We start from the raw sequence: 202,598 nt of genomic DNA on the forward strand, positions 1-202,598 counted from the left end.
ACGGATCGAGTCACCGGCGTCGACCGCACAGCGGTACTCCATGCCGGTGCCGACGAGCGGAGCCTCCGCCTTGATGAGCGGAACGGCCTGGCGCATCATGTTCGCGCCCATGAGGGCACGGTTGGCGTCGTCGTGCTCCAGGAAGGGGATCATCGCGGTCGCGACGGACACCATCTGGCGCGGGGAGACGTCCATGTAGTCGACGTCGCCGCCGGCGATGTAGTCGATCTCGCCGCCACGACGGCGGACGAGGACGCGGTTCTCGGTGAAGCGCATGTCCTCGGACAGGGCCGCGTTGGCCTGCGCGATGACGAAGCGGTCTTCCTCGTCGGCCGTCAGGTAGTCGACCTCGTCGGTGACGACACCGTCGATGACCTTGCGGTACGGGGTCTCGACGAAACCGAACGCGTTGACGCGGCCGTAGGACGCGAGCGAGCCGATCAGACCGATGTTCGGGCCTTCGGGGGTCTCGATCGGGCACATGCGGCCGTAGTGCGACGGGTGGACGTCACGGACCTCGAAGCCGGCCCGCTCACGGGACAGACCGCCGGGGCCCAGCGCCGACAGGCGGCGCTTGTGGGTCAGGCCCGAGAGCGGGTTGTTCTGGTCCATGAACTGCGACAGCTGGCTGGTGCCGAAGAACTCCTTGATGGAGGCGACGACCGGCCGGATGTTGATCAGGGTCTGCGGCGTGATCGCCTCGACGTCCTGGGTGGTCATGCGCTCGCGCACGACGCGCTCCATACGAGCCAGACCCGTGCGGACCTGGTTCTGGATGAGCTCGCCGACGTTGCGCAGACGACGGTTGCCGAAGTGGTCGATGTCGTCGGTCTCGACCACGATCGAACGGCCGGACTCACCGATCGTCTCGGTCTCGCCGGCGTGCAGCTTGACCAGGTACTTGATCGTGGCGATGACGTCGTCGGTGGTGAGCACACCGGCGTCGAGCGGCTCGTCGGCGCCGAGCTTCTTGTTCACCTTGTAGCGGCCGACCTTGGCGAGGTCGTAGCGCTTGGGGTTGAAGTAGAGGTTCTCGAGCAGCGTCTGAGCGGCCTCACGGGTCGGCGGCTCGCCCGGGCGCAGCTTGCGGTAGATGTCGAGCAGCGCGTCGTCCTGACCCTGGGTGTGGTCCTTCTCCAGGGTGGCGCGCATGGACTCGTACTCGCCGAACTCCTCGAGGATCTGCTCGGTGGTCCAGCCGAGAGCCTTCAGGAGGACGGTGACGGACTGCTTGCGCTTGCGGTCGATGCGGACACCGACCATGTCGCGCTTGTCGATCTCCATCTCCAGCCAGGCACCCCGGGACGGGATGATCTTGGCGGAGAAGATGTCCTTGTCGGACGTCTTGTCGATGGAGGAGTCGAAGTAGACACCGGGGGAACGGACAAGCTGCGACACGACGACACGCTCGGTGCCGTTGATGACGAAGGTGCCCTTGTTGGTCATGAGCGGGAAGTCGCCCATGAAGACCGTCTGAGACTTGATCTCTCCGGTCTCGTTGTTCGTGAACTCGGCAGTGACGAACAGCGGAGCCGCGTACGTGAAGTCGCGCTCCTTGCACTCGTCGACAGAGTTCTTCGCCGGCTCGAAACGGTGGTCGCGGAAGGTCAGCGACATCGACCCGGAGAAGTCCTCGATCGGCGAGATCTCCTCGAAGATCTCTTCCAGACCGGACTTGGTGGGGACGTCCTGTCCACTCTCAAGCGCCGACTCGACGCGAGACTTCCAGGCGGCATTGCCGAGCAGCCAGTCAAAGCTCTCGGTCTGCAGCGCCAGGAGGTTCGGAACCTCGAGGGGCTCCTTGATCTTTGCAAAGGAGATGCGCAGCGGGGCGGTGCTGGCACCGTTGTTCGTATTGGTCGAGGCGTTGCGCGAGGCGGCCAAGAGGGGGTCCTTCCGAGGGCTCGGACTCACTACGCGCGTACCGGTCCCAGCAGACACAGAAGACAGGCCCCCCGATTCCGGCCCAAAAGGCCAGATCAGGGCAGATCAATCAAGTGTGCTCAAGCGTGGGCATGTCCCTGGCGACGGGCAGGGAACAGCTAACAGGCAGCGCAAAGGGTCAGTGTAGCCACTCGGCTCACTGATGTCCAGACCAGGTTTCCGGAAACCGGCAACAGGCCTTCCCCATGTCGTTCAAACTGCGTCCAACGCTGTGGCGTTCGTACACAGAGCGCGTATCAGTACTGCCCTCTTCGTAGTCGATCCATGCCTCGGATTTCGGATCGAGGCGGTCGACCTCTCGACGGGTCTGAGAATGCTGCGCCGCGTCCCGTTCGTCAAGGCCCCCTGCTCCGAGCGGATCATCTTCGGACCCTGCGTCGGGGCAACGATGATCACCCTACTCCCCAACGAGACCAGGGCAAGTCAGGCACTGCGGGTACGCCAAAGGGCGACCACCCTTACGGGTGATCGCCCTTGGATGAGGCCTCAGGAGGGCCTCAGAGGTGTTACTTGACCTCGACGGCCGCACCGGCGCCCTTGAGGGCCTCGGCGGCCTTCTCGGCGGCGTCCTTGGCGACCTTCTCGAGGACCGGCTTCGGGGCGCCGTCCACGAGGTCCTTGGCCTCCTTCAGACCCAGGGAGGTCAGCTCGCGCACGACCTTGATGACCTGGATCTTCTTGTCGCCGGCACCGGTGAGGATGACGTCGAACTCGTCCTTCTCCTCCTCGGCCTCGACAACGGCACCCGGGCCGGCCGGGCCGGCAACGGCGACGGCCGCGGCGGCGGTGACGTCGAACTTCTCCTCGAAGGCCTTCACGAACTCGGAGAGCTCGATGAGGGTCATCTCCTCGAACTGGGCGAGGAGGTCGTCCTGAGAGAGCTTCGCCATGATGGGCGATCCTTCCACTAATTCGGCAGGTGCCGATGTGTCTATAGAGGCGGGCGTAACGGCCCGCTACGACCCGCGCACTAGGCGGCGCGGATCACTGCGCGAGCCGAATTACTCGGCACCGCCCTGCTCGGCGAGCTTGACGCGAAGCGCTTCCGCGGTGCGGACGAACTTCGACGGCAGCGCCTGGAAGAGCGAGGCAGCCTGGGACTGCTTGCCCTTGAACGCGCCGGCCAGCTTGCTGAGCAGAACCTCGCGGGACTCGAGGTCCGCAAGCTTCTTGATGTCATCGGCGGAGAGCGCCTTACCATCAAGGACACCCGCCTTGATGATCAGGTTGGGGTTGTCCTTGGCGAAGTCACGCAGGCTCTTCGCCGACTCCACCGGGTCACCGGTGATGAAGGCGACCGCGGTCGGACCAGCGAAGTGCTCGTCCAGCGCGGTGATCCCGGCCTGGTTGGCCGCAATCTTGGTCAGCGTGTTCTTCACCACGGCGTACTGGGCGTTCTCACCAAGGGAGCGACGCAGCGTCTTGAGCTGCGCGACGGTGAGACCCCGGTACTCGGTCAGCACGGCGGCGTTCGAGCTCTGGAACGCGTCCTTGAGCTCGGCTACCGATGCAGCCTTGTTGGGCGTCGGCATGGTGCGTTCGCCTCCTTCCGGGTGATGAGGACCGCTCAGAAGGGGCTGAAAGACGAAACGCCCCGGCGCAGGCGCCAGGGCGTGGCTCAACCGGAACGAATTCCGGGAACCTTCCACAGTCACCTGCGCGGGTCGTCCGCATCCAGCGGATCCTTCGGCCACCGAACCCTTGCGGGCACGGCAACGACCAGCGGTCTTTGGCTTCCGGGGAAGACTACGTGAAGGGTTCCGGTCGAGGCAAATCGGTCAGCCGGCCGGTCAGCGGCGCAGGCCGGGCAGCCCCGCGTCCCGCAGCGTCTTGTCGGCCTCTTCCAGGCTCTTGTCGGCCTCTGCCAAGTCCTTGTCGACCTGTTCGAGGTCGGCGTCGACGCCCTTCATCACGGCGTCGAAGGTGACGACCTGGTCGGCCGGCGGCGGCTGGACGGCGGCGGGCTTGCCGAAGTCGGAAAACTTCGCCGTGGTCTTCGTCGTGCCCTTGCCGTCCGTGCTGGAGCTGTCGACGCGGACCGGGTAGCCGTCCTTGCCGATCCACAGGTCCACCTCGAAGGCGGTGATGTGCTTCACGGACTCGCGGAGGTACTGGCGGTTCTTCTCCTCCATCACCTTGGTGGACTCGTCCGCCTTGACCAGGTCCGCGTTGGTGAAGCTGCCCTTGTAGTGCTGGGCGTCGATGCCGTCGGTCGTCCCGGCCCCGACGTGCGTGAGCTTGTCCTGGCCGAGCAGCATGGCGAGGTACTCGGCCGGGTCCTCGTTCAGCCGGACCCCCGGCTTGCCGTCCTTGGACAGGTCCATCTGCATCCAGGTCTTGCCCTTGAGGGGCTTGTCCAGCTGGGTGTAGACGGTGTCGCCCATCATGATCGAGCGGGTGTCGGGCTTGCCGCCGCCGTCCTTCAGGACCACGTCGTGGCTGGAGGGGTACCAGCCCTTCGTGCCGGACTGGCCGCTGGTCTTGCCGTCGGTCCCGACGGTGGACAGCTCCGCCTTGGCGAACTTGGCGGCCACCGTCTTCAGGTAGGACGCCTTCACCGCCTCCCGGGGGTCGTGCGCCTTGGCGTCCGCCCCCTCGCCCCCCTCTGCCCCGCCGCCGCAGGCGGTGAGACCGCCCACGAGAAGCGCGGTGCCGGCGATCGCCGCTGCGGCCCGGGTCCGGACAGCCTTGTTCATCTGGTTCTCCCCCACTGCGTTCATCTACGTTCTGACCTGCGTGTCGCCGATGGGCGCGGAATCGGTCAGGCTCCCGCGCCGGGCCGGCCGCCCAGCTCCTTGAGCATGCCGAAGAGGTCGAAGGTCTCGCTCGCCGGCGGTGCCTGGACGGTGGCCGCGGACCCGTAGTCCGAGTAGGAGGCGTCCACGTTCACGGCTCCCTGCGGCATCCCCATGACGACCTTCATGCGGACCGGGTAGCCGTCCTTGTTCACCCAGACGTCCATGTCGTAGCCAGCGGGGCTGCCCGGCTGCGCGGACGCCGCGGGGGCGGCCGCCTTGCCGGCGTCCTCCTTCTTGCCGCTCTCGCACGCCGTGGCGCCGCCCGCGAGCAGGACGGCCGCCAGCGCGGCGCCGAGGGCCTTCTTCCGGTACGTCTTCGTCTGGTTCGACACTGAGGTCCCCCACCCCTTGCTTGATCGGTTCTGCAGGTTGAGCCTACGGTCCCCCCTCGCCGCGGCGCGCGCCGATATGGCCGCGGCCGGGGGATGTGTGGCCTTTGACACGGCAACGGGCCCCCCGCCACCCGTGAAGGGGGCGAGAGGCCCGTAGAGCCGCTCGGTGAGCCGTCAGGCTCGGCCAAGTCAGACGGCAGCCGGGTCTTCCTCGACGAGGAGGTTCCGGGTGCGGTTCGGGTCCAGCTGGATGCCGGGGCCCATGGTGGTGCTGAGGGCGGCCTTCTTCAGGTAGCGGCCCTTGGCGGCGGACGGCTTCAGACGAAGGATCTCGTCCAGGGCCGCGCCGTAGTTCTCGACGAGCTGCTCGTCGGAGAAGGAAACCTTGCCGATGATGAAGTGCAGGTTCGAGTGCTTGTCGACGCGGAACTCGATCTTGCCACCCTTGATCTCGGTGACAGCCTTCGCGACGTCCATCGTGACGGTGCCGGTCTTCGGGTTCGGCATGAGGCCACGGGGACCGAGCACGCGGCCGAGGCGGCCGACCTTGCCCATGAGGTCCGGGGTGGCGACAACGGCGTCGAACTCGTTCAGGCGGTTGCCCTTGGCGATCTCGTTGATCAGCTCGTCGTCGCCGACGATGTCGGCGCCGGCGGCTTCCGCGGCCGCAGCACGGTCACCGGTCGCGAAGACCAGGACCCGGGCGGTCTTGCCGGTGCCGTGCGGGAGGTTCACGGTGCCGCGGACCATCTGGTCGGCCTTACGCGGGTCGACACCCAGGCGGAAGGCGATCTCGACGGTGCTGTCGAACTTGGTGGAGGAGGTCTCCTTGGCGATACGGACGGCCTCGAGCGGGGCGTAGAGCTTCTCCCGGTCGATCTTGGCGTCCGCAGCGCGGAGGGTCTTGCTGCGCTTCACTTCTGCTCCTGTGTTGTGGCTTCAGGCATGGAGTCGTGGTGCGGACCAGCGCTTGGTCCTACCACTGGTGGTGAGAGGGGTGGCTGGATCAGCCTTCGACGGTGACGCCCATCGAACGCGCGGTGCCGGCGATGATCTTGACGGCCGCGTCGATGTCGTTGGCGTTCAGGTCGGGCATCTTCAGCTCGGCGATCTCCTTGACCTGGGCGGCCGTGAGCTTGGCGACCTTGGTCTTGTGGGGCTCGCCGGAGCCCTTCTCGATGCCCGCGTGCTTCAGGATGAGGCGCGCCGCCGGCGGAGTCTTGGTGATGAAGGTGAAGGTGCGGTCCTCGTAGACCGTGATCTCCACCGGCACGACCATGCCACGCTGCGACTCGGTCGCGGCGTTGTAGGCCTTGCAGAACTCCATGATGTTGACGCCGTGCTGACCGAGCGCGGGGCCGACCGGCGGAGCCGGGTTGGCCGCACCGGCCTTGATCTGGAGCTTGATAAGCCCCGTGACCTTCTTCTTCTTGGGAGGCATTGCTCTCTCCGGGTCCTAGTGAGAGTTTTCAGCCGCCGATCCGGTCATCCGGATGGAGGCATACCGCACCACGATAACGGGTATCAGTGCGGGGCTAAAAACCGAGCAGGTCAGACCACCCTTGGGGGGTGGTCTGACCTGTCCGGAAGCTGGGGCTCAGAAGCCGTGACGCACGCGGAGTGGATCAGTTCTTCTGGATCTGGTCGAAGCTGAGCTCGACCGGGGTCTCGCGACCGAAGATCTCGACGAGGCCCTTGACCTTCTTCGAGTCGGGGTTGATCTCGTTGATGGTCGCCTGCAGCGTGGCGAACGGGCCGTCGGTGACGGTGACCGAGTCGCCGACCTCAAAGTCCAGGACCTCGATCGTGCGCTTGACGGCGGGCGCGGGCAGGCCGGCCTCTTCCGCGGCGGCCTTGGCCGCCTTCTCCTGCGCCTCCGGGGCGAGCATCTTGACGATCTCGTCCAGGGTCAGCGGGTACGGGTCGTACGCGTTGCCCACGAAGCCGGTGACGCCGGGGGTGTTGCGGACGACGCCCCAGGACTCGTTCGTCAGATCCATGCGGACGAGAACGTAGCCGGGCAGCTTGTTCTGCCGGACGTTCTTGCGCTCGCCGTTCTTGATCTGGACGATCTCTTCCTCGGGCACCTCGGCCTGGTAGATGAACTCCTCGACGTTCAGCGAGACGGCGCGCTGCTCCAGGTTGGCCTTCACGCGCTTCTCGTAGCCGGCGTAGGTGTGGATCACGTACCACTCGCCGGGGAGGAGGCGCAGCTCCTCGCGCAGGGCCTGGACCGGGTCGACCGGCTCGGCGGGCTCGGCCTCTTCGGCCTCCTCCGCGATCTCGGCGTCGTCGGCGGCCTCTTCGAGCTCGGTGTCGGCCTCGACCTCGTCCGCCTCGTCGTCGGAGACGTGCAGCGCGGCCTCCTCGGCCGGCTCACCCGCCTCGACGTCGGCGAGCTCGGCCTCGTCGGGGTCCACAGCGTCTGCCGCCTCGACGATGTCGAGCTCGTCCTCGACGGACTCGACGGAGTCGTGGCTCGCGTTCAGGTTCGGGTCAGACACGGTGGCTGCTTCTTCCTGGAAAAAAGGTGGTGGAACATGCGAAAAGGGGCGGCACCCATCAAGGCGCCGCCCTCCGCGGGGATCAGCCGAAGACGAACTTGATGGCTTCCTGGAACCCATAGTCAATCACGGTCACCAGACCGATCATGATGACCACGAAGACAATCACCACGGTGGTGTACGTCGTGAGCTGGTTGCGAGTGGGCCAGACAACCTTGCGGAGTTCCGCGACGATCTGGCGGTAGAAAAGCGCGAGACGGCCCAGAGGACCCTTCTTGCCGCGCTTGCCGCCCTTGCGGGCCTTCTTCTCGCGCGTCTCGTCCTCGGCGTCAGGCATGTCGATGGAGCCCAGGGCGTCCGTCACGTCTCTCACCTGAATCCGGGTCGTGGCCGTACCGCGCCCGGTTGCGCCGCACGGCGTTGCATCTAAGTACGTACCTGCGCACACACATCCGAGAAGGAGTGTGGAGCAGGGCCGGAGGGACTCGAACCCCCAACCGCTGGTTTTGGAGACCAGTGCTCTACCAATTGAGCTACGACCCTTTGCGTCCCCCAACCTACCGCATCCGGGCGAGTGCACGGAGTGCTCACGCTTTGCAGCGGCTGGCGAGGTCCAACGACAGGTGAGTGTACGTGAACTGGACCGTGACGTCGAACAGCACCCGACCTGACGTGCTCCAGTCCGTTGACTGAAACGGTGTGCGGCGCCTCTTCGCGGTCTGGGACGATTGCCCGTATGACCTCTGCAACGCCTTCCTCCGAGCGCCGGGTGTCCGCCCGTATCGGCGCCATTTCCGAGTCCGCCACCCTCGCCGTGGACGCCAAGGCCAAGGCCCTCAAGGCCGCCGGACGCCCGGTGATCGGCTTCGGCGCGGGCGAGCCCGACTTCCCGACCCCGGACTACATCGTCGAGGCCGCGGTCGAGGCCTGCCGCAACCCCAAGTACCACCGCTACACGCCGGCCGGCGGTCTGCCGGAGCTGAAGGCCGCCATCGCCGCCAAGACGCTGCGCGACTCCGGCTACGAGGTCGAGGCGTCGCAGGTCCTCGTGACCAACGGCGGCAAGCAGGCGATCTACGAGGCCTTCGCGGCCATCCTCGACCCGGGTGACGAGGTCATCGTCCCGGCTCCGTACTGGACCACCTACCCGGAGTCGATCCGTCTCGCCGGCGGTGTCCCGGTCGATGTCGTCGCCGACGAGACCACCGGCTACCGGGTCTCCGTGGAGCAGCTGGAGGCCGCGCGCACCGAGCGCACGAAGGTCGTCCTGTTCGTCTCCCCGTCCAACCCGACCGGTTCGGTCTACAGCGAGGCCGACGCGAAGGCGATCGGCGAGTGGGCAGCCGAGCACGGCCTGTGGGTGCTGACGGACGAGATCTACGAGCACCTGGTCTACGGCGACGCGAAGTTCACCTCGCTGCCGGTCCTGGTGCCGGCCCTGCGCGACAAGTGCATCATCGTCAACGGCGTCGCCAAGACCTACGCGATGACCGGCTGGCGCGTGGGCTGGGTCATCGCCCCGCAGGACGTCGTCAAGGCGGCGACGAACCTGCAGTCGCACGCCACCTCCAACGTCTCCAACGTGGCCCAGGTCGCCGCGCTGGCCGCCGTCTCGGGCAACCTGGACGCGGTCGCCGAGATGCGCAAGGCCTTCGACCGCCGCCGCCAGACGATGGTCAGGATGCTGAACGAGATCGACGGCGTCTTCTGCCCGACCCCGGAGGGCGCGTTCTACGCGTACCCGTCGGTCAAGGAGCTCCTCGGCAAGGAGATCCGCGGCAAGCGCCCGCAGACCTCCGTCGAGCTGGCCGCCCTGATCCTGGACGAGGCCGAGGTCGCGGTCGTCCCGGGCGAGGCCTTCGGCACCCCGGGCTACCTGCGCCTGTCGTACGCCCTGGGCGACGAGGACCTGGTCGAGGGCGTGTCCCGCGTCCAGAAGCTCCTGGCCGAGGCCAAGGCCTGACGCGGCCCGCGGCATGACCTGGGCGGCGGCACCCCCGAGGGTGCCGCCGCCCAGGCGTTTGCGGCCCCGCCGGGCCCCATCCGCCCTCGCCGGTGTTCGAGGCGCGGGGGCTCGGGGGCAGCTCCCCCGCAGCGGCGCCGCGCCCGCTCACGCGTTCGCGCAAGCCCCCGATCGGTAAAACCCCCTCCCGCCGAGCGCAGCGGTACGGCAGGATCACCGGATGGAGCACGCACGCGATCTCACGCTTCTGCCGAAGGCCCACCTCCACCTGCACTTCACCGGGTCGATGCGACCATCGACCCTCCTGGAACTCGCCGACAAGTACGGCGTGCGGCTCCCCGACGCACTGACCGCCGGGGAACCGCCCAAGCTGCGCGCCACCGATGAGCGCGGCTGGTTCCGCTTCCAGCGGCTCTACGACGCCGCCCGCTCCTGTCTGCGCGAGCCGGAGGACATCCAGCGCCTGGTCCGCGAGGCCGCGGAGGAGGACGTCCGGGACGGCAGCGGCTGGCTGGAGATCCAGGTGGATCCCACCTCCTACGCCCCGCTGCTCGGCGGGATGATCCCGGCCGTCGAGATCATCCTCGACGCCGTCGACGCCGCCTCCCGCGAGACCGGCCTCGGCATGCGGGTCCTGATCGCCGCCAACCGCATGAAGCACCCCCTCGACGCGCGCACCCTGGCCCGCCTCGCCGTGCGCTACGCCGACCGCGGCGTCGTCGGTTTCGGCCTTTCCAACGACGAGCGCCGCGGCATGGCCCGCGATTTCGACCGGGCCTTCGCGATCGCCCGCGACGGCGGCCTGCTGGCGGCCCCGCACGGGGGCGAGCTGGCCGGCCCCTCCTCGGTCCGCGACTGCCTCGACGACCTGCACGCCGCCCGCGTCGGGCACGGCGTACGGGCCGCGGAGGACCCCCGGCTGCTGAAGCGGCTCGCTGACCGGCAGATCACCTGCGAGGTCTGCCCCGCGTCGAACGTCGCCCTGGGCGTGTACGAGCGCCCCGAGGACGTCCCGCTGCGCAGGCTGTTCGAGGCCGGGGTGCCGATGGCGCTGGGCGCGGACGACCCGCTGCTGTTCGGGTCCCGGCTGGCGGCGCAGTACGAGATCGCCCGCCGCCACCACGGCTTCACGGACGCGGAGCTCGCCGAGCTGGCCCGCCAGTCGGTCCGCGGCAGCGCCGCGCCGGACGAAGTGCAGGCCAAGCTGCTGGCCGGGATCGACCACTGGCTCACCGGGTGAGCCGCAGGTCCCCTTCGTAGCAGTCGGCGCGGACGCGGCGGCCGTCCGGGAAGCCGATCTCCAGGTGGGTGCGGCCCTGTTCGGGCAGCGCGAACTCGGCGACCGAGGAAACGGTCTCGCCCAAGTGCCGCAGGAAGGGGTGGTCGCCGAGGTCCTCGCCGACCTCGATGCGGCCCCACTCCCCCATGTCGTACGGCGCGTGGGGCGGGGCGGACTCGACGATGAGGCACTGGTCGGACCCGGTGGTGATACGGATGGAGTCACCGACGCTGTCGATCAGCCAGACGTCGAGGGGGGACTCGGAGCGTTCGCCGTCACTGACGTGCCAGGACGCGACGACCCTGCTGAGCGTGCGACCCACGAGCCGAGTGGGGTCCGTACCGGCCCCGTGACGGGGACAGAGCATGGGCGGCCGGGGCTCCTCAGATGCTGACGCCGACCGTCACCGGCTCGTTGACGAGGGTGACGCCGAAGGCCGCGTGGACGCCCGCGACGACCTCGCGGGCCAGGGTGAGGAGGTCCTCCGTGGTGGCCTCGCCGCGGTTGGTGAGGGCGAGGGTGTGCTTGGTGGAGATGCGCGCGGGCCCGGTGCCGTAGCCCTTGGTGAAGCCGGCCTTGTCGATGAGCCAGGCCGCGCTGGTCTTCGTACGGCCCTCGCCGGCCGGGTAGGCGGGCGGGGCGGTGTCGGGGCCGAAGCGGTCCTGGACGCGGGCGAGGAAGGCGGCGTAGGCCTCGTCGGTCAGGATCGGGTTGTGGAAGAAGGAGCCGGCCGACCAGGTGTCGTGGTCGGCGGGGTCGAGGACCATGCCCTTGCCGGCGCGCAGCCGCAGGACGGTCTCGCGGACGGTGGCGGCGGGGACCCGGTCGCCGGCCCCGACGCCGAGCGCGCGGGCGGTCTCGGGGTACTTGATCGGCGCCGAGAGCCCGCCTGCGTCCTCCAGGGCGAAGCGCACGCGCAGGACGACGTAGCGGTCGGGCTGGTCCTTGAAGGTGCTGTTGCGGTACCGGAAGGCGCACTCGGCGGCGGTCAGCGTAACCGTTTCGCCGGTGGTGCGGTCGTAGGCGACGACCTCGGTGATGGTGTCGCAGACCTCCTGGCCGTACGCCCCGACGTTCTGGATCGGGGTGGCACCGGCCGAACCGGGGATGCCGGCGAGGCATTCGATGCCGGCGAGGCCGGCATCGACGGTGCGGGCGACGGCGTCGCTCCAGTTCTCGCCGGCGGCGAGTTCCAGGGCGGTGCCGTCGAGGGTGAAGCCGGTGGTCGCGATGCGCAGGGCGGTTCCGTCGAAGCCCTGGTCGCCGATGACCAGGTTGCTGCCGCCGCCGATGATCAGGAGCGGGGTGCCGCTCCGGTCCGCGGCGCGCACGGTGGCGACGACCTCGGCGTCGGTGGTCGCGGTGACCAGGCGGGCGGCGGGACCACCGAGACGGAAGGTGGTCAGCGGGGCGAGGGGGGCTTCGTGGAGTTCCTGCACGTGGACAAGAGTACGGTCCGTGCCCCTCGCATCCCTGCGGGGCCACGGACCGTCCTCGTTCGTCCCCGTTCCGGCCGGGTCAGCGGTTCGCCTCCTGCTCGGCGAGGCGGCGCTCGGCCTCGGCCCAGGTGAGCGGCAGCTCGGCGGCCGGAACGGTCCAGTAGGTGAAGGCGGATTCCTTCATGTACGCGCTGGCGGCGCGGGCGCTGGTGCGGTGGGGCTCGCTGCGGGCGAAGCGGTAGAGGGCGTCGCGGTCCTCCCATGCGGAGAGGGTGAGGAAGGTGCGGCGAAGGACGCGGGCCCGGAGGGCGACGCCGTGGGCGCCGGGGGCCTTGCGCATCTGGCGGATGATGCCGGGCGCCTTGAGGAAGAACCTGACGGCGCCGGTGAGGGTGGCGGTCTCGAAGCGGGAAGCCATGACGTAGACCTCTGCGCCGGGGTCGGCCGGGGTGGGCGTGGACCAGGGGATGTCGGGCATGACGTGCTCTCCTTGCGCTCCTGGGTGCGGGTCCGGTCGGTCGTACGGGGGTCGGTACGGGTGGGTAGTACGGGCGGATACGGGTCGGTACGGGGCTGCGCCCGGGGCCGGGTCGGCGGGTGGCGGGCTCAGCCGGCGGCGGGAACCTTCTCCGGTGCGGTGGCGGTCCGGCCCGCGGGGACCTGGGCGGTCTTGGACCTGCGGGGCACGAGGAGGGCCAGCCCGGCGGCGAGCGCGACCGCTCCGGCGCCGATCCACAGGGCGGGAACGGTGCCGTCGGTGAAGGCCTGCGGGGACTCGTACCCGCCCTGGGCTGAGAAGACGGAGGCCAGGACGGCGACACCGAGGGCTCCGCCGAGCTCGCGCAGGGCGTTGTTCGCGCCGGAGGCCTTGCCCTGGTCGGCGGGGCGCACGGTGGACATCAGGACGTTGGCCGCCGGGGCGAAGTAGAGGGCCATGCCGATCCCGCTGAGGATCAGCGGCGGCAGCTGCGCGGCGTACGAGACGTCCGTGCTGAGGATCGCGGCGAACCAGCCGAGGCCGAGTGCCTGGAACGCCAGCCCGGCGGCGACCACGGGGCGGCCGCCGATGCGGTCGGAGAGTATCCCGGCCAGCGGGGCCACGATCATCGGCATGCCGGTCCAGGGGAGCATCCGCAGGCCGGCTTCGGTGGGCGAGTAGCCGGCGACGCCCTGGAGGAACTGGCTGAGCAGGAAGATCGAGCCGAACATGCCGAGGAACATCAGCAGGCCGGCCAGGTTGATCCCCAGGAAGCCGCGGTCCCGGAAGAGCCGCATGGGGAGCATCGGGTTCGCGTGGGTGGAGCCGTGGAGGACGAATCCCGCGACGAGGGCGGAGCCGAGGGTCAGGCCGGTGAGGACGGGCGCGCTGGTCCAGCCCTCGGAGTTGGCGTTGACCAGGGCGTAGACGATGCCGAAGAGGCCGCCGCTGATGAGCAGGGTGCCGGGGACGTCGAGGCGGGCGCCCGGGGCGGTGGACTCGGCGAGGCGCAGGCGGGCGAGCGGAATCAGGGCCAGTCCTGTCGGCACGTTGAGCCAGAAGATCCACTGCCAGGAGATGTGCTCGGTGAGGCTGCCGCCGATGAGGGGGCCGCTGGCGACGGCGAGGCCGGTGACGGCGCCGTAGATGCCGAGGGCCATGCCGCGCCGGGCCGCCGGGACGGCGGCGGTGAGGAGGGTCAGGGTGAGCGGCATCATGACGGCGGCTCCCACGCCCTGCACGGCACGGGCGGCGATGAGCGCGTCGATCCCGGGCGAGAGGGCGGCCGCGGCGGAGGCGCCGGTGAAGACGGCGAGGCCGGCGATGAACAGCCGGCGGCGGCCGAAGCGGTCGCCGAGGGCCGCGCCGAACATGAGGAGGACGGCGAAGGTGAGCGTGTAGGCGTTCACCGTCCATTCCAGGTCCTCCAGCCCGCCGCCGAGGTCCGCGCGGATGGCGGGGAGCGCGGTGGTCACGACGAGGTTGTCGAGTGCGGCCATGAAGCTGGCGACGCCGGTGAGGACGAGGGCCCACACGGCGGGCCCTCGGAGCTTGGTGCCGGAGTCCTGGGTGTGCATGATTCCCCCTGCGAGTTGTTAGTTATTGCTGACTAACTTTCCTGGCCATGGGAAGGCGCCCGGGCGAGCCCTGGCGTTCACCTCTCCAGGCGGCCGGTGATGCGGGCCGACGGGTAGAACCCTTCCCAGACCCGGTGGTCGAACGGGAAGCCCATGGCGGCCAAGACGTTGATCAGCATCCCGTAGGCCATGAAGGTCGTGGTCTCGTTCGGGTCCGCCCCCAGCGGCAGGTGGGCGGTGTCCCACAGTTCCATCCAGCCGGCCCTGACGACCTCGCCGAACTCGTGGTCGCCGGCCGCCTCGGCCGCGGCCACGGCGACGTACATCTGGAGCTGCATCTGGAGCTTGTCGGGGTCCTCGGTGATCAACCGGGTGTACGCGTTGGCGATGGCGTGCTGGGCCTCCTCGCCGTGCAGTCCTTCGACGGCGGAGGCGAAGAGCTCCCGGGTCTCCTTCAGGCAGCGCTCGGACGCGGCCAGGAAGATGGCCTGCTTGTTGGGGAAGAGCCGGAAGAGGTACGGCTGGGAGACACCCACCCGCTTGGCGATCGCCTCGGTGGAGGTCCCGTGGTATCCGCCCCGGGCGAACTCGTGCACCGCCGCACGAATGACGCTCTCGCGTCGCTCTTCTGCGCTCATCCTTGCCATACGGCGAAGTTAGTACTCAATCACTAACTTCGTCAAGGGCCGTCGTGGCGCTCTGCGAAGCAGCGGCCGGGGCATGGCCGAGCCGAGGGGGCGCGCCGCCGGGCCGGAAGGCCGGCGGCCGGGCCGGAAGGCCGGGCCGGAAGGCCGGGCCGGAAGGCCGGGCCGGAAGGCCGGGCCGGAAGGCCGGGCCGGAAGGCCGGGCCGGAAGGCCGGCGGCCGGGCCGGGTGCCGAGGGGGCGGGCACACCGCACCCTCGCACGCCCGGGCCCGCACTCGTTCAGGCCCTGACGTTCAGGCCTTCACACTCCTCAGGCGAGCGCGACCACCGCGCGGGACATGCCGAGGACCTTCTGGCCCGCGCTCATGGCGGTCAGGTCGACCCGCACCCGGTTGTCGTCCAGCTTCGCCGCGACCTTGGCGGTGACCTCGATCAGGCCGCCCTGGTCGTCGTTCGGGACCACGACGGGCTTAGTGAAGCGCACGCCGTACTCGACCACCGCGCCCGGGTCGCCCACCCAGTCGGTGACCACGCGGATCGCCTCGGCCATGGTGAACATGCCGTGGGCGATGACGTCCGGCAGCCCGACCTCCTTGGCGAACTTCTCGTTCCAGTGGATCGGGTTGAAGTCGCCCGAGGCGCCGGCGTACTGGACGAGCGAGGCGCGGGTCACGGGGAAGGACGCCGCGGGCAGCTCGGTGCCGACCTCGACGTCGGAGTACTTGATCTGCGCTGCCATGTCAGGCCTCCTCGGGGGCGCGGGAGACGAGCTTCGTCCACGCCGTCACCACGTGCTCGCCGGTCTCGTCGTGGACCTCGCCGCGGACATCGATGATGTCGTTGCCCGCGAGCGACTTCACGGCCTCGATGGTGGAGGTCACCGACAGACGGTCACCGGCACGCACCGGGCGGGAGTACGCGAACTTCTGGTCGCCGTGGACGACGCGGCTGTAGTCCAGGCCCAGCTGCGGGTCCTGGACGACATCGCCGGCCGCCTTGAATGTGATGGCGAACACGAAAGTCGGCGGAGCGATCACATCCGAGTGGCCGTAGGCCTTCGCCGCTTCGGGGTCGGTGTAGACGGGATTGGCGTCACCCACAGCGACCGCGAATTCGCGGATCTTCTCCCGGCCGACCTCGTACGGATCGGTGGGCGGGTAGCTCCGCCCCACGAAGGACTGGTCGAGAGCCATGACTCACTACCTCCTGTTGAAGGGACACGAAACACACAGGGACAAAGACTGGAGAGATCGGGTGTGAAAACGACACGAGGCCGCCCCCAATGAAGGGGACGACCTCATGACGGTGCCTGTTATTCGAGACTTCGCTGGGGTCAGCGGGTCTCGCGGTGCGCGGTGTGCGAGTTGCAGCGCGGGCAGTGCTTCTTCATCTCCATGCGGTCCGGGTTGTTACGCCGGTTCTTCTTGGTGATGTAGTTCCGCTCCTTGCACTCCACGCAGGCCAGCGTGATCTTCGGGCGGACGTCGGTGGCAGCCACGTGAGTGCTCCTTGACGGACTATGGGACGGATGAACGCATAAAAGAGTAGCCGATCGGGAGACCGACCCCGCAATCGGCTACTGTGGGTAGCGGCGACCGGACTTGAACCGGTGACACAGCGATTATGAGCCGCTTGCTCTACCGACTGAGCTACGCCGCTTTGATGTGATCAGCTCCCCACCCGAGGGTGGGGAACCTCTCTCACCAGAGCCCCAATGCGGAATCGAACCGCAGACCTTCTCCTTACCATGGAGACGCTCTACCGACTGAGCTATTGGGGCGAGCGATGAAGACATTACACGGTTGCCCGCCGATCGCCCAAATCCTTTGCGGGAGCAGGGCTCCGAGGGGGTTCGGAAGCCCTTCTCGATCAACCCGCAGGCCACTGGGACCCCACTTCTCCCGAAGTTTGTGTGCGAGCTCACACATCGCGCGCGCTCCCCGGGGACCGCGGGGGCGGCACGGACGACGCGGACGGCGGGGACGGCGGGGACGGCGGCGGGCAGTACGGGGGCGCACGCGCGGGCGCGGCCGCCGGGCACCACACCGGTACGACTATTGCCCTCTTCCGTGAAGCGGAGTGCACCGCGCCCTAGGCTCTGACCACGCTGCGTGATCTTGGGCCACGGGCCGCGGGCCGCGGCCACGGCCCCAGGAACCGCCCGAGCCACCGCAGGAGCGCGATGTCCGACAGCCAGCCGCAGCAGCCGTCCCCGTCCCGCCGCAGCGGCAGCGCGGCCGCCGCCGAGGCCACCACCCTGCTCCTCGCCGGGGCCCGCCTCACGGACGGCCGTACCGTCGACGTCCGCCTCGGCGGCGGCCGGATCCAGGCCGTCGGAACCACGGGCAGCCTCTCCTCCTCCGTGCTGTCCCGGGTCGACCTCAGCGGCTACCTGCTGCTTCCCGCCCCCGCCGAGCCCCACGCCCACGGGGACACCGCGCTGACCGCCGACGGCGACGGGCCCGTCTCGTACGCGCCCGACGAGGTGCAGCGCCGGGCCACCGAAGCGGCACTGCTCCAGCTCGGGCACGGCGCGACCGCCATGCGCTCCCACGTGCGCATCGGCGACATGTACGGTCTCGGCCCCATGGAGGCCGTGCTCCAGGCCCGGCGTTCCCTGCGCGGGCTCACGGACCTGACCGCGGTGGCCGTCCCCCGGCTGCTGACCGGGGTGGCCGGGGCGGAGGGACTCGCCATGCTGCGGGACGCGGTGAAGATGGGCGCCTCGGTGATCGGCGGCTGCCCGGACCTGGATCCGGACCCGACGGGCTTCCTCGAAGCCGTCCTGGAGCTCGCCGACGAGCACGGATGCCCCGTGGACCTGCACACGGACGGTGACGACCCGGCCCGCCTGGCCCGGCTCGCGGCGATGGCGGGCGGTCTGCGGCCCGGGGTGACCATCGGCCCCTGCGGGGGCCTGTCCCGGCTCCCGCTGGACGCGGCCGCCCGCGCCGCCGACCAGCTGGCCGCGGCCGGCGTAAGGGTGACCTGCCTGCCCCAGGGCGACTGCGCGGCCCTGGAACGCCGCGGCCTGCGCGCCGCCCCCGTACGGCTGCTGCGGGGCGCCGGCGTACGGGTCGCGGCGGGCAGCGGGGCGCTTCGGGACGCCGGGAACCCGGTCGGCCGGGGCGACCCGCTGGAGGCCGCGTACCTGCTGGCCTCCCAGGGCGGCCTGCGCCCCGGCGAGGCCTACGACTGCGTCAGCGCCTGCGCCCGCGAGGCCATGGGCCTGCCGGAGGTGCGCGTGGAGGCCGGCTTCCCCGCGGAGCTGCTCGCCGTGCGCGGGGACAGGATCGCGGGCGTGCTGTCCCTCGCGTACAGCCGGATCGTGGTCCACCGCGGGCGGGTGGTGGCCCGTACGAGCGCCGTACGGGAGTACTGCGACTCCGCCGTCGCGGTGGCCCTGGACCTGCCCCGGCAGGGCCGTACGGAGTCCGGCCCCTAGTGGGTGCCTTGCCGACGGACCGGGCGTGATCGGCGCGACACCCCCCGGGGGGTGTCTTCCCAGGGCGGGGGCGCCCGGCTCGTCGTACCGTCGGGGCATGCGCATCGTCATCGCGGGTGGACACGGTCGGATCGCGCTGCGGCTGGAGCGCCTGCTCGCCGCGCGCGGGTACGAGGTCGCGGGCATCATCCGCGATCCGGAGCAGGGCGACGACCTCAGGGAGGCGGGCGCCGAACCGGTGCTCTGCGATCTGGAGTCGGCCACGGTGGAGCATGTGGCGGGGATCCTGCAGGGTGCGGACGTGGCGGTGTTCGCGGCGGGCGCCGGCCCCGGCAGCGGTGCCGCACGCAAGGACACGGTGGACCGGGGCGCGGCGGTGCTGTTCGCCGACGCGGCCGAACGGGCCCGGGTGCGCCGCTTCCTGATGGTCTCTTCGATGGGCGCCGACGCCCATCACGAGGGCGACGAGGTGTTCGACGTCTATCTGCGGGCGAAGGGTGAGGCCGACGACCACGTCCGGACCCGGCTGGGCCTGGAGTGGACGGTCCTGCGCCCGGGCTCGCTGCTCGACGACGCAGGCAAGGGGCAGGTCCGCCTGGAGGTGCGCACGGGTCGGGGGGCCGTCCCGCGCGACGACGTGGCGGCGGTGCTGGCCGAGCTGGTGGAGACACCCGCGACGGCGGGCCTGACCCTGGAGCTGATCTCCGGCTCGACCCCGGTCGAGGTGGCCGTGAAGGACGTGGCGGGCAACTGACGGCCCGGCGGGCAGGCCGGCTCCGGGCCGGCCTCCCCGCCGACGGCTCAGAACTGCGCTTCCACCTTGTCGTCGGAGCGTCCGACCGAGTCCTGCTGGTAGCGGCTCTCGTACGCGTCGCGGATGCGTTCGATGCGCCCGCTGCGGTCGTCGGCGTCCTTCTCCGGGTACAGCAGGACCACTTCGTAGGACGTCTCGCGGACGATCTTGCCGTTCTCGCCGCGCCACTGGCCGTACCCGTCGTGGAGGGTCAGCCCCTCGGGGAAGGCGGGGGTGATCTCCTGGTCCAGGAACCGCATGAACTCCCGCTCGACGACCGGCCCCCCGCCGTCGGTCCGTTCGGTGCCGAAGTACAGCCGGGTCTCCCGGTAGGGCTCGCCCACGTCCGTATGCAGGGCGGCTCCCATCAGAGCCGGAATCCCCGCGCCGAGCAGGGCGATGAGTACCCCGCCGCCGACCTTCCCCCGCGTGTCAGATGTCCATTTCACCCCCGGAGAACGACCGCGGGCCCCCGACGATGCGCCGACGGTGGGGCCGGCGCCGGCTCCCCTGCGGCAAAAGCATCCCCTTCAGCCACCTCACTGCGGCACAATCTCGGCACGGAGCAAGCGAGTTGTCCGTACAGCGGGCAGCTGGCCGTACCAGCCGAACGGGGGCGCATGTTGATCAACTCGTCCCGGCGATCGTCGGTGGCTTCGCCGGCCACGTGATCGCCGAACGCATCAGCCGCGTGAAGTCGATCTCCACCAACACGCTCTTCCAGCAGCGGAAGCTGACGCAACGCCTCCGGCCACCGGGCCTGATCGACAACCTGAGCTCCTACTTCCACGGCTCGTACGCGCGACAGGACTTCGTGGACGGGTGGGTCCGGGTAGCACACCGTAACGACCCGACCACCCCCACGGCCCTTCGCGGCCCGACGGGCCGTCCGGGGCGACCCCGCAGCAGTGACTGGCGGAGGACCCGCGGAGTCCGCGGCGTGGGGCGAGCCCGCACGCCGCTCCGGCCCGCATAAACGAAATGACCCTTGATCACGTTTCCGCAGATCAAGGGCCATCTCTATCGCGTGGCGGCGCCAGGATTCGAACCTGGGTAGGCTAAGCCGACGGATTTACAGTCCGCTCCCATTGGCCACTCGGGCACACCGCCATGGGATGTCGCCTTCGAGGCCGCGTGTCCGCGGTTCTCCCTGGCAACGACGTAAACGATACCTGATGACCGGGGGTGCTTCGCCACCGGATTGATCAGCGCCGTGGGTGCGTGCGGTGGCTAGGCTTTGCCGAGCGGTCCGGGGATGTCCGGCCGCGCCCTCCGGGGTGATCGCAATCGACTTCAAGGAGCCACAGCACATGGCCGACTCCAGTTTCGACATCGTCTCGAAGGTCGAGCGGCAGGAGGTCGACAACGCCCTCAACCAGGCCGCCAAGGAGCTCTCGCAGCGCTACGACTTCAAGGGCACCGGCGCCACCATCGCCTGGTCCGGCGAGAAGATCCTGATGGAGGCGAACTCCGAGGAGCGCGTCAAGGCCGTCCTCGACGTCTTCGAGACCAAGCTGGTCAAGCGCGGGATCTCGCTCAAGGCGCTGGACGCCGGTGAGCCGCAGCTGTCCGGCAAGGAGTACAAGATCTTCGCCACGATCGAGGAGGGCATCTCCCAGGAGAACGCCAAGAAGGTCGCGAAGATCATCCGGGACGAGGGTCCGAAGGGCGTCAAGGCCCAGGTCCAGGGCGACGAGCTGCGCGTCAGCTCCAAGAGCCGCGACGACCTCCAGGCCGTCCAGGCCCTCCTCAAGGGCAAGGACCTGGAGTTCGCGATCCAGTTCGTGAACTACCGCTGACCCGGGTCCTCGACCTGCCACCACGCCGGCCCGGCGGTCTTCACCGACCGCCGGGCCGCGGTGGTTGCGGGGTGCGTAGGGCGTGTGTGCCGGGCGTGTGCGGCGCACGCGCTGGCGCGGGCCCCCATGGGCACTTGGGCGGCGGGGAGTGCGCCCAGCACGGTGGTGTCATCACATCACCGCGTGGCAGGGGGTTCTCGCATGCCTGGGGCCGGCACGTTTCGCGCGGACTTCGGGGCGTCCGTCGTCGTCGCACTGGTCGCCGTCCCCCTGTGCGTGGGGGTGGCGGTCGCCTCCGGGGTCCCCGCCGAGCTGGGGATCGTCACCGGCGTGGTCGGGGGGCTGGTCACCGGCTGGTTCCGCGGGAGCTCCCTCCAGGTGAGCGGGCCCGCTGCCGGGCTCACCGTGCTCGTCTACGAGGCAGTGCAGGCGTACGGCGCGGCCGCCCTCGGGGTGCTGGTGCTGGCCGCCGGGGCGGTGCAGGTGGGCATGGGGGTGCTGCGGCTCGGGCGGTGGTTCCGGGCGATCTCCGTGGCCGTCGTGCACGGCATGCTGGCCGGCATCGGGCTCGTGCTGATCTCCGGGCAGCTGTACGCCCTGGGCGACGCGGAGGCCCCCGGGCAGACCCTGGCGAAGCTGGGCGGGGTGCACGGGCTGGCGGCGCGGGCCGACTGGGCCGCGGTGCTGCTCGGGGCCGGGACCATCGCCGTCATCGTCGCGTGGCGGCGGGCGCCCGCCCGTCTGCGGCTGCTGCCCGGCGCGCTGGTCGCGGTGGCCGCCGCCACCACCACGGCCGCCCTGCTGCGGCTGCCCGTCGAGAAGGTGCGGGTGACGGGGGCCCTGGATGCCGTGTCCCCGCCCGGCTGGGCCGAGTTCGAGGTGCTGGCCTCCCTCGGCGCGGTCGGGACGGTGATCGCGCTGGCGCTGATCGCCTCCGCCGAGACCCTCTTCAGCGCCGCCGCCGTGGACCGGATGCACGACGGACCCCGCACGGAGTACGACCGGGAACTGATCGCCCAGGGCGTGGGCAACAGTGTCTGCGGGCTGCTCGGGGCACTGCCGATGACCGCCGTGATCGTCCGCAGCGCCGCCAACGTGGAGGCCGGCGCCCGCACCCGGGCGGCCCGCGTGATGCACGGCGGCTGGCTGCTGCTCTTCGCCGTGGCCCTCCCCCAGGTGTTGGAGAGCGTGCCGCTCGCCGCTCTGGCCGGGGTGCTCCTGTACGCGGGATGGAAGCTGCTGCCGGTCAGGGCGGTGGCCGCACTGTGGCGCACGCACCGGGGCGAGGCGGTGGTGCTGGTCACAACGGCCTGCGCGATCGTCGTCACCAACCTCTTCGAGGGGGTGCTGGTCGGGCTGGGGCTCGCCATCGCCAAGGCGGCCTGGGAGACCTCCCACGTGCACGTCGAGGAGGTGTGGGAGGACGGGGAGCTGTGCGTGCGGGTCATGGGGAACGCCAGCTTCCTGCGGCTGCCGAAGCTGCTCGACGCACTGGACGCGCTGCCGCACGGGCAGCCGGTCCGGCTCGACCTGAGCGGCCTGCGCCACCTCGACCACGCCTGCCTGACCGCCCTGGAAGGGTGGGAGCGCACCCGAGCGCCCCTTCCCGGCCGGGAAGGCGTCATCTAGCCCCGTTACCCTCCGCTGGTGACGGATGAGTTGAAGCGCACCCTGGGGGTAGCCGACGCGGTCGTCGTCGGGCTCGGCGCGATGGTGGGCGCCGGGGTGTTCGCGGCCTTCGCCCCGGCCGCGGGGGCGGCGGGAGGGGCGCTCCTCGCCGCTCTGGCGGTGGCGGCCCTCGTGGCCTACTGCAACGCGCACTCCTCGGCGCGGCTGGCCGCCCGGTATCCGGCCTCCGGGGGCACGTACGTGTACGGGCGGGAGCGGCTCGGCCCCTTCTGGGGCTATCTGGCCGGCTGGGGGTTCGTGATCGGCAAGACCGCGTCCTGCGCGGCGATGGCACTGACGGTGGGTGCCTACGTGTGGCCCGGGCGGGAGCACGCCGTGGCCGTGGCGGCGGTGGTGGCGGTCACGGCCGCGAGCTACGGCGGTGTCCAGAAGTCCGCCCGGATCGCCCGGCTGATCGTGGCGGCGGTCCTGGCGGTGCTGGCCGGGGCGGTCGTGGTGTGCCTGTCCTCGGGTGCGGCGGCACTGGAGCGGCTGGGCGGCCCGGACTGGACCCCCTTCGGGCTGCTGCAGGGCGCTGGCCTGCTGTTCTTCGCCTTCGCGGGCTATGCCCGGATCACCACCCTGGGTGAGGAGGTGCGGGACCCGGAACGGACCGTCCCGCGGGCGGTGCCGATCGCGCTGGGGATCGCCCTGCTGGTGTACGCGGCGGTAGGGGTGGCGCTGCTGTCGGTGCTCGGCGTCGAGGGACTGGCGGGGTCGTCGGCGCCGCTGGCGGACGCGGTCCGGGCGGCGGGCGGGCCGGAACTGGCGCCGGTGGTCCGGGTGGGCGCGGCCCTGGCCGCGCTGGGTTCCCTGCTGGCCCTCGTTCTCGGGGTGTCGCGGACCGTACTGGCGATGGCCCGGGACGGCCATCTCCCGCGCGCGCTGGCCGCCGTACATCCCCGGCACAGGGTGCCGCACCATGCCGAGCTCGCGGTGGGGGCGGTCGTGGCGGTGCTCGCGGCCACGGCCGATCTGCGGGGCGCGATCGGTTTCTCCTCCTTCGGCGTGCTCGCCTACTACGCGATCGCGAACGCCTCCGCGTGGACTCTCGATTCAGGTGTCAAGGGGCGGGCCGTGGCGGCGGTCGGGCTGTCCGGCTGTGTGGTGCTGGCGTGTGCGCTGCCCCTCGCGTCGGTGGTCGCGGGGGCTGCCGTACTGGCTCTGGGCGCGTTGGCGTACCAGGTGCGCGGCCGGCTCAGATCCGGGATCTGAACTCCGCCCAGGGAACCGGTTCCAGGTCGTGGTCCTCCCCCAGTGCGGACTCCTCGCAGAACCACGCCGTGCCGTCGAGCCAGCCGCGCAGCCAGCCCGCCAGGCTCGGGGCGTCGACGGACCAGGCCAGGTCGGGCTCCCCGGGATTCGGGTCGAACAGCAGGACCTGGGCCGTTGCGGATCTGCAGTCGACGCAGGCGTACACGGCGCAGCCGAGGTCGGCGACGGGCAGGACCCCCTCGGGCCACCGCCAGCCGGAGGCGCGTTGCGCCTCGTAGGCGGCGAGTGCCTGACGCAGTGGCAGCAGCCCGTGCTCCGGGCCGAATCCGCCGTCCGCGACGCGGGTGTAGAGCCGGGCGAGCAGGGGCGGCAGGGCGAAGCCGAGTATGCCCTGGGCGCGGGTGATCTCCCCTGCGCCCAGGGGCGCCGGCAGGGGCTCTGCATGCTCTTCGCGCCCGTGCGCGGCGTTGCGCGCACGGGCTGCGACTTGCTCCAGCAACTGCTCGGTCTCGTTCATGCGTTCATGGTGACGCACCCCACCGACAGCCGCCCCGGCCTGTGGACAACTCCTGACCGGGCCGCGTCAGACGTGTCTCACCGCGCGGCGAACGGGGCGTCCGTGGGGACGATTTCGCGGCCCAGCGGGAGCAGGGAGAGCGGGACCATCTTGAAGTTGGCGATGCCGAAGGGGATGCCGATGATCGTGACGCAGAGCGCGATGCCGGTGACGATGTGGCCCAGGGCGAGCCACCAGCCGGCGAGGACGAGCCAGAGCACGTTGCCGACGCAGGATCCGGCGCCGGCGTCGTGGCGCTCGACCGTGGTGTAGCCGAACGGCCAGAGGGCGTAGACGGCGATGCGGAAGGCGGCGATGCCGAACGGGATGCCGATGATGGTGATGCAGAGGAGCACACCCGCGAGCACGTATCCCAGGAACAGCCAGATGCCGCTGAGGATGAGCCAGATGACGTTCAGGATTGTCTTCATCGGCGTCGGCCTGCCATCTGTTCGAGCCGGGCGATCCGCTCGGCCATAGGGGGGTGGGTCGAGAACATCTTGGTCAATCCCTGACCGGGGCGGAAGGGGTTGGCGATCATCATATGACTCGCCGTCTCCAGCCGTGGTTCGGGCGGCAGCGGGAGCTGCTTGGTCCCCGCGTCGAGTTTGCGCAGGGCACTGGCGAGGGCCAGCGGGTCCCCGGTGAGCTGGGCGCCGGAGGCGTCGGCCTCGTACTCGCGCGAGCGGCTGACGGCCAGCTGGATCACGGACGCGGCCAGCGGGCCCAGGATCATGATCAGCAGCATGCCGAGCAGACCGGGGCCCTCGTCGTCGTTCGACCTGCCGACGGGGATGAGCCAGGCGAAGTTCACCAGGAACATGATCACCGAGGCGAGTGCTCCGGCCACCGACGAGATGAGGATGTCGCGGTTGTAGACGTGGCTGAGCTCGTGGCCGATGACCCCGCGCAGCTCGCGCTCGTCGAGGATGCGCAGGATGCCCTCGGTGCAGCAGACCGCGGCGTTGCGCGGGTTGCGGCCGGTGGCGAAGGCGTTCGGGGCCTCGGTGGGCGATATGTACAGGCGTGGCATGGGCTGGCGCGCGGACGTGGAGAGCTCGCGCACCATGCGGTAGAGCTGAGGTGCCTCGAATTCGCTGACGGGACGGGCGCGCATCGCGCGCAGAGCGAGTTTGTCGCTGTTCCAGTAGGCGTAGGCGTTCGTCCCGAGTGCGACGACGACGGCGACGATCAGGCCGGTCCGGCCGAAGAAGCTGCCGATGAGGATGATGAGTGCGGACAGCCCGCCGAGGAGTACGGCGGTCTTGAGCCCGTTGTGCCGGCGGTGCACGGTACGCCCTCCAAGTGGTTCGGCAGGGGAGCCCGTCATGGATTTGAGGGTCTACGGTCCAGTGGACCCTCCCTTCCTGGTCAACGCGAGGTGAGGGCGTCTGGTTCCCAGGGCGTGCCGGGACGGGGGCCCGCCGCCGCCCCCTCGGCGGGGGCGGCGGGGCCGCCGTGCGCGTTGCTCCGTACGGGCTGACCGGCCCGGTACGGGCTACTGCGTGAAGAGGCTCCCCGACGCGACGCGCAGGACGAGCTGCGGGGCACCCGAGAGGACGACAGCGGTGATCGCGGTCGCGACGATGGCCGCCGCGACCGGCCAGGGGGCCTTCGTACGGACCGGCGCGCCCTCCGCGGCCGACGCGCCCTCGGGCGCCCGGAAGAGCAGCGCCGTCCAGCGCAGGTAGTAGTACAGGGCGATGACGACGTTGACCGCCATGAGCACGGCCAGCCATCCCAGGCCCGCGTCGACGGCGGACTGGAAGACGGTGACCTTGGCGAAGAGCCCGATGATGCCCGGCGGCAGGCCGGCCAGGCAGAGCAGGAAGAAGGCCAGGGAGAGGGCGGCCAGCGGGCGCTCGGCGTACAGGCCGCGGTAGTCGCTGATCCGGTGGAGCGGCTTCGTACGGGCGACGAGGGCGGCCACGGCGAAGGCGCCGAGGTTCACGGCGGCGTACATCAGGGCGTAGGCGAGGGTGGAGCCGATCTGGTCGCGCTCGGAGTACGCGGCGGCGGCGATCGGGACCAGCAGGTAGCCGGCCTGGCCGACCGAGGACCAGGCGAGCAGCCGTACGGCACTGTTCGGGCGGTCCGCGGACTGGCGCACGGCGGCGGCGTTGCCCAGGGTCATGGTGAGCGCGGCGAGGACGGCGATGGCCGGGCCCCAGATCTGCGAGTACGCCGGGAAGGCGATCACCGTGACGAGGATGAGGCCGGTGAAGCCCACGGCCTTGCCGATCACCGAGAGGTAGCCGGCGATGGGCAGGGGGGCTCCGACGTAGGTGTCGGGGACCCAGAAGTGGAAGGGGACGGCCGCGGTCTTGAACGCGAAGCCGACCAGGGTGAGCGCGACGCCGGCCATGGCGAGGGTGTCGAACTGTCCGGGGACGTCCTCGAGGCGGTCGGCGACCTGGGTGAGGTGCAGCGAGCCGGTGACGGCGTAGACGAAGCTGACGCCCATCAGCGACACGGCGGTGGCGGTGACGGAGGACAGGAAGAACTTCAGGGCGGCCTCGGAGGAGAGCCGGTCGCCGCGCCGCAATCCCACGAGGGCGAAGGCGGGCAGGGACGCGACCTCCAGCGCGACGATCAGGGTGGCCAGGTCGCGGGAGGCGGGCAGCAGGGCGGCGCCGGCCGCGGAGGAGAGCAGCAGGAACCAGTACTCGCCTGCGGGCATCCGCGTGTCGCGCACGGCGGTGACCGACAGGAGCGCGGTGAGCAGGGCTCCGGCCAGCACCAGGAACTGGACGACGACCGTGAAGTGGTCGACGGTGTAGCTGCAGGCCTCCGGATCGGCGGTGAGGCAGAAGGTGGAGCGGCCGCCTGCGCGCAGCGGGATCAGGGTGGCGGTCGCGGCGGCCAGGCCGGCCACCGAGATCCAGCCGAGGGCCGCCTTGTGCCGCTCGGCGACGAAGAGGTCGGCCACGAGGACGACCAGGCCGACGACGGCGGTGATCACCACGGGTGCGATGGCGAGCCAGTCGACGGACTGGACCAGGCTGGGGCTCTCGGCCGCGAGGACCGTCAGGGCCGTCATGAGTTGCCTCCTGCGAGGAGCTGCTGGACGGCCGGGTCGGTCAGGCCGAGGAGGAGCGCGGGCCACAGGCCGGCGAGGACGGTGAGGGCGACGAGCGGGGTCCAGGCGGCGAACTCGTAGCGGTGGACGTCCGCGACGGCGAGCTCGGGGCCGGCCGCGGGGTCTCCCATGCAGACGCGCCGTACGACGACCAGCAGGTAGGCGGCCGTGAGCAGGGTGCCGAACGCGCCGACGGCCGTGTACGTGAGGAACGCGGCCCGGGGCAGGCCCTCGGCCGGGTCGAAGGCACCGAAGAGCGCCAGCATCTCGCCCCAGAAGCCGGCGAGGCCGGGCAGGCCCAGGGAGGCGACGGCGGCGAAGGCGAGGAGGGCGCCGAAGCGGGGGGCGCGGCCGTAGAGGGCGGCGCCGGTGGCTCCGGCGAGGGTGTCGAGGTCGGCGGTCCCGTAGCGGTCCTTGAGGGCGCCGACCAGGAAGAAGAGGAGGCCGGTGATCAGGCCGTGGGCGATGTTGGCGAAGAGGGCGCCGTTGACTCCCGTGGGGGTCATGGACGCGATGCCGAGGAGCACGAAGCCCATGTGGCCGACGGAGGAGTAGGCGATGAGCCGCTTGAGGTCGCCCTTGTTCCCCTTGCGGGCCAGTGCGAGGCAGGCGAGCGATCCGTAGACGATGCCGACGACGGCGAAGGCGCCCAGGTAGGGGGCGAAGGTGGCCATGCCGTCGGGGGTGACGGGGAGCAGGATGCGGACGAACCCGTACGTGCCCATCTTGAGCAGGACGCCGGCCAGGAGGACGGATCCGACGGTGGGGGCGGCGGTGTGGGCGTCGGGCAGCCAGCTGTGCAGGGGCCACATCGGGGTCTTCACGGCGAGGCCGGTGCCGATGGCGAGGACGGCCAGGAGCTGGGTGGTGTGCGTCAGTTCGCGGCCGTTGTCAGAGGCGAGTGCCACCATGTCGAATGTGTCCGCCGTCACACCGATGAGGAGGAGGCCGAGCAGCATGACGACGGAGCCGAGGAGCGTGTAGAGGATGAACTTCCAGGCGGCGGCCTGCCGCTGGGCACCGCCCCAGCGGGCGATCAGGAAGTACATCGGGATGAGGACCATCTCGAAGGCGAGGAAGAAGAGCAGCAGGTCGAGGACGGCGAAGGTGGCGAGGGTGCCGGACTCGAGGACGAGGAGCAGCGCGACGAAGGCCTTCGGGGAAGGGCCCGCGGGGAGCTTGAAGTAGCTGTAGAGCGCGCAGAGGAAGAACAGCAGCGCGGTCATCAGGAGGAGGGGGAGCGAAATGCCGTCGACACCGAGGTGGATCCGGACGTCCAGCGCCGGGATCCAGCTGATGTCCGTCGTCGCCTGGAAGCGGGACGGGGCGTCGTGGTCGAAGCCCAGGGTGAGGGCGATCGCCGCGGCGAGGATCACGCCGGTCACGGTCACGCCGTGTCGGAGGACGGCCTGCTCGGGGCTGCGGCCCTTGAGACCGGGCGGGGCCGGCAGGAGGGCCGCGGCGGCTCCGAGGAGCGGTGCGGCCAGCATGAACGCCAGAAGGAACTGCATCACGGACGGGCTGATATCAATCACGGCTGACTCACGGCTCACGATCCGGCGTTGACGTTGGCGAGGACGGCGGTGGCGATCGCCAGGACCACGGCGCCGGCGAGCAGGGCGCTCAGGTAGCTCTGCACGTTGCCGGTCTGGGCGCGGCGTACGAGGCCGCCGAGCAGCCGGGTGCCGCTGCCCGCGCCGCGGACGTAGGTGTCCACGACCTCGCGGTCGAGGAAGCTGACGAGGCGGGCCGCCGCACGGACGGGGCGGACGAACAGCCGGTCGTAGACGGCGTCGAGGTGGAAGCCGTCGGCCGCGTGGCGGTGCAGGGGGCCCAAGAGGGCCCGGCCGGGGTCGGCGGCGGGACCCGCCGGGACGGTGGGGTGCTCGTGGGTGACCTCCGCGACCTCGGGCGTCTCGGCCGCGGACTCGGCGGCCGCGGACACCGTGGCGGCCACGGCGGCCGGCTGCTCGGCGGCGGCTGTGGCGGGTCCGGCCGCGGGGGCCGTGGCGGTCTTGGCCGTGGCGCGCTGCCAGAGGGCGTAGGTGAGCATCGCGCCGATGACGGCGGCGCCCGTGCCGAGGACCGAGGTGGCCACGGTCGGGGTGAGGGCCCTGCCGTCGAACCAGTCGGCGATCGAGTCGGCCGCGAGGCCGAAGGCGACCGACGGGACGGCCAGCAGCCACAGCACGCCCGTCATGGCGAAGGGCTCCTTGCCGTGGTCGGGGGCGGCTGCGCCCCGGCCGCGGAAGGCCATCAGCCACAGCCGGGCGGCGTAGGCGGCGGTGAGCAGGGCGGTGAGCACGCCGGCGATCAGCACCAGCCAGCCGGCGGCGCTGGGAGCGAGGTCGGAGTGGCCGGTGGCGGTCTGCTCGGCGGCGACGAGGACGGCTTCCTTGGAGAAGAAGCCGGCGAAGGGCGGGATGGCGGCGAGCGCGAGAAGCGCGATCGTCATCGTCCAGAAGGCGTCGGGAATGCGCTTGGCCAGGCCGTCCATCCGGGACATGGCGGCCAGGGAGTTCGTACCGGCGGCGTGGATGATCACGCCTGCGCCCAGGAAGAGGAGCGCCTTGAAGGCGCCGTGGGACAGGAGGTGGAAGACGGCGGCGCCGCGGTCGCCGACGGCCAGGGCGCCGGTCATGTAGGCGAGCTGGCCGATCGTGGAGTAGGCGAGGACCCGCTTGATGTCGTCCTGGGCGAGGGCGGCGAGGGCGGAGCCGACCATCGTGACGGCCGCCATGACGGCCATGACGACCAGTGCGGCGGCGGAGGCCGTGAAGACGGGCAGGAGGCGGGCGATGAAGTAAACACCGGCGGCGACCATCGTCGCGGCGTGGATGAGCGCGGAGACGGGGGTGGGGCCGGCCATGGCGTCGGGGAGCCAGGTGTGCAGCGGGAACTGCGCGGACTTGCCCGCGACTCCGGCGAGCAGGAGGAGCGCGATCAGCGTCGGGTGGTCGAGTCCGCCGGCGGCGACGGTTCCGAGGATCTTGGTGATCCGGAAGGAGCCGGCGTCGGTGGCGAGCGCGAACAGGCCGATCAGGAAGGGGACGTCACCGAGCTTGGTGACGAGGAAGGCCTTCAGGGAGGCGGAGCGGGCCGCTTCGGTCTCCCAGTAGTGGCCGACCAGGAAGTACGAGCAGATGCCCATGACTTCCCAGCCGACGAGCAGCACCATCAGGTCGCCGGAGTAGACGACGAGCAGCATGGCGGAGGTGAAGAGCGAGACGAGGGCGGCGTACGACGGGTAGCGCGGGTCCTCGCGGAGGTACGCCGTCGAGTAGAGCTGAACGCAGGTGGCGACGACCCCGACCAGGACGGCGACCAGGGCGGCGAAGCCGTCGATGTAGAGCGAGAGGTCGATCGGCACCGAGCCGGTCGGGGTCAGCTCGGTCGCGGTGCTGATGGGCTGCCCGCCGCCCTGGCGGACGGCGACGGTGACGGCCAGTACGGCGGCGGCGAGCGTCGGCAGGATCGCGAGCGGGCGGACGAATCCGGGGGCGCTGCGGCCGAGCAGCAGTCCCGCGACCGCGCCCAGGAAGGGGAGCAGCGGGACGAGGACGGCGAGGGTCGTGGTGCTCACGCGGCGACCTCCGGCCGGGCGGTGCCGGTGCTGTCGCCGGCGTTGTTCGGGTGGGGCTCGTGGCCCTCGGAGGTGTCGCGCAGGCGGTCGACGTCCGAGGTGCCCCGGTTGCGGTAGACCATCAGCACGATCGCGAGGCCGATGCCGATCTCGGCGGCGGCGATGGCGATGGTGAAGAGGGTGAGGGCCTGGCCGGCGTGCAGGGTGTCGCGCAGCCATACGTCGAAGGCCACCAGGTTGAGGTTGACGGCGTTGAGCATCAGCTCGACGGACATCAGGACCAGGATGGCGTTGCGGCGGGCGAGCACTCCGTACAGGCCGGTGCAGAAGAGGAGCGCCGCTAGCACGGCGGGGTAGGCGAGGTGCATCAGCGCTGTCCCTTGTCACTGGCGTCTGCGGGGTCGTTGCGGCGGGACAGCACGATGGCGCCGATCAGGGCGGCGAGGAGGAGGACGGAGAGCGCCTCGAAGGGCAGCACCCAGTGCTGGAAGAGGATCTCGCCGGAGACCTTCGTGGAGCCCTGGACCGGCCCGTCGAGGTCGATCCAGGTGGTGCGGAAGGCGTCGACGACCACCCAGACCAGGGCGACGGCCGCGACGGCGGCGACGCCGAGCGCGACCACGCGGTTGCCGGAGTCGGCGTCCGGGGAGCGGCCGATGGGGGCCTTGGTGAGCATCAGCCCGAAGAGGAGGAGGACGACCACGGAACCGAGGTAGATCAGGACCTGGACCCAGGCGATGAACTCGGCGGTCAGCAGCAGGTACTCGACGGCGATGCCGCCCAGCGTGACGACCAGCCAGAGGGCGGCGTGGACCAGCTGCTTGGTGGTGACCGTGACGAGGGCCGCGCCGAAGGTGGCGAGGCCCACGAGGAGGAAGGCGATCTCGACGCCGGTCGGGGACAGGAACCCGGGCCCGGTGGTGGCGGCGGCCAGGGTGGCGGCGGGGGTCACGCGTCTGACTCCGGGGTCGGGGTGGTCGGCGGTTCGGTCTCGGCGGCCTGGGCGGCGGCTTCGGCGGCCGCCGAGGCGGCGGCTGCTGCCGCTTCGGCCTTCTCCACGGCCTTGCGGGCGGCGGCGATCTCCTTGGGCTCCTCGGCGGCCGGGTCCAGGGCGGGCGGGGCCGGGACGGTCCACATCCACTCGCGGAGTTTGTCGCGCTCGTGGGTCAGCTCGTGGATGTCGGTCTCCGCGTACTCGAACTCCGGCGACCAGAAGAGGGCGTCGAAGGGGCACACCTCGATGCAGATGCCGCAGTACATGCAGAGGGAGAAGTCGATGGCGAAGCGGTCGAGGACGTTGCGGCTGCGCTCGCGGCCGCCGGGGGTGGAGGCGGGGACCGTCTCCTTGTGGGAGTCGATGTAGATGCACCAGTCGGGGCACTCACGGGCGCACAGCATGCACACCGTGCAGTTCTCCTCGAACAGGCCGATGACCCCGCGGGAGCGGGGCGGGAGTTCGGGCTGGACCTCGGGGTACTGGGCCGTGTGCGAGCGCTTCGTCATCGTGCGCAGCGTGACGGCCAGGCCCTTGGCGAGGCCGGATCCGGGGATGGGCATTACTGGATCGCCACCTTCACGATGCCGGTGAGCGCGATCTGGGCGAGCGCGAGCGGGATGAGTGTGGTCCAGGCGAGCTTCTGGAGCTGGTCCTCGCGCAGGCGCGGGTAGCTCACGCGGAGCCAGATCACGACGAAGGCGAGGACCGCGGTCTTGAGCAGGGTCCAGACCCAGCCGAGGCCGTCGGCGCCGAAGGGGCCGTGCCAGCCGCCGAGGAAGAGGACGGTGGTGAGGAAGCAGAGGACGACGATGCCGGCGTACTCGGCGAGCAGGAACAGCGCGAAGCGCAGGCCGGTGTACTCGGTGTACGCGCCGAAGATGATCTCTGAGTCGGCGACGGGCATGTCGAAGGGGGGCCGCTGCAGTTCGGCGAGGCCGGCGGTGAAGAAGACGAGCGCGCCGACGATCTGCCAGGGCAGCCACCACCACTGGAAGCCCTCGACGATGCCGGTGAGGGAGACCGTCCCGGCGGCCATCGCGACGGAGGCGGCGGCCAGCAGCATGGGGAGCTCGTAGGCGAGCAGCTGCGCGGCGGTGCGCAGGCCGCCGAGCAGGGAGAACTTGTTCGCGGAGGCCCAGCCGGCCATGAGGGAGCCGAGGACTCCGACGCCCATGACGGCGAGCACGAAGAACAGGCCGGCGTCGATGACCTGGCCGACCGCCCCCTCGCCCGGGCCGATCGGGATGGCGAGGAGGACGAGGAGGTACGGCAGCAGGGCGACGGCGGGGGCCAGCTGGAAGATCCGGCGGTCGGCGTTGGCCGGGACGACGTCTTCCTTCTGCGCGAACTTCACGCCGTCGGCGACGAGCTGCGCCCAGCCGTGGAAGCCGCCGGCGTACATGGGGCCGAGGCGGCCCTGCATGTGGGCCATCACCTTGTGCTCGGTCTGCCCGACGACGAGCGGGAGCACGAGGAAGACGGCGAAGACGACGATCAGCCGCAGGGCGACGTCGAGGACGTCGTTCACGCGTCGCCTCCGTTGTCGGTGGTGGGGTGGGTCTCGGGATGGGTCCCGGGGTCCTTGGGTTCCGGTGCGGGCTCGGCTCCCGGCTCGGCCTTCGGTGCGGCCGCGGGGGATGCGCCGGGCTCGGCCTTCGGAGCCGGTTCGCGGGCCGGCTCTTCGAAGGCGGGCTTCGGGTCGTGCCAGGGGGCGTCGGAGCTGCGGGGTGCGGTGCGGCGCGCCGGACGCGCCGCCTCACCCGCGCCGGCAGCGGCGCCTGCGGCCTGGCCGGCCGCGCCGCCGTCGGAAGGCGGGGCCTGGCTCGCGGAGCCGTCGGCCGCCGAGCGGGTACGGCGCGGCGGGCGGGCCGCGGCTTCCGTGTCCGGGGCGTCCGGGGCGGGCGCCTCCGCGGCCTGGCTCGCGGAGCCGTCGGCCGCCGAGCGGGTACGACGGGCCGGGCGGGCGGGGGCTTCCGGAGCCTCCGCGGCCGGAACGGCCGCGGACGGGGCGGCCGCGGACGGGGCGGCCGCGGACGGGGCGGCCGCGGACGGGGCGGCCGCGGACGGGGCGGCCGCGGACGGGGCGGCCGTCTCGGCTGCCTGGCTCGCCGAGCCTTCCGCGACCGAGCGGCTGCGGCGCGGCGGGCGGGCCGGGGTCTGCGGGGTGGCGGCTTCGACGGCCTGGGTGGCCGAGCCCTCGGCGACCGAACGGGTCCGGCGGACGGGGCCGCCCTCGCGCGGGGTACGGGCGGCGGCGCCCGCCGTTCCGGCGGCGCGCGGGGTGCGGGCCGGACGGGCCGGGGCCGGCGGAAGCTGGCCCTTCATGGGGCCCCAGTCGTTGGGGTCCGGCACGCCGGGCGGCAGCATCTGACGGCGCTTCGGGGCGTCCGGGTCGTGGGCCTCACCCGGCTCCTTGGCCCCCGGCCAGGCCTTCGCGACGCGCGCGGCCAGCACGAAGTCCTTGCGCAGCGGGTGCCCCTCGAAGTTCTCCGGGAGGAGGAGGTGCACCAGGTGCGGGTGGTCGGTGAAGGTGATCCCGAACATCTCGAACGTCTCGCGCTCGTGCCATTCCGCCCCCGCGTAGACGGCGACCGCCGACGGCAGGGAGGGGGCGCTGTGCGGGACGGTCGTGCGCAGCAGGAGGCGGCGTACGCGGCGGTTCTCCAGCGAGGCGACGTGCGCGCAGACCCGGAAGCCGGTTCCGGGCTCGTCCACCGCGCTCAGCCAGTCGAAGTACGTGCAGCCCAGCTTGTCCCGGGCGATCTCCAGGGAGGAGATCCAGCTGCCGACGGGCACGTCCACCGTGAGGACGTCGTACGAGAGCTCGGCGAGGGCCTCGGCGCCGAAGACCGTCGGCGCGGCGTCGGGGAGGGAGTCGTAGAGGTTCACGCGCCGGCCCCCCCGGTGGGCGCGGGCGGGGGCGTGACCAGGCCGCTGGTCAGCTGGGAGACGGACGGTCCCGAGGCGTAGCGCTCGGCCAGCGACTCCCGGGCGATCTTCTCCTGGAGCTTGAGGATGCCCTGGAGGAGCGCTTCCGGGCGCGGCGGGCAGCCGGGCACGTAGACGTCGACGGGGATGATCTGGTCGACGCCCTTGGTCACCGAGTACGAGTCCCAGTACGGGCCGCCGCAGTTGGAGCAGGCGCCGAAGGAGATGACGTACTTCGGCTCCGGCATCTGCTCGTAGAGCCGCTTGACGGCGGGGGCCATCTTGTCCGTGACGGTGCCCGAGACGATCATCAGGTCGGCCTGGCGCGGACCCGGTGCGAAGGGGATGACGCCGAGGCGGATGAAGTCGTGCCGGGCCATCGACGCGGCGATGAACTCGATCGCGCAGCAGGCGAGGCCGAAGTTGAAGACCCACAGGCTGTACCGGCGGCCCCAGTTCAGGACCACCTTCATCGGTTCCGGGGCCAGACGGGAGAGGACTCCGAGGCGCTTGGGCTCCGGGAGCAGCTCCGGCTGAGGTGTCACGTCCATTCGAGGACGCCCTTCTTGTACGCATAGAGCAGGCCGACGGCCAGGAAGCCCAGGAAGACGAACATCTCGACCAGGGTCGTGGCGCCGTAGCCGGCGGCGGCGAACACCGTCGCCCACGGGAACAGGAAGATCGAGTCGACGGCGAAGATGACGTAGAGGAAGGCGTAGACGTAGTAGCGGACCTGGGTGTGCGCCCAGCCCTCGCCGACGGGGTCCACGCCGCACTCGTACGTCAGCAGCTTCTCGCGGGTCGGGACGACGGGCCGCAGGAGGCGGCCCGCTCCGAAGGCGACGGCCACGAAGAGCACACCGAGGGCCGCCAGCAGACCGACGACCGAATAACTCCGGAAGTAGTCCGCCGCGAGCACGGTTACGGTCGATACCGTTGGTTCGGACACGTCCGTTCCTCGCTCCTCGGTCACTGTCGACTATCTGGTACGGACGGGAGTCTAGGGCCTGCCTCACACGGGGTGGGGTTATCCCCCGTTCACAGCACCCCGGACACCCCATGGCATCGGGGGACCCGGCTTGACAGGCTGTGGCGCATGACCACGAGCCATGTCATCCCCGACAACGATCGGCCTCCTCCCGTGCGGCCCGTATTCAGTGCCGTCACATGGAGGGAAATCGCCCATCTGGTGACCAACCTGCCAGAGGGGATCATCGGATTCGTTTACGCGGTTGTCATGGTTTCCACCACGGGCGGTCTTTCCGTGACCGCGATCGGACTTCCTTTGCTGGCGGTCGGTCTCTTTCTGTCTCGGCAATGGGGACGGCTGGAGCGGGCCCGGGCGCGGTGGCTGCTGGGCGTACGGGTGGAGGAGCCGACCCCGATCCCCGGGCCGCGTCGGTCCGGCGGGTTCTTCCCCTGGCTGTGGACGAGCATCAAGGATCCGGTCGGCTGGCGGACCGTGCTCTACCAGCTGATCCGGCTGCCTTGGGGGGTACTCACCTTCACGGTAGTCCTGACCGGCCTGTTCGTGCTGTGGCCGGTGCTGCCGTATCTGGTGCGGCTGCTGGCGAACGCGGACCGGGCGATGGCACGGGGCCTGCTGTCCCCCTCCGACGGCCTGGAGCGGCGGATCGCGGAGCTGGAGTCCGACCGGGGCGTGGTGGTCGACACCGCGGCGGCGGACCTGCGGCGCATCGAACGGGATCTGCACGACGGGGCGCAGGCGCGGCTGGTCGCGCTGGCGATGGGGCTGGGCCTGGCGAAGGAGAAGCTGCTGGAGGACCCGGAGGGCGCGGCGGCGATGGTCGACGAGGCCCACGGGGAGGTGAAGCTGGCCCTCCAGGAGCTGCGGGACCTGGCGCGCGGGATCCACCCGGCGGTGCTGACCGACCGGGGGCTGGACGCGGCGCTGTCGTCGGTGGCGGCGCGGTGCGTGGTGCCGGTGAAGGTGCTGGTCGACCTGCCGTCGGGGCAGGAGGCCCGGCCGGCGGAGGCGATCGAGGGGATCGCGTACTTCGTGGTGTCCGAGCTGCTGCAGAACGTGAGCAAGCACGCGAGGGCGCGGGGCGCGACCGTGGAGGTGTGGCGGGCGGGGGCCCGGCTGGTCATCCGGGTGTCGGACGACGGACGGGGCGGAGCGGATACGTCCGGCGGGAGCGGGCTGGCGGGGCTGGCGGAGCGGCTCGATGCGGTGGACGGGGTGCTGGTGGTGGACTCCCCCGAGGGGGAGGGGACGGTGGTGACGGCGGAGCTGCCGTGGCGTGACCGCCGCTGAGGTCTCGCCGCGCCGCGGCCGGGCTGGGTGGCTGGCCGGCTGGCTGGCCGGCTGGCCGGCTGGCCGGCTGGCCGGCTGGCCGGCTGGCCGGCTGGCCGGCTGGCCGGCTGGCTGGCTGGCTGATTTTGCGGGACTCCCGTCCGGGTGGGCGGGAGTCCCGTTCGCCTGCCGGGCACGGCGCCGTTTCCTGGGGCGCCGCCCCAGACCCGCGCCTCAAACGCCGGCGGGGCTGAAATGGTGCGGCGGGCTCCGGAAGACCGGGCCACGGCCCCGACACGGCCGGAGGGAGCGGGCGCCGCGCCAGACCCCGCGCCTCCAACGCCGGCGGGGCTGGACTGGGCGGCGGGGCTGGGTCGCTCGGGGCCGCGGGGTGGGGTTAACCCCCGGGTGGAGATGCCTACTCGCCGCATGGTCTCGGGGTGGGGGCGGGGGCGAGGGTGGGGCGTAGTCGAGGAGCGGAAGGGCGGGTCGGGAGATGGACGACGGCAAGGGCAGGCGTGGGGGTGCCGGGGCGGTGCTGTGGGCCCCGGTGGCGGGGCGGACCTGGCGGGAGTTCGCGTACCTGCTGGTCGGGCTGCCGCTGAGCACGCTGTACTTCTCGCTCGCCATCACGGGCGTGAGCCTCGGCGCCGGGCTGCTCGTCACCTTCCTCGGCGTGCCGGTCCTGGCGGGCGTCCTCGCGATGTGCCGTGGGTTCGGGCGGCTGGAGCGGGCCCGGGTGCGCGCGCTGCTGGGGGCGGACATCGCCGAGCCGGCGCCGATCCGGGCGAAGAAGAGCGGGCCGCTGGCCGCCGTGGGCGCGGTGCTCAAGAGCGGGAGCGCCTGGCGGCACCTGCTGTACTCGGTGATCCACTTCCCGTGGGCGGTGTTCGGTTTCTGCCTGGCACTGACGTTCTGGGCGGCCGGCTGGGCGTACCTGCTGTACCCGCTGTGGTTCTGGGTCTTCCCGGCCTACACCGACCAGCCCGGGCTCCAGCTCTTCCAGAACGGCGACTACTCCTTCTACCTCGACTCCCCCGGCGAGATCGCCCTCACCTGCCTGGTCGGACTGGCCTTCACCCTCGCCACCCCGTGGGTGATCCGGGCGCTGACCACCGTCGACCGGGTCATGGTCGGCGGTCTGCTCGGGGCGTCCCGGCTGGACAGCAGGGTCAGCGAGCTGGAGTCCGACCGGGGGGTCGTCGTGGACACCGCCGCCGCCGACCTGCGTCGCATCGAACGGGACCTGCACGACGGCGCGCAGGCCCGGCTGGTCTCGCTGGCCATGGACCTGGGGATGGCCCGGGAGAAGCTGGCCGAGGACCCGCGGGCGGCCGCCCGCATGGTGGACGAGGCGCACGGCGAGGTGAAGATCGCCCTGCAGGAGCTGCGGGACCTGGCCCGCGGGATCCACCCGGCGGTGCTGACCGACCGGGGACTGGACGCGGCGCTGTCGGCGGTGGCGGCGCGGTGCGCCGTGCCGGTACGGGTGGCCGTGGACCTCCCGGCCCGGCCGACCGCGGCGATCGAGGGGATCGCGTACTTCACGGTCTCGGAGCTGCTGCAGAACATCAGCAAGCACGCCGGGGCCCGGTCCGCCTCGGTGGACGTGTGGAAGTCCGGGGGGCGGCTGCTGCTGCAGGTCGCCGACGACGGCCGGGGCGGGGCGGACGCTTCCGACGGGAGCGGGCTGGCCGGGCTCGCCGAGCGGCTGGACGCCGTGGACGGGGTGCTGGTCGTCGACTCCCCGGACGGTGGAGGGACGACGGTGACCGCCGAGCTGCCGTGGCGGGCGTAGGCCCGCGGCAGCCCCGGCGAGCCCGCGGCAGCCCGGGCCGGCCCGGGGCGCCGGGACCCCCGTCCGGGTGGGCGGGGGTCCCGTTCGTGCGTCCGGCTCGGCGCCGCTTCCCCGGGCGCCGCGCCGCATCGCCTCAAACGCCGACGGGGCTGAAACGGCGCGGCGCCGTCCCCGCCGAACGCAGGGCCGCGCACGCCGGCGGAGCCGGAATCGCCGGCGCCGGCAGCGGCAAATCCGGACTCTGGGCTTCCATCCGCTCGGCATGCGAAAACTCGCCCCCGTACGCCCACCTGTTCTCCCGGCTCTGCCTTCACCGGGACTTAAGGCTGGGATGCTTGGCTGGGTCGGGCAGTACGGGAACGAGTGATGCGGGAGCTGCTGAGTCGTGGAAGACAGGGTGCGGGTGGTCATCGCCGAGGATTCAGTGCTGCTGCGCGAGGGCCTGACCCGGTTGCTGACCGACCGGGGGCATGACGTCGTGGCGGGCGTCGGGGACGCGGAAGCCCTGATCAAGACGGTGGCGGAGCTGGCTGCCGAGGATGCGCTGCCGGACGTGGTGGTCGCGGACGTGCGGATGCCGCCGACGCACACCGACGAGGGCGTACGGGCCGCCGTACGGCTGCGCCGCGATCACCCCGGGATAGGCGTGCTCGTGCTGTCGCAGTACGTGGAGGAGCAGTACGCCACCGAGCTCCTGGCCGGTTCCAGTACCGGAGTGGGATATCTGCTCAAGGACCGGGTGGCCGAGGTGCGGGAGTTCCTGGACGCGGTGGTCCGGGTGGCCCGGGGCGGTACGGCCCTGGACCCCGAGGTCGTCGCCCAGCTGCTCGGGCGCAGCCGGAAGCAGGACGTGCTGGCGGGTCTGACGCCGCGCGAGCGCGAGGTGCTCGGGCTGATGGCCGAGGGCCGTACGAATTCCGCCGTGGCGAAGCAGCTGGTCGTGAGCGACGGAGCGGTGGAGAAGCACGTCAGCAACATCTTCATGAAACTGGGCCTCTCGCCGAGTGACGGGGATCACCGGCGGGTTCTGGCCGTTCTCACCTACCTGAAATCTTGATCGACTGACACTCTGTCAGATACGGCATACCGGTCGGGTCGTCTCAAGGGGCGGTCCTACGGTCCAGAATGTGGTCGCTCCTGGGGGCCTGATCCCTACCGTCGTAGGGTGGGTTATGGGGGTGCTCACGCCTCGAAGGAGGTCCAGTTCAGTGACCAGCCAGGTCAGCAGCCCAGCCGAGCAGGCCGACGGGGCCGGGGGTGCGGTTGTCGGTGGACAGCGCATTCCGGGGAGTCCGGACGGCAAGGAAGTACGGCGTCTCGATCGGGTGATCATCCGGTTCGCCGGTGACTCCGGTGACGGTATGCAGCTCACCGGTGACCGGTTCACCTCGGAGACGGCGTCGTTCGGGAACGACCTGTCGACGCTGCCCAACTTCCCGGCCGAGATCCGCGCCCCCGCCGGCACCCTGCCGGGTGTGTCCTCCTTCCAGCTCCACTTCGCCGACCACGACATCCTCACCCCCGGCGACGCGCCGAACGTGCTGGTGGCGATGAACCCGGCCGCCCTGAAGGCGAACATCGCCGACGTGCCGCGCGGCGCGGAGATCATCGTCAACACGGACGAGTTCACCAAGCGCCCCATGGCCAAGGTCGGGTACGAGACCTCGCCGCTGGAGGACGGCTCGCTGGCCGCCTACAACCTGCACCCGGTGCCGCTGACCACGCTGACGGTGGAGGCGCTGAAGGACTTCGGGCTCTCCCGCAAGGAGGCCGAGCGCAGCAAGAACATGTTCGCGCTGGGCCTGCTGTCGTGGATGTACCACCGGCCCACCGAGGCCACGGAGAGCTTCCTGCGGCAGAAGTTCGCGAAGAAGCCCGAGATCGCCGAGGCGAACATCGTGGCGTTCCGCGCCGGTTGGAACTTCGGGGAGACGACGGAGGACTTCGCGGTCTCCTACGAGGTGGCGCCGGCGACCCAGGCCTTCCCCACCGGCACCTACCGCAACATCTCCGGGAACCTTGCCCTCTCCTACGGCCTCATCGCCGCGAGCCAGCAGGCCGATCTGCCCCTCTACCTGGGCTCCTACCCCATCACCCCGGCCTCGGACATCCTGCACGAGCTGTCGAAGCACAAGAACTTCGGCGTGCGGACCTTCCAGGCCGAGGACGAGATCGCCGGCATCGGGGCGGCCCTCGGCGCGGCCTTCGGCGGGGCGCTCGGGGTCACCACCACCTCCGGCCCCGGCGTGGCGCTCAAGTCGGAGACGATCGGTCTCGCGGTGTCGCTGGAACTCCCTCTGCTGATCGTGGACATCCAGCGCGGCGGCCCCTCCACCGGCCTGCCGACGAAGACCGAGCAGGCGGACCTCCTCCAGGCCATGTACGGCCGCAACGGCGAGGCGCCCGTCCCCATCGTGGCGCCGCGGACCCCGGCGGACTGCTTCGACGCCGCCCTCGACGCGGCCCGGATCGCGCTGACCTACCGGACGCCGGTCTTCCTGCTCTCCGACGGCTACCTCGCCAACGGCTCCGAGCCGTGGCGGATCCCGGAGGTCGCGGACCTGCCGGACTTGAAGGTCAAGTTCGCCGCCGCCACGAACCACACGCTCGCCGACGGCACCGAGGTCTTCTGGCCCTACAAGCGGGATCCGCAGACGCTGGCCCGGCCCTGGGCGGTCCCCGGCACCCCCGGCCTGGAGCACCGCATCGGCGGCATCGAGAAGCAGGACGGCACGGGCAACATCTCGTACGACCCGGCCAACCACGACTTCATGGTGCGCACCCGCCAGGCCAAGGTCGACGGCATCGAGGTGCCCGAACTCGATGTCGACGACCCGGGCGGCGCCACCACCCTGGTCCTCGGCTGGGGTTCCACCTACGGCCCCATCACCGCCGCGGTCCGCCGGGTCAGGGGCGCCGGGCTGTCCGTCGCCCAGGCCCACCTGCGCCACCTCAACCCCTTCCCCAGGAATCTCGGCGAGGTCCTGGAGCGTTACGAGAAGGTAGTGGTGCCGGAGATGAACCTCGGGCAGCTCGCCACCCTGATCCGGGCGAAATACCTGGTCGACGCCCAGTCGTACAACCAGGTCAACGGAATGCCGTTCAAGGCCGAGCAGCTCGCCAAGGTCCTCAAGGAGGCCATCGATGACTGAGGTGACGGAGGCGACCGACGGGGCGCGGACCCTGCTCTCGCTGGTACCCAAGGCCGAGAGCAAGCAGTCGATGAAGGACTTCAAGTCGGACCAGGAGGTCCGCTGGTGCCCGGGCTGCGGTGACTACGCCGTGCTCGCCGCGGTCCAGGGCTTCATGCCCGAGCTGGGACTGGCGAAGGAGAACATCGTCTTCGTCTCCGGCATCGGATGCTCCTCCCGCTTCCCGTACTACATGAACACCTACGGGATGCACTCGATCCACGGCCGGGCCCCCGCCATCGCGACGGGCCTCGCCACCTCCCGCCGCGACCTGTCGGTGTGGGTGGTCACGGGTGACGGCGACGCGCTCTCCATCGGCGGCAACCACCTCATCCACGCGCTGCGCCGCAACGTCAACCTGAAGATCCTGCTCTTCAACAACCGGATCTACGGGCTGACCAAGGGCCAGTACTCCCCCACCTCCGAGGTCGGCAAGATCACCAAGTCGACACCGATGGGCTCGCTCGACGCGCCCTTCAACCCGGTGTCGCTGGCGATCGGCGCCGAGGCCTCCTTCGTCGCCCGCACCGTCGACTCCGACCGCAAGCACCTCACCGAGGTGCTGCGCCAGGCGGCCGACCACCAGGGCACGGCGCTCGTCGAGATCTACCAGAACTGCAACATCTTCAACGACGGCGCCTTCGAGGTCCTCAAGGACAGGGACCGGGCGCGCGAGGCGGTGATCAGGCTGGAGCACGGCCGGCCGATCCGGTTCGGCGCGGACGACGAGAAGGGCGTCGTGCGCAACCAGGCCACCGGGGACCTGGAGGTCGTCGACGTGACCCCCGCCAACGAGGGGCGGGTCCTGGTCCACGACGCCCGGACCGCCAGCCCCACCACGGCGTTCGCGCTCTCCCGCCTCGCCGACCCGGACACCCTGCACCGGACCCCGATCGGTGTCTTCCGCAGCGTCGAACGGCCGGTCTACGACACGCTCATGGCCGACCAGCTCGACGCCGCCGTCGACCGCAGCGGCAAGGGAGACCTCGGCGCGCTGCTGAACGGCAACGACACCTGGACCGTCGTCGGCTGACCCACCCGCGCGACACGGCCGCCGGAAGCCCGGGCCCCTCATGGGCCCGGGCTTCGGCATGAGCGGCCCGCCCACCTGGCCACTACCCCCTATATAGCGCTTTCCAAAAGTTAGCGCTTACCGTAGGCTGGCGCTGTCGCCCAACGAGGAGAGCACTCATGAGCATCGTCGTCACCGCCGCCACCGGAGCCCTCGGCCGTCTCGTCGTCGGGGAACTGCTGGAACGGGTCCCCGCCGACCGCGTCGCCGTCGTCGTCCGCGACGAGGAGAAGGCCGCCGGCCTGGCCGCCCTGGGCATCGAGGTGCGCGTCGCCGACTACGACGACCCGGCGGCTCTGGCCCGCGCCTTCGAGCCCGGCGACCGGGTGCTGCTGATCTCCGGCAACGAGATCGGGCGGCGCGTCGCCCAGCACACCGCCGTGATCGACGCCGCCAAGGCGGCGGGTGTGGCGCAGCTGGCCTACACCGGCATCCTCGGCGGCCCGGAGGCCGACTTCGAGCTCGCCGCCGAGCACACCGCCACCGAGCGGGCCGTCCTCGGCTCCGGACTCCCCTACACCTTCCTGCGCAACGGCTGGTACCACGAGAACTACACCCGCGAGCTGCCGGCCGTCCTCGGGCACGGAGCGGTCGTGGGCAGCTCGGGACAGGGCCGGGTCGCCTCGGCGGCACGCGCCGACTACGCGGCCGCCGCGGCCGTGGTGCTCACCGGCGAGGGGCACCTGAACCAGATCTACGAACTCTCCGGCGACGCCGCGTGGAGCCTCGGGGAGTACGCGGCCGAGGTGTCTGCGCTCAGCGGCAGGGAGATCGCGTACACCGAGGTCCCGGCGGACGAGCACCTGCGGATCCTGACGGGCGCCGGGGTGCCCGAGGGCTTCGCGGCGATCATCGTCGACGTGGACGCGGCGATCGCACGGGGCCGGCTGGCGGGCACCAGCGGGGACCTGGCCCGGCTGATCGGGCGCCCGACGACCCCGGTCGCCGCGGCGATCGGCGCCGCGCTGGCCTGACCTGGGCGGACTCGGGCGGCTCCCGTTCGGCTCCCGGCGGTTCCCGAGCGGCCAGCACCTCCGTACGGACACGGGCGCACCGAAAGGTGTCATGAGTATCTCGCAATGACGGCCATGACATCCGGGCCGTGCGGCGATACCGTCGTGAAATTGGCCGGAAGTCGCACAGGAGGTCCCGTGAAGGCAGGGAACGAGCAGCGCGCGGGTTTGCTCTACGGATTCGGCGCTTACGGGATGTGGGGGCTGGTGCCCCTCTTCTGGCCGCTCCTGATGCCCGCCGGGGCCGTCGAGATCCTCGCCCACCGCATGACCTGGTCCCTGGCCGTGGTCGGCCTGGCACTGCTCGCGGTACGCCGCTGGGGCTGGATACGGGAGCTGCTGCGCCGGCCGCGCAAGCTCGGCCTGACCGCGCTGGCCGCTTCGGTGATCAGCGTGAACTGGGGCCTGTACATCTGGTCGGTCAACAACGGCCACGTCGTCGAGTCGAGCCTCGGCTACTTCATCAACCCGCTGGTCAGCATCGCCATGGGCGTGCTGGTGCTGGGCGAGCGGCTGCGCCGCGTGCAGTGGGTGGCCGTCGGCATCAGCTTCGCCGCCGTGCTCGTGCTCGCCGTCGGCTACGGACGGCCGCCGTGGATCTCGCTGGTCCTGGCGTGCTCCTTCGCGACGTACGGGCTGATCAAGAAGAAGCTCAACATGGGCGGGCTGGAGTCGCTGGCCGCCGAGACGGCCATGCTGTTCCTCCCGGCCCTCGGCTACCTGCTGTGGCTGGGCGCGCAGGGCCGGTCCAGCTTCACCTCGCAGGGCGCCGGCCACGCGCTGCTGCTGGCCGCGACCGGACTGGTCACGGCGATCCCGCTGGTGTTCTTCGGGGCCGCCGCCATCCGGGTCCCGCTGTCCACCCTGGGGTTGCTGCAGTACATGGCCCCGGTGTTCCAGTTCGGGCTCGGCGTCCTGTACTTCCACGAGGCCATGCCGCCCGAGCGCTGGGCCGGCTTCTCCCTGGTGTGGGCCGCGCTGGCCCTCCTGACCTGGGACGCGCTGCGGACGGCGCGGCGCTCCCGTGCCCGACTGGAGGCGGTTCCCGTGGTCGCCCCGGCACCGGCCCGCGAACCCGCGTAGCGCCGCCCGGCAGGGCGCGCACCGGCAAACGCCCCGGGCCCCACGATCCCCGGTACGGAACCCCCGTACCGGGGATCGTCCGTTTTCCGAACTGCCCTGACCGAATTATGGTCTTGACGGACAGTCATATTCTCGCCGACCATCAGGCTCGCACTGACGCACTAACGCTCACCTGCTCTATCTCGCTCGTTCCGTCATATCCCCAGCGGAATCCCGGAGCCCCCACATGAGCCTGTCCGTCTCCCGGCGCCTCGCTGCCGTGACCGCTCTCGCGGTCGCCGGCCTGTTCGCCTCCGCCGCCCCCGCCGCCCTCGCCGCCCCCACGGCGGTCGCCGCGGCGCCGACCCCGCCCGACATCCCAGTGGCCAACGTCAAGGCCCACCTGGCGCAGCTCTCGACCATCGCCGCCAACAACGGCGGCAACCGCGCCCACGGCCGGGCCGGCTACAAGGCCTCGATCGACTACGTGAAGGCCAAGCTCGACGCCGCGGGCTTCACCACGACGCTGCAGACCTTCACCTCCAGCGGCGCCACGGGCTACAACCTGATCGCCGACTGGCCGGGCGGCGACCCCGACTCGGTCCTGATGGCCGGCGCGCACCTCGACTCCGTCACCTCGGGCGCGGGCATCAACGACAACGGCTCCGGCAGCGCAGCCGTCCTGGAAACGGCCCTCGCCGTCTCCAGGGCCGGGCTGCAGCCCACCAAGCACCTGCGCTTCGGCTGGTGGGGCGCGGAGGAGCTGGGGCTGGTCGGGTCGAAGTACTACGTCAACAACCTGCCGGCGGCCGAGCGGGCCAAGTTCGCCGGGTACCTGAACTTCGACATGATCGGCTCGCCCAACCCGGGCTACTTCGTCTACGACGACGACCCGACGATCGAGCAGACCTTCAAGAACTACTACGCGGGCATCGGCGTCCCCACCGAGATCGAGACCGAGGGCGACGGCCGCTCCGACCACGCCTCCTTCAAGAACGTGGGCATACCGGTCGGCGGCCTGTTCACCGGGGCCAGCAACACCAAGTCCTCCGCGCAGGCGCAGAAGTGGGGCGGCACCGCCGGCCAGTCCTTCGACCGCTGCTACCACTCCTCCTGCGACAACACCGCGAACATCAACGACACCGCCCTGGACCGCAACGCCGACGCCATCGCCTACGCGATCTGGAACCTGGGCGCCTCCACCCCGGTTCCGCCGGGCCCGTCCTTCGAGAACACCGCGGACGTGACCATCCCGGACTCCCCCGCCGCGGCGGTCACCTCGCCGATCACGGTCTCGGGCGTCACGGGCAACGCGCCGGCCACCACGAAGGTGGACGTGAACATCGTCCACACCTACCGCGGTGACCTGGTGGTCGACCTGCTCGCCCCCGACGGCACGGTCTACGGCCTGCACAACCGCTCCGGCGGCAGCGCCGACAACCTCGTGCAGTCGTACACCGTCAACGCCTCCAGCGAGGTCGCGAACGGCGTCTGGAAGCTGCGGGTCAAGGACTCGGCCGCGCAGGACGTCGGCTACATCAACAGCTGGAAGATCACCTTCTAGCCGACCCGGGGCCCGGCCCCGGCCTCTCTCCAGGGCTCCGGCACGATCCACCCGGATCGCTGCCGGAGCTCAGGCGTCCTCGGCGCGGGCGGCCTGCGACGAGGCCTCCAGCGGCTCCCTGATCCGGGCCCGCAGCTCCTCGGCCACGGCCGCGATGTCCGCGCGGCCCAGCTTCGCCGCCTCGACCAGGTCGCCGAGCTCCTCCGGCGAGGGCAGCTTCGCGGCCCCGGCCACGCGCAGGTACGAGCGGGTCGCCGCAGCCGCGTAGAACTCGTTCATCGGTGATTCCAGCGCCGGGCAGACCGCGAGGGTGTGCAGAAACGCGGCGGCCCGCCACGCGGTGTCCGGGGCGGGCTGTTCTGGCACCAGGACCAGGTCGTTCTGGTGCCGGGCGACCGCAGCGGCCACCCCGGAGGGATCCCACACCGCGGGATCTGAGGGGAGATGGTGGGCCAGAGCGGTCCAGGCCCACTCCATGGTGATCTTCAATTGCCGAACCGCTCCTGGAAGTAGCCCCAGTGATCGGCGAACTCCTCTATGCCGGAGAGGAAGTTCTTCCGGTCCTCGTCGAGTTCGCGCTCCGTGACCTCTGTGATCAGAGCGGTGACCGTCGTCCCCAGTGCCGCCGCGCGCGCCTTGAGGCGCTCGTGGAACTCTTCGTCCAGGCGGATGGTGACGTGTCTCGACATGCCAACACCGTACAGCGGACGCGCTGTACGGGCAGCGACAACGACGCAAGGGTGGGCAGGGACACAGTCCCCGCCCACCCTCGGCGCTCACCGCACGGTGCGGCTACTTGTTGGCGTCGGCCGCCTTCACCAGCGAGTCCTTGGTGACCGCGCCGGCGTAGACCTTGCCGTCGTCGGTGACCAGGACGTTGAACAGGCGGGTCGACAGGACCCGGCCCTCACCGAACTTCCCGTTGACCTTGTCCCCCAGGGAGTCGAGGAACTGCTTGGCCTCCTTGGGGGCGTTCTTGTCGTTCTCCAGGTCCTTGAGGCTCTTGCCGGCGCCGGAGTCGATGCGCGCGATCGTCGCCCAGCCCTCGCCGAGCACCTTCACGTCGCCCTTGCCCCCCGGACCGCCGGCCAGGCCGTCCAGGCCCGGGAAGGACTCCAGCGCCTTGAACGCGCCGTCCTTGCCGCCCTTGCCGTGCCCGTCCGCGCCCTCGGTCACCTTGGCGCCCTTGGGCGGGGTGAAGGCGAAGGTGTCGGCGGCCGGCTTGGCGAAGTCCACCTTGGTGAAGCCGGCGTCCACGATCGGCTTGCCGCCCTGCGCCGAGAGCAGCTGCACGCGCAGCGGCACGCCGTTCTCGGCGTCCACCGCGATCTGCACCGATCCGACCGTCGAGCCGGCCTGCTTGGGCTTGAGCACCAGCTGGTAGGCGTCCCGGCCGGCCACCTGAGCGGTCTCGCCCACGCTGACGTCCGTGGTGGGACCGGCGGCCGCGAGGATCTCCTCGGCGAGCTTCTGGGGGGAGGCGGTCAGCCGGTCACCGGTCTTGTGCTCCTTGCCCTCGCCCTTGCCCGCCCTGTCCGCCGGGGACGCCTTCTCGTGGAAGACCTCGTTCGACTTGGAGTCGTAGCCCCACACGTCGTCGCCGTTGTGGATGAGGCTGTACTCGTCCTTGCCGTCCAGGAAGGTGAGCCGCTGGCGGTCCTCGCCGTCGGCCGCCACGCGGAAGGTGTGGGTGCCGTTCGCCAGCTGCGCGACCTTGTCCTCCGGGTTCGCCGAGCCGCCCGCGACACCGCCGCCGCCGAGGAGCCCGGAGGCGATCTTCGGCAGGCCCAGGTCGGTGCTGATCTTGGCCGTCCCCGACAGCTGCTCCACGTCCGAGGCGGCGACCTTCTCGATCAGCTGCTGCGCCGTCACCTTGGGCAGGTCGGGCCCGCCGGCGTTGGCGAAGGCCGGGACCATCGCCACGGTCGCCGCGGCGACACCCGCCACCGCGACCGGTACGGCGTACCGTGCGACCTTGCGAGAAGTCTTCGTGTTCGCTGCCATGTCAGTGCCCTGCCCTCTGTGTCGACTGCGGCGATCCGCGTGTCGCCGCGCTCACCCGATCCGGTGGGGTTGATGACTCCATCTGACCAAAACGGCGGCGTCGGGGCGTCAGTCCCCGGAAGCAACTGGGCGTACGACCGTGGGATGACACGGAACGGGCCCTCCTCCCCCGACCCGTAGGGGTCGGCGGGCGGAGGGCCCGTCCGGCGGCGTCGGGCGCGCCCGCCCGCCCGCGGTCGTCAGCCGGCGCGGTGCACCACCGCGTCACACAGCTCCTCCAGAGCCGCCTTCGCGAAGCACTCGGGCAGCGGTGCGAGCGTGGCGCGCGCGTCCTCCGCGTACCGGACGGTGTCGCGCCGGGCCTGCTCCAGGGCGGGGTGCGCCCGCAGCCGGGTGAGCACCTCGGCGTGGCGGGCGTCGTCCGTCAGGTCGCCGTCCAGCAGCGTGACGAGCTCCAGGTCCTCCGCGCGGCCGTCCCTCGCGGCCATCTCGCGCAGCCGCAGCACGGGCAGCGTCGGGATGCCCTCGCGCAGGTCGGTACCCGGGGTCTTGCCGGACTCGTGCGCGTCGGAGGCGATGTCGAGGACGTCGTCGGCGAGCTGGAAGGCGGTGCCGAGCCGCTCCCCGTACTGGGTCAGGATGTCGACGACCGACTCGTCGGCACCGGACATCAGCGCGCCGAAGCGGCCGGAGACCGCGATCAGCGAGCCGGTCTTGCCGGCGATGACGTCGAGGTAGTGGGCGACGGGGTCGCGGCCGTCGCGCGGCCCGGCCGTCTCCAGGATCTGGCCCGTGACGAGCCGCTCGAAGGCCTCGGCCTGGATGCGGACGGCCTCGGGCCCGAGGTCGGCCAGGATGTGCGAGGCACGGGCGAAGAGGAAGTCACCCGTCAGGACGGCCACCGAGTTGCCCCAGCGGGCGTTGGCGCTCTCCACGCCGCGGCGTACGTCGGCCTCGTCCATGACGTCGTCGTGGTAGAGCGTCGCCAGGTGGGTGAGCTCCACGACCACGGCGGACGGGACGATCCCGGGCGCGTAGGGGTCGCCGAAACGGGACGCGAGCATGACGAGCAGCGGCCGGAACCGCTTGCCCCCGGCCCGCACCAGGTGCTGTGCGGCCTCGGTGATGAAGGGGACTTCGCTCTTGGTGGCTTCCAGCAGACCCGCCTCGACGGCGGCCAGTCCGGCCTGGACATCGGTCTCAAGAGCCTGGTCCCGCACGCTCAGTCCGAACGGCCCGACGACGGTCACGAGGGGTACTCCTGTCTGCTGACGATCACGCTGACGATCACATGGATTGTCGATGTGTCGCTGCCATCACTCAAGCCAGCGTATCGGGTCCGTTTTCGATCACCGAGAGGGCCTTCCCGGCCACCCTCCCCACACTGCCCGATGAGCACCGGTATGTTCGGGAGGAGCCGAAAGACCCGGAGAGTACGTTTTGCGCAGAACCGTGACCGAGACGGACGAGCCCTCGGATCCGGCGGCCGAACAGCCGCCGCCCCGGGACGATTGCGTCTGCCCGCCACCGCCACCGGCCGGCTCGGCGCGAGCACAAGAGTCGGCACTGGGGCTTTGCCGCCGTCGTGCTCGCCACCCTTTCGGCGATCGCCGGGTGCCTGACGATGGGCTTCGGCTTCCCCGCCGGCCGGCACGCCTCGGCGCCCGGCGTCTTCGAGGCGCGCCGGCCAACGGCATCCAGGCCCAGGTGGTCAAGGTCTACGGCCACGGCTGCGGCCGAGGCGATTGGTGGCAGAACCAATGAGCATCCGCACCGAGTTCCCGTACGGCACCACGCACGAGGATGTCCGGATCCCGCTCCCCGACGGAGTGGAGCTGTACGCCCGGATCTGGCGCCCCGTGACCGACGAGCCCGTCCCGGCCCTGCTGGAGTACCTCCCCCACCGGCTCACCGACTGGACCGCGCCGCGCGACTGGCAGCGCCATCCCTGGTACGCGGGCCACGGCTACGCCTCCGTACGGGTCGACGTGCGCGGGCACGGGTGCAGCGGCGGCCTGCCGGGCGACGAGTACGACGCCCGCGAGCTCGCCGACGGGGTCGCGGTGGTGGAGTGGCTGGCGGCGCAGGAGTGGTGCACGGGGTCGGTGGGGATGTTCGGGATCTCGTGGGGCGGGTGCAACTCCCTCCAGATCGCCGCCCTCGCCCCCGAACCGCTCAAGGCGGTCGTCACCGTCTGCTCGACGGACGACCGCTACGACAACGACGGGCACTACATGGGCGGCTCGGTGCTCGCCGTGGACACGCACGCGTGGGCGGCGACCATGCTGGCCTTCGCCTCCCGGCCGCCGGACCCGCACTATGCCGGTGACGGCTGGCGCGCCCAGTGGCTGGACCGGCTGGCGGCAGTGGAACCGCTGATCCACACCTGGCTCTCGCACCAGACCCGCGACGCCTACTGGCGCCACGGCAGCGTCTGCGAGGACTACGGGGCGATCGGTGCGGCCGTGCTCGCGGTCGGCGGCTGGCACGATCCGTCCCGGGACACCGTGCTGCGGCTGGTCGAGCACCTGCCGTCCGCACGCGTACGGGGCCTGATCGGCCCCTGGTCGCACCAGTACCCGGACCGCGGGCTTGCGCCGGGACCCGCGATCGGCTTCCTCCAGGAGACCCTGCGCTGGTGGGACCACTGGCTGAAGGGGGCCGACAACGGGGTGACGGACGAGCCGCTGCTCCGTGCCTGGATCAGCGACGCCCACCCGCCGGCGACGGTCTACGAGGAGCTGCCGGGGCGCTGGGTCGGCGAGAAGGCCTGGCCCTCGCCGACCGTGATCCCCGTCCCGTACGTGTTCCAGGGCGGGCCGGTGGCCGTCGCCTCCCCGCAGCACACCGGGCTGGACGCGGGCCGCTTCCTCCCCTTCGGCAACGACGCCGACCTGCCGCCGGACCAGCGGGAGGAGGACGCGAAGTCGGCCTGCTTCGAGTTCCCGGTGGGCGGCGGGGAGCCGGTGGAGATCCTGGGCCGGCCGTCGGTGACCCTGCGGCTGCGGCTCGACGTGCCCTACGGGCAGGTCGTCGCCCGGCTGTGCGACGTCGCCCCGGACGGCTCCTCGACGCTGGTCACGCGGGGCGCGCTGAACCTCTCCGCCCGCCAGGGCCGGGACCGGGCCGTGCCGTGGCCGGTGGGCTCGTACGAGGACGTCACCTTCGAGCTGAACGGCATCGGCCACGCCTTCACACCGGGGCACCGGATCCGCCTCGCGGTGTCCTCCGCGTACTGGCCGTGGATCTGGCCGCGGGCCGGGTCCGGGGCCGGCTGGACGCTGGACCCGGCGGGCAGCTCGGTGACCCTGCCGGTGCGGGCGGCCTCCCCGGCCGGGGAGGCCGGGATCGTCTTCGAGCCGCCGGAGCAGGCGACGCCGCTGGGCGTCTCGTTCCCGGCGACCCTGGACGAGCCGCGCCCGGAGCGGCTGGTCGTACGGGACGTCGCGCGCGGGACCTGGCGGCTGGAGGTGGACCCGCGCCACGGGGGCACCCGGGTCTACCCGGACGGCCTGGAGTACGCCGAGGACGCCACCGAGGTGTACGAGATCCAGGACGGGGACCCGCTGTCGGCCCGGACCCGCTCGCAGTGGCGGATCCGGCTCCACCGGCCGGACTCGGGCTGGGACGCGCGGGTGGAGACCACCTCGGAGATCTCCTGCGACGAGGGCGGCTTCCTGACGACGAACGAGGTGGTGTGCCGGGAGGGGGAGGAGGTGGTCTTCCACCGCACGTGGGAACGCCGCCTCCCGCGTGCGGCGGGCTGAGCGCGCCGGAAGCCAGCGGTCAGCCGAACAACCGCTCCAGCACCACCGCGACGCCGTCCGCCTCGTTCGACAGCGTCAGCTCGTCGGCCACCGCCACCAGCTCGGGGTGGGAGTTGGCCATGGCCACCCCGTGCGCGGCCCAGGCGAACATCGGCACGTCGTTCGGCATGTCCCCGAAGGCGATCGTCCCGGCCGGGGACGCCCCCAGGACGTCCGCCGCCCGCGCGAGCCCGCTGGCCTTGTCGATGCCCGGCGGCTGGAGCTCCACCGTGTGCTCCCCCGCCATCGTGACGTTCACCAGGTCCCCGACCACCGTCCGCGCCACCCGCGTCAGCTCGTCGTCGTCCAGTTCGGGGTGCTGGAGCAGCACCTTGTTGATCGGCGCCGACCACAGGCCCGACCGCCGCGCCACCCGCACCGTCGGCAGGTGCGGGTGCCACATCCGGTAGCCCGGACCCATCAGCATCTCCGCGTACAGGCCCTCCTGGTTGACCGCCGCGTAGACCTCGCCGACCTCCGCCTCGATCTTGCCGAGGGCCACCTCCGCCAGCTCCCGGTCCATGGACACGGAGTGCAGCAGCCGGCCGCGCGCCGCGTCGTACACCTGCGCGCCCTGCGCGCACACCGCGAGCCCCGTGTAGCCGAGTGCGTCGAAGACGTGTCGGACCTGTGGAACGGGACGGCCGGTGACGATGATGTGCCGGGCGCCGGCGGCCCGGGCCGCGTCGAGAGCCGCATGGGATCGGGCTGAAAGGGTGTCCCCGGCACGCAGCAGAGTCCCGTCCAGGTCAGTGGCGATCAAGGCGTAGGGGAGGGCCGGAAGAGGCGCGGAAGTCACGGCGCCAAGGATACGGACCCCTTTGGACAAGTCCTACAAATAGAGCGCGAATCCGGCCTCCCACGCGCCCCCTCAGCCACGTAACGTGTCAACCAGCCCCCGGGACACCCCCGGACCGCGTCGAAAGCGAGGCAGTACCCCATGCCCCAGCAGAGCCCCCTCGATGTCCCCGAGGGCGACCCGTTCGGGCCGCACAACCTCCCCTACGGCGTCTTCTCGACCGTCGGCGAGGAGCGCCGCCGGATCGGTGTGCGCATCGGCGGGCACGTGCTCGACGCGGGAGCGGCAGCGGTCGCGCTCGGCTCCCCGTACGCCGGGCTGCTCGGCCACACCTCCCTCAACCCGCTGCTGGCCGCCGGGCGCACCGCCTGGCGCGACGTGCGGCGCGCGCTCACCGCCTGGGTGACCGACCCCGGCCACCGCCCCACGGTCGAGCCGCACCTGCTGCCGCTGGACGAGGTCGTGCTGCACCTGCCGTACGTGGTCGCCGACTACGTCGACTTCTACGCGAGCGAGCACCACGCCACCAACGTCGGACGGATGTTCCGCCCGGACGGCGACGCGCTGACGCCCAACTGGAAGCACCTGCCGATCGGTTACCACGGCCGTTCCGGGACCGTCGTGGTCTCCGGGACCGACGTCGTACGGCCCTCCGGGCAGCGCAAGGCGCCCACCGACCCGGCGCCCGTCTTCGGGCCGTCCGTGAAGCTCGACATCGAGGCCGAGGTCGGCTTCGTCGTCGGCGCCCCCTCCGAGCTGGGCCGTCCGGTGCCGCTGGGCGCGTTCGAGGACCACGTCTTCGGGCTGTTCCTCCTCAACGACTGGTCGGCGCGGGACATCCAGGCCTGGGAGTACGTGCCGCTCGGCCCCTTCCTCGGCAAGTCCTTCGCCACCTCCGTCTCCGCCTGGGTGACCCCGCTGGAGGCCCTGGACGCCGCCCGCGTGGCCCCGCCCGCCCGGGACTTCCCGCTCCTGCCCTACCTGGACGACGCGGCCGTCGACCGCCCCGGCGGCTTCGACCTGCACATCACCGTCTCCATCAACGGGCAGGAGGTGGCGCAGCCGCCGTTCGCGACGATGTACTGGACCGCCGCCCAGCAGCTCGCGCACATGACCGTCAACGGTGCCTCCCTGCGCACCGGCGACGTCTTCGGCTCGGGCACCGTCAGCGGTCCCGAGGTCGGCCAGCGCGGCTCGCTGCTGGAGCTGACCTGGAACGGCCGCGACGCCATCGAGCTCGCCGACGGCAAGCGCACCTTCCTGGAGGACGGGGACACCGTCACCCTCACCGCCTGGGCCCCCGGCCCCGACGGCACGCGCGTCGGCCTGGGCGAGGTCATCGGCCGCATCGTGGGCACCGCGTAGTCCACCCCTTGGTCGGCGGGGTGGCGGATCTTTCCACCACCCCGTCGAAGCCGCAGGTCACAGGGGGTACGCAGGAGCCCCCTGGTGGCGCAATACTGCTGCAACACCACCGTCCGCGGACCGTCGGTATGTTCCGTGCCATGCCAGCCGAACGCAGCCTCGACCACGCCGCGCGGCGGCGGAGACTGCGCGCGGACCAGGCGCGGCAGCTCGCCGACCTGCTGCGCCACCAGATCCTCTCCGGCGCCTTCCCCACCGGGGTCCTCCCGCTGGAGAACGCCCTCGCCGCCGACTACCGGGCCAGCCGCAACACCGTTCGCCAGGCCCTCGACCTGCTGCGCGGCGAACAGCTCGTGGAACGGCAGCCCGGCGTGGGCACCGTCGTCGTCTGCGAGAAGTACCCGCACGGCCTCGACCGCCTGCAGGGGCTCGCCGAGACCCTGCACGAGCACGGCACCGTCACCAACGAGGTCCGTACCGCGGGCCCGGTGCCGGCGCCCGCGCCGGTCGCCCACCGCCTGGGCCTGCCCGAGCACACGGACGTGCTCTACATCGAACGGCTGCGGCGCCTGAACGGGCTGCCGCTCTCCCTCGACCTCACCTACATCCCCCTGGACATCGGCTCCGCGCTGCTCGGCTGCGACCTGGAGAACACCGACGTCTTCCGGCTGCTGGAGCAGCAGACCGGCCAGCCGCTCGGCCACGCCGAGATCACCCTCGAAGCCGTCAACGCCGACGCGCACTCCGCCGCCGTGCTCCAGGCCCCGCGCGGGGCGGCCGTCCTGATGCTGGAGCGGCTCACCCACCTGGCCGACGGACGGCCCGTGGACCTGGAGTTCATCCGCTTCCGGGGCGACCGGATCACCATGAGCGGCCTGCTGCGCCGCTCGCTCTGAGCTCTCAACCCCTGCGTACCCACCTTCCTGGAGACAGCCATGCCTCTGGTCCCCCAGCGCGGCGACGTGCCCGTGACCATCGACGAGTCCCTGTGCATCGACGGCTGCACCCTGTGCGTCGACATGTGTCCGCTCGACTCGCTCGCGATCCGCGAGGACGACGGCAAGGCGTACATGCACGTCGACGAGTGCTGGTACTGCGGCCCCTGCGCCGCCCGCTGTCCCACCGGCGCGGTCACCGTCAACATGCCCTACCTGCTCCGGTGAAAGGTCCCACACCCATGCGTACGAAGGCAGTCGCGCCGCTCGCGCTCGCCCTGCTGCTGGCCCCCCTGGCCGCGGCCTGCTCGGGCTCCGCCGGAGCCGCCGGCTCCAGGACGGTCACCGTGACCGTCGGCTACCAGTCCAAGACCATCAACACCGTCACCGCCGGCACCCTGCTGCGCTCCCTCGGCTACTTCGAGCAGGAGCTCGCTGCGCGCGGCGCGAAGGACGGCGTCACGTACAAGGTGGACTGGCAGGACTACGCCACCGGCGCCCCGATCACCGCGCAGATGACCGCGGGGAAGATCGACATCGGGTCGATGGGCGACTTCCCGCTCCTCATCAACGCCGCCCGCGGCAAGGAGCTGAAGCAGCCCACCCGGCTCGTCTCCGTGACCGGCTACAACCTGCGCGGCGGCCTCAACACCGTGGTCACCGGCCCCGGTTCGAAGCTCCAGTCGCTGGCCGACCTGCGCGGGAAGAAGGTGTCGACCAGCGTCGGCTCCGCCGCGGACGGGACGCTCGTACGGGCCCTGCGGCGCGCCGGGATCGACCCATCGAACGGGATCGAGAAGCTCAACCAGCAGCCGAGCGTGGGTGCTTCGGCGCTCCAGGCGGGCAGCGTGGACGCCCTCTCGCAGTTCGTGGCGTGGCCGGGGCAGCTGGCGTACGAGGGCCGGGCGAAGGCCCTGTACGACGGCGCCGAGCTGAACCTGCCGACCTTCCACGGGGTCACGGTCCGGGAGAAGTTCGCGAAGGAACGGCCCGGTGTGCTGGAGGACTTCCTGCGGGCGCAGCGCAAGGCCACCGAGCACCTGCGCGCGGAGCCCGTGGCGGCGGCCGAGTCGGTGGCGAAGGAGACGGGGCTGCCCGCGGAGGTGGTGTACCTCTACAACGGGGCGAACGGCATCGCGACCTTCGACCCGGCGCTGCGCCCGGAGCTGATCGACGCGCTGAAGCAGGACGTGCCGGTGCTGAAGGACGCGGGGCTGGTCCCCGACGTCGACGTGGACGCCTTCGTGGACCCGGAGCCCCTGAAGCGGGCGGCGGCGGGCACGCAGCCGTACCCGGTGGCGGCTCCCGCCCGCTCCGAGCTGTGGCTGAAGGGCCAGACCCGTACGCAGAGCTTCGACTCTCCGCGCGAGCTGCTGAAGGCGGCCCGGGACGCGGACGTCCGGGCGGCGTACGTGCCGGACGCGGTGACCGGGACCCTGTGGTTCGCGGACAAGGCCGTGTGGGTGGCCGAGGGGCCGGAGCTGCGGGCGTTCGTCACCCCGGCGGGCGCGAAGGCGTACGTCGACGCGCACCAGGGGTCGGGGGCGCGGATCGTGGGCTTCGCCGAGGCCGGGGCCCTGGCGTCATGACGGCCGGCCGGTGGGCGCTGCGGGCCGCTTCGCTCGGCACGGCCCTGCTGCTGTGGCAGGGGCTGACCTCGCTGGACGTGAACCTGTGGCTGCGCTTCGAGCAGTTCCCGACGGTGGGCGAGGTGGCTTCGACCTTCGGGCAGCGTGCGCGGCAGGCGGCGTACTGGCAGGACCTGGGCTCCAGCGTGCGCCGGATCGTGTCGGGCTTCGCGCTCGCCGCGGTCCTGGGAGTCGCGGTGGGGACGGCGGTGGCGCGGTCCCGGATCGCTGAGGACCTGCTGGGCCCGCTGCTGGAGGTCCTGAGGCCGGTCCCGGCCATCGCGCTGGTGCCGGTGGCGATCCTGCTGTTCCCCTCCAACGAGCAGGGGATCGTCTTCATCACCTTCGCAGCCGCGTTCTTCCCCGTCGTGGTCTCGACGCGGCACGCGGTGCGGGCGCTGAGCCCGGTGTGGGAGGAGGCCGTGCTGACGATGGGCGGCGGCCGGGGGCGGGTGCTGTTCTCGGTGGTCCTGCCGGGTGCCCTGCCGGGCGTCTTCGGGGGCCTGTCGGTCGGCATCGGCGTCTCGTGGATCTGCGTGATCTCGGCGGAGATGATTTCCGGCGAGTACGGAGTCGGCTACCGGACCTGGCAGGACTACACGGTGGTCGACTATCCGGGCGTCTTCGTCGGCATGGTCACCATCGGCGCGCTGGGCTGGCTGACGTCCACGGCCGTGGAGCGGGCGGGCCGCCGTCTGACGCGGTGGCTGCCCTCACGCGACTCCTCGGGCCCCGTACCGTCCTCCGCCGCCCGGGCCCGGGCTGGCCGGAGCGCGCGGCGCCCGTCCCGCGAGCCGCTCGCGGCCGTCACGGGCCCGGCCGGCGCGGCCGGCCCGGCGGTGCCACGTTCCGGACCTGAGACCTTCCCCGAGCGGACCCGAGAGGTGACCCCATGAGCCTGACCCAGTCGGACGCCCGGACCCATGCCGGCGCTGCGGGGGACGCGGGCCCGCCCGGGGCCGGGCTCGCACTGCGCGGCGTACGGCTCGGGCACCGCGGGAACACGGTGCTCGACGGGGTCGACCTGGTGGTCGAACCCGGGGAGGTGCTCGCCGTCGTGGGCCCGTCCGGATGCGGCAAGTCCACGCTGCTGCGCACCCTCGCGGGGCTGCTGCCGCCGCTCGACGGCGTGGTGGAACAGGACGGCACTCCGGTCCGCGGCCCGTCCGCCGACCGGGCGCTGGTCTTCCAGGACGACGCCCTGCTCCCCTGGCGCACGGTGCGGGCCAACATCGAACTCCCCCTCGCCATCCGCGGGAACGCCCGGGCCGCCCGGCGGCGTACCGCCGGGGAGTGGCTGGAGCGCGTGGGTCTGGCCGGGCACGCCCGCAAACTGCCGCACCAGCTCTCCGGCGGGCAGCGCCAGCGCGTCCAGCTGGCCCGCGCGCTCGCCGCGCGCCCCCGGGCCGTCCTCATGGACGAGCCCTTCGGCGCGCTGGACGCCCAGACCCGCGCCGAGATGCAGGACCTCCTCGTGGACGTCCTCGCGGGCACCGGCGCGACCGTCGTGTTCGTCACCCACGACGTGGACGAGGCGCTCTTCCTCGGTGACCGCGTCGCGCTGCTCGGCGCCGGCGCGGTGGTGGCGGTTCCGGCCCCGCGGGACCGGGGCGCCGCGCACGCCGGACTCCGCCGGCAGATCATCAACTCACTCTGAAGGGCCGCACCATGGACATCCCCGCGCTCGGCGACGCCGAGGAAATCTCCTGCGACGTCCTCGTCATCGGGGGCGGCACCGCCGGCACGATGGCGGCGCTGACCGCCGCCGAGCGCGGGGCGCGCGTACTGCTGCTGGAGAAGGCGCACGTCCGCCACTCCGGCGCCCTCGCCATGGGCATGGACGGGGTCAACAACGCGGTCGTGCCCGGCCGCGCCGAGCCCGACGACTACGTCGCCGAGATCACCCGCGCGAACGACGGCGTCGTCGACCAGTCCACGGTCCGCCAGACGGCCACCCGCGGCTTCGCGATGGTGCAGCGCCTGGAGTCGTACGGGGTGAAGTTCGAGAAGGACGAGCACGGCGAGTACGCGGTGCGCCAGGTGCACCGGTCGGGCTCGTACGTGCTGCCCATGCCCGAGGGCAAGGACGTCAAGAAGGTCCTCTACCGGCAGCTGCGGCGCCGGGAGATGCGCGAGCTGATCCGGATCGAGAACCGCGTGATGCCGGTGCGGGTCCTGACCGCGCCCGACGACGGCCGGGCGATCGGCGCGGCCGCGTTCAACACCCGTACCGGCGCGTTCGTGACCGTGCGCGCCGGGGCGGTGATCCTGGCGACCGGCCCCTGCGGGCGGCTCGGACTCCCGGCCTCCGGATACCTGTACGGCACGTACGAGAACCCGACGAACGCCGGTGACGGCTACGCCATGGCCTACCACGCCGGCGCCGCGCTGACCGGTATCGAGTGCTTCCAGATCAACCCGCTGATCAAGGACTACAACGGGCCGGCGTGCGCGTACGTCGCGAACCCCTTCGGCGGCTACCAGGTCAACCGGCACGGCGAGCGGTTCGTGGACTCCGACTACTGGTCGGGGCAGATGATGGCCGAGTTCGCCGCCGAACTGGCCTCGGACCGGGGCCCGGTGTTCCTGAAGCTGAGCCACCTCCCGGAGGAGTCGGTGGCGTCCCTCGAATCGATCCTGCACACCACGGAGCGGCCGACCCGCGGCACCTTCCACGCGAACCGCGGCCACGACTACCGCACCCACGACATCGAGATGCACATCTCGGAGATCGGCCTGTGCGGCGGCCACTCGGCCTCGGGCGTCCGCGTCGACGACCACGCCCGCACGACCGTCCCGCGGCTGTACGCGGCCGGTGACCTGGCCTCCGTACCGCACAACTACATGATCGGGGCCTTCGTCTTCGGCGACCTGGCGGGTGCGGACGCCGCCCGGTACCGGCCCTACGAGGGCGCCCTGCCCGCGGACCAGCTGGCGGCGGCGCACGAGCTGGTCTACCGGCCGCTGCGGCATCCGGACGGGCCGCCGCAGCCGCAGGTGGAGTACAAGCTGCGCAGGTTCGTGAACGACTACGTGGCTCCGCCGAAGACGGGCGCGAAGCTGTCCCTCGCGGTGGAGGCCTTCGACCGGATGAGCGGGGAGATCGGCGAGATGGGGGCCACCACCGCCCACGAGCTGATGCGGTGCGCGGAGGTGTCGTTCATCCGGGACTGCGCGGAGATGGCAGCGCGGGCCTCGCTGGCCCGTACGGAGTCCCGCTGGGGGCTGTACCACGAGCGGACCGACCATCCGGAGCGGGACGACTCGGGCTGGCTGCACCATCTGGACCTGCGCAAGTCCGCTTCGGGGACGATGGAGTTCACCGCGCGGCCGGTGGAGCCGTACCTGGTGCCGGTGGACGGGTTCAGCCCGCTCGGCGGCCCCGAGCGGCACCTGGGCGAGGTCGCGCTGGTGCCGGTGGCGACGGCCGGGCCGCGGCGTACGCCTCCGGCGGCGCGGACGGGCTCTGCCGCCGCGGCGACGTCCGCCGGCGACCCCGCGGACACCGCGGCGGGCACCGCCGGGACTGCCGCCGGCTCCTCGCCGCGGATCCTCGAACTCCTCGCGCTCGCCGAGGAGTCCCCGGAGCTCGGCGCCCTGCGCCCCTACCTGACCGACGCCGATCCGGCCGTCCGCACCACGGCCGTGGCCGCGCTCGGCGAGACCGTGCCGGCCGGGGCCGGACCGGCGCTGGCCGAGCGGCTGGCGGACTGCGACCCCGCCGTACGGGCCGCGGCCGCGGCCGCGTTGCGCGAGCTGCTGGAGGTCCTGCCGGGCGGGCCCGAGCTCGGCACGGGGCTGCGGGCGGCCCTGGCCGTGCCCGACCCGGCGGTGCGCTCGGCCGCGCTCGAAGCGCTGCGGACGCTGCGGCTGGGGGACGCCGGGCTGTACGCGGCCGCGCTCGCGGACGCCGAGGTCGACGTACGGATCCACGCGGTGCGGGGTCTGGTGTCCGTGGACGCGGCGGCGGAACTGGCCGCGTCCGCCGGGGACCCGGCCCGTGAGGTGCGGGTGGCCGTCGCCAAGGGCCTGGCCGCGGTGCGCGACCCGGCACCGGCGCCGCTGGACCCGCTGCTGTCGGACGCCGATCCGCTGGTACGGGGTGCGGCGCTGGGTGCGCTGGCCGCGGTGGGCTGCCCGGGCGGGTACGCCCGTACGGCGGTGGCAGCGCTGGCCGATCCGGCGTGGCAGGTGCGTGCGGGGGCGGCGGCCGGACTGTCGGCGGCCGCCGCGGAGGCGGCGGTGCCGGCGCTGGCGAAGGCCCTGGCCGACACGGACGCGGACGTCCGCAAGGCGGCGGTGCTCGCCCTGCTGGCGCACCGGGACTCCGCGGAGGCCCGGGCCGCCCTCGCCACGGCGGTCGGTGACGCCGACGCGGACGTGCGGGCGTACGCGGCCCGCGCCTGACCGGCGGGGCGGCCGGGCCCCGTTCGGAGGCGCGCCGCGTGCGCCGGGCGGGGCGGCCCGGGATGGTGGACGGACCGTATGGAAACGGAACCCGTACCCCGTACCCCCACCGCGAGGAGCCGCCGCCATGACCGTACGCAGCCTGAGGACCCTCGTCACCTGCGCGGCCGCCGTGTCGCTGGGCCTGACCGCCGTGGCCCCGGCGCACGGGGTCGAGGGGCCCGCGCCCGACCCGCGCAACGCGCAGGCCATGCGGGACATGGCGACGGCGATCGCGGCGACGGCGAAGTACGCGGACGAGCGGCAGGCCATCAAGGACGGGTACGTCCCGCACGGCGAGCAGTGCATGAGCAACCCGTTCGGGGTGGGCGCCATGAACTACCACTACGTCAAGCAGGCCAACTGGGGTTCGACGGACCCCGCGAGGCCCACCGCGCTCCTCTACAGCAAGGACAAGGACCGCAGCGGCCGCCGCAGGCTGGAGACGGTGGAGTGGATGTCCACCGACCGGGACCAGGACCTGAAGACCGCCGACGACCGGCCGAGCATGTTCGGCCTGCCCTTCGACGGCCCCATGCCTGGCCACTGGGCGGGCATGCCCAAGCACTACGACCTGCACATGTGGGCGTACAGGGAGAACCCGGCCGGCCGCTTCCACAACTGGAACCCGGCCCTGACCTGCCCGAAGAAGGCTGCCACTCCGGGCAAGCCGGCCTCCGCCCACGCCCACTGAGCCCGCGCCCGCAGGTGGAGTCAAGTGTCATGCGCACATGACTCACTCATCAGGACGGTGTTCCGCGGATCCCCGGCGATACGCTGGTCGCACTCGCGAGACTCCGGCTCATGGGAGCACTGATGAACCCGGAACACAGCTGGCCGCTCCCCCCGCCGGGCGGCTGGACCGCCGACGACCTGGACACGCTTCCGAATCTGCCTCCGCACACGGAGTTGATCGACGGGAGCCTGGTCTTCGTGAGTCCGCAGACTCGATTTCACATGCGCGCGGTCAACTTCCTCACCCGGCACCTCATGGATCAGCAGCCACCGGGCCTGGAGGTGTTCCGCGAGTTCACGATCGACATCGACCGTCACAACCGTCCCGAACCCGATCTCATTGTCGTGGACGAAAGCGCCGTGGGCGATCTGAACCAGACCCGGCTCCCTGCGGAGTCCGTTCACCTGGCCATCGAAGTGGTCTCGCCCCAGTCCGTCGGCCGCGATCGTGGCGTCAAGCCGGTCAAGTACGCAGAAGCAGGCATTCTTCACTTCTGGCGGGTGGAGAACAAGGACGGCCGGGCCGTGGTTTACGTGTACGAATTGGACCCGTCGACCCGGAGCTACGGGACTGCAGGAATCTTCCACGACCGCCTCAAGGTCTCGTCCCCCTTCGACATCGACCTCGACCTGACATCCATCACCCCCGAACGGCGCACCGCCGAGTAGACCCGCACACAGCCAAGGGCCCGGCTCCCCCCGAGGGAGCCGGGCCCTTCGCCGTGGCCTGTGAGCCGGTCAGCGGACGAACGTGCTCGCCTGCCCGGCCAGGTCCAGGAAGTACTGCGGTGCCAGGCCCAGGACCAGGGTGACCGCGACGCCCACCGCGATGGTCGTCATCGTCAGCGGCGAGGGGACGGCCACCGTCGGGCCGTCGGCCTTCGGCTCGCTGAAGAACATCAGGACGATCACCCGGATGTAGAAGAACGCGGCGATCGCGGACGACAGGACACCGACCACGACCAGCGCTCCCGCGCCGCCCTCGGCCGCCGCGCTGAACACGGCGAACTTGCCCGTGAAACCCGACGTCAGCGGGATGCCGGCGAAGGCCAGCAGGAACACCGCGAAGACGGCCGCAGTCAGCGGCGAACGCCGGCCCAGACCGGCCCACTTGGACAGGTGCGTCGCCTCGCCGCCCGCGTCGCGCACCAGCGTGACCACCGCGAACGCGCCGATCGTCACGAAGGAGTAGGCGAGCAGGTAGAAGAGGACGGACTGGACGCCCTCCGCCGACGTCGCGATCACACCGGCCAGGATGAAGCCGGCATGCGCGATCGAGGAGTACGCCAGGAGCCGCTTGACGTCCGTCTGGGTCACGGCGATCACCGCGCCCGCCAGCATCGTGACGATGGCCACCGCCCACATCACCGGGCGCCAGTCCCAGCGCAGCCCCGGCAGGACCACGTACAGCAGCCGCAGCAGGGCGCCGAAGGCGGCCACCTTCGTCGCCGCCGCCATGAAGCCGGTGACCGGGGTCGGGGCGCCCTGGTAGACGTCCGGGGTCCACATGTGGAAGGGGACCGCACCGACCTTGAAGAGCAGGCCGGTCAGGATCAGCGCGCCGCCCATGAGCAGCAGCGCGTCGTTGCCCATGGTGCCGGCCAGCGCCGGGTCGATCTTCGTGATCGTGCCGTCCACCACGTCGGCGATCACCGCGTACGACACGGAGCCCGCGTAGCCGTAGAGCAGCGCGATGCCGAAGAGGAGGAAGGCGGAGGAGAAGGCGCCCAGGAGGAAGTACTTCACCGCGGCCTCCTGCGACATCAGCCGCTGGCGGCGGGCGACGGCGCAGAGCAGGTACAGCGGGAGGGAGAAGACCTCCAGGGCGACGAACAGCGTCAGCAGGTCGTTGGCCGCAGGGAAGATCAGCATGCCCGCGATCGCGAACAGGGCCAGCGGGAAGACCTCGGTGGTGGTGAAGCCCGCCTTGACGGCGGCCTTCTCGCTGTCGCTGCCCGGTACCGACGCCGCCTGGGCGGCGAAGGAGTCCACCCGGTTGCCGTGTGCGGCCGGGTCCAGGCGCCGCTCGGCGAAGGTGAAGACCGCGACGACCGAGGCCAGCAGGATGGTGCCCTGCAGGAAGAGCGCGGGGCCGTCCACGGCGATGGCGCCCATCGCGGCGACGTGCGCCTTGGCCGAGCCGTACCCGCCGGCCGCGAGGCCGACCACCGCGGCGAAGGCCGAGGCCAGCGCGGCGAGGGCCAGGAACACCTGGACGTAGTAGCGGGCCCTGCGGGGCACGAAGGCCTCCACGAGGATCCCGACGACGGCCGCGCCCACCACGATCAGCGTGGGAGCGAGCTGTGCGTACTCGATGGTCGGCGCCGGGATCCGGTCGGCCGGCGTGTCGGCCGCCAGTGTCCACAGGCTGTGGGCGGAAGTCAGTGTGCTCACTTCGCCTCCTCCCCGTTCTTGGCTTCGACGGCGACCTCGGGCGCCGGGTCCGTCTGCTTCACGTCCGACATGGTGTGCTCCACCGCCGGGTTGACGATGTCGGTGAGGACCTTCGGGTAGACGCCCAGCCCGATCAGCAGCGCGATCAGCGGGGCGACCACCAGCACCTCCCGCAGGCGCAGGTCCGGCATGGTGCGGACCTCCTCCTTCACGGGCCCGGTCATCGTGCGCTGGTAGAGCACGAGCGTGTAGAGCGCGGCCAGCACGATGCCGACGGTGGCGATGATCCCGACGACCGGGTAGCGGGCGAACGTGCCGACCAGCACCAGGAACTCGCTGACGAAGGGTGCGAGGCCCGGCAGCGAGAGGGTGGCGAGGCCGCCGATGAGGAAGGTCCCGGCGAGGACCGGGGCCACCTTCTGGACGCCGCCGTAGTCGGCGATGAGCCGCGAGCCGCGCCGCGAGATCAGGAAGCCGGCCACCAGCATCAGCGCCGCCGTCGACAGGCCGTGGTTGACCATGTAGAGGGTGGCGCCGGACTGGCCCTGGGAGGTCATCGCGAAGATGCCCAGGATGATGAAGCCGAAGTGCGAGATGGAGGCGTAGGCCACCAGCCGCTTGATGTCCCGCTGCCCGACCGCGACCAGCGCCCCGTACACGATGCTGACCAGCGCCAGTACGAGGACCACCGGCGTGGCCCACTTGCTGGCGTCGGGGAAGAGCCCGAGGCAGAAGCGGAGCATCGCGAAGGTGCCCACCTTGTCGACGACCGCGGTGATCAGTACGGCGACGGGCGCGGTGGACTCGCCCATCGCGTTGGGCAGCCAGGTGTGCAGCGGCCACAGCGGGGCCTTCACCGCGAAGGCGAAGAAGAAGCCGAGGAACAGCAGCCGCTCGGTGTTCGTCGCCATGTCGAGGGTGCCCGCGGCCCGGGCGGCGGTGATCTCCTGGAGGGAGAAGTTCCCGGCGACCACGTACAGGCCGATGACCGCGGCCAGCATGATCAGGCCGCCGACCAGGTTGTAGAGCAGGAACTTGACCGCCGCGTAGCTGCGCTGCGCGGCCGCGTTCTCGTCCGAGCCGGTGTGGGCCCGGTCCCCGAAGCCGCCGATGAGGAAGTACATCGGGATGAGCATGGCTTCGAAGAAGATGTAGAAGAGGAAGACGTCGGTGGCCTCGAAGGAGATGATCACCATCGCCTCGACCATGAGGATCAGGGCGAAGAAGCCCTGGGTCGGCCGCCAGCGCTGGGAGCTGGTTTCGGTGGGGCCTCCCCTGCTCGAAGAGTTCGGGGATGCGTCGGCGTCGTGCCAGCCGGCCGCGATCACGAAGGGGATCAGGAGCGCGGTGAGTCCGATGAGGACCACCCCGATCCCGTCCACGCCCAGCTCGTAGCGGACACCGAAGTCGGGGATCCAGGCGCGGGATTCGGTGAGCTGGTAGCGGTCGCCACCGGGTTCGAAGCGGACCGCGACGAGCACGGCCAGGGCCAGTGTCGCCAGCGAGAACAGCAGCGCGAGCCACTTGGCGGCGGTCCGGCGGGCGGCCGGGACGGCCGCCGTGAGGATCGCGCCGACCGCGGGCACCGCGGCCGTGACCGTCAGAAGCGGGAAGTCCATGTCACACCGCCCTCATCAGCAGGGTCGCGGCGATCAGGACCGCCGTGCCCCCGAACATCGAGACCGCGTAGCTGCGGGCGTAGCCGTTCTGCAGCTTGCGCAGCCGGCCCGAGAGGCCGCCGACCGAGGCGGCCGTCCCGTTGACCACGCCGTCGACCAGGCTGTGGTCGACGTACACGAGGGAGCGGGTCAGGTGCTCCCCGCCGCGCACCAGCACGACGTGGTTGAAGTCGTCCTGGTACAGGTCGCGGCGGGCCGCCCGGGTGAGGAAGGAGCCGCGCGGGGCGACGACCGGGACGGGCCGCTTGCCGTACATCCCCCAGGCGATGCCGACTCCGACGAGGAGCATCACCATGGTGGCCGCGGTGACCGTCATGGCGCTGACCGGCGGGTTGCCGTGGGAGTAGCCGGTGACGGGCTCCAGCCACTTCAGGAAGCGCTCGCCGATCTCGAAGAAGGCGCCGGCGAAGACCGACCCGAAGGCCAGGATGACCATCGGAATGGTCATGGACCTCGGGGACTCGTGCGGGTGCGGCTCGTGGCCGTCCGCGGCCGGCTGCCAGCGCTTCTCACCGAAGAAGGTGAGGAGCATGACGCGGGTCATGTAAAAGGCGGTGATGCCGGCGCCCAGCAGGGTGACCCCGCCGAGGATCCAGCCCTCGGTGCCGCCCTTCGCGAAGGCCGCCTCGATGATCATGTCCTTGGAGAAGAAGCCGGACAGGCCCGGGAAGCCGATGATCGCCAGGTAGCCGAGGCCGAAGGTGACGAAGGTGACCGGCATGTACGTGCGCAGGCCCCCGTACTTGCGCATGTCGACCTCGTCGTTCATCCCGTGCATCACGGAACCCGCGCCGAGGAAGAGGCCGGCCTTGAAGAAGCCGTGGGTCACCAGGTGCATGATCGCGAAGACGTAGCCGATCGGGCCGAGACCGGCGGCGAGGATCATGTAGCCGATCTGCGACATCGTCGAGCCGGCCAGGGCCTTCTTGATGTCGTCCTTCGCGCAACCGACGATCGCACCGAAGAGGAGCGTGACCGCGCCCACGACGGTGACGGCCAGCTGGGCGTCGGGCGCCCCGTTGAAGATCGCGGCGGAGCGGACGATCAGGTAGACGCCCGCGGTCACCATCGTCGCCGCGTGGATCAGGGCCGAGACCGGGGTCGGGCCCTCCATCGCGTCCCCGAGCCAGGACTGCAGCGGCACCTGCGCCGACTTGCCGCAGGCCGCCAGGAGCAGCATCAGGCCGATGGCGGTGAGCGTGCCCTCCGAGGCCTCGCCCACCGCGCCGAACACCGGCCCGAAGGCGAACGTCCCGAACGTGGTGAACATCAGCATGATCGCGATCGACAGGCCCATGTCGCCGACGCGGTTGACCAGGAAGGCCTTCTTGGCGGCCGTGGCCGCGCTGGGCTTGTGCTGCCAGAAGCCGATCAGCAGGTACGAGGCGAGGCCCACACCCTCCCAGCCGAAGTACAGCAGGAGGTAGTTGTCGGCGAGGACCAGCAGCAGCATGGCCGCGACGAACAGGTTGAGGTAGCCGAAGAAGCGGCGGCGGCGCTCGTCGTGCTCCATGTACCCGATCGAGTACACGTGGATGAGCGTGCCGACGCCCGAGATGAGCAGGACGAACGTCATCGACAGCTGGTCCAGCTGGAACGCCATGTCGGCCTGGAAGCCCTCGACGGGGATCCAGGTGTACAGGTTCTGCGTCAGCGTCCGGTCGTCGGCGCCGCGCCCCAGCATGTCCGCGAACAGGGCGACGCCGATCCCGAAGGAGACGGCCGCGAGCAGGGTGCCGAGCCAGTGGCCGGTCTTGTCGAGGCGCCGGCCGCCGCAGAGCAGCACCACCGCTCCGAGCAGGGGCGCCGCGATCAGCAGCGCAATCAGGTTCTCCACAGCGACCCCTTACAGCTTCATCAGGCTGGCGTCGTCGACCGAGGCCGAGTGGCGGGTACGGAACAGCGACACGATGATCGCCAGGCCGACCACGACCTCCGCAGCGGCGACGACCATGGTGAAGAAGGCGATGATCTGGCCGTCGAGGTTGCCGTGCATCCGGGAGAACGCGACGAAGGCGAGGTTGCAGGCGTTGAGCATCAGCTCGACGCACATGAACAGCACGATCGCGTTCTTGCGGATCAGCACGCCGGTGGCGCCGATCGTGAACAGCAGGGCCGCCAGATACAGGTAGTTGACCGGATTCACTTCGAGGCCTCCTCACGGCCGAGGCGCTCCGCGGAACTCTGTTCCAGCGCCTTGAGGTCGTCGAGCGCCTCGCTGGAGACGTCGCGGATCTGACCGCGGGCGCGCAGCGTCTTGCTGACCGTCAGCTCGGACGGGGTGCCGTCCGGCAGCAGGCCGGCGACGTCCACCGCGTTGTGCCGGGCGTAGACGCCGGGCGCGGGCAGCGGCGGGAGCTGCACCCCCTCGCGCACGCGGCGCTCGGCCAGCTCGCGCTGGGTCGCGGCCCGTTCGGTGCGCTCGCGGTGGGTGAGCACCATCGCACCGACGGCCGCGGTGATCAGCAGCGCGCCGGTGATCTCGAAGGCGAAGACGTACTTGGTGAAGATCAGCTGCGCCAGACCTTCGACGTGCCCGGCGGAGTTGACCCGGCCGAGCCCGTTGAACTGGCTCAGCCCGGCGTGGCCGATGCCGGCGAACAGCAGGATGCCGAAGCCGAGGCCGCACAGGACGCCCAGCCAGCGCTGCCCCTTGATGGTCTCCTTCAGGGAGTCGGCGGCGGTGACGCCGACGAGCATGACCACGAAGAGGAAGAGCATCATGATCGCGCCGGTGTAGACGATGATCTGGACGACGCCCAGGAAGTACGCCCCGTTGGCGAGGTAGAAGACGGCCAGGATGATCATCGTCCCGGCGAGGCTGAGTGCGCTGTGCACGGCCTTCTTCATCAGGATCGTGGCCAGCGCGCCGATGACGGCGACCGTGCCGAGGATCCAGAACTGCACGGCCTCGCCACCGGAGGTGGCGGTCGCGGCGATGGCGCTCATGCCCCCACCTCCGCCGCGGTGCCGCCGTCGGCGTCGGCCGGCTCCTCGCCCTTGGAGACCGCCACCTGCCGGACCGTGCCCGGGGCGGCGCCCGTCACCAGTCCGCGGTAGTAGTCCTGCTCGTCGGTGCCGGGGAAGATCGAGTGCGGGGCCTCGACCATGCCCTCGCTCAGACCGGCGAGCAGCTGCTCCTTGGTGTAGATGAGCGACTCGCGGCTGGCGTCGGCCAGTTCGAACTCGTTCGTCATGGTCAGCGCCCGGGTCGGGCACGCCTCGACGCACAGCCCGCACAGGATGCAGCGGGCGTAGTTGATCTGGTAGACCCGGCCGTACCGCTCACCCGGGGAGTAGCGCTCCTCCTCGGTGTTGTCGGCGCCCTCCACGTAGATGGCGTCGGCGGGACAGGCCCAGGCGCACAGCTCGCACCCGATGCACTTCTCCAGACCGTCGGGGTGCCGGTTGAGCTGGTGCCGTCCGTGGAAGCGCGGGGCGGTGGTCTTCTGCTGCTCCGGGTACTGCTCGGTGAGGCGCTTCTTGAACATGGCCTTGAAGGTCACGCCGAAGCCGGCCACCGGGTTCTGCCACTTCTCGTCAGACATTCTCAGCACCCTCCTCTCGGTCACTGTCGGGGTTCGCGCCGCCACTGACGATCAGCTCCCGCTCGCTGCGGGGCCGCCTGCGGGGTACGGGTGCCAGGTGCTGGCCGGGCTTGGGCGGTACGGGGAACCCGCCCGCCAGCGGGTCGAAGGGCTCCGCGTCCTTGGCGGCGTCCGCGGCCGCGGCCTTCTCGCGCTTGTCGCGGAAGACGTCCGCGACGAGGGAGAGCAGCAGGATCGCCACGACGGCGCCGCCGACGTAGAGGGCGATGTCACCGATCTCGTACGCCTCGTTGCGCAGCGCCCGGACGGTGGCGACCATCATCAGCCAGACCACGGAGACCGGGATCAGGACCTTCCAGCCGAGCTTCATCAGCTGGTCGTAGCGCACGCGCGGCAGCGTGCCGCGCAGCCAGATGAAGAAGAACAGGAGCAGCTGCACCTTCAGGACGAACCAGAGCAGCGGCCACCAGCCGTGGTTCGCGCCCTCCCAGAAGTGACTGATCGGGTACGGGGCCCGCCAGCCGCCCAGGAACAGGGTGACCGAGACCGCCGAGACGGTGACCATGTTGACGTACTCGGCGAGCATGAACAGCGCGAACTTGATGGACGAGTACTCGGTGTTGAAGCCGCCGACCAGGTCGCCTTCGGACTCCGGCATGTCGAAGGGGGCGCGGTTGGTCTCGCCGACCATCGTGACGACGTAGATGATGAAGGACACCGGCAGCAGCACGATGAACCAGCGGTCCTGCTGGGCATCGACGATCGCCGAGGTCGACATCGATCCGGAGTAGAGGAAGACCGAGGCGAAGGCCGCGCCCATCGCGATCTCGTAGGAGATCATCTGAGCGCAGGAACGCAGGCCGCCGAGGAGCGGGTACGTGGAGCCGGAGGACCAGCCCGCGAGGACGATGCCGTAGATGCCGACCGAGGCCACAGCGAGGATGTAGAGCATCGCGATGGGCAGGTCGGTCAGCTGCATCGAGGTGCGCTGGCCGAAGATGGAGACCTCGTCTCCGGCCGGGCCGAAGGGGATCACCGCGATGGCCATGAAGGCCGGGATCGCCGCGATGATCGGGGCCAGGACGTAGACGACCTTGTCGGCCCGCTTGACGATGATGTCTTCCTTGAGCATCAGCTTCACGCCGTCGGCGAGCGACTGGAGCATGCCCCACGGGCCGTGCCGGTTGGGGCCGATGCGCAGCTGCATCCAGGCGACGACCTTGCGCTCCCACACGATGGAGAAGAGCACCGTCACCATCAGGAAGGCGAAGCAGAACACCGCCTTGACGACGACGAGCCACCAGACGTCCCGTCCGAAGACGGACAGGTCCTCGGCAGCGAGTTGAACGGTGTTCACGCGCCCACCTCCGCAGTGGTGTCGCCTGCGCCGGCCGGGGTCGCCGGACCGATGCGTACGAGGGTGCCCGGGCGGGCTCCGGCGTCGGCGAGGACGCCGGAGCCGGTGGAGTTCAGCGGGAGCCAGACCACGCGGTCGGGCATCTCGGTGATCCGGAGCGGGAGTTCCACGGTGCCGGCGGGGCCGGTGACCGCGAGGACGTCGCCGTCCTTGACGCCCGTCTCGGCGGCCGTGGCGGCCGACAGCCGGGCGCCGGCCTCGTGCCGGGTTCCGGCCAGGGCCTCGTCGCCCTCCTGGAGCCGGCCCTGGTCGAGGAGGAGCCGGTGGCCCGCGAGGACCGCCTCGCCGACGCCGGGACGGGGCAGCGGCACGGGGTCGGTGGACTGCTCGGCGGCGAGCCCGCCCTCCCAGGGGCCGAGCCGCTCCAGCTCCCGGCGTACGGCGTGCACGTCCGGCAGCGCGATCGGCCGGTCGGCGGCGTCGGCGAGCATGTGCAGCACGCGGGCGTCGGCCGGGGCGAGCCGGCGGGTCATCTGGTCGGGCTTGAGGGCGGCCTCGAACGGCCGGACCCGGCCCTCCCAGTTGATGAACGCGCCCGCCTTCTCGGCGACCGCGGCGACCGGCAGGACCACGTCCGCGTGGTCGGTGACCTCGCTGGGCCGCAGCTCCAGGGAGACCACGAAGGCCTCCGTCAGGGCGGTCCGCGCGCGGGCCGGGTCGGGCAGGTCGGTGACCTCGACGCCCGCGACCAGCAGCGCGGACAGTTCCCCGGTGGCCGCCGCCTCGACGATCTGGCCGGTGTCGCGGCCGTAGCGGTGCGGGAGTTCGTCCAGGCCCCAGGCGGTGGCGACCTCGTCGCGGGCCCGCGGGTCGGTCGCCGGCCGGCCGCCCGGCAGCAGGGACGGCAGCGCGCCGGCCTCGACGGCCGCCCGCTCCCCGGCCCGGCGGGGGATCCACACCAGCTTCGCCCCGGTCGCGGCGGCCGCCCGTACGGCGGCGGTCAGCGCGCCGGGCACGCCGGCGAGGCGCTCCCCGACGACGATGACGGCGCCGGGCCTGCGCAGCGCCTCGGCGGCTTCGGCGCCGCCCGCCTCCAGGCCGGTCCGCGAGGACAGCGCGTCGAGCCAGTCGGGCTCGGTGCCGGGGGCGGCGGCGAGCAGCGTGCCGCCGGCCTTCTCCAGTCCGCGGGTGGCGAAGGGGGCGAGGGCGAAGGTCCGCTGCTTGAACCTGCGGTGGGCCTTGCGCAGCCGCAGGAAGACGCCGGGGGCCTCCTCCTCGGCCTCGATGCCGGCGAGCAGCACCGTGGGCGCCGCCTCCAGCGAGGTGTAGGTGACGCCGTCGCCGTCGAGGTCCTTGCCGGTGCCGGCGACGGTGGCGGCCAGGAAGTCGGCCTCCTCGGCGCTGTGCACGCGGGCCCGGAAGTCGATGTCGTTGGTGTCGAGCACCACCCGGGCGAACTTGGCGTAGGCGTAGGCGTCCTCGACGGTGAGCCGGCCGCCGGTCAGCACGCCGGCCCGGCCGCGCGCGGCGGCGAGCCCGTTCGCGGCGGCCTCCAGGGCCTCGGGCCAGCTCGCCGGTTCCAGCACTCCGGCGGCGTTGCGCACCAGCGGGGTGGTCAGCCGGTCCGGGCGCTGCGCGTAGCGGAACGCGAATCGGCCCTTGTCGCAGACCCACTCCTCGTTGACCTCGGGGTCCTCCGCGGCGAGGCGCCGCAGCACCTTGCCCCGGCGGTGGTCGGTACGGGTCGCGCAGCCGCCCGCGCAGTGCTCGCACACGCTCGGGGAGGACACGAGGTCGAAGGGGCGGGAGCGGAATCGGTACGCGGCCGAGGTGAGGGCGCCGACCGGGCAGATCTGGATGGTGTTGCCGGAGAAGTACGACTCGAAGGGGTCGTCCTCGCCGGTGCCGACCTGCTGGAGCGCGCCGCGTTCCAGCAGCTCGATCATCGGGTCGCCGGCGATCTCGTTGGAGAAGCGGGTGCAGCGGGCGCAGAGCACGCACCGCTCCCGGTCCAGCAGGACCTGCGTGGAGATCGGGACGGGCTTCTCGTAGGTCCGCTTGCGGCCCTCGAAGCGGGACTCGGCGTTGCCGTGCGACATCGCCTGGTTCTGCAGCGGGCACTCGCCGCCCTTGTCGCAGACGGGGCAGTCCAGCGGGTGGTTGATGAGCAGCAGCTCCATCACCCCGCGCTGCGCCTTGTCGGCGACCTCGGAGGTCAGCTGCGTCTTGACGACCATGCCGTCGGTGCAGGTGATGGTGCAGGAGGCCATCGGCTTGCGCTGGCCCTCGACCTCGACGATGCACTGGCGGCAGGCACCGGCCGGGGGCAGGAGGGGGTGGTCGCAGAACCGGGGGATCTCGATGCCGATCTGTTCGGCGGCGCGGATGACGAGGGTGCCCTTGGGCACCGAGAGCTCGACCCCGTCGATGGTCAGCGAGACCAGGTCCTCCGGCGGGACGGCGGCTTCTCCCCCGGAGGCGGCCGTAGTGGTGACGGTCATGCGTTCACCTCCGTGTCGGCCCAGAGGGTCGACTTCCTGGGGTCGAAGGGGCAGCCCTTGCCCGTGATGTGCTGCTCGTACTCCTCGCGGAAGTACTTGAGCGAGGAGAAGATCGGGCTGGCCGCGCCGTCGCCGAGGGCGCAGAAGGACTTGCCGTTGATGTTGTCGGCGATGTCGTTCAGCTTGTCGAGGTCGGACATGACGCCCTTGCCGGCCTCGATGTCGCGGAGCAGCTGGACCAGCCAGTAGGTGCCTTCGCGGCAGGGTGTGCACTTGCCGCAGGACTCGTGCGCGTAGAACTCGGTCCACCGGGTGACGGCCCGCACCACGCAGGTGGTCTCGTCGAAGCACTGGAGGGCCTTGGTGCCGAGCATCGAGCCGGCGGCGCCGACGCCCTCGTAGTCCAGGGGGACGTCGAGGTGCTCGTCGGTGAACATCGGGGTGGAGGAGCCGCCAGGCGTCCAGAACTTCAGCCGGTGCCCGGGCCGCATGCCGCCGCTCATGTCGAGGAGCTGGCGCAGGGTGATGCCGAGCGGGGCCTCGTACTGGCCTGGTCCGGCGACGTGCCCGGAGAGCGAGTAGAGCGTGAAGCCGGGGGACTTCTCGGTCCCCATCGCCTTGAACCAGTCCTTGCCCTTGTTCAGGATCGCGGGAACCGAGGCGATGGACTCGACGTTGTTGACGACAGTGGGGCACGCGTAGAGCCCCTCGACGGCAGGGAAGGGGGGACGCAGCCGGGGCTGGCCGCGCCGGCCTTCGAGGGAGTCCAGCAGCGCCGTCTCCTCGCCGCAGATGTACGCGCCCGCGCCCGCGTGCACCGTGATGTCGAGGTCGAGGCCGCTGCCGAGGCCGCTCTTTTCCCGATGTCCAGCCTTGCCGAGGTATCCGGCCTCGTACGCCTCGCGCACCGCCTCGTGCAGGCGCCGCAGGACGGGTACGACTTCGCCGCGCAGGTAGATGAAGGCGTGCTGCGAGCGGATCGCGTAGCAGGCGATGATCATTCCCTCGATGAGGGAGTGCGGGTTGGCGAAGAGGAGGGGGATGTCCTTGCAGGTTCCCGGTTCCGACTCGTCCGCGTTCACGACGAGGTAGTGCGGCTTTCCGTCGCCCTGCGGGATGAACTGCCACTTCATGCCGGTGGGGAAGCCCGCGCCGCCACGTCCGCGCAGCCCCGAGTCCTTCACGTAGGCGATCACTTCGTCCGGCGTCATCGCCAGGGCTTTGCGCAGGCCCTCGTAGCCGCCGTGGCGGCGGTAGGTCTCCAGCGTCCACGACCGGGGTTCGTCCCAGAACGCCGACAGGACGGGTGCGAGGAGCTTCTCCGGGCTGGTGCCGTTCTTGCTCAGTTCGGTCGACACGGTCATCACTCCCCTCCCTCGGTACGGGTCTCGCCGCGCGGGTGGACGACCGGGGCGTGCGGGGATTCGCCGCGGGCGATGCGCAGGCCGATCAGGGAGGCGGGGCCGGCGCCGCCGGTGGCCTCGACCGCGCCCGCGCGCTCGTCGGGGAAGCCGGCCAGGATCCGGGCGGTCTCCTTGTACGTGCACAGCGGCGCGCCCCGGGTCGGGGAGACCTCGCGGCCGGCCAGCAGGTCGTCGACCATGGCCTTGGCGGACTCGGGGGTCTGGTTGTCGAAGAACTCCCAGTTGACCATCACCACGGGGGCGTAGTCGCAGGCCGCGTTGCACTCGATGTGTTCGAGGGTGACCTTGCCGTCGGGGGTGGTCTCGTTGTTGCCGACCCCGAGGTGCTCCTTGAGCTCTTCGAAGATGGCGTCGCCGCCCATGACCGCGCACAGGGTGTTGGTGCAGACGCCGACCTGGTAGTCGCCGGAGGGCCGCCGCCGGTACATGGTGTAGAAGGTGGCGACGGCGGTGACCTCGGCAGTGGTCAGGCCGAGCACCTCGGCGCAGAAGCGGACGCCGGTCTTGGAGACGTAGCCCTCGTGCGACTGGCACAGGTGCAGCAGCGGGAGCAGCGCGGAGCGGCTGTCGGGGTAGCGGGCGATGACTTCCTTCGCGTCCGCTTCGAGGCGTGTCCGTACCTCCGCCGGGAAGTCGGGGGCGGGCAGCTGGGGCATGCCCAGCGAGACCCCTCGGTTCTGAGGACTGGCGGTCATCGGTCGACGCCTCCCATCACGGGGTCGATGGAGGCGACGGCGACGATGACGTCGGCGACCTGGCCGCCCTCGCACATCGCTGCCATGGCCTGCAGGTTGGTGAAGGACGGATCGCGGAAGTGGACCCGGTAGGGGCGGGTTCCGCCGTCGGAGACGACGTGGACGCCCAGCTCGCCCTTGGGCGACTCGACGGCCGCGTACGCCTGCCCGGCCGGTACCCGGAAGCCCTCGGTCACCAGCTTGAAGTGGTGGATGAGGGCCTCCATGGAGGTGCCCATGATGTTCCTGATGTGGTCGAGAGAGTTGCCGAGGCCGTCGGGGCCCATGGCCAGCTGCGCGGGCCAGGCGATCTTCTTGTCGGCGACCATCACCGGCCCGGGCTCCAGCCGCTCCAGGCACTGCTCGACGATCCGCAGGGACTGGCGCATCTCCTCCAGGCGGATCAGGAACCGCCCGTAGGAGTCGCAGGTCTCGGTGGTCGGCACGTCGAACTCGTAGGTCTCGTAGCCGCAGTACGGGTCCGACTTGCGCAGGTCGTGCGGCAGGCCGGCGGAGCGCAGGATCGGGCCGGTGGCGCCGAGCGCCATGCAGCCGGAGAGGTCGAGGTAGCCGACGTCCTGCATGCGGGCCTTGAAGATCGGGTTGCCGGTGGCGAGCTTGTCGTACTCCGGCAGGTTCTTCTTCATGGTCTTCACGAACTCGCGCAGCTGGTCGACGGCACCCGGGGGCAGGTCCTGCGCGAGGCCGCCGGGGCGGATGAACGCGTGGTTCATGCGCAGCCCGGTGATCAGCTCGAAGATGTCGAGGATCAGCTCCCGGTCGCGGAAGCCGTAGATCATGATCGTGGTCGCGCCCAGCTCCATGCCGCCGGTGGCGATGCACACCAGGTGGGAGGAGAGCCGGTTGAGCTCCATCAGCAGGACGCGGATGACGGTGGCCCGGTCCGGGATCTGGTCGGTGATGCCGAGGAGCTTCTCGACGCCGAGGCAGTACGCCGTCTCGTTGAAGAACGGCGTCAGGTAGTCCATGCGCGTGACGAAGGTGGTGCCCTGCGTCCAGTTGCGGAATTCGAGGTTCTTCTCGATTCCGGTGTGGAGGTAGCCGATGCCGCAGCGGGCCTCGGTGACGGTCTCGCCGTCGATCTCCAGGATCAGCCGCAGCACACCGTGGGTGGAGGGGTGCTGCGGACCCATGTTGACGACGATCCGCTCGTCGTCGGCCCTGGCCGCCGACTGGACGATCTCGTCCCAGTCGCCGCCGGTGACGGTGTAGACGGTGCCCTCGGTCGTCTCGCGAGCGGAGGAGTGGTTGGACGTGGACATCAGCTGTACGACCTCCGCTGGTCGGGAGCCGGGATCTGGGCGCCCTTGTACTCGACGGGGATGCCGCCGAGCGGGTAGTCCTTGCGCTGCGGGAAGCCCTGCCAGTCGTCCGGCATCATGATCCGGGTGAGGGCCGGGTGCCCGTCGAAGACCAGGCCGAAGAAGTCGTACGTCTCGCGCTCGTGCCAGTCGTTGGTCGGGTAGACGGAGACGAGCGAGGGGACGTGCGGGTCGGCGTCCGGGACGGACACCTCCAGCCGCAGGATCCGGCCGTGGGTGAGCGAGCGCAGGTGGTAGACGGCGTGCAGTTCGCGGCCCTTGTCCCCGGGGAAGTGGACTCCGCTGACGCCGGTGCACAGCTCGAAGCGCAGGGCGGGGTCGTCGCGCAGGGTGCGGGCGACCCGTAGGAGGTGCTCGCGGGCGATGTGGAAGGTGAGCTCGCCCCGGTCGACGACGGTCTTCTCGATGGCGTTCTCCGGGACCAGGTCCTGCTCCTCCAGGGCGCCTTCGAGCTCGTCGGCCACTTCGTCGAAGTAGGAGCCGTACGGCCGGGCGGTCGCGCCGGGCAGGGCGACGGTGCGGACGAGGCCGCCGTAGCCGCTGGTGTCGCCGCCGTTCCCGGCGCCGAACATGCCCTTGCGGACGCCGATCACCTCGGGGCCCTGGGCGCGCGGCGCGGGCAGGCCGCCGCCGCCACCGTCGGAGCCGGGGACGTCGGTGCCGTTGCGCGGCTCTTGGGTCTCGCTCACCGGAGCAGCCCCTTCATCTCGATGGTGGGGAGCGCCTTGAGGGCCGCCGCCTCCGCCTCGCGGGCCGCTTCCTCCCGGTTCACGCCGAGCTTTCCGCCCTGGATCTTCTGGTGGAGCTTGAGGATCGCGTCCATCAGCATCTCGGGGCGGGGCGGGCAGCCGGGGAGGTAGATGTCCACCGGGACGATGTGGTCGACGCCCTGGACGATCGCGTAGTTGTTGAACATTCCGCCTGAAGATGCACAAACCCCCATGGAGATGACCCATTTGGGAGCGGGCATCTGGTCGTACACCTGGCGCAGCACCGGCGCCATCTTCTGGCTGACCCGACCGGCCACGATCATGAGGTCGGCCTGGCGCGGGGAGCCGCGGAAGACCTCCATGCCGAAGCGGGCCAGGTCGTACCGGCCCGCTCCGGTCGTCATCATCTCGATGGCACAGCAGGCGAGGCCGAAGGTCGCCGGGAAGACGGACGACTTGCGCACCCACCCCGCGGCCTGTTCGACGGTGGTCAGCAGAAAGCCGCTCGGCAGCTTCTCTTCCAGTCCCATGGGAAATTCAGCCCCTCAGTCCCATTCCAGGCCGCCGCGACGCCATACGTAGGCGTAGGCGACGAAGACGGTGAGCACGAAGAGCAGCATCTCGACGAGCCCGAAGATCCCCAGGGAGTCGAAGGTGACGGCCCAGGGGTAGAGGAAGACAACCTCGATGTCGAAGACGATGAAGAGCATCGCCGTCAGGTAGTACTTGATGGGGAAGCGACCGCCGCCGGCAGGCATCGGCGTCGGCTCGATGCCGCACTCGTAGGCTTCGAGCTTCGCCCGGTTGTACCGTTTTGGACCGATCAGCGTGGCCATGACCACGGAGAAGATCGCAAACCCTGCGCCGAGGGCGCCGAGCACGAGGATGGGCGCGTACGCATTCACGCTCCTCGCTCCTTCCAGTCGTCCTTGACCGTTGGACCGCTGCCGGCGCCGCGTGCCCCGCCTCGCGAAGATCACGCTTTCGATGAAGCGCTCGCATGTGAGGCAGTTCACAAGCCGGACTGGTGCGCATCTTATGCCTGCTCGTCTGTGATCTGCGACACGGGTACCAACACCGAGTTTGTGATCTCCACCACCTGACGAACGATCATGAAGTCCGATGAGTGGTGATCTTCATACGCGAAGCAGCCGCATGATCACCAAAGGTGACATTCGAGCCCGTTCTCGCAGGTGGAAGGCGCCTCGCCCTATCAAATGATGGCGGGTGCAGGCAAATTGGCCTGGAAGCGCCCCCGATGGTAAGGGGATCCGCGTCGCCCGGTCGGGGGAGGCCGCGCGTACGGAGGTGGACGCGGGGCAGACGAGGGTGCGGCGGGCCCCCGAGTGCGTGCATCCGTTCACGAGCCGCCCCGGCCGCTTCACAGGAAGGTCACGGCCCGGCCACGGGGCCCACATGACGTGATCCGCCTGTGACCTGCGCCACTCTGAATCGGGCGTTCCGAAAGCGGGCTTGGCCATCTGTGCGGAGGGATGGTAGTCCGAGGATCATTTCGGACTTAATTCTGAAACCCCATGATCACAGCCTTGTGAAGGCGTGTCCGTTTCGCCCGTTACGGCGTCAATAAGAGTCGGGGCGCGCCCGGTTCGCGCACTTCGCGCGCAACTGTGGCGCACCCCACGTTTCTTGAAGGGACCCCTGACGCCCTGATAGCGGTTGTTCTCATGTCCCACACCGCTCACATACCCAGCCACCGGAAGCCCCGCCGCAGCGCCTCGAAGCTCGCGGTCCGCGCCGGAGTTGCCGGTGGCGTCCTCAGCACCCTGGCCATGGCCGGCACCGCGAGCGCGTCCCCGTCCGAGCCCGTGGCCGAGACGACGCTCGAAATGCCGGTCCTGAACCTGGACCTGGCGGCCGAGGTCTCCTCCGCCGTCACCACGGCCGCCGAGAACACCCGTCTGGCCGCCGTGGAAGGCGAACTGACCGCCCAGGAGGAGAGCGCCCGTACCGGCGCCGCCGCCGAGGCGAAGCAGGCCAAGGAGACGGCCCAGAAGGCCGCCGAGAAGAAGGCGAAGGAGGAGGCGGACCGCAAGGCCGAGGCCGAGCGCGCCACCCGCGACTCCGACCGCACCTCCCTCAAGAGCACCTCGACCTCCGCCAAGGCTCCGCAGGGCACCGGCACCGTGTCGGCCCCGGCGACCGGCTCCGCCGCCGCCGTCGTCAACTTCGCCCGCGCGCAGGTCGGCAAGGCCTACGTCATGGGTGGCACCGGCCCGTCCTCCTTCGACTGCTCCGGCCTCGTCCAGGCCGCCTACCGCCAGGCCGGCATCTCCCTGCCGCGCATGTCCCAGGCGCAGTCCTCGGCCGGCACGTCGGTCTCCCTGAACGCCCTGCAGCCGGGTGACATCCTGTACTGGGGCTCCAAGGGCAGCGCGTACCACGTCGCCCTCTACGTCGGCGGCGGCAAGTTCGTCGGCGCGCAGAACCCCAGCACGGGCATCGTCGAGCGCAGCCTGAGCTACGACAGGCCGACGGGCGCCGTCCGCGTCCTCTGAACCCGCCCCTGAGCGCCGCTCGGGCCAACGGCACCACACACGGCCGCAGGGCCGGTACTCCCCCGCTCGGGGGCGGAGTACCGGCCCTGCGGCCGTTGCCCTGACCTGACGGGCCTTGTGGCACCCTGCCGGCCGACGCCCTGCGAAGATGGCGGCGGAAGCCCTGAGCGTCAGACCCTGGAGGTGGTGGTCCCGTGGGCGCACAGCCGTACGAGCCCCACGAGGCCGGCGACCCGACCGCGGTCCGGGCCGCCCTCGGCCTCGGGCTCCTCGCCGTCGGGGGCTGGCTGCTGAACACCGCGCGCCCCTGGCAGAAACCGGGGCACGCCCTCCTCCTGGCCACCGGCTGGACCGTCTCGGTCGCGCTGCTGGTGTGCGGCCTGGTCCTGCTGGCCCGGTGCGTGCGCACCGTGCACGGATCCCCCGACCCTGAGGGCCGGGGGATCCGGGACCGCCGTCCGTAGCAGCCTGCGTCAGACCGTCGTCACGCCTTCGGGGCCACCTTCGAGAGGCCGTTGATGATGCGGTCCATCGCGTCGCCGCCCGCCGGGTCGGTCAGGTTGGCCAGCATCTTCAGCGTGAACTTCATCAGCAGCGGGTGGGTCAGACCGCGCTGCGTGGCGACCTTCATGACCTTCGGGTTGCCGATCAGCTTCACGAAGGCGCGGCCCAGCGTGTAGTAGCCGCCGTAGGTCTCCTTGAGCACCTTCGGGTAGTTGTGCAGCGCCAGCTCGCGCTGCGCCGGGGTGGACCGGGCCTGCGCCTGCACGATGACGTCGGCCGCGATCTGGCCGGACTCCATGGCGTAGGCGATGCCCTCGCCGTTGAACGGGTTGACGAGGCCGCCCGCGTCGCCGACCAGCAGCAGGCCCTTGGTGTAGTGCGGCTGCCGGTTGAAGGCCATCGGCAGGGCCGCGCCGCGGATCGGCTGCGTCATGTTCTCCGGGGTGTAGCCCCAGTCCTGCGGCATCGAGGCGCACCAGGCCTTGAGGACCTCGCGCCAGTCCAGCTCCTTGAAGGCGGAGGAGGAGTTGAGGATGCCGAGGCCGACGTTGGAGGTGCCGTCGCCCATGCCGAAGATCCAGCCGTAGCCGGGCAGCAGCCGGTCCTGCGGACCGCGCCGGTCCCACAGCTCCAGCCAGGACTCCAGGTAGTCGTCGTCGTGCCGCGGCGAAGTGAAGTACGTGCGCACCGCGACGCCCATCGGGCGGTCCTCGCGCCGGTGCAGGCCCATCGCCAGGGACAGCCGGGAGGAGTTGCCGTCGGCCGCGACGACCAGCGGGGCGTGGAAGGTGACCGGGGTCTTCTCCTCGCCCAGCTTCGCCTGCACGCCCGTGATGCGGCCGGTGCGGGCGTCGCGGACGGGCTCGCCGACGTTGCAGCGCTCGTACAGCCGGGCGCCGGCCTTCTGCGCCTGCCGGGCGAGGATCTCGTCGAAGTCGTCGCGCTTGCGGACGAGTCCGTACTCCGGGTAGGAGGCGAGTTCCGGCCAGTCCAGCTGGAGCCGCTGCCCGCCCCCGATGATCCGCAGGCCCTTGTTGCGGAGCCAGCCGGCCTCTTCGGAGATGTCGACGCCCATCGCCACCAGCTGCTTCGTGGCGCGCGGGGTCAGTCCGTCGCCGCAGACCTTCTCGCGCGGGAACGCCGTCTTCTCCAGCAGCAGGACGTCCAATCCGGCCTTGGCGAGGTAGTAGGCGGTGGTCGAGCCGGCGGGCCCGGCCCCGACGACGATCACGTCCGCGGAGTGTTCGGAGAGGAGCTCGGTCACTGCGGGGTCTCCCGAAGGCTCGATAAAGGGTGCCCAACGGCACCGGACATGTGCAGTCTATGCAGCGAGAGAGATCGCGATCAGAAGGGCCACCCACGTTGACAAGCTCGCCGACCTCGCAGACCTCGCCGGCCTCCCCGCCCCGGCAGCCGCTCGCCGCGGTGCAGCTCCGCGTGCCCACCGACGAGGACGCCCACGCCTGGCACGAGGTCTTCGCCGATCCCGACGTCATGGAGTTCCTCGGCGGTCCCGCGGAGCTGTCCGAGTACGAGGAGTTCACCGCGCGCCAGCGCATGCACGACGCACAGCTCGGCTACTGCCTGTGGACACTGCTGGACGAGGACGGCGCGGTGATCGGCTTCACCGGCGCCCAGCCGTGGCCCCGGCAGGAGTGGGGCCCGGTCGGGGAGGTCGAGATCGGCTGGCGGCTGGGCCGGGAGCACTGGGGCAAGGGCTACGCCACGGCCGCCGCAGAGGCGACCGTGGCACGCGTCCGGGCGGCCGGCCTGGAACGGGTCTGCGCCATGATCCACGCACGCAACGCCCGTTCCGTGGCCGTGGCGGAGCGGCTGGGCATGACCCTGGCCGAGGAGTTCACCACGCCGGGCGGGAATCCGGCACGCCGCTACGTACTGGACCTGCGGGACCTGCCGCAGCCCCGCTGATCGTCCCGGCCGGCGTTCGTCCCGGCCGGCGTCCGGGGGGCCGCGGCGAAGCGGGGAGCCGCTCGCCGCGGCGGGGGCCGGTAGCACGGGATCAGAAGACGGACAGGCCCGTCAGGGTCGTGAACCGGTCCAGCGCCGCGACGCCCGCCACCGAGTTGCCCCGGGCGTCCAGGCCCGGGCTCCACACGGCGAGGGTGCACCGCCCCGGGACGACGGCGACGATCCCGCCGCCCACCCCGCTCTTGCCGGGCAGACCCACCCGGTAGGCGAACTCGCCGGCCGCGTCGTACGTCCCGCAGGTCATCATCACGGCGTTGACCTGCTTGGCCTCGCTGCGCGTCAGCAGCCGCGAGCCGTCCGCGCGCAGCCCGTGCCGGGCCAGGAAGCTCCCGGCGCGCGCCAGGTCGGCGCAGCTCATCTCGATGGAGCACTGCCAGAAGTAGTGCTCCAGCAGTGCGGGCACCGGGTTGTCGATGTTGCCGTAGGAGGCCATGAAGTGGGCGACGGCCGCGTTGCGGTCCCCGTGCTCCTGCTCGGATGCGGCGACCTCGGCGTCGAAGGCCATCTCCGGGTTCCGGCTCTCCTGCCGCAGGAACTCCAGCACTTCGCTGCTCGCGTCGCCCGTCAGGGTCTGGAGCCGGTCGGTGACCACGAGCGCGCCCGCGTTGATGAAGGGATTGCGCGGAATGCCGTTTTCGTACTCCAGCTGCACGAGTGAGTTGAACGGGTTGCCCGAGGGCTCCCGGCCGACCCGCTCCCACAGACTGTCGCCGCCCCCGGCCAGCGCCAGGGCGAGCGAGAAGACCTTGGTGATCGACTGGGCGGAGAAGGGCACCTGCCAGTCCCCCACCCCGAAGACGTTGCCGTCGAGATCGGCGATCGCCATCCCGAACTGCCGCGGGTCCACCGACGCGAGGGCCGGGATGTACTCGGCGGGCGTACCGCTGCCCAGCAGCGGGGCGACGTCGGCGGCGATCCGCTCCAGCAGGGGCCCGTAGTCCGTGGGCGCAGCGTCGGGCACGGCGGTCAGTCCTTGGTGCCTCTGTGCAGCGCGACGATGCCGCCGCTGAGGTTGCGCCAGGCGACCTTGGACCAGCCGGCCTTCTGCAGGAGGGCTGCCAGCGCCGGCTGGTCGGGCCATTCGCGGATGGACTCGGCCAGGTACACGTACGCGTCGGGGTTGGACGACACCGCGCGGGCGACGGGCGGCAGCGCGCGCATCAGGTACTCGGTGTAGACGGTCCGCAAGGGCGCCCAGGTGGGCTGCGAGAACTCGCAGATCACGACCTGGCCGCCGGGCTTGGTCACCCGGTACAGCTCGCGCAGCGCCGCGTCGGTGTCCTGGACGTTGCGCAGGCCGAAGGAGATCGTCACGGTGTCGAAGACATCGTCCTTGAACGGCAGCCGCGTGGCGTCGCCGGCCGTCAGCGGCAGCCAGGAGTTGCGCTTCTTGCCCTCCATGAGCATGCCGAGGGAGAAGTCGCACGGGACGACGTACGCGCCGGTCGCGGCGAAGGGCAGCGAGGAGGTCGCCGTGCCGGCGGCCAGGTCGAGGACCTTCTGCCCGGGGCGCGCGCCGACCGCCTTGGCGACCTCCTTGCGCCAGACCCTGTCCTGGCCGAGGGAGAGGACGTCGTTGGTCAGGTCGTAGTTCGCCGCGACCCTGTCGAACATGGAGGCGACTTCGTGCGGCTGCTTGTCCAGGGAGGCCCTTGTCACTGGCGTTCGCCCCTCGTGTTGCGATGCGGATCGGCGGGTACGGCCCCATCCTCTCAGGCCGCGCCGGCCCGGAGGGCGCGGGCTCCGCCGTACCGCGCCGTGCCGGTTCCGTACCCGAGCGTAGAACTGTTCCGAAGGACAGTTACGCTGCTACGCCGCATGCGCGTTGACTGCCAGGGTGCGGCCCGGTGAGGGTCACCCACCGGATCAGAACCGCAAACCGTGGGCGGGTCCGGCAGTGGCCGCCGCGAACAGGAAGCTTCACGATGCCGGCAGGCCATTCCACCGGTCGTTCCCGCCGAGACGGCCCGCGCGCCAGGCGCCGGGCCGAACGGCGCAGGCGGCTGCGGCGCACGATCCTCCTCGGTTCGGCGGCGCTGGTCGCCGTCTCGGCCACCGCCTACGCGCTGCTGCCCGAGGACGACGCCACCACGGCCGCCAAGGGGCGCACCGCCGCCCGGCCCGACGCACCGGACGGGGAGGGCACCGACGCCGCCGGGAACCCGCTCCCGCAGGGCGGTGCGAAGTCACCCGAGGCCGCGCCGTCCCCCGCGGCCCCCTCGCAGCAGCCCGCGGGCTCGCCCTCGGCGTCCACCGGCGCCCCGGCGACGCCCGGCAAGCCCGGCGCCTTCTCCGGCTCGTCCGCCGCCGGCAACGCGCAGGGCAAGGGGACGACACGGCGCTGGCGGCTGGAGGTCGAGGAGGGCAGCGGGATCGACCCGGAGGCGGCCGCCCGCTCCGTCGAGGCGATCCTCGGGGACCCGCGCGGCTGGACCAGGGACCCGCAGTACGGCTTCCAGCTCGTGGGAGCGGGCCAGCCGGTGGACTTCACCGTCAAGATCGCGACGCCCAGGACCACCGACCTCCTCTGCGACGTGGTCACCCCGGAGCTCATCGGCGAGACCAACTGCCGGGTCGGCCACACCGTGGTGGTCAACCTCAAGCGCTGGAAGGAGGGTTCGCCCCAGTTCAGCGGCTCCGTGGAGGAGTACCGGGCGCTCATCGTCAACCATGAGGTCGGGCACGAGATCGGCCGCGGCCACGAGGGCTGCCCGGGCGCCGGGAAGCCCGCACCGGCGATGATGCAGCAGATCAAGGGCCTGGGCGGATGCAAGTCCAATGCCTGGCCGTTCGACGCGAATGGAACCTACCTGTCCGGTCCATCCGTCCTCTAGGGCGGAGGGCGGCCGCCGGAAGGGCCGCCCGGGGGCATCGAGGAGTGGGAACCGTGCGCGTCGTCAGCTTCAGCGTCCCCACGTGGTTCCCCTCGTACGAGGAGCCGGGCGGGCCGCCGTCGCCGCACGGAGGCCTGCCGACCGAGGCGCTGCTGACCGAGCAGGAGTCAGCGGTGTTCCTGTGTCTGGCCACCGGCGCCTCCAACCGGGAACTCGCCGTGGAACTCCAACTGTCCGTCAGCACGGTCAAGTTCCACGTCGTGAACATACGGGCCAAGCTCGGCGGGGTCAGCCGCCTCCAGGCCTGCCTGCTGGCCGCCCTCGCCCGGCAGGGCGGGCGCCCCGCGGACATCCGACCCGCGGACAACCGCCCCGCGCACATCCGCGCCACCGACGACAGACCCACCGACGACGGACCCGCCGAGGACGCGCCGGCCGCCGGGAGCGACGCCGGGCTCAGCGACGGCGGTGCAGCAGCCGTCCCCCGATGACCGTGGCCACGCACGTGGTCGCGCCCCGCGCCAGCAGTTCGGCCTCGTCCGCCACCGCGAACACCGCGAAGCGCGCCGCGGCGCCCGGCTCCAGCACCCCGTGGAAGGCATCGGCCGCCGACTCACGCCCCGCGAAGGGATCCAGGGCCGGCCGCCCCTCGTAGGGTGCGGGCGGCAGGATCGTCAGCCCCGATCGGGACACCGCCGTGCGCACCGCCGCAACCGTGAAGCGCCCGCACACCGCCACCACCCCGCGCGCCAGCAGCCGCTGCGTGCCGCGCCGGGCGCTGTTGCCCCACCGCGGCTCGGTCAGCTTCAGGGCGTCCAGCGCTTCCTCGCCGCTGATCGGGTCGGCGCCGAGCTCCGTGACCTCGTACGGGTCGTCCGGGTAGTACGTCCGCTCCAGCAGCTCGTCCGCCCCGCGCACCAGCAGCCCCGGGGTGAGCACCCCCGGCCAGCGGCGGACCCGCGCGTGCGAGTGGGTCGCGCCGAGGTCCTCGTACGGACCGACGTGGGCGATCCGGTCCCCTTCGACGAGGACCGCACCGCCCTCCAGCGGCGCGGACCCCGGCCCGGTCACGAGGAGTTCGGCGGCGTGCAGCGTCAGCATCGTGTCGGACGCGTCAGTTCGCGGAGATGAGCTTCAGCTCGGGGTGCGCGGTGCCGCCCTCGATGGCGGTGGAGGAGATGTGCGAGACGACGCGGTCGTCAGCCGGGTCGTTCGCCGGGTCGTCGTGCACCAGCAGGTGCTCGTACGTCGTCGCGCGCTGCGCCGGCGTGCGGCCCGCCTTGCGGATCAGGTCGATGATCTCCTGGCGGTTGGAGCGGTGCTTGGCGCCCGCCGAGGAGACGACGTTCTCCTCCAGCATGATCGAGCCGAGGTCGTCCGCGCCGTAGTGCAGCGAGAGCTGGCCCGCCTCCTTGCCGACGGTCAGCCAGGAGCCCTGGATGTGGGCGATGTTGTCGAGGAACAGGCGCGCGATCGCGATCATGCGCAGGTACTCGAAGATCGTCGCCTGGGTGCGCCCCTTGAGGTGGTTGTTCTCGGGCTGGTACGTGTACGGGATGAAGGCGCGGAAGCCGCCCGTGCGGTCCTGCGTGTCACGGATCATCGCGATGTGCTCGATGCGCTCGGCGTTGGTCTCGCCGGTGCCCATCAGCATGGTGGAGGTGGACTCCACGCCCAGCTTGTGGGCGATCTCCATGATCTCCAGCCAGCGCTCGCCGGACTCCTTGAGCGGGGCGATCGCCTTGCGCGGCCGGGCCGGCAGCAACTCGGCGCCGGCGCCCGCGAAGGAGTCCAGACCGGCCGCGTGGATGCGCTGGATGGCCTCCTGCGCCGAGACGCCCGAGATGCGGGCCATGTGCTCGACCTCGGACGCGCCGAGGGAGTGGATGACCAGCTGCGGGAAGTCCTTCTTGATGGCGGAGAAGTGGTGTTCGTAGTACTCGACGCCGTAGTCCGGGTGGTGCCCGCCCTGGAACATGATCTGCGTGCCGCCGAGCTCGACGGTCTCCGCACAGCGGCGCAGGATGTCGTCGAGGTCGCGGGACCAGCCCTTCTTCGTGTCCTTGGGGGCCGCGTAGAAGGCGCAGAACTTGCACGCCGTGACGCACACGTTCGTGTAGTTGATGTTCCGCTCGATGATGTACGTCGCGATGTGCTCGGTGCCGGCGTAGCGGCGGCGGCGCACCGCGTCGGCCGCCTGGCCGAGCGCGTGCAGCGGCGCGTGGCGGTAGAGGTCGAGCGCCTCTTCCTTGGTGATCCGGCCCCCCGCGGCGGCGCGGTCGAGGACAGACTGGAGAACGGCCTGGTCGGTCACCGGTGAGTCACCTTTCGGCGGTGTGTCTGTGTCAAGGTCCGGACCGATCCAGCCTACGCCAGCACCCGGCGGCGGTTTTCAGGGGCTGCGGGTGAGGTCTCCTTCGGGGTTCCCGGCCGGGGAGTCGCCCGACTTGTAGTGGAGCGTTCCGTTGGAGTTGAGGGTGAAGCGCTCCTCGGCGGACCCGTTGGAGCACACGCCGGGGGCGGGGTTGGGGCCGGCCGAGGTGTCCAGGACGAGCGAGCGGTCGGTGGCGGACGCCAGCTTCCAGTCCCCGCTGCAGTCGGTCCCGAAGAGCGGCAGGATCGACTTGTCCCGGCCGACGACCTCACCGACCTTGCCGGCCTTGATGGTGATCTCGAACTCGGTGGAGAGCCGGGCGCGGGCGGTGGTGACCGTCCCCTTCCACGTGCCGATGAGCTCCTCGGGGACGTCGGTACGGCTCCCGGACGGCGGCGCGGAGCTCGCACCGGTGGCCGCGGCCGAGGGGGCCGAGGCACCCGGGGCCGGGGAGGAGGCGGAGGGCCGCCCGCCGGAGTCGGCCTGGTCCCGCCGGCCGCCGCCCTGGCCCGGCAGCAGGTCCAGGAAGTAGATCCCGCCGGACAGCACCGCGAGGACGGCCGCCGCGGCCAGTACGACGGTGCAGCTGAACCGGCGCCCCGCGGCGCTGACGGTGACCTGCCGCCCGTCGGCCGCGCTCCGCTGCTGCGGCAGCGCGCCGCCGGCTCCGGGGGGCCCGCCGGCCGTCTCGGTGGGGCTGCCGTACGGGCCCGCGGCCCGGGCGGCGTACGCGGAACCCGCGCCCTGGCTCCCGTAAGGGCCCGTGCTCCCGTACGCTCCCCGGCTCCCGTAGGAGGGGTCCGGCGCCCCGAAGCCGCCACCGGCGGGGCCGTACGACCCGGCGGTGAACGGGACCGGGCCCGATGCGGCCTCCGGGGCGCCGGCCGCGACGCCGGCCCCGGCCGGAGCCGGGGTCGCACCCGCACCGCCCTCGCAGGGCTCGCCGTCCAGGTCCAGCAGCGCCACCGCGGCCCGGCTGGCCTCCTCGACCAGCGCGGCCGGGAGCCAGCCGGGGGCGCCGAGCGCCCCCGCGAGGGCGGCGGCGACCGCTTCGGGGGCGGGCCGGTCGGCGGCCGTCTTGGCCAGGCAGGCCGCGATCAGGTCGCGCAGGTCCCCGGCCGGGAGCTCGCCGAGCTCGGGCGGCTCGTGGACCACCTTGTAGAGGAGGGTGGCGGAGTTGTCCCCGGTGAAGGGCGGCCGGCCGGTCGCCGCGAAGGCCAGGACCGCGCCGAGCGAGAACACGTCGGCCGCCCCGGTGATCCCCTTGCCGAGGATCTGCTCGGGTGACATGTAGCCGGGCGAGCCGATGGAGACGCCGGTGGAGGTGAGCGAGGCGGTGCCGTCCGTGGCCCGCGCGATCCCGAAGTCGATCAGCCGCGGACCGTCCAGGGTGAGCATCACGTTCGACGGCTTCACGTCCCGGTGGACGAGGCCCAGCCCGTGCACGGCCACCAGGGCCCGCGCCAGGCCCGCGCCGATGGCCCGAACCGATGCCTCGGGGAGCGGCCCGTGCGCGGCGAGCGCGCGGTCCAGGGAGGGGCCCGCCACGTAGCCGGTGGCCACCCACGGGACCGCGGCCTCCGGGTCGGCGTCCAGGACCGGCGCGGTCCACTCGCCGCCGACCCTCCGGGCCGCCTCCACCTCGCGGCGGAATCGGGCCCGGAACTCCTCGTCGGAGGCGAAGTGCGGGTGCACGATCTTGACTGCGACGGTCCGGCCGCCCGCGCTGCGGCCCAGGTAGACCCGCCCCATGCCGCCCGCGCCGAGCCGGCCGAACAACCGGTATGTGCCGATGGTCCGCGGCTCACCGGCTTCCAGCGGATGCATCGCGTCCCCCCAATTCCCCGTGGTCCCGGGCGCCTTGTGGCACCCGGCCGACAGCAGCCTAAGGGCTGTACCACCGTCCCCGGTGGATCAGCGCACGGCGTCAGATGCGGTGCATGGCAAGGCGCAGGGGCGTCCTGATACGGGGCGCATCCGGGTGTTCCGACAACGCGGCGAGGTGCCGCAGCTGCCGTCGTGCGCCCGCCGGGGATGGAGGCCGGGACAGCCCTTGGGGGTGTCCTGTCGATCGGGCCGAGCCCGGCATGATCGGCACCTCATCCCCTATGGCGTGCGGGGACGGGCGGGGCGCGCCGTCACCCTTCTGCATTCCCCCCGCCCGGCGGAGAAATGCGGAAAGGGCGGGAATTCCCGGGAAACCGGGCAACCGGGCAACCGGGCATTCACCTGCCGGGCGCTTTGGATCTACCCGGCGGTAAACCCGCTCAGCACTCCTGGACCACCGCGCTCAGCAGCTCCACGGACACATCCGCGGGATACCCCGTCGTCGGTCCGGTCCGGCGCGCGAATTCCCGTACGCCGGCCAGCTGATCGGGTCCGAAGCGGAAGTCGAGCGTCGTGAAGTACCGCTCCAGCAGCTCCGCGTCGAAGGCCTCCCAGCGGGCCGCCTGCTCGGCGACCTTGGTGACCTCTTCGAGGGAGAGGTCACGCGAGGCGAGGAAGGCCTCGTGGACCTTCTGCACGACGGCGGGCTCCCGGGCGAGGTAGTCCTTGCGGGCGGCCCAGACGGCGAAGACGAACGGCAGTCCGGTCCACTCCTTCCACATGTGCCCCAGGTCGTGGACGGTCAGTCCGAGCCTGGGCGCGTCGTGGAGCGAAGCCCGCAGCGCGGCGTCGCCGATCAGCACGGCGGCGTCGGCCTCCTGCATCATCAGGCCCAGGTCGGGCGGGCAGGTGTAGTAGTCGGGCCGTACCCCGTACTGCTCGGAGAGCAGGAGCTGGGCGAGGCGTACGGACGTACGGGAGGTCGAGCCGAGGGCGACGCGAGCTCCGTCGAGCTGCTCCAGCGGGACCTGCGAGACGATCACGCAGGACATCACGGGGCCGTCGCAGCCGACCGCGAGGTCGGGGAAGGCGACGAGCCGGTCGGCGTTGCGGAGGAATTCGACGAGGGTGATCGGGGCGATGTCCAGCTCCCCGTCGACCAGTCTCTGGCTGAGCTTCTCGGGGGTGTCCTTGGTCAGCTCCAGGTCCAGCAGCGTGCCGGTTCTGGCGAGCCCCCAGTAGAGGGGCAGGCAGTTCAGGAACTGAATGTGGCCGACGCGGGGCCGGCTGCGGTAGACGTCCACATCGCGAGACTAGTCCCACGGTCCGCGTCAGCCTTGAGGCGGGTCTCAAACGTCCGGGTGACGTGATCTTTCCCTCTGGTCTCGGCCGCATGGTGCGTGCTAGGCTCGCCGCAAGTTGCAGTTTGGTTTCCCTTGCAGTACGAGGCCTGCGGAGAATGTGACCCGCAGGCTTTTGTAGTTTTCAGACTTCTTAGCAGGTTCTGGAGCAGGGCGACCCTTTGGCCCATAGGAGGGCTCATGGCTACCGGAACCGTGAAGTGGTTCAACGCTGAAAAGGGCTTCGGCTTCATCGCCCAGGACGGCGGCGGCCCGGATGTCTTCGTCCACTACTCCGCGATCAACGCCTCTGGCTTCCGCTCCCTCGAGGAGAACCAGCAGGTCAACTTCGACGTCACGCAGGGTCCGAAGGGCCCGCAGGCGGAGAACGTCACCCCGGCCTAGTCGCCAGGGCCAACCTCATCGCGGGTTGGAAAAGCAGTACCCAAGGAGCCCTGTCCCCTCTGCGCGAGCAGAGCGGCAGGGCTCCTGCCTTTCCCCTCCCGGGTGGGGGGACGACCTGGGCCCGCACCGTGTGGACGGTGCGGGCCCAGGGGCGTGGAGCGGGTTACTTCGGGGTGGCGGCCGGGGTCGGGGCCGTGATCTCGATGTCGAGGATCAGGGTCACGTCCTCCGGGGTGACCAGGCGGAGCTGGTAGGTGCCCGGGGCGAGGTCCGCCTCCGTGAAGATCTCCGGCAGGACGATCCGGCCGTCGGCCGCGGTCTCCGGCAGGGTCAGACCGAAGACCTTCTTGCCGGTCTCGTCCTTGAAGTACGGGCCCTTCGCGGTCGCCGGGTCGGCCGGCACCCACTTGCCGTCCTTCTCCTGGCCGAAGCCCGCGACGACACCGGACACCGCGACGGCCTTGCCCTTGGCCGTGGCCCGGACCTCGATGCCCTTGATGCTCTTGCCGGCGACCGCCGCAAGCGGCTTCGAGCCGTCCGGGCGGGCGAGCAGGTCGGCGGCCGGGGCCGTGACCTTGCCTGCGAAGTTCACGGTGAGCCGGCTCGTGGTGTCGTAGGCCGAGGCGCGCAGGGTGAAGGTGCCCGCCGTGGCGCCGGCCTTCAGGCCGGGCGCGGCGGCGATGCCGTCGGTGCCCGTCTTGACCACGAGGGACTTCGCCGTCCCGAAGAGGGTGCCGGTGGCGTCCTCCTCGACCGCGAAGATCACCTCCCGGCCGGCGGCGGGCTTGCCGTCGCTGAGGAGCAGCTTGACCTTCGGGACCACGGTGAAGGCCGTGCCCGCCTCGGCGGTGAGGCCGGGACCGTCGAGCACCGTCAGATGGGCCAGGTGCGGGGCCGGCTTCTCCGGGGTGGGGGTCGGGGTCGGCGTCGGGGTGGGGGTCGGCTTGGGGGTGGGCGTCGGCGTCGGCTTGGGGGCCGGCGTCTGCGTGACCGGGTTCTGCGGACGGGGCGTGGGCAGGGTGCCCGGCTGCTGCGGCGGGTAGTTCCCGACGGGCGGGTTGGCCACCTCGGTGGCGCCCTGCTGGTACTGGCGCATGTAGCCGAGCACGGTGTTCACGTACTCGCGGGAGTTGTTGTAGCTGAGGATGGCCTTGTCGAGCTCGGCGGCCACGGAGAGGTTCCGGTCGCCCGCGCACAGGTAGAGGCCGGCACCCAGCGCCGCGTCGTAGATGTTGTTGGGGTCCCGCTTGGCGTCGCCGTTGCCGTCGGCGCCCCAGGTACTCCAGGTCGACGGGATGAACTGCATCGGGCCGACGGCGCGGTCGTAGACCACGTCCGCGTCCCACTCGCCCCGGTCCGTGTCGCGGATCTCGGCGAAGCCGTTGCCGTCGAGGCGCGGGCCGCGGATCGGCTTCTCGGTGTAGCCGTCGGCCTTGAGGCCGTAGCCGGAGGCGTGGACGGACTCGACCCGGCCGATGCCCGCGAGCAGCTGCCAGGGCAGCTTGCAGCCGGGGAGTGCGGCCGCCACGGACACCTCGGCGCGGTGGTAGGCGTCGAGGGCGGTCGCGGGTATCCCGCTGGCGCCCTCCTGCGTGCCCGTACCCGCGGCGGGCGGCGGGTCGGCGACGATGTCCGGCAGGTCCAGTCGGGCGTCACCGCGATCGGTGGCCTGCGGACTGTCCGGGGTCGGTTCGGACTCTCCCGCATCTGCGGTCGACGGAGTGGACACGACCGCGGCAGTGGTCAGGCTGGCCGCGAGCGCGGCCGTGCACAGGACCTTGCGCGAGGTGTTGACGAGGTGGCGGTGAAGCGGCTTCACAGTGCGGCAATCCCCCCAAGGAGCCGTTCAGAGGTATACGGCCGGAGCGACCGTGAATATCCACTGTCTATCAGGTATTCCGACCCGACTCGCCGTGCGCCCGGCAGATGTGACGCACCATTCGTCTCGCCTTTACCGGGGCCTGACGACAGAACGGACAACGCTGTCAACTCTCCGTCCGAAATGGCCCGATGACAACCTATTTCCAGCCAGACCCCGTCCGTTCGGATGGCCGAACACCCCCGCAGCCCCACAACTGCCGCCCGCCCGGCGGCCGCCACGCACAGCGCCCCGAAACCGCTCCACACGCCGCCACGGCCCGCACACGGGGATGTGATGCAGATCACTCAAGTGGGAGCGTGAGGACCGATGCATTCCGAGGCGCCCGGCGGTCTCCCTTGTGTACCCACCGACCCGAACGGAAGAGGAACGCATCCCATGCGCATCGTCATCACCGAATTCATCAGTCTCGACGGCGTCGTGCAGGCCCCGGGCGGTCAGGGCGAGGACAACGACGGCGCCTTCGCCCACGGCGGCTGGTCGCACCCCTTCTTCGACCCGGAGGTCGTCGGCGGCTCCTTCACCGAAGCGCTGGAGAAGGCCGAGGCGCTGCTCTTCGGGCGCCGCACCTGGCAGACCATGGCCGCGGCCTGGCCCGAGCGGGCCGGTGACCCCTTCGCGGACCGGATGAACAGCGTCCCGAAGTACGTCGTGTCCGAGACCCTGGGCGATGACGAACTGACGTGGAACAACACCACGCGCATCGACGGCGCCGAGGCCGTCGCCCGTATCCGCGAGCTGCGCGACGGCCAGGGCGGCGACCTGGTGGTCATGGGCAGCCCGACCCTCGTCCGCACCCTGCTGAGCGAGGGCCTCCTCGACGAACTCCGGCTCATGGTCATGCCGGTGCTGCTGGGCGGCGGAAAGTCGATCTTCCCGGAGGACGGCGGCCTGCACACGCTCGAACTGGTCTCCACGGCCATCAGCCCGGCGGGCGTGCACGTCTGCACCTACCGCCCGGCCGCCAAGGGCTAGGCGGGGCGGGGCAGGGCGCGATGGGGCGGGGCGGGGCGGGGGCGTCGACGGGTCCGGCCGTCAGAAGACGGCGGTCCCGATCCCGACCAGGATCCCGGCCGCCGCCGCCAGCACGACGGCGGCGAACAGACCGACCAGGGACAGCAGGAAGTAACCCTCGCCGTTCTCCACCGTGCCGCTGCGCGCACAGGCGAACAGCCAGGCCGCGAGCGTCAGGAACGGTACGAGCAGCAGGCCGCCGGCCGTGCCGAAGTTGAACACCGCGCCCCCCGACAGCTCGTACGCCCTGCCCCCCGCCGTCCGCACCTCCACCTGGGTGCCCCGCCGGTACTCGTCGGCGGCGGTGTCCAGCACCATCTCGCGCGCCGCCTCCCCCGGCCGCCGGGGCGTGTACCAGCCCGTGCAGTCGGTGCCGGTCGTGTAGCCCTAGGCGTCGGCTGCCTCGTAGCAGCGGCTGACCGAGAGGACCCCGTCGACGGGCCCGAAGCCGAGTACGGCGCCCATCTGCGGCCCGGGCAGCACCCACATCAACCACCCGGCCACCGCGAGCGTCACGACCACCCCGGCCCCGGCCGCCCCCCGCCCCAACCCCCGCACACCAACGCGCACAACGCCCCCTCTCCCGTGCAGGCCGATACCCACGAGGGAGGTGCCGTAACGCGGCGGGGCGGCTGCGGGATGGTCGGGAGCCACCGCCTGGCGTTCCGCCACCTCCCGGGTCCGGGAGTGGGGGCCCGGGCGGTGTCAAGCCCCGAATTGCAGTGGCGTGACGGGGCGGGGGCGGCGGGGGCGCAATGGTCGTACGAGGTTCGGCTCCGCAGGCGGGCCGCCACCGCTCCCCGCAGCGCCAAGGAGAACGTCATGACCAGCATCCACCGTCTCGCCCTCCTGAAGGCCGCCATCGCCGTGGGAGCCCTGCGCGTGGCGCCCGGCCTGGTCGGAGACTCCGTGGGGCGCGCCGCGACCGGCACCCTCATCCCCATGCGGCCCGAGTCCCAGGGCGGGACCGGGCACTCCGTGCGGGCGTCGCTGCGCAGCCGCTGGTCCGACGTCGCCTGAGGCGGCGGCGGGGCCGCCCCGGGAGCACCGTCGTCGGTGCTCCCGGGGCGGCCCCGTCGGCGTGTCAGGCCGCGGGGGTCCGGGGCGGGCGGCGCAGGACGGTGGCGGCGACTGCCAGGGCGGCGACGAGGAGGGCCGCGCCGACCGCGAAGGCCAGGTGGTAGCCGCCGGTCAGGGCCTCGGAGGCGGGGCGGCCGGCCGCGGTGAGGGACTCGGTGCGGGAGGCGGCGAGGGTGGAGAGGACCGCGACGCCGAGGGCCATGCCGATCTGCTGGGTGGTGTTGAAGAGCCCGGAGGCCAGGCCCGCGTCCTCTTCCTTCGCTCCGGACATGCCCAGGGAGGTGAGGGCGGGCAGGGCGAGGCCGAAGCCGGCGGCGAGGAGCATCACGGGGAGCAGGTCGGTGAGGTAGTGGGCGTGCTCGGCGTTGCCGGGGACCCGCGTGAGCAGGCCGAGTACGCCGATCAGGAGGACGAGCCCGGTCAGGAGGACCCTGCGTTCGCCGAAGCGGGCGTTGAGGCGGGCCGAGACGGCCAGGGAGACCACGCCGATGGCGGCGGCGGCCGGCAGCATCGCGAGGCCGGTCCCGGCGGCTCCGTATCCGAGCACGTTCTGCATGTAGAGGGCGACGAGGATCTGGAAGGAGAACAGGGCGGCGACCATCAGCATCTGCACCAGGTTGGCGCCGGTGACGCTGCGCGAACGGAATATCCGCAGGGGCATGAGCGGATTGCGTGCGGTGGCCTGGCGGACGAGGAATCCGGCGAGCAGGGCGAGGGAGAGAGCGCCGAGGCCGAGCGTGTGGGCCGAGGCCGCTCCGTACTGGTCGATCTTGACGACGGTGTAGATCCCGAGCATCAGCCCCGAGGTGACGAGCAGCGCGCCGAAGGTGTCGGCGCCGGCCTTCAAGCCGAGGCCGCGGTCGCCGGGGAGGGTGGGGAGGGCGACGAGGAGTGTCGCGATGCCGATGGGCAGGTTGATGAGGAAGATCCAGTTCCAGGTGAGTGCGTCGGCGAGGACGCCGCCGAGGACCTGGCCGATCGAGGCGCCGGCGGCACCGGTGAAGCTGAACACCGCGATGGCCTTCGCCCGTTCGCGGGGCGCGGTGAAGAGCGTGACGAGGATGCCGAGGCTGACCGCGGAGGCCATCGCGCTGCCGACGCCCTGGAGGAAGCGGGCGGCGATGAGGACCGTGGGAGATGCGGCGGCGCCCGCCAGGAGGGACGCGGCGGTGAAGAGTCCGGTCCCCGCGAGGAACATCCGCTTGCGGCCGATCAGGTCGCCGAGGCGGCCGGCGAGCAGGAGCAGGGAGCCGAAGGCGATGAGGTAGGCGTTGACGACCCAGCTCAGCCCGGCCGGGGTGAAGCCGAGGTCGTCCTGGATGGCCGGCATGGCGACGGTGACGATGCTGCCGTCGAGGACGGTCATGAGCATCCCGGTGGCCAGGACGCCGAGGGCGAGCCGGCGGGAAGTGCGCACGGTCGGTGCGGCTGCGGTCGGTACGGCTGCTGGTGCGGAAGTGGCAGACATCGCGGTCTCTCCTGTCGTCGGGAGCCAACAGGAGAGACCGTAGCAGATAGTTTTGTTGCAGACTATCTTCTACGGACCCGGATTCCCGCCGCCGCCCTTCTCGCCGTCACCCCTTCTGGCGCGCCCTCCGAGCCGGCCGCGGTCCCTCGACCGGGGTCTCCAGATGGCCGGTGACCAGCCGGTTGAGCGCCCGGAGCAGCACCTCGCGCTCAGCGGCGGGCAGGGAGTCGAGGGCGCCCGCGTGGACGCCGTCGACGATCTTCTGGCTCTCCTTCGCGACCTTCGCCCCCGCCTCGGTCACCGCGATGATCCGCGCCCGCCGGTCGGTGCTGGACGGACGGCGCTCGGCCAGGCCGGCCTTCTCCAGCGCGTCGACGGTCACCACCATCGTGGTCTTGTCCATGTCCCCGATCTCGGCGAGCTGCGCCTGGGTGCGCTCTTCCTCCAAGGCGTGGACGAGCACGCAGTGCATCCGCGGGGTGAGCCCGATCTCGGCGAGCTGCGCGCTCATCCGGGTGCGCAGTACGTGACTGGTGTGGTCCAGGAGGAAGGACAGGTCCGGTTCGGTGCGGGTGGGTGCCATGGCTGTCATGTCAGCCAGCGTAACGAAACTCGATCCGTCGCGGATTATCGACAGACGGACGACCTGTGGTGCGACCGGGGCCAACCATGGCCGCTCACGCCTCGCGCGGCCCTCGGTACAGCTCGTCGATGCGGTCGGCGTAGTCGCGTGCGATGGCGCCCCGCCTGAGCTTCAGCGACGGGGTCAGATGACCGCGCGCCTCGGTGAAGTCGCCCGTCAGGACGGCGAAGCGGCGGATCGACTCGGCCCGCGACACCAGCTGGTTCGCCTCGTCGACGGCCCGCTGGAGGTCTGCGAGCAGCTCTTCGTCCCGGACGAGCTCCCGCATCGGCACGTTCTGCTTCTTCCGCATCTGGCGCCAGTGCCCCAGCCCGTCCGGCTCCAGGGTGATCAGCGCGGCGATGTACGGCCGGTTGTCGCCGACCACCATGCACTGCCCGACCAGCGGGTGGGCCCGCAGCCAGTCCTCCAGCGGCGCCGGGGCGACGTTCTTCCCGCCGGAGGTGATGATCAGGTCCTTCTTGCGGCCGGTGATGGTGAGGTACCCGTCGGCATCGAGCTCCCCGATGTCCCCGGTGGCCAGCCAGCTGCCGTACGGGAGCGCCTGCCCGCTGTTCCAGTAGCCCGCGAAGACGTGCCGCCCGCCCAGAAGCACCTCCCCGTCCGGTGCGATCCGCACCGCCGTGCCGGGCAGCGGCCAGCCCACGGTGCCGAGCCGGGGGCGCAGCGGCGGGGTCACGGTGCTGGCCCCGGTCGTCTCCGTGAGTCCGTAGCCCTCGAAGACCTCGATGCCCGCGCCGGTGTAGAAGGCGGCGAGTCTGCGCCCCAGCGGTGATCCGCCGCTCAGGATGTAGCGGACGCGGCCGCCGAGCGCGGTCCGGATCCGCCGGTAGACGAGCGGGTCGTACAGGGCCCGGGCGGCGCGCAGGACCGGCCCGGGGGCCTTGCCCTCGACGCTCTCGCCGATGCGGCGGGCGATGCGGGCGGCCCGGTCGAAGGAGGAGGCGCGGCCCATCTTCTCGGCGGTGGCGCGGGCGGTGTTGTAGACCTTCTCCAACACGTAGGGGATGGCGAGCAGGAAGGTCGGGCGGAAGCCGGCGAGGTCGGCGAGGAGGTCCTCGGTACGGATGCTGGGCGCGTGCCCGAGCTTGACGCGGGCCCGCAGGCAGCCGACCGCGACCATCCGGCCGAAGACGTGGCTGAGCGGCAGGAACAGCAGGGTCGATGCGGGGTCCTTGCTGGCGGACTTGAAGACGGGGTGCAGCAGCTCGATGGAGTTGTCCACCTCGGCGAAGAAGTTGGCGTGGGTGATGACACAGCCCTTGGGCTGCCCGGTGGTGCCGGAGGTGTAGATGAGGGTCGCGACGGAGTCCGGGGTCCGGTTGGCCCGCCGCGCGTGCACGAGGGCCTCGGGGATGCGCTCCCCCGCCTTCACCAGCCGGCCGATCGCGCCGGTGTCGAACTCCCAGAGGTGGGCCAGCCAGGGCAGGTTCGCCCGCTCGGCGCTGATGATGCGGGCCTGTGCGGTGTCCTCGACGGCGCAGGCCACGGCGCCGGAGTCCTGGATGATCCAGCGCGCCTGGAGGGCGGAGGAGGTCGGGTAGATCGGTACGGTGACCAGGCCCGCGGCCCATCCGGCGAAGTCGAGCAGGGTCCACTCGTAGGTCGTGCGGGCCATGATGGCGAGCCGGTCGCCCTCGCGCAGTCCCTCGGCGATCAAGCCCCTGGCTACGGCGAGGACCTCGGCCGCGAACTCGGCGGCCGTGACGTCGCGCCAGGAGCCGTCGGCCTCCTTCCGGGCGAGTACGGCTTCGTTCGGGGCCTGCGCGGCGTTCTCGAAGGGGATGTCCCCGAGGGAGCCGTGCGCGGGGACCGCGGCGAGTGGGGGTACCCGCACCTCGCGCACCACTCCGTCGACGACCGTCCGGACGGGCTCCACCAGCTTCGGCTCCGCTTCCACGGCGCACACTCCTCGGCTCACACGAGTGTTACCGCCGGTAATCTACGGAGGGTCACCGCGCCCGACCAGCCCCTGGAGCCCTTCTTCACCGACGCTCCACCCGACGCTCACCGCGAAGTCCCTGCCCCCGGCCCGGACCCCGTGCGGTCGCCGCTCGGGCCTGCGGCCGCGGCGAACACCGCTCCAGCAGCTCGGAGCGCCGGTTGGACCCGGTTTCGCGCCAGTGCGCCGTCACCCGCCAGGAGTGAGGCGGCCTTCCAGCGCCGGCGGGAGCGGGTAGGCGCGCTCTGCGGGGAAAAGCCGCCGTGCTCTGGCGGCTTGCCCGGTCTGCAGCAGCGATGCGGCCTTGCGGACTTGTGGAGTGAGGTCGGTGAGACCGACGATCCAGTCGTCGTTGAACGTACGGATCAGATGGCGGCCGATGCCGACCTGGATGCTGTAGTGGTTCAGCGGCGTACCGCGCGGCGAGCGCTCCGGGTCCCACTGGACGTGCACGGTGGCCCGGCCCACGGCCGTCGGGTCCGCAGTCGTGAGCACGGCCCGGGACAGGGCCTCCTCCCAGCCGTCGCGCGTCATCCGCACCGCGAGCACGCGCTCCTGACCGGGTCTGCGAGCCCAGTTGCTGCGGTGCATCAGCCACATGTACGACGGCTTGATCCACGTCATCCGGTGGAACGAGAACGGCTCGACGAAGCGGCCCGCCCGCAGCGCCGGCTCGGCGATGGCGGGCGCGTACGCCTGGTAGACCACGATCGTGCGGGCGTCGTAGTCGGCACGGACCTGATACTGGGATGCCATGCCGCACCCTGCCATCCGGCCCGCGCCTCCCGCGCGCCGTTTTCCCGCGCCGCCGCGCCGCCGCCCGCGCCGCCTCGCGGGTGATCGGCTGCTCCGCCGTCGATCAGTCCGGGCAGACGGGCGACGGGGCGGCCTCGACCACGAAGAAGAGGAACGTCGGCCTGCGTGAAAGGTCGTCGAAGTCGTCGGGGAACAACTCGCGGGCCGCCGGGGCCGGCTGCGGCTCGCTGATGACGGAGAGGCGGAAGCCGGCGGCGGTGAAGGCGTCGGTCATCGCGTGCAGCGGTTTGCGCCAGAACCTCATCGGGGCGCAGTGCCCGCCCAGCGTCCACTCGAAGGCATAGTCGGTGGTCGCGAAGTAGTCGGGCCGGGGGTCCTGGAAGGTGTAGGCGACGAAGGGGTGGTCCACCGAGGCGATCAGCCGGCCGCCGGGCCTGAGCACGCGCCGCAGCTCGGCCAGCGTCGGCCCCCAGTCCTCCAGGTAGTGCAGCACGAGCGATGCGACCACGTCGTCGAACTCACCGTCGCCGAAAGGCAGTCGGTCCCGCAGATCGACGCGGTGCAGCGCCGCGTCGTCACCGAGCCGCCGTCTGGCCAGGGCCAGCATCCCGGCGCTGACGTCGACGCCGGTGACGAGGGCACCGCGGTCGCGCAGGGCGGCGGACAGCGGGCCCGAGCCGCAGCCGGCGTCCAGGATCCGGCGCCCGGTCACGTCCCCGGCGAGGGCCAGGACCGCGGGCCGTTCGTAGTGGGCGTTGACGAGGCTGTTCTCGTTCTCCGCCGCGTAGGCCTCGGCGAAGCCGTCGTAGTCGTTCGCGACGCTCTCAATTCCATCGGACAAGCGTTCCATCTCCGCACCCTACGCGGCCACGACCGGTCGGCAGCGTCTGCAGCGGCCCGGGGTCGGGGCGCGGAAGGCGCGGTCGCAGCCGTCGCAGTTCTGGAGAGGGTCCGGCCGTCTGGGCGGCTGGACCACCGGGGTGGGCGGGGCGGGCGGGAGGTGCGGCGGGAGCAGGGCGGTGAGCCGGTACGCGAGGACGGACGCGGGGCGGCGCATGTCCTCGGGCAGGTCCCACGACAGGGCCCGCCGGACGGCTTCGGGGGCGACGCCGCGCTCCAGCCAGGTCGACACCAAGGGCGCGAGGCGTCGTACGTCGCGTTCGGCCAGCAGCAGCCGCGGGTCGTAGCGCCGCAGTCCGGCGAGCAGGTCGGCCGCACCCGGGTGCAGCCGCTGCCCCTCGGGAGCCGCCACGACGTCCGGCTCCGGAGCCGGGTCCGCCACGAGACGGGGCTCGTCGGCCCCCTGCGGCGCAGCCTGCGCCTCCGGCTCCGGGTCCCGGTCCGGGTCCGGCTCCGGCTCCGGCTCCGGCTCCGGCTTCGGTACGGGTTCCCGGACCGGCGGCGGCGGTGGAGGCAGCGGCGGGGGTGGTCCGTCCGAGGCGGAGCCCGGCTTGTTGTACGAGTACGTACGGGTCACCACCCGCCCGCCCTCCAGCCGTTCGCGCCGCCGCTCCAGGTAGCCGTGCTTCTCCAGCTCGCGCAGGGCGGAGGCGATCCGCACCTCTCCCTCCGGGAACCGACCGGTGAGGGCCTTGATGCCGACGGGGGCGCCGCCCGGCAGTGACTGGATGTACGCCGCGACACCGATCGCCGTCGCGGACAGCTCCCGGTGCTGGAGGAGGTGGTTGCCGACCACGGTGTAGTGACTCGCGTGCCACGTGTTGACGTGGATGACACCGGATCGGGCGGCGCCGGAGGGAACTCGGGACGTGGCGCGCGAAGGCGCGCTAGGGTGCTGGGGAGCCATTGGGAAGCTGCTACTTCCTTGTTGGTCAGGCCCTCGGCCGGGATGCCAGTCCCACCGGGGGCCGTCTCATGTCTGGAGTTGTCGCGGCGAGCATATGCCCGCCAACCCACCCGAAAGCCAGCCCAGTTGGCACCTTTCACCCGTCCGAGCGACGCGGGCCGGGTGGGTTGGTGGGTTGGTTCTTTCTCCCGGTTCTTTGGGTCTTTATGCGTCTAAGCACGCCGGGTCGCGGACCCCCGCGACCCGGCGACCAAGGAGGCCAGGGAGACCTCCGCCCACACCACCTTGCAGGGCAGCGGCCCTTCCCTGACGCCCCAACGGTCCGCCAGCGCTTCGACGATGACCAGTCCGCACCCCGCGTCGCGGATCCGCGGGATCCGGTCGCCGCGCGCGTCCGTCACCTCGATCAGCAGCGTCTCCGGGGTCGCCGTGAGGGCCAGCCGGAAGTCCCGGCCGGCCACGCGCCCATGGGTCACGGCGTTGGCGGCCAGCTCGGCCACGACATGTGCGGGCTCGACCAGGGGAAGCCCCCAGCCCCGCAGTTGCTCGACCGTCAGGAGGCGGGCGAGACGGGCGGCGCGCGGGGTCGCGGACAGCTGGACGTGGAAGTCGACGAGTTGAGGAAGCACGTCACTCAGCGTGTCCGTCCGTGCGTACCGTGAGAAGCGGCAGCGCCCGTACGTCCCGGGTTTGTCCGGAGCTTGTCCGGAGCCGTCCCGACTGTCCGGACGCGCCCGACGGGTACGAGGCGTTGCGTACATCGGCTCGTCGGAAGTGGGTGCGCATGAGCGCAGACAGTGACGGTACGGAAGAGCCCGGCTGGGACGTCGATCCGGAGGACGAACAGGGCGCGGCGGTGGTGGCCGCGCTGGGCCGCCAGCTCAGGGCGTGGCGCGAGGCGGCCGGCCTGCGGCCCGCGGACTTCGGGGCGGCCATCCAGTACGGGGAGGAGCAGGTCCGCAAGGTCGAGTCGGGCAAACGGATCCCTCGCCCCGAATACCTGGACAGGGCGGACGAGGTACTGGACGCGGGAGGCCGGATCTCCGCGATGAAGGCCGATCTGGAGCAGGTCCGCTACCCGAAGAAGGTGCGGGACCTGGCGAAGCTGGAGGCGCGGGCCGTCGAGATCGGGGCGTACCGCATCCACGGGATTCACGGCGTTCTCCAGACGGCGGAGTACGCCAGGGCACTGTTCGAAATGCGCCAGCCCGCTTACAGCCAGGACGAGGTGGAGCGGTACGTGGCCGCGCGCATGGCCCGGCGCGCCCTCTACAAGCGGAATCCGGCCCCCTCGCTCAGCATCGTCCAAGAAGAAGCGAGCCTGCGTCGGCGCATCGGAGGCACAATGGTGTGGCGCCGACAGCTCGAACGTCTGTTGGAGGTGAGCCGGTTGCGGCACGTGGCCCTGCAGGTGATGCCGATCGACCGCGAGGTCCATGCCGGCATGGACGGTGGGATCGAGGTCCTGAAGTTCGAGGACGGCACGGCCGTAGGCCGCTCGGAAGGCGCTTTCGGCGGACGCCCGGTTTCCGACCCGAGGCAGCTCCGAATCCTTGAGCTGCGCTATGGCATGATCCGGGCCCAAGCCCTCACCCCCTTGGAGTCGCGGGCCTTCATTGAGGAACTGCTGGGAGAGACATGACCGACAACCGCGAGCTCGACTGGTTCAAGAGCAGCTACAGCGACGGCAGCGAAGGTGACTCCTGCGTCGAGGTGGCCACCACCCCCGGGGTGGTCCTGGTCCGCGACTCCAAGGACGTCGAGCGCGCCCACCTGGCCTTCGGCCCGCACGCATGGGCCGGGTTCGTCGCCCACGCGTTCGACGCCTGACGGAACCGTGCGTTCCCGTTGCGCGTCTCCCGATTGACGGTCGTCAACTAGGCGGGGGATGGATGTCGTTCGACGCGGAATGGGCGCAGCACAAAGCCCTCGCCCGGTCGGCACCGGCACCGGCACCGGCGCCCGACACGGGCGGCGGCGGCCCCGCCGGGACCCTCGTGGCCGGCTCCTCCTCCATCAACGGCAACGCGAACCTCCTGATCGAGATCGCCGCCCTCCTCCACGAGGGCCGCCCCGACGGCGACGCGAGCACCATGGCCCGCGCTCCGCGCGCCCACACCGAAGTCGCCGAACAGGTCCTGCGGTTCGCGGCGTTCGCCGACGACCAGTTCAAGGACACCGTCGCCCTCTTCGCCGGCCTCGCCACCCGCCTGAAGACCACCGGCACCGCATTCGCGCGCGTGGACGACGACACCGCCCGGTCCTTCCTCGCCGGCCTCCTCTCCTCGGGGCAGTACGTACCGCCGGAGTGCAAGTGAGCAGCGGGCTCAGCCACCGTGAGGACGTCGCGTTCCTCGAAGAGTGCAGTCCGCCCCTCATCGAGCGGAACGCCGCCGAGTTCCGCCGCCTGCGCGACCTCCTCGTCCAGGTCGGCGAACCGGCCCGGCGCGCGGAGACCCGTACCGAGTGGGAGAGCGAGGGCAGCCACACGTACACCGCGCGTCTCACCGAGGCGCGCCTGCTCGTGGCCCAGACGGCCGAGGGGTACGACAAGGCCGCCAGCGCCCTGAACGCCTATGCCGCCGCCGTCACCACCGCCAAGTCCCACTACCGCAACGGCAAGCACACCGAGCGGGCGCTCGCCGCGCTCATCGACACCAAGGGCGTGGCCGTCACCAAGGTCGCGCGGGCGGCCGAGCCGATGCGCCGGTGGGAGGACATGCGCGCCACGACGGGTTTCCTGGACTTCCTGGCCGAGGCCACGATGGACGTCGACGACATCCGGGAGGAGGCGGACCGGCTCCACGACGCGGCGGGCGGCAGTTTCCACCTGGCGAAGACGGTCGAGGCGGAGGCCCGCGCCACCTGCGTGCACGCGCTGAAGCAGGCGTACGAGCTGCTCCCCGAGTTCAAGGTGCCGGGCGGCGGGGCGCGCCCCGACCTGTACGCGGCCATGGCGGACATCCGCCGGGAGGCCGCGGAGGCCGCGGCCTCCCCGCTGACGCACCTGCCCGGCAGCGGCCCGAAGCGGGAGACGGCGCCCCCGCCCGGCGACGCCGCGATGTCACCCGCGCTGCGGGACATCCGGATGCGGGTCTCGTCCCTGCCGCATGCGGACGACAGCTACTGGGACCCGCCGGGCGACGACGAGGAGCGGGCCCGCTGGATCTCCCACAACAAGGAAGTCCTCCGAGCCGCGGCCCGGCACGCCGGGCTGCCCGACGAACTCGTCGCGGGCATCGCCTGGAAGGAGATCGGCGGCCAGTACGGGTTCACCGACGACCTCACCGACACCGTGCGCGGCGCGGCCGACTCGCCGCTGGGCCCGGTCCCGGCGCGGGACCTCCCCTGGCGGCTGGGCGGGACGCCCGACGAGACCTCCTTCGGCCCGATCGCGATCCAGCTGCGCCGGGGCGCCGAGGTGCTCGGCTACGATCCGGCGCACCTCACGGACGCCCAGCGGGACCTGGTGGAGGAGTCCCTCCAGGACCCCGAGCAGAACGCGTTCATCGCCGCGGGCTTCCTGGCCCGGATCAAGACCGAGGCCGGGTACGGCGACGTGCCCGCCGAGCAGCTGACCCACGCCCAGATGCGGGAGATCGCCGCCCGCTACAACGGCGGTCCGTACTGGCAGTCGGGCAAGGCCCAGGACTACGGCGATGATTTCGGCGACGCTCTCGGCAAGGTGAAGGACGCGATGCGATGACAGACGGCCGCGGGACGACCGTCCCGGCCGGCGGTGGTCGGTGGGTGCGCTGGGCGTTCGGCCTGCCCCTCGCCCTCGTGCACGCGCTGAACGCCGTCCTCGTCTACGCCGCCGTGGCCCGGGGCCCGCAGGCCGAGTGGGACCACCAGGGCTACGAGGGGACGGCGGCGGCCGTCTTCCTCTCCCTCTGCCTGGGCCTGATCGGGACCCTGACCACGCTCGTCCCGCCCGTCCGCAAGGCGCTGGGCCCGTGGTGGTTCGCGCCACCGCTCGTACTGGGGGTGATCGCGTGGGTTCGTATCGGGACGCTCGGCTGAGGCTGCCCCGCGAGGACGTCGACCTGCCCGAGGACCGCGGCTGCCTGCGCTGGGTGCTCGGCATCCCGCTGGTGGTGCTCTACGTGCCCGCGGTGTACGCCTGCTACATCGCCCTGGCCGTGCGCCCGGACTCGCCGTACGACCAGCTGCGCGAGGACGCCCGGTTCATGGGCGGCTTCTCCCTCGTCCTGTGCCTGCTGGGCCTGCTGATCACCATCACCCCGCTCTACCGCCGCACGATGGGGCGCTGGTGGTTCGCCGCGCCCGTCCTGATCGCGACGATCGCCTACTTCCGCGCCCAGACGGTCTGACCTCCCCGTCAGCCCGTACGGCCCGACCGAACGCCGCAGCCCCCGCCCGGACGGGGGCGGGGGCTGCGGCGAGTGCGGCGGCCGGCCCGGGTGAGCCGGGCGGCCGGGTGGAGCCGGGGCGGCTCAGGCGGTCGCGGCGGCCGGCTGCGGCGTGGCCTCGACGACGGCCGGGGCGGCGGGCTCGTCCAGAGAGCCCGAGGCCGTCGCGTAGGCCTCCTTGTCCAGGATGCCCTCGCGGGCCGAGACGAGGACCGGCACCAGCGCCTGACCGGCGACGTTCGTGGCAGTCCGCATCATGTCGAGGATCGGGTCGATCGCCATCAGCAGGCCGACGCCCGCGAGGGGGAGGCCCAGGGTGGAGAGGGTCAGCGTCAGCATGACGGTCGCGCCCGTCAGGCCGGCCGTCGCGGCGGAGCCGATGACCGAGACGAAGACGATGAGGAGGTATTCCTTGATGCCCAGCTGCACGTCGAAGATCTGCGCGATGAAGATCGCGGCGAGCGCGGGGTAGATCGCGGCGCAGCCGTCCATCTTGGTGGTGGCGCCGAACGGGACGGCGAAGGAGGCGTACTCCTTCGGGACGCCGAGGCGTTCGGTGACCTTCTGGGTGACGGGCATGGTGCCGACGGAGGAGCGGGAGACGAAGGCCAGCTGGATGGCGGGCCAGGCGCCCTTGAAGAACTGGACGGGGTTGACCTTGGCGACCGTCGCGAGCAGCAGCGGGTAGACGCCGAACAGCACCAGGGCGCAGCCGATGTAGATGTCGGCGGTGAAGGTGGCGTACTTGCCGATCAGGTCCCAGCCGTACGTGGCGATCGCGGTGCCGATGAGGCCGACGGTGCCGATCGGGGCGAGGCGGATGACCCACCACAGGGCCTTCTGCAGGAGCTCCAGGGCGGATTCGGCGAGGTCGAGGACCGGCTTGGCCTTGGCGCCCAGCTGGAGGGCGGCGATGCCGGCGACGACCGCCAGGAAGACGATCTGAAGGACCTTCAGCTCGGTGAACGGCGTGACGATGTCGGTGGGCACGATGCCGGTCAGGAAGTCGATCCAGGAGCCGGTCTTCTTCGGGTCCTTGCCGTCGGCGGCGGTGAGGCCGGTGCCCGCACCGGGGTCGGTCAGCAGTCCTATGCCGATGCCGATGCCGACCGCGATCAGCGAGGTGATCATGAACCAGAGGAGGGTGCGGGAGGCGAGGCGCGCCGCGTTGTTCACCTTCCGCAGGTTGGTGATCGACACCAGGATCGCGAAGAAGACGAGCGGGGCGATGGCCAGCTTGAGCAGCTGTACGAAGATGTCGCCGGTCTTCTCCAGGGTGGTGGCGAGCCAGCTGACGTCCTGGCTGCGGGCTATCCAGCCGAAGAGGACGCCGAGGGCCAGACCGGCGACGATCTGGGCCCAGAAGGGGAACTTGAACGAGGCCTTGGCAGGGGCCTGCGGGGTCGCGGACACGGACACTCTCCGGAGGTGGCGCACGAAGTGAGGGGGGTGGTTCTGCGTGGTGTTGCGGTGCGGCAGCAGCCAGGAAGGGCCGGCCGGGACCGCTGCTGTATCGATTCAGCTCAACAGCAACAGGCCGCGGACGCGCGGCGGCAGAGGTCGACGTGCAGGCGCGTCACGAGCGGAACGCTCGTGATCATCGGGTGCGCAGCTGTGGTCAACATGTTGAACACGCTAACACTTCTCCTTTGAGAATCTCAAAGGGGCCCTTTGAGACAGCGGCGCACGGGGCCCTCTTGCGCGGGCCCGGAAAACACCAACGCCCCAGCGTTACGGGCGGTATACCCGATGCTGGGGCGGTTCGATGTGTGATGAAGCCAACTGGGGCGCTATGACCCGACGCGCGCCGCGTCGTCCGCCCGGTCCTCCTGGCTGCGGTTGGCGGCGAGCTTCTCCTTCGCACCCGCGACGCGCCCGGAGATCTGCGCGGACATCTCGTCGCGCTGCTTGCGCAGGAGGACGAAGGAGAGCGGGGCGGAGAGGACGAGGGCGAGCAGCACGACCCAGGCGCCGTTGGCGTCGCCGAGTCCGGCGGGCACCCAGCGGAGCCGGACGAGGACGGCGACGACGGCGAGGCAGCCGACGAAGATGCCCAGGCGCATCGCGGTGTATCGGATCGTTGCGCTCGGCTTGAGGGACACGGTGACCCCTTCTCTCTCGTCGTGGCGTTGGCGGTCGGTACGTCGTGCGTCGCACGGTGCCCGTCCAGTGAAGCACGCCGCAGCCCGCCCGCGGCCCGCCGGGGTGCGCGGGCGGCACACCTCGGCACCTCCCCGGCCGTGCGGCGGGCCCGTGCGCGGCCTCGGCCGTCAGTACAGCGGCAGCAGCATCGTGATGTCGTCGCGGTCGTCGCCGGGGGCCACCCGGACGGCGCCGGGGACGCGGCCGACCTCCTTGTAGCCGCAGGAGGAGTAGAAGTGCTCCAGTCCGAGGCCGCCGCGGCAGGTGAGGCGGACCGCGTCGATGCCTTCGACGGAGCGGGCGGCGGCTTCGGTCGCGGCCATGAGCTCGCGGCCGAACCCCTTGCCCTGATGACGCGGATGGACCATCACCGTGTAGGCCCACAGCCAGTGCCGCTGGAGGCGGTGCGCGTTGTGGGTGAGGAAGGAGGTGGCGGCGACCGCGCCGTCCTGGTCGCGCCCGACGAGCAGCCGGCAGGTCCCGTCGGCGACGGCGGCCAGGTGCTTGTCGAGCGAGGGGCGGACGTCGTCGTGGGTGACCGGCGGCACGAAGCCCACGGCGCCGCCCGCGTTGGAGACGTCCGCCCAGAGTTCGAGGATTCCATCACGCAGGGAGGGTCCGACGACCGGATCCAGGGTGAAAGTAAGGGTCATTCAACAAGTTTACCCATTACCTAATCCGCCCGTCCAGAAAAAGCTAAACCCCGGCCCATGGGCCGGGGTTAACTCGCCGGGAGCGGCTCTGGCGCCTCTGACGCCTTGACGCCCCTGGCGCGCGCCGGTCAGACGCGCATCGCCTGCGGGGTCTCGCGCAGGTCCGCGTCCGGGCCGGGGTACTCGCGGATGATCTCGTAGCGCGTGTTGCGCTCGACCGGCCGGAAGCCGGCCTCCCGGATCAACTCCAGCAGGTCCTCACGGCCCAGCTTGTTCGGGGTGCCGTAGTTGTCCGCGTCGTGGGTGATCTTGTACTCGACGACCGAGCCGTCCATGTCGTCCGCGCCGTGCTGGAGCGCGAGCTGGGCGGTCTGCACGCCGTGCATCACCCAGAAGACCTTCACGTGCGGCACGTTGTCGAAGAGCAGCCGCGAGACGGCGAAGGTCTTCAGCGCCTCGGCGCCGGTGGCCATCGTCGTGCGCGCCTGCAGCTTGTTGCGCACCTTGCCGTCCTGCATGTCCACGAAGTCGTGCTGGTAGCGCAGCGGGATGAAGACCTGGAAGCCGCCGGTCTCGTCCTGGAGCTCGCGCAGGCGCAGCACGTGGTCCACGCGGTGGCGCGGCTCCTCGATGTGCCCGTACAGCATCGTCGAGGGGGTCTTGAGGCCCTTCGAGTGCGCGAGACGGTGGATGCGCGACCAGTCCTCCCAGTGGGTGCGGTGGTCGACGATGTGCTGGCGGACCTCCCAGTCGAAGATCTCCGCGCCGCCGCCGGTGAGGGACTCCAGGCCGGCCTCGATCAGCTCGTCCAGGATGTCGGAGGCCGACATGCCGGAGATCGTCTCGAAGTGGTGGATCTCGGTCGCCGTGAAGGCCTTCAGCGAGACGTTCGGCAGCGCCTTCTTCAGCTCGGAGAGCGAGCGCGGGTAGTAGCGCCACGGCAGGTTCGGGTGCAGGCCGTTGACGATGTGCAGCTCGGTGAGGTTCTCCGTCTCCATGGCCTTGGCCAGCCGCACGGCCTCCTCGATGCGCATCGTGTACGCGTCCTTCTCGCCCGGCTTGCGCTGGAACGAGCAGTACGCGCACGACGCGGTGCACACGTTGGTCATGTTGAGGTGGCGGTTGACGTTGAAGTGCACCACGTCACCGTTCTTGCGCGTGCGCACCTCGTGGGCGAGGCCGCCGAGCCAGGCCAGGTCGTCCGACTCGTAGAGGGCGATGCCGTCCTCCCGGGTCAGCCGCTCGCCGGAGCGGACCTTCTCCTCCAGCTCACGCTTGAGCCCAGCGTCCATGTACCGGTCGCCTCCTCTAGATGCCTCTTGCCTGTCCTGCAAACCCTGACCAACCGTACTCTCAGGCTTCCTCGGGCAGCTCCCCGACCCGGTTCTCCCACTTCGTGGAGAGCACGATGGTGGTGCGGGTGCGCGAGACGCCCTTGGTTCCGGAGAGCTTACGGATGATCTTCTCCAGGCCGTCCACGTCGCTGGCGCGCACCTTGAGCATGTAGGAGTCGTCACCGGCGATGAACCAGCAGTCCTCGATCTCCGCGAGGTCGCGCAGCCGCCGGGCCACGTCCTCGTGGTCGGCGGCGTCGGAGAGGGAGATGCCGATCAGCGCGGTGACGCCGAGGCCGAGCGAGGCCGAGTCGACCGTCGCGCGGTAACCGGTGATGACGCCGGCCGTCTCCAGCCGGTTGATGCGGTCGGTGACGCTGGGGCCGGAGAGGCCCACGAGACGGCCCAGCTCCGCGTACGAGGCGCGACCGTTCTCCCGGAGTGCCTGGATGAGCTGCCTGTCCACCGTGTCCATTACGTGGCGCCTTCCATTATTCGGCGATCCTGCAAGTCTAGGTATAGAATCTAAGGCACACAGGGTCAACACCCTGTGATTTCATTCAACAGATCAGCGACGATCTTCAGGAGTGGTACACCGTGTTCACGATCGAGATGGCGCACGCACACATGCGAGAGCTCCAGGAGCTGGCCAACCGATCCCGTGCCCACCAGCCCGCCGCGGCCGTCCGCGTCGACAAGGCCCGCAAGCCGCTGGGCCGCAAGAAGGCCTAGTCACCGCCGCTTGCCCCCCGGGGGGAGCGGGAGCCTCCCAGTTCCCCCTCCCAGCGGCGGTACAGCCGGTGCGGCACCCCTGCCGCGTCCAGCACCCGCCCGGCGACGAAGTCCACCAGATCCTGGATGTGCGTCGCACCCGCGTAGAACGCCGGAGAGGCGGGCAGCACGACCGCGCCCGCCTCGTCCAGCGCCACCAGGTGCTTCAGCGTCTGCCCGTTCAGCGGGGTCTCCCGCACCGCGACCACCAGCCGGCGCCGCTCCTTGAGCGTCACGCTCGCCACGCGCTGGAGCAGGTCCTTCGACAGCCCGAGCGCCACTCCCGCCACGCACGCCGTGGAGGCGGGGACGATGAGCATCCCCTTGGCCGGGTACGAGCCCGAGCTCGGGCCTGCGGCCAGATCCCCGGCGGCCCAGTACCGGACGTCCGCGTCGGCCGCCAGGCCCTCGAAGGTCCCCGGCTTTCCGTCGGCTCCGCGTGCCAGCCATTGCGCGAGGTCCTCGCGCCAGTGCGCGTCGCGGAAGGCGATCTGGGTCTCGTCCAGCAGGGTGAGGCGCGATGCCCGGCTCACGACCAGGTCGACGCTCTCCCCCGCGGCGAGCAGCCCGCGGAGCACCGCCGCCGCGTACGGCGTCCCGGACGCTCCGGAAACCCCGACCACCCACGGGGTGCGATTGCGCTCTGTCATACCTCCGAGACTATCCGGCCATGCCCGGCGGGCACTCAGTAAGGTGACCGCACGTTCCCGTGAGGGGAGCCGCGAAGGGGGCGAAGATGAGCACGACGGTGGATACCGGCTGGACGCAGACCGGCCGGGCCAAGGCCGCGGCCAAGCTGATGCTGGGCTGGGTGGCCCTGCTGTGGGTCCTGGAGGCCGTCGACCACGCCACCGGGCACGCCCTCGACCAGTACGGGATCGTCGCCCGCGACCCCGACAGCCTCAGCGGCGTGGTCTCCGCGGCCTTCCTCCACTTCGGCTTCGACCACGTCGCGTCCAACAGCGTCCCGCTGCTGGTCCTCGGCTTCATAGCCGCCCTGTCCGGGATCCGCCGGTTCCTCGCGGTGTGCGGCCTGATCCTGCTGGCCGACGGCCTCGGCACCTGGCTGATATCGCCGTCCGGGACCATGACGCTCGGCGCCTCCGGCATCGTCTTCGGGCTCTTCGGCTACCTGCTCGTACGGGGCTTCGTCGAGCGCAAGGCGCTGGGCATCGCGGTGGCCGTGGGCGTCGCCGCCGTCTGGGGCACCACGATCGTCTCCGGCATCCTCCCGACGGACTCGGGCGTGAGCTGGCAGGGCCACCTGTGCGGTCTGGTCGCGGGCATCGTGACGGCCCTCTGCTTCCGCCGGCCGGCCCACCGCCCGGCCGTCACGGCCTGACGACGGCGGGGTCACGGCCTGACGACGGCGGGGCCCGCCCGGCTACACGGTCAGGCCGCGGACCACGAGGTCGGCCAGGGCGCACGCGAAGAGGGCGATGCCGATGAAGCCGTTGACCGTGAAGAAGGCCCGGTTCAGGCGGGACAGGTCGTCGGGCGTCACGATGGTGTGCTCGTAGACGAAGGCGGCGACGACGATCGCCAGGCCGGCCCAGAACAGCGGGCCGGCGTCCGTGGCGAGCGCGTACCAGACCAGCAGGGCCGTCGTCGCGACGTGCGAGCCGCGCGCCCCCCAGAGGGCGGCCGGGACGCCGAAGCGGGCCGGGACGGACTTGACGCCTTCCGCGCGGTCGGCGGCCACGTCCTGGCAGGCGAAGATCAGGTCGAAGCCGCCGATCCACACGCCGACCGCCAGGCCCAGGACGACCGCGTCCCAGGACCACTCGCCGGTGACCGCCAGCCAGGCCCCGACCGGGCCCATCGCCTGGGCAAGCCCCAGGATGGCGTGCGGGAAGTTCGTGAACCGCTTGCCGTACGGATAGACCACCATCGGGACGACGGCGACCGGCGCCAGCGCCAGGCACAGCGGGTTCAGCAGGGCCGCCGAGCCGAGGAAGACCACGAGCGCGATCGCGGCTCCGGTCCAGGCCGAGCGGACCGACACCGCGCCGGTGACCAGCTCGCGCCCCGCGGTCCGCGGATTGCGGGCGTCGATCTCGCGGTCGATGATCCGGTTCGCGGCCATGGCGAAGGTGCGCAGCCCCACCATGCACACGGTGACGAGGAGCAGCTTGCCCCAGTGCACGGTCCGGTCGAGCTGGAACATGGCGGTCAGGGCCGCGATGTAGGCGAACGGCAGCGCGAAGACCGAGTGCTCGATCATCACCAGCCGCAGGAAGGCCTTGACCTTGCCGTCGGCCCGCGGCGCCGGGCCGGGCCCGAGGACGTCTTCCGCGGTGGTCATCATGCGAAGCTCCGGCGGAAGGAGGCCACCTCGTCGCGGAGTTCGGCGACGGGCAGGGTGCCCAGTTCCAGCTCCAGCGGGCCGCTCTCGCCCGCCGGTGCGTCCCCGCCGGGCGGCGGTACGACCCGGGCGGTCAGGGCGACCCGGTCGTCACCGGCCGCGTCGACGGTGACGGTGAGGGCGCCGTCGGACAGCTCCAGTTCGGCGCCCCCACCGGTGCCGGCACCGGACAGGGCGGCCATCAGCTCCTCGGTGAAGACCGCCACGTCCCCGTCGGACAGCTCCGGCAGTTCGAAGGAACGGCCCTCGCCGTCCTGGCGGTCCGCCATCACCTGCCAGACGTCGGACGGGCCGGCGAACTCCTCCGGGGTGACACCGGCCTGCTCCGCGGCGAACCGCAGCCCGAAGTCGTTCACGTCGAGCTCCGGGCGCACCAGTGCCACGCACGGCGTGCCGTCGCCGAGGAACAGGGCGGGGCCGCCCACAGCAATCGGGCTCACAGGCCGTACTCCTTCCAGCGGCGGTCCACCAGGGCGGCGGTCGCCGGGTCCGACTCCACCATGTCCGGCCAGCCGCCGTCGCGGGTGTAGCCCTCCTCGGGCAGCTTCTTCGTCGCGTCGATGCCCGCCTTGCCGCCCCAGAACTGCTGGTACGAGGCGTGGTCGAGGTGGTCCACCGGGCCCTCGACGACCGTGAGGTCGCGGGAGTAGTCCGTGTTGCCGAGGGCCCGCCAGGACACCTCGTGCAGGTCGTGGACGTCGCAGTCCTTGTCCACCACGATGATCAGTTTGGTCAGCGACATCATGTGGGCGCCCCAGATGGCGTGCATGACCTTCTGCGCGTGCTTGGGGTACTTCTTGTCGATCGAGACGATCGCGCAGTTGTGGAAGCCGCCGGACTCGGGCAGGTGGTAGTCCACGATGTCCGGGACGATGATCTTCAGCAGGGGCAGGAAGAACCGCTCCGTCGCGCGGCCCAGCGGGCCGTCCTCGGTCGGCGGGCGTCCCACCACGATCGACTGGAGCAGCGGCCGCTTGCGCATCGTGATGCAGTCGATCTTCAGGGCCGGGAAGGGCTCCTGCGGGGTGTAGAAGCCGGTGTGATCGCCGAAGGGGCCCTCCGGGAGCATCTCGCCGGGCTCCAGCCAGCCCTCGACGACGACCTCCGCGTTGGCCGGGACCTGGAGCGGGACGGTCTTGCAGTCGACCATCTCGATCCGCTTGCCCGCGACGAAGCCGGCGAAGAGGTACTCGTCGATGTCGCCCGGCAGCGGAGCGGTGGACGCGTACGTGACGGCGGGCGGGCAGCCGAAGGCGATCGCGACCGGCAGCCGCTCGCCCTTGGCCGCGGCGACGGCGTAGTGGTTGCGGCTGTCCTTGTGGATCTGCCAGTGCATGCCGATGGTGCGCCTGTCGTGGCGCTGCAGCCGGTAGAGGCCGAGGTTGCGCACGCCCGTCTCGGGGTGCTTGGTGTGGGTGAGGCCGAGGTTGAAGAAGGAGCCGCCGTCCTTCGGCCAGGTGAAGAGGGCCGGCAGCAGGTCCAGGTCGACGTCGTCGCCGGTGAGGACGACCTCCTGGACGGGCGCGGAGTCGCCCTTCACCTTCTTCGGCGGCACGTGGACCATCGAGCCGAGCTTGCCGAAGGCCTCGCGGACCCCGATGAAGCCCTGCGGCAGCTCCGGCTTGAGCAGGCCGCCGATCTTCTCGCTGATCTCGGCGTAGGACTTCAGGCCCAGGGCCTTCAGGAGGCGGCGGTCGGTGCCGAACACGTTCATGGCCAGCGGCATCGCCGAGCCCTTGACGTTCTCGAAGAGGAGCGCGGGGCCGCCCGCTTTGTTCACTCTGTCGACGATCTCCCCGACCTCCAGGTACGGGTCGACTTCGGCCTTGATGCGCTTGAGGTCGCCCTCTCGCTCCAGAGCCCGGAGCAGCGAGCGGAGATCGTCGTAAGCCATAGGGGCCAGTATCCGTCACCAACTACGCTGGGAGCGTCACCGGGGCCCCCTGCGGGCCCGCCGCCACTGCCCGGGAGTCGGTCCCACACCGTGCTGCGCTATCTGCCGTTCCTGCTGATCATCGCGCTGACCATCTACGCCTTCATCGACTGCCTGAACACACCGGAGGAAGAGGTCAAGCACCTGCCCAAGGCGATGTGGGTGCTCATCATCCTGCTCTTCTCCATCGTGGGACCGGTGGTGTGGCTGTTCGCGGGCAAGAAGCGGGTGGCCTCCGGCGGTGGGCGCGGCCCCCGGGGCCGGAGCCGGTGGGTGGCTCCGGACGACAACCCGGAGTTCCTGAAGTTCCTGCGCGAGGAGCAGGAGAACAAGGACCGCGACAAGGACAAGGACTCCGACTAGTCGGCGTCGGCGGGGTCCGTGCGGGGCAGCGCGCCGACGAGCCACCGCATGTTCCGGGGTGTGACGGCTATGAGCACCTCGCGCTCCCCGTCGCGGCACTGGGCCACCAGGCAGGCGCGGCCGACGTCGTTCGCGACGATGGCATCGGGATCCGAGGGCAGCAGCCGCCGGACCCGCTCCAACACCAGCCCGGCGGGCAGCGGGTCGCGCCGGAAGGCGCCGGTGGGGTCGTTGGTGAAGGCGAGCACCCCCGGGCCCACGACGAGGTGGCTGTGGGCGTACGTACCGCCGGGGCCGCTGCGGTCACCGAGCACCAGCGCCGGGAAGACGTGTTCCCGCCCGTCGCGGCGCGGCGCCACCTCGATCACCCCGCCCCGGTCCACCTGGGACCGGCAGAGGGCGACGGTGATGCACAGCAGCACGGCGGCGGCGACGGCCGTCCAGAACAGGCTCTGGGGCACGCCGTCGGTCAACATGGCTGTGAAGGGCGCGGCGACCGCGACCGTCACGAGCCAGACGTACGGGACGGCGGCCCCCGGCGGCGCATTGCGCAGGGAGCGCGTGGAGAAGGCTGCGGTCCACGTCACGAGCCACAGCACGCCCGCACCGGCGAAGACCAGGCCCAGGGCCCAGGCCAGGGGCGCCTGGTGGGCGTCGCGCGGGTGGTCGGTGGTGGGGGAGCTGCCGGCGGTCGGGCCGTTGCCGTACTGGACCGCGGTGACCGCGCCCCGCCAGGCGACCAGCCGGACGGGCCTGTCCGCGGGGAAGTGCCTCTCGTCGGGTTTGTAGTCCAGGGTGATCACCTGGCTGGTCCCGTCGGCCGTCGCGAACTCGATGTCGGCGTGCCGGAGGCTGCCGTTGTCCAAGCGCCCCACCACCGTCGCGGGAGCCGCACTCAGGCAGTCCCGCGTCTGTCCCCGGGCGCACGGCGTCGCGGCCTCGAAGGCGCGTTGCGTGTCCACGGCGTTCGCGACGGGGCCGAGCAGCAGCCCGGCCCCGGCCAGTACCGACGCCAGCCCGACGGCGGCGACCGCGACGAACGCGGACCGTTTGCGCGGCTCCCCGGTCGTCCCCCCGTTGTTTTCGATCATGCTGGTCAGCATGCCCGGGGGCCGCTCGCCGCGTCCCGGACCGGAAGGTCTGTTACGGACCCCGGACGGGGAGGCGGCGGTTCCGTCACACGCCCCCGGGCGGGGGCGCGGCAGGGTCCTACCGGGCCCAAGGGAGGGCGCGGGTGCCCTCCTCTCCCGGCACCGACACCACGCCGTCCGCGCGCATCGCGACGTAGGCCTGGAAGGTCTCGGCGGCGTGGATCCGGCGCGGCACGTCCGCGGGCAGGACCAGGGTCTGGCCCGCGGTGACCTTCTCGGTGCGGCCGTCGCAGGTGGCCTCCAGGGAGCCGGCGGTCAGGGTCCAGACCTGCTCGCGGCTGACGGAGTGCTCGGGGCCGGTGGCGCCGGCGGGCATGTCGACGTGCCAGGTGGACAGCTCGGAGCTGCCGCGGCTGGGGGCGGCGAAGGCGGTCATGGTGGCGTTCGGGGTGGTGGTGACGTTCTCGGGGGAAGCGGCGATCACGTGCAAGGCGGGGCCCGTTCTTCTCGGCTACTTAGTCAAGGTGCTTTACTCGCAGTGAGTAAAGCACCTTGACTCAGTCGTGTCACCATATTTGCGTGACGAGAGACGACTACGCCGGCGTCGAGCTGACCTTCCTGCTCGGCCTGGGCTTCCAACTGGTGCTGGGCGAGTTCACCCGGCGCCTGGCCGACGCGGGCCAGGGCGACCTGCGGCCCGTGCACGGCATGGCCTTCCAGGCCCTGAAGGGCGACGGCGCCACCGCCACCGAGCTCGCCGAGCGGCTCGGGGTGACCAAACAGGCGGCCGGGCAGATCGTGGACGATCTGGAGAGGCGCGGCTACGTACGCCGCGAGCCGCACCCCGGGGGCGGCCGCCGCAAGCTGGTCGTGCTGACCGCGGCGGCCCGGGAACACCTCTTGGTCGCGGGCCGGGTCCTGCACGAGCTGGAGGCCGAGCTCGCGGGCAGCGCCGACGTCGGCGCCCTGCGCCGGGAGCTGTCGCGCGTCGTGCGCGCGCTCCACGGAGAGGAGGGGCTGCCGCCCCTGCGCCCGGTGTGGTGAACGCGGCCCAGGCGGTTCAGGAGGCCTTGCGGGCCCTGGTGAAGGACGCGTACGACTCGCGCAGCCGCGCCCAGCGGGCGTCCGTCCAGGTGGACCAGTCCGTCGGGCGTCCGGCCAGTGCGGCGTCCAGCAGCTCGAAGTGCTCGTGCCAGCCGGCCAGGCAGTCGAGGCGGTCCTCGTCGGATCCGCCGCGTTCGTTCAGGAACCGGATGACCGTCGAGTCGGTGCCGACGGCCTCCAGGTGGAAGCGGATCCGCCCGTGCTCGCTCACGGTGTACTCGGCGACGCGCTCGACGTCCCAGGCCGAGACGTGGCCGCTCACCACGGTCCCGGTGTTCAGCCAGCGCAGCGTGACGGCACCGCCGAGGTGCCGTTCCAGGACGTCGGCCTCGGCCAGCCAGCCGCGCAGCCCGTCGGGCGTGGTCAGGGCGTGCCAGAGGGCCTCGTAGGCGTACGGCAGGTGCAGCTCGAAGCGGAGCAGCCAGTGGTTCTCGCCGCGCCGTTCGCTGGTGGCATGGCTCACGAGGGACATGCCACCAGCGTCCCACTCCCGACGGTCAGACGCCCGCGTACGAGTGCTTGCCGCTGAGCAGGATGTTCACGCCGTAGTAGTTCCAGATCCAGCAGGCGAAGGCGAAGAGCGCCAGGTAGGCGGCCTTGCGGCCCTTCCAGCCGGCGGTGGCGCGGGCGTGCAGGTAGCAGGCGTACGCCACCCAGGTCACGAAGGACCAGACCTCCTTGGGGTCCCAGCCCCAGTAGCGGCCCCAGGCGTCGCCGGCCCAGATCGCGCCCGCGATGATCGTGAAGGTCCACAGCGGGAAGACGGCCGCGTTGATGCGGTAGGAGAACTTGTCCAGCGAAGCGGCGGACGGCATCCGCTCCAGGATGGAGGAGGTGATCCTGCCGGGCTTGCCGCCGTCGGCGAGCTTGCCCTCGTAGGCGTCGCGGAAGAGGTAGAGGACCGCGCCGGCCGCGCCGAGGTAGAAGACGGCGCCGCAGAAGATGGCGGTGGAGACGTGGATCCACAGCCAGTACGAGTGCAGGGCCGGGACCAGCTGGTCGCTGTCGGTGTAGAGCCAGGTGACGGCGATGCCGAGGTCCAGCAGGACGGTGGTGACCAGGATCAGGCCCATCCAGCGGACGTTCTTCTTCAGGGCGAGGAGCGCCAGGTACGTGCCGACGGCCACCGTGGAGAAGGTGATCGAGAACTCGTACATGTTGCCCCAGGGGGCCCGCTCGACCGACATCGCGCGGGCGACGACTCCGGCCGCCTCGACGAGGAAGGCGAGCGCGGTCAGCGAGACCGCGATCCGGCCGTACAGGTCGCCCTGCACGGTGCCGCCGGCGGCGCCGGGGCCGTCGGGCACGTCACGGGTGCCCGCGCCGGAGCGGGTGGTGACCTTCGGCCGGTCGAGGACCGCGGTGGCCCCGCCCTCGCCGCGGACCTGTACGGCCGGGGCCGGGGCCGCATCGGCGCCGGTGAGCGCGGCGGCCGTACGGGCCACCTTGCTGCGGCTGCCGAAGGTCCACTCGGCGATGTGCGCGAAGAAGGCGAGCGTGAAGACCGCCATCGACGAATAGATCAGGTAGTTGCTGATCTGAGCCAGGTTCTCGTTGGCTGCGGCTGCGAGCGGCGTCATCCGCGCTCTCCTTCAGGGGTTTCTTCGACACGTGGTTCGGCAGGTGCGGTGGGCGCGCTCGGCGCCTGCTGGTGCAGGGTGGCGGCGAGGTCCGCCAGTTCCTCGGGGAGCCGGGCGGACTCGCTGCGGCCCAGACCCGCCATCTCGACGACCGTGACGCCGTCCTTGCCGGTCACCGCGCGGACCCAGACCCGTCGGCGCTGGATGAACAGCGATCCGGCGAGGCCCGCGATGGCGGCGATCGCGCCCCCGAGGGCGAGGGCGCTGCCGGGCTGGTGGGTGACGGAGAAGGTGGCCCACCGCTCGATGCCCTCGAACTTCACGGTGCCCGCGCCGTCCGGCAGGGTCATCGTGTCGCCGGGCGCCAGCTTCTGCTTGAACTGCTGGCCCGACCCGTCCTTGAACGGCACCAGCTTGGTGGTGTCGAGCCGGTAGACGTTCTGCGGCAGACCCGAGTCCACGCCGAGGCTGCCGTGGAAGGCGTTGAGCATGAGCCGCGGGTTCAAGGGGGCGGGGAACTGCGAGAACATCGTGCCCATGCCCTCGCCGGCGAAGGTCGGCACGAAGACGGCGTTGAAGCCGAGCTGCTCGCTCTTGCCGTCCTTGTCCTTGTAGCCGTCGGTGACCTTGACGGCTCCGGTGGAGGTGAGGTTGCCGTCCTGCGGGAGGACCGGGACGGCGTCCTTGTAGACCACCTTCCCGGTGGGGTCGGCCACCGAGATGATCGGCGCGTAGCCGTGGCCGAGCAGGTAGATCTTGGACCCGTCGACCTCAAGGGGCTTGTTGACCTGGATCTCGCGCTTCTGCGGTGCGCCGTGCGCGCCGTCGCGGAAGGTGACGTACGCCTTGAAGTCGCGCGGGGTGCCCCGCTGCGGGCCGGACATCTCGTAGGTGGCGTCGAACCGGTCCAGCGTGAAGCTGAACGGCGGCAGGTCGTCCGGGTGGAAGAGCGTGCCGGGCTTGAAGTCGTCGTACTGGGTGAGCGTGTTGGAGAAGCCGCTGCCGCGCAGGACCAGCTTGCCGCCCTCGGACTTGAAGTACTGGCCCCAGGCGAAGGCCACCAGCATCACGATCAGCGAGACGTGGAACATCAGGTTCCCGGCCTCGCGGAGGTAGCCCTTCTCCGCCGCCACGTGGTCCCTGCCCGCCTCGGTACGGAAGCGCCGCTCGCCGAGGAGCGTCTTCGCGAGCGCGAGGACCTCCTCCGGGGTCTTCCCGGTGCGCCAGGTGGTGTGGGCGGGCAGCCGGTCGAGGCGGCCCGGGGCACCCGGCGGGCGGCCGCGCAGCTGGCCGACGAACTGCCAGGCGCGCGGGATGATGCAGCCGATCAGCGAGATGAACAGCAGCAGGTAGATCGCGGAGAACCAGACCGAGCTGTAGACGTCGAAGAGCTGCAGCGCCTCGGCGATGCCGACGTAGGAGGAGTGCTCGTCCTTCCACTGCGCGACCTTCAGCGCGTCGACGTTGGTCTGCGGCACGAGGGAGCCCGGGATGGCGCCCAGCGACAGCAGGAAGAGCAGGATCAGCGCCACCCGCATGGAGGTGAGCTGCCGCCAGAACCAGCGGGCCCAGCCGATCACGCCGATGCCGACGGGACCGCGGTCCTCGACGGGTGCGGTGGAGAGCTGGGCGCCCGCGTCGCCGAGGGCGGCGGAGTCGCCGGGCTCGGCGGGCTCGTGCGACGCCTCGGTGGACGCTTTGTCTGTCGTACTCATGTCCGTTAAGTCCTCAGATCCCCACCGTGAAGGTTTGGGTCCAGCTCTGCATGTCGCTGACGATGCTGTCCCACATTCCTGTGACGAGCAGCAGTCCGGTCAGGATCAGCATGCCGCCGCCGATGCGCATCACCCACGCGTAGTGCCGCTTCACCCACCCGAACGCGCCGAGCGCCTTGCGGAAGGCGATCGCGGCGAGGATGAAGGGCACGCCGAGGCCCAGGCAGTAGACCACGGTCAGCAGGGCGCCGCGGCCGGCGCTCGCCTGGTCGAGGGAGAGGGTGGTCACGGCGGCGAGGGTCGGGCCCATGCAGGGGGTCCAGCCGACGCCGAAGAGCACGCCGAGCAGGGGCGCGCCGAGCAGGCCCGCCGTCGGCTTCCGGTGGAAGCGGAACTCCCGCATCGTCAGACCCGGGACGGCCCCCATGAAGAAGAGGCCCATGAAGATCACCACGCCGCCCAGGACGCGGGAGATGATCTCGTTGTTCTCCCGGAGGGTCTCGCCGAAGTATCCGAAGAGCGCGCCGGTGGAGACGAAGACGGCGGTGAAGCCGGCGATGAACAGGAGCGCGCCCGCCAGCATCCGCCCGCGGCGGGCCTCGGCGAGGTCGGCGCCGCTGACGCCGGTCACGTAGGAGAGGTAGCCGGGGACGAGCGGCAGCACGCAGGGAGAGAAGAAGGAGACCAGGCCGGCGAGGAGCGCGATCGGCAGTGCGAGGAGCAGTGCGCCGTTCAGCACCGTCTCGTTCACACCGGTGGCCTCGGCGGCGAGGACGTACGCGACCACGAGGTCACTGCTCCGCGAGGACGGGGTCGATCATGGAGCGCAGCTGCTCCTCGCTGAGGGGGGCCAAGGTGCGCGCCGCGATCCTGCCCTCCCGGTCCAGGACGAGCGTGGACGGGATGGCGTTCGGGTGGAGGCTGCCCTTGGGGAAGCGCAGCAGCAGTTTGCCGTCGGGGTCGTAGAGGCTCGGGTAGGTGATCCCGAAGGTCTCCTCGAAGGAGGCGGCGTTCTGCTTGCTGTTGTCGCGGACGTTGACGCCGACGAAGACGACGTCCTTGCCCGCGTCGGCGAGTTCCTTGGAGACCTTCGCGAAGGACGGGGCCTCGGCGCGGCACGGCGGGCACCAGGAGCCCCACACGTTGAGGACGACGACCTTGCCCTTGAGGGCCGTGGTGTCGAGCGTCTTGCCGTCAACGGTCTCGCCGTCGAGCTTGGGGGCCTCGGTGCGCTCGCCCTTGGCGGCGGTGGAGACGCCCTTCGCGCCCGTGACGTAGTTCCCGCCACTCCCGGTCGGCTTGCCGCTGTCCGGACCGTCGCACGCCGTGAGGGCGAGGGCGCCGGTGAGGGTCACCGCGGTCAGCAGGAGGGCGCGGCCGCCGGTCGAGCGGCGTCGGGGGGCGCGGCTAAGGCTCATGTGAAAAGTTTCGCATGAACGGTTCCGCGATCTGTCGCGCCCCCCGGGCCGATGTCAATGCCCTGGTCAGAGGATGGGCAGTACCGGTCAGGCGGCCGTCAGGTACGCGTTCCAGCCACCGGTGGGCGACTGGCCGGGGCCGAGGGTGCGCAGTCGGGCGAGCGCCTTGGGGTCCTGGACGTCCAGCCAGTCGGTGAACTGTCGGAAGGATACGAGCCGTACATCCCTTTTGTCCGCCATGCCCTTGAGTGCCTCCTCGACCGCGTCCATGTAGATGCCGCCGTTCCACTGCTCGAAGTGGTTGCCGATGAAGAGGGGCGCGCGGTTGGTCTCGTAGGCCCGGCGGAAGCCGCCGAGGTAGGTGGCGGTGGCCTGGGTGCGCCAGGCCGGGTAGTTGGCGGGTACGCCCTGCGTGGTGTTCTTCGACTGGTTGGCGAGGAGGTTGTAGTCCATCGACAGCACCTCGAAGGAGTGCCCGGGGAAGGGCAGGGACTGCAGCGGCAGGTCCCAGACGCCCGACCGGCGCACGGGCCAGACCTGGAGGCCGCCGGGCGAGCTGGAGTCGTAGCGCCAGCCCAGCTTCTGGGCGGTCGGCAGGAGGGTGTCCCGGCCGAGGAGGCAGGGGGTGCGGGAGCCGGCCAGTTCCTTGCGGTAGTCGAAGGGCAGCGGTTCCACGTCGGTGAAGCCGGTGTTGGTGCGCCACTTCGTGACGAAGGACACGGCCTGGTCGATCTCGCTCTGCCAGTCGTCCGGGGTCCACCGGGCGACGGAGCCGGGCCCCCCGCAGAAGTGGCCGTTGAAGTGGGTGCCTATCTCGTGCCCGTCGAGCCACGCCTCGCGGACGTACTTCAGGGTGGCGCGGACGTTCTCGTCCTTGAGGTAGCCGATGTCCGAGGCGCCGACGGGGTTGCTGGGCGGACGGTAGAGGCTCCGCTTCGACTCGGGCAGCAGGTAGAGGCCGGAGAGGAAGAAGGTCATGGCCGCGCCGTGGTCCTTGGCGAGCTTGAGGAAGCGCGGGAAGAGGCCGTTGCCGATCTCCCCCGCGCCGTCCCAGCTGAAGACGACGAACTGCGGCGGCGTCTCGCCCGGACGGAGCGGCACGGGCCGGTCGGGCTGGTGGGGCTGCGGGCCGGTGTCGGCGGTGGAGCCGTCACCGATGGGCCTGGCCGGCGGCCGCTCGCCGGGCTCCGGGTCCTTCACGGGTCCGGGAGCGCCGGGACCGGACACATCGGGCAGACCGCAGCCGGCGACTCCCATCGCGGCCGCGGCGCCGAGTCCCAGTCCCAGCAGCCCCCTCCGACTGACTCCCCTGTTGTCGCGCATGTCACCGTCCCCCTCGTCGTCAACACGTCCCGACCCGAAGCCCATGGAGACGGACAAGCCGACCGGACCTGTGTGCTGACACGGTGATTCCCGCGCATCTTGTATTTAATTGGACAGGCCTGTAACGGCCCGTAACAGACCGTCGGATCGCCCCGGAACAGACCCGGGGCAGACGCGGATCAAACGGGGATCAGGCTCGGATCAGGCGCCGAACGCCTTGGACGCGCCCTTCACCGGCTTGGCGCCGGCCAGCAGGTGGGCCGGGACCAGGTCCCGGGCCGGCTCGCTGTAACCCACCGACACGAGCTTGTCGCCCTGGAAGGTGAAGGACGTCAGGGACGCGAGGGTGCACTGCCGGCGGCGCGGGTCGTGCCACAGCCGGCGCTTCTCCGCGAAGCTGCGCACGATCCAGATCGGCAGCTGGTGGCTGACCGCCACCGCCTCCCGGCCGCGGGCCGCGTCGCGCGCCGACTCCAGCGCGCTCATCATCCGGACCACCTGCTCGACGTACGGCTCGCCCCAGGAGGGCTTGAACGGGTTCGTCAGGTGCTTCCAGTTGCCGGGCTTGCGCAGCGCCCCGTCGCCGACGCCGAAGGTCTTGCCCTCGAAGACGTTCTCCGCCTCCAGCAGCCGCCCGTCCGTCGCCAGATCCAGGCCGTGGGCCTTGGCGATCGGCTCGGCCGTCTCCTGCGCCCGCTCCAGAGGGGAGGACACCACGTAGGCGATGTCCCGGCTCTTCAGGTGCTCGGCGACCCGGTCCGCCATCCGGCGGCCCAGCTCGGAGAGGTGGTAGCCCTCGCGGCGCCCGTACAGGACCCCGTCCGGGTTGTGCACCTCGCCGTGGCGCACCAGGTGCACGACGGTGAGGTCGGACTTCGCTTCACGGCCGTCGTTGCTCATGCGGTGGCCTCCGCGGCGGCACGGGCGGCGGCCGGCAGTGCCGCCGCGACGCGCTCGATCGCCTTGTCGTCGTGGGCGGTGGAGACGAACCAGGACTCGAAGGCGGACGGCGGCAGGTAGACGCCCTGCGCCAGCATCGAGTGGAAGAACGCGTTGAAGCGGAAGCTCTCCTGCTTCTTCGCGTCGTCGTAGTCGCGCACCGCGTCCGCGGTGAAGAAGACGGAGAACATGTTGGACGCGGTCTGCAGGCGGTGCGCCACACCCTCCTTGGCGAGCGCCCCGGTGACCAGGGACTGGATCTGCGCCGAGACGGCGTCGACCTTCTCGTACGCGGCCGCGTCGAGCAGGCGCAGCTGCGCGAGGCCGGCGGCGGTGGCGACGGGGTTCCCGGAGAGCGTGCCGGCCTGGTAGACGGGCCCGGCCGGGGCCAGGTGGCCCATGACGTCGGCGCGGCCGCCGAAGGCCGCGGCGGGGAAGCCGCCGCCCATGACCTTGCCGAAGGTCATCAGGTCGGGCTTGACCCCGTCGACGCCGTACCAGCCGGCGCGGGAGGTCCGGAAGCCGGTCATGACCTCGTCGGAGACGTAGAGCGCGCCGTTCTCGCGGCAGAGGTCCGCGAGTCCCTGGTTGAAGCCCTCGGCGGGGGTGACCACGCCCATGTTGCCGGGCGCGGCCTCGGTGATCACGCAGGCGATCTCGCCCGGGTGCGCGGCGAAGGCCGCCCGTACCGCTTCGAGGTCGTTGTAGGGGAGCACGATGGTGTCGCCGGCCTGTGCGCCCGTGACGCCGGGGGTGTCCGGCAGCGCGAAGGTCGCGAGCCCGGAACCGGCGGCGGCGAGCAGCGCGTCCACGTGACCGTGGTAGCAGCCGGCGAACTTCACGACCTTGGCGCGACCGGTGAAGCCGCGTGCCAGCCGGATCGCCGACATGGTGGCCTCCGTCCCGGAGGAGACGAGCCGCACCTGCTCCACGGGTGTGACGCGCGCGACGATCTCCTCGGCGAGCGCCACCTCGCCCTCACCGGGCGTGCCGAAGGAGGTGCCGCGGGCGACGGCGGCCTGGACGGCCTCGATCACCTCGGGGTGGGAGTGGCCGAGGATCATCGGCCCCCACGAGCAGACGAGGTCCACGTACTCGCGGCCGTCGGCATCGGTGAGGTACGGACCGGTCCCGGACACCATGAACCGGGGCGTACCGCCCACGGCGCGGAAGGCGCGCACGGGAGAGTTCACGCCGCCGGGGGTCACGAGGGAGGCGCGCTCGAAGAGCGTCTGCGAAACTGGGGCTTCATACGGGTACGGGTAGCTCACACCAGCCATGGTCTCAGAGGCTGCGACAGACTTGCGGGCGGGCGTTTCACCGCGTCGCCGCGGGGGAGGTCACTGCCATGATGATCAGGCTGCGCGGCGGGCGCCGCGGGGCCGTGGCGAGCAAGACCAGTCGGGTGGAGATATGCAACGCGGTGGTGGACCGGGTGAGGGTACGGACGGCCTCGATCCGCAGCGCGCCCGCGAAGCCCGCGAGGCCCGCCGCCGAGGCAAGCACCGCCGGCGCGCCACCGAGGCGGCCGACGCCGTGCCGGAGGCCGCGACGACGCCGCAGGACCTGCCCAGGGGCCGCGGCATGGGAGTGACGTACAAGTACTTCGGCGCCCCGGACGGTGCCACGGCGGCGCGGGTCCCGGTGACGATGCGGCCGGAGGAGCTCGGCGGCGACGAGCTCGGCATGGGCGGCCTCTTCACCAAGATCAAGCCGGAGACGGTGGCCGCGATGGTCCTGACCGGCATCGAGGGCATACCCCTGCACAAGGTGCCCCCGCTGGAGCTGGTCGTCCTGCACCCCGACTACGCGGTGGTCAAGCTCCCCATGACGGTGGTCGACCCGCTGCGCGGGATCGGCGAGGAGTCCGTGGGCGCGGCGGCCTTCATCTGGTCCACGGTCCCGGACCGCGGCGGCCCGAGCGACGCCTTCAACGTCTACCAGCTGCTGCACGAGTGGCAGGATTTCAGCCACCGTCTGCACGAGGCCGGACACCAGCCGTACTGCCTGGTCTGGCCCTGATCCCTCCCCTCCGGCGCCGATCGGCGGTCCTCCACAAGGGCGTCCCGGCCCGCCCGGAGGCCGGCGGTCGGGGCACGTCGAGGACGCACAACCGAGGAACGTGCCCGGTTGCGGACTGCGCGTGCCCCGCTGCGACTGCCTGACGCGAGCCCACGCCCGCCCCTTCCGGGCGCCCCGCCCCGCGGGTCGGCCCGGCTCCGGGCGCGGCCGGCGGCCGGGCACCCGACAGGTCCGCACGTGCGTGCACCCCATCAACTCCTGACACCGCGTCACTCATGCAGCCGCTTTTCCCGATTTGACGCTATTGCACGGAAATATGCGTGAATACTCCCGGATGACGGCTCATCACATGGCTGCCTGGTAGCCACTTCGCGGTGCCGCTCAGGATCAGCCTGCGCGACGGGGCGGGGTGGGGGCCTGCGGCCCTGAGCGGTCATCGTCGCGGGCGCTCGGGCGCCTCCTCCGGGAGGACTGAGGCCCGAAGCAACAAGAAAGGTCCTGCTGTGGCATTGGATGTCATCCGGTCGGGTCCACCCGACAAAAGGCCCAGACGCAATCTGTTCAAACGGGGAGTCCTCGTCCTGCTCCCCGCCGCGCTCCTGGCGGCGGCAACCCTGGTCCCGAACCTCGCTCACGCTCTGGAAGCCCCCGTGAACCTGGGGACCGCCACCAATTACGCGGTCCTGGCCGGTTCGACGGTCACCAATACCGGCCCCACCGTCATCAACGGCGACCTGGGGCTCCACCCGGGCACATCGGTGACCGGCTTCCCGCCCGGCATCGTCAACGGAACGCAGCACATCACCGACGCCGCCGCCGCTCAGGCGAAGTCCGACCTCGTCATCGCCTACAACGACGCGGCGAGCCGGGGACCCGGCACCGCCACGCCGCCCGACATCGGCGGCCAGACACTGGCGCCGGGCGTCTACACGGCCTCGTCGACACTGAACCTCACCGGAACGGTCACTCTCGACGGCCAGAACAACCCCGAGGCCGTCTTCATCTTCCAGATCCCCTCGACCCTGATCACAGCTCCGGCGAGCGTCGTGGCCCTGATCAACGGAGCAAACGCCTGCAACGTGTTCTGGCAGGTGGGGAGCTCCGCCACGCTCGACACGAACACCCAGTTCAAGGGCAACATCCTTGCCCTGACGTCCATCACGCTGAACACCGGCGCCGTGCTCGAAGGCCGCGCCCTGGCGCGCAATGGCGCGGTCACGCTGGACACCAACACCATCACCAGGGCGGCCTGCGCCGTCGGCCCGCCCGGGCCTCCCGGACCGAGCGGGCCTCCCGGACCGACCGGCTCTCCCGGCCCGACCGGTGCCCCTGGCCCGACCGGTGCCCCTGGCCCCACGGGTGAGCCCGGACCGACCGGCGCGCCCGGCCCCACGGGTGAGCCCGGACCGACCGGCGCGCCCGGCCCCACGGGTGCCCCCGGACCGACCGGCAGCCCTGGTGCACCCGGCCCCACGGGCGCACCCGGCCCCACGGGCGCACCCGGCCCCTCCGGCAGCCCCGGCGCACCCGGCCCCACGGGCGCACCCGGCCCCTCCGGCAGCCCCGGCGCACCCGGCCCCGTTGGACCCGCAGGACCTGCCGGACCTGCCGGACCCGTAGGACCCGTAGGACCCGCCGGACCCGCCGGACCTGCCGGACCCGCCGGACCTGCCGGACCTGCCGGACCCGCCGGACCCGCCGGACCCAAGGGGCCGCGCGGCGACAAGGGTGAAGATGGCGACTCGGGTGATCACCACCACGGTCACGGCGACGACGGTGAAGACGGCCACGGCGAGCACGACCACGAAAGGCCGCCCGGCCACGGTCACGACGACCACGGAAAGCCCGGCCACGGTCACGACGACCAGGGCAAGCCCCCGTGGGCCGACTTCCTGCCAGGCGGCCTCGACGACGCCCTGGGCCAGTTCGGTCCCGGCCACGCCGCCAAGAGCGTCAACTTCGCCCACGTGAGCGCCGCCACCGGCCGACAGCCGAAGGAGGCGCCGGCAGACCTCGCCGCGACCGGCTCGGGCAGCGGTGCCGGCATCATGGCCGCCGCCGCGGCCGCGCTGGCGTTCATCGCAGGCTCGGCCTTCTTCGCCATGAAGAGGACCCGGGGAGGCACGGCGACCCGACAGGACTGACCCGTCGCGGGCATGACCGTCCCGCGCGTTGAGCCATTCGCCACCGAGCTCCTGGACATTCGTCCGGGGGCTCAGTGGTGCCCGCACGTGATCGGCGGCAAGGCTCAGGGCGTTCCTGCAGCAGCAGCCGTGGCCGCCCGTACGGTCGGCGCCGACCGGGGACGGGGAGCAGGGGGGAGAAGGCGTCGAAATGCAGCCATATTTTTCTGTACCGTCTTGCTACCGCCCAGTAGGTCGGCAATAGCCGTGGAACGGCGTAACCGCACCGGAAGGCGCCATTGCCGACGACCCGTCACCAGTCCGTCCGGTAAGCACTTTCCGGACGGACCGGAGCGGGTCCGCTTTGTTCCTGGGCGAGCCTGACGGACGATGTCCGTGCCGCTCGGGTCACCTGAGGTCGCTCAGCACACCACTCACGTTGAGGACTTCGTGGCACTCCTGCGCCTGACGGCCGGTGGCCGGCGTGCCCGGCTTTGCACAGGTCACCTGGACAGTCACAGTCTGGCTCTCGGTGATGCTGATGGGGGTGACCCAGTGGTAGTCCTGGTTTCGGAACGTCTCCAGCGCGATCGTCGTGATCTTGCGGTCACCGAAGTTGATCGTCACCACGCCCTCGTCGCCCTGGAAGTTGGCGACGACGAGGTCCGTGATCCCGAACACCTTGCCCGCCGGCACCGTGTAGGAGCCGGTCTTGGACTGGCCGCCGCCGGTCTGCAGGTCGATGGTGGCCGAGCTCTGCAGCCCGCCCCCACCGCCGCCGGCCCCGCCACCACCCGTACCGCCGCCGCCCGCTCCGGGCTGGTTGCCCTTCGCCGCGCCCGGGGCCGTGCCCGCGCCGCCCGGCTGCTTGCCGTCACCGGTCACCGGGGTCTGCCCCGCCCCGTCCGCGGCGGGCGCCGGGTTCCTGGCCGCCTCGGCGGCGGCCTCCTTGGCGGTGCTGCGCACGGCCGGGCGCACCAGCATGAACCAGGCGAGCAGCAGCGCGAGCAGCGCCGCCAGAACGGCGAGCAGCCACGTCGGGAAGATCGGGATCTGGACGAACTCCACGTCCAGCGGAGCCCGCACGTTCTCCGGCTCGGGCCGCACCGTGGCGGCGTCGCCGTCCTCACCGTCCTTGGTCTCGGCCACCTCCACGGTGAACGGCCAGGTCACGGGGGATCCGAACCACACCGGGCCGCCGGCGCGCACCTTCAGCACCACCTCGGCGGACTCGCCCGGCTCCAGCTTCAACGTGGCCGGGGCGAAGTCGAACTTCAGGTCCTCACCGGGCTGCGCGGGCGTGAAACCGACCCGTACCGGGGAGTTCCCCTCGTTGCGCACGGCGATGCGGTAGCGCCCGCGGAGCCAGCCGCGGCGGCGTTTGGGAGCGCTCTCCGCGCGAAGCTCCCGGAACTCCTCGACGTGCACGGTGGTCTCGGGAACCCGGACCGCCTCGGGCTGCTCGGTGGGCAGCACACGCACGGCGAGCGGCACGTCCCCGGCCCGCACCAGGGGCGAACGGGGCGGCGCCAGACGGATCGTCACCGTTTGCGAGGTGCCCGGATACAGCGAGACGCGCTCGGGTTCCACCGTGGTCCAGGCAGCGCAGTCGCCGACGACCTCCAGGCGGTACGCCTCGACGATGTCGCTGTCGTTGCGGACGGTCAGGCTCGTGGTGGCGGTACCGCCCGGCATCACCGACACCGGCTCGATGTCGAGGACGGGCGCGCCAGGGCTGGGAGATGCAGCTGGGGATGTCACGCCACGACGCTACGCCGACGCCCGCGCCGCCTCCACGGACGCGGGGGCAAGGCCCCGGGCAGTCCCGATGCCCCTACAGACTTCCCAACTCCTCATGTACGGCCATCGGTTGGGTCTCAGCGTCGAGATCCGAGCAAGCCGGCCAATTCCGCTACCCCACGTACGCATCACGGAACAGGTACGACACATGCGCTGCGCTGACACCAACAGCCCCGTCCTCACGTCCCACACCGGCATGTCCCAGCCCCCCAGCCCGGCCCCTCCCCGCAGAACCGGCCGACGGGTGACCGTGGCCGTGTACGCGTCGGACCCGATCCTGCGCGTCGGGGTCGTCCACCAGCTGCGCCAACGCCCCGAGATCGAACTCGTCCCCGACACGGACGCCGACGCCGCGCAGGTGTCGCTGGTGACCGTGGACAGCGTGGACGACGAGACCGCCGCACTGCTGTACCGGCTGCGGCACAACCCCGGCACGCGCACCGGGCTCGTGGTCGGCACCTTCGCATCCGGGGACGCCCTGCAGCGCGCCATCGAATGCGGGGTCAGCGCGGTGCTGCGGCGCGCCGAGGCCGACCAGGACCGGCTGCTGCGGCTGGTCCTGGCGATAGCGAACGGCGAGGGCGTCCTGCCCGGTGACCTCCTCGCCAAGCTCCTCGACCACATGGGCAGCCTGCAGCGTTCGGCGCTCGATCCGCGCTCCGTGTCCCTGTCCACCCTGACCTCCCGCGAGGCGGACATGCTGCGCCTGGTGTCGGAGGGCCTGGACACCGCGGAGATAGCGCGCAAGACCTCGTACTCCGAACGGACCGTCAAGAACGTCCTGCACGAGGTCATCACGCGCCTGCAGCTGCGCAACCGGACGCACGCGGTCGGCTACGCCCTGCGCAACGGGCTGATCTGACGCCCGGACGGACGGTGGCGGGCGGGGACGGCCGCCCGCCACTGCCCGAAAGCGCAACGCACGCTTCCCCCGCATCCGGCCCCGCGGCCCTGCCGCACCGGCCGGTCCCGGCCGCAGGGTGGCGGGGTGACAGGCAGCATGCTGGACCGGACTGTGAGGTGGGCCGTGATGGGCACGGATGGGTCCGGCAGTCGGCGACACCGCTGGGGGAGGGCCGGCGCGTCGATGCTGCTGCTGGCGCCCTTGCTCGCGGTGACGGCGGCCGCCGGACCGGGCGACACCGGGGCGCGGCCCCTCGCGGCCGACGCGGGCGACAGCCGGGTCGCGTACGCCGGTACGCGCCACCGCAGCCTGGGGCGGGTGGCGAGCGGCAGGTCCGACACCAGCACCCCGCTCTTCGGTGACGGACCGGTCCACCTCGACGTCCAGCCCGCGGCCCTGGGCGACCAGCTCGTCTTCGCCGGCCGGCGCGACGAGAAGACCCCGCAGGTCTACCTGAGGTCCGCCGACGGCTCGGTACGCCGGCTGACCAGCGGCATGGACGCGGGCAACCCGCGGCTGACCCCCGACGGGCGGTCGGTCGTCTTCGACTCGGCCCAGCGCGCCACGACCGGAGGCGTCCAGCGCGACCTGTGGCTCGTGCGCACCGACGGCACCGGCCTGACCAGGCTGACCGACACTCCCGCGAACGAGGATCACCCCACCGTCTCCCCGGAGGGCGGACGCCTGGCGTACTCCTCCGACGGCGACCCGGCCGCCGGCCGGCAGGTCTACGTACGCCCCCTGCGCGGCGGCGCCGCCACCCGGCTCACCGACCCGGCCAACGGCCCGGCCACCGAGCCGGTGTGGAACCCGGTGGACGACGCCGCGAACCGCGACGTGATCGCCTACACCGCCACCGGGGCCTCCGGGCCCCGCCTGCGGTGGACGAACGGCCGCGCCGACGGGCAGTTGCTGGCCGGCGCCCAGGCCGGCTGGCGTACCCGGGGGGCAGCCTGGCTGCCCGACGGGAACGGCCTGCTCTTCCTCAGCCCGGACCGCACCTGCGAATGCAAGGGCGACTGGGACCACGTCTTCCAGGTGCCCGCGCACTCGGCGGACACCCCGCAGCTCGTCTACAGCGAGGACCGCGAGATCGGCTCGCCCACCTGGCTCGGCCCCCTCAAGGGCGGCGGCGCCGTCGTCGAACGGATCTCGGCGGCCGGCCCGCACACCGTGACCCTGCAGGACGCCCGGACGGACGGCTCCGACCCCCGCGACCTGGGCCTGACCATCCTCGACGAGGACCCGGCGGCCGACACCAACACCGACCCGGCCAAGGACCCGCTGTTCCAGCCCGGCCCCGACCACGACCCGTGGACGGAGCGGCAGAGCTACACGCCCGACGGGCGCAGGATCGTGGTCACCCGCTTCGAGGGCAGGCCCGGCTCCCGGATCCAGCGGATCTGGACGGCGGACGCCGACGGAACCGACGCATCGCCCCTGCCGCTCGCCGGCCGCGGCCCCAGGGACTGGGACACCGACCCCACGTTCTCGCCCGACGGCAGGTACCTCGCCTTCACGCGTACCTCGCCCGGCGGCGCCGGCCAGGCAGCAGGCCCCGGGCGCATCCTGATCGCCGACGCCGCCACCGGCGCGATCCGCGGTGGGATCACCCCGCCCCCGGACCTGCCCGGCGGCGGCGACGCCCAGCCCACCTGGTCCTCCGACGGCACCACGCTCGCCTTCACCCGCAACCTGGTGATCAACGGCCACGGCGGCAACAAGCACGTCTGGACCGTGCCCGTGGACCACCTGGACCGGCAGCGCGACCTGAGCGCCACCATGTGCCCCGGCGCCTGCGACGTCATCGACGACAGCCCGGCGTTCTCCCCGGACGGCGCCACCATCGCCTTCAACCGCAAGAACGGCGGCGGCCGCGTCGACGAGCGCAGCGGCATCCTGCTGGCCTCCGCGGCCGGCGGCGCCTGCCGGGTCCTGCTGCCCGACGCCGCCCGCGACAAGCCGGGGGCCTGCGGCCGCGAACTGCCCGAGACCACCGGCTCCGGTCCCTTCCAGCCCCGTGACGCCGCCTGGACCGCCGACGGCAGGAGCCTGGTGCTCACCGGCCGCGGCTCCCGGGCCGTCAACAGCCCGGAGAAGCTGAAGCTGGTGGACGTGGCGACCGGCGCCCACAACCTGCTCGTCACCGGCCTGCCGGGTCGTCAGAAGGAGCCCACCGTGCAGCAGTCGGTGGACCTCGCGGTAAGGGCACCCGAGAAGACCCCGCCGCTCACCGTCGGCGGCTCGGCCACCGTCCGGGTGGACGTCGTCAACCACGGCCCGGCGGCCTCCCCCGGCACCCGGCTGACCGTCGCACCCCCGCTCGGCGTGAGCGTCACCGCGCTCACGGCACCCGGCGCCACCTGCGACGCCGCGGCCCTGACCTGCACCCTGGGCGTGGTGCGCCCCGGCACCACCGTCCCGGTTTCGGTCACCCTCACCGGCGTCACCCCCGGCGACCAGCCCGTGGAGTGGTCGGTCACCGGCACCGTCCTCGACCCCCGCCCCAGCGACAACGCCGGCCGGACCGTGGTGCCGGTGCGGGAGACCCCCGTACCCCCCACGCCGACGCCGACGCCCACCCCGACACCGACACCGGCGCCGCCCCCGGCCCCGACGCCTCCGCCCGCACCGCCGCAGCCGCCCGCGCCCCAGGCAGGTCCCGGGGTGAGCATCACCGCGCAGCCGAACCCCGGCTACGTCGGCGGCCGCGTCGTCGTCACCTACACCGTCGCCAACGGCCGGAGCGCCCTGGCCACCGGCCTGCGGCTGCGCATCGGCCTGCCCCAGGGCGTCCCCCACGACGGGCCGCCGCCGGGCTGCGACCAGAACTGGACGTGCGCACTGCCGGACCTGGCGCCGGGCGCCCGCAGCGTCCTGCGGATCGTCCTGAGCCCCGACAAGGCGCTCACCGCCCAGGTCACCGCGACCCTCACCACCAGCGGCACGGACGCCGACCCCGGCGACAACACCGCCCAGCAGCAGCTGCGCGTCCTCCAGCCGCGCATCGTCGCCGTCCCGGCGATCGGCAGGCCCGGCTTCGTCACCTCGGTACGCGGCGAGGACTTCCCGCCCGGCGCGCCGGTTCGGTTCGCGTGGAAGCCGGGCATCACCGCCGCGGCGGCGCCGACCCACCCGCAGGCCGACGGCACGTTCATCGGCCAGCTGCTGATCCTCGCCAAGGACCAGACCGGCCCGCGCACCATCACGGCGAGCGGCCCCGGCTTCTCCCCGGTGCAGACCGACTTCCTCGTGGTCAACGGCACGGTGCAGCCGCCCGACGAGGTGGCCCGCCGGTGATCCACGAGGTCGACGAAGGGCTCCGGCGGCTGCTGGCGGAGTCCGGCCTGGAGGCGTCGGGCGTCGAGGTCGTCTTCGACGCGCCGACCCGGGACTGGGCGGCCCGCCGCAGCGCGCCCACCGTCTGCGTGTTCCTGTACGACATCCGGGAGGACCCGACCCGGCGCGGCAGCGGCGCGGGCGAGGTGTACGACGCGGACGGCTTCGTCGTCGCGCGCCGCACCCCGCCGCGCTGGTTCGAGCTGACGTACCTGGTCACCGCCTGGGCGGGCAGGCCACAGGACGAGCACCGGCTGCTGTCGCAGGTGCTCTCCTGCCTGGTGAACACCGACACGCTGCCGCCGCGCCTGCTCACCGGCACGCTCGCCGACCTCGGCCTGCTCGTGGACGTGGACGCGGGCGGCACCGGAATGGACGCGCCGGCCGCCTCCGACGTGTGGTCGGCGCTGGGCGGCGAACTCAAGCCGTCCCTCGGGCTGCGTGTGAAGGCCCCGCTGGCCGGCATCGGCAAGACCACCGCCCCGCCGGTCACCCAGGGCCTCGTGGTGGACTCCGTACCGCAGGCCGGGCCGGACGGCGACGGGAGGCCGCGCCGGCTGCGCTACGTCGAGCTGGCCGCACCGGGGCCGGAAGGCTTCGGCGGGTCCCGCGAACGGCCCAAGGCCCCCGCCCGCCGGCGACGAGGAGAACGCCAGCCGTGACGCACACCCTGCAGCCCCCGGCCCCCGCGCCCGCGCCGGGCCCCGAGCGGGCCTCCGACGGCGAGGTCCCCCACCTGTGGGCACGGCTCCGGCTCGTCGAGGAACGGGTCCGGCTGGCCGTGGACCTGCGGCGCGCCGTCGACCCCGACCCGGACGACCCCTACCGGGGCCAGTACTTCACGCCCGAGGCGGCCGCCCGAATCCTGGACGGGAAAGCCGCCCCGGACCTGCCCGCGCTCGCCCCGGCCGGCCCGCCGCCGCCCGGCTCACCGCTCGGCGTCCTCGTCACGCGCTTCGGCCTGGAGCCGCTGGACGTGGACCTGCTCCTGGTCGCGCTCGCCCCGGACCTGGACGCCCGGTTCGAACGGCTCTACGGCTACCTCAACGACGACCTGACGCGCCGCCGGCCCACCGTCGGGCTCGCCCTCGAACTCTGCGGCCGCGGCCGGGTCGCCGCCGCACGCTTCCGGCTCGCCCCCGGCGCACCGCTCGTCGCGGGCGGCCTGCTGGAGGTCACGGAACCCGAGCGGCCGCCCCTGTCACGGGTGCTGGCCGTACCGGACCGGGTCACCGCCCACCTGCTCGGCGACGCGGTGCCCGATCCGCAGCTGGCCGAGGTGCTCGGCGAAGCCGCCGACGACCCGGCCGTCGACCCCGACGAGCTGTACCGGGCCGCCGCCGCGGCCCTGAGCGGCACCGGCCACGTACACCTGCGCACCCGCGGCGGCGACCCCGAGGGCCTGGCCGCCGCCGCCCTGCGGGCCCGCGGGCTGCGCCCCCTGGTCCTGAACCCTTCGGCGCTTGCCCACCACGCCCGCGCCCTGCCCGCACTCGCCCGCGCAGCGGCCCGCGAAGCCCGGCTGGTGGGCGCCGGAGTGCTGCTCGGGCCGCTGGAGGACCTGCCCGACAAGCCCGACGAGCGCGCCCACGTGCTGCGCACGCTGTGCACGGTGCTGCGCGGCATCCCCCTGTTCACGCACGGCACCAGCGGCTGGGAGCCCGCCTGGGCGGCCGCCACCCCCGTCTCCCTGACGGTGACGGCCCCCTCCCCCGACCGGCAGGCCGTGCGCTGGCGGCACGCCCTGGAACGCGCCGCGGTCGAGCACGGCGAGACGGGCGGGGCCGACGAGGTCGAAGCCCTCGCCCGGTCCGTGTCCGCGCACCGCCTCGACGCCGGGCAGCTGCGGCGCGCCGCCGACACCGCGTCGCGCACCGCCGCGCTCGACGGCCGTCCCGTCTCCCCCGCCGACCTGCGTGCCGCCGTACGGGCCCAGAACGGCGCGGGCCTGGCCCGCCTCGCACGCCGGGTGGAGCCCGCCGTGGGCTGGGACGACCTGGTACTGCCCGCCCCCACCCACCGCCGGCTGCGCGAACTCGCGGTGCGCGCACGCCACCGCGACCAGGTGCTCGGCCAGTGGGGCATGCGCCCCGGCGGCGGCCGCGGACGCGGGGTGATCGCCCTGTTCGCGGGCTCCTCCGGCACCGGCAAGACCATGTCCGCCGAGGTGGTGGCCGCCGACCTGGGCATGGACCTGTACGTGGTGGACCTGTCCACGGTCGTCGACAAGTACGTCGGCGAGACCGAGAAGAACCTGGAACGGATCTTCACGGAGGCGTCGGCCGTCAACGCGGTGCTCCTCTTCGACGAGGCCGACGCGATCTTCGGAAAGCGCTCGGACGTGAAGGACTCCCACGACAAGCACGCCAACATGGAGTCGGCCTACCTGCTCCAGCGGATGGAGTCCTTCGACGGCATCGCCATCCTGACGACCAACCTGCGGGCCAACCTCGACGAGGCGTTCACCCGCCGCCTCGACGTGATCGCGGACTTCCCGGTGCCCGACGCCGCCCAGCGCCGGGCCCTGTGGGAACGCTGCCTGGGCGACCGGCTGCCCCGGGCCGACGACGTCGATCTCAAGTTCTGCGCCGACCGGTTCGAACTGGCCGGCGGCTCGATCCGGTCCTGCGCGGTGACGGCCGCCTACTCCGCGGCCGCTGCGGGCGGAGCGCTGGCCATGCGCCAGGTGGTGACCGCCGTCGCCCAGGAGTACCGCAAGCTCGGACGCCTGGTCCTGGAGGGCGAGTTCGGACCGTACCTCGGCCAGGTCACGGACGTGTGAGCCGCGTACGGGGGCGTGCGGGGCGTGCGCGCTGCCTGGACGGTCCGGCGCGAACGACCGCGAGGGCAGCGCACTTGCCCCTGGCCAGGTCCGCACGCCCCTGCCGACGGGGGCGCCCGCGCACGAGGCTGTGACCAGACCTGATTGCAAAGCCGTGACGAAGGAGCGAGCATGCCGACGTACCTCACCCCGGGCGTGTACGTGGAGGAGGTGCAGTCCGGTGCTCGCCCGATCGAAGGGGTCGGCACCGCCGTCGCCGCGTTCGTCGGGTTCGCCCAGAGCGGGCCCTTCCACGAACCGACGCTGGTCACCAGCTGGGACCAGTACTCCCAGCACTTCGGCGGCTTCACCGAGGGCACCTACCTGCCCCACGCCGTCTACGGCTACTTCGCCAACGGCGGCGGCGCCGCGTACGTCGTCCGCATCGGCGGATCCGACCGCGACGACGCCTCCGCCGCACCGGCCGCCGCGGGATCGGTCCCCCAGCCCCGCGCCGCGGAGCCCGTCGAGCTCGGCGGTTTCCTGATCACGGCGCGGCCGGGCACCACCGGCGTGAGCGTGGAGATCGCCGACGCGGACGGGGAGAACCCGCCCGAGGACCGCTTCAAGCTCCTGGTCCGCCAGGGCGAGCAGGTCGCCGAGACCTTCGAGGTCTCCGCCCGCAAGAACGTCAAGGGCTACCTCGTCACCCAGGCGCGCGCCTCGAAGCTGATCGAGGTCACCGAGCAGCGGTCCGCCGCCCAGACCCGCCCCGCGGGCCAGACCGTGGCCCTGCCCGACGCCCCGGCCTCCGTGCCCGCCGCGACCGCGAACGGCACCGTGTCCCGGCTCAACCCGGCCGAGTACGTCGGCGACGCGGGCGCCCGCACCGGCTTCGCCGGCCTGGAGACCATCGACGAGATCACCATGGTCGCGGTCCCGGACCTGATGAGCGCCTACGAGCGCGGCGACATCGACGCCGAGGGCGTGCGCACCGTACAGCTCGCGGTGATCTCCCACTGCGAGCAGATGGGTGACCGGGTGGCCGTCCTGGACACCCCGCCCGGCCTCTCGGCACAGCAGGTGCGCACCTGGCGCAACGACGAGGCGGGTTACGACTCCCGCTACGCCACCCTCTACTACCCGTGGGTGCGGGTCTTCGACCCGGCCGCCGGCCGCAACACGACGGTCCCGCCGAGCGGCCACATCGCCGGCGTGTGGGCGCGCAGCGACGCCGAACGCGGAGTGCACAAGGCGCCCGCCAACGAGGTGATCCGCGGCGCGGTGGACCTGGAACTGCGCCTGAGCAAGGGTGAGCAGGACCTGCTCAACCCGATCGGTGTGAACTGCGTACGGGCCTTCCCCGGCCGCGGTATCCGGATCTGGGGTGCGCGCACCCTCTCCTCCGACCCGGCCTGGCGCTACCTGAACGTGCGCCGCCTCTTCAACTACCTGGAGGAGTCCATCCTCCTGGGCACCCAGTGGGTGGTCTTCGAGCCGAACGACGACCGGCTCTGGTCCAGCATCCGGCGCAACGTCACCGCGTTCCTGACCGAGGAGTGGCGCCGCGGCGCGCTGTTCGGCCGCACGGCGGCGGAGGCGTTCTACGTCAAGTGCGACCGGGACAACAACCCGCAGGAGTCCATCGACCAGGGCCGCGTGGTCTGCGAGATCGGCGTCTCGCCCGTCAAGCCCGCCGAGTTCGTGGTGTTCCGGCTGGCCCAGTTCTCCGACAGCACCAGCCTCGTCGACGAGTGACCCTCCGGGGCAGCGGCACCGGCTGCACCGACAGCACCAGCAGCAGCAAGGAAAGGTGAAGGACAGTCATGGCAGAGGGCGATGCTCTTTCCACCCATATCTTCGGCGTGCAGCTCGGCGGCTACCTGGTCGAATCGATCCAGGAGATCAGCGGCCTGACCGTCGAGGAAGAGGTCGTCGAGGTCCGCCAGGTCAGCGCGGAGGGCAAGCAGATCATCCGCAAGCAGCCCGGCGCGCGCCAGGCGGGCGAGGTCACGATCACCCGGGGACTCGACAAGAGCAGCGAGTTCACCAAGTGGATCAAGGAGACCCTCAACAACGGCGCCGTCGACACCGCGCGGCAGAACCTCACGATCGAGATCAAGGACTCCACGGGCGCGACCGTCCGCCGCATCCAGCTGATGCAGGGCTGGGCCTCCAAGTGGGAGGGCCCCTCCCTCAAGGCCGGCGAGTCCGCCGCGGCCACCGAGTCCGTGACCATCGTGTTCGAGGAGATCATCGTCGAATGAGGCGCCGTACCGTGACCGCGGGCAGCCTGGAGGAGATCCTCCAGGTCACGGCGCCCGCCCAGGCCCCGGAGCAGGCGGCGGTACCCCCGGCCGCCGCCGCTCCGGCCCCGCGCGAGGACCACGGGCTGCGCACGGAGTTCGAGTTCGAGCTGCCGCGCGGGTACGTGGACGAGGCGGGCACGGTGCACCGGCACGGCGCGATGCGCCTGGCCACCGCGCGAGACGAGCTCCGCCCGCAGATCGACCTGCGGGTCAAGGAGAACCCGGCGTACCTGAGCGTGGTGCTGCTGAGCCAGGTGATCACCCGGCTCGGCACCATCACCGACGTGCACGCCGGGGTCGTCGAGCGGATGTACGCGACCGACGTCGCGTTCCTCCAGGACTTCTACCGGCGCGTCAACAGCGAGGGCCACACCCGCGCGGCGGTCACCTGCCCGCACTGCGACGGCGGCTTCGAGGTCGACCTCTCCGGTGGGCGCCTGGGGGAATCGTGACGTACGCGCTCCCCCGGCTCCGGGAGGAGATCGCGTACATCGCCTACCACTTCCACTGGCGGCGCGACGAGATCCTCGACCTGACCCACGGCGAGCGCCAGGACTGGGTCGCCGAGATAGCTCGGATCAACACCCGTGTGAACGAAGGCGGTTGAGTAGATGGCATGGCGGGACAGGCTGCGTCGGCGCACCGCCGTGCCGGACACCGCGGCTACGGCGCCGGCCTCCTCGGGGCCGGCGTCTGCGTCGGGGCCGGCGTCTGCGTCGGCCCCGGCGTCTGCGTCGGTCGCCGTGCCCGGCGACTGGGACGGCGGCTGGCGCATGACCGCGCCGCCCCCGCTGACCGTGTCGCGCGCGGCCCTGGGCGTCAGCGACGGGCTCGCCTTCCGCTCCGGCCTGGCCGCGTGGCGCGACCCGTCGTTCGACACGGGGCTCGCCCACGCCCTGCTGCCGTCCGCGCCGGCCGGTCTCGTACGCGGGGTCGCCCGCCCCGCCACCGCCCGCCCCACCCACAGCGGCGGCGGCCCGCTGCTGCTGCGGGCGCTGCCCACCGAGCCCGGCGCGGAGCCGGTGCCCGAGGCCGGGCCCGTACGCGACACCCCGCAGATCGCGCGCCGCACGCGGCCCGGCGCCGCCTCGCCGAGCCGGTCCGCATCCAGGCCCGGGTCCGGATCGGGATCAGGATCGGGATCGGGATCAGGGGTCGCACCGGACGCCGTACGGCCGACACCGTCCGCGGACCGCGGCGCGAACACCGGCACGCCGGGTCCGGTCGTCTCGCGTGCCGTCACCCGGGGCGACGCGGGCGCGTCTCCGCCGCGCACGACGGATCGCGGGCCCGCGTCAGGGCCCGGGCCCGCGGCGAACACGGTGGCGCCGTCCCACGGCGCCGACCGAGCACCACAGCCGGTCGTCCCGCGTGCCCCTGCCCGGGGTGGCGCGGGCGCGGCCGAGCCGGGCACGCAGGCTTCTGCGACGAGCTCCGTGACACCGTCCCGCGAGCGGCCCCAGGGCGGTTCCGGCTCCGGATCCGGGACGCGGGGCCTCACGTCCACGCACTCCGCAACGGTGCTCGGGACGTCCGCGCCCGCCGTACAGCGGGCCTCCGTCTCCCCTGCCGAGCCCGGCCGTGCAACGACCTCGCCTGCGCAGTTCCCGGTGGTCCGCCGCATCGCGGTGGTTCCCGGGGCATCCGCCGAGCCCGTGTCCGGCCCGCCCGTCCAGCGCACCGCCGCCCGTACGTCCGGGTCCGGCGCACCTGGGGCCGCCCGGCCCGGCCGTACGGGCGAGGGGCCGACCGCGGCGGTCCGGCCGCGCCCCGTCGGCCGTGCACTCACCACCGCGCGGGTCCCTGCCACGCCGCGACGGCTCGTGCCCGCCGTGCGCCCCTCCGCCACGCCGGAGGCCGCCCTGAGCGCGCCCGTGCAGCGTGCGCAGACCCGCTCCCCGCTCGGCACCGGCCTCCCGTCGACCCCGGCTCCGACCGTGCCCACGGTGCAGCGCCGGACCGAACTCCCCCAGACGCAGCTCCCCGGCCTTGCACCCACGGTCACACCGTCGACCCCCACGGCGGCCGCTCCGGCTCCGGCCATGCCCACGGTGCAGCGCCACGCAGAACCCACGGCCACCGGTCCGGCACCGGCGGCCCCGGCCGCGCCCACCGGTGGCGCACCGGAGGCGCCCGTACAGCGCGTGCGGACCCGTGCACCCCTCGGCGAGCCCCTCGCCGAGCCCCTCGGCGAACTCCCGCCCACGGCCACACCGGCCATGCCGACCGTGCAGCACCGGGCAGAGCCCACGGCGAGCGGCCCGGCGCCCGAGAAGCCGGTGCGCACCCGTGCACCCCTCGGCGAACCCCTCACCCAACTGCCGCCCACCGTCACAGCGTCGATCCCCGCTACGGCGGCCACCCCTGGTCCGGCCATGCCCACCCTGCAGCGCCAAGCGGAGCCCGCGGCCAATGGTCCGGAACCGGCGGCTGCGGCCATGCCGCCCGTGCAGCACCGGGCAGAGCCCACGGCGACCGGCCCGGCGGCCGAGAAGCCGGTGCCCACCCGCGCACCCCTCGGCGAACCCCTCACCGAACTCCCGCCCACAGCCATCCCGTCGCGACCCGGACCGGCCATCCCGGGCCCGGCCATGCCGACCGTGCAGCGCCGGCCGGAGCCCGCCGCGAGCGGCCCGGCGGCCGAGAAGCCGGTGCGCACCCGGGCGCCGCTCGGCGCGCCGCTCACCGAACTGCCGCCCACCGCGACACCGTCGAAGCCGATCGCGGGGCCGGCGGCGGCTCCGGCCATGCCCACCGTGCAGCGTCAGGCAGAGCCCGCCGCGAGCGGCCCGGCGGCGGCCGGGCCGCGCGTGCGCAGCGGTCTCGGGGCGCCCCTGCAGTCGATGCCGGCGAGTGCCGCCGTACCCGCGTCCGTCGCCTCCTCCGGGTCCCGGGGGCACGCGCCCCTGCTGGGGGCGGGCGCGTCCGCCACGCAGCCCCGTACCGGCGGGCCGGCGGGGGCGCGTCCGCCCGTCCAGCGGGCCGCCGCCACACCGCGGCGTTCCGGCGCGGTCCCGCTCGTCGCCGCCCGTGCCGTCGGGGGGACGGTCGCGCCGGACGCGACCGCACCCCGGGCCCTCCAGCTTCTGGCGGCCCGGCCCCTGTCCCCGGGCACCCTTGACGTGGCGGGCATGGGGGCCGCGCCGGCCTCCGCCCCCCGCTCCCGCCCGGCCGGCCGGCCCGTGGTCCCCGCGCGCTGGTCCGCCCCGTCCACCGCCCCGTCCACCGCCGCACCCGGGCAGACCGGGCAGACGCGGCAGATCCAGCGTGCCGCCGACGGTGGGCGCGCCCCGGCTCGCGTGGCTTCCCGCCCCGCACAGCCCGTGCGCCCGGCGCCCGCGCCGTCGCCCGCGGCCCCCGCCAGGGCGGCGACCCCCCTGCCCGTGACCGGCCCGTACACACCGCCGCTCGTGGTCCAGCCGGCCCCCGCCGCTGCGGGCGCCGGACCGGTGCCCGTCGTACGGCCCAGGGCGTCGGCCCCCGCCGCAGTCCCGGGCCCGGCCGTTCCCGCGCCGCCGCCGAGCGGCCCGCCACCCCCCGTACAGCGCGACACGGGCCGGGCCGGCCGGGCCGGTCCCGTCCCGGCCACCCCCGCCGCAGCGGCTCGCCGGCCCGAGGGCGCGCGAGACGCCGCGCCCCACGGCGGCGGCGACCTCGACCTGGACGACCTGGCACGGCGTCTGCTCGACCCGGTCGCCCGCCTCCTGCGCACCGAGTTGCGGCGAGGCCGGGAACGCGCGGGCAGGCCCTTCGACGGCCGCCGCTGAGATCACGTACGAACGAGGAACGGACGACGGACCGATGACCGACAACATCTTCGCGACAAGCGTGTTCTTCCGGCTGGCGATCGGCGGCAACGACCTGGGCGCCTTCCACACCTGCTCGGGCATGGGCGCCGAGGTCGAGATGGAGAGCTACGCCGAGGGCGGCAACAACGGCTTTACCTGGCAGCTGCCCGGCCGCGTGACCTGGTCGAACATCACCCTCACCCGGCCCGTCACCGCCGACACGGCGAAGATCGCCCGCTGGCTCGACGAGACGCTGCGACGGGTCGAACCGAAGGACGGCGAGATCGTGGCGCTGCGGCCCGACCTGAGCCGGATCATCAGCTGGCAGGTCTTCGGGATCGTTCCGGTGCGCTGGCAGGGGCCGTCCTTCGATCCCGCCAACTCCGCGGCGGCTGTGGAGACCCTGGAGATCGCCCACGCGGGCCTGCTGCCCTCCTGACCTCCCGACGTCCCGACTCCGCCTCCCCCTCGCCCTCCCCCCTCGTCCCGTTCGTCGCCGCCCCGGAAGGAAGTCCACGGCATGGCATCTTCGGCACGCGCCAGCCGCGCCCGGGCCCAGCTCACCCTCAAGGAGCCCCCGGCCTCGGTCGGCGCCAAGCCCGGCGGGACGATCGCCCGGCTCGACCTGCAGTTCAACCCGTCGACCCTGCAACTGGGCAAGACCACCGAATGGCGGCGCTCCCCGTCCAGGATGGCGGGCCAGTCGGCGCTGCCCGAGTTCGTGGGCAGCGGCCCGCGCACCCTGAGCCTGGAAGTGTTCCTCGACGCCACCGCCACCCACGACAACTCGGTGGAGCAGGCGGTGGAGAAGCTGATGAAGGCGTGCGTGCCGACCCCGGCCAGCCTCGGCCGCAAGAAGCCGGCGAGCCCGTGGGTGCGCTTCGAGTGGGGCAGCGCACGGACGACCTCGTTCGACGGTGTCCTGTCGAACCTGTCGGTGTCGTACACGCTCTTCGACGTGGACGGAAAGCCGCTACGGGCCACCTGCTCGCTCTCCATCGAGGAGGCGAGCGTCGACCCGCCCGGCCAGAACCCGACCTCCGGCTCACGCACCGCCCGCAGCACCCACACCGTGGTGGCGGGCGACAGCCTGGCCATGCTGGCCTGGCGCGAATACGGCGACGCCACGGCCTGGCGGGTCATCGCCGAGGCCAACGGCATAGACGACCCCATGGCCCTCGTCCCCGGCAGCGAGATCGTGGTGCCGGGCACGCGGGACCAGCACGGCGAGGAGGAGCAGCGGTGAGCGGGTCCGAGACCGGGGGCCGGTCGTTCGCGGCCGACCCCATCGTGGAAGCCCCCGGCGAACTGCCGCAGATCTGGGCGGCGCAGCTGGTCAGCTGTGTGGTCGACGAGAACGTCGGCCTCCCCGACACCGCGGTGCTCACCTACCGCGACCCCGACCACGAGTTCCTGCGCGCCACCGGCATCACCATCGGCACCCCGCTGCGGGTGTCGGTGGCGACCGTGAAGGGACAGTCACGGGAACGGCTGTTCAACGGCGAGGTCACGGCACTGGAGATCGACCGGGACCGCACCGGCTCCTTCACCGTCGTACGCGCCTACTCCAAGGCGCACCGCCTCCAGCGGGGCCGCAAGGTCGTGGCGTACCGGAACATGACCGCCGCCGCCATCGTCCGCAAGGTGGCCGCCGGAGCCGGACTCGCCGTCGGGAAGGTGGAGGCCGCGCCGGTCACGTACAAGCAGCTGTCCCAGGCGAACGTCTCCGACTGGGACTTCCTGCAGTTCCTCGCCGGGGAGAGCGGCGCACAGGTGCGCGTCGACGACAAGGGGCTCCTGCAGTTCACCCGGCCCGTGAAGGCTTCGGGGGCGCCCGCCCCGTCCACGTCGGCGGTCCGCGACCCGATGGTCCTGGAGTACGGGCGCAACCTCCTGGCCCTGCGGGCCGCGCTGACGGCTGCCGACGGCGCCTCGAAGGTGCAGGTGCGCGGCTGGGACGTGACCACGAAGCGGCCCCTGGTCGCCGAGCAGCCGTCCGTGGTCAGCGACACGGTGGTGCCGGGCCTCGGGCCGCAGACCGCCGCACGCTTCGGGGCGGCGGCCGTGGCCGTCACCGACACCCCCTACCGCACGCAGGCCGAGACGGCGGCGGTCGCGAAGGCGGCCGCGGCCCAGATCAGCTCCGGCTTCGGCGAGCTGGAGGCGGTCGCCGAGGGCAACCCGCTGCTGCGGGCCGGCAAACCGGTAGCGCTCGGCAACGTCGGACAGGCGTTCTCCGGCCGGTACACCGCCACCGCCGTCCAGCACGTCCTGGAGCCGCACGGCGGCTTCCGCACCACCGTGTGGGTCAGCGCCAGCCCGGACCGCTCCCTGACCGGCCTGGTGACCGGCGCCAACGCACCCGGGCGCGGACCGCGCATCCCGGGCCTGGCGATCGGCGTGGTGACGGACGTACGCGAACCGAACGGCTCCGAACGCGGCGCCGTACGGCTGAAGTTCCCGTGGCTGGACGACACCTACGTCAGCGACTGGGTGCGCACCGTCCAGTGGGGCGGCAAGGGCGGCGGCGGTGTGGTCAGCCCCGAGGTCAACGACGAGGTGCTGGTCGGCTTCGAGCAGGGCCTGCTCGACAGCCCGTACGTCATCGGCGGCCTCTACAACGGTGTGGACCAGCCCTCGCCGCACGACGTGCCGCTGGTCGACAGGACCAGCGGAAAGGTCAACCGCCGCTCGATCGTGTCGCGTTCCGGCCACCGCGTGGAACTGCTGGACGCGGCGGCGCCGGGGCCCTCCGGGCTGCGGCTGGTGACCGGGGACGAGCGGCTCGAAGTACGCATGGACGACCGCCGGGACCGCATCGAGCTCACCGTGTACGCGGGCCGGGGCCGGCCGCTGACCTCCGTCCTCATGGACAAGAACGGCATCACGCTGGACGCCCGCAAGGGCACCGTGAAGGTGTCCGGCCGCCAGGTCGACATCGACGGCACCGCCGGGGTCAGCATCGGCGGCCGGTCGGTGAAGGTGTCCGGAACCTCGGACGTCACGGTCAACGGCGGCCTGCTCGCCGTCCTCAAGGCCCGCCTCATCCGCATCAACTGAGCCCCCTTGTTCCGTACCGCACGCCCCCTTGCACCACGACCCGCCGTCCCCGAGGAGCCCCCGATGCCAGCCGCAGCCCGTACCGGCGACCCCACCAACCACGGTGGCCGGCTCGCCACGCCGCCGCCCGGCGCCGCCGCGGCGGTGGCCACGGTGCTGATCGGCGGCCGGCCCGCCGCCGTCGTGGGCAGCCTGCACGTGTGCGTGGTCCCGCCGCACGCCGCCCTCGGCCCGGCCAACGTGATCGTCCCCAACCCGGCCGCCCTCACCGCGGGAACGGTACTCATCGGCGGACTGCCCGCCGCCCGGGCCCGCGACCAGACCGCATGCGGCGCGCAGGTCCTCACCGGCGCCCTGAACGTCCTGATCGGAGGCGTGTGATGAGCGAACGGTTCATCGGCCGCGGCTGGGCGTTCCCGCTGCGCGTCGGACCGACCGGCGGGATCGCCATGGTCGAACGCGAACGCGAGCTGGAAGAGGCCATCCGCCTCGTCCTGGGCACGGCGCCCGGGGAGCGGCCCATGCGGCCCGAGTTCGGCTGCGGCATCCACGAATACGTCTTCGCCCCCGGCGACGGCGACACCGCCGGCCGGGTCGCCCAGCAGGTCCGCGAGGCACTGGAACGCTGGGAGCCCAGGATCACCGTCGACGACGTCGTCGTGGCCTTCGACGCCGTCGACGCGGGCACCCTCTACATCGATGTGCACTACACCGTGCGCACCACCAACGACCGGCGCAACCTGGTCTTCCCCTTCTACACGATCCCCTCCGAGGAGGGGGCCGAGGAAATGGTCGCGGACTGATGGCCCTGCCCTCCCCCAACCTGGACGACCGACGGTTCCAGCAACTCGTCGACGAGGCGAAGCGGTACGTGCAGCAGCGCGCGCCGGAGTGGACCGACCACAACGTCTCCGACCCGGGCGTCACCCTCATCGAGACGTTCGCCTACCTCGTCGACCAGCTCCTGTACCGGCTCAACCGGGTCCCGGACAAGAACTACCTGGCCTTCCTCGACCTGTTGGGCATCCAGCTCTACCCGCCGTCGGCCGCCTGCGCAGACGTCGACTTCTGGCTGTCCGCCCCCCAGCCCGACACCGTCACCCTGCCGGCGGGCACCGAGGTGACGACCGAGGTCGCGACCGCGGCCGGCGACACCGAGGAAGCCGTCGTCTTCGCCACCACCGACGACCTGCGGATCCTGCCCAGCGAACTGACGAGGCTGGTCACAGCGCCCCGTGCCGGCGAACCCGCCGACCGCACCGGCGCGCTCACCGAAGGCCGCGACATACCGTGCTTCCAGGCGACACCCGAACCCGGCGACGCCCTGCTCTTCGGCCTCCCGACGGCCGTGCCGCGCTGCGTCGTCGCGGTACGCCTGGACAGCCGCGTCGAGGGTGTCGGCGTCGACCCGCGCCAGCCCCCGCTGGTGTGGGAGGCCTGGGACGGCGGCCGCTGGCAGCGCTGCGCCACCGACTCCGACAGCACCGGCGGCCTCAACCGGCCCGGTGAGATCATCGTGTACGTACCCGCCGGGCACACCGCGTCCGTGATCGGCGGGACCCGCGCCGGCTGGCTGCGCTGCCGGGTCACCGAGCCCGAGCCCGGCCAGCCCTTCTACTCCGAGTCCCCCACCGTCCGCGAAGCCGCCGTCTTCACCGTCGGCGGCACCATGACCGTGGAACACGCCGAGCGCGTCAGCGACGTACCGCTCGGCGCGTCGGAGGGCGTGGCCGGGCAGAGCTTCCGCCTCGGCCGCCCGCCCGTACTCCTCGACGGGGAACCCCCGGTGGTGGAGGTCTCCTCCCCCGAGGGCTGGCAGCGCTGGGACGTCGTCGAGCACTTCGGCCGCTCCGGGCCCGACGACCGGCACGTCCGCGTCGACGCCACCACCGGCGAGTTCGCCTTCCCGCCGGTGCTGCGCGAGGCCGACGGCACCCTGCGCGCCTGCGGCGCCGTACCGCCCAAGGGCTCCCAGATCCGCGTGGCCCGCTACCGCACGGGCGGCGGCCCGGCCGGCAACGTCTCGCGCGGCGCGATCTCCGTACTGCGCAGCTCCGTCCCGTACGTCGCCCGCGTCACCAACCGGGAAGCGGCACGCGGCGGTGTCGCCGGGGAGACCATCGACAACGCCAAGCTGCGCGCCCCGGAGGCCCTGCGCATGCAGGAACGCGCCGTGACCGCCGAGGACTACGAGATCATCGCCCGCCGGGCGGCGCCCTCCGTGCGCCGCGTCCGCTGCCTGCCGGCCCCGGACGGCGGACGCGGCGCCGGCTCGGTACGGGTCCTGGTGGTGCCGGACGCCGTCGCCGACGAGGGCGACCGGCTCCGCTTCGAGCAGCTGATCCCCTCCGACCAGGTCCTCACCGCGATCACCGACACCCTCGACGAACGGCGCCTGATCGGCACCAGCCTCGTCGTGGAACCACCCGTCTACCAGGGCGTCACCGTCGTCGCCCGGCTGTCGGCACCCGCCGCGGACGCCGACCGGGTGCGCGACGCGGCGCTCGCCGCGCTGTACCGGCACCTCAACCCGCTGCACGGCGGGCCCGACGGCACCGGCTGGCCGTTCGGCCGGCCCGTGCAGTACGGCGAGGTGTTCGGCGTACTGCAACGCGCCATCGGGGACGTCCTGGTGGAGGAGATCCGCATGTTCGCCGCCGACCCGATCACGGGACGGCGCGGCGCCCCCGTCGACCGCATCGACATCGGCGCGGGCACGCTCGTCTTCTCCTACCAGCACCAGGTGGTCGTCACCGAGCCCGAGTCGGGGACGGGGGTGCACGGATGAGCCGGGCCGCCGTACCCGGCCTTCCCAGCCGGCACCCGATCGGCGGGCAACTGCCCGCGCTGTACGCCGACGACGACTTCGCCCAGCGGTTCACGGCCGGCCTGGACACCGTCCTGGCCCCGGTGTTCACCACCCTCGACAACCTGCCCTCGTACTTCGACCCCCGGCTTGCCCCGGCCGACTTCCTGGCCTGGCTGGCCTCCTGGGTGGGCGGCGCCGACGACCCCGAGTGGCCGACCGCACTGCGGCGCGAGGCGGTGGCCCGCGCGGTGGAACTGCACCGGTGGCGCGGCACCCGGCGCGGCCTGGTCGAAGCCCTGTGCCTGGTACTCGGCGTGTCCGCCGACGTCAGCGGGGACGGCACGGCCGTCTGGTCCCGCACGGCAGGCGGCGAACCGTCCCCGGCGCCGGCCGGCGAGGTCCTCGTACGGGTGTGGCCGCGCGGCCGGGGCGCCGCGTACGAGGTGGACGCGGACCGGGTCCGCGCCCTCGTCCGCACCCTGTGCCCCGTCCACACGGCCTGCCGGGTGGAGATCCTGCCCGGGCCGCCCGCGGCCGAAGGGAGCTGACGGCATGCGTACGTGTCCCGCATGCGGGGCGTCCACCGCCCCGACGGACGACTTCTGCACCAACTGCGGCGCCTACCTCAACTGGTCGTCCTCCGCCCGCCCCACCCCCCGTACCGGAGGCACGCCCCAGGGCGGCCCGCCCGACGACGAGACGGGCCAGGACGGCCCGGCCCGGGAGACCACCCCTTGGTGGGCCACAACACGCCAGGAGGACACGTCCCAGGGAGGCCCGCCGGGCGGGGCCCTGCCCCAGGAGGGGGACGCCCGGGAGGCCCCCCGGAGCGGCACGGCCCAGGGCGGCACACGCCCCGGTGGGACCCGGGAAGGCACGCCCCGCGGTGCCGCCCGTGAGGCCGGCACGGCCCAGGACGGGACGGCTGGAGAGGACACGCGCCCGGGCGGCACGTCCCGGCCGGGCGCAGCCCCGCAGGCGGTCCCGCAAGGGGCCGCCCACGGTGGACGGGACGGGGAGGCCACCCTCCAGGGCGAGACGGCCCGGAGCGGGCGGCCGCCCCAGCACGGCACGGCGGGAGAGGACACCCGGCCGGGCGCAGCCCCGCGGGGGGCCGCCGCCCACGGTGGACGGGACGAGGAGGCCACCCGGGACGGCACCCTTCAGGGTGGCACGCCCCCGGGGGCCGCCCCTGGCGCGGGCACTCCGCGACAGGGCACGGCCGAGGAGGCAACCCGCCAGCACGACCGCGACGGCACGGCTGCGGAGACCACCGCCGGAAGCGGGACGCCTCGCAGCGGGACCCAGGGGGATGGGCGGGTCCACGGGGCCGCCCCTCGGGGCACAGCGCCGCAGGAGGGCACGGCCGGGAACGGCTCGCCCACCGGTGGCACGGCCCACGGCGGTCGGACGCAGGCAGGCACCCCCCAGGACGGTCCGTCCCAAGGCGGCGCACCTCGTGGAGGCGGAGCCCAGGAGGGCAGCCCCCAGGGCGGCGCGCCCCGCGGGGACACGGCCCGAGAGGACACCTCTCAGGTCGGCACGGCCGGGAGCGGACGGACCCAGGACGGGTCGGCTCGGGAAGACGCCCGGCGGGCGGACACCCCCCAGGGCACCCCCCAGGTCGACATGGGCGTCGTCGGTGAGCGGGACCAAACGCGGAGTACCCCTCAAAGCGGCACGGCCCGAGAGGACACCTCTCAGGTCGGAACGCCCCGGGCCGACACACCCCGACAGGGCACGGCCCAGGACGCCACCGCCCGAGGCGGCAGGGGCCCGGAAGGTATCGGCTCACCGGCCGCCGTCGGGGCCGAGGCAACCGCGGAAGCGGGGTCCGAGCCGTCCGCGCGCGCCGGGGCGCAGTCCGCGCCCCGCGTGGAGCGGTGGCTGTCCTGGCTGCGCAGGAGGCCCGCCCCGGCCTCGGCTGCCATCGCGCCCGCCGGCGCCGGCGCCGAGTCCGATCCGGCCGCGGCCACAGCCGCGGCCGCCGGCCACGACGCCGGGTGCGGCCGGTCCGCGGCCGCAGGGGCGGAGCCCCGTCCGGGCGCGCCGTCCGGCGCCGCGGCGGGATCCTCGCCCGCGCCCGTGGCCCCGGCACGCCCGGCGGCGCCGGCACCCCGCCCGCCCGCCACCCCAGCGGTGGCGTCCCCAGCTCCCGTGCTGCCCGCCAGGGCCGTCGCGCCGCGCCCCGTCGTACGTCCCCTCCCCGCCGGCGACGACGTCACCGGCGCACCGTGCCCGGCCTGCGGCACGCCCAATCCGCCCGACCGCCGCTTCTGCCGCCGCTGCGCCACACCCCTGACGCCCACCACCGTCGCGGCCCCCCTGCCGTGGTGGCGGACCGTCTGGCCGTTCCGCCGCCGCACCCGGGCCGGCTCCGGCCGCCTGGTCCGCTTCCTGGTGGTCCTGGGCGTCGTACTGGCCCTCTGCGCGGCCGGCTTCCTGCTGCTGCCGGCCGGACGCCACCTCGTGGAGGACACCCGGGACAAGCTCGGCAAGGCCAAGGCGGTGACCCCGACCCGCGTCCGGGCGAGCGCCGAACTCCCCGGACACCCCGTCGCCCACACCACGGACGGCCTCAGCAACCGCTACTGGGGCGCGCCCGCCCCCGGCGCCTCCGTGACGTACGCCTTCGGCAAGCCGTTCCGCCTCGTCGCCGTGATCGTCACCAACGGCGCCTCATCCGCACCCGAGGAGTACGCGAAGCAGGGACGCGCGCTGCGCATCGACATGGAGGTGACGGACCGGGACGGCGCGACGGTCCACAAGAAGCTCGTCCTCAGCGACAAGCCCGGCCCGCAGACCTTCCCCCTCGGCATCAGCCACGCCACCACGGTCCGGCTGACTCTGGAGGAACCGGCCGGCTCGGCTGCGGACCGCCATCTCGCCGTCGCGGAGGTGGAGTTCTTCCAGCGCGGCTGACTACACGCCCGTACGGAGGGTCTCGGCGGGCAGGATGCGGGCGGCCGCCAGGGCCGGGTACAGCCCTGCGGCCAGACCCACCACGAGGCCCACCAGCGGCCCCGCCGACGTGAGAGCGGGGTCGAGGACCACCAGCCAGTCCTTGGCCAGGCAGGTCACGGCGGTGATCTGGATGCCCAGCACCGTGCCGACGACGCCGCCCGCGAGCCCGACCAGACCGCTCTCGATGCAGAACTGCCCGGCCACCGCCCGCCGGGAGGCGCCCAGGGCACGGCGCAGGCCGATCTCCGACCGCCGTTCCAGTACGGACACGTAGGCGGTGTTGCTGACACCGAGCGCCCCCACGCCGAGGGAAACGGCGGCAAGTCCCAGGAACAGGGCCCGGGTCTGCGACTCGACGCCCTGGCGCAGGGACCGGGGGTCCGGCGGGACCAGCGCGACGAGTTTGTCCGGGGCGCCCGGCGCCAGGGCGAAGGGGGCCTCGGCACCGACCTGGTCGGCGGCGCCCAGATCCGTACGGATGATCATTTCCGCGGAGGCGAAGCCCAGCCCGGCCGGGTCCTGCAGGGCGGCCCAGTAGGGGACGACCACGGATCCGGTGAGGTTCGTGTCGCCGGAGGGGGCGCGGAAGACCCCGAGCACGCTGAACGCGACGCCGTTGACGTGGATCACGGAGTTGCCGGCGCCGCCGTCGACGGTCAGCCGGGACGCGGCGGCCGTGTCGATCAGGGCCACCCGCTCCCGCCGCGCGTCGTGCCCGGTGTCGAACCACCGGCCCTGTGTGAGTTCTGCCGACATGGCCGCCAGTGCGTCGGGCTGCGCTGCAAGGACCGTGCCCTCGGGCAGATCGTTCGACGTGCCCGACAGCCGTGAGACCACCGGCTGTTCACCGGCCTTGCTGACGAGACCCGCGGTGCGGACGCCGTTGAGGCCGCGTACCCGCTGGGTGTCGCCGCCGTCCGGCCGTGGCCGGATCCCGGCGACGGGTTCCGACGGGTACTTGACCGTCACCCGGGTCGCCTTGAGGGCGTCGAACTGGTCGGAGACGGCTCCGGCCGCACTGGCGGTGATGCCCAGCGTGGCGAGTGCCGCGGCCAGCCCTACGGAGATGCCCACCATCGTCAGCAGGGTGCGGAACCGGCGGCCGAACAGCGCGAGGAACGCCTGGACGAGCAGGTCCGCCGCCGACGTCCGGGGCGCCGCTGTCCCCTCCGCGGACGGCCCACGCGTCCCACGGCTGCCCGACCGCCTCCCGCGGCTAGGAAACACGGCCGTCCACCACCTTGAAGACGCGGTCGGCGCGGGCCGCCACGTCGGGTTCGTGCGTGACCACGACGACGGCCCGGTCCTGCGCCACCAGTCCGGTCAGCAGGTCCATGACGCGGGCCGAGTTCGCGGTGTCCAGGTTGCCGGTCGGCTCGTCGCACAATACGACGGCGGGCCGGTGGACGATCGCCCGCGCGACCGCGACCCGCTGCCGCTCCCCGCCGGACAACGTGGTCGGTCTGACGTCCAGCCGGTGCCCCAGGCCAACGGATTCCAGGGCCGCCACGGCTTGCGGCCGCCGCAGGGCACGGGGCACGCCGAGGTGGACGAGCGGGAGGGCCACGTTCTGCACGCAGGTCAGGTGCGGGACCAGGTGGAAGGCCTGGAAGACGAAGCCGAGCGTCGAGGCCCGCTGGGCGGTGCGGGCCCGTTCGGACAGGTCGGTGGTGTCCCTGCCCTCCAGCAGGTACCGGCCGCGGGTGGGGACGTCGAGCAGCCCGAGCACGCTCAGCAGCGTGGACTTCCCCGAGCCGGAGGGACCGACGATCGCGGCGAGCCGGCCGGGCCGGATGTCGAGCGTGACGTCGGTCAGCGCGTGCACGGGCGGCGGCCCCGGGTAGGTCTTCGCGATGCCGGCCATCTCGATGACGGGGGCCGGTTCAGCCATCCCTGCCCCCTTCGGAGCTGTCCGCCGCCTTTCCTCGGCGCACGAGGACGACGGTCTGGCCGGCGCCGAGGTTCGCGTCGAGCGCGTTGACCGCGGTGAGGCCCTCATGGGTGAACAGCACCTCGACGGGGACGTTGCGCTCCTTGCCGTTCTCGGTGACGGTGACCGTGGACGCGCCGCCGAGGTCGGTCCAGACGGCTGACACCGGAACGGTCAGCGCGCCCTTGGGGCTGCGCCGCAGTTCGACGCTGATCTGCTGGACCGCCCCTTCTTCCGCCTCCGAGCCGCCGGGGACGAACAGCGCCTCGTGCTGACCCGCGCCACCGCCACCACCTCCGCCGCCACCGCCGTTGCCGGTTCCCGCGCCCGCGGTAGCGGCGGCGGACGTGCTCCCGCCGTCCTGCCCGCCGGTCTTCGCGTTGCCCTGCTGGTCGCCGCCCTTGGCGTCGGAGGACCCGGCGAGGGAGCCCAGGCTGCCCTCCCGGCCCGCGTAGGGGCCCGTGCCGAAGCGGATGACCGCGTCGTTCGGCAGGTCCCGCAACCGGGTGCGCTGGTCCGCGGTGAGGGGCGCCCGCACCTGACGGCCCCCGCTGCCGAGGACGACGAGCGGCTTGTCGGCCGCGTCACCCACCGCCGCGGTGACCTGCACCACCGTGGCGGGAAGGGCGCTGACGAACGCCACTTCCGCGGCCGGCAGCACCTCCCCGGGCTTGGCGGGTCCGGAGGCGGGCGGCACGTCGGGGCCGCGGGTGGGCACCCCGGGTGCGGCACCGTTCGTACCGGGCGCCGCGCCCGTGCCGCCGTCGGTCTCCGCGCCGCCGCCGCGGGGGGCGGTGCCGGACGGGGCGCCCCCGCCGCCACTCGCACCTGCGCCACTCGCACCTCCGCCGCCCCGGCTCGGGCCCTGCCCCTGCCCGGACGGCGCCTCGTACCCGGCCGCCGCGTACAGCTTGCGCACCGCGTCGACGGTGGCCTGTCCGTACGTGCCGTTCACCGCCGTCCCGTACAACGGCGCGAGTGCGCGCTGCAGTTGCTGGACGTCCGGGCCCTTGTCGCCGGCCTTCAGGTCCCGGTACGCGGGGAAGCGTCCCGGCAGGAGGAGGACCGGCCTGCCCGACACCTCGGCCACGGCCGCGCCGGCCTTGAGGCTCTTGCCCGCGGTCGCGGGCAGGGCCGTCACGACCGCGCGGCTGGTGCCCTGCGGCTGGACGCCGGTGATGGGCGTCCGGGAGGCCGTCTCGACCTTCCCGGTCAGTTCCAGCTTCTCCACGAGCTGCTGGTCGGAGACCTTCCCCGTGATCTGGGAGGGCGGAGGCGCCGCGGCGTTCGAGGCACGCTGCTCGGGTGTTCTGGCCTGGGATGCGATCCACCAGACGGATCCGGAACTCCCGAACAGCACGACGACGGCGGCGGCGGTGGCCAGGCCCCTCCTGGACCTGTGCCGGGCCCGCCCGCCGGACGGCTCGCTCACCTGGGACTCCGCGGTGCGTTCGAGGCTCATCACGGTGTTACGACGTCTCTCGCAGTAGTTCCTGTGCCCTGCCCTTGGCTTTAGTGACGAGTTCCAGCCAGGCGGTGATCTCCCCTTCGTGCTTCACCAGCGAATCGGCGGACGCCTTGCTCTTGGCCTCCCGCGCTTTCGTGTTGAGCCCGACCTTCGTACCGCATTCGGCATCGGTGGTGGCCTGCTTGATCTCGGCACGTTGCGCATTGTCGAGCGCGGCGGTGTCCCCGTCCTGGACATTCGCATAATACGAAAGCGCCGCCTCCCTGGCCTTTTCGGGAGTCGAAATCTCCGGATATCCGCCGGACTTCATGCAGGAGGCCCATTCCGACAACGCCTTCTGGTACGCGTCGTCGTCGGCGAGGATGTGCGCGCTGTTCTGCTTCACGGTGTTGTACACCGTCCAGTTGAGGCGCAGGTATTCCTTCACGTCCCCGTACACGGCCTTGAGGGTTTCGCCGCGGCAGCCCCGCGACGGCACCATCACCTTGCCGCCTCCGAAGTCGAACTCGACACCGCCCTCGGGCTTGTCGACATAGCCGTCCATGGCCATGCTGTGGGCCCGCTTGACGTCCTCGGGCAGCGCGTCGAAGTCGTCGCCGTTCTCGCGGGCCTTCTGGTTGTCCGACCGGCGCGGGTCCGCGCCGTAGCCCACGGTGCGCGCCGTCTCGGGCGACGGGGTGAGGTCTTCGCTGCGCTTCCTGCCGTTGTCGCTGTCGGCACCGTCGGACGGGAAGACCTTGAAGCCCTGGTCGTTCATGCACTTGCGGATCAGCTTGGTCTCGGCCTCACGCTCCTGCTCCAGCGCCTCGTTGGCACTGTCGAGCGCGGTCTGCGCCCTGCGGGCCGCCTCCATGTCCTTGGGGGACTCCTCCGAGCAGGCGGAGGCGGAGCCCGTCAACACCGCCGCCACCGCGATCGCCGTCACAACCCGACTGCGCTTGTTCAATGTCCGTGCCCTCCGGAAGGTGCGGCCGGGCCGCCTCCGCCCTGCGGGGGCGGCCCGGCCTCCGAGCGATGGTCAGCAGCCGGAGCCGTCGTTCAGCGTGTTGCTCGCACCATCGTCGTTGGCGTCCCAGTAGTAGTTCACGGAACCGCCGGGAACGAGACAGACCTCGACGCCCCACGACATCCAGCGACCACCGTAGGTCTTGGACGACTGGCCGCGCCGGTTCCACCATGAGCTGTCGGCCTCGTACACGGCCGGCATGTCGATGTCCCAGCGGGCGGACTCGTACTTCGTCCGGTACATCGAGTTGTTGGTGGAGTAGTCCCGGTCCTTGTAGATGCAGAAATTGCCGTCGTAGCAGGTACGGTCCACGGCCGATGCGGACGGCGCCGCGGCGACGACGCCGACGACGGCCGCCATCGCGATGAATCCGGCCGAAATCCTCTTACTGAACACTCGTTACTCCCCCTCGTCGGGTGGTGACTGATGCAGTGAGAGGGCAGGGCAGCCGAAGCCCTTCCCCCCGGTCGGCTGAGAGTCAGACTAAGCCACGCCGTTCGGAAGCAAAAGGTCAATTCGCTTTGCAAGAGGGACCGCTGGCGTTTGGAATTGATCATTCAGTGTCTGAAATCCAGCCGGCCCGCCCTCCATTTCGGCGCACCGCCCACGTTTCGATCAAGGACCCGGCGCAGGTCAGCCACGCCCGGATAGAGGCGGAACTCCACGGACGCGCGCTGTCCGGATCCCCGGCACCCGGGCGGGGTGCGAAGACGCGACAAAAATCTCGCGATCCGTAGGGTGGGCCGATGGAGACACACGTACGACTGGAGCCGTGGTCCGAGGCCGATTTCCGGCTGCTGCAACGCTCGAACGAACCGGCCATGACGCAGCACCTCGGCGGCCCCGAGCCGGACGGGAAGCTCCATGACCGCCAGCGGCGCTACGAGGCCCTGAGCGCGCGGGAGCCCGCCGCCGGGCGGATGTTCCGCGTGGTTCTGGAAACCGGCGAGAGCGCCGGATCCACCGGCTTCTGGGAACGCCAGTGGCGGGGCGAGCCGGTCTACGAGGCCGGCTGGGGCATCCTGCCCGAGTTCCAGGGCCGCGGACTGGCCGTCGCCGCCCTCACACAACTCCTGGCGTACGTACGGGCCCACGGCTCCCGCGACAGCGTCCACGCCTTCCCCGGCACGGACCACCCCGCCTCCAACGCCGTCTGCCGGCGCGCCGGGTTCGAATGCCTCGGCGAGGTCGACTTCGAGTACCCGCCCGGCGTCCCCCACCCGAGCCTCGACTGGCGCTACCGGGTGGGGCCGCCGCGCACGGTCACGCCGTCAGGATGATCCGGCCGCGCACGCCCGGCGTCGCGAGCCGGTCGTGCGCCTTCGCCGCCTCCGCGAGGGGGAAGACGTCCGAGACCCGCAGGGTGAGCGCGCCCGCGTCGACGAGCGACACCAGACGGGCCAGCAACTCCCCGTCCGCGGCCACCTCCTGCTCCTCGACCCGGATGCCGCGCTCCGCCGCCGGGGCGTGGTTCGGGATCAGGCCGACGTACACCCCGCCGTCGCGGACGCGGGCCAGCGCGGCCCCACCCAGGACGGCCGCGTCCAGCACCCCGTCAACCGGCCCGGCCGGAGCCCCGCCGCGCGGGACGAAGGCGGCCGCGCCCAGCGACCGTACGAGATCCTCGTCCTGCGGGCCCGCCAGGGCCGTCACCACCAGGCCGGCCCGCGCGGCGAGCTGCACCGCCAGGCCGCCGACCACGCCCGCGGCACCGGTGACCAGCACCGAGGAGCCGGGCGCCATCCCCAGCTGGTCCACGGCGCGGGCGGCGGTCAGGCCTGCCAGCGGCAGCGCCGCCGCGGCCAGGACGTCCACCGCGGCCGGCGCGGCGGCCACGGCGCCGGCGTCGAGCACCACGTACTCGGCGTGCGTGCCCAGCGGCTTCACCGCGCCGTAGTGCAGGCCCACCACCCGGTCCCCGCGGCTCCAGCCGGTCACCTCGGGACCGATCTCGTCGATCTCCCCGGCGACGTCCCAGCCGAGGCCGAGCCGCTGCCCGGCGCCGCCGAAGACCCCGGCGCGCACCGCGCCGTCCACCGGATTGAGCCCGGCGGCCGCGACCCGGATCCGCACCTGGCCCGGCGCCGGACGCGGCACCGGCACCTGCGCCGACTCGACCCGCTCCGGGCCGCCGAAACCGGTCACCACGGCCGCCAGCATCGTCTGCTCGCCCATCGTTCTCCCCGTTCTGCGTTCTGTGTCCTCACAGTCGGCGCTTTCCGCGCCGTTCCTGACGACCACTAACCTAGGGAGAGGTACTCTCTTTCCGTAAGTACGCACTTGGAGGTGCGTACCGCACCTGGAAGTGGGGACCCCATGGCCACCAGCACCGCCGCGGCCCGCCGCGAGGAAGCCCGTTCCGCCTACGACGCCTTCGTCAAGGAGTGCCCCACCGGCCAGCTCCTGGCCCGGATCAGCGACAAGTGGGTCGGCCTCGTCGTCAGCGCCCTCGGCGAGGCCGACGACCGCTCCATGCGCTACAGCGACCTGGGCCGCAAGATCCCCGGCGTCAGCCAGAAGATGCTCACCCAGACGCTGCGCTCCCTCGAACGCGACGGCCTCGTCACCCGCCGCGTCACCCCCACCGTCCCCGTCCGCGTCGACTACCGGCTCACGGACCTCGGCAGCAGCCTCGGCTGCCTGCTCTCCTCCGTGAAGATCTGGGCCGAGAACCACTTCGACGAGGTCAGCGCCCACCGCGACACCTACGACCGAGCCGCCGCGGCCTCCTGAAATCAGGCGCGACCACCCACCACGGGGTGGCATGCTGACAGGGTGAACGGACCCGGCATTCAGCTCACCCTCGCCCCCGAACTGCGCCTCTTCGCCCCGCCCAGCCGGCGCACGGACCGCGTACCGACCGCCACCGACGGCGCCTCCAGCCTCGGCCACGTCGTCGAATCCGCCGGGGTCCCGCTCACCGAAGTCGGCCGCCTCCTCGTCGACGGCCACGAGGTGCCCGTCTCCTACGTGCCCCAAGACGGCCAGAACGTCGAGGTGTTCGGAGTCGAACGCCCCCAGCACGTCCCCGGCGCCCCCCTCCGCTTCCTCCTCGACGTCCACCTCGGCACGCTCGCCCGCCGCCTGCGCCTCCTCGGCGTCGACGCCGCCTACGAGAACGAGGACATCGGCGACCCCGCCCTCGCCACCCGCTCCGCCGCCGAGCAGCGCGTCCTGCTCTCCCGCGACCGCGGGCTGCTCCGCCGCCGCGAGATCTTCGCCGGCGCGTACGTCTACAGCGACAACCCCGACGAGCAACTGCGCGACGTCCTCGGCCGCTTCGCTCCCGCCCTCGCCCCGTGGACCCGCTGCACCGCCTGCAACGGGCCGCTCCACGAGGCCGACAAGGAGAGCGTCGGCGACCGCCTGCAACACGGCACGCACCGCTCCTACGACGTCTTCGCCCAGTGCACCGAATGCGAACGCGTCTACTGGCGCGGCGCCCACCACGCCCGCCTGGAGCGCATCGTCGACGAGGCACTCGTCGAATTCGGCACCGCCTGACGAGGCCGGGCCCCGGGCCGCGAACCCCGGGGCCGAGAACCCCGGGCAGGAAACCCCGCGCCCGGGAACCCCGGGGCCCTCGGGCCACTTCGGCTAGAAGGCGTACGCGTCACCCGTGTCCAGGGCCAGCACCACGTGATCGTCGTTGGCGTGGTTGCGGTCCGTGGCACCGCCGTTCCACCACGTGTCCACCCGCACCACCACCTCCGGCACCGGCTCACGCAGCTCCAGCGCCAGCCCCACGTGGCGGCCCCGCCCGTGCAACGGCAGCGGCCCCGTCTCGCACACCACCTCGCGCAGACCCGCCCGCGCACAGCCCTCCGCCAGCTGCTGCCGGTCCGCCAGGTCGGCCGACAGCCGCACCCGCAACGTCGCGTTCGGCAGCGCGGCCGGCCCGTCGTTCTCCGGAACCAGCCACACCCTCAGCTGCGACCCCGACAGGGCCACCCGGCCGTGGTAGGACACGTCGGCCTCCGGCCCGGCCCCCACCGGCGCCCACGCCGACGCCTGCGCCGGCCCGGGCACACCAGCCCCGAACGCCAGCAACCCCGCCACCACCACACTCCGTACGGCGACACGGCGCACCGCCACCACCTCCTCGCGTCTCGCGCGGAGGCTAGCCCCCACCACCCCCCGGCCGGTCGGACCATCACACGAATGAGGGCGCGCCCACCCCCATCCGCCGTACCTGCCTTCGAACCCGTGCCGATCGCCCGCGCCTATGCTGGCGGGGAACGCCCGTACGAACGACCGAGGAGCACGCACATGAGCACGGCCGCCACCCGAACCGCCGTAGTCACCGGCGCGAGCAGCGGTATCGGCGCGGCCACCGCCCGGCAGCTCGCCACGGCCGGCTACCACGTCGTCCTCACCGCCCGCCGCAAGGACCGCATCGAGGCCCTCGCCGCAGAGCTCACCGAGGCCGGCCACTCCGCGACCGCCCACGCCCTCGACGTCACCGACCGCGCCGCTGTCGACACCCTCGCCGCGTCCCTCGACCGCTGCGACGTCCTCGTCAACAACGCCGGCGGCGCCATCGGTGCCGAACCCGTCGCCACCGGCGACCCCGCCGACTGGCGCACCATGTACGAGGTCAACGTCATCGGCACGCTCAACGTCACCCAGGCACTGCTCCCCGCCCTTACCGCCTCCGGCGACGGCACCGTCGTGGTCCTCTCCTCCACCGCCGGCCACGCCACGTACGAGGGCGGCGCCGGCTACGTCGCCGCCAAGAACGGCGCCCGCGTCCTCGCCGAGACCCTCCGCCTGGAGATCGTCGGCCAGCCCGTACGCGTCATCGAGATCGCCCCCGGCATGGTCAAGACCGACGAGTTCGCGAAGACCCGCTTCCGCGGCGACACCGAGAAGGCGGAGAAGGTCTACGCGGGCGTCGCCGAACCCCTCACCGCCGACGACGTCGCCGACACCATCACATGGGCAGTGACCCGCCCCAGCCACGTCAACATCGACCTCCTGGTGGTCCGCCCCCGCGCCCAGGCCTCCAACACCAAGGTCCACCGCGACCTCTAGTGCGTATCCCAGGGCCGCAGCGATACGCGTTGCGGCATGCGGTGCACGCCTCGTGGACGTCCACTGGCCCCGCTTCCGCGGGGCCGTCTGCTGTTCGTCGAGGGCTACCGGCCACCGGCACTCCGACGGATGCACTTCGAGGAGTACGCCGACCGGCTGCGCACCAGCAACCCTGAGTGGCAGACCGAGCAGATCCGCTCGCCGACGAGCCGATACGTGCCCCCGCCCGACACCCCCGGCAGCAGGAACAGCGAGACGGGCACCGCCGCTCCAGCAGGATCCGAGCGGCCTCGGGATCGCGGTTCCAGCCGTCGTCGACGGTGACGAAGACGACCTTCTCCGAGGTCGGCACATGCGCGACGACCACACGGGTCCTCCGCATGCCGCACCCCCCTGCCAGACCAGCCGTTCGGTCAACCTCCGCCCGACGGGAGGGCGTTGGTGCATCGCCGCCCAGAGGCCCGTATGGGTGAATGCGAGCGGTATGTCGGCAGGCGCGGCTACGATCCGAAAGCGTGAGCCCCCAGAGGGAGGAAGCCATGGCCGTGATGCAGCACGAGACCACGATCGCCGAGACCGCCGATCGACTCTCCAAGGAGCTTCCCGGACACCGAGTGGAGATTCTCCAGGGGAGGCTCACCGTGACACCACCCGCCGACGGGGCACACTCGGAGACACTCACGTGGCTCATCGAGGAGTTCGCGGCGGCCGGAGCCAGAAAGGCGGGCCTGAAGTACCTCCAGACCATCGGCATCGCACTGCCGACCGGGCCGGACGACTTCGCCATCCCCGACTTCGCTCTGGTCGAAGCGGACTACAAGCGCACCCGAACGGCCCACGACTGCTACTCTCCCGACGCCTTCCGCCTGATCGTCGAGGTCACTTCCTCGAACTGGTCGGACGACATCGGCATCAAGGTAGAGAGCTACGCGAGGGCCGGCGTCCCCGTCTACGTCATCGCCGACCGCCACCACGACGAGGTGGTCCTCCACACGGACCCCCGCAACGGCGCCTACCACCTCCGCAAGACCTTCAAGCGGGGCGCCTCCGTCCCGCTCCCCGAAGACCTCGGAGTCTCCGTGGAGCTCTCGGTGGACCTCCTCCTCGACGGGGACCAGGACTGAAACATGCGGAGGGGCCCGGGCCGGTCTTCACCGGTCCGGGCCCCTCCACTCCCCCGACGATCGCGCCCGGCCTCAGCCCTTGACGCAGATGACCTGCTTGAGTTTGGCCACGACCTGGACGAGGTCCGTCTGCTGGTCGATGACCTGCTCGATCGACTTGTACGCACCCGGGATCTCGTCCACGACACCCGAGTCCTTGCGGCACTCGACACCCTTGGTCTGCTCCGCCAGGTCGCGCGCCGAGAACTTCTTCTTCGCCGCCGTCCGGCTCATCTTCCGGCCCGCACCGTGCGAGGCCGAGTTGAAAGACTTCTCGTTGCCGAGGCCCTTCACGATGTACGAGCCCGTGCCCATGGAGCCGGGGATGATCCCGTAGTCACCGCTGCCGGCGCGGATCGCGCCCTTGCGGGTGACCAGCAGGTCCATGCCGTCGTACCGCTCCTCCGCCACGTAGTTGTGGTGGCAGCTGATCTCGCGGTCGAAGGAGACCTTCGCCTTCCGGAACTCCTTGCGGACGACCTCCTTGAAGAGGCTCATCATCGCCGCCCGGTTGAACTTCGCGTACTCCTGCGCCCAGAAGAGGTCGTTGCGGTACGCCTCCATCTCCGGGGTGGCCGCGAGGAAGACCGCCAGGTCCCGGTCGACGAGGTTCTGGTTGTGCGCGAGGCCCCGGGCCACGCCGATGTGGTGCGCGGCCAGCTCATTACCGATGTTCCGGGAGCCGGAGTGCAGCATCAGCCAGACCGAACCTGACTCATCGAGACAGAACTCGATGAAGTGGTTGCCGCTTCCGAGCGTTCCGATCTGCTTCGTGGCACGCTCCTGACGGAATTTGACCGCATCGGTGAGGTAGTCGAACCGCTTCCACAGGTCCTCGTACCCCTCCACCGAGAAGCCGTACAGCCGCGACGGATCCACCGCCTCCTTGTGGAGGCCCATGCCCACCGGGATCGCCTGCTCGATCTTGGAGCGGAGCTTGGAGAGGTCCCCCGGGAGGTCGTTGGCCGTCAGGGACGTCTTCACCGCCGACATGCCGCAGCCGATGTCCACGCCCACCGCCGCCGGGCAGACCGCGTCCTTCATGGCGATCACCGAGCCGACCGTGGCCCCCTTGCCGTAATGGACGTCCGGCATGACGGCCAGGCCCTTGATCCACGGAAGGGTGGCGACGTTGTGGAGCTGCTGCATCGCGCCGGCCTCGACCGACGCCGGGTCGGTCCACATCCGGATCGGGACCTGTGCGCCCGGTACCTCTACATACGACATAAGGAATCAATCCCCCGAAACCAACAGAAAGGTGAGAATGCGCAAAAGCCTCGCTCTTGATCCCAAAGACGACAGGGGACCGGCGCCAGCACCAGCGTGTGCGATAGACATTGTGTCCAGCCGTGCCCAAGTCGCGGCAACGCATTTTCCTGACCGTCGGGGGGCCCGCCGGTCGAAGGGAGCCAGTGGACGTGCAGCGCAAGGCGGTACGGCGAGTCCTGCCCGGCATCGCGATGATCACCGCGCTCGCGGCCGGGACGGCCGGCCTGACCGGGTGCACCGGCGGGAGCGACAGGGCGGGCACCAGCGACTCGAAGGCCGGCGGTGGCGCCGCCGCACCCGCCCAGCCGGGGAAGTACCGCAGCCTGCCCGCGCCCTGCAGGGCGGCCGCCGACAGCAAGAAGCTCAAGGCCATGCTCCCCGAGCCGGACGGCCTCACCCCCGAACAGCTCGCCCAGCTCTACGCAGGCGTCGCCGACTCCTCCTACGACGGCGACCGGCACGTCGGCTGCCGCTGGACCGCGCAGACCACCGAGGAGACCCGGCTGCTGTCGGTCGGCTTCGAACGCGTCGTCTCCTACGACCGCGCCACCACCAGCGACGACGACAAGGCGAAGCAGGTGTACGTACGCCTGCTCACGGACGCCCACCTGCCCTTCCCCGGACCGGTCACGACCCCCGGCCCGGGCGCCACCAACCCGGCCAATCCCGGCAACCCGGCCAACCCGGCGGCCTCCACGCCCCCGCCCGCGAACGCCGCACCGCCCGCGAGCGGCTCACCGTCGGCCGGAGCACCGGCCGGAGCACCGGCCGCGGGAACCCCGGCCCCCGGCACGAGTCCGTCCCCGCAGCCCGAGCTCGGCTCACGCGTCCTGGAAGGGCTCGGCACCGAGGCCTTCCTGGACGACAAGCTGAGCCCCGCCGGGGCCACGGCCGCGCAGTCGCGCACCGTGCGGATTGTGTTCCGTACCTCGAATGTCATCGTCAAGGTCGAGTACAGCGTGCAGCCGGCCGTGCCCGGCACGGTCCCGTCGAGCACCGAAACCCAGGACAGAGCACGGCAGTTGGCGCTGGCGCTCGCCGAGCGCTTCAACGAGTGAGCGGTGCGCGCCCCGCCCCGGCGTGACGGCGCGCACAGCAGTCGGGCACCCGATCGGGCTACCGTTGACCGGGTCCCGCGTCCGAAGAAAACCCGAAGAAGACCGAAGAAGACCCCCAGAGCACTGAAGGAACCATGCACCGATCAGCCTCGCGCCTCACCCGCGTTCTCGCCTGCGCAGCCGTCCCGGTGATCCTCACCATGGCCGGGTGTTCCTCCGACTCGGGCAAGGAATCGGCCGCGAAGGGCGACAAGAAGTCCGGTTCGTCCGCTTCTTCGAAGCCCGGCGAGAAGTCGAAGAAGCCGGAGCTGGAGAAGGCGGCGTTCGCCGCGCTCCCGGACCCCTGCAAGGCGCTCCAGACGGCGACGATAGACACGCTCGTGCCGGAGGCGAAGGACAAGAACGGCACGGCGACCAAGTCGAACGACCTGGCCAGCCGCGCCAGCTGCTCCTGGAACGGTCTGGACGAGGACGGTCTGAAGGGCTCGCAGTACCGCTGGCTCTCGCTCTCCTTGTTCCGTACCGATTCGCACGCCTCGCTCGGCAACGCCAACAAGCGGGCCGAGGAGCAGTACGGCAAGCAGGTCGAGGCGGCGAAGGCCACCGAGGGCGCGCAGAACGTGAAGGCCGAGCCGGCCGAGGGCCTGGGCGACCAGGGCACGTCGGTCGTCTACTCGGTGAAGAAGGACGTCGACTTCTTCAACACCACGATCGTGGCGCGCACGCAGAACGTGGTGATCACGCTCGACTACAACGGCGCGGCCTACGAGGGCGCCGGCGCTCCGGACCAGGCGAAGCTGCTGCAGGACGCACTCGCCGCGGCGAAGGAGGCCGTGGCCTCGGTCGCGACCGCCAACAAGCCGGCGGAGCAGCCGCAGTCCCCCCAGCCCCAGTAGGAGCGTGGCGGGTCGGGGTCGGGGCCTCCTGGAGCGTTGACATCCAGTCACCCGTACGCTGTGCCTGCCGCTGCTCCGTAAAGGCGCGGTAAGCGCTCGGTCTGTGCTCGACAAGGGGAGGGGATCGCGGGTGGCCGCGATGCAGCTGACTCGTACGCACCGAATACTCATCGGTGTCGTCGTCGCCGGAGCCGTCGTCATCGCGGGCATCGGCTTCGCGGGCTCGTACGCCGCGGTGCGCGAGCTCGCGGAGAAGAAGGGCTTCGGCAGTTTCTCCCTGGTGTTCCCGATCGGCATCGACGCCGGCATCTGTGTCCTGCTCGCGCTGGACCTGCTGCTGACCTGGATGCGGATCCCCTTCCCGCTGCTGCGTCAGACGGCGTGGCTGCTGACGGCGGCGACGATCGCGTTCAACGGCGCCGCGTCGTGGCCGGATCCGCTCGGTGTCGGCATGCATGCCGTGATCCCGATCCTGTTCGTGGTGACGGTGGAGGCCGCCCGGCACGCCGTGGGCCGGATCGCGGACATCACGGCGGACCGGCACATGGAGGGCGTGCGCATCACGCGGTGGCTGTTGTCGCCGCTGCCCACGTTCAAGCTGTGGCGGCGGATGAAGCTGTGGGAGCTGCGCTCGTACGAGCAGGCGATCGGCATGGAGCAGGACCGGCTGATCTACCAGGCGCGGCTGCAGGCGCGGTACGGGCGTTTTTGGCGGCAGAAGGCGCCGGTGGAGGCGTTGATGCCGCTGAAGCTGGCGCGGATCGGTGTCCCGCTCTCGCAGACGGCGCCGGACGCGCTGGCGGCGACGGGGATCGACCCGGCGGTGCTGCCGCCGCTGGAGCAGCAGCTCACGGGTGCGGCTCCGGCGCTGGAGGCGTCGGCGGCGGACATGCCGCAGCCGAACGCGAACCAGGCACAGGCGCAGGCGCAGGCCCTGGTCCAGGCACAGCAGGCGGCGGTGTCCGGGGCGGCCGCCCCTGCCCCGCCGGCGTTCGCGGTGGATCCGACGGCGATGCCGGCGGCCCACAACAGCGCCTGGTTCGCCGCTCCGAAGGCGCCGCAGGCCGCGTACGAGGGCGGCTACAACCCGCAGTACGTGGAGGGTCTGGAGCCGACCCCGGTGCTGCCCCCGATGGGCCCGGACGAGCAGCAGATGCAGGTGCCCGTTCCCGGTCCCCGCTCCGAGGCGGACCCGGCCGCCGAGGCCGGAGCCGACGTCGACGGGGACGCGGAGAAGTTCGCGGAGGCGGCGTACGAGGTCTTCCGCACCCACCTGGTGGAGAGCGGCGAGATGCTGACCGCCGAGCAGCTCGACATACTGCTGGCCGACCGTTACGGGGTGGTCCACCCGCGCAGCGGCTCGCTGATCCGCAAGATCTTCCCGCAGCTGAAGCTGCGCTACCAGCGGGAGCTGGAGAACGAGCACATCGCGTAGCGCGACGCAGTACGCGCAAGGGCCCGCACCCCGAGGGGTGCGGGCCCTTGCGTATGTCCGGTCGCCGTGGCCGCCGTCGGCGGCGGGGCGTCAGACGGCGAGCAGCTTGCGCACGCGGTCCGCGCCGACCGCCAGGAGCAGCGTGGGCAGTCGCGGTCCGGTCTCGCGGGTGACGAGGAGCCGGTAGAGCAGTGCGAAGAAGGTGCGCTGGGCGACCTTGAGCTCGGGGGTGGGCTTGGCGTCGGGTTCGAGGCCGGCCATGACCTTGGGGACGCCGTAGACGAGGGTGGTGAGTCCGTCGAGCGACCAGTGGGAGTCGAGGCCGTCGAGGAGGAGGCGCAGGGACTCGCGGCCCTCGTCGTCCAGGGAGGACAGCAGCTCGGTGTCGGCTTCCTCGCGTACGAGGGTGCGCTGGTCGGCCGGGACCTGGGTGGTGATCCAGTTCTCGGCGCGGTCCAGGCGCGGCCGTACCTCGTCGAGGGAGGTGAGCGGCTGCGACGGGTCGAGGTCGGCCAGGATGCGCAGGGTCTGCTCGTCGTGGCCCGCGGTGATGTCGACGACCGAGGCGAGCGTGCGGTACGGGAGGGGGCGGGGGGTGCGGGGCAGCTCGCGCGAGGCGACCCGGACGGCGCGGCTGTGGGCGGCGGCGTCGGCGGGCAGCACGGAGCCGTCCGCCACCTTGCCCTCCAGCTTGTCCCACTCGTCGTAGAGGCGCTGGATCTCCTGGTCAAAGGCGATCTTGAAGGACTGGTTGGGCTTGCGGCGGGCGTAGAGCCAGCGCAGGAGCTGCGGCTCCATGATCTTCAGGGCGTCGCCGGGGGTGAAGACCCCGCCCTTGCTGGAGGACATCTTGGCCATGCCGCTGATGCCGACGAAGGCGTACATCGGGCCGATCGGCTGCTCGCCGCCGAAGATGTGGACGATCTGGCCGCCGACCTGGAAGGAGGAGCCGGGCGAGGAGTGGTCGACGCCGGAGGGCTCGAAGATCACGCCCTCGTAGGCCCAGCGCATCGGCCAGTCGACCTTCCAGACGAGCTTGCCGCGGTTGAACTCGCTGAGCTTGACCGTCTCGGTGAACTCGTCCTCGGTGCAGACGTAGGTCATCTCGGTGGTCTCGTCGTCGTACGAGGTGACCTTGGTGAAGTCCTTGCCGCACTGGCCGCAGTACGGCTTGTACGGGAAGTAGCCGCCCTCGCCGGCGCTGCCGTCGTCCTCGGCGGCGGCGCCGGAGCCCTCGGCGGCCTCCAGCTCGGCCTCGTCGACCGGCTTCTGCTGGGGCTTCTTGACGCCCGGCTTGACCTTGGTGCGGTACTGGGCGAGGACGGCGTCGATGTCGCCGCGGTGCTTCATCGCGTGCAGGATCTGCTCGCGGTAGACACCGGTGGTGTACTGCTCGGTCTGGCTGATGGGGTCGTACTCGACGCCGAGCTCGTCCAGCGACTCGGCCATGGCGGCCTTGAAGTGCTCGGCCCAGTTCGGGTACGCGGAGCCCTCGGGGGCGGGGACGGCGGTCAGCGGGCGCCCGATGTGCTGGGCGTGCGACTCCTCGGTGACGCCGGGGATGCCCTTGGGGACCTTTCGGAAGCGGTCGTAGTCGTCCCACGAGATGACGTGGCGGACCTCGTGGCCGCGGCGGCGGATCTCGTCGGCGACCAGGTGCGGGGTCATGACCTCGCGGAGGTTGCCCAGGTGGACCGGGCCGGAGGGGGAGAGACCGGACGCGACGACAACGGTTTTGCCCGGGGCTCGGCGCTCCGCCTCGGCGATGACCTCGTCCGCGAAACGGGAGACCCAGTCGGTCTCGGTGCTGCTCTGCGCGCTCTGAGCCACGACACGTCCTTCTATCTCGAATGCTGGCTTCGGCCATTCTCCCAGACGGAAGCAGCCACTCCGGGGTTGCTTCCGCCCAGTGATATCCCGCGAAACGGATGGCGCCCGCGTGGGATACTCGGCACTTGTCGGAAGACCCAAGTACAACCAAGTACGACCCGCGTACGAAACCTCACAGGAACGGCAGCTCATGGCCTCGGTCCCTTCGCTCGCTTCGTCCGTCAACCAGCGCGTCGCCGACGCCCTCGCCTCCGCCCTGCCGGAGGCCGGTGGCGCCGACCCGCTGCTGCGACGAAGCGACCGGGCCGACTTCCAGGCCAACGGCATCCTGGCGCTCGCGAAGAAGGCGAAGGCCAACCCGCGCGAGCTGGCCACGACCGTGGTCGAGGGCATCCCGACCGGTGAGCTGATCAAGGAGATCGAGGTCTCGGGCCCAGGCTTCCTGAACATCACGGTCGCCGACCGGGCGATCATCTCGACGCTGGCCGCCCGCGCGGCGGACGACCGGCTCGGCGTCCCGCTGAACGCGTCCGCGGGCACGACGGTGATCGACTACGCGCAGCCGAACGTCGCCAAGGAGATGCACGTCGGACACCTGCGGTCCGCCGTGATCGGCGCCGCGATGGTGGAGATCTTGGAGTTCACGGGCGAGAAGGTGGTCCGGCGCCACCACATCGGCGACTGGGGCACCCAGTTCGGCATGCTCATCCAGTACCTGCTGGAGCACCCGCACGAGCTGGACCACACGTCCGGGGACGGCGACGAGCAGGCCTCCGGCGAGGAGGCCATGTCCAACCTCAACCGCCTGTACAAGGCCTCGCGCGCCCTCTTCGACTCCGACGAGGAGTTCAAGACGCGGGCCCGGGCGCGTGTGGTGGACCTGCAGGCGGGCGAGCCGGAGACGCTGGCCCTGTGGCAGCGGTTCGTGGACGAGTCGAAGATCTACTTCTATTCCGTCTTCAACAAGCTGGACATGGACATCCAGGACCCGGACGTGGTCGGCGAGTCCGGCTACAACGACATGCTGGTCGAGACGTGCAAGCTGCTGGAGGAGTCGGGCGTCGCGGTCCGCTCCAACGGCGCGCTGTGCGTGTTCTTCGAGGACGTCAAGGGCCCGGACGGCAACCCGACCCCGCTGATCGTGCAGAAGTCGGACGGCGGCTTCGGCTACGCGGCGACCGACCTGTCCGCGATCCGTGACCGTGTGACCAACCTCGGGGCGACCGAGCTGATCTACGTGGTCGACGCGCGGCAGTCGCTGCACTTCAAGATGGTCTTCGAGACGGCGCGCCGGGCGGGCTGGCTGAACGACGACGTCAAGGCCGTGCAGCTGGCCTTCGGCACCGTCCTCGGCAAGGACGGCAAGCCGTTCAAGACCCGTGAGGGCGAGACGGTCCGGCTGGTGGACCTGCTCGACGAGGCCGTGGACCGGGCGACGGCCGTGGTCCGGGAGAAGGCGGAGAAGGTCGGCCTGACGGAGGCCGAGATCGTCGAGAACGGCCAGTACGTCGGCATCGGCGCGGTGAAGTACGCCGACCTGTCGACGTCGGCCTCGCGCGACTACAAGTTCGACCTGGACCAGATGGTCTCGCTGAACGGCGACACGTCGGTGTACCTCCAGTACGCCTACGCCCGGATCAAGTCGATCCTGCGCCGGGCCGGCGACCTGCGGCCGGTCGCCCACCCGGAGCTGGGGCTGGCCCCGGCCGAGCGCGCGCTGGGCCTGCACCTGGACCACTTCGGCGAGCTGATCGCCGAGGCGGCCGCGGACCACGCCCCGCACAAGGTGGCGGCGTACCTGTACCAGTTGGCGTCGCTGTACACGACGTTCTACGACCAGTGCCCGGTCCTGAAGGCGGACACGGCGGAGCAGGTCGAGAACCGCCTGTTCCTGTGCGAGCTGACGGCCCGCACCCTCTCGAAGGGCATGTCCCTCCTGGGCATCCGCACCCCCGAGAAGCTCTGACATCGTGCCCTGAACCGCACGACGGCCCCCGGCGCATCCACGCCGGGGGCCGTCGGCGTCCTGACGGAGGACCGTCAACCCGTCTGCCGCGCGACGACGGCCATAAGCAGGTGCACGGGGCTCGCGCACTGGTGTGCACCTACGTCCGCCAACTGCCGCTGGAGGCTTCCGTCTCGCTCCACACCGCATCGCGCGGGTGAGCCACCCCAAGGGTGCAGGGTTCGCCCATCACCCGAACGGGTCGATTCGGGCCGTAGGGGCCGGGTAGGGGTCGGCGCGTCCTTCCCCCATCCACCAGCGGAGGCATCCGTGCCCGACATGAACGGCCCCTACAAGCCCGGCACCCCGTGCTGGATCGACCTGATGGCCCCCGACCAGCAGGCGGCCCTCGACTTCTACTGCGACCTTTTCGGCTGGCAGGGCGAGGTCGGCCCGGCCGAGCAGGGCGGCTACTCCGTCTGCCTCCTCAAGGGCAAGCCCGTCGCCGGCATCATGAAGGCGTCGAACCCGGACGGCTCCGTGCCCGACCCGATGCCGCCGACCGCGTGGACCACGTACCTGGCCACCGACTCCATCGACTCCACCCTCAAGTCGGTCATCGACGCCGGCGGCTCGGTGATGATGGGCGCGATGGACGTCATGGACCTCGGCCGGATGGCCGTGATCACCGACCCGACAGGCGCCGCCGTGGGCCTGTGGCAGGCCGGCACCTTCGACGGCGCGGGCATCGTCAACGAGCACGGCGCCCTCATCTGGAACGAGCTGAACACGGCCGACGTCCCCGCCGCGGCCGCCTTCTACACCGCCATCCTCCCCGTCACCACGGCCAAGTCCCAGATGCCCGACGCCGGGGAGTACACGGAGTTCAAGGTCGGCGACCGAGCCGTCGGCGGGATGATGGACCTCGCCAAGCTGCCGGCCGGGGTGCCGCCGCACTGGATGCCGTACTTCCACGTCGACGACGTCGACGAGATCCAGGCCGCCACCGAACGCGCCGGAGGCAGCGTCATGGCCCCGGCCTTCGACATGGTGGCGGGCCGCATGGCCGTCCTCGCCGACCCCCAGGGCGGCGTCTTCTCGGTGATCACGGCGACCGCCCCGGAACAGCCCGCCTGACCGGCCCCCCTCCCTTCCGCCTGCCGCCGCGCCATCCGTGACAGCGGGCGGAAGGAACCCGGGACGCGAATACCCCCCAAAAAACTCCCACCATCCGACTTCGCAGCAGCCACGGCACGACCACCGGCGGCCGGGACACACCCCCTGACGCCCGCCCCGGCGAGGGGTTCACACAGGGCGGCATCCGAAAGCGCGGGGCGGCCTAGGGGCGGAATCCGCTAGGGCGGGATCAGGGAAGTCCTGGGGGTTTCCCGTCAGTCCCATCGTCTCTCCGTGTCGGGCCGGCCCGTCAAGGGCGCTCCCTTCGGTCGCGTCACTTCGTGATGTCGCTGCGCTCCACCCTTGACCGACCGTCCCGCCACGGAAATCCGAAAGACTGCCGGGAACCCCCCAAGGAACGGGCCGGGGGACAAAGGCCCCTCGGGGCGGCCAGCGATGCGCGGGCGAAGCTCGGTGCGCGTCAAATCGCTACGTGCTCCCGCCGGACGGCGTCCGCGAGCCCCGTGGGCTGGGCATAAGCCGCCACCAATCGCTACGCGCTCCTGCCGGACGGCGCCTGCGAACCCCTGTGGCTGGGCATAGGCCGCCACCAATCGCTACGCGCTCCTGCCGGACGGCGCCTGCGAACCCCTGTGGCTAGGCATAAGCCGCCACCAATCGCTACGCGCTCCTGCCGGACGGCGCCTGCGAACCCCTGTGGCTAGGCATAAGCCGCCACCAATCGCTACGCGCTCCTGCCGGACGGCGCCTGCGAACCCCTGTGGCTGGGCATAGGCCGCCATCGATCACTAAGCACTCCTGCAAGACGGCGTCAGCGAGCCCCTTGGGCTGGACATAAGCCGCCTCAGATCGCCACCCGCTTCTCTATCAGGCGTCTGCGATCCGTCTGGGGCTGGTCTCGGGCCGCAGAAACCTTCCTTCGCTCTTCATGGCCGGCGTCTGACCCCTGCGTGGGGTGGAAAAGCGTCAGATGACGGCTGGAGCGATGCCAATCCATGTCTGGGCGGGTGTGCGCGTCAAAGAGCCGTCAATTCGCCCCAATTGCCCCTGTCTGTACCGACGGCTGGGATCCCATGGTGGTCTTGACGGGGGTTGGGTTCGGCTGAGCCGATGGATCACCCTTCCGCCCCTCGATAGGGCCCCTATCGACCCCAGATGAGGGGCGGACGCGGTCGTCGAGAAGCGCGTAGCGATTGGTGGCGGCCTATGCCCAGCCCAAGGGGCTCGCTGACGCCGTCCGGCAGGAGCGCGTAGCGATCGATGGCGGCCTATGCCCAGCCCAAGGGGCTCGCTGACGCCGTCCGGCAGGAGCGCGTAGCGATCGATGGCGGCCTATGCCCAACCCAAGGGGCTCGCAGGCGCCGTCTGGCAGGAGCGCGTAGCGATTGGTGGCGGCTTATGCCCGGCCCAGGGGGCTCGCAGGCGCCGTCAGGCAGGAGCGCGTAGCGATTGGACGCGCACCGGGCTCCGCCCGGACGCATCCGACGCCCCGTCCCTGAAAACTGGTCCCGGCCCGTTCCTTTGGGGGTTTCCCGGCTGTCCTCGTATTTCCGGGGCGGGACGGTCGGTCAAGGGTGGAGCGCAGCGACATCACGAAGTGACGCGACCGAAGGGAGCGCCCTTGACGGGCCGGCCCGACACGGAGAGACGATGGGACTGACGGGAAACCCCCAGCACATCCCTGACACCGCCCGAGCGGCTCCCGACCTCCCGAAGCCCCCGCCCCACCCGGCAATCCCGTCCGGCTCACACCCCGCCCGCCCCCGCCTCCGGCCTCGACCCCGCTGCCCCCGCCCCCGCCTCCGCCCGCCCTGCGACCAGCGTCGCCAGGCCGTCCAGGATGCGGTTCAGGCCGAAGCTGAACTGGAAGTCCTGCTCGTCCGAGCCGGTGAACGCGTCCGACTCCAGCAGCCGCGTCACGGCCGGGTGCGTGTCCGGGCCGGTCATCAGCCGCAGCGTGCGCACGTACCGGCCCAGGACCTGGTCCGGCGCGACGCCGGACTTCACGATGGCGTCCATCATGTCGGCTGCCATCGTCGCCTCATTACGGACCAGGCCGCCGATGAGGATGATCGTCGAGATCTTCTCGCCCTCCCCCAGCCCCGTGTCCGCCAGCGCCGCGAGCCCACGCTCCATCCAGGCCAGCTGGTTCGGGCTGACCGGCGCCCCGGTGATCGGGATGCGAAGGATCCAGGGGTTGGCCATGAGCACCGCCCGCTGGGCGTAGGCCCACTGCGTCAGCAGCTCGCGCCAGCCCCACCCGTCCGCCTCGGGCGGCAGTGCCGGCGGGGCGCCGACGCCCGCATCCGACATCAGGATGTAGAGCTCTTCCTTGGCCGTGACGTACCGGTAGAGGGACATCGTCGAGACGCCCAGCTCCTTGGCCACCCGGCCCATGGAGACGGCGTCCATCCCCTCACCGGCGGCCAGCGCCACGGCCGTCTCCACGATGCGCGGCAGCGTGAGCGTGGGGCGCGGCCCCTTGCCGGGGCGTTCGCGTAGCCCCCAGGCCATTTCCAGGCTGGCCGGAAGCCCGGTCGCGCTGCCCTCGTCGTCCTCGTCCGCCATGACCGCCCACTCCTCGATTGACCCCCATCCTAGTTCTGTGTATTACTTACACAGAAGAGCGTAAGGCATACGCAGAAGAGGGAGAAGGGAGCCCCATCCCTCATGACCACACACGCCTCCGGACACCCCTCCGGCGCCTCCGGACACCCTTCCGGCGCCCTTGGCGCGCACGTCATCGCCGCCCACACCGACGCCCCACCCGCCCTCGGCATCCACGCCACCGGCCTGGCCAAGTCATACGGCGACGTCCGCGTCCTCGACGGCATCGACCTGGCCGTCCCCCGCGGCAGCGTCCTCGCCCTCCTCGGCCCCAACGGCGCCGGAAAGACCACCACCGTCCGGATCCTCGCCACCCTCACCACCCCCGACGCGGGCACCGCCCGCGTCGCCGGCCACCACACCGTCACCGAGCGGGCCCTCGTGCGCGAACGCATCAGCCTCACCGGCCAGTTCGCAGCCGTCGACGACCTCCAGACCGGCGCCGAAACGCTCCGCATGATGGGCCGGCTCTGCGGGCTGACCCCGCGCGCCGCCCGTACCCGCGCCGACGAACTCCTCGCCCGCTTCGGCCTCGCCGACGCCGCCGCGCGCACGGCCAAGACGTACTCGGGCGGCATGCGACGCCGCCTCGACCTCGCCGCGAGCCTCGTCTCCCGCCCCGAGGTGATCTTTCTGGACGAGCCGACCACCGGCCTCGACCCGCGCAGCCGCCAGGACCTGTGGGAACTCGTACGGGAACTGCGCGCCGACGGCACGACCGTCCTGCTCACCACCCAGTACCTGGAGGAGGCCGACCGGCTCGCCGACCGCGTCGCCGTCCTCGCCGACGGGCGGATCGCCGCGGAGGGGACGCCCGCGGAGCTCAAGGCGCGCGTCGCCGGCCACCGGCTGGACCTCACCCTCACCAACCGGGCCGCCTACGAGGCGCTCGTCCCGCGCGCCGTCCACCTCGCCCCGGACGAGCTCACCCTCGGCGTCACCACCGACGGGAGCGCCGCCCACGTCCGCGCCCTCCTCGACGAACTCGACCCGGACCGCACCGCCGTGGACCGCTTCGCCGTCCGCACCGCCACCCTCGACGACGTGTTCCTCGCCCTGACGGGAGCCGACCGATGATCACCGCCACACCCGTGAGCGCCCTCGCCCTGGCCGGCCGCAGCCTGCGCATCAGCCGCCGCAGCCCGGACGCCCTGATCGCCGCCCTGATGCTGCCCGTGATGCTGATGCTGATCTTCGTCTACTTCTTCGGCGGGGCCATCGACACCGGGACGCAGTACGTCACCTACGTGGTCCCCGGCGCCATGCTGCTCTGCGCGGGCTTCGGCGCGGCCTCCACCGCCGTCAGCGTCGCCGACGACATGCGGACCGGCATCATCGACCGCTTCCGCACCCTCGACATCGGCGGCATCCCCATCCTGGCCGGACACGTCGCCGCCTCCGTCCTGCGCAACCTGCTCTCCACCACCCTCGTCCTCGCCGTCGCCCTCGCCATCGGCTTCCGGCCCCAGGCCGGCCCGGCCGCCTTCCTGGCCGCCGCCGGGCTGCTGCTGGCCTACATCACGGCGATCTCGTGGCTGGCCGCCGTACTCGGCCTGCTCGCCAAGACGCCGGAGGCGGCGGGCGGCTTCACCTTCCTGATGATGTTCCTGCCCTACCCGTCCAGCGCCTTCGTCCCCATCGAGACCATGCCCCGCTGGCTGCACGGCTTCGCCGAGCACCAGCCGCTGACCCCGGTGATCGAATCCCTGCGCGCGCTGCTCCTCGCGCAGCCCGCGGCAAGCGCCCCCTGGACTGCCCTGACCTGGTGCGCGGGCATCACCGCCGTGGCCGTGGTCCTGGCCAGCGTCCTGTTCCGCAGCAGGACCCGCTGAGCGGCTCCGTCAGGAGCCCCTCAGCGGGCCGGTGGTCCGCCCGCCCGCTCAGCGGTTGGCGGGCCGGTGGTCGCCCGCCCGCTCAGCGGTTGAGCGGGTAGGAATGACGGCCCGTCGCCTCGTCGATCTCCGAGTGGGCCTTCTGCAACATCTGCTGCGCGAGATCCATGAGCGCACGAGCGCCCGCGATCTCTTCCCCGACCCTCATCTGCTCCGGGTCGGAGGGATGACGCAAGGCATAGCCCCGCGCCCTGATCTCGGAGCCGTCCCCGAGCCTTACCAGGGCCGCCGCACTGGTGCGGTGGCCCTCCTCGGTGAATTCGAGCTCCACATGCCACCCGACGAGCGTGGCCATGGTGCATCACCTCCAGGGTCACCTGTTCCCTCCAGAGTGCGCCCACGCCCCGACGGACGCGACCGGAACCAGACCAGGCGAGGCACGGCGCCAGCCGCTCGAAACGGCCGGACCGGCGGGGTAAGGCCCGGCAGCATCAGAGCCGCGCACGGCGGTTCTTCGGGCTGGTCAGCCGCCGGCCAGGCTTGTCGCCACCGACTGGAACCACGCCCCGTACGAGAACGGCTCGGGCGGGTTGACCTCCATGCCGAGTTCCGCAGCGGCCAGGGCGTAGTCGCCCTCGTCCATCGGGAGGGCGATCAGCTCGTGGAGCTCGCCGACGAGACGGGCGACGAGCTGCGGGTCGGTGGTGGCGGCGTAGTCCGCGACCGCCGCTGCGTGGTCGGGGAACTCGTCGACGATGTCCTGCGAGAACCAGCCGCCCAGCAGCTGGGCGGTCTCCGGGAACCGCGCGTGCCACTCCCAGTGCGTCTGCGGGATCGCCGGCGGGGGCACCTCGCCGTCCTCGACGCTCTGCTTGAGGTGGTCGGCGAGCACGAGCAGCCAGTCCCCGATCGCGGCCTGCGGAATCCCGACGTCGGGGACGGCGTAGAACTCTCCGAGGTCGATCCGCAGGCGCCCCGGAGGGTTGCGGCTGTACTCGCGCAGCTGGCGCTCCGCCTCCGCGATGGCCCAGGGGCGGGTGTGCCAGGTGTGGCGCAGATAGGCGTCCAGCGCAGGGCTGCGACGCTCGGCCGTGTCCTCCCCCTGCCGGCCGAGGTAGGCGCGCATGACCTGATCGAGCTCGCCGTAGCACCGGTCGTGTTCGAGGGGCTTCATGGGCACGGTCGGTTGCCTCTACAGGTAGAACGGGACGGTGGTCTGGACGACGAATCCGTACGGGCTGTCCGGCTCGCGACGCAGTACGACGCGGGCGGCGCGGACGTCGACGGGCCCCTGTCCGGCAAGGAGCATGGCCTCCAACTGCACCCGGCCGACGGGCTCCTCACGGGACGGCCAGGCGGCCTCGATGGTGAGTCGGGCCCGCGTTCCCTGGGCGAGCCAGCGGTGGATGACCTGCTCATTGGCGGTCACCACCTGCTGGGTGGCCCACTGTGCGGTCTCCCGGTCGGGGTAGGTGGCGGATCGGGTCAGCATCGGATCATTGTCTCAATTCGCGTTGAACGACCAGAAGACGCCGACCTCGTCGGCGGACACCGCGATCAGGCCGAGATCCATCATGTAGTCGGTGAAGGGGCGGCCGCTTTTGAGATCCTGGGCCAGGAAGTCGGGCGCGTCGCAAGTACGGGCGAGGCGGGAGGAGGTCCAGAACGACGCGTCCGAACCGAAGCGATCCAGCACGGTCCGGGCGTCCGCGAGTACCTCGTCGCGGTCCTCCCTCAACCGGACCGGGTTGTCCTCGAAGAACCACTCCTGCGCGAGCGAGGCGAGCAGCTCGACGGCGGCGCCGGCCGTGATCGGCCGGAGCCCGGCCCGCAACTCCTCGGCGGTCAGCGCAAGGAACGGGTGGAACGGATAGCCGCTCTCCCGCCCCACCTTGTCCATCTGCCATTCCATGACGGACCAGCCCCGCGGGTCGGCGACCGACCGCTCCATGACGGCGCAGGCGTCCTCGGCCCAGTCCTCGTGCAACCGGGGGCCGCTCCAAGCGAAGGTGTAGACATCCTCCAGGAGCCGTAGCAGCGCGGCTTCCCAGGTGGCGGCCTCGGTGGATCGCGTCGGCATGGAATCCTCCTCTCAGGGCTCAGATGTCGCCGAATGCCCAGAACAGCCCGACCTCGGTGTCGGAGACCACGACCAGGCCGCAGTCCTCCCCGTAGAAGGTCATCGGGCTCCAGCCCACTGAATTCAGCCCGAAGTCCAGCGAGCCGACGTGCCCGATGGAGCTGACGTTGGTGTAGCAGACGGACGCGTCCCCGTAGCGGGCGAGGATGGTGCGGGCCAGGTCCTGAAGCTCGTCGAAGCTCTCACTGAACCTTGTGACGTTCCGCAGGGTGCAGCCGTCCTCGGTGAGTGCGAGCAGGAGATTCTCGGCGCTCGCACGGTCGATCTCCTGCATCCGTTGCCCCACGTCGGCCGGGGTGAGCGGGCGCAACGGATCGTCCCTGAAGGCCGGGCGGCAGAACGGCACGGCGGGGTGCTGCGCAGTGCGTTCGTGCGCGATCGGGTCGATCCCCGCCCAGCCGCGCGGATCGGGGACGGCGCGTTCCATGACGGCGAGCACGTCGGCCCGCCAGTCCTCGTGCATGCGCGGACCGGTGGCGATGAAGGCGAACCCGTCCTCGTACAGGTGCTGTACTGCGGATTCCCAGGACTCCTGGTCGATGGACATCTTCGAGGGGCCTTTCTCACTTGCTGGGCATGGACGTCATGACGGTGAAGGGAGGATTGCGGCTGCTGTCGTACTTGAGCCTCGTGTCGATGCCCTTCACATCCTCGGCCTTGGCGTTCATGCCGCCCTGCTTGTATCCGGACAGCGGATCGTTCACGTCGGTCGGCTGCTTGCTCACGCTGATGCCGCTGACCTCACCGTTGGGCGCCGTCCCCTTGAAGTCCTTCACGGCGCCATCGGCCGGCGGTGGCGGGCCCTTGATCCAGGCCTCGATCGCCGTGGCGTTCTGGTTGAGGTTGTGCTGAGTGAGTTCCTGCGCCCGCTGGTAGTTCGGGAAGGCCGAGGAGGCGCTCGGCTTCGGCTTGCCGTACGGCCAGGCCTGGGTCGGCCCGTTCGACTGCTGGTCGCGCAGACGCTGCGCCAGCACAACCACAGTCACCTGAGTACGCGCACTCATGTTCGGGCGCTTTTCGCGGAGTTGACTTGATCCATGACCCCGGACACCGCACGCCACCCGCGCGCGTTCCTCGCGCCGCTGTCCCCACGCGGCGATCAGCAGGACCAGGACCGCCAGCAGGCCGCTCCCGAAGACGGGGAAGGCGCCTGCCCTGGCAGCGGCGGCACGCCGCCGCCAGGGTGTGGCTCGCCGTGATCGCCCCGGCGGCCGTAGTCCTCGACTGGATCGTCTTCAACGGCCTCGTCGACTGGCCGTAGCGCGCCTCAGGCGTTGCGCAGCCAGCCCGCGACCTCGGTCGCCCAGTACGTGAGGATCGTGTCGGCGCCCGCCCGCTTGATGCCCAGCAGGGTCTCCAGGATCGCCCGATCCCGCTCGATCCAGCCCTTCTCCGCCGCCGCCTCGATCATCGCGAACTCGCCGCTGATCTGGTACGCCGCCACCGGTACGTCCACCGCCTGCGCGACCCGGTACAGGATGTCGAGGTAGGGGCCGGCCGGCTTGACCATCACCATGTCGGCGCCCTCCTCCAGGTCGAGGGCCAGCTCCCGCAGGGACTCGCGGGCGTTCGCCGGGTCCTGCTGGTACGTCTTGCGGTCGCCCTGGAGGGAGGAGGCGACGGCCTCGCGGAAGGGGCCGTAGAAGGCGGAGGTGTACTTCGCCGTGTAGGCGAGGATCGAGACGTCCTCGTGCCCGGTCTCGTCCAGGGCGTCGCGGATGACGCCCACCTGGCCGTCCATCATTCCGCTGGGGCCCACGACGTGGACGCCCGCGTCGGCCTGGACCTGCGCCATCTCGGCGTAGCGCTCCAGCGTGGCGTCGTTGTCGACGCGCCCGTTCTCGTCGAGGACGCCGCAGTGGCCGTGGTCGGTGTACTCGTCCAGGCACAGGTCCGACATGATCACCAGGTCGTCGCCGACCTCGGCCTTCACGTCGCGGATCGCGACCTGGAGGATGCCGTCCGGCTCGGTGCCCGCCGTGCCCAGGGCGTCCTTGTTCTCGTCCGCCGGTACGCCGAAGAGCATGATCCCCGCGACGCCCGCCTCGACCGCTTCCACGGCCGCCTTCCGCAGCGTGTCCCGGGTGTGCTGGACCACGCCCGGCATCGCCGAGATGGGGAGGGGCTCGCTGATGCCCTCGCGCACGAAGGCCGGGAGGATCAGGTCCGAGGGGTGCAGCCGGTTCTCCGCGACCATGCGCCGCATCGCCGGGGTGGTGCGCAGCCGGCGGGGCCGCGAACCGGGGAAGGATCCGTACGCGCTCATCTTCAGTCGCCTCTTCGAGCTTCGACAGCAGTCGCCACAAGCCTAGAGCCCGACCCCGGGCCCGCCCGCCCCGACGGCGAACTCGCACCACACCACCTTTCCCGGTACCCGTGCCCCGGTTCCCCACCGGTCGGCGACCGCCGCCACCAGCAGCAACCCGCGCCCGCCCTCGGCGCCCGGGTCGCGATCCGCGATCTGCGGCCGGCCGCCACCGCTGTCATGGACCTCGACCCGTACGGCCCCTTCGTAACGCAGCATCCGCAGCCGGTAGCCGCGGCCGGGCGGGACGCCGTGCAGCAGGGCGTTGGTCGCCAGCTCGCTCACGCAGAGCAACACGTCGTCGTGGCGGCATGTGACACCCCGCGCGTGAAGTGTCTCTGCCGCGAACTCCCTGGCTGGGCGCACGGTCTGGCGGCTGCGGGGGTAGAACCGCTCGCGCAGCAGGGCCGGTTGGATTTCCACGTTCACCCGTCGATCGTCGCCCTGCGTGACTAGCGTGGAGGAGACGACCAACTCGTACTCCTTGAGGAGTACGGGTTGGTACGGGTATCTCGCGCGCCGAGGCGGGGAGTTCAACGGACATGCCAGTACGCAAGAGGCCGCGGCCCAATGAGACGGCGATGAAGATGGTCGGCGCTCAGGTCGCCTCCGCCCGCATCGCCAAAGGACTGACCCAGCGCGCCTTCGCGGAGGCGCTGCACATGGACGTCGAGACCATCGCCTCCATCGAGCAGGGCAGGCGCACCTTGATGCCCAACGTCGCCGAGAAGATGGACCGCGCTCTCGCACTGCCCGGCCTCCTGTCGGTCGCGGCCAACCGCCTCCCCGAGGTGGACATGGTCCCGGCCTGGGCGGAGGAATACATGGCGCGGGAGGCGGAGGCCTTGGCGCTGTCGTGGTACGACACTCTCATCGTGCCGGGCCTCCTACAAACGGAGGGGTACGCCCGCGCAGTCTTCGGGTGCCACGTCCCGTACATCGGACAGGAGCAGATAGAGCGCCAGACCGCACTGCGGATGCGACGTCAGCAGATCCTGGATCGCCCGACGCCCCCGACTCTCAGCTTCATCGTGTGGGAGCCGATCCTGAGGGACCGACTAGGCGGCGATGCCGTATGGCACGAGCAGCTGCGTCACCTTCGCCACTGCGCCGACTCGCCGGGCATCTCTCTCCAAATCCTCCCCATGGGCATGACGGCTCATGCCGGGCTATCAGGCCCGTTCATCCTGCTGGAAACGCCTGACTTCCAGCGGCTCGCCTACTCCGAATCCCAGCGCGGCAGTGTCCTCGTACGTGACCCGAATGAGGTCAGCATCCTCTCCCAGAAGTATGCGATGCTGCGGTCACAGGCCCTCAACTTGGCAGAGACGACGGACCTGTTGGACCGGTTGCTAGGAGAGTCATGAGCACCCCACTGAAGTGGTTCAAGTCCAGCTACAGCAGCGACCAGGGCGGGGCCTGCCTGGAGGCCGCCATCGCCTGGCGGAAGTCCTCCCACAGCGCCAGTGAAGGCGGGGCGTGCGTCGAGATCGCCGCCTGCCCCGCCGACCAGGTGCACGTGCGGGACTCCAAGGTCGCCGACGGGCCGGTGCTCACCCTCGGCCCCGGCGCCTGGGCCGGTCTCACCCGCTGGGTTCGTTCCTGAGCCAGCGGTCGCGCGCCCCGGCGAACGGCGGTTACGTGGTGGCAGAGGCGTGTGTACCGATGCGGCGGCGTCGGCCGCCGGACCGGGCCCTCGCCGCGACGGAGGAGGGCGGATCATGTCCGCACCAGGTTTCACATCCCGCCGTCGGCGTGTGGCGGTGCTCACCGCGGCGCTGGCCTGCTCGGCGGTGCTCACCGGGGCCGGACCCGCCGCCCGCAGCGCGCCCCCTTCTCCGTCACCTCCGGTGAGCGGCGTTCCGCGGCTGGACTGGAGTCCGTGCAAGCCCGGCAGCCCGTGGGACTGCGCCACCGCGAAGGTGCCGCTCGACCACGCCGCCCCCGCGGGCCGCACCATCGACCTGGCGGTCGTCCGGCGGCAGGCCACCGATCCCGGCCGGCGCGTCGGCACGCTGTTCGTGAACCCCGGCGGGCCCGGCGGCCCCGGCACGGTGCAGGTGCCGCAGAACTACGACGCCTTCCCGAAGGAAGTGCGCGAGCGGTTCGACATCGTCAGCTGGGACCCGCGCGGGATCGGCAACAGCACCGCTGTGAACTGCTTCGGCACCACCGAGGAGGCCCGGGCCTGGGCGGCCCGTCCACCCGGCGGCTTCCCGGTGGGCGCGCAGGAGCGCAAGGCCTGGACCGACGCCTACGAGGACCTCGGCCGGCGCTGCGAGCAGCGCGACCCGGACCTGCTGCGCCACGTGTCGACCGCCGACACCGCCCGGGACCTCGACCTGCTCCGCCGGTCGGTGGGCGAACCGCAGCTGAACTTCCTCGGCGTCTCCTACGGGACCCTCCTGGGCGCCACCTACGCCAACCTCTTCCCCGGCAACGTCCGCGCCATGGTCCTCGACAGCAACATCGACCCGCAGGCCTGGACGAACGGCGCCTCGCAGGGCGAGCCGCGCACCACCACCCTCCTGCGCATGGGCTCGGACCGCACGGCCGCCGCCACCCTGGACCGGTTCCTCACCCTCTGCGGATCGGCGCCCGCGACCCGCTGCGTCTTCTCGGCGGGCAGCCCCGAGGCCACCCGCGACAAGTTCGACCGGCTGATGCAGCAGCTGCGCGAACACCCGGTGGGCCCGTGGACGTACGCCAAGACGGTCGCCGACACGGTGAACAGCCTCTTGCCCGTCCCGTCCTGGTGATCGGGACCCGCTACGACCCCTCCACGCCGTACGCGGGCGCCGAGGCCATGGCCGGTGAGCTGGCGGACGCCCGCCTGCTCACGAACGACGGGTACGGGCACACCGCGCTGTTCAACAACGCCAGCAGCTGCATCAGCGCGTACGAGAGCCGCTACCTCGTCGACGGGACGCTTCCGCCTCCCGGCACGGTCTGCGGCCCGGACCGGGTTCCCTTCTCCTAGGTCGCGGCCGGCGGCGCCCTGCGACGCACCCGCAGGTGGGGGTGGTGGGCGTACCGCAGGCCGATGGCCTCCAGCCGGGGGTGTTCCTCCGCGTGTTGGGCGAGGGCCGGAGCCGGACCGACGCGAGGGGCCCGGGTGCTGTGCACCCGGGCCCCTCGACCGTCTTGTCCGACCGTGTCCGGCCGCCTAAGCCGCTCACGTCGTACGACGCCTGCGCGCGCCCGGGCGGCGTTCGCTCGGGCGGAAGACCGTCTCGCCGGCTGCCTTGGCCGCCTCGCGGCGGGCCGCGCCGTACTCGGCGAGAGCCTCCGCCAGCTTCGACACCGACGGCTCCGGGGAGAGGACGTCGACCCGCAGGCCGTGCTCCTCGGCGGTCTTGGCCGTCGCCGGCCCGATGCACGCGATGACCGTCACGTTGTGCGGCTTGCCCGCGATGCCGACCAGGTTGCGGACGGTCGAGGACGACGTGAAGAGAACGGCGTCGAAGCCGCCGCCCTTGATCGCCTCGCGCGTGTCCGCCGGCGGCGGCGACGCGCGCACGGTCCGATAGGCGGTGACGTCGTCGACCTCCCACCCGAGCTCGATCAGCCCGGCGACCAGCGTCTCCGTGGCGATGTCGGCCCGCGGCAGGAAGACGCGGTCGATCGGGTCGAAGACCGGGTCGTACGGCGGCCAGTCCTCCAGCAGCCCGGCCGCGGACTGCTCGCCGCTCGGCACCAGGTCGGGCTTGACGCCGAACTCCACCAGCGCGGCCGCGGTCTGCTCGCCGACGGCGGCGACCTTGATGCCCGCGAAGGCGCGGGCGTCGAGCCCGTACTCCTCGAACTTCTCGCGGACGGCCTTCACGGCGTTGACCGAGGTGAAGGCGATCCACTCGTAGCGGCCCGTCACCAGGCCCTTCACCGCGCGTTCCATCTGCTGCGGGGTGCGCGGCGGCTCCACGGCGATGGTCGGCACCTCGTGCGGCACCGCGCCGTAGGAACGCAGCTGGTCGGAGAGCGAAGCGGCCTGTTCCTTGGTCCGCGGTACGAGGACCCGCCAGCCGAACAGCGGCTTCGACTCGAACCAGGACAGGTCCTCGCGGCGCGCGGCGGCGCCGTGCTCGCCGACCACGCATATGACGGGGCGGGCGCCCTCGGGCGAGGGCAGCACCTTGCCCTGCTTGAACACCTGGGCGATCGTGCCCAGGGTCGCGCACCAGGTCCGCTGCCGCGTCGTCGTGCCGGAGACCGTCACGGTCAGCGGGGTGTCGGGCTTGCGCCCGGCGCTCACCAGCTCGGCCGCGGCGGCCGAGACGGTCTCCAGGGTCGCGGAGACGACGAGGGTGCCGTCGCTGGTCCCGACCTCGCTCCAGCAGCGCGCCGAGGCGGTCTTCGCGTCGACGAACCGGACGTCCGCGCCCTGCTTGTCGCGCAGCGGAACACCGGCGTACGCGGGCACGCCGACGGCGGTCGCGACGCCGGGCACCACCTCGAAGGGGATTCCTTCGTTGGCGCACGCGAGCATCTCGTCGGCGGCGTTGCCGTCCAGTCCGGGGTCGCCGGTGACGGCACGCACGACCCGCCTGCCGGAGCGTGCGGCCTCCATGACAAGATTGGACGCGTCCCGGATCACCGGGACCCCGGCGGCTGCTGACACTTCGTCAGCTACCGTCAGCTGCGGCGTGTCGACACCCGCGCGCGCATGCGTCCGTACGACCTCGAGCACCTCGGGCTCCGCGATCAGTACGTCCGCGGCGGCGAGCGCCTCGACGGCGCGCAGCGTCAGCAGACCCGGGTCGCCCGGGCCGGCACCGAGGAAGGTGACGCGTCCGTGGGCGGCGACGGCCGGAAAAGCGGAGGTGGTCGGAATTGAGGGGTTCAAAGCGATCGCTCCCCCATCAGACCGGCCGCGCCCTTGGCCAGCATCTCGTCCGCGAGTTCGCGGCCGAGCGCCATGGCCTCGTCGTACGACTGGGGCACGGGACCGGTGGTGGACAGCTGCACCAGCGTCGAGCCGTCGAGGGTTCCGACGACGCCGCGCAGGCGCATTTCATTGACAATCCGTCCGTCGGCCAGCAGGTCGGCGAACGCGCCCACGGGTGCGCTGCAGCCGGCCTCCAGGGCGGCGAGCAGAGAACGCTCCGCGGTCACGGCGGCCCGGGTGTGCGGGTCGTCGAGCCGGCCGAGCGCGGCGACGAGGTCCGTGGAGGACGCGGGGCACTCCACGGCCAGGGCTCCCTGGCCGGGGGCGGGGAGGATGCTGTCGACGGACAGCAGCTCGGTGGCCTCGTCACCGCGGCCGATCCGGTTCAGGCCGGCGGCCGCCAGGACGACGGCGTCGAGTTCGCCGTCGCGGACGAATCCGATGCGGGTGTCGACGTTGCCGCGGATCGGGACGGTCTCGATCCGCTTGCCTTGCGAGCGCGCCAGGTGGTTGAGCTGGGCGGTGCGCCGCGGCGAGCCGGTACCGATGCGGGCGCCGTCGGGCAGCTGCTCGAAGGTCAGGCCGTCGCGGGCGACGAGCGCGTCGCGGGCGTCCTCGCGCCGCGGCATGGCCGCGATGACGAGGTCGTCGGGCTGCGCTGTCGGCAGGTCCTTCAGCGAGTGCACGGCGAAGTCGACCTCGCCGCGCAGCAGCGCGTCGCGCAGGGCGGTGACGAACACACCGGTCCCGCCGATCTGAGCGAGGTGCTCGCGCGAGACGTCGCCGTACGTCGTGATCTCCACGAGCTCGACGGGCCGGCCGGTGATCGCCCGGACCGCGTCGGCGACGTGCCCCGACTGGGACATGGCCAGCTTGCTCCGCCGCGTACCGAGCCGCAGCGGCTGGTCGGGACGTGTGTTCATGATGCCCGTCCTGGGTCGTCGTCGTTCTTCGGATCGGCCGCGTCCGCCCGGCTGACGGAAGCAACCGTCTGAGGGTCGAGGTCGAAGAGTTCGCGCAGCGCTTCGGCGTACCCGGCGCCGCCGGGCTCGCTCGCGAGCTGCTTGACGCGCACGGTCGGCGCGTGGAGGAGCTTGTCCACGACGCGGCGCACGGTCTGGGTGACTTCGGCGCGCTGTCGCTCGTCGAGGTCGGGGAGCCGTCCGTCGAGGCGGGCCACTTCCATGGCCACGACCTCGGCCGCCATGGCCCGCAGGGCGACGACGGTGGGCGTGATGTGCGCGGCCCGCTGCGCCGCACCGAAGGCGGCGACCTCCTGGGAGACGATGCCGCGCACGGCGTCGACGTCGGCCGCCATCGGGGCGTCCGCGGAGGCTTCCGCGAGGGACTCGATGTCCACGAGCCGCACGCCGGGGATCCGGTGCACGGCCGCGTCGATGTCCCTGGGCATGGCCAGGTCGAGCAGCGCGAGCCGGACGGCGGTCGCGTCGGTGTGCGTACGGGCACTCCTGCGGGGCTGCCGCTGTGCGGCGGCCTCGCCCTGGTCGGCCCAGGTCCCGTGCAGTTCGAGGGAGTTGGCGTCGACCCCGGTCAGCGCGGAGCGTCCGTCGGGCCCCACGGGGCACCCGTCGGCGTCGGCGTCCACGGGCGCGCTGATGGTCCGTGCCGCGCCCGCGTCGGCGAGCCGTCCGCCGGCCTCGGCGGCGGCGACCAGCCGGGCGAGCACGTCGGCGTCCAGCCCCGGCGGCGCCTGCACGGAACCGGTGGCGGCAGCCGAATCCAGCCTCGCCGGCGTTTGAGGCGCGGGGTCCGGGGCGGCGCCCCAGGACACGGCGGCGAGCACGTCGTCGGCGGTCAGCACGAGCCCGGTGGCCCCGGTGCAGGACACCACCACGTCGACTCGTGTCAGCTCATCGGCGACCTCGGCCATCGGGATGGCGGAAGCCCGCACACCCGTGCCTGAGGCAACCAGAATCTCCGCCAGCCGCTCCGCCCGCTCGGCGGTCCGGTTCGCCACGACGACCTCGGCGACGCCGACCCGCGCGAGGGTCGCCGCTGCGAGCGAGGACATCGATCCGGCGCCGATCACCAGGGCCCGCTTGCCGTGGGCCCACTCGCCGACCGGCGTGCGCACCGCGAGCTGCTCCAGGCCGAAGGTCACCAGCGACTGGCCGGCGCGGTCGATCCCGGTCTCGGAGTGCGCCCGCTTGCCGGCCCGCAGCGCCTGCTGGAACAGGTCGTTGATCAGCCGGCCGGCGGAGTGCAGCTCCTGGCCCAGCGCGAGGGCGTCCTTGATCTGACCGAGGATCTGCCCCTCGCCCACGACCATCGAGTCCAGTCCGCACGCCACCGAGAACAGGTGGTGCACCGCCCGGTCCTCGTAGTGGACGTACAGGTACGGGGTGAGCTCCTCCAGCGCGACACCGCTGTGCTGGGCGAGCAGCGTGGACAGCTCGGCGACGCCGGCGTGGAACTTGTCCACGTCCGCGTACAGCTCGATGCGGTTGCACGTGGCGAGCACCGTCGCCTCCGTCGCCGGCTCGGCGGCGAGGGTGTCGTGCAGCAGCTTGGTCTTGGCGTCGGCCGACAGCGAGGCGCGCTCCAGCACGCTCACGGGTGCGCTGCGGTGGCTCAGCCCGACGACGAGCAGGCTCATGCCGGCATCACCGCCGGGACGTCGCCCTCGGGGCCGCCCTTGCGCGCCTCGGCGGCGGTGCGCCCGGCCGGCGGCACGACGGCCGCGGCGGGTGCGGCGCCGCCCACGACGGAGCCCGGCTCGGAGGCTGCCGCGGCGGCCTCCTCGCCGGCCTTGCGCTGCTCGTGGAAGGCGAGGATCTGGAGCTCGATGGAGAGGTCGACCTTGCGCACGTCCACGCCGTCGGGCACGGACAGCACGGTGGGGGCGAAGTTCAGGATGGAGGTGACCCCGGCCGCGATCAGCCGCTCGCTGACCTGCTGTGCGGCGCCGGCGGGCGTCGCGATGACACCGATCGAGACACCGTTCTCCTCGATGATCTTCTCAAGGTCGTCGGTGTGCTGCACGGACATGCCGGCGACCGGCTTGCCGGCCATCGCCGGGTCGGCGTCGATGAGGGCCGCGACGCGGAAGCCGCGCGCGGAGAAGCCGCCGTAGTTGGCCAGGGCGGCGCCGAGGTTACCGATGCCGACGATGACGACCGGCCAGTCCTGGGTCAGGCCGAGCTCGCGCGAGATCTGGTAGACGAGGTACTCGACGTCGTAGCCGACGCCGCGGGTGCCGTAGGAACCCAGGTACGAGAAGTCCTTGCGCAGCTTGGCGGAGTTGACTCCGGCCGCGGCCGCGAGCTCCTCGGAGGACACCGTGGGGACCGATCGCTCGGAGAGCGCGGTCAGGGCACGCAAGTACAGCGGAAGCCGGGCGACAGTGGCCTCGGGAATACCTCGGCTGCGGGTCGCCGGTCGGTGAGTTCGGCCAGTTGCCACGATGCTCCTGCGGGATGAGCGGGGCTGCAGGCGGCCTCTTGTCCCAGGACCGCCCCGTCGATAGCAGGCTATGCCTTTGTGAACGCGTGCACAAAGATTGTGTCCGCTTTGTCCGGCCAAAGTGACCGGGGTCACGCGACATCGGCACGCAATCCCGGAACCGACGGCACGCCGAACCCGTTCAAATACCAAAGGGGGCAAAACCGTGCACACTCCTCACAGATACGCCCCCAGACCCCACAAATCGCCCATGATGGTAACCGGGAAGAGGGTCAGCCACCCAACGCCCGCCGAAGGCGGTCCGGGTTCACCCTCCAGAAGGTGTGCTGTTCGCCGTCAACCAGGACCACCGGAATCTGCTCCCAGTGGAGCCGGTAGAGCTCCTCGTCCTGCGAGATGTCCTTCTTCTCCCACTGTGCACCGGTCTCGGCGCACACCTTCGCGACGACCTCCTCGGCCTCGTCGCACAGATGGCACCCCGGCTTCCCGATGAGGGTCACCATCCGCTCGCCGGGGCTCTTCTTCTCTTTGCGGCGCAACAAAGGGCTCATGCCCCCATTCTCCCGCGCCCGCCCGGCCGCTCGGACGAGCCGGCCCGCCGCGCCCGGTGGCGCCGCGAAGAGTTAACGCCTCCGTTTCCCACCGGTTCGGGAACTCCCGAACACAGTGGCTATGCTCGCGTCATGGCCGCTCTCGGATGGCTCCCCACTCGCAGGCGCTCCGCCACCGCACGCAGCGTGCTGGCAGGCGAGGCCTCGGCCGAAGCCGCCCGCAAGACCGCGCAGGCCGGGGCCGACCGGCTCACCGAAGCCGAGGCCGAGGAAGCCGACCTCGACCTCCTCGAAGAACGGCAAGCGGAAGAAGGCCCCGCCGAGCCCGTCTTCCCCGTGGCCGGTGACGACCTCGCCGCCGCCTTCTTCGACCTCGACAACACCGTCATGCAGGGCGCCGCGATCTTCCACTTCGGCCGCGGCCTCTACAAGCGCGAGTTCTTCCGGCGCCGCGAACTCGCCCGCTTCGCCTGGCAGCAGGCCTGGTTCCGGCTCGCCGGGGTCGAGGACCCCGAGCACATGCAGGACGCCCGCGACAGCGCCCTGTCCATCGTCAAGGGCCACAAGGTCTCCGAGCTGATGGCGATCGGCGAGGAGATCTACGACGAGTACATGGCCGAGCGGATCTGGCCGGGCACCCGCGCCCTGGCCCAGGCCCACCTCGACGCCGGCCAGAAGGTGTGGCTGGTCACCGCCGCCCCGGTGGAGACGGCCACGATCATCGCCCGGCGGCTGGGCCTGACCGGCGCCCTGGGCACCGTCGCCGAGTCAGTCGACGGCGTCTACACCGGCCGCCTGGTCGGCGAGCCGCTGCACGGCCCCGCCAAGGCCGAGGCGGTCCGCGCCCTCGCCGCCGCCGAGGGCCTCGAACTCGAACGCTGCGCCGCCTACAGCGATTCGCACAACGACATCCCGATGCTGTCACTGGTCGGACATCCGTACGCGATCAATCCCGACACAAAACTGCGCAAGCATGCCCAGACCAACGACTGGCGGCTGCGCGACTATCGGACCGGCCGCAAGGCCGTGAAGGTCGGCGTCCCGGCGGCGGCCGGAGTCGGCGCGATCGCGGGCGGCGCGGCCGCGGCCATCGCCCTGCACCGACGCCGCAAGTAGCCGCTCCGGGCCCAGGACCAGGCCACAACTCGCCCGCACCGCACCCCCGGACGCCGGCGCCGCACGCGCGCCCTGCCACGGGCATACGCTCACCTCTACCCGCGCCCCGGGCGCGGCACTCCGCCCTGCCCGACTCGGTCGCGGGCCCCCTTTGAAGCGTCCATTCCGCGCACCCAAGTGATCAACAATCGATCACCAACCGCGACCGAATATGCCCTCGACACGCAACAGAAGTGTCGGAACCGGTGATTTGAGCAACTGGGTGTAGTGCTGCCTGTACGAAGCGTTATTCTCCTCAAACGCATGCCACCGGCCATCTGTCGCCACGACGGGTGAACGGTTCCGCACTGCACGTGATGGAAGCTCTGCCTCTGGGAGTCCCGTGTACCCACCTGTCGGGGTTGACGCCTCGGGCCTGGCTCAGCTGCGCGCAACGGTCCTCGACCACCTGCGCGGCTTCGTCCCCACCGCGTACACCGCCCCCGCCTTCGCCGCCGCGGTTCCTGCCGGCCTCGGCCCGGCCGGTCCCTGCTACGCCCTGACCGACGGCGGGGCGACGGTGGGCAGACGAGGCCGCTCGGCGGCCGGCGGCTCGAACGGCGCAGCCGGCACGAGCACCCAGGCCGCCCCCCGCCGCCCCCTTGCGGACAGCGACCAGGCCCGCATGATGGACCTGGTCGAACGCGCCCAGGCCGGAGAGGCCGAGGCCTTCGGCCGCCTCTACGACCAGTACAGCGACACGGTCTACCGCTACATCTACTACCGCGTCGGCGGCAAGGCGACCGCGGAGGACCTCACCAGCGAGACGTTCCTTCGCGCCCTGCGCCGCATCTCCACCTTCACCTGGCAGGGTCGCGACTTCGGCGCCTGGCTCGTGACGATCGCCCGCAACCTGGTGGCGGACCACTTCAAGTCCAGCCGCTTCAGGCTGGAGGTGACCACAGGGGAGATGCTCGACGCCAACGAGGTGGAGCGCAGCCCCGAGGACTCCGTCCTGGAGTCCCTTTCCAACGCGGCCCTGCTGGAAGCCGTACGGAAGCTGAATCCGCAGCAGCAGGAGTGCGTGACCCTGCGCTTCCTGCAGGGCCTCTCGGTCGCCGAGACGGCCAGGGTGATGGGGAAGAACGAGGGCGCCATCAAGACGCTCCAGTACCGGGCCGTCCGCACCCTGGCCCGCCTCCTCCCCGAAGACGCCCGCTGACGGACCTGTCCAGACAACACCAACCGACCTCACATCCGGTGACCCCTCGATGACGCTGTGGTCCGATCATCCTTCGTCCGTAACCCAACTGCCGCGACGCTCGTTGTGCGGAATGCAGGCTCCCTGTGGACACGCCCTGCCTGAAGCCGCTCACTCGAAAGTGTGGATGTGCTCAAGGAAGGCAACCTTCCGGACACCTTGGGGAGTCGATCGTCATGACGAGAGGAGGTGCCGCCAGTGATCGCGAACGTGACCCCGCACCGGCGGGCGAACGCCTTCGCCCAGGCCCTGGAGGATCGGAACCCATCCGACCTTTCGGAACCGGACCCGGCGGCCGAGCAGTCCGAGGCACCTGCCGAACCTGCTGACCACGACCGGTTGTTGGCCCTGGCGAGCGTGCTCGGCGAACGGATGCCGCGCCCAGTGCTGGACCCCGAGGTCAAAGTGGTGCAGCGGGCGCAGCTCGTTGCCGCCATGGAGGCCATGGTGCTGGAGGAGAGGGCCGGGGGCGGTGCCGCCTCGGACCCTCTGATGCCCGAGCAGCGGACCGGCCGCGGCGCCCACCGGGCGACCCCGCTCCGGAAATTGCGGCCCCGCTCCCGCTGGTCCAAGGGCATCGCAGCGGGCGGCCTCACCGTGGGTGTGGCCGCGGGGGCCTTCAGCGGAGTGGCCGCTGCCAGTTCCGACGCCCTGCCCGGTGACCACCTCTACCCCGTGAAGCGGGGCATGGAGGACTTGAAGCTGGGCATGGCCGACGACGACGCCGAGCGCGGAGAGCTCTATCTCGACCGGGCCTCCAACCGTCTCTCGGAGGCCCGCAGGCTGATGGAGCGCGGCCGGACGGGCACCCTGGACCACGAGTCCCTGGGCGCGATCCGGCGGGCGCTCTCGGGCGTCAAGCACGACGCGGAGGAAGGCCACCGCCTCCTCCAGGCCGCGTACGACCGGGACGGCTCCCTCGGCCCGATCCAGACGCTGTCGTCGTTCTCCCGCTCCCACCGCGACGCCTGGGGCAAGCTGCGCGAAAAGCTGCCCGTGCAGCTCACCGACATCGGCGGCGAAGTGGAATCCGTCTTCCAGGCCATAGACGAAGACGTGGCACCGCTCCAGGGCCTGCTCCCCAAGCCGCCCGAGCAGACCCGTGGCGGCACCGGTTCGACGGGATCCCCCGCCAAGCCGGAAACGCCCGGCGGTGCCAAGCAGTCCAGCCCGGCAGCGGGCACGCCGTCGGGCAACAGCCCCGCGCCGTCCCCCTCGGGCAGCACGCGGCCACCGGCCGACGGCGGCCTCCTCGGCGGTACGGGCGACCTGCTCAGCCCGCCCGCGGGGCAGTCGGCACAGCCCTCCGCAGGCACCCCGGAGAACCCGAAGCCGGAGATCACCCTCCCGCCCCTGCTCCCGGGTCTCCTCCCGGGCCTGGGCCTCGGCGCGGAGGACGCGGAGTAGGGACGCCGGCGGAGACGGTGGTGGGCCGGGGCGGTGCAGCCCCGGCCCACCACCGTCAGAAGAACACCGACCTGCGCTGCACCAGCAGCTTGTAGAGCGTGTGCTGGATCTGCTCCCGCACCTGGTCCGTCAGGTTGAACATCAGCATCGGGTCTTCGGCCGCCTCCGCGGCGTACCCGTCGGTCGGGATCGGCTCACCGAACTGGATCGTCCACTTCGTCGGCAGCGGCACCGCCCCCAGCGGCCCAAGCCACGGGAAGGTGGGCGTGATCGGGAAGTACGGGATCCCCAGCAGCCGCGCCAGCGTCTTCGCGTTGCCGACCATGGGGTAGATCTCCTCCGCCCCTACGATCGAGCAGGGCACGATCGGCGTGCCCGCCCGCAGCGCCGTCGACACGAACCCGCCGCGCCCGAACCGCTGGAGCTTGTACCGGTCCCCGAACGGCTTCCCTATCCCCTTGAAGCCCTCCGGCATGACGCCGACCAGCTCCCCGGCCTCCAGCAGCCGCTGCGCGTCCTCCGCGCACGCCAGGGTGTGCCCCGCCTTGCGGGCCAGCTCGTTGACCACCGGCAGCATGAACACCAGGTCCGCCGCCAGCAGCCGCAGGTGACGCTCCGCCGGGTGCTGATCGTGCACCGCCACCTGGAGCATCAGCCCGTCCAGCGGCAGCGTCCCGGAGTGGTTCGCCACGATCAGCGCGCCGCCCTCGGCCGGGATGTTCTCGATGCCCTTGACCTCGACCCGGAAGTACTTGTCGTACAGCGGCCGCATCAGGGACATCAGGACCTGGTCCGTCAGCTCCTTGTCGTAGCCGAAGTCGTCGACCTCGTACTCCCCGGTGACCCGCCGGCGCAGGAACGCCAGGCCGCCGGCGATCCGCCGGTCCCAGACGTCACCGCGCTCCACCGGGGCCGCCTCCGGCTCCGGCGCGGGAGCCGGCACCTCCATCGGCGGCTCCTGCACGACCGGCTCGGCCGCCTGCACCGACCGCACCCGGCGGGGCATCCGCCGGCGCGGCCGGTCCTCGTCGAACGGAATGACCTTGGCGTCCGCCACTATCGTCTCGCTCCCTCAACCGTGTCGACGTCGTCCCGCGGGCCCCCCGCGTCCAGGATGGCCGCCACCCGGTCCACGGCCCGCCCGACCCGCTCGGGCGGCAGCAGCCCGTTGCCCCGGCTCCGCGCGAAGTCCGCAAAGGTCTCGGTGGTCGTGTAGAGCGGCTCGAAGCCGAGGACCTCGCGCATCTGCGTGGTCTCCACGACCCGGCCGTGCGTGAGCAGCCTCATCTGCTCGGCCGAGAAATCGGTGACCCCGACCGCCCGCAGCGCGGACCCCACCCAGGTGAGCGCGGGCAGCAGCAGCGGCAGCGTGGGCCGCCCCAGCCGCCGCGAGCACTGCGACAGCAGCAGCACGCCGTCACCCGCGATGTTGAAGGTCCCGCTGTTCAGCGTCCCGCGCCGGGGCTCCCGCGCGGCCAGCCGCAGCACCTCCAGCACGTCGTCCTCGTGCACGAACTGCAGCCGCGGGTCGTAGCCCAGCACGGTCGGCATCACCGGCATCGAGAAGTACTCGGCGAGCGCCGAATCGGCGAAGGGCCCCAGGATGTTCGCGAACCGCAGCACGCACACCGCGACGTCCGGCCGCCGGCGCGCGAAGCCCCGTACGTACCCCTCGACCTCGGCGGCGTCCTTGGCGAAGCCGCCCGACGGCAGCGACTTCGGCTGGGTCGTCTCCGTGAAGACGGCCGGATCCCGCGGGGTGCCCCCGTACACGCTGGTACTGGACTTCACCACGAGCCGCCGTACCGTCGGCGACTTCTGGCAGGCGCCGAGGAGCTGCATCGTCCCGATGACGTTGGTCTCCTTGACGGCGCTGTGCGCGCCGCCCGCGACCGGCCGGCCACCGGTGACCGCCAGATGGACCACCGTGTCCACCACGTGCTCGGCAAGGACCCTGGCGATCGACGACTGCCGGATGTCCGTACGCACGAACTCCGCCGACCCCAGCCGGTGCGGCGGTGCCACGGCGTCCACCGCGATCACCCGCTCGACCTCCGGGTCGCGCTGGATGCGCCGCACGAAGCGGCCGCCCAGCTGCCGGGCAGCCCCGGTGACGAGTACGACCTTCCCCACGAGCTCAGCGCCTCCCTCGAAGAAGTACCCGGCTGCACCGCAGCCCCTCCACCAAGGATGGTGGAGGGGCTGCGGAGAAACACGTACAGCTGCCGTTTACTTCTTGTTACGGCGCTGGACGCGGGTGCACTTGAGCAGCTTGCGGTGCTTCTTCTTCGCCATCCGCTTGCGCCGCTTCTTGATAACAGAGCCCACGACTACCCTCGCTCACTTCTCTTCACTGGTGCGGGGCGTCTGGGCCCACACGACCTACGTCGGCCTAGCCTACCCGCCCAAGCTCCGAGCCCGTAATCCGACTGCTTCCCAGGGGTTACGAAGGCGTCATGACCCGTCAGTCTCAGGCCGACTCCACCCCCACATAGGACTCTCGGAGGTACTCGTGGACCGCGTTCTCGGGGACCCGGAAGGACCGGCCCACCCGGATTGCGGGCAGATGACCGTTGTGCACCAGCCGGTACACGGTCATCTTCGACACTCGCATCACCGAGGCGACCTCCGCCACGGTCAGGAACTGAACCTCACTGAGAGGCCTCTCGCCAGCAGCCATGACACACCTTGACCTTCCGCGCATGACGGGCACCGGCTTCCCCTCCGGTTACTCCTCGTCGTCGCACGCTCACTCCCCAGAGTAGGGGCGCGTGATACGAGTGGGGAAGAGGAGCTGCGGCCACTCCTGTCATCCCGTCAGACACGCCCGGCCCAACACGTACCGGGCAAGCGGACGGTAGTAGTCCGATCGCACGGCATCATCAAGCGGAACGGCCACCGCGACCCGCCCCTCGGCCTCCCCGACGAACAGAGCGGGATCGTCCGTGTCGGCCAGCCCGATCGCCTCCACGCCGAGCTGACCTGCGCCGCAGACCCATCCGTGATCACCCACCACCAGGTCCGGGAGGGGCCCACCGGCCTCCGCGAGGGCCCCCAGCGCCATCCGAACCGGCAGGGGTGAATGGCTGTGCACGCCGGTCGCACTACCCGGCGCCCGCGCGCCGGGTTCCCGCACCAGCGCGACCCCCCGTACGTAGTCGATGCAGTGCGTGCGTACGCCGAACCGGGTCGCCATGTCGACACACACCCCCTGCGCCGGTGTGAGGACAACACATCCCGCCGCCGACATCGCCTCGGCCAAACCGGCGTAGAAGCCCAGGAGCCGATGCGGATGCCCCGTCCCGAACAGCACGCGCGACCGCGCCCTCGCTGCCTCCCGCAGCCGCCCCGCGAACGCCTCCAGTGCGGCCATCGTCCGCTCCGGATCGATCACGTCCGGCCCGCTGACGTGCGAAGGATCCGCCGAGACACCGCACTTGTCCGCCATCAGCCCCAGCAGGTCACCCTCACCCCAGCCCCCCTCGGGATCCAGCCCCAGCAGCACCCGCGGGTCCCGCGCCGCGAACAGCCGGTAACTGCGCAGGCTCTCCTCCCGGGAGGTGGCGACGGGCCCGGCCAACCGGGCGGCCAGCAGATGCGCACGCAGCGCGCCGGTGCTCAACACCCTCCGATGCTCCCCCACCACATATGTCGGGGCATCAATTCCGGCGAACAGCCCCACAGTTGGCGTAACGATGCATCACGGACCGCACCGGCACCCCGCGGTCAAGTCAACATGCCGCGCAGCGGGAAGACCGCCCGTCGCGTGGCCAGAACGGCCTGATCCGTGCGGTCCGCCGGGTCGTAGCCCGCGTCCCAGTCCCGCCACGACGGACTGCGCCCGTCGGTCATCCGCCCCGGCGCCCATTGCCGCGTCCGCGCGTACACCTCCTCGCGCCACGAAGCGGGGACCGCCGCCTGCGGGTCCACCGGCCGGTGCGCGGCGACCGCCACCAGATGCGTCCACGACCGCGGTACGACGTCCACCACCGCGTACCCGCCACCTCCCAGCGCCAGCCACCGCCCGTCCGCGTACTCGTGCGCCAGCCCGTGACAGGCCTCCTGCACGGCCCGCTGGGCGTCCAGGGACACCGCCAGGTGCGCGAGGGGGTCCTCGAAGTGCGTGTCGGCGCCGTGCTGGGTCACCAGTACCTGCGGCCGGAAGTCCGCCAGCAGCTCCGGCACCGTCGCGTGGAACGCCCGCAGCCACCCCTCGTCCCCGGTACCGGCCGGCAGCGCCACGTTCACCGCCGCTCCCTCCGCCGCCGGACCGCCCGTCTCCTCCGGCCAGCCGGTCTGCGGGAAGAGCGTCCGCGGATGCTCGTGCAGCGAGACGGTCAGCACCCGCGGGTCGTCCCAGAAGGCCGCCTGCACTCCGTCCCCGTGATGGACGTCCACGTCCACGTACGCGACCCGCTCCGCCCCCAGCTCCAGCAGCCGGGCGATGGCCAGCGACGCGTCGTTGTACACGCAGAACCCGGCCGCCCCGCCCGGCATGGCGTGGTGGAGTCCGCCGGCGAAGTTCACCGCGTGCTCGGCCTCGCCGCGCCAGATCGCCTCCGCGCCCGCCACGGACTGCCCCGCGATCAGCGCGGACGCCTCGTGCATCCCCCGGAAGGCCGGATCGTCCATCGTGCCCAGCCCGTACGAACCGTCCGCGACGCCGGGGTCTGCCGAGACCTCGCGCACAGCGGCGACGTAGTCCTCCCGGTGGACGAGCCTCAGCGTCGAGTCCCCGGCCGCCGGGGCCGCCCGTACCTCCATCGCCCGGTCCAGACCGAAGGCGCGCACCAGGCCCATGGTCAGCGCCAGGCGCACCGGGTCCATCGGATGGCCCGGTCCGAAGTCATACCCCGTTACCGCCTCGTCCCACATCAACAGCCCGGTCACCGGCTCGCCGCTCATGGTCGACACCGTATCGGGCGTCCCGCGGCCCGAACGAGCGGGCATGGAACAGCGTGATCAGCACGAGGACCATCGGCACCAGCATCGCGCCCCGGTAGCTCCAGGCGTCGCCGATCGCGCCGACGAGCGGCGAGCCGATCAGGAACCCGACGTAGTTGAAGATATTCAGCCGCGCGACCGCCGTGTCGGAGGCCCCGGGGAACAGCCGCCCCGCCGCCGCGAAGGTCTGCGGCACGATCACGCACAGCCCGACCCCCAGCAGCGTGAAACCGAGCATCCCCGTCCACACTCCCGGCGCGGCCGCCACGACGGCGAACCCGCAGGCGGCGAGCAGCGCCCCGCCGCGCACCACGGCCACGGCTCCCAACCGCCGCACGCCCAGGTCCCCGACGGCCCGCCCCACGAGGGTCGTCACCATGTAGACGTTGTAGGGGACGGTCGCCGTCTGCTCGGAACTCCCGAGCACGTCCTGGAGGTACTTGGCACTCCAGTTCGCGACCGTCGAGTCCCCGATGTACGCGCACGCCATCACCAGGCACAGCGGCAGCAGGAGCGCGAACCCCCCGGCGCCCAGCCCCTTCTCCGGCAGGCCCTCCGGCCCGGTCCGGTCCGCGCGGTCCGCCCGGTCCACGTAGGACCGGCTCCCCACGAGCACCAGCGGCAACAGCACGGCCACGGCCGGCAGGTAGCCGACGAACAGGCCCAGGTGCGCGTGCGCCCCGTACCAGGCAGCCGACGCCCCCAGGATCCCGCCCAGGCTGTACGCGGCGTGGAAGCCCAGCATGATGCTGCGCCCGTACGCCCGCTGCAGGCTGACCCCGAGCATGTTCATCGAGGCGTCCAGCGCCCCCACCGACAGCCCGAACGCCCCGAGGGCCACCGCCACGTGCCACAGCCGCTCGCCGGCCCCCACCCCGAGCAGGGACAGCAGGACCACCGGCTGGGCCCACCGCAGTACGACACTGGGCGCGACCCGTTTGACCAGGTGCTCGGTGCCGACGCTCGCCACGCCTGCGAGGACCGGGACGGCGGCGAGGAAGACGGGCAGCAGCCCGTCGGATATCCCGTACCGGTCCTGGATGGCCGGGATCCGGGTGACAAGCAGGGCGAAGGTGACGCCCTGCACGAAGAAGCTGAAGCCCAGGGCGCCGCGGCCGCCGCGCAGCCGCACATCATCCGTCATGGCGGGTCAGCGTAGGCCCCGGTGCTACCCGTGGGTAGAGAGATCACACGGGGAGTTGCAGGAGCAGCGGGAGCTGCATCATGTCGCCGAAGTACCCGGTGGCTCCGGGAAGCTCGTCCGCGGGCAGCAACGCCGTGTACCCGTACACGTCCATCCCGGCGGACACGGCGGCCCGGACCCCGCGGGGGCTGTCCTCGATGACGACGCACCGCGCGGGCTCGACGCCCATCTGCCGTGCGGCGTGCAGGTAGAGGTCGGGCGCAGGCTTTCCGAGGCCCACGTCGTCCGCGCTGAAGATCCACTCTTCTTCGAACCACCCGTCGAGGCCGGCCACCCGGTGCCCGACACGGATCCGCTCGTGACCGCTGGAGGAGACCAGGCAGTACCCGATCCCGTGGGCGGTCAGCGCGCCGAGGACCTCTTCCACTCCGGGGACGGGCTTCAGCTCCTGCTCGAACGCGGCGCAGATCCGCGCGTGCAGTGTCTCGTCGAAGTCCGCCGGCAGCCGCTGCCCGGTCCGCTCAAGGACGAGCTCGTGCACGCGGCGCACGGCGGCCCCCATGTAGTCGCGGACCGACTCCTCGTAGGTGGTCGGGTGCCCCAGCTCGGTGAGGTACCCGGCGAGGACGTTGCTGGCGAGCGGCTCGCTGTCCACCAGCACGCCGTCGTTGTCGAAGATGACAAGGTCGTAGCCCATACACCCACATTACGGAGGAAAGGGATGTGAAGCGGTTCCGCCGTGCCCACCCCCGGCACCGGGTCACCCGACCGGCCCGTGAACGCAGAAAAGCCCCGCACCAGAAGGTGCGGGGCTTTCCCACAATGATTGTTCGGCGGCGTCCTACTCTCCCACAGGGTCCCCCCTGCAGTACCATCGGCGCTGAAAGGCTTAGCTTCCGGGTTCGGAATGTAACCGGGCGTTTCCCTAACGCTATGACCACCGAAACACTATGAAATTTGAACGCTGGCATGAACACAGCTGTTCGTTATTTCAGAACTAACACAGTGGACGCGAGCAACTGAGGACAAGCCCTCGGCCTATTAGTACCAGTCAGCTCCACCCGTTACCGGGCTTCCACATCTGG

200 protein-coding genes, 4 tRNA genes, 1 rRNA gene and 1 pseudogene (1 of these 206 running past the window's edge) are annotated in these 202,598 nt (G+C 71.8%); 82 read left to right on the forward strand and 124 right to left on the reverse strand.

Annotated elements, in window-relative coordinates:
• The 10 genes from rpoB to ACZ3X1_RS15400 all read right to left on the reverse strand — a co-directional run.
• On the reverse strand, nucleotides 1-1,884 hold the 5' portion of the coding sequence (rpoB, locus tag ACZ3X1_RS15355) for a DNA-directed RNA polymerase subunit beta (RefSeq protein ID WP_030026653.1). Its footprint begins 1,599 nt before the window's first position; only the first 1,884 of its 3,483 coding nucleotides appear in the window; the start codon lies at nucleotides 1,882-1,884; its stop codon lies off the left edge, out of view.
• 566 nt (nucleotides 1,885-2,450) lie between these two features.
• Nucleotides 2,451-2,834 (reverse strand): 50S ribosomal protein L7/L12, encoded by a 384-nt coding sequence (rplL, locus tag ACZ3X1_RS15360; RefSeq protein ID WP_031152699.1) that lies wholly within the window; start codon nucleotides 2,832-2,834, stop codon nucleotides 2,451-2,453.
• A 111-nt stretch (nucleotides 2,835-2,945) separates the two neighbouring features.
• On the reverse strand, nucleotides 2,946-3,476 hold the full coding sequence (gene rplJ / locus ACZ3X1_RS15365; RefSeq protein ID WP_030653597.1) for a 50S ribosomal protein L10: 531 nt from the start codon (nucleotides 3,474-3,476) through the stop codon (nucleotides 2,946-2,948).
• 258 nt (nucleotides 3,477-3,734) lie between these two features.
• Complete coding sequence (locus ACZ3X1_RS15370) at nucleotides 3,735-4,640, reverse strand: SCO4651 family lipoprotein (RefSeq protein WP_467279971.1); 906 nt, start codon at nucleotides 4,638-4,640, stop codon at nucleotides 3,735-3,737.
• Between the two features lie 65 nt (nucleotides 4,641-4,705).
• On the reverse strand, nucleotides 4,706-5,074 hold the full coding sequence (locus tag ACZ3X1_RS15375; RefSeq protein ID WP_467279972.1) for an SCO4651 family lipoprotein: 369 nt from the start codon (nucleotides 5,072-5,074) through the stop codon (nucleotides 4,706-4,708).
• Between the two features lie 189 nt (nucleotides 5,075-5,263).
• A complete protein-coding gene (rplA, locus tag ACZ3X1_RS15380) occupies nucleotides 5,264-5,992 on the reverse strand; it encodes a 50S ribosomal protein L1 (protein WP_356811248.1) in 729 nt (242 codons plus the stop codon).
• A gap of 88 nt (nucleotides 5,993-6,080) precedes the next feature.
• Nucleotides 6,081-6,515, reverse strand: a complete 435-nt coding sequence (gene rplK / locus ACZ3X1_RS15385) for a 50S ribosomal protein L11 (protein WP_030026644.1) — start codon at nucleotides 6,513-6,515, stop codon at nucleotides 6,081-6,083.
• Nucleotides 6,516-6,699: 184 nt separating this feature from the next.
• Nucleotides 6,700-7,578: a transcription termination/antitermination protein NusG gene (gene nusG, locus ACZ3X1_RS15390; protein WP_356811249.1), complete on the reverse strand. Its 879-nt coding sequence runs from the start codon at nucleotides 7,576-7,578 to the stop codon at nucleotides 6,700-6,702.
• 82 nt (nucleotides 7,579-7,660) lie between these two features.
• A complete protein-coding gene (gene secE / locus ACZ3X1_RS15395) occupies nucleotides 7,661-7,942 on the reverse strand; it encodes a preprotein translocase subunit SecE (protein ID WP_030825982.1) in 282 nt (93 codons plus the stop codon).
• Between the two features lie 106 nt (nucleotides 7,943-8,048).
• Nucleotides 8,049-8,121 (reverse strand) — tRNA-Trp (locus ACZ3X1_RS15400).
• Between the two features lie 193 nt (nucleotides 8,122-8,314).
• Between ACZ3X1_RS15400 and ACZ3X1_RS15405 the strand changes: the two genes are divergently transcribed.
• Nucleotides 8,315-9,541: a pyridoxal phosphate-dependent aminotransferase gene (locus ACZ3X1_RS15405; protein ID WP_356811250.1), complete on the forward strand. Its 1,227-nt coding sequence runs from the start codon at nucleotides 8,315-8,317 to the stop codon at nucleotides 9,539-9,541.
• 220 nt (nucleotides 9,542-9,761) lie between these two features.
• Nucleotides 9,762-10,781 carry an adenosine deaminase gene (locus ACZ3X1_RS15410; RefSeq protein WP_362625036.1) on the forward strand — a complete coding sequence of 340 codons (1,020 nt, stop codon included), beginning with the start codon at nucleotides 9,762-9,764 and terminating at the stop codon, nucleotides 10,779-10,781.
• On the opposite strand, the gene ACZ3X1_RS15415 is transcribed toward ACZ3X1_RS15410, so the two are convergent.
• The 10 genes and pseudogenes from ACZ3X1_RS15415 to ACZ3X1_RS15460 form a co-directional block, all read right to left on the reverse strand.
• Nucleotides 10,771-11,142, reverse strand: coding sequence for a hypothetical protein (locus ACZ3X1_RS15415; RefSeq protein ID WP_234308926.1), 372 nt, complete (start codon nucleotides 11,140-11,142; stop codon nucleotides 10,771-10,773). The genes ACZ3X1_RS15410 and ACZ3X1_RS15415 overlap by 11 nt on opposite strands.
• 61 nt (nucleotides 11,143-11,203) lie before the next feature.
• Nucleotides 11,204-12,274: pseudogene (locus ACZ3X1_RS15420) on the reverse strand (UDP-N-acetylmuramate dehydrogenase); the annotation flags it as partial.
• 64 nt (nucleotides 12,275-12,338) lie between these two features.
• Nucleotides 12,339-12,737, reverse strand: coding sequence for a DUF3291 domain-containing protein (locus tag ACZ3X1_RS15425; RefSeq protein WP_356811252.1), 399 nt, complete (start codon nucleotides 12,735-12,737; stop codon nucleotides 12,339-12,341).
• Nucleotides 12,738-12,865: 128 nt separating this feature from the next.
• Nucleotides 12,866-14,314, reverse strand: coding sequence for a DHA2 family efflux MFS transporter permease subunit (locus tag ACZ3X1_RS15430; protein WP_467279973.1), 1,449 nt, complete (start codon nucleotides 14,312-14,314; stop codon nucleotides 12,866-12,868).
• 77 nt (nucleotides 14,315-14,391) lie between these two features.
• On the reverse strand, nucleotides 14,392-14,961 hold the full coding sequence (locus ACZ3X1_RS15435; RefSeq protein WP_467279974.1) for a TetR/AcrR family transcriptional regulator: 570 nt from the start codon (nucleotides 14,959-14,961) through the stop codon (nucleotides 14,392-14,394).
• Between the two features lie 308 nt (nucleotides 14,962-15,269).
• A complete protein-coding gene (locus ACZ3X1_RS15440; protein ID WP_356812073.1) occupies nucleotides 15,270-15,698 on the reverse strand; it encodes a MaoC family dehydratase in 429 nt (142 codons plus the stop codon).
• A 1-nt stretch (nucleotide 15,699) separates the two neighbouring features.
• Nucleotides 15,700-16,152: a MaoC family dehydratase N-terminal domain-containing protein gene (locus ACZ3X1_RS15445; protein WP_356812072.1), complete on the reverse strand. Its 453-nt coding sequence runs from the start codon at nucleotides 16,150-16,152 to the stop codon at nucleotides 15,700-15,702.
• Nucleotides 16,153-16,292: 140 nt separating this feature from the next.
• A complete protein-coding gene (gene rpmG / locus ACZ3X1_RS15450) occupies nucleotides 16,293-16,457 on the reverse strand; it encodes a 50S ribosomal protein L33 (protein ID WP_007265873.1) in 165 nt (54 codons plus the stop codon).
• 88 nt (nucleotides 16,458-16,545) lie between these two features.
• Nucleotides 16,546-16,618, reverse strand: a tRNA-Met gene (locus ACZ3X1_RS15455).
• Nucleotides 16,619-16,666: 48 nt separating this feature from the next.
• Nucleotides 16,667-16,739, reverse strand: a tRNA-Thr gene (locus ACZ3X1_RS15460).
• Between the two features lie 402 nt (nucleotides 16,740-17,141).
• Between ACZ3X1_RS15460 and ACZ3X1_RS15465 the strand changes: the two genes are divergently transcribed.
• Nucleotides 17,142-18,404, forward strand: a complete 1,263-nt coding sequence (locus ACZ3X1_RS15465) for an amidohydrolase family protein (protein ID WP_467279975.1) — start codon at nucleotides 17,142-17,144, stop codon at nucleotides 18,402-18,404.
• 97 nt (nucleotides 18,405-18,501) lie between these two features.
• Nucleotides 18,502-19,158: an SDR family oxidoreductase gene (locus ACZ3X1_RS15470; protein WP_356812069.1), complete on the forward strand. Its 657-nt coding sequence runs from the start codon at nucleotides 18,502-18,504 to the stop codon at nucleotides 19,156-19,158.
• 47 nt (nucleotides 19,159-19,205) lie between these two features.
• Here ACZ3X1_RS15470 and ACZ3X1_RS15475 read toward each other — a convergent pair whose 3' ends face one another.
• Nucleotides 19,206-19,646, reverse strand: a complete 441-nt coding sequence (locus tag ACZ3X1_RS15475; RefSeq protein ID WP_467279976.1) for a DUF3574 domain-containing protein — start codon at nucleotides 19,644-19,646, stop codon at nucleotides 19,206-19,208.
• 29 nt (nucleotides 19,647-19,675) lie between these two features.
• Between ACZ3X1_RS15475 and ACZ3X1_RS15480 the strand changes: the two genes are divergently transcribed.
• Nucleotides 19,676-20,173, forward strand: coding sequence for a DUF6313 family protein (locus ACZ3X1_RS15480; RefSeq protein ID WP_467280053.1), 498 nt, complete (start codon nucleotides 19,676-19,678; stop codon nucleotides 20,171-20,173).
• A 52-nt stretch (nucleotides 20,174-20,225) separates the two neighbouring features.
• Here the strand turns inward: ACZ3X1_RS15480 and ACZ3X1_RS15485 are convergent.
• Nucleotides 20,226-20,307 (reverse strand) — tRNA-Tyr (locus ACZ3X1_RS15485).
• A gap of 200 nt (nucleotides 20,308-20,507) precedes the next feature.
• Between ACZ3X1_RS15485 and ACZ3X1_RS15490 the strand changes: the two genes are divergently transcribed.
• From ACZ3X1_RS15490 to ACZ3X1_RS15500, 3 genes are all read left to right on the forward strand, one after another.
• On the forward strand, nucleotides 20,508-20,996 hold the full coding sequence (locus tag ACZ3X1_RS15490) for a YajQ family cyclic di-GMP-binding protein (RefSeq protein WP_356812065.1): 489 nt from the start codon (nucleotides 20,508-20,510) through the stop codon (nucleotides 20,994-20,996).
• 201 nt (nucleotides 20,997-21,197) lie between these two features.
• Nucleotides 21,198-22,625 (forward strand): SulP family inorganic anion transporter, encoded by a 1,428-nt coding sequence (locus ACZ3X1_RS15495; protein ID WP_390075803.1) that lies wholly within the window; start codon nucleotides 21,198-21,200, stop codon nucleotides 22,623-22,625.
• An 18-nt stretch (nucleotides 22,626-22,643) separates the two neighbouring features.
• Nucleotides 22,644-23,879 (forward strand): APC family permease, encoded by a 1,236-nt coding sequence (locus tag ACZ3X1_RS15500; protein ID WP_356812063.1) that lies wholly within the window; start codon nucleotides 22,644-22,646, stop codon nucleotides 23,877-23,879.
• Here the strand turns inward: ACZ3X1_RS15500 and ACZ3X1_RS15505 are convergent.
• From ACZ3X1_RS15505 to ACZ3X1_RS15565, 13 genes are all read right to left on the reverse strand, one after another.
• Nucleotides 23,863-24,396, reverse strand: a complete 534-nt coding sequence (locus tag ACZ3X1_RS15505; protein ID WP_467279977.1) for an SMI1/KNR4 family protein — start codon at nucleotides 24,394-24,396, stop codon at nucleotides 23,863-23,865. The genes ACZ3X1_RS15500 and ACZ3X1_RS15505 overlap by 17 nt on opposite strands.
• 77 nt (nucleotides 24,397-24,473) lie before the next feature.
• The gene (locus ACZ3X1_RS15510) at nucleotides 24,474-24,866 is read right to left on the reverse strand and encodes a YccF domain-containing protein (protein ID WP_356812061.1); all 393 of its coding nucleotides are present in this window, start codon (nucleotides 24,864-24,866) and stop codon (nucleotides 24,474-24,476) included.
• Nucleotides 24,863-25,726 carry a zinc metalloprotease HtpX gene (gene htpX / locus ACZ3X1_RS15515; RefSeq protein ID WP_356812078.1) on the reverse strand — a complete coding sequence of 288 codons (864 nt, stop codon included), beginning with the start codon at nucleotides 25,724-25,726 and terminating at the stop codon, nucleotides 24,863-24,865. Before htpX ends, ACZ3X1_RS15510 begins: the two co-directional genes overlap by 4 nt.
• A 207-nt stretch (nucleotides 25,727-25,933) precedes the next feature.
• On the reverse strand, nucleotides 25,934-27,475 hold the full coding sequence (locus ACZ3X1_RS15520; RefSeq protein ID WP_467279978.1) for an NADH-quinone oxidoreductase subunit N: 1,542 nt from the start codon (nucleotides 27,473-27,475) through the stop codon (nucleotides 25,934-25,936).
• On the reverse strand, nucleotides 27,472-29,025 hold the full coding sequence (locus ACZ3X1_RS15525; RefSeq protein WP_356812077.1) for a complex I subunit 4 family protein: 1,554 nt from the start codon (nucleotides 29,023-29,025) through the stop codon (nucleotides 27,472-27,474). The genes ACZ3X1_RS15520 and ACZ3X1_RS15525 overlap by 4 nt, the downstream gene beginning before the upstream one ends.
• 38 nt (nucleotides 29,026-29,063) lie before the next feature.
• Complete coding sequence (locus tag ACZ3X1_RS15530) at nucleotides 29,064-31,097, reverse strand: NADH-quinone oxidoreductase subunit 5 family protein (protein WP_467279979.1); 2,034 nt, start codon at nucleotides 31,095-31,097, stop codon at nucleotides 29,064-29,066.
• Nucleotides 31,094-31,465 (reverse strand): NADH-quinone oxidoreductase subunit NuoK, encoded by a 372-nt coding sequence (nuoK, locus tag ACZ3X1_RS15535; RefSeq protein ID WP_356812058.1) that lies wholly within the window; start codon nucleotides 31,463-31,465, stop codon nucleotides 31,094-31,096. Before nuoK (ACZ3X1_RS15535) ends, ACZ3X1_RS15530 begins: the two co-directional genes overlap by 4 nt.
• Nucleotides 31,465-32,049 (reverse strand): NADH-quinone oxidoreductase subunit J family protein, encoded by a 585-nt coding sequence (locus ACZ3X1_RS15540; protein ID WP_467279980.1) that lies wholly within the window; start codon nucleotides 32,047-32,049, stop codon nucleotides 31,465-31,467. The genes nuoK (ACZ3X1_RS15535) and ACZ3X1_RS15540 overlap by 1 nt, the downstream gene beginning before the upstream one ends.
• Nucleotides 32,046-32,654: a NuoI/complex I 23 kDa subunit family protein gene (locus ACZ3X1_RS15545; protein WP_356812057.1), complete on the reverse strand. Its 609-nt coding sequence runs from the start codon at nucleotides 32,652-32,654 to the stop codon at nucleotides 32,046-32,048. Before ACZ3X1_RS15545 ends, ACZ3X1_RS15540 begins: the two co-directional genes overlap by 4 nt.
• Nucleotides 32,654-33,622 carry a complex I subunit 1/NuoH family protein gene (locus ACZ3X1_RS15550; RefSeq protein ID WP_356812056.1) on the reverse strand — a complete coding sequence of 323 codons (969 nt, stop codon included), beginning with the start codon at nucleotides 33,620-33,622 and terminating at the stop codon, nucleotides 32,654-32,656. The genes ACZ3X1_RS15545 and ACZ3X1_RS15550 overlap by 1 nt, the downstream gene beginning before the upstream one ends.
• Nucleotides 33,619-34,983, reverse strand: coding sequence for an NADH-quinone oxidoreductase subunit C (locus tag ACZ3X1_RS15555; RefSeq protein ID WP_467279981.1), 1,365 nt, complete (start codon nucleotides 34,981-34,983; stop codon nucleotides 33,619-33,621). The genes ACZ3X1_RS15550 and ACZ3X1_RS15555 overlap by 4 nt, the downstream gene beginning before the upstream one ends.
• Nucleotides 34,980-35,573 carry an NADH-quinone oxidoreductase subunit B gene (locus ACZ3X1_RS15560; RefSeq protein WP_030653517.1) on the reverse strand — a complete coding sequence of 198 codons (594 nt, stop codon included), beginning with the start codon at nucleotides 35,571-35,573 and terminating at the stop codon, nucleotides 34,980-34,982. The genes ACZ3X1_RS15555 and ACZ3X1_RS15560 overlap by 4 nt, the downstream gene beginning before the upstream one ends.
• A complete protein-coding gene (locus ACZ3X1_RS15565; RefSeq protein WP_030037398.1) occupies nucleotides 35,564-35,971 on the reverse strand; it encodes an NADH-quinone oxidoreductase subunit A in 408 nt (135 codons plus the stop codon). Before ACZ3X1_RS15565 ends, ACZ3X1_RS15560 begins: the two co-directional genes overlap by 10 nt.
• A gap of 147 nt (nucleotides 35,972-36,118) precedes the next feature.
• Between ACZ3X1_RS15565 and ACZ3X1_RS15570 the strand changes: the two genes are divergently transcribed.
• From ACZ3X1_RS15570 to ACZ3X1_RS15605, 8 genes are all read left to right on the forward strand, one after another.
• The gene (locus ACZ3X1_RS15570; protein WP_467279982.1) at nucleotides 36,119-37,300 is read left to right on the forward strand and encodes a sensor histidine kinase; all 1,182 of its coding nucleotides are present in this window, start codon (nucleotides 36,119-36,121) and stop codon (nucleotides 37,298-37,300) included.
• Between the two features lie 475 nt (nucleotides 37,301-37,775).
• A complete protein-coding gene (locus tag ACZ3X1_RS15575) occupies nucleotides 37,776-39,077 on the forward strand; it encodes a sensor histidine kinase (RefSeq protein ID WP_467279983.1) in 1,302 nt (433 codons plus the stop codon).
• 397 nt (nucleotides 39,078-39,474) lie between these two features.
• Nucleotides 39,475-40,134: a response regulator transcription factor gene (locus ACZ3X1_RS15580; RefSeq protein ID WP_030026962.1), complete on the forward strand. Its 660-nt coding sequence runs from the start codon at nucleotides 39,475-39,477 to the stop codon at nucleotides 40,132-40,134.
• A 151-nt stretch (nucleotides 40,135-40,285) separates the two neighbouring features.
• Complete coding sequence (locus tag ACZ3X1_RS15585; protein WP_362625004.1) at nucleotides 40,286-42,229, forward strand: 2-oxoacid:acceptor oxidoreductase subunit alpha; 1,944 nt, start codon at nucleotides 40,286-40,288, stop codon at nucleotides 42,227-42,229.
• On the forward strand, nucleotides 42,222-43,301 hold the full coding sequence (locus ACZ3X1_RS15590; RefSeq protein WP_467279984.1) for a 2-oxoacid:ferredoxin oxidoreductase subunit beta: 1,080 nt from the start codon (nucleotides 42,222-42,224) through the stop codon (nucleotides 43,299-43,301). The genes ACZ3X1_RS15585 and ACZ3X1_RS15590 overlap by 8 nt, the downstream gene beginning before the upstream one ends.
• A 158-nt stretch (nucleotides 43,302-43,459) precedes the next feature.
• Complete coding sequence (locus tag ACZ3X1_RS15595; RefSeq protein ID WP_467279985.1) at nucleotides 43,460-44,314, forward strand: SDR family oxidoreductase; 855 nt, start codon at nucleotides 43,460-43,462, stop codon at nucleotides 44,312-44,314.
• A 177-nt stretch (nucleotides 44,315-44,491) separates the two neighbouring features.
• Nucleotides 44,492-45,436, forward strand: coding sequence for an EamA family transporter RarD (gene rarD / locus ACZ3X1_RS15600; RefSeq protein WP_362625001.1), 945 nt, complete (start codon nucleotides 44,492-44,494; stop codon nucleotides 45,434-45,436).
• A 226-nt stretch (nucleotides 45,437-45,662) separates the two neighbouring features.
• Complete coding sequence (locus tag ACZ3X1_RS15605; RefSeq protein ID WP_467279986.1) at nucleotides 45,663-46,979, forward strand: M28 family metallopeptidase; 1,317 nt, start codon at nucleotides 45,663-45,665, stop codon at nucleotides 46,977-46,979.
• Nucleotides 46,980-47,048: 69 nt separating this feature from the next.
• Here the strand turns inward: ACZ3X1_RS15605 and ACZ3X1_RS15610 are convergent, their stop codons facing one another.
• From ACZ3X1_RS15610 to ACZ3X1_RS15625, 4 genes are all read right to left on the reverse strand, one after another.
• Entirely contained in the window at nucleotides 47,049-47,468 is a 420-nt protein-coding gene (locus ACZ3X1_RS15610; protein ID WP_356812046.1) for a hypothetical protein, read from the reverse strand.
• Nucleotides 47,465-47,668, reverse strand: a complete 204-nt coding sequence (locus ACZ3X1_RS15615; protein WP_225884906.1) for a ribbon-helix-helix domain-containing protein — start codon at nucleotides 47,666-47,668, stop codon at nucleotides 47,465-47,467. Before ACZ3X1_RS15615 ends, ACZ3X1_RS15610 begins: the two co-directional genes overlap by 4 nt.
• 103 nt (nucleotides 47,669-47,771) lie before the next feature.
• Complete coding sequence (locus tag ACZ3X1_RS15620; protein ID WP_467279987.1) at nucleotides 47,772-48,983, reverse strand: LolA family protein; 1,212 nt, start codon at nucleotides 48,981-48,983, stop codon at nucleotides 47,772-47,774.
• 239 nt (nucleotides 48,984-49,222) lie between these two features.
• Nucleotides 49,223-50,233 carry a polyprenyl synthetase family protein gene (locus tag ACZ3X1_RS15625; protein ID WP_356812044.1) on the reverse strand — a complete coding sequence of 337 codons (1,011 nt, stop codon included), beginning with the start codon at nucleotides 50,231-50,233 and terminating at the stop codon, nucleotides 49,223-49,225.
• A 510-nt stretch (nucleotides 50,234-50,743) separates the two neighbouring features.
• Between ACZ3X1_RS15625 and ACZ3X1_RS15630 the strand changes: the two genes are divergently transcribed.
• Complete coding sequence (locus tag ACZ3X1_RS15630) at nucleotides 50,744-52,750, forward strand: CocE/NonD family hydrolase (RefSeq protein WP_390075824.1); 2,007 nt, start codon at nucleotides 50,744-50,746, stop codon at nucleotides 52,748-52,750.
• A gap of 19 nt (nucleotides 52,751-52,769) precedes the next feature.
• On the opposite strand, the gene ACZ3X1_RS15635 is transcribed toward ACZ3X1_RS15630, so the two are convergent.
• Complete coding sequence (locus tag ACZ3X1_RS15635; protein ID WP_356812042.1) at nucleotides 52,770-53,588, reverse strand: HAD family hydrolase; 819 nt, start codon at nucleotides 53,586-53,588, stop codon at nucleotides 52,770-52,772.
• 141 nt (nucleotides 53,589-53,729) lie between these two features.
• Between ACZ3X1_RS15635 and fahA the strand changes: the two genes are divergently transcribed.
• From fahA to ACZ3X1_RS15680, 9 genes are all read left to right on the forward strand, one after another.
• Complete coding sequence (gene fahA / locus ACZ3X1_RS15640) at nucleotides 53,730-54,953, forward strand: fumarylacetoacetase (RefSeq protein WP_467279988.1); 1,224 nt, start codon at nucleotides 53,730-53,732, stop codon at nucleotides 54,951-54,953.
• 140 nt (nucleotides 54,954-55,093) lie between these two features.
• The gene (locus ACZ3X1_RS15645) at nucleotides 55,094-55,849 is read left to right on the forward strand and encodes a GntR family transcriptional regulator (protein ID WP_356812040.1); all 756 of its coding nucleotides are present in this window, start codon (nucleotides 55,094-55,096) and stop codon (nucleotides 55,847-55,849) included.
• A 39-nt stretch (nucleotides 55,850-55,888) separates the two neighbouring features.
• A complete protein-coding gene (locus ACZ3X1_RS15650; protein WP_030831630.1) occupies nucleotides 55,889-56,116 on the forward strand; it encodes a 4Fe-4S dicluster domain-containing protein in 228 nt (75 codons plus the stop codon).
• 14 nt (nucleotides 56,117-56,130) lie between these two features.
• Complete coding sequence (locus ACZ3X1_RS15655; RefSeq protein ID WP_467279989.1) at nucleotides 56,131-57,477, forward strand: ABC transporter substrate-binding protein; 1,347 nt, start codon at nucleotides 56,131-56,133, stop codon at nucleotides 57,475-57,477.
• On the forward strand, nucleotides 57,474-58,412 hold the full coding sequence (locus tag ACZ3X1_RS15660) for an ABC transporter permease (RefSeq protein ID WP_467279990.1): 939 nt from the start codon (nucleotides 57,474-57,476) through the stop codon (nucleotides 58,410-58,412). The genes ACZ3X1_RS15655 and ACZ3X1_RS15660 overlap by 4 nt, the downstream gene beginning before the upstream one ends.
• On the forward strand, nucleotides 58,409-59,173 hold the full coding sequence (locus ACZ3X1_RS15665) for an ABC transporter ATP-binding protein (RefSeq protein ID WP_467279991.1): 765 nt from the start codon (nucleotides 58,409-58,411) through the stop codon (nucleotides 59,171-59,173). The genes ACZ3X1_RS15660 and ACZ3X1_RS15665 overlap by 4 nt, the downstream gene beginning before the upstream one ends.
• Nucleotides 59,174-59,184: 11 nt before the next feature.
• Nucleotides 59,185-61,923, forward strand: coding sequence for a fumarate reductase/succinate dehydrogenase flavoprotein subunit (locus ACZ3X1_RS15670; protein WP_467279992.1), 2,739 nt, complete (start codon nucleotides 59,185-59,187; stop codon nucleotides 61,921-61,923).
• A 127-nt stretch (nucleotides 61,924-62,050) separates the two neighbouring features.
• Nucleotides 62,051-62,656: a hypothetical protein gene (locus tag ACZ3X1_RS15675; protein ID WP_467279993.1), complete on the forward strand. Its 606-nt coding sequence runs from the start codon at nucleotides 62,051-62,053 to the stop codon at nucleotides 62,654-62,656.
• Between the two features lie 110 nt (nucleotides 62,657-62,766).
• Nucleotides 62,767-63,366: a Uma2 family endonuclease gene (locus ACZ3X1_RS15680; RefSeq protein ID WP_467279994.1), complete on the forward strand. Its 600-nt coding sequence runs from the start codon at nucleotides 62,767-62,769 to the stop codon at nucleotides 63,364-63,366.
• Between the two features lie 69 nt (nucleotides 63,367-63,435).
• Here the strand turns inward: ACZ3X1_RS15680 and nuoN are convergent, their stop codons facing one another.
• The 14 genes from nuoN to ACZ3X1_RS15750 all read right to left on the reverse strand — a co-directional run bounded on the left by nuoN (nucleotide 63,436) and on the right by ACZ3X1_RS15750 (nucleotide 79,292).
• On the reverse strand, nucleotides 63,436-65,082 hold the full coding sequence (gene nuoN / locus ACZ3X1_RS15685; protein ID WP_390075939.1) for an NADH-quinone oxidoreductase subunit NuoN: 1,647 nt from the start codon (nucleotides 65,080-65,082) through the stop codon (nucleotides 63,436-63,438).
• Between the two features lie 5 nt (nucleotides 65,083-65,087).
• On the reverse strand, nucleotides 65,088-66,710 hold the full coding sequence (locus ACZ3X1_RS15690; RefSeq protein WP_467279995.1) for an NADH-quinone oxidoreductase subunit M: 1,623 nt from the start codon (nucleotides 66,708-66,710) through the stop codon (nucleotides 65,088-65,090).
• Nucleotide 66,711: 1 nt separating this feature from the next.
• Entirely contained in the window at nucleotides 66,712-68,607 is a 1,896-nt protein-coding gene (nuoL, locus tag ACZ3X1_RS15695) for an NADH-quinone oxidoreductase subunit L (protein WP_356812031.1), read from the reverse strand.
• 9 nt (nucleotides 68,608-68,616) lie between these two features.
• A complete protein-coding gene (nuoK, locus tag ACZ3X1_RS15700) occupies nucleotides 68,617-68,916 on the reverse strand; it encodes an NADH-quinone oxidoreductase subunit NuoK (RefSeq protein ID WP_030653455.1) in 300 nt (99 codons plus the stop codon).
• Nucleotides 68,913-69,719: an NADH-quinone oxidoreductase subunit J gene (locus tag ACZ3X1_RS15705; RefSeq protein WP_356812030.1), complete on the reverse strand. Its 807-nt coding sequence runs from the start codon at nucleotides 69,717-69,719 to the stop codon at nucleotides 68,913-68,915. The genes nuoK (ACZ3X1_RS15700) and ACZ3X1_RS15705 overlap by 4 nt, the downstream gene beginning before the upstream one ends.
• On the reverse strand, nucleotides 69,716-70,318 hold the full coding sequence (nuoI, locus tag ACZ3X1_RS15710; RefSeq protein WP_362624977.1) for an NADH-quinone oxidoreductase subunit NuoI: 603 nt from the start codon (nucleotides 70,316-70,318) through the stop codon (nucleotides 69,716-69,718). The genes ACZ3X1_RS15705 and nuoI overlap by 4 nt, the downstream gene beginning before the upstream one ends.
• Nucleotides 70,311-71,675 carry an NADH-quinone oxidoreductase subunit NuoH gene (nuoH, locus tag ACZ3X1_RS15715; protein ID WP_356812028.1) on the reverse strand — a complete coding sequence of 455 codons (1,365 nt, stop codon included), beginning with the start codon at nucleotides 71,673-71,675 and terminating at the stop codon, nucleotides 70,311-70,313. The genes nuoI and nuoH overlap by 8 nt, the downstream gene beginning before the upstream one ends.
• Nucleotides 71,672-74,176, reverse strand: coding sequence for an NADH-quinone oxidoreductase subunit G (locus tag ACZ3X1_RS15720; protein ID WP_467279996.1), 2,505 nt, complete (start codon nucleotides 74,174-74,176; stop codon nucleotides 71,672-71,674). The genes nuoH and ACZ3X1_RS15720 overlap by 4 nt, the downstream gene beginning before the upstream one ends.
• A complete protein-coding gene (gene nuoF / locus ACZ3X1_RS15725) occupies nucleotides 74,173-75,540 on the reverse strand; it encodes an NADH-quinone oxidoreductase subunit NuoF (RefSeq protein WP_356812026.1) in 1,368 nt (455 codons plus the stop codon). The genes ACZ3X1_RS15720 and nuoF overlap by 4 nt, the downstream gene beginning before the upstream one ends.
• Nucleotides 75,540-76,295 (reverse strand): NADH-quinone oxidoreductase subunit NuoE, encoded by a 756-nt coding sequence (gene nuoE, locus ACZ3X1_RS15730; RefSeq protein ID WP_356812025.1) that lies wholly within the window; start codon nucleotides 76,293-76,295, stop codon nucleotides 75,540-75,542. Before nuoE ends, nuoF begins: the two co-directional genes overlap by 1 nt.
• The gene (locus ACZ3X1_RS15735; RefSeq protein ID WP_362624973.1) at nucleotides 76,292-77,617 is read right to left on the reverse strand and encodes an NADH-quinone oxidoreductase subunit D; all 1,326 of its coding nucleotides are present in this window, start codon (nucleotides 77,615-77,617) and stop codon (nucleotides 76,292-76,294) included. Before ACZ3X1_RS15735 ends, nuoE begins: the two co-directional genes overlap by 4 nt.
• The gene (locus ACZ3X1_RS15740) at nucleotides 77,617-78,300 is read right to left on the reverse strand and encodes an NADH-quinone oxidoreductase subunit C (RefSeq protein WP_356812074.1); all 684 of its coding nucleotides are present in this window, start codon (nucleotides 78,298-78,300) and stop codon (nucleotides 77,617-77,619) included. The genes ACZ3X1_RS15735 and ACZ3X1_RS15740 overlap by 1 nt, the downstream gene beginning before the upstream one ends.
• A 62-nt stretch (nucleotides 78,301-78,362) precedes the next feature.
• A complete protein-coding gene (locus ACZ3X1_RS15745; protein WP_030028258.1) occupies nucleotides 78,363-78,917 on the reverse strand; it encodes a NuoB/complex I 20 kDa subunit family protein in 555 nt (184 codons plus the stop codon).
• Between the two features lie 15 nt (nucleotides 78,918-78,932).
• A complete protein-coding gene (locus ACZ3X1_RS15750; protein ID WP_030010013.1) occupies nucleotides 78,933-79,292 on the reverse strand; it encodes an NADH-quinone oxidoreductase subunit A in 360 nt (119 codons plus the stop codon).
• 780 nt (nucleotides 79,293-80,072) lie between these two features.
• Between ACZ3X1_RS15750 and ACZ3X1_RS15755 the strand changes: the two genes are divergently transcribed.
• Nucleotides 80,073-80,903: a C40 family peptidase gene (locus ACZ3X1_RS15755; RefSeq protein WP_390075839.1), complete on the forward strand. Its 831-nt coding sequence runs from the start codon at nucleotides 80,073-80,075 to the stop codon at nucleotides 80,901-80,903.
• A gap of 194 nt (nucleotides 80,904-81,097) precedes the next feature.
• Nucleotides 81,098-81,367, forward strand: a complete 270-nt coding sequence (locus ACZ3X1_RS15760; RefSeq protein WP_356812022.1) for a hypothetical protein — start codon at nucleotides 81,098-81,100, stop codon at nucleotides 81,365-81,367.
• Between the two features lie 20 nt (nucleotides 81,368-81,387).
• On the opposite strand, the gene ACZ3X1_RS15765 is transcribed toward ACZ3X1_RS15760, so the two are convergent.
• Nucleotides 81,388-82,671 (reverse strand): geranylgeranyl reductase family protein, encoded by a 1,284-nt coding sequence (locus ACZ3X1_RS15765; RefSeq protein ID WP_356812021.1) that lies wholly within the window; start codon nucleotides 82,669-82,671, stop codon nucleotides 81,388-81,390.
• 98 nt (nucleotides 82,672-82,769) lie between these two features.
• Between ACZ3X1_RS15765 and ACZ3X1_RS15770 the strand changes: the two genes are divergently transcribed.
• A complete protein-coding gene (locus tag ACZ3X1_RS15770) occupies nucleotides 82,770-83,336 on the forward strand; it encodes a GNAT family N-acetyltransferase (RefSeq protein WP_030831575.1) in 567 nt (188 codons plus the stop codon).
• A 91-nt stretch (nucleotides 83,337-83,427) separates the two neighbouring features.
• Here the strand turns inward: ACZ3X1_RS15770 and ACZ3X1_RS15775 are convergent, their stop codons facing one another.
• Nucleotides 83,428-84,357, reverse strand: coding sequence for a glutaminase (locus ACZ3X1_RS15775; protein ID WP_356812019.1), 930 nt, complete (start codon nucleotides 84,355-84,357; stop codon nucleotides 83,428-83,430).
• A 5-nt stretch (nucleotides 84,358-84,362) separates the two neighbouring features.
• A complete protein-coding gene (locus ACZ3X1_RS15780) occupies nucleotides 84,363-85,055 on the reverse strand; it encodes a demethylmenaquinone methyltransferase (protein WP_356812018.1) in 693 nt (230 codons plus the stop codon).
• Between the two features lie 266 nt (nucleotides 85,056-85,321).
• On the opposite strand from ACZ3X1_RS15780, the gene ACZ3X1_RS15785 reads away from it, so the two are divergent.
• Nucleotides 85,322-86,230 carry a DUF3152 domain-containing protein gene (locus ACZ3X1_RS15785; RefSeq protein WP_356812017.1) on the forward strand — a complete coding sequence of 303 codons (909 nt, stop codon included), beginning with the start codon at nucleotides 85,322-85,324 and terminating at the stop codon, nucleotides 86,228-86,230.
• A 53-nt stretch (nucleotides 86,231-86,283) separates the two neighbouring features.
• A complete protein-coding gene (locus ACZ3X1_RS15790) occupies nucleotides 86,284-86,721 on the forward strand; it encodes a response regulator transcription factor (RefSeq protein ID WP_467279997.1) in 438 nt (145 codons plus the stop codon).
• Here the strand turns inward: ACZ3X1_RS15790 and ACZ3X1_RS15795 are convergent.
• From ACZ3X1_RS15795 to ACZ3X1_RS15810, 4 genes are all read right to left on the reverse strand, one after another.
• Nucleotides 86,687-87,331 (reverse strand): imidazolonepropionase-like domain-containing protein, encoded by a 645-nt coding sequence (locus ACZ3X1_RS15795; protein WP_467279998.1) that lies wholly within the window; start codon nucleotides 87,329-87,331, stop codon nucleotides 86,687-86,689. The two genes, ACZ3X1_RS15790 and ACZ3X1_RS15795, sit on opposite strands and share 35 nt — an antisense overlap.
• A gap of 13 nt (nucleotides 87,332-87,344) precedes the next feature.
• Nucleotides 87,345-88,544, reverse strand: coding sequence for a cyclic dehypoxanthinyl futalosine synthase (mqnC, locus tag ACZ3X1_RS15800; protein WP_356812014.1), 1,200 nt, complete (start codon nucleotides 88,542-88,544; stop codon nucleotides 87,345-87,347).
• Between the two features lie 78 nt (nucleotides 88,545-88,622).
• Nucleotides 88,623-90,431 carry a serine/threonine-protein kinase gene (locus ACZ3X1_RS15805; protein WP_467279999.1) on the reverse strand — a complete coding sequence of 603 codons (1,809 nt, stop codon included), beginning with the start codon at nucleotides 90,429-90,431 and terminating at the stop codon, nucleotides 88,623-88,625.
• Nucleotides 90,432-90,871: 440 nt separating this feature from the next.
• Entirely contained in the window at nucleotides 90,872-91,735 is an 864-nt protein-coding gene (locus tag ACZ3X1_RS15810) for a menaquinone biosynthetic enzyme MqnA/MqnD family protein (RefSeq protein WP_356815924.1), read from the reverse strand.
• 237 nt (nucleotides 91,736-91,972) lie between these two features.
• Between ACZ3X1_RS15810 and ACZ3X1_RS15815 the strand changes: the two genes are divergently transcribed.
• Entirely contained in the window at nucleotides 91,973-92,176 is a 204-nt protein-coding gene (locus tag ACZ3X1_RS15815) for a cold-shock protein (RefSeq protein WP_007265804.1), read from the forward strand.
• Nucleotides 92,177-92,339: 163 nt separating this feature from the next.
• Here ACZ3X1_RS15815 and ACZ3X1_RS15820 read toward each other — a convergent pair whose 3' ends face one another.
• Nucleotides 92,340-93,995: a lytic transglycosylase domain-containing protein gene (locus tag ACZ3X1_RS15820; protein WP_467280000.1), complete on the reverse strand. Its 1,656-nt coding sequence runs from the start codon at nucleotides 93,993-93,995 to the stop codon at nucleotides 92,340-92,342.
• A 438-nt stretch (nucleotides 93,996-94,433) separates the two neighbouring features.
• On the opposite strand from ACZ3X1_RS15820, the gene ACZ3X1_RS15825 reads away from it, so the two are divergent.
• On the forward strand, nucleotides 94,434-95,030 hold the full coding sequence (locus tag ACZ3X1_RS15825) for a dihydrofolate reductase family protein (protein ID WP_467280001.1): 597 nt from the start codon (nucleotides 94,434-94,436) through the stop codon (nucleotides 95,028-95,030).
• Between the two features lie 60 nt (nucleotides 95,031-95,090).
• On the opposite strand, the gene ACZ3X1_RS15830 is transcribed toward ACZ3X1_RS15825, so the two are convergent.
• Both ACZ3X1_RS15830 and ACZ3X1_RS15835 read right to left on the reverse strand, forming a co-directional pair.
• The gene (locus ACZ3X1_RS15830) at nucleotides 95,091-95,387 is read right to left on the reverse strand and encodes a hypothetical protein (protein ID WP_467280002.1); all 297 of its coding nucleotides are present in this window, start codon (nucleotides 95,385-95,387) and stop codon (nucleotides 95,091-95,093) included.
• 69 nt (nucleotides 95,388-95,456) lie between these two features.
• A complete protein-coding gene (locus tag ACZ3X1_RS15835; RefSeq protein ID WP_467280003.1) occupies nucleotides 95,457-95,639 on the reverse strand; it encodes a hypothetical protein in 183 nt (60 codons plus the stop codon).
• 252 nt (nucleotides 95,640-95,891) lie between these two features.
• On the opposite strand from ACZ3X1_RS15835, the gene ACZ3X1_RS15840 reads away from it, so the two are divergent.
• The gene (locus tag ACZ3X1_RS15840; RefSeq protein ID WP_467280004.1) at nucleotides 95,892-96,089 is read left to right on the forward strand and encodes a hypothetical protein; all 198 of its coding nucleotides are present in this window, start codon (nucleotides 95,892-95,894) and stop codon (nucleotides 96,087-96,089) included.
• A 64-nt stretch (nucleotides 96,090-96,153) separates the two neighbouring features.
• Here ACZ3X1_RS15840 and ACZ3X1_RS15845 read toward each other — a convergent pair whose 3' ends face one another.
• The 7 genes from ACZ3X1_RS15845 to ACZ3X1_RS15875 form a co-directional block, all read right to left on the reverse strand.
• Nucleotides 96,154-97,617: an MFS transporter gene (locus ACZ3X1_RS15845; RefSeq protein WP_467280005.1), complete on the reverse strand. Its 1,464-nt coding sequence runs from the start codon at nucleotides 97,615-97,617 to the stop codon at nucleotides 96,154-96,156.
• Between the two features lie 106 nt (nucleotides 97,618-97,723).
• The gene (locus tag ACZ3X1_RS15850; protein ID WP_356814879.1) at nucleotides 97,724-98,209 is read right to left on the reverse strand and encodes a MarR family winged helix-turn-helix transcriptional regulator; all 486 of its coding nucleotides are present in this window, start codon (nucleotides 98,207-98,209) and stop codon (nucleotides 97,724-97,726) included.
• A gap of 85 nt (nucleotides 98,210-98,294) precedes the next feature.
• Nucleotides 98,295-100,169: an AMP-dependent synthetase/ligase gene (locus tag ACZ3X1_RS15855; protein ID WP_467280054.1), complete on the reverse strand. Its 1,875-nt coding sequence runs from the start codon at nucleotides 100,167-100,169 to the stop codon at nucleotides 98,295-98,297.
• Between the two features lie 222 nt (nucleotides 100,170-100,391).
• Entirely contained in the window at nucleotides 100,392-100,958 is a 567-nt protein-coding gene (locus tag ACZ3X1_RS15860) for a DUF4291 domain-containing protein (protein WP_467280006.1), read from the reverse strand.
• Between the two features lie 103 nt (nucleotides 100,959-101,061).
• The gene (locus ACZ3X1_RS15865) at nucleotides 101,062-101,808 is read right to left on the reverse strand and encodes a class I SAM-dependent methyltransferase (RefSeq protein WP_467280007.1); all 747 of its coding nucleotides are present in this window, start codon (nucleotides 101,806-101,808) and stop codon (nucleotides 101,062-101,064) included.
• A gap of 9 nt (nucleotides 101,809-101,817) precedes the next feature.
• Nucleotides 101,818-102,654 carry a helix-turn-helix domain-containing protein gene (locus ACZ3X1_RS15870; protein ID WP_467280008.1) on the reverse strand — a complete coding sequence of 279 codons (837 nt, stop codon included), beginning with the start codon at nucleotides 102,652-102,654 and terminating at the stop codon, nucleotides 101,818-101,820.
• A 323-nt stretch (nucleotides 102,655-102,977) separates the two neighbouring features.
• A complete protein-coding gene (locus ACZ3X1_RS15875; RefSeq protein WP_467280009.1) occupies nucleotides 102,978-103,394 on the reverse strand; it encodes an ATP-binding protein in 417 nt (138 codons plus the stop codon).
• A 155-nt stretch (nucleotides 103,395-103,549) separates the two neighbouring features.
• Between ACZ3X1_RS15875 and ACZ3X1_RS15880 the strand changes: the two genes are divergently transcribed.
• The 6 genes from ACZ3X1_RS15880 (at nucleotide 103,550) to ACZ3X1_RS15905 (ending at nucleotide 107,099) form a co-directional block, all read left to right on the forward strand.
• On the forward strand, nucleotides 103,550-104,407 hold the full coding sequence (locus ACZ3X1_RS15880) for a helix-turn-helix domain-containing protein (RefSeq protein WP_467280010.1): 858 nt from the start codon (nucleotides 103,550-103,552) through the stop codon (nucleotides 104,405-104,407).
• Nucleotides 104,404-104,595: a DUF397 domain-containing protein gene (locus ACZ3X1_RS15885; RefSeq protein ID WP_467280011.1), complete on the forward strand. Its 192-nt coding sequence runs from the start codon at nucleotides 104,404-104,406 to the stop codon at nucleotides 104,593-104,595. Before ACZ3X1_RS15880 ends, ACZ3X1_RS15885 begins: the two co-directional genes overlap by 4 nt.
• A gap of 62 nt (nucleotides 104,596-104,657) precedes the next feature.
• Nucleotides 104,658-105,083, forward strand: a complete 426-nt coding sequence (locus tag ACZ3X1_RS15890) for a hypothetical protein (RefSeq protein ID WP_467280012.1) — start codon at nucleotides 104,658-104,660, stop codon at nucleotides 105,081-105,083.
• The gene (locus ACZ3X1_RS15895) at nucleotides 105,080-106,471 is read left to right on the forward strand and encodes a hypothetical protein (protein WP_467280013.1); all 1,392 of its coding nucleotides are present in this window, start codon (nucleotides 105,080-105,082) and stop codon (nucleotides 106,469-106,471) included. The genes ACZ3X1_RS15890 and ACZ3X1_RS15895 overlap by 4 nt, the downstream gene beginning before the upstream one ends.
• Nucleotides 106,468-106,788, forward strand: a complete 321-nt coding sequence (locus ACZ3X1_RS15900; protein WP_356814875.1) for a hypothetical protein — start codon at nucleotides 106,468-106,470, stop codon at nucleotides 106,786-106,788. Before ACZ3X1_RS15895 ends, ACZ3X1_RS15900 begins: the two co-directional genes overlap by 4 nt.
• Nucleotides 106,761-107,099, forward strand: a complete 339-nt coding sequence (locus ACZ3X1_RS15905) for a hypothetical protein (RefSeq protein ID WP_356814874.1) — start codon at nucleotides 106,761-106,763, stop codon at nucleotides 107,097-107,099. The genes ACZ3X1_RS15900 and ACZ3X1_RS15905 overlap by 28 nt, the downstream gene beginning before the upstream one ends.
• A 123-nt stretch (nucleotides 107,100-107,222) precedes the next feature.
• Here the strand turns inward: ACZ3X1_RS15905 and ACZ3X1_RS15910 are convergent, their stop codons facing one another.
• From ACZ3X1_RS15910 to ACZ3X1_RS15930, 5 genes are all read right to left on the reverse strand, one after another.
• A complete protein-coding gene (locus ACZ3X1_RS15910; protein ID WP_390075865.1) occupies nucleotides 107,223-108,551 on the reverse strand; it encodes a dicarboxylate/amino acid:cation symporter in 1,329 nt (442 codons plus the stop codon).
• Nucleotides 108,552-108,928: 377 nt separating this feature from the next.
• Nucleotides 108,929-109,201, reverse strand: a complete 273-nt coding sequence (locus tag ACZ3X1_RS15915; protein WP_390075943.1) for a DUF4229 domain-containing protein — start codon at nucleotides 109,199-109,201, stop codon at nucleotides 108,929-108,931.
• A 207-nt stretch (nucleotides 109,202-109,408) separates the two neighbouring features.
• Nucleotides 109,409-109,933, reverse strand: a complete 525-nt coding sequence (locus ACZ3X1_RS15920; protein WP_356814871.1) for a GNAT family N-acetyltransferase — start codon at nucleotides 109,931-109,933, stop codon at nucleotides 109,409-109,411.
• Between the two features lie 128 nt (nucleotides 109,934-110,061).
• Nucleotides 110,062-111,225 carry an aminofutalosine synthase MqnE gene (mqnE, locus tag ACZ3X1_RS15925; protein ID WP_030026283.1) on the reverse strand — a complete coding sequence of 388 codons (1,164 nt, stop codon included), beginning with the start codon at nucleotides 111,223-111,225 and terminating at the stop codon, nucleotides 110,062-110,064.
• A 61-nt stretch (nucleotides 111,226-111,286) separates the two neighbouring features.
• On the reverse strand, nucleotides 111,287-111,742 hold the full coding sequence (locus tag ACZ3X1_RS15930; RefSeq protein WP_030026281.1) for an Lrp/AsnC family transcriptional regulator: 456 nt from the start codon (nucleotides 111,740-111,742) through the stop codon (nucleotides 111,287-111,289).
• 122 nt (nucleotides 111,743-111,864) lie between these two features.
• Between ACZ3X1_RS15930 and ACZ3X1_RS15935 the strand changes: the two genes are divergently transcribed.
• A complete protein-coding gene (locus tag ACZ3X1_RS15935) occupies nucleotides 111,865-111,999 on the forward strand; it encodes a hypothetical protein (RefSeq protein ID WP_356814883.1) in 135 nt (44 codons plus the stop codon).
• Here ACZ3X1_RS15935 and ACZ3X1_RS15940 read toward each other — a convergent pair.
• Nucleotides 111,996-112,688: a UbiX family flavin prenyltransferase gene (locus ACZ3X1_RS15940; protein WP_356814870.1), complete on the reverse strand. Its 693-nt coding sequence runs from the start codon at nucleotides 112,686-112,688 to the stop codon at nucleotides 111,996-111,998. The two genes, ACZ3X1_RS15935 and ACZ3X1_RS15940, sit on opposite strands and share 4 nt — an antisense overlap.
• 86 nt (nucleotides 112,689-112,774) lie before the next feature.
• Between ACZ3X1_RS15940 and ACZ3X1_RS15945 the strand changes: the two genes are divergently transcribed.
• Entirely contained in the window at nucleotides 112,775-113,380 is a 606-nt protein-coding gene (locus tag ACZ3X1_RS15945) for a rhomboid family intramembrane serine protease (RefSeq protein WP_356814869.1), read from the forward strand.
• Nucleotides 113,381-113,422: 42 nt separating this feature from the next.
• Here ACZ3X1_RS15945 and mqnP read toward each other — a convergent pair whose 3' ends face one another.
• From mqnP to ACZ3X1_RS15960, 3 genes are read right to left on the reverse strand one after another with little or no spacing between them, the layout of a single operon-like run.
• Nucleotides 113,423-114,346 carry a menaquinone biosynthesis prenyltransferase MqnP gene (mqnP, locus tag ACZ3X1_RS15950; RefSeq protein WP_467280014.1) on the reverse strand — a complete coding sequence of 308 codons (924 nt, stop codon included), beginning with the start codon at nucleotides 114,344-114,346 and terminating at the stop codon, nucleotides 113,423-113,425.
• The gene (locus ACZ3X1_RS15955; protein WP_356814868.1) at nucleotides 114,343-114,843 is read right to left on the reverse strand and encodes a hypothetical protein; all 501 of its coding nucleotides are present in this window, start codon (nucleotides 114,841-114,843) and stop codon (nucleotides 114,343-114,345) included. The genes mqnP and ACZ3X1_RS15955 overlap by 4 nt, the downstream gene beginning before the upstream one ends.
• Complete coding sequence (locus ACZ3X1_RS15960; protein ID WP_356814867.1) at nucleotides 114,840-116,297, reverse strand: menaquinone biosynthesis decarboxylase; 1,458 nt, start codon at nucleotides 116,295-116,297, stop codon at nucleotides 114,840-114,842. Before ACZ3X1_RS15960 ends, ACZ3X1_RS15955 begins: the two co-directional genes overlap by 4 nt.
• A gap of 90 nt (nucleotides 116,298-116,387) precedes the next feature.
• Between ACZ3X1_RS15960 and ACZ3X1_RS15965 the strand changes: the two genes are divergently transcribed.
• Nucleotides 116,388-116,699: a PLD nuclease N-terminal domain-containing protein gene (locus ACZ3X1_RS15965; RefSeq protein ID WP_356814866.1), complete on the forward strand. Its 312-nt coding sequence runs from the start codon at nucleotides 116,388-116,390 to the stop codon at nucleotides 116,697-116,699.
• On the opposite strand, the gene ACZ3X1_RS15970 is transcribed toward ACZ3X1_RS15965, so the two are convergent.
• Together ACZ3X1_RS15970 and ACZ3X1_RS15975 are read right to left on the reverse strand one after the other, a co-directional pair.
• Nucleotides 116,696-117,790, reverse strand: a complete 1,095-nt coding sequence (locus ACZ3X1_RS15970) for a hypothetical protein (RefSeq protein WP_467280015.1) — start codon at nucleotides 117,788-117,790, stop codon at nucleotides 116,696-116,698. The genes ACZ3X1_RS15965 and ACZ3X1_RS15970 overlap by 4 nt on opposite strands.
• 118 nt (nucleotides 117,791-117,908) lie before the next feature.
• A complete protein-coding gene (locus ACZ3X1_RS15975; RefSeq protein ID WP_356814864.1) occupies nucleotides 117,909-118,274 on the reverse strand; it encodes a cupin domain-containing protein in 366 nt (121 codons plus the stop codon).
• Nucleotides 118,275-118,369: 95 nt separating this feature from the next.
• On the opposite strand from ACZ3X1_RS15975, the gene ACZ3X1_RS15980 reads away from it, so the two are divergent.
• Nucleotides 118,370-118,834, forward strand: a complete 465-nt coding sequence (locus tag ACZ3X1_RS15980; RefSeq protein ID WP_467280016.1) for a MarR family winged helix-turn-helix transcriptional regulator — start codon at nucleotides 118,370-118,372, stop codon at nucleotides 118,832-118,834.
• A 16-nt stretch (nucleotides 118,835-118,850) separates the two neighbouring features.
• Here the strand turns inward: ACZ3X1_RS15980 and ACZ3X1_RS15985 are convergent, their stop codons facing one another.
• From ACZ3X1_RS15985 to hemL, 8 genes are all read right to left on the reverse strand, one after another.
• Nucleotides 118,851-119,366, reverse strand: a complete 516-nt coding sequence (locus tag ACZ3X1_RS15985; RefSeq protein WP_356814862.1) for an SRPBCC domain-containing protein — start codon at nucleotides 119,364-119,366, stop codon at nucleotides 118,851-118,853.
• A 25-nt stretch (nucleotides 119,367-119,391) separates the two neighbouring features.
• Complete coding sequence (gene ccsB, locus ACZ3X1_RS15990; RefSeq protein WP_467280017.1) at nucleotides 119,392-120,474, reverse strand: c-type cytochrome biogenesis protein CcsB; 1,083 nt, start codon at nucleotides 120,472-120,474, stop codon at nucleotides 119,392-119,394.
• Nucleotides 120,471-122,189, reverse strand: a complete 1,719-nt coding sequence (resB, locus tag ACZ3X1_RS15995; protein WP_467280018.1) for a cytochrome c biogenesis protein ResB — start codon at nucleotides 122,187-122,189, stop codon at nucleotides 120,471-120,473. Before resB ends, ccsB begins: the two co-directional genes overlap by 4 nt.
• Before the next feature lie 13 nt (nucleotides 122,190-122,202).
• Nucleotides 122,203-122,976, reverse strand: coding sequence for a cytochrome c biogenesis CcdA family protein (locus tag ACZ3X1_RS16000; RefSeq protein WP_467280019.1), 774 nt, complete (start codon nucleotides 122,974-122,976; stop codon nucleotides 122,203-122,205).
• 4 nt (nucleotides 122,977-122,980) lie between these two features.
• On the reverse strand, nucleotides 122,981-123,607 hold the full coding sequence (locus ACZ3X1_RS16005) for a TlpA family protein disulfide reductase (RefSeq protein WP_356814858.1): 627 nt from the start codon (nucleotides 123,605-123,607) through the stop codon (nucleotides 122,981-122,983).
• Nucleotides 123,608-123,694: 87 nt separating this feature from the next.
• Nucleotides 123,695-124,930, reverse strand: a complete 1,236-nt coding sequence (locus ACZ3X1_RS16010) for a polysaccharide deacetylase family protein (RefSeq protein ID WP_467280020.1) — start codon at nucleotides 124,928-124,930, stop codon at nucleotides 123,695-123,697.
• A gap of 201 nt (nucleotides 124,931-125,131) precedes the next feature.
• Complete coding sequence (locus ACZ3X1_RS16015) at nucleotides 125,132-125,830, reverse strand: histidine phosphatase family protein (protein WP_356814856.1); 699 nt, start codon at nucleotides 125,828-125,830, stop codon at nucleotides 125,132-125,134.
• Nucleotides 125,827-127,149: a glutamate-1-semialdehyde 2,1-aminomutase gene (hemL, locus tag ACZ3X1_RS16020; RefSeq protein ID WP_362632028.1), complete on the reverse strand. Its 1,323-nt coding sequence runs from the start codon at nucleotides 127,147-127,149 to the stop codon at nucleotides 125,827-125,829. The genes ACZ3X1_RS16015 and hemL overlap by 4 nt, the downstream gene beginning before the upstream one ends.
• A 133-nt stretch (nucleotides 127,150-127,282) precedes the next feature.
• Here hemL and ACZ3X1_RS16025 point away from each other — a divergent pair, with 133 nt between their 5' ends.
• Both ACZ3X1_RS16025 and ACZ3X1_RS16030 read left to right on the forward strand, forming a co-directional pair.
• Nucleotides 127,283-127,891 (forward strand): hypothetical protein, encoded by a 609-nt coding sequence (locus ACZ3X1_RS16025; RefSeq protein ID WP_362632030.1) that lies wholly within the window; start codon nucleotides 127,283-127,285, stop codon nucleotides 127,889-127,891.
• 650 nt (nucleotides 127,892-128,541) lie between these two features.
• Nucleotides 128,542-130,035 carry an ice-binding family protein gene (locus ACZ3X1_RS16030; protein WP_467280021.1) on the forward strand — a complete coding sequence of 498 codons (1,494 nt, stop codon included), beginning with the start codon at nucleotides 128,542-128,544 and terminating at the stop codon, nucleotides 130,033-130,035.
• A 387-nt stretch (nucleotides 130,036-130,422) separates the two neighbouring features.
• Here ACZ3X1_RS16030 and ACZ3X1_RS16035 read toward each other — a convergent pair whose 3' ends face one another.
• Entirely contained in the window at nucleotides 130,423-131,775 is a 1,353-nt protein-coding gene (locus ACZ3X1_RS16035) for a COG1470 family protein (protein WP_467280022.1), read from the reverse strand.
• Nucleotides 131,776-132,010: 235 nt separating this feature from the next.
• On the opposite strand from ACZ3X1_RS16035, the gene ACZ3X1_RS16040 reads away from it, so the two are divergent.
• From ACZ3X1_RS16040 to ACZ3X1_RS16120, 17 genes are all read left to right on the forward strand, one after another.
• Nucleotides 132,011-132,676 carry a helix-turn-helix transcriptional regulator gene (locus tag ACZ3X1_RS16040; RefSeq protein ID WP_356815541.1) on the forward strand — a complete coding sequence of 222 codons (666 nt, stop codon included), beginning with the start codon at nucleotides 132,011-132,013 and terminating at the stop codon, nucleotides 132,674-132,676.
• A gap of 168 nt (nucleotides 132,677-132,844) precedes the next feature.
• Nucleotides 132,845-136,018, forward strand: a complete 3,174-nt coding sequence (locus tag ACZ3X1_RS16045; RefSeq protein ID WP_467280023.1) for a hypothetical protein — start codon at nucleotides 132,845-132,847, stop codon at nucleotides 136,016-136,018.
• A complete protein-coding gene (locus tag ACZ3X1_RS16050) occupies nucleotides 136,015-136,719 on the forward strand; it encodes a Pvc16 family protein (RefSeq protein ID WP_356815534.1) in 705 nt (234 codons plus the stop codon). Before ACZ3X1_RS16045 ends, ACZ3X1_RS16050 begins: the two co-directional genes overlap by 4 nt.
• An 8-nt stretch (nucleotides 136,720-136,727) precedes the next feature.
• Nucleotides 136,728-138,839, forward strand: coding sequence for an ATP-binding protein (locus ACZ3X1_RS16055; RefSeq protein ID WP_467280055.1), 2,112 nt, complete (start codon nucleotides 136,728-136,730; stop codon nucleotides 138,837-138,839).
• A 171-nt stretch (nucleotides 138,840-139,010) separates the two neighbouring features.
• On the forward strand, nucleotides 139,011-140,576 hold the full coding sequence (locus ACZ3X1_RS16060) for a phage tail sheath family protein (RefSeq protein ID WP_467280024.1): 1,566 nt from the start codon (nucleotides 139,011-139,013) through the stop codon (nucleotides 140,574-140,576).
• 68 nt (nucleotides 140,577-140,644) lie between these two features.
• Complete coding sequence (locus tag ACZ3X1_RS16065; protein WP_030388073.1) at nucleotides 140,645-141,085, forward strand: phage tail protein; 441 nt, start codon at nucleotides 140,645-140,647, stop codon at nucleotides 141,083-141,085.
• A complete protein-coding gene (locus ACZ3X1_RS16070; RefSeq protein WP_356815532.1) occupies nucleotides 141,082-141,579 on the forward strand; it encodes a hypothetical protein in 498 nt (165 codons plus the stop codon). Before ACZ3X1_RS16065 ends, ACZ3X1_RS16070 begins: the two co-directional genes overlap by 4 nt.
• On the forward strand, nucleotides 141,576-141,734 hold the full coding sequence (locus ACZ3X1_RS16075; RefSeq protein ID WP_242707110.1) for a DUF6760 family protein: 159 nt from the start codon (nucleotides 141,576-141,578) through the stop codon (nucleotides 141,732-141,734). The genes ACZ3X1_RS16070 and ACZ3X1_RS16075 overlap by 4 nt, the downstream gene beginning before the upstream one ends.
• 166 nt (nucleotides 141,735-141,900) lie before the next feature.
• Nucleotides 141,901-144,894 carry a hypothetical protein gene (locus ACZ3X1_RS16080; protein ID WP_467280025.1) on the forward strand — a complete coding sequence of 998 codons (2,994 nt, stop codon included), beginning with the start codon at nucleotides 141,901-141,903 and terminating at the stop codon, nucleotides 144,892-144,894.
• Between the two features lie 34 nt (nucleotides 144,895-144,928).
• Nucleotides 144,929-145,354, forward strand: coding sequence for a phage tail protein (locus tag ACZ3X1_RS16085; RefSeq protein WP_030831940.1), 426 nt, complete (start codon nucleotides 144,929-144,931; stop codon nucleotides 145,352-145,354).
• A gap of 81 nt (nucleotides 145,355-145,435) precedes the next feature.
• Entirely contained in the window at nucleotides 145,436-146,161 is a 726-nt protein-coding gene (locus ACZ3X1_RS16090; protein ID WP_030664132.1) for a CIS tube protein, read from the forward strand.
• Nucleotides 146,158-147,975 carry a VgrG-related protein gene (locus ACZ3X1_RS16095; RefSeq protein ID WP_362632046.1) on the forward strand — a complete coding sequence of 606 codons (1,818 nt, stop codon included), beginning with the start codon at nucleotides 146,158-146,160 and terminating at the stop codon, nucleotides 147,973-147,975. The genes ACZ3X1_RS16090 and ACZ3X1_RS16095 overlap by 4 nt, the downstream gene beginning before the upstream one ends.
• Nucleotides 147,976-148,038: 63 nt before the next feature.
• Nucleotides 148,039-148,356, forward strand: coding sequence for a PAAR domain-containing protein (locus ACZ3X1_RS16100; RefSeq protein ID WP_356814716.1), 318 nt, complete (start codon nucleotides 148,039-148,041; stop codon nucleotides 148,354-148,356).
• Nucleotides 148,356-148,778 carry a GPW/gp25 family protein gene (locus ACZ3X1_RS16105; RefSeq protein WP_356814717.1) on the forward strand — a complete coding sequence of 141 codons (423 nt, stop codon included), beginning with the start codon at nucleotides 148,356-148,358 and terminating at the stop codon, nucleotides 148,776-148,778. The genes ACZ3X1_RS16100 and ACZ3X1_RS16105 overlap by 1 nt, the downstream gene beginning before the upstream one ends.
• Nucleotides 148,778-150,763, forward strand: a complete 1,986-nt coding sequence (locus tag ACZ3X1_RS16110; protein ID WP_356814718.1) for a putative baseplate assembly protein — start codon at nucleotides 148,778-148,780, stop codon at nucleotides 150,761-150,763. The genes ACZ3X1_RS16105 and ACZ3X1_RS16110 overlap by 1 nt, the downstream gene beginning before the upstream one ends.
• The gene (locus ACZ3X1_RS16115; protein WP_467280026.1) at nucleotides 150,760-151,332 is read left to right on the forward strand and encodes a phage tail protein; all 573 of its coding nucleotides are present in this window, start codon (nucleotides 150,760-150,762) and stop codon (nucleotides 151,330-151,332) included. The genes ACZ3X1_RS16110 and ACZ3X1_RS16115 overlap by 4 nt, the downstream gene beginning before the upstream one ends.
• A 1,609-nt stretch (nucleotides 151,333-152,941) precedes the next feature.
• Nucleotides 152,942-153,706, forward strand: coding sequence for a zinc ribbon domain-containing protein (locus ACZ3X1_RS16120; RefSeq protein WP_467280027.1), 765 nt, complete (start codon nucleotides 152,942-152,944; stop codon nucleotides 153,704-153,706).
• Here ACZ3X1_RS16120 and ACZ3X1_RS16125 read toward each other — a convergent pair whose 3' ends face one another.
• From ACZ3X1_RS16125 to ACZ3X1_RS16145, 5 genes are all read right to left on the reverse strand, one after another.
• The gene (locus ACZ3X1_RS16125) at nucleotides 153,707-154,825 is read right to left on the reverse strand and encodes an ABC transporter permease (RefSeq protein ID WP_467280028.1); all 1,119 of its coding nucleotides are present in this window, start codon (nucleotides 154,823-154,825) and stop codon (nucleotides 153,707-153,709) included.
• Between the two features lie 139 nt (nucleotides 154,826-154,964).
• Nucleotides 154,965-155,639, reverse strand: coding sequence for an ABC transporter ATP-binding protein (locus ACZ3X1_RS16130; RefSeq protein ID WP_356814722.1), 675 nt, complete (start codon nucleotides 155,637-155,639; stop codon nucleotides 154,965-154,967).
• Complete coding sequence (locus ACZ3X1_RS16135) at nucleotides 155,632-157,140, reverse strand: peptidoglycan-binding domain-containing protein (protein ID WP_467280029.1); 1,509 nt, start codon at nucleotides 157,138-157,140, stop codon at nucleotides 155,632-155,634. Before ACZ3X1_RS16135 ends, ACZ3X1_RS16130 begins: the two co-directional genes overlap by 8 nt.
• 7 nt (nucleotides 157,141-157,147) lie before the next feature.
• On the reverse strand, nucleotides 157,148-158,071 hold the full coding sequence (locus ACZ3X1_RS16140) for a hypothetical protein (RefSeq protein ID WP_467280030.1): 924 nt from the start codon (nucleotides 158,069-158,071) through the stop codon (nucleotides 157,148-157,150).
• Nucleotides 158,072-158,164: 93 nt separating this feature from the next.
• A complete protein-coding gene (locus ACZ3X1_RS16145; protein ID WP_356814725.1) occupies nucleotides 158,165-158,548 on the reverse strand; it encodes a hypothetical protein in 384 nt (127 codons plus the stop codon).
• A 350-nt stretch (nucleotides 158,549-158,898) separates the two neighbouring features.
• Between ACZ3X1_RS16145 and ACZ3X1_RS16150 the strand changes: the two genes are divergently transcribed.
• Nucleotides 158,899-159,432 (forward strand): GNAT family N-acetyltransferase, encoded by a 534-nt coding sequence (locus ACZ3X1_RS16150; protein WP_467280031.1) that lies wholly within the window; start codon nucleotides 158,899-158,901, stop codon nucleotides 159,430-159,432.
• Here ACZ3X1_RS16150 and ACZ3X1_RS16155 read toward each other — a convergent pair.
• Entirely contained in the window at nucleotides 159,416-160,312 is an 897-nt protein-coding gene (locus ACZ3X1_RS16155) for an NADP-dependent oxidoreductase (protein ID WP_467280056.1), read from the reverse strand. The genes ACZ3X1_RS16150 and ACZ3X1_RS16155 overlap by 17 nt on opposite strands.
• A gap of 156 nt (nucleotides 160,313-160,468) precedes the next feature.
• Here ACZ3X1_RS16155 and ACZ3X1_RS16160 point away from each other — a divergent pair, with 156 nt between their 5' ends.
• Entirely contained in the window at nucleotides 160,469-160,885 is a 417-nt protein-coding gene (locus ACZ3X1_RS16160) for a winged helix-turn-helix transcriptional regulator (RefSeq protein ID WP_356814727.1), read from the forward strand.
• 42 nt (nucleotides 160,886-160,927) lie between these two features.
• Nucleotides 160,928-161,656 (forward strand): Mut7-C RNAse domain-containing protein, encoded by a 729-nt coding sequence (locus ACZ3X1_RS16165; RefSeq protein WP_356814728.1) that lies wholly within the window; start codon nucleotides 160,928-160,930, stop codon nucleotides 161,654-161,656.
• 93 nt (nucleotides 161,657-161,749) lie between these two features.
• Here ACZ3X1_RS16165 and ACZ3X1_RS16170 read toward each other — a convergent pair whose 3' ends face one another.
• Nucleotides 161,750-162,241, reverse strand: a complete 492-nt coding sequence (locus tag ACZ3X1_RS16170; protein WP_356814729.1) for a hypothetical protein — start codon at nucleotides 162,239-162,241, stop codon at nucleotides 161,750-161,752.
• Nucleotides 162,242-162,421: 180 nt separating this feature from the next.
• Between ACZ3X1_RS16170 and ACZ3X1_RS16175 the strand changes: the two genes are divergently transcribed.
• Nucleotides 162,422-163,186, forward strand: coding sequence for an SDR family NAD(P)-dependent oxidoreductase (locus tag ACZ3X1_RS16175; RefSeq protein ID WP_467280032.1), 765 nt, complete (start codon nucleotides 162,422-162,424; stop codon nucleotides 163,184-163,186).
• Between the two features lie 515 nt (nucleotides 163,187-163,701).
• Nucleotides 163,702-164,310 (forward strand): Uma2 family endonuclease, encoded by a 609-nt coding sequence (locus ACZ3X1_RS16180; RefSeq protein WP_467280033.1) that lies wholly within the window; start codon nucleotides 163,702-163,704, stop codon nucleotides 164,308-164,310.
• Between the two features lie 72 nt (nucleotides 164,311-164,382).
• Here the strand turns inward: ACZ3X1_RS16180 and ACZ3X1_RS16185 are convergent, their stop codons facing one another.
• Nucleotides 164,383-165,576 (reverse strand): RtcB family protein, encoded by a 1,194-nt coding sequence (locus tag ACZ3X1_RS16185; protein WP_356814732.1) that lies wholly within the window; start codon nucleotides 165,574-165,576, stop codon nucleotides 164,383-164,385.
• 191 nt (nucleotides 165,577-165,767) lie between these two features.
• Between ACZ3X1_RS16185 and ACZ3X1_RS16190 the strand changes: the two genes are divergently transcribed.
• From ACZ3X1_RS16190 to ACZ3X1_RS16200, 3 genes are all read left to right on the forward strand, one after another.
• Complete coding sequence (locus ACZ3X1_RS16190; RefSeq protein ID WP_390075909.1) at nucleotides 165,768-166,676, forward strand: DUF3558 domain-containing protein; 909 nt, start codon at nucleotides 165,768-165,770, stop codon at nucleotides 166,674-166,676.
• Nucleotides 166,677-166,810: 134 nt separating this feature from the next.
• On the forward strand, nucleotides 166,811-167,572 hold the full coding sequence (locus ACZ3X1_RS16195) for a DUF3558 domain-containing protein (protein WP_356814734.1): 762 nt from the start codon (nucleotides 166,811-166,813) through the stop codon (nucleotides 167,570-167,572).
• A gap of 130 nt (nucleotides 167,573-167,702) precedes the next feature.
• Nucleotides 167,703-169,007 carry a DUF2637 domain-containing protein gene (locus tag ACZ3X1_RS16200; protein WP_356814735.1) on the forward strand — a complete coding sequence of 435 codons (1,305 nt, stop codon included), beginning with the start codon at nucleotides 167,703-167,705 and terminating at the stop codon, nucleotides 169,005-169,007.
• 90 nt (nucleotides 169,008-169,097) lie between these two features.
• On the opposite strand, the gene lysS is transcribed toward ACZ3X1_RS16200, so the two are convergent.
• Nucleotides 169,098-170,837, reverse strand: coding sequence for a lysine--tRNA ligase (lysS, locus tag ACZ3X1_RS16205; protein ID WP_390075911.1), 1,740 nt, complete (start codon nucleotides 170,835-170,837; stop codon nucleotides 169,098-169,100).
• A gap of 190 nt (nucleotides 170,838-171,027) precedes the next feature.
• Here lysS and argS point away from each other — a divergent pair, with 190 nt between their 5' ends.
• Both argS and ACZ3X1_RS16215 read left to right on the forward strand, forming a co-directional pair.
• Nucleotides 171,028-172,803, forward strand: a complete 1,776-nt coding sequence (gene argS, locus ACZ3X1_RS16210) for an arginine--tRNA ligase (RefSeq protein WP_356814737.1) — start codon at nucleotides 171,028-171,030, stop codon at nucleotides 172,801-172,803.
• Between the two features lie 318 nt (nucleotides 172,804-173,121).
• Nucleotides 173,122-173,919 carry a VOC family protein gene (locus ACZ3X1_RS16215; RefSeq protein ID WP_467280057.1) on the forward strand — a complete coding sequence of 266 codons (798 nt, stop codon included), beginning with the start codon at nucleotides 173,122-173,124 and terminating at the stop codon, nucleotides 173,917-173,919.
• Nucleotides 173,920-175,665: 1,746 nt separating this feature from the next.
• Here the strand turns inward: ACZ3X1_RS16215 and ACZ3X1_RS16220 are convergent.
• Nucleotides 175,666-176,487, reverse strand: coding sequence for a TetR/AcrR family transcriptional regulator (locus tag ACZ3X1_RS16220; protein WP_467280034.1), 822 nt, complete (start codon nucleotides 176,485-176,487; stop codon nucleotides 175,666-175,668).
• 102 nt (nucleotides 176,488-176,589) lie between these two features.
• Here ACZ3X1_RS16220 and ACZ3X1_RS16225 point away from each other — a divergent pair, with 102 nt between their 5' ends.
• A complete protein-coding gene (locus ACZ3X1_RS16225; protein WP_467280035.1) occupies nucleotides 176,590-177,603 on the forward strand; it encodes an ATP-binding cassette domain-containing protein in 1,014 nt (337 codons plus the stop codon).
• Nucleotides 177,600-178,358, forward strand: coding sequence for an ABC transporter permease (locus ACZ3X1_RS16230; RefSeq protein ID WP_467280036.1), 759 nt, complete (start codon nucleotides 177,600-177,602; stop codon nucleotides 178,356-178,358). Before ACZ3X1_RS16225 ends, ACZ3X1_RS16230 begins: the two co-directional genes overlap by 4 nt.
• An 82-nt stretch (nucleotides 178,359-178,440) precedes the next feature.
• Here ACZ3X1_RS16230 and ACZ3X1_RS16235 read toward each other — a convergent pair whose 3' ends face one another.
• From ACZ3X1_RS16235 to ACZ3X1_RS16270, 8 genes are all read right to left on the reverse strand, one after another.
• Nucleotides 178,441-178,713, reverse strand: coding sequence for a DUF1876 domain-containing protein (locus ACZ3X1_RS16235; protein WP_030027023.1), 273 nt, complete (start codon nucleotides 178,711-178,713; stop codon nucleotides 178,441-178,443).
• A gap of 168 nt (nucleotides 178,714-178,881) precedes the next feature.
• Complete coding sequence (locus tag ACZ3X1_RS16240; protein ID WP_467280037.1) at nucleotides 178,882-179,538, reverse strand: contact-dependent growth inhibition system immunity protein; 657 nt, start codon at nucleotides 179,536-179,538, stop codon at nucleotides 178,882-178,884.
• A gap of 12 nt (nucleotides 179,539-179,550) precedes the next feature.
• Nucleotides 179,551-179,850 carry an RNase A-like domain-containing protein gene (locus ACZ3X1_RS16245; protein ID WP_037918680.1) on the reverse strand — a complete coding sequence of 100 codons (300 nt, stop codon included), beginning with the start codon at nucleotides 179,848-179,850 and terminating at the stop codon, nucleotides 179,551-179,553.
• Between the two features lie 12 nt (nucleotides 179,851-179,862).
• Entirely contained in the window at nucleotides 179,863-180,438 is a 576-nt protein-coding gene (locus ACZ3X1_RS16250) for a hypothetical protein (protein WP_356815457.1), read from the reverse strand.
• A gap of 19 nt (nucleotides 180,439-180,457) precedes the next feature.
• Nucleotides 180,458-181,045, reverse strand: a complete 588-nt coding sequence (locus ACZ3X1_RS16255) for a hypothetical protein (protein ID WP_356815458.1) — start codon at nucleotides 181,043-181,045, stop codon at nucleotides 180,458-180,460.
• Between the two features lie 16 nt (nucleotides 181,046-181,061).
• Nucleotides 181,062-181,484: an RNase A-like domain-containing protein gene (locus ACZ3X1_RS16260; protein WP_467280038.1), complete on the reverse strand. Its 423-nt coding sequence runs from the start codon at nucleotides 181,482-181,484 to the stop codon at nucleotides 181,062-181,064.
• Between the two features lie 281 nt (nucleotides 181,485-181,765).
• Entirely contained in the window at nucleotides 181,766-182,764 is a 999-nt protein-coding gene (hemB, locus tag ACZ3X1_RS16265; protein WP_467280039.1) for a porphobilinogen synthase, read from the reverse strand.
• A 42-nt stretch (nucleotides 182,765-182,806) separates the two neighbouring features.
• Nucleotides 182,807-183,232 (reverse strand): ATP-binding protein, encoded by a 426-nt coding sequence (locus ACZ3X1_RS16270; RefSeq protein WP_467280040.1) that lies wholly within the window; start codon nucleotides 183,230-183,232, stop codon nucleotides 182,807-182,809.
• A 152-nt stretch (nucleotides 183,233-183,384) separates the two neighbouring features.
• On the opposite strand from ACZ3X1_RS16270, the gene ACZ3X1_RS16275 reads away from it, so the two are divergent.
• The 4 genes from ACZ3X1_RS16275 to ACZ3X1_RS16290 all read left to right on the forward strand — a co-directional run bounded on the left by ACZ3X1_RS16275 (nucleotide 183,385) and on the right by ACZ3X1_RS16290 (nucleotide 185,783).
• Nucleotides 183,385-184,170: a helix-turn-helix domain-containing protein gene (locus ACZ3X1_RS16275; protein ID WP_390075922.1), complete on the forward strand. Its 786-nt coding sequence runs from the start codon at nucleotides 183,385-183,387 to the stop codon at nucleotides 184,168-184,170.
• Nucleotides 184,167-184,409: a DUF397 domain-containing protein gene (locus tag ACZ3X1_RS16280; protein ID WP_390075924.1), complete on the forward strand. Its 243-nt coding sequence runs from the start codon at nucleotides 184,167-184,169 to the stop codon at nucleotides 184,407-184,409. The genes ACZ3X1_RS16275 and ACZ3X1_RS16280 overlap by 4 nt, the downstream gene beginning before the upstream one ends.
• 115 nt (nucleotides 184,410-184,524) lie before the next feature.
• Nucleotides 184,525-185,562 carry an alpha/beta fold hydrolase gene (locus tag ACZ3X1_RS16285; protein WP_467280041.1) on the forward strand — a complete coding sequence of 346 codons (1,038 nt, stop codon included), beginning with the start codon at nucleotides 184,525-184,527 and terminating at the stop codon, nucleotides 185,560-185,562.
• The gene (locus ACZ3X1_RS16290; RefSeq protein WP_467280042.1) at nucleotides 185,559-185,783 is read left to right on the forward strand and encodes an alpha/beta hydrolase; all 225 of its coding nucleotides are present in this window, start codon (nucleotides 185,559-185,561) and stop codon (nucleotides 185,781-185,783) included. Before ACZ3X1_RS16285 ends, ACZ3X1_RS16290 begins: the two co-directional genes overlap by 4 nt.
• On the opposite strand, the gene ACZ3X1_RS16295 is transcribed toward ACZ3X1_RS16290, so the two are convergent.
• The 6 genes from ACZ3X1_RS16295 to ACZ3X1_RS16320 all read right to left on the reverse strand — a co-directional run bounded on the left by ACZ3X1_RS16295 (nucleotide 185,780) and on the right by ACZ3X1_RS16320 (nucleotide 191,662).
• Complete coding sequence (locus tag ACZ3X1_RS16295; RefSeq protein ID WP_467280043.1) at nucleotides 185,780-185,929, reverse strand: hypothetical protein; 150 nt, start codon at nucleotides 185,927-185,929, stop codon at nucleotides 185,780-185,782. The genes ACZ3X1_RS16290 and ACZ3X1_RS16295 overlap by 4 nt on opposite strands.
• A gap of 49 nt (nucleotides 185,930-185,978) precedes the next feature.
• Complete coding sequence (locus tag ACZ3X1_RS16300; protein ID WP_356815471.1) at nucleotides 185,979-187,646, reverse strand: bifunctional uroporphyrinogen-III C-methyltransferase/uroporphyrinogen-III synthase; 1,668 nt, start codon at nucleotides 187,644-187,646, stop codon at nucleotides 185,979-185,981.
• The gene (hemC, locus tag ACZ3X1_RS16305; RefSeq protein ID WP_356815473.1) at nucleotides 187,643-188,611 is read right to left on the reverse strand and encodes a hydroxymethylbilane synthase; all 969 of its coding nucleotides are present in this window, start codon (nucleotides 188,609-188,611) and stop codon (nucleotides 187,643-187,645) included. The genes ACZ3X1_RS16300 and hemC overlap by 4 nt, the downstream gene beginning before the upstream one ends.
• On the reverse strand, nucleotides 188,608-190,305 hold the full coding sequence (locus tag ACZ3X1_RS16310; protein WP_356815475.1) for a glutamyl-tRNA reductase: 1,698 nt from the start codon (nucleotides 190,303-190,305) through the stop codon (nucleotides 188,608-188,610). Before ACZ3X1_RS16310 ends, hemC begins: the two co-directional genes overlap by 4 nt.
• A complete protein-coding gene (locus tag ACZ3X1_RS16315) occupies nucleotides 190,302-191,111 on the reverse strand; it encodes a redox-sensing transcriptional repressor Rex (RefSeq protein ID WP_362632107.1) in 810 nt (269 codons plus the stop codon). The genes ACZ3X1_RS16310 and ACZ3X1_RS16315 overlap by 4 nt, the downstream gene beginning before the upstream one ends.
• A gap of 272 nt (nucleotides 191,112-191,383) precedes the next feature.
• Entirely contained in the window at nucleotides 191,384-191,662 is a 279-nt protein-coding gene (locus ACZ3X1_RS16320; protein WP_031155320.1) for a glutaredoxin family protein, read from the reverse strand.
• A 132-nt stretch (nucleotides 191,663-191,794) separates the two neighbouring features.
• Here ACZ3X1_RS16320 and ACZ3X1_RS16325 point away from each other — a divergent pair, with 132 nt between their 5' ends.
• The 3 genes from ACZ3X1_RS16325 to ACZ3X1_RS16335 all read left to right on the forward strand — a co-directional run bounded on the left by ACZ3X1_RS16325 (nucleotide 191,795) and on the right by ACZ3X1_RS16335 (nucleotide 195,425).
• Nucleotides 191,795-192,778: an HAD family hydrolase gene (locus ACZ3X1_RS16325; RefSeq protein WP_356815739.1), complete on the forward strand. Its 984-nt coding sequence runs from the start codon at nucleotides 191,795-191,797 to the stop codon at nucleotides 192,776-192,778.
• Nucleotides 192,779-193,160: 382 nt separating this feature from the next.
• On the forward strand, nucleotides 193,161-193,979 hold the full coding sequence (locus ACZ3X1_RS16330; protein WP_030833467.1) for an ECF subfamily RNA polymerase sigma factor, BldN family: 819 nt from the start codon (nucleotides 193,161-193,163) through the stop codon (nucleotides 193,977-193,979).
• A 237-nt stretch (nucleotides 193,980-194,216) separates the two neighbouring features.
• A complete protein-coding gene (locus ACZ3X1_RS16335) occupies nucleotides 194,217-195,425 on the forward strand; it encodes a DUF5667 domain-containing protein (protein ID WP_467280044.1) in 1,209 nt (402 codons plus the stop codon).
• A gap of 55 nt (nucleotides 195,426-195,480) precedes the next feature.
• On the opposite strand, the gene ACZ3X1_RS16340 is transcribed toward ACZ3X1_RS16335, so the two are convergent.
• The 9 genes from ACZ3X1_RS16340 to rrf form a co-directional block, all read right to left on the reverse strand.
• Nucleotides 195,481-196,482, reverse strand: a complete 1,002-nt coding sequence (locus ACZ3X1_RS16340; RefSeq protein WP_356815736.1) for a lysophospholipid acyltransferase family protein — start codon at nucleotides 196,480-196,482, stop codon at nucleotides 195,481-195,483.
• Nucleotides 196,482-197,558, reverse strand: coding sequence for an NAD-dependent epimerase/dehydratase family protein (locus tag ACZ3X1_RS16345; RefSeq protein WP_467280045.1), 1,077 nt, complete (start codon nucleotides 197,556-197,558; stop codon nucleotides 196,482-196,484). Before ACZ3X1_RS16345 ends, ACZ3X1_RS16340 begins: the two co-directional genes overlap by 1 nt.
• A 96-nt stretch (nucleotides 197,559-197,654) precedes the next feature.
• Nucleotides 197,655-197,753: a 30S ribosomal protein bS22 gene (locus ACZ3X1_RS16350; protein ID WP_467280046.1), complete on the reverse strand. Its 99-nt coding sequence runs from the start codon at nucleotides 197,751-197,753 to the stop codon at nucleotides 197,655-197,657.
• A gap of 142 nt (nucleotides 197,754-197,895) precedes the next feature.
• Complete coding sequence (locus ACZ3X1_RS16355) at nucleotides 197,896-198,105, reverse strand: helix-turn-helix domain-containing protein (protein WP_008738568.1); 210 nt, start codon at nucleotides 198,103-198,105, stop codon at nucleotides 197,896-197,898.
• A gap of 129 nt (nucleotides 198,106-198,234) precedes the next feature.
• Nucleotides 198,235-199,050, reverse strand: a complete 816-nt coding sequence (locus tag ACZ3X1_RS16360; protein ID WP_467280058.1) for a phosphatase — start codon at nucleotides 199,048-199,050, stop codon at nucleotides 198,235-198,237.
• A 101-nt stretch (nucleotides 199,051-199,151) separates the two neighbouring features.
• Nucleotides 199,152-200,300: an acetoin utilization protein AcuC gene (locus ACZ3X1_RS16365; RefSeq protein ID WP_467280059.1), complete on the reverse strand. Its 1,149-nt coding sequence runs from the start codon at nucleotides 200,298-200,300 to the stop codon at nucleotides 199,152-199,154.
• Nucleotides 200,272-201,513, reverse strand: a complete 1,242-nt coding sequence (locus ACZ3X1_RS16370) for an MFS transporter (protein ID WP_356815732.1) — start codon at nucleotides 201,511-201,513, stop codon at nucleotides 200,272-200,274. Before ACZ3X1_RS16370 ends, ACZ3X1_RS16365 begins: the two co-directional genes overlap by 29 nt.
• Before the next feature lie 43 nt (nucleotides 201,514-201,556).
• Nucleotides 201,557-202,210 carry an HAD family hydrolase gene (locus tag ACZ3X1_RS16375; RefSeq protein ID WP_356815731.1) on the reverse strand — a complete coding sequence of 218 codons (654 nt, stop codon included), beginning with the start codon at nucleotides 202,208-202,210 and terminating at the stop codon, nucleotides 201,557-201,559.
• 131 nt (nucleotides 202,211-202,341) lie between these two features.
• Nucleotides 202,342-202,458 (reverse strand): 5S ribosomal RNA (rrf, locus tag ACZ3X1_RS16380).
• Nucleotides 202,459-202,598 lie beyond the last annotated feature (140 nt).

The sequence above is a fragment of the Streptomyces sp. NPDC023541 genome, from assembly GCF_055559995.1.

Bases quoted from the DNA above. Each gene is read 5' to 3' on its own strand.
- ACZ3X1_RS15680 (WP_467279994.1), top strand. From the start codon at position 62,767: ATGGGAGCACTGATGAACCCGGAACACAGCTGGCCGCTCCCCCCGCCG.
- ACZ3X1_RS15815 (WP_007265804.1), top strand. From the start codon at position 91,973: ATGGCTACCGGAACCGTGAAGTGGTTCAACGCTGAAAAGGGCTTCGGC.
- resB (WP_467280018.1), bottom strand. From the start codon at position 122,189: ATGAGTACGACAGACAAAGCGTCCACCGAGGCGTCGCACGAGCCCGCC.
- ACZ3X1_RS15525 (WP_356812077.1), bottom strand. From the start codon at position 29,025: ATGCAGTTCCTTCTGGCGTTCATGCTGGCCGCACCGCTCCTCGGAGCC.
- ACZ3X1_RS15520 (WP_467279978.1), bottom strand. From the start codon at position 27,475: ATGACGGCCCTGACGGTCCTCGCGGCCGAGAGCCCCAGCCTGGTCCAG.
- ACZ3X1_RS15630 (WP_390075824.1), top strand. From the start codon at position 50,744: ATGAGCATCCGCACCGAGTTCCCGTACGGCACCACGCACGAGGATGTC.
- ACZ3X1_RS15915 (WP_390075943.1), bottom strand. From the start codon at position 109,201: ATGCGCCTGGGCATCTTCGTCGGCTGCCTCGCCGTCGTCGCCGTCCTC.
- ACZ3X1_RS15830 (WP_467280002.1), bottom strand. From the start codon at position 95,387: ATGGTGCTGGACACCGCCGCCGACGAGTACCGGCGGGGCACCCAGGTG.
- ACZ3X1_RS15705 (WP_356812030.1), bottom strand. From the start codon at position 69,719: ATGAGCGCCATCGCCGCGACCGCCACCTCCGGTGGCGAGGCCGTGCAG.
- ACZ3X1_RS16365 (WP_467280059.1), bottom strand. From the start codon at position 200,300: ATGTGGGACGAGGCGGTAACGGGGTATGACTTCGGACCGGGCCATCCG.
- ACZ3X1_RS15985 (WP_356814862.1), bottom strand. From the start codon at position 119,366: ATGTCCCTCGTGAGCCATGCCACCAGCGAACGGCGCGGCGAGAACCAC.
- ACZ3X1_RS16250 (WP_356815457.1), bottom strand. From the start codon at position 180,438: ATGCCGACGCGATCCACCGAGGCCGCCACCTGGGAAGCCGCGCTGCTA.
- ACZ3X1_RS16080 (WP_467280025.1), top strand. From the start codon at position 141,901: ATGACCGCGCCGCCCCCGCTGACCGTGTCGCGCGCGGCCCTGGGCGTC.
- ACZ3X1_RS16185 (WP_356814732.1), bottom strand. From the start codon at position 165,576: ATGTCGTATGTAGAGGTACCGGGCGCACAGGTCCCGATCCGGATGTGG.
- ACZ3X1_RS15785 (WP_356812017.1), top strand. From the start codon at position 85,322: ATGCCGGCAGGCCATTCCACCGGTCGTTCCCGCCGAGACGGCCCGCGC.
- ACZ3X1_RS15615 (WP_225884906.1), bottom strand. From the start codon at position 47,668: ATGTCGAGACACGTCACCATCCGCCTGGACGAAGAGTTCCACGAGCGC.
- nuoF (WP_356812026.1), bottom strand. From the start codon at position 75,540: ATGACCGTGTCGACCGAACTGAGCAAGAACGGCACCAGCCCGGAGAAG.
- ACZ3X1_RS15945 (WP_356814869.1), top strand. From the start codon at position 112,775: ATGAGCACGACGGTGGATACCGGCTGGACGCAGACCGGCCGGGCCAAG.
- ACZ3X1_RS16355 (WP_008738568.1), bottom strand. From the start codon at position 198,105: ATGGCTGCTGGCGAGAGGCCTCTCAGTGAGGTTCAGTTCCTGACCGTG.
- ACZ3X1_RS16065 (WP_030388073.1), top strand. From the start codon at position 140,645: ATGGCAGAGGGCGATGCTCTTTCCACCCATATCTTCGGCGTGCAGCTC.
- ACZ3X1_RS15465 (WP_467279975.1), top strand. From the start codon at position 17,142: ATGTCCGACAGCCAGCCGCAGCAGCCGTCCCCGTCCCGCCGCAGCGGC.
- ACZ3X1_RS15495 (WP_390075803.1), top strand. From the start codon at position 21,198: ATGCCTGGGGCCGGCACGTTTCGCGCGGACTTCGGGGCGTCCGTCGTC.
- ACZ3X1_RS15920 (WP_356814871.1), bottom strand. From the start codon at position 109,933: ATGACCCTTACTTTCACCCTGGATCCGGTCGTCGGACCCTCCCTGCGT.
- ACZ3X1_RS15445 (WP_356812072.1), bottom strand. From the start codon at position 16,152: ATGGCTCTCGACCAGTCCTTCGTGGGGCGGAGCTACCCGCCCACCGAT.
- ACZ3X1_RS15675 (WP_467279993.1), top strand. From the start codon at position 62,051: ATGACCGTACGCAGCCTGAGGACCCTCGTCACCTGCGCGGCCGCCGTG.
- ACZ3X1_RS15575 (WP_467279983.1), top strand. From the start codon at position 37,776: ATGGACGACGGCAAGGGCAGGCGTGGGGGTGCCGGGGCGGTGCTGTGG.
- ACZ3X1_RS15890 (WP_467280012.1), top strand. From the start codon at position 104,658: ATGTCGTTCGACGCGGAATGGGCGCAGCACAAAGCCCTCGCCCGGTCG.
- ACZ3X1_RS16215 (WP_467280057.1), top strand. From the start codon at position 173,122: ATGAACGGCCCCTACAAGCCCGGCACCCCGTGCTGGATCGACCTGATG.
- ACZ3X1_RS16320 (WP_031155320.1), bottom strand. From the start codon at position 191,662: ATGAGCCCTTTGTTGCGCCGCAAAGAGAAGAAGAGCCCCGGCGAGCGG.
- ACZ3X1_RS16325 (WP_356815739.1), top strand. From the start codon at position 191,795: ATGGCCGCTCTCGGATGGCTCCCCACTCGCAGGCGCTCCGCCACCGCA.
- ACZ3X1_RS16280 (WP_390075924.1), top strand. From the start codon at position 184,167: ATGAGCACCCCACTGAAGTGGTTCAAGTCCAGCTACAGCAGCGACCAG.
- rplJ (WP_030653597.1), bottom strand. From the start codon at position 3,476: ATGCCGACGCCCAACAAGGCTGCATCGGTAGCCGAGCTCAAGGACGCG.
- ACZ3X1_RS15860 (WP_467280006.1), bottom strand. From the start codon at position 100,958: ATGGCATCCCAGTATCAGGTCCGTGCCGACTACGACGCCCGCACGATC.
- ACZ3X1_RS16195 (WP_356814734.1), top strand. From the start codon at position 166,811: ATGCACCGATCAGCCTCGCGCCTCACCCGCGTTCTCGCCTGCGCAGCC.
- ACZ3X1_RS15655 (WP_467279989.1), top strand. From the start codon at position 56,131: ATGCGTACGAAGGCAGTCGCGCCGCTCGCGCTCGCCCTGCTGCTGGCC.
- ACZ3X1_RS16025 (WP_362632030.1), top strand. From the start codon at position 127,283: ATGCAACGCGGTGGTGGACCGGGTGAGGGTACGGACGGCCTCGATCCG.
- ACZ3X1_RS16160 (WP_356814727.1), top strand. From the start codon at position 160,469: ATGGCCACCAGCACCGCCGCGGCCCGCCGCGAGGAAGCCCGTTCCGCC.
- ACZ3X1_RS15665 (WP_467279991.1), top strand. From the start codon at position 58,409: ATGAGCCTGACCCAGTCGGACGCCCGGACCCATGCCGGCGCTGCGGGG.
- hemL (WP_362632028.1), bottom strand. From the start codon at position 127,149: ATGGCTGGTGTGAGCTACCCGTACCCGTATGAAGCCCCAGTTTCGCAG.
- ccsB (WP_467280017.1), bottom strand. From the start codon at position 120,474: ATGACGCCGCTCGCAGCCGCAGCCAACGAGAACCTGGCTCAGATCAGC.
- ACZ3X1_RS16130 (WP_356814722.1), bottom strand. From the start codon at position 155,639: ATGGCTGAACCGGCCCCCGTCATCGAGATGGCCGGCATCGCGAAGACC.
- ACZ3X1_RS16225 (WP_467280035.1), top strand. From the start codon at position 176,590: ATGACCACACACGCCTCCGGACACCCCTCCGGCGCCTCCGGACACCCT.
- ACZ3X1_RS16105 (WP_356814717.1), top strand. From the start codon at position 148,356: ATGAGCGAACGGTTCATCGGCCGCGGCTGGGCGTTCCCGCTGCGCGTC.
- ACZ3X1_RS15505 (WP_467279977.1), bottom strand. From the start codon at position 24,396: ATGAACGAGACCGAGCAGTTGCTGGAGCAAGTCGCAGCCCGTGCGCGC.
- ACZ3X1_RS16085 (WP_030831940.1), top strand. From the start codon at position 144,929: ATGACCGACAACATCTTCGCGACAAGCGTGTTCTTCCGGCTGGCGATC.
- ACZ3X1_RS15510 (WP_356812061.1), bottom strand. From the start codon at position 24,866: ATGAAGACAATCCTGAACGTCATCTGGCTCATCCTCAGCGGCATCTGG.
- ACZ3X1_RS15940 (WP_356814870.1), bottom strand. From the start codon at position 112,688: ATGACAGAGCGCAATCGCACCCCGTGGGTGGTCGGGGTTTCCGGAGCG.
- ACZ3X1_RS15410 (WP_362625036.1), top strand. From the start codon at position 9,762: ATGGAGCACGCACGCGATCTCACGCTTCTGCCGAAGGCCCACCTCCAC.
- ACZ3X1_RS15845 (WP_467280005.1), bottom strand. From the start codon at position 97,617: ATGTCTGCCACTTCCGCACCAGCAGCCGTACCGACCGCAGCCGCACCG.
- ACZ3X1_RS16110 (WP_356814718.1), top strand. From the start codon at position 148,778: ATGGCCCTGCCCTCCCCCAACCTGGACGACCGACGGTTCCAGCAACTC.
- ACZ3X1_RS16245 (WP_037918680.1), bottom strand. From the start codon at position 179,850: ATGCTGACCCGATCCGCCACCTACCCCGACCGGGAGACCGCACAGTGG.
- ACZ3X1_RS15435 (WP_467279974.1), bottom strand. From the start codon at position 14,961: ATGGCAAGGATGAGCGCAGAAGAGCGACGCGAGAGCGTCATTCGTGCG.
- ACZ3X1_RS16155 (WP_467280056.1), bottom strand. From the start codon at position 160,312: ATGCTGGCGGCCGTGGTGACCGGTTTCGGCGGCCCGGAGCGGGTCGAG.
- ACZ3X1_RS15850 (WP_356814879.1), bottom strand. From the start codon at position 98,209: ATGACAGCCATGGCACCCACCCGCACCGAACCGGACCTGTCCTTCCTC.
- ACZ3X1_RS15930 (WP_030026281.1), bottom strand. From the start codon at position 111,742: ATGGACACGGTGGACAGGCAGCTCATCCAGGCACTCCGGGAGAACGGT.
- mqnE (WP_030026283.1), bottom strand. From the start codon at position 111,225: ATGGACGCTGGGCTCAAGCGTGAGCTGGAGGAGAAGGTCCGCTCCGGC.
- ACZ3X1_RS15805 (WP_467279999.1), bottom strand. From the start codon at position 90,431: ATGCATCCGCTGGAAGCCGGTGAGCCGCGGACCATCGGCACATACCGG.
- ACZ3X1_RS15670 (WP_467279992.1), top strand. From the start codon at position 59,185: ATGGACATCCCCGCGCTCGGCGACGCCGAGGAAATCTCCTGCGACGTC.
- hemC (WP_356815473.1), bottom strand. From the start codon at position 188,611: ATGAACACACGTCCCGACCAGCCGCTGCGGCTCGGTACGCGGCGGAGC.
- ACZ3X1_RS16220 (WP_467280034.1), bottom strand. From the start codon at position 176,487: ATGGCGGACGAGGACGACGAGGGCAGCGCGACCGGGCTTCCGGCCAGC.
- ACZ3X1_RS15825 (WP_467280001.1), top strand. From the start codon at position 94,434: ATGCGCATCGTCATCACCGAATTCATCAGTCTCGACGGCGTCGTGCAG.
- mqnP (WP_467280014.1), bottom strand. From the start codon at position 114,346: ATGATGACCACCGCGGAAGACGTCCTCGGGCCCGGCCCGGCGCCGCGG.
- ACZ3X1_RS16045 (WP_467280023.1), top strand. From the start codon at position 132,845: ATGGGCACGGATGGGTCCGGCAGTCGGCGACACCGCTGGGGGAGGGCC.
- ACZ3X1_RS16115 (WP_467280026.1), top strand. From the start codon at position 150,760: ATGAGCCGGGCCGCCGTACCCGGCCTTCCCAGCCGGCACCCGATCGGC.
- ACZ3X1_RS15755 (WP_390075839.1), top strand. From the start codon at position 80,073: ATGTCCCACACCGCTCACATACCCAGCCACCGGAAGCCCCGCCGCAGC.
- ACZ3X1_RS15865 (WP_467280007.1), bottom strand. From the start codon at position 101,808: ATGGAACGCTTGTCCGATGGAATTGAGAGCGTCGCGAACGACTACGAC.
- ACZ3X1_RS15490 (WP_356812065.1), top strand. From the start codon at position 20,508: ATGGCCGACTCCAGTTTCGACATCGTCTCGAAGGTCGAGCGGCAGGAG.
- ACZ3X1_RS16255 (WP_356815458.1), bottom strand. From the start codon at position 181,045: ATGTCCATCGACCAGGAGTCCTGGGAATCCGCAGTACAGCACCTGTAC.
- ACZ3X1_RS16370 (WP_356815732.1), bottom strand. From the start codon at position 201,513: ATGACGGATGATGTGCGGCTGCGCGGCGGCCGCGGCGCCCTGGGCTTC.
- ACZ3X1_RS15590 (WP_467279984.1), top strand. From the start codon at position 42,222: ATGACTGAGGTGACGGAGGCGACCGACGGGGCGCGGACCCTGCTCTCG.
- ACZ3X1_RS15840 (WP_467280004.1), top strand. From the start codon at position 95,892: ATGACCAGCATCCACCGTCTCGCCCTCCTGAAGGCCGCCATCGCCGTG.
- ACZ3X1_RS16060 (WP_467280024.1), top strand. From the start codon at position 139,011: ATGCCGACGTACCTCACCCCGGGCGTGTACGTGGAGGAGGTGCAGTCC.
- ACZ3X1_RS16010 (WP_467280020.1), bottom strand. From the start codon at position 124,930: ATGCGCGACAACAGGGGAGTCAGTCGGAGGGGGCTGCTGGGACTGGGA.
- ACZ3X1_RS15405 (WP_356811250.1), top strand. From the start codon at position 8,315: ATGACCTCTGCAACGCCTTCCTCCGAGCGCCGGGTGTCCGCCCGTATC.
- ACZ3X1_RS16175 (WP_467280032.1), top strand. From the start codon at position 162,422: ATGAGCACGGCCGCCACCCGAACCGCCGTAGTCACCGGCGCGAGCAGC.
- rplL (WP_031152699.1), bottom strand. From the start codon at position 2,834: ATGGCGAAGCTCTCTCAGGACGACCTCCTCGCCCAGTTCGAGGAGATG.
- ACZ3X1_RS15605 (WP_467279986.1), top strand. From the start codon at position 45,663: ATGAGCCTGTCCGTCTCCCGGCGCCTCGCTGCCGTGACCGCTCTCGCG.
- ACZ3X1_RS15545 (WP_356812057.1), bottom strand. From the start codon at position 32,654: ATGCCCATCCCCGGATCCGGCCTCGCCAAGGGCCTGGCCGTCACGCTG.
- ACZ3X1_RS15735 (WP_362624973.1), bottom strand. From the start codon at position 77,617: ATGTCCACGTCCAACCACTCCTCCGCTCGCGAGACGACCGAGGGCACC.
- ACZ3X1_RS16015 (WP_356814856.1), bottom strand. From the start codon at position 125,830: ATGAGCAACGACGGCCGTGAAGCGAAGTCCGACCTCACCGTCGTGCAC.
- ACZ3X1_RS15970 (WP_467280015.1), bottom strand. From the start codon at position 117,790: ATGATCGAAAACAACGGGGGGACGACCGGGGAGCCGCGCAAACGGTCC.
- ACZ3X1_RS15645 (WP_356812040.1), top strand. From the start codon at position 55,094: ATGCCAGCCGAACGCAGCCTCGACCACGCCGCGCGGCGGCGGAGACTG.
- ACZ3X1_RS15570 (WP_467279982.1), top strand. From the start codon at position 36,119: ATGACCACGAGCCATGTCATCCCCGACAACGATCGGCCTCCTCCCGTG.
- ACZ3X1_RS15470 (WP_356812069.1), top strand. From the start codon at position 18,502: ATGCGCATCGTCATCGCGGGTGGACACGGTCGGATCGCGCTGCGGCTG.
- nuoE (WP_356812025.1), bottom strand. From the start codon at position 76,295: ATGACCGCCAGTCCTCAGAACCGAGGGGTCTCGCTGGGCATGCCCCAG.
- ACZ3X1_RS15880 (WP_467280010.1), top strand. From the start codon at position 103,550: ATGAGCGCAGACAGTGACGGTACGGAAGAGCCCGGCTGGGACGTCGAT.
- ACZ3X1_RS15720 (WP_467279996.1), bottom strand. From the start codon at position 74,176: ATGACCGTCACCACTACGGCCGCCTCCGGGGGAGAAGCCGCCGTCCCG.
- ACZ3X1_RS16070 (WP_356815532.1), top strand. From the start codon at position 141,082: ATGAGGCGCCGTACCGTGACCGCGGGCAGCCTGGAGGAGATCCTCCAG.
- ACZ3X1_RS15745 (WP_030028258.1), bottom strand. From the start codon at position 78,917: ATGGGACTGGAAGAGAAGCTGCCGAGCGGCTTTCTGCTGACCACCGTC.
- ACZ3X1_RS15480 (WP_467280053.1), top strand. From the start codon at position 19,676: ATGCGCCGACGGTGGGGCCGGCGCCGGCTCCCCTGCGGCAAAAGCATC.
- ACZ3X1_RS15900 (WP_356814875.1), top strand. From the start codon at position 106,468: ATGACAGACGGCCGCGGGACGACCGTCCCGGCCGGCGGTGGTCGGTGG.
- ACZ3X1_RS15650 (WP_030831630.1), top strand. From the start codon at position 55,889: ATGCCTCTGGTCCCCCAGCGCGGCGACGTGCCCGTGACCATCGACGAG.
- ACZ3X1_RS16375 (WP_356815731.1), bottom strand. From the start codon at position 202,210: ATGGGCTACGACCTTGTCATCTTCGACAACGACGGCGTGCTGGTGGAC.
- nuoK (WP_356812058.1), bottom strand. From the start codon at position 31,465: ATGCACCTCGCCTACCCCGCCGTGCTAGCGGCGCTCCTCTTCTGCACC.
- ACZ3X1_RS15425 (WP_356811252.1), bottom strand. From the start codon at position 12,737: ATGCCCGACATCCCCTGGTCCACGCCCACCCCGGCCGACCCCGGCGCA.
- ACZ3X1_RS16040 (WP_356815541.1), top strand. From the start codon at position 132,011: ATGTCCCAGCCCCCCAGCCCGGCCCCTCCCCGCAGAACCGGCCGACGG.
- ACZ3X1_RS16275 (WP_390075922.1), top strand. From the start codon at position 183,385: ATGAAGATGGTCGGCGCTCAGGTCGCCTCCGCCCGCATCGCCAAAGGA.
- ACZ3X1_RS15885 (WP_467280011.1), top strand. From the start codon at position 104,404: ATGACCGACAACCGCGAGCTCGACTGGTTCAAGAGCAGCTACAGCGAC.
- ACZ3X1_RS15620 (WP_467279987.1), bottom strand. From the start codon at position 48,983: ATGGCAGCGAACACGAAGACTTCTCGCAAGGTCGCACGGTACGCCGTA.
- ACZ3X1_RS16090 (WP_030664132.1), top strand. From the start codon at position 145,436: ATGGCATCTTCGGCACGCGCCAGCCGCGCCCGGGCCCAGCTCACCCTC.
- ACZ3X1_RS16310 (WP_356815475.1), bottom strand. From the start codon at position 190,305: ATGAGCCTGCTCGTCGTCGGGCTGAGCCACCGCAGCGCACCCGTGAGC.
- rplK (WP_030026644.1), bottom strand. From the start codon at position 6,515: ATGCCTCCCAAGAAGAAGAAGGTCACGGGGCTTATCAAGCTCCAGATC.
- ACZ3X1_RS15440 (WP_356812073.1), bottom strand. From the start codon at position 15,698: ATGGCAGCGCAGATCAAGTACTCCGACGTCGAGGTCGGCACCGAGCTG.
- ACZ3X1_RS15560 (WP_030653517.1), bottom strand. From the start codon at position 35,573: ATGGACGTGACACCTCAGCCGGAGCTGCTCCCGGAGCCCAAGCGCCTC.
- ACZ3X1_RS15795 (WP_467279998.1), bottom strand. From the start codon at position 87,331: ATGCTGACGCTGCACGCCGCCGAACTCCTCGTGACCGGGCCGGGGTCC.
- ACZ3X1_RS15430 (WP_467279973.1), bottom strand. From the start codon at position 14,314: ATGCACACCCAGGACTCCGGCACCAAGCTCCGAGGGCCCGCCGTGTGG.
- ACZ3X1_RS16150 (WP_467280031.1), top strand. From the start codon at position 158,899: ATGGAGACACACGTACGACTGGAGCCGTGGTCCGAGGCCGATTTCCGG.
- ACZ3X1_RS16100 (WP_356814716.1), top strand. From the start codon at position 148,039: ATGCCAGCCGCAGCCCGTACCGGCGACCCCACCAACCACGGTGGCCGG.
- nuoI (WP_362624977.1), bottom strand. From the start codon at position 70,318: ATGTCTGACGAGAAGTGGCAGAACCCGGTGGCCGGCTTCGGCGTGACC.
- ACZ3X1_RS15660 (WP_467279990.1), top strand. From the start codon at position 57,474: ATGACGGCCGGCCGGTGGGCGCTGCGGGCCGCTTCGCTCGGCACGGCC.
- ACZ3X1_RS16285 (WP_467280041.1), top strand. From the start codon at position 184,525: ATGTCCGCACCAGGTTTCACATCCCGCCGTCGGCGTGTGGCGGTGCTC.
- ACZ3X1_RS15370 (WP_467279971.1), bottom strand. From the start codon at position 4,640: ATGAACAAGGCTGTCCGGACCCGGGCCGCAGCGGCGATCGCCGGCACC.
- ACZ3X1_RS16235 (WP_030027023.1), bottom strand. From the start codon at position 178,713: ATGGCCACGCTCGTCGGGTGGCATGTGGAGCTCGAATTCACCGAGGAG.
- fahA (WP_467279988.1), top strand. From the start codon at position 53,730: ATGCCCCAGCAGAGCCCCCTCGATGTCCCCGAGGGCGACCCGTTCGGG.
- hemB (WP_467280039.1), bottom strand. From the start codon at position 182,764: ATGAGCGCGTACGGATCCTTCCCCGGTTCGCGGCCCCGCCGGCTGCGC.
- ACZ3X1_RS16135 (WP_467280029.1), bottom strand. From the start codon at position 157,140: ATGAGCCTCGAACGCACCGCGGAGTCCCAGGTGAGCGAGCCGTCCGGC.
- ACZ3X1_RS16005 (WP_356814858.1), bottom strand. From the start codon at position 123,607: ATGAGCCTTAGCCGCGCCCCCCGACGCCGCTCGACCGGCGGCCGCGCC.
- ACZ3X1_RS15690 (WP_467279995.1), bottom strand. From the start codon at position 66,710: ATGGACTTCCCGCTTCTGACGGTCACGGCCGCGGTGCCCGCGGTCGGC.
- ACZ3X1_RS16125 (WP_467280028.1), bottom strand. From the start codon at position 154,825: ATGGTGGGCATCTCCGTAGGGCTGGCCGCGGCACTCGCCACGCTGGGC.
- ACZ3X1_RS15595 (WP_467279985.1), top strand. From the start codon at position 43,460: ATGAGCATCGTCGTCACCGCCGCCACCGGAGCCCTCGGCCGTCTCGTC.
- ACZ3X1_RS15960 (WP_356814867.1), bottom strand. From the start codon at position 116,297: ATGGCTTACGACGATCTCCGCTCGCTGCTCCGGGCTCTGGAGCGAGAG.
- ACZ3X1_RS16230 (WP_467280036.1), top strand. From the start codon at position 177,600: ATGATCACCGCCACACCCGTGAGCGCCCTCGCCCTGGCCGGCCGCAGC.
- argS (WP_356814737.1), top strand. From the start codon at position 171,028: ATGGCCTCGGTCCCTTCGCTCGCTTCGTCCGTCAACCAGCGCGTCGCC.